This is a genomic window from Sphingomonas faeni (assembly GCF_040407565.1).
Classification (GTDB): Bacteria; Pseudomonadota; Alphaproteobacteria; order Sphingomonadales; family Sphingomonadaceae; genus Sphingomonas; species Sphingomonas faeni_F.
Genome location: NZ_JAPZPR010000007.1, coordinates 171,258 through 345,167 on the forward strand (window position 1 = coordinate 171,258; position 173,910 = coordinate 345,167).

At 65.0% G+C, this 173,910-nt stretch carries 142 protein-coding genes, 2 tRNA genes and 4 pseudogenes (1 of these 148 cut by a window edge); 79 read left to right on the forward strand and 69 right to left on the reverse strand.

The window, feature by feature from the left end; all coding sequences use genetic code 11:
• A protein-coding gene (gene ligA, locus O6Y00_RS15625) for an NAD-dependent DNA ligase LigA (RefSeq protein WP_353443518.1) crosses the window boundary here: on the reverse strand, positions 1–1,066 show its 5' portion. 1,058 nt of this gene lie to the left of the window's left edge; only the first 1,066 of its 2,124 coding nucleotides appear in the window; the start codon lies at positions 1,064–1,066; the stop codon falls past the left edge of the window.
• A 116-nt stretch (positions 1,067–1,182) separates the two neighbouring features.
• On the opposite strand from ligA, the gene O6Y00_RS15630 reads away from it, so the two are divergent.
• Positions 1,183–2,154, forward strand: a complete 972-nt coding sequence (locus O6Y00_RS15630; RefSeq protein ID WP_353443519.1) for an SDR family oxidoreductase — start codon at positions 1,183–1,185, stop codon at positions 2,152–2,154.
• A gap of 125 nt (positions 2,155–2,279) precedes the next feature.
• Entirely contained in the window at positions 2,280–2,624 is a 345-nt protein-coding gene (locus O6Y00_RS15635) for a hypothetical protein (RefSeq protein WP_353443520.1), read from the forward strand.
• Between the two features lie 435 nt (positions 2,625–3,059).
• Here O6Y00_RS15635 and O6Y00_RS15640 read toward each other — a convergent pair whose 3' ends face one another.
• From O6Y00_RS15640 to O6Y00_RS15650, 3 genes are all read right to left on the reverse strand, one after another.
• Positions 3,060–4,022, reverse strand: coding sequence for a hypothetical protein (locus tag O6Y00_RS15640; RefSeq protein WP_353443521.1), 963 nt, complete (start codon positions 4,020–4,022; stop codon positions 3,060–3,062).
• A 150-nt stretch (positions 4,023–4,172) separates the two neighbouring features.
• Positions 4,173–5,837, reverse strand: coding sequence for a DNA repair protein RecN (recN, locus tag O6Y00_RS15645; protein WP_353443522.1), 1,665 nt, complete (start codon positions 5,835–5,837; stop codon positions 4,173–4,175).
• A 90-nt stretch (positions 5,838–5,927) separates the two neighbouring features.
• On the reverse strand, positions 5,928–6,872 hold the full coding sequence (locus tag O6Y00_RS15650; protein WP_353443523.1) for an outer membrane protein assembly factor BamD: 945 nt from the start codon (positions 6,870–6,872) through the stop codon (positions 5,928–5,930).
• A 136-nt stretch (positions 6,873–7,008) separates the two neighbouring features.
• Here O6Y00_RS15650 and O6Y00_RS15655 point away from each other — a divergent pair, with 136 nt between their 5' ends.
• Both O6Y00_RS15655 and O6Y00_RS15660 read left to right on the forward strand, forming a co-directional pair.
• Positions 7,009–7,833, forward strand: a complete 825-nt coding sequence (locus O6Y00_RS15655; RefSeq protein WP_353443524.1) for a class I mannose-6-phosphate isomerase — start codon at positions 7,009–7,011, stop codon at positions 7,831–7,833.
• Positions 7,834–8,144: 311 nt separating this feature from the next.
• The gene (locus O6Y00_RS15660) at positions 8,145–9,314 is read left to right on the forward strand and encodes a glycosyltransferase (RefSeq protein ID WP_353443525.1); all 1,170 of its coding nucleotides are present in this window, start codon (positions 8,145–8,147) and stop codon (positions 9,312–9,314) included.
• Positions 9,315–9,453: 139 nt separating this feature from the next.
• On the opposite strand, the gene O6Y00_RS15665 is transcribed toward O6Y00_RS15660, so the two are convergent.
• The 4 genes from O6Y00_RS15665 to yajC are packed head-to-tail and all read right to left on the reverse strand — an operon-like array spanning position 9,454 to position 12,764.
• The gene (locus O6Y00_RS15665; protein WP_353443526.1) at positions 9,454–9,828 is read right to left on the reverse strand and encodes an Mth938-like domain-containing protein; all 375 of its coding nucleotides are present in this window, start codon (positions 9,826–9,828) and stop codon (positions 9,454–9,456) included.
• 7 nt (positions 9,829–9,835) lie between these two features.
• Positions 9,836–10,801: a protein translocase subunit SecF gene (secF, locus tag O6Y00_RS15670; protein WP_056489900.1), complete on the reverse strand. Its 966-nt coding sequence runs from the start codon at positions 10,799–10,801 to the stop codon at positions 9,836–9,838.
• A gap of 14 nt (positions 10,802–10,815) precedes the next feature.
• Positions 10,816–12,420, reverse strand: a complete 1,605-nt coding sequence (gene secD, locus O6Y00_RS15675; RefSeq protein WP_107954621.1) for a protein translocase subunit SecD — start codon at positions 12,418–12,420, stop codon at positions 10,816–10,818.
• Complete coding sequence (gene yajC / locus O6Y00_RS15680) at positions 12,420–12,764, reverse strand: preprotein translocase subunit YajC (protein ID WP_056066746.1); 345 nt, start codon at positions 12,762–12,764, stop codon at positions 12,420–12,422. The genes secD and yajC overlap by 1 nt, the downstream gene beginning before the upstream one ends.
• A 236-nt stretch (positions 12,765–13,000) precedes the next feature.
• Between yajC and O6Y00_RS15685 the strand changes: the two genes are divergently transcribed.
• A tRNA-Pro gene (locus O6Y00_RS15685) sits at positions 13,001–13,077 on the forward strand.
• 220 nt (positions 13,078–13,297) lie between these two features.
• On the opposite strand, the gene O6Y00_RS15690 is transcribed toward O6Y00_RS15685, so the two are convergent.
• The gene (locus O6Y00_RS15690; RefSeq protein ID WP_353443527.1) at positions 13,298–15,580 is read right to left on the reverse strand and encodes an NADP-dependent malic enzyme; all 2,283 of its coding nucleotides are present in this window, start codon (positions 15,578–15,580) and stop codon (positions 13,298–13,300) included.
• Between the two features lie 492 nt (positions 15,581–16,072).
• Here O6Y00_RS15690 and O6Y00_RS15695 point away from each other — a divergent pair, with 492 nt between their 5' ends.
• The 5 genes and pseudogenes from O6Y00_RS15695 (at position 16,073) to O6Y00_RS15715 (ending at position 19,899) form a co-directional block, all read left to right on the forward strand.
• Positions 16,073–16,609 carry a glycoside hydrolase family 108 protein gene (locus O6Y00_RS15695; protein WP_353443528.1) on the forward strand — a complete coding sequence of 179 codons (537 nt, stop codon included), beginning with the start codon at positions 16,073–16,075 and terminating at the stop codon, positions 16,607–16,609.
• A gap of 88 nt (positions 16,610–16,697) precedes the next feature.
• Positions 16,698–16,931 (forward strand): annotated as a pseudogene (locus O6Y00_RS15700) (3TM-type holin); the annotation flags it as partial.
• A 203-nt stretch (positions 16,932–17,134) separates the two neighbouring features.
• Positions 17,135–17,677 carry an ATP-dependent protease subunit HslV gene (gene hslV, locus O6Y00_RS15705; protein WP_107954625.1) on the forward strand — a complete coding sequence of 181 codons (543 nt, stop codon included), beginning with the start codon at positions 17,135–17,137 and terminating at the stop codon, positions 17,675–17,677.
• 121 nt (positions 17,678–17,798) lie between these two features.
• Complete coding sequence (gene hslU, locus O6Y00_RS15710; RefSeq protein ID WP_353443530.1) at positions 17,799–19,112, forward strand: ATP-dependent protease ATPase subunit HslU; 1,314 nt, start codon at positions 17,799–17,801, stop codon at positions 19,110–19,112.
• Positions 19,113–19,224: 112 nt separating this feature from the next.
• The gene (locus O6Y00_RS15715; protein ID WP_353443531.1) at positions 19,225–19,899 is read left to right on the forward strand and encodes a nitroreductase; all 675 of its coding nucleotides are present in this window, start codon (positions 19,225–19,227) and stop codon (positions 19,897–19,899) included.
• A gap of 75 nt (positions 19,900–19,974) precedes the next feature.
• On the opposite strand, the gene O6Y00_RS15720 is transcribed toward O6Y00_RS15715, so the two are convergent.
• The 4 genes from O6Y00_RS15720 to O6Y00_RS15735 form a co-directional block, all read right to left on the reverse strand.
• Positions 19,975–20,241 carry a hypothetical protein gene (locus O6Y00_RS15720; protein WP_132896051.1) on the reverse strand — a complete coding sequence of 89 codons (267 nt, stop codon included), beginning with the start codon at positions 20,239–20,241 and terminating at the stop codon, positions 19,975–19,977.
• A 57-nt stretch (positions 20,242–20,298) separates the two neighbouring features.
• Complete coding sequence (locus tag O6Y00_RS15725) at positions 20,299–21,732, reverse strand: DEAD/DEAH box helicase (RefSeq protein WP_353443532.1); 1,434 nt, start codon at positions 21,730–21,732, stop codon at positions 20,299–20,301.
• A 225-nt stretch (positions 21,733–21,957) separates the two neighbouring features.
• Positions 21,958–22,632, reverse strand: a complete 675-nt coding sequence (locus tag O6Y00_RS15730) for a Crp/Fnr family transcriptional regulator (protein WP_353443533.1) — start codon at positions 22,630–22,632, stop codon at positions 21,958–21,960.
• 268 nt (positions 22,633–22,900) lie between these two features.
• Entirely contained in the window at positions 22,901–23,143 is a 243-nt protein-coding gene (locus O6Y00_RS15735; RefSeq protein WP_353443534.1) for a DUF6894 family protein, read from the reverse strand.
• Positions 23,144–23,306: 163 nt separating this feature from the next.
• Here O6Y00_RS15735 and O6Y00_RS15740 point away from each other — a divergent pair, with 163 nt between their 5' ends.
• The 5 genes from O6Y00_RS15740 to O6Y00_RS15760 all read left to right on the forward strand — a co-directional run bounded on the left by O6Y00_RS15740 (position 23,307) and on the right by O6Y00_RS15760 (position 28,429).
• The gene (locus O6Y00_RS15740) at positions 23,307–24,326 is read left to right on the forward strand and encodes a fumarylacetoacetate hydrolase family protein (RefSeq protein WP_353443535.1); all 1,020 of its coding nucleotides are present in this window, start codon (positions 23,307–23,309) and stop codon (positions 24,324–24,326) included.
• A 139-nt stretch (positions 24,327–24,465) separates the two neighbouring features.
• The gene (locus tag O6Y00_RS15745) at positions 24,466–25,755 is read left to right on the forward strand and encodes a thiamine pyrophosphate-dependent enzyme (RefSeq protein ID WP_056490339.1); all 1,290 of its coding nucleotides are present in this window, start codon (positions 24,466–24,468) and stop codon (positions 25,753–25,755) included.
• 56 nt (positions 25,756–25,811) lie between these two features.
• Positions 25,812–26,819: an alpha-ketoacid dehydrogenase subunit beta gene (locus O6Y00_RS15750; protein ID WP_056053047.1), complete on the forward strand. Its 1,008-nt coding sequence runs from the start codon at positions 25,812–25,814 to the stop codon at positions 26,817–26,819.
• The gene (locus tag O6Y00_RS15755) at positions 26,819–28,198 is read left to right on the forward strand and encodes a dihydrolipoamide acetyltransferase family protein (protein WP_353443536.1); all 1,380 of its coding nucleotides are present in this window, start codon (positions 26,819–26,821) and stop codon (positions 28,196–28,198) included. The genes O6Y00_RS15750 and O6Y00_RS15755 overlap by 1 nt, the downstream gene beginning before the upstream one ends.
• A 6-nt stretch (positions 28,199–28,204) precedes the next feature.
• Positions 28,205–28,429 (forward strand): polymer-forming cytoskeletal protein, encoded by a 225-nt coding sequence (locus tag O6Y00_RS15760; protein ID WP_353443537.1) that lies wholly within the window; start codon positions 28,205–28,207, stop codon positions 28,427–28,429.
• A 119-nt stretch (positions 28,430–28,548) separates the two neighbouring features.
• Here O6Y00_RS15760 and O6Y00_RS15765 read toward each other — a convergent pair whose 3' ends face one another.
• The 4 genes from O6Y00_RS15765 to O6Y00_RS15780 form a co-directional block, all read right to left on the reverse strand.
• The gene (locus O6Y00_RS15765; protein ID WP_353443538.1) at positions 28,549–29,325 is read right to left on the reverse strand and encodes an SDR family NAD(P)-dependent oxidoreductase; all 777 of its coding nucleotides are present in this window, start codon (positions 29,323–29,325) and stop codon (positions 28,549–28,551) included.
• 145 nt (positions 29,326–29,470) lie between these two features.
• Positions 29,471–30,667, reverse strand: a complete 1,197-nt coding sequence (locus O6Y00_RS15770) for a thiolase family protein (RefSeq protein ID WP_353443540.1) — start codon at positions 30,665–30,667, stop codon at positions 29,471–29,473.
• A gap of 67 nt (positions 30,668–30,734) precedes the next feature.
• Complete coding sequence (locus O6Y00_RS15775) at positions 30,735–32,180, reverse strand: glucoamylase family protein (RefSeq protein ID WP_353443541.1); 1,446 nt, start codon at positions 32,178–32,180, stop codon at positions 30,735–30,737.
• Between the two features lie 67 nt (positions 32,181–32,247).
• Positions 32,248–35,202 (reverse strand): TonB-dependent receptor, encoded by a 2,955-nt coding sequence (locus O6Y00_RS15780; protein WP_353443542.1) that lies wholly within the window; start codon positions 35,200–35,202, stop codon positions 32,248–32,250.
• Positions 35,203–35,528: 326 nt separating this feature from the next.
• Here O6Y00_RS15780 and O6Y00_RS15785 point away from each other — a divergent pair, with 326 nt between their 5' ends.
• Complete coding sequence (locus O6Y00_RS15785; protein WP_353443543.1) at positions 35,529–36,320, forward strand: enoyl-CoA hydratase/isomerase family protein; 792 nt, start codon at positions 35,529–35,531, stop codon at positions 36,318–36,320.
• Between the two features lie 77 nt (positions 36,321–36,397).
• On the opposite strand, the gene gorA is transcribed toward O6Y00_RS15785, so the two are convergent.
• From gorA to pgi, 3 genes are all read right to left on the reverse strand, one after another.
• Complete coding sequence (gene gorA / locus O6Y00_RS15790; protein ID WP_353443544.1) at positions 36,398–37,771, reverse strand: glutathione-disulfide reductase; 1,374 nt, start codon at positions 37,769–37,771, stop codon at positions 36,398–36,400.
• A 109-nt stretch (positions 37,772–37,880) separates the two neighbouring features.
• Positions 37,881–38,258 carry a DUF4174 domain-containing protein gene (locus tag O6Y00_RS15795; RefSeq protein ID WP_353443545.1) on the reverse strand — a complete coding sequence of 126 codons (378 nt, stop codon included), beginning with the start codon at positions 38,256–38,258 and terminating at the stop codon, positions 37,881–37,883.
• A 144-nt stretch (positions 38,259–38,402) separates the two neighbouring features.
• The gene (gene pgi / locus O6Y00_RS15800) at positions 38,403–39,893 is read right to left on the reverse strand and encodes a glucose-6-phosphate isomerase (protein ID WP_353443546.1); all 1,491 of its coding nucleotides are present in this window, start codon (positions 39,891–39,893) and stop codon (positions 38,403–38,405) included.
• 125 nt (positions 39,894–40,018) lie between these two features.
• On the opposite strand from pgi, the gene lepB reads away from it, so the two are divergent.
• From lepB to lgt, 4 genes and pseudogenes are all read left to right on the forward strand, one after another.
• Entirely contained in the window at positions 40,019–40,828 is an 810-nt protein-coding gene (gene lepB, locus O6Y00_RS15805) for a signal peptidase I (protein WP_353443547.1), read from the forward strand.
• Positions 40,825–41,487, forward strand: coding sequence for a ribonuclease III (gene rnc, locus O6Y00_RS15810; protein WP_107954640.1), 663 nt, complete (start codon positions 40,825–40,827; stop codon positions 41,485–41,487). Before lepB ends, rnc begins: the two co-directional genes overlap by 4 nt.
• Positions 41,488–41,739: 252 nt before the next feature.
• Positions 41,740–42,657: a GTPase Era gene (era, locus tag O6Y00_RS15815; protein WP_353443548.1), complete on the forward strand. Its 918-nt coding sequence runs from the start codon at positions 41,740–41,742 to the stop codon at positions 42,655–42,657.
• 339 nt (positions 42,658–42,996) lie between these two features.
• A pseudogene (gene lgt, locus O6Y00_RS15820) lies at positions 42,997–43,836 on the forward strand (prolipoprotein diacylglyceryl transferase).
• Here the strand turns inward: lgt and O6Y00_RS15825 are convergent.
• Positions 43,837–44,538, reverse strand: coding sequence for an NAD-dependent deacylase (locus O6Y00_RS15825; RefSeq protein WP_353443550.1), 702 nt, complete (start codon positions 44,536–44,538; stop codon positions 43,837–43,839).
• A gap of 203 nt (positions 44,539–44,741) precedes the next feature.
• Between O6Y00_RS15825 and O6Y00_RS15830 the strand changes: the two genes are divergently transcribed.
• Positions 44,742–45,536, forward strand: a complete 795-nt coding sequence (locus O6Y00_RS15830) for a hypothetical protein (protein ID WP_353443551.1) — start codon at positions 44,742–44,744, stop codon at positions 45,534–45,536.
• A gap of 498 nt (positions 45,537–46,034) precedes the next feature.
• Here O6Y00_RS15830 and O6Y00_RS15835 read toward each other — a convergent pair whose 3' ends face one another.
• Positions 46,035–46,253 carry a hypothetical protein gene (locus O6Y00_RS15835; protein WP_353443552.1) on the reverse strand — a complete coding sequence of 73 codons (219 nt, stop codon included), beginning with the start codon at positions 46,251–46,253 and terminating at the stop codon, positions 46,035–46,037.
• Positions 46,254–46,449: 196 nt separating this feature from the next.
• On the opposite strand from O6Y00_RS15835, the gene O6Y00_RS15840 reads away from it, so the two are divergent.
• The 3 genes from O6Y00_RS15840 (at position 46,450) to O6Y00_RS15850 (ending at position 48,894) form a co-directional block, all read left to right on the forward strand.
• Positions 46,450–47,967: a fumarate hydratase gene (locus tag O6Y00_RS15840; protein WP_353443553.1), complete on the forward strand. Its 1,518-nt coding sequence runs from the start codon at positions 46,450–46,452 to the stop codon at positions 47,965–47,967.
• A gap of 44 nt (positions 47,968–48,011) precedes the next feature.
• Positions 48,012–48,329 (forward strand): hypothetical protein, encoded by a 318-nt coding sequence (locus O6Y00_RS15845; protein WP_353443554.1) that lies wholly within the window; start codon positions 48,012–48,014, stop codon positions 48,327–48,329.
• Positions 48,330–48,399: 70 nt separating this feature from the next.
• Positions 48,400–48,894, forward strand: a complete 495-nt coding sequence (locus tag O6Y00_RS15850; protein WP_353443555.1) for a DUF2501 domain-containing protein — start codon at positions 48,400–48,402, stop codon at positions 48,892–48,894.
• A 786-nt stretch (positions 48,895–49,680) separates the two neighbouring features.
• On the opposite strand, the gene O6Y00_RS15855 is transcribed toward O6Y00_RS15850, so the two are convergent.
• Positions 49,681–50,313: a hypothetical protein gene (locus tag O6Y00_RS15855; protein WP_353443556.1), complete on the reverse strand. Its 633-nt coding sequence runs from the start codon at positions 50,311–50,313 to the stop codon at positions 49,681–49,683.
• A 61-nt stretch (positions 50,314–50,374) separates the two neighbouring features.
• Between O6Y00_RS15855 and O6Y00_RS15860 the strand changes: the two genes are divergently transcribed.
• A complete protein-coding gene (locus tag O6Y00_RS15860; protein ID WP_353443557.1) occupies positions 50,375–50,752 on the forward strand; it encodes a PRC-barrel domain-containing protein in 378 nt (125 codons plus the stop codon).
• Here O6Y00_RS15860 and O6Y00_RS15865 read toward each other — a convergent pair.
• The 3 genes from O6Y00_RS15865 to uvrB all read right to left on the reverse strand — a co-directional run bounded on the left by O6Y00_RS15865 (position 50,749) and on the right by uvrB (position 53,512).
• Positions 50,749–50,982, reverse strand: a complete 234-nt coding sequence (locus tag O6Y00_RS15865) for a type II toxin-antitoxin system HicB family antitoxin (RefSeq protein WP_353443558.1) — start codon at positions 50,980–50,982, stop codon at positions 50,749–50,751. The two genes, O6Y00_RS15860 and O6Y00_RS15865, sit on opposite strands and share 4 nt — an antisense overlap.
• Positions 50,979–51,233, reverse strand: a complete 255-nt coding sequence (locus tag O6Y00_RS15870) for a type II toxin-antitoxin system HicA family toxin (protein WP_353443559.1) — start codon at positions 51,231–51,233, stop codon at positions 50,979–50,981. The genes O6Y00_RS15865 and O6Y00_RS15870 overlap by 4 nt, the downstream gene beginning before the upstream one ends.
• A gap of 80 nt (positions 51,234–51,313) precedes the next feature.
• Positions 51,314–53,512 carry an excinuclease ABC subunit UvrB gene (uvrB, locus tag O6Y00_RS15875; protein WP_056065553.1) on the reverse strand — a complete coding sequence of 733 codons (2,199 nt, stop codon included), beginning with the start codon at positions 53,510–53,512 and terminating at the stop codon, positions 51,314–51,316.
• 280 nt (positions 53,513–53,792) lie between these two features.
• Here uvrB and O6Y00_RS15880 point away from each other — a divergent pair, with 280 nt between their 5' ends.
• The gene (locus O6Y00_RS15880) at positions 53,793–54,623 is read left to right on the forward strand and encodes a ferredoxin--NADP reductase (protein ID WP_056065556.1); all 831 of its coding nucleotides are present in this window, start codon (positions 53,793–53,795) and stop codon (positions 54,621–54,623) included.
• Between the two features lie 175 nt (positions 54,624–54,798).
• The gene (locus O6Y00_RS15885) at positions 54,799–55,185 is read left to right on the forward strand and encodes a VOC family protein (protein WP_353443560.1); all 387 of its coding nucleotides are present in this window, start codon (positions 54,799–54,801) and stop codon (positions 55,183–55,185) included.
• A 326-nt stretch (positions 55,186–55,511) separates the two neighbouring features.
• On the opposite strand, the gene O6Y00_RS15890 is transcribed toward O6Y00_RS15885, so the two are convergent.
• Positions 55,512–56,675 carry an MBL fold metallo-hydrolase gene (locus O6Y00_RS15890; RefSeq protein ID WP_353443664.1) on the reverse strand — a complete coding sequence of 388 codons (1,164 nt, stop codon included), beginning with the start codon at positions 56,673–56,675 and terminating at the stop codon, positions 55,512–55,514.
• A 119-nt stretch (positions 56,676–56,794) separates the two neighbouring features.
• Between O6Y00_RS15890 and O6Y00_RS15895 the strand changes: the two genes are divergently transcribed.
• Positions 56,795–58,375 carry an amidase gene (locus O6Y00_RS15895; RefSeq protein WP_353443561.1) on the forward strand — a complete coding sequence of 527 codons (1,581 nt, stop codon included), beginning with the start codon at positions 56,795–56,797 and terminating at the stop codon, positions 58,373–58,375.
• Between the two features lie 138 nt (positions 58,376–58,513).
• On the opposite strand, the gene O6Y00_RS15900 is transcribed toward O6Y00_RS15895, so the two are convergent.
• Positions 58,514–58,903, reverse strand: coding sequence for a DUF4345 domain-containing protein (locus O6Y00_RS15900; RefSeq protein ID WP_353443562.1), 390 nt, complete (start codon positions 58,901–58,903; stop codon positions 58,514–58,516).
• On the reverse strand, positions 58,900–59,358 hold the full coding sequence (locus O6Y00_RS15905; protein WP_353443563.1) for a DUF2721 domain-containing protein: 459 nt from the start codon (positions 59,356–59,358) through the stop codon (positions 58,900–58,902). The genes O6Y00_RS15900 and O6Y00_RS15905 overlap by 4 nt, the downstream gene beginning before the upstream one ends.
• Positions 59,359–59,518: 160 nt before the next feature.
• Here O6Y00_RS15905 and O6Y00_RS15910 point away from each other — a divergent pair, with 160 nt between their 5' ends.
• The 5 genes from O6Y00_RS15910 (at position 59,519) to O6Y00_RS15930 (ending at position 66,263) form a co-directional block, all read left to right on the forward strand.
• Positions 59,519–60,610 (forward strand): GNAT family N-acetyltransferase, encoded by a 1,092-nt coding sequence (locus tag O6Y00_RS15910; protein ID WP_353443564.1) that lies wholly within the window; start codon positions 59,519–59,521, stop codon positions 60,608–60,610.
• A 160-nt stretch (positions 60,611–60,770) separates the two neighbouring features.
• Positions 60,771–62,159: a hypothetical protein gene (locus tag O6Y00_RS15915; protein ID WP_353443566.1), complete on the forward strand. Its 1,389-nt coding sequence runs from the start codon at positions 60,771–60,773 to the stop codon at positions 62,157–62,159.
• 136 nt (positions 62,160–62,295) lie between these two features.
• Positions 62,296–62,811 carry an RNA polymerase sigma factor gene (locus tag O6Y00_RS15920; protein ID WP_353443567.1) on the forward strand — a complete coding sequence of 172 codons (516 nt, stop codon included), beginning with the start codon at positions 62,296–62,298 and terminating at the stop codon, positions 62,809–62,811.
• 51 nt (positions 62,812–62,862) lie between these two features.
• On the forward strand, positions 62,863–63,798 hold the full coding sequence (locus tag O6Y00_RS15925) for a FecR family protein (protein ID WP_353443569.1): 936 nt from the start codon (positions 62,863–62,865) through the stop codon (positions 63,796–63,798).
• Between the two features lie 2 nt (positions 63,799–63,800).
• Positions 63,801–66,263, forward strand: coding sequence for a TonB-dependent receptor (locus O6Y00_RS15930; RefSeq protein ID WP_353443570.1), 2,463 nt, complete (start codon positions 63,801–63,803; stop codon positions 66,261–66,263).
• A gap of 146 nt (positions 66,264–66,409) precedes the next feature.
• On the opposite strand, the gene O6Y00_RS15935 is transcribed toward O6Y00_RS15930, so the two are convergent.
• Complete coding sequence (locus O6Y00_RS15935; protein WP_353443571.1) at positions 66,410–66,895, reverse strand: hypothetical protein; 486 nt, start codon at positions 66,893–66,895, stop codon at positions 66,410–66,412.
• A gap of 162 nt (positions 66,896–67,057) precedes the next feature.
• Here O6Y00_RS15935 and O6Y00_RS15940 point away from each other — a divergent pair, with 162 nt between their 5' ends.
• The 3 genes from O6Y00_RS15940 to O6Y00_RS15950 all read left to right on the forward strand — a co-directional run bounded on the left by O6Y00_RS15940 (position 67,058) and on the right by O6Y00_RS15950 (position 71,451).
• Entirely contained in the window at positions 67,058–70,264 is a 3,207-nt protein-coding gene (locus O6Y00_RS15940) for an autotransporter outer membrane beta-barrel domain-containing protein (RefSeq protein WP_353443573.1), read from the forward strand.
• Between the two features lie 89 nt (positions 70,265–70,353).
• Positions 70,354–70,626: a DUF1488 family protein gene (locus O6Y00_RS15945; RefSeq protein WP_353443574.1), complete on the forward strand. Its 273-nt coding sequence runs from the start codon at positions 70,354–70,356 to the stop codon at positions 70,624–70,626.
• A gap of 66 nt (positions 70,627–70,692) precedes the next feature.
• Entirely contained in the window at positions 70,693–71,451 is a 759-nt protein-coding gene (locus O6Y00_RS15950) for a class I SAM-dependent methyltransferase (RefSeq protein ID WP_353443575.1), read from the forward strand.
• 87 nt (positions 71,452–71,538) lie between these two features.
• On the opposite strand, the gene trmB is transcribed toward O6Y00_RS15950, so the two are convergent.
• On the reverse strand, positions 71,539–72,219 hold the full coding sequence (gene trmB / locus O6Y00_RS15955) for a tRNA (guanosine(46)-N7)-methyltransferase TrmB (protein ID WP_353443576.1): 681 nt from the start codon (positions 72,217–72,219) through the stop codon (positions 71,539–71,541).
• Positions 72,220–72,284: 65 nt separating this feature from the next.
• Between trmB and O6Y00_RS15960 the strand changes: the two genes are divergently transcribed.
• From O6Y00_RS15960 to O6Y00_RS15975, 4 genes are all read left to right on the forward strand, one after another.
• A complete protein-coding gene (locus O6Y00_RS15960; RefSeq protein WP_353443577.1) occupies positions 72,285–73,109 on the forward strand; it encodes a formate/nitrite transporter family protein in 825 nt (274 codons plus the stop codon).
• Entirely contained in the window at positions 73,109–73,744 is a 636-nt protein-coding gene (locus O6Y00_RS15965) for a phosphatase PAP2 family protein (protein WP_353443578.1), read from the forward strand. The genes O6Y00_RS15960 and O6Y00_RS15965 overlap by 1 nt, the downstream gene beginning before the upstream one ends.
• A 90-nt stretch (positions 73,745–73,834) precedes the next feature.
• Positions 73,835–74,119: a hypothetical protein gene (locus O6Y00_RS15970; protein WP_353443579.1), complete on the forward strand. Its 285-nt coding sequence runs from the start codon at positions 73,835–73,837 to the stop codon at positions 74,117–74,119.
• A gap of 163 nt (positions 74,120–74,282) precedes the next feature.
• A complete protein-coding gene (locus O6Y00_RS15975) occupies positions 74,283–75,362 on the forward strand; it encodes an AI-2E family transporter (RefSeq protein ID WP_353443580.1) in 1,080 nt (359 codons plus the stop codon).
• A 292-nt stretch (positions 75,363–75,654) separates the two neighbouring features.
• Here O6Y00_RS15975 and metK read toward each other — a convergent pair whose 3' ends face one another.
• Positions 75,655–76,872 carry a methionine adenosyltransferase gene (gene metK, locus O6Y00_RS15980; RefSeq protein WP_353443581.1) on the reverse strand — a complete coding sequence of 406 codons (1,218 nt, stop codon included), beginning with the start codon at positions 76,870–76,872 and terminating at the stop codon, positions 75,655–75,657.
• Positions 76,873–76,930: 58 nt separating this feature from the next.
• Positions 76,931–78,463, reverse strand: a complete 1,533-nt coding sequence (lnt, locus tag O6Y00_RS15985) for an apolipoprotein N-acyltransferase (protein WP_353443582.1) — start codon at positions 78,461–78,463, stop codon at positions 76,931–76,933.
• 512 nt (positions 78,464–78,975) lie between these two features.
• On the opposite strand from lnt, the gene O6Y00_RS15990 reads away from it, so the two are divergent.
• Both O6Y00_RS15990 and O6Y00_RS15995 read left to right on the forward strand, forming a co-directional pair.
• Complete coding sequence (locus tag O6Y00_RS15990; protein WP_353443583.1) at positions 78,976–79,395, forward strand: VOC family protein; 420 nt, start codon at positions 78,976–78,978, stop codon at positions 79,393–79,395.
• Between the two features lie 27 nt (positions 79,396–79,422).
• The gene (locus O6Y00_RS15995) at positions 79,423–79,725 is read left to right on the forward strand and encodes a polyhydroxyalkanoic acid system family protein (protein WP_353443584.1); all 303 of its coding nucleotides are present in this window, start codon (positions 79,423–79,425) and stop codon (positions 79,723–79,725) included.
• Positions 79,726–79,752: 27 nt separating this feature from the next.
• Here the strand turns inward: O6Y00_RS15995 and O6Y00_RS16000 are convergent, their stop codons facing one another.
• The 3 genes from O6Y00_RS16000 to O6Y00_RS16010 are packed head-to-tail and all read right to left on the reverse strand — an operon-like array spanning position 79,753 to position 82,510.
• The gene (locus O6Y00_RS16000) at positions 79,753–80,274 is read right to left on the reverse strand and encodes a biliverdin-producing heme oxygenase (protein ID WP_353443585.1); all 522 of its coding nucleotides are present in this window, start codon (positions 80,272–80,274) and stop codon (positions 79,753–79,755) included.
• A complete protein-coding gene (locus tag O6Y00_RS16005; protein ID WP_056051727.1) occupies positions 80,271–80,459 on the reverse strand; it encodes a YbdD/YjiX family protein in 189 nt (62 codons plus the stop codon). Before O6Y00_RS16005 ends, O6Y00_RS16000 begins: the two co-directional genes overlap by 4 nt.
• On the reverse strand, positions 80,456–82,510 hold the full coding sequence (locus tag O6Y00_RS16010) for a carbon starvation CstA family protein (RefSeq protein WP_353443587.1): 2,055 nt from the start codon (positions 82,508–82,510) through the stop codon (positions 80,456–80,458). Before O6Y00_RS16010 ends, O6Y00_RS16005 begins: the two co-directional genes overlap by 4 nt.
• A gap of 259 nt (positions 82,511–82,769) precedes the next feature.
• On the opposite strand from O6Y00_RS16010, the gene O6Y00_RS16015 reads away from it, so the two are divergent.
• Positions 82,770–83,009, forward strand: a complete 240-nt coding sequence (locus O6Y00_RS16015; protein WP_353443588.1) for a hypothetical protein — start codon at positions 82,770–82,772, stop codon at positions 83,007–83,009.
• Positions 83,002–83,988, forward strand: a complete 987-nt coding sequence (locus O6Y00_RS16020; RefSeq protein WP_353443589.1) for a sensor domain-containing diguanylate cyclase — start codon at positions 83,002–83,004, stop codon at positions 83,986–83,988. The genes O6Y00_RS16015 and O6Y00_RS16020 overlap by 8 nt, the downstream gene beginning before the upstream one ends.
• 52 nt (positions 83,989–84,040) lie before the next feature.
• Here the strand turns inward: O6Y00_RS16020 and pyk are convergent, their stop codons facing one another.
• Complete coding sequence (gene pyk / locus O6Y00_RS16025) at positions 84,041–85,504, reverse strand: pyruvate kinase (RefSeq protein WP_353443590.1); 1,464 nt, start codon at positions 85,502–85,504, stop codon at positions 84,041–84,043.
• 81 nt (positions 85,505–85,585) lie between these two features.
• On the opposite strand from pyk, the gene O6Y00_RS16030 reads away from it, so the two are divergent.
• Together O6Y00_RS16030 and O6Y00_RS16035 are read left to right on the forward strand one after the other, a co-directional pair.
• The gene (locus O6Y00_RS16030) at positions 85,586–85,888 is read left to right on the forward strand and encodes a DUF1244 domain-containing protein (protein WP_353443591.1); all 303 of its coding nucleotides are present in this window, start codon (positions 85,586–85,588) and stop codon (positions 85,886–85,888) included.
• Positions 85,889–86,092: 204 nt separating this feature from the next.
• On the forward strand, positions 86,093–86,335 hold the full coding sequence (locus tag O6Y00_RS16035) for a DUF2312 domain-containing protein (protein ID WP_197942503.1): 243 nt from the start codon (positions 86,093–86,095) through the stop codon (positions 86,333–86,335).
• Positions 86,336–86,380: 45 nt separating this feature from the next.
• Here the strand turns inward: O6Y00_RS16035 and O6Y00_RS16040 are convergent, their stop codons facing one another.
• Positions 86,381–87,703, reverse strand: a complete 1,323-nt coding sequence (locus O6Y00_RS16040; RefSeq protein ID WP_353443592.1) for a sigma-54-dependent transcriptional regulator — start codon at positions 87,701–87,703, stop codon at positions 86,381–86,383.
• Positions 87,700–89,484 carry a sensor histidine kinase gene (locus O6Y00_RS16045; protein WP_353443593.1) on the reverse strand — a complete coding sequence of 595 codons (1,785 nt, stop codon included), beginning with the start codon at positions 89,482–89,484 and terminating at the stop codon, positions 87,700–87,702. The genes O6Y00_RS16040 and O6Y00_RS16045 overlap by 4 nt, the downstream gene beginning before the upstream one ends.
• 207 nt (positions 89,485–89,691) lie before the next feature.
• On the opposite strand from O6Y00_RS16045, the gene O6Y00_RS16050 reads away from it, so the two are divergent.
• The 4 genes from O6Y00_RS16050 (at position 89,692) to O6Y00_RS16065 (ending at position 95,203) form a co-directional block, all read left to right on the forward strand.
• Complete coding sequence (locus O6Y00_RS16050; RefSeq protein ID WP_435368639.1) at positions 89,692–91,035, forward strand: dicarboxylate/amino acid:cation symporter; 1,344 nt, start codon at positions 89,692–89,694, stop codon at positions 91,033–91,035.
• 52 nt (positions 91,036–91,087) lie between these two features.
• Complete coding sequence (locus tag O6Y00_RS16055; protein WP_353443594.1) at positions 91,088–92,626, forward strand: alginate export family protein; 1,539 nt, start codon at positions 91,088–91,090, stop codon at positions 92,624–92,626.
• A gap of 293 nt (positions 92,627–92,919) precedes the next feature.
• Positions 92,920–94,116 carry an acyl-CoA dehydrogenase family protein gene (locus tag O6Y00_RS16060; protein ID WP_353443595.1) on the forward strand — a complete coding sequence of 399 codons (1,197 nt, stop codon included), beginning with the start codon at positions 92,920–92,922 and terminating at the stop codon, positions 94,114–94,116.
• Between the two features lie 4 nt (positions 94,117–94,120).
• The gene (locus tag O6Y00_RS16065; RefSeq protein ID WP_353443596.1) at positions 94,121–95,203 is read left to right on the forward strand and encodes an acyl-CoA dehydrogenase family protein; all 1,083 of its coding nucleotides are present in this window, start codon (positions 94,121–94,123) and stop codon (positions 95,201–95,203) included.
• A 145-nt stretch (positions 95,204–95,348) separates the two neighbouring features.
• Here the strand turns inward: O6Y00_RS16065 and O6Y00_RS16070 are convergent, their stop codons facing one another.
• Together O6Y00_RS16070 and O6Y00_RS16075 are read right to left on the reverse strand one after the other, a co-directional pair.
• Positions 95,349–95,666: a hypothetical protein gene (locus O6Y00_RS16070; protein WP_353443597.1), complete on the reverse strand. Its 318-nt coding sequence runs from the start codon at positions 95,664–95,666 to the stop codon at positions 95,349–95,351.
• 4 nt (positions 95,667–95,670) lie between these two features.
• Entirely contained in the window at positions 95,671–96,636 is a 966-nt protein-coding gene (locus tag O6Y00_RS16075; RefSeq protein ID WP_353443598.1) for a LysR family transcriptional regulator, read from the reverse strand.
• A 106-nt stretch (positions 96,637–96,742) separates the two neighbouring features.
• Here O6Y00_RS16075 and O6Y00_RS16080 point away from each other — a divergent pair, with 106 nt between their 5' ends.
• A complete protein-coding gene (locus tag O6Y00_RS16080) occupies positions 96,743–98,269 on the forward strand; it encodes a CoA-acylating methylmalonate-semialdehyde dehydrogenase (protein ID WP_353443599.1) in 1,527 nt (508 codons plus the stop codon).
• A gap of 88 nt (positions 98,270–98,357) precedes the next feature.
• On the opposite strand, the gene O6Y00_RS16085 is transcribed toward O6Y00_RS16080, so the two are convergent.
• Positions 98,358–98,681: a GIY-YIG nuclease family protein gene (locus tag O6Y00_RS16085; RefSeq protein ID WP_353443600.1), complete on the reverse strand. Its 324-nt coding sequence runs from the start codon at positions 98,679–98,681 to the stop codon at positions 98,358–98,360.
• 112 nt (positions 98,682–98,793) lie between these two features.
• Between O6Y00_RS16085 and O6Y00_RS16090 the strand changes: the two genes are divergently transcribed.
• The 4 genes from O6Y00_RS16090 (at position 98,794) to mmsB (ending at position 102,950) form a co-directional block, all read left to right on the forward strand.
• Entirely contained in the window at positions 98,794–99,951 is a 1,158-nt protein-coding gene (locus tag O6Y00_RS16090) for an acyl-CoA dehydrogenase family protein (RefSeq protein ID WP_353443601.1), read from the forward strand.
• 68 nt (positions 99,952–100,019) lie between these two features.
• Positions 100,020–101,063, forward strand: coding sequence for an enoyl-CoA hydratase/isomerase family protein (locus O6Y00_RS16095; RefSeq protein WP_353443602.1), 1,044 nt, complete (start codon positions 100,020–100,022; stop codon positions 101,061–101,063).
• Between the two features lie 102 nt (positions 101,064–101,165).
• Positions 101,166–101,942 carry an enoyl-CoA hydratase gene (locus O6Y00_RS16100; RefSeq protein WP_353443604.1) on the forward strand — a complete coding sequence of 259 codons (777 nt, stop codon included), beginning with the start codon at positions 101,166–101,168 and terminating at the stop codon, positions 101,940–101,942.
• A gap of 117 nt (positions 101,943–102,059) precedes the next feature.
• Positions 102,060–102,950, forward strand: a complete 891-nt coding sequence (mmsB, locus tag O6Y00_RS16105) for a 3-hydroxyisobutyrate dehydrogenase (protein WP_353443666.1) — start codon at positions 102,060–102,062, stop codon at positions 102,948–102,950.
• A gap of 3 nt (positions 102,951–102,953) precedes the next feature.
• On the opposite strand, the gene O6Y00_RS16110 is transcribed toward mmsB, so the two are convergent.
• From O6Y00_RS16110 to O6Y00_RS16155, 10 genes are all read right to left on the reverse strand, one after another.
• Positions 102,954–103,352 (reverse strand): MAPEG family protein, encoded by a 399-nt coding sequence (locus O6Y00_RS16110; protein ID WP_353443605.1) that lies wholly within the window; start codon positions 103,350–103,352, stop codon positions 102,954–102,956.
• Positions 103,353–103,388: 36 nt separating this feature from the next.
• Positions 103,389–103,607 (reverse strand): hypothetical protein, encoded by a 219-nt coding sequence (locus O6Y00_RS16115; protein ID WP_353443606.1) that lies wholly within the window; start codon positions 103,605–103,607, stop codon positions 103,389–103,391.
• An 85-nt stretch (positions 103,608–103,692) separates the two neighbouring features.
• Positions 103,693–105,066: an MATE family efflux transporter gene (locus O6Y00_RS16120; protein ID WP_353443607.1), complete on the reverse strand. Its 1,374-nt coding sequence runs from the start codon at positions 105,064–105,066 to the stop codon at positions 103,693–103,695.
• Between the two features lie 361 nt (positions 105,067–105,427).
• On the reverse strand, positions 105,428–106,546 hold the full coding sequence (locus O6Y00_RS16125) for an extracellular catalytic domain type 1 short-chain-length polyhydroxyalkanoate depolymerase (protein ID WP_353443608.1): 1,119 nt from the start codon (positions 106,544–106,546) through the stop codon (positions 105,428–105,430).
• A 98-nt stretch (positions 106,547–106,644) separates the two neighbouring features.
• Positions 106,645–107,898, reverse strand: a complete 1,254-nt coding sequence (locus tag O6Y00_RS16130; RefSeq protein ID WP_353443609.1) for an adenosylmethionine--8-amino-7-oxononanoate transaminase — start codon at positions 107,896–107,898, stop codon at positions 106,645–106,647.
• Complete coding sequence (gene bioD / locus O6Y00_RS16135; RefSeq protein ID WP_353443610.1) at positions 107,895–108,512, reverse strand: dethiobiotin synthase; 618 nt, start codon at positions 108,510–108,512, stop codon at positions 107,895–107,897. Before bioD ends, O6Y00_RS16130 begins: the two co-directional genes overlap by 4 nt.
• Entirely contained in the window at positions 108,509–109,630 is a 1,122-nt protein-coding gene (locus tag O6Y00_RS16140) for an 8-amino-7-oxononanoate synthase (RefSeq protein WP_353443611.1), read from the reverse strand. The genes bioD and O6Y00_RS16140 overlap by 4 nt, the downstream gene beginning before the upstream one ends.
• A 50-nt stretch (positions 109,631–109,680) precedes the next feature.
• Positions 109,681–110,316, reverse strand: coding sequence for a 2-dehydro-3-deoxy-6-phosphogalactonate aldolase (locus O6Y00_RS16145; protein WP_353443613.1), 636 nt, complete (start codon positions 110,314–110,316; stop codon positions 109,681–109,683).
• Positions 110,313–111,185, reverse strand: a complete 873-nt coding sequence (locus tag O6Y00_RS16150) for a 2-dehydro-3-deoxygalactonokinase (RefSeq protein WP_353443667.1) — start codon at positions 111,183–111,185, stop codon at positions 110,313–110,315. Before O6Y00_RS16150 ends, O6Y00_RS16145 begins: the two co-directional genes overlap by 4 nt.
• 38 nt (positions 111,186–111,223) lie before the next feature.
• Positions 111,224–112,825, reverse strand: coding sequence for a sodium/sugar symporter (locus O6Y00_RS16155; protein ID WP_353443614.1), 1,602 nt, complete (start codon positions 112,823–112,825; stop codon positions 111,224–111,226).
• 206 nt (positions 112,826–113,031) lie between these two features.
• Between O6Y00_RS16155 and O6Y00_RS16160 the strand changes: the two genes are divergently transcribed.
• A complete protein-coding gene (locus O6Y00_RS16160; RefSeq protein WP_353443668.1) occupies positions 113,032–113,703 on the forward strand; it encodes a FadR/GntR family transcriptional regulator in 672 nt (223 codons plus the stop codon).
• Between the two features lie 194 nt (positions 113,704–113,897).
• Positions 113,898–117,056 carry a TRCF domain-containing protein gene (locus O6Y00_RS16165; RefSeq protein ID WP_353443615.1) on the forward strand — a complete coding sequence of 1,053 codons (3,159 nt, stop codon included), beginning with the start codon at positions 113,898–113,900 and terminating at the stop codon, positions 117,054–117,056.
• Positions 117,057–117,086: 30 nt separating this feature from the next.
• Here the strand turns inward: O6Y00_RS16165 and O6Y00_RS16170 are convergent, their stop codons facing one another.
• The gene (locus O6Y00_RS16170) at positions 117,087–117,932 is read right to left on the reverse strand and encodes an N-formylglutamate amidohydrolase (protein WP_353443616.1); all 846 of its coding nucleotides are present in this window, start codon (positions 117,930–117,932) and stop codon (positions 117,087–117,089) included.
• A gap of 111 nt (positions 117,933–118,043) precedes the next feature.
• On the opposite strand from O6Y00_RS16170, the gene cpdR reads away from it, so the two are divergent.
• Positions 118,044–118,421, forward strand: a complete 378-nt coding sequence (gene cpdR / locus O6Y00_RS16175; RefSeq protein ID WP_353443617.1) for a cell cycle two-component system response regulator CpdR — start codon at positions 118,044–118,046, stop codon at positions 118,419–118,421.
• Between the two features lie 44 nt (positions 118,422–118,465).
• A tRNA-Val gene (locus O6Y00_RS16180) sits at positions 118,466–118,540 on the forward strand.
• A gap of 800 nt (positions 118,541–119,340) precedes the next feature.
• Here O6Y00_RS16180 and O6Y00_RS16185 read toward each other — a convergent pair.
• The 3 genes from O6Y00_RS16185 to O6Y00_RS16195 are packed head-to-tail and all read right to left on the reverse strand — an operon-like array spanning position 119,341 to position 121,405.
• Positions 119,341–119,799, reverse strand: a complete 459-nt coding sequence (locus O6Y00_RS16185; protein WP_353443618.1) for a hypothetical protein — start codon at positions 119,797–119,799, stop codon at positions 119,341–119,343.
• A 9-nt stretch (positions 119,800–119,808) separates the two neighbouring features.
• Positions 119,809–120,363, reverse strand: coding sequence for a hypothetical protein (locus tag O6Y00_RS16190; protein WP_353443619.1), 555 nt, complete (start codon positions 120,361–120,363; stop codon positions 119,809–119,811).
• Position 120,364: 1 nt separating this feature from the next.
• The gene (locus tag O6Y00_RS16195) at positions 120,365–121,405 is read right to left on the reverse strand and encodes a hypothetical protein (RefSeq protein WP_353443620.1); all 1,041 of its coding nucleotides are present in this window, start codon (positions 121,403–121,405) and stop codon (positions 120,365–120,367) included.
• A gap of 480 nt (positions 121,406–121,885) precedes the next feature.
• On the opposite strand from O6Y00_RS16195, the gene O6Y00_RS16200 reads away from it, so the two are divergent.
• Both O6Y00_RS16200 and O6Y00_RS16205 read left to right on the forward strand, forming a co-directional pair.
• Entirely contained in the window at positions 121,886–124,462 is a 2,577-nt protein-coding gene (locus tag O6Y00_RS16200; RefSeq protein ID WP_353443622.1) for a TonB-dependent receptor, read from the forward strand.
• An 8-nt stretch (positions 124,463–124,470) separates the two neighbouring features.
• Positions 124,471–125,721 carry a histidine-type phosphatase gene (locus tag O6Y00_RS16205; protein WP_353443623.1) on the forward strand — a complete coding sequence of 417 codons (1,251 nt, stop codon included), beginning with the start codon at positions 124,471–124,473 and terminating at the stop codon, positions 125,719–125,721.
• A gap of 427 nt (positions 125,722–126,148) precedes the next feature.
• Here the strand turns inward: O6Y00_RS16205 and O6Y00_RS16210 are convergent, their stop codons facing one another.
• Positions 126,149–127,096 (reverse strand): alpha/beta hydrolase, encoded by a 948-nt coding sequence (locus O6Y00_RS16210; protein ID WP_353443624.1) that lies wholly within the window; start codon positions 127,094–127,096, stop codon positions 126,149–126,151.
• A gap of 73 nt (positions 127,097–127,169) precedes the next feature.
• Here O6Y00_RS16210 and O6Y00_RS16215 point away from each other — a divergent pair, with 73 nt between their 5' ends.
• Positions 127,170–128,141, forward strand: a complete 972-nt coding sequence (locus O6Y00_RS16215) for a LysR family transcriptional regulator (RefSeq protein ID WP_353443625.1) — start codon at positions 127,170–127,172, stop codon at positions 128,139–128,141.
• 583 nt (positions 128,142–128,724) lie between these two features.
• Here O6Y00_RS16215 and O6Y00_RS16220 read toward each other — a convergent pair.
• Both O6Y00_RS16220 and O6Y00_RS16225 read right to left on the reverse strand, forming a co-directional pair.
• Positions 128,725–129,003, reverse strand: coding sequence for a hypothetical protein (locus tag O6Y00_RS16220; protein ID WP_353443626.1), 279 nt, complete (start codon positions 129,001–129,003; stop codon positions 128,725–128,727).
• Between the two features lie 362 nt (positions 129,004–129,365).
• Positions 129,366–131,666 carry a glycoside hydrolase family 31 protein gene (locus O6Y00_RS16225; RefSeq protein ID WP_353443628.1) on the reverse strand — a complete coding sequence of 767 codons (2,301 nt, stop codon included), beginning with the start codon at positions 131,664–131,666 and terminating at the stop codon, positions 129,366–129,368.
• 235 nt (positions 131,667–131,901) lie between these two features.
• Here O6Y00_RS16225 and O6Y00_RS16230 point away from each other — a divergent pair, with 235 nt between their 5' ends.
• Entirely contained in the window at positions 131,902–133,548 is a 1,647-nt protein-coding gene (locus O6Y00_RS16230; RefSeq protein WP_353443629.1) for a DUF5597 domain-containing protein, read from the forward strand.
• 49 nt (positions 133,549–133,597) lie between these two features.
• Here O6Y00_RS16230 and O6Y00_RS16235 read toward each other — a convergent pair whose 3' ends face one another.
• From O6Y00_RS16235 to O6Y00_RS16250, 4 genes are read right to left on the reverse strand one after another with little or no spacing between them, the layout of a single operon-like run.
• On the reverse strand, positions 133,598–134,596 hold the full coding sequence (locus tag O6Y00_RS16235; RefSeq protein WP_353443631.1) for a sugar kinase: 999 nt from the start codon (positions 134,594–134,596) through the stop codon (positions 133,598–133,600).
• Positions 134,597–134,647: 51 nt separating this feature from the next.
• Positions 134,648–135,889: an MFS transporter gene (locus tag O6Y00_RS16240; RefSeq protein WP_353443632.1), complete on the reverse strand. Its 1,242-nt coding sequence runs from the start codon at positions 135,887–135,889 to the stop codon at positions 134,648–134,650.
• 45 nt (positions 135,890–135,934) lie between these two features.
• Positions 135,935–137,362, reverse strand: a complete 1,428-nt coding sequence (locus O6Y00_RS16245; protein ID WP_353443633.1) for a mannitol dehydrogenase family protein — start codon at positions 137,360–137,362, stop codon at positions 135,935–135,937.
• Positions 137,359–138,900 carry a UxaA family hydrolase gene (locus O6Y00_RS16250; protein ID WP_353443635.1) on the reverse strand — a complete coding sequence of 514 codons (1,542 nt, stop codon included), beginning with the start codon at positions 138,898–138,900 and terminating at the stop codon, positions 137,359–137,361. Before O6Y00_RS16250 ends, O6Y00_RS16245 begins: the two co-directional genes overlap by 4 nt.
• A gap of 69 nt (positions 138,901–138,969) precedes the next feature.
• Here O6Y00_RS16250 and uxaC point away from each other — a divergent pair, with 69 nt between their 5' ends.
• Positions 138,970–140,421: a glucuronate isomerase gene (gene uxaC / locus O6Y00_RS16255; protein WP_353443637.1), complete on the forward strand. Its 1,452-nt coding sequence runs from the start codon at positions 138,970–138,972 to the stop codon at positions 140,419–140,421.
• Here the strand turns inward: uxaC and O6Y00_RS16260 are convergent.
• Positions 140,418–141,446 (reverse strand): LacI family DNA-binding transcriptional regulator, encoded by a 1,029-nt coding sequence (locus O6Y00_RS16260; protein ID WP_353443638.1) that lies wholly within the window; start codon positions 141,444–141,446, stop codon positions 140,418–140,420. The genes uxaC and O6Y00_RS16260 overlap by 4 nt on opposite strands.
• Before the next feature lie 181 nt (positions 141,447–141,627).
• On the opposite strand from O6Y00_RS16260, the gene O6Y00_RS16265 reads away from it, so the two are divergent.
• From O6Y00_RS16265 to O6Y00_RS16300, 7 genes and pseudogenes are all read left to right on the forward strand, one after another.
• On the forward strand, positions 141,628–144,783 hold the full coding sequence (locus O6Y00_RS16265) for a glycoside hydrolase family 2 protein (protein WP_353443640.1): 3,156 nt from the start codon (positions 141,628–141,630) through the stop codon (positions 144,781–144,783).
• A gap of 21 nt (positions 144,784–144,804) precedes the next feature.
• The gene (locus O6Y00_RS16270; RefSeq protein WP_353443642.1) at positions 144,805–146,034 is read left to right on the forward strand and encodes a glycoside hydrolase family 27 protein; all 1,230 of its coding nucleotides are present in this window, start codon (positions 144,805–144,807) and stop codon (positions 146,032–146,034) included.
• Between the two features lie 250 nt (positions 146,035–146,284).
• Entirely contained in the window at positions 146,285–149,113 is a 2,829-nt protein-coding gene (locus O6Y00_RS16275) for a TonB-dependent receptor (protein WP_353443643.1), read from the forward strand.
• 269 nt (positions 149,114–149,382) lie between these two features.
• Positions 149,383–150,561 (forward strand): PQQ-dependent sugar dehydrogenase, encoded by a 1,179-nt coding sequence (locus O6Y00_RS16280; protein WP_353443644.1) that lies wholly within the window; start codon positions 149,383–149,385, stop codon positions 150,559–150,561.
• A 338-nt stretch (positions 150,562–150,899) separates the two neighbouring features.
• The gene (locus O6Y00_RS16285; protein ID WP_353443645.1) at positions 150,900–151,058 is read left to right on the forward strand and encodes a hypothetical protein; all 159 of its coding nucleotides are present in this window, start codon (positions 150,900–150,902) and stop codon (positions 151,056–151,058) included.
• Positions 151,059–151,161: 103 nt separating this feature from the next.
• A pseudogene (locus O6Y00_RS16290) lies at positions 151,162–151,932 on the forward strand (IS5 family transposase).
• Between the two features lie 1,460 nt (positions 151,933–153,392).
• The gene (locus tag O6Y00_RS16300; RefSeq protein ID WP_353443646.1) at positions 153,393–156,887 is read left to right on the forward strand and encodes a glycosyl hydrolase; all 3,495 of its coding nucleotides are present in this window, start codon (positions 153,393–153,395) and stop codon (positions 156,885–156,887) included.
• Positions 156,888–156,902: 15 nt separating this feature from the next.
• Here the strand turns inward: O6Y00_RS16300 and rhaT are convergent, their stop codons facing one another.
• The 5 genes from rhaT to rhmD are packed head-to-tail and all read right to left on the reverse strand — an operon-like array spanning position 156,903 to position 161,728.
• The gene (rhaT, locus tag O6Y00_RS16305) at positions 156,903–157,961 is read right to left on the reverse strand and encodes an L-rhamnose/proton symporter RhaT (protein WP_353443647.1); all 1,059 of its coding nucleotides are present in this window, start codon (positions 157,959–157,961) and stop codon (positions 156,903–156,905) included.
• On the reverse strand, positions 157,954–158,871 hold the full coding sequence (locus tag O6Y00_RS16310) for an amidohydrolase family protein (RefSeq protein ID WP_353443648.1): 918 nt from the start codon (positions 158,869–158,871) through the stop codon (positions 157,954–157,956). Before O6Y00_RS16310 ends, rhaT begins: the two co-directional genes overlap by 8 nt.
• A gap of 57 nt (positions 158,872–158,928) precedes the next feature.
• Positions 158,929–159,678: an SDR family NAD(P)-dependent oxidoreductase gene (locus tag O6Y00_RS16315; RefSeq protein ID WP_353443649.1), complete on the reverse strand. Its 750-nt coding sequence runs from the start codon at positions 159,676–159,678 to the stop codon at positions 158,929–158,931.
• On the reverse strand, positions 159,675–160,532 hold the full coding sequence (locus O6Y00_RS16320) for a fumarylacetoacetate hydrolase family protein (protein ID WP_353443650.1): 858 nt from the start codon (positions 160,530–160,532) through the stop codon (positions 159,675–159,677). The genes O6Y00_RS16315 and O6Y00_RS16320 overlap by 4 nt, the downstream gene beginning before the upstream one ends.
• Before the next feature lie 11 nt (positions 160,533–160,543).
• On the reverse strand, positions 160,544–161,728 hold the full coding sequence (gene rhmD, locus O6Y00_RS16325) for an L-rhamnonate dehydratase (protein ID WP_353443651.1): 1,185 nt from the start codon (positions 161,726–161,728) through the stop codon (positions 160,544–160,546).
• A gap of 81 nt (positions 161,729–161,809) precedes the next feature.
• On the opposite strand from rhmD, the gene O6Y00_RS16330 reads away from it, so the two are divergent.
• The 8 genes and pseudogenes from O6Y00_RS16330 to O6Y00_RS16365 form a co-directional block, all read left to right on the forward strand.
• Entirely contained in the window at positions 161,810–162,622 is an 813-nt protein-coding gene (locus tag O6Y00_RS16330; RefSeq protein WP_435368640.1) for an IclR family transcriptional regulator, read from the forward strand.
• 9 nt (positions 162,623–162,631) lie between these two features.
• The gene (locus O6Y00_RS16335; RefSeq protein WP_353443652.1) at positions 162,632–163,393 is read left to right on the forward strand and encodes an SDR family NAD(P)-dependent oxidoreductase; all 762 of its coding nucleotides are present in this window, start codon (positions 162,632–162,634) and stop codon (positions 163,391–163,393) included.
• Positions 163,394–163,469: 76 nt separating this feature from the next.
• Positions 163,470–164,627, forward strand: a complete 1,158-nt coding sequence (gene lldD / locus O6Y00_RS16340) for an FMN-dependent L-lactate dehydrogenase LldD (RefSeq protein WP_353443653.1) — start codon at positions 163,470–163,472, stop codon at positions 164,625–164,627.
• 327 nt (positions 164,628–164,954) lie between these two features.
• On the forward strand, positions 164,955–167,687 hold the full coding sequence (locus O6Y00_RS16345) for a TonB-dependent receptor plug domain-containing protein (RefSeq protein WP_353443654.1): 2,733 nt from the start codon (positions 164,955–164,957) through the stop codon (positions 167,685–167,687).
• Positions 167,688–168,026: 339 nt separating this feature from the next.
• Entirely contained in the window at positions 168,027–168,353 is a 327-nt protein-coding gene (locus O6Y00_RS16350; protein ID WP_353443670.1) for an alpha-L-rhamnosidase C-terminal domain-containing protein, read from the forward strand.
• Positions 168,354–168,498: 145 nt separating this feature from the next.
• Positions 168,499–171,690, forward strand: coding sequence for a glycoside hydrolase family 2 TIM barrel-domain containing protein (locus tag O6Y00_RS16355; RefSeq protein ID WP_353443655.1), 3,192 nt, complete (start codon positions 168,499–168,501; stop codon positions 171,688–171,690).
• The gene (locus O6Y00_RS16360; protein WP_353443656.1) at positions 171,690–173,246 is read left to right on the forward strand and encodes an alpha-N-arabinofuranosidase; all 1,557 of its coding nucleotides are present in this window, start codon (positions 171,690–171,692) and stop codon (positions 173,244–173,246) included. Before O6Y00_RS16355 ends, O6Y00_RS16360 begins: the two co-directional genes overlap by 1 nt.
• Positions 173,247–173,487: 241 nt before the next feature.
• A pseudogene (locus tag O6Y00_RS16365) lies at positions 173,488–173,910 on the forward strand (transposase); the annotation flags it as partial.

The window sequence follows — 173,910 nt, forward strand, 5'->3', positions numbered from 1 at the left end:
GGCGCGCGACCGGAGTCATCGCGCCGGTGCGCCCGACCTGGATGTCGATCTTCTCAAGCAATGTCTGCGCACGCTCGGCAGGGAATTTGTGCGCGATCGCCCAGCGTGGCGCCTTGGCGACCTGACCCAGTCGGGCCTGCCAGTCGAGCCGGTCGACCTTGTAGACCACGCCGTCGATGTCGAACGGCAGGTCGGCGCGCTCGGCCTCGATCTTGCGATAAACGTCGAGCGCCGCGGCCGTTTCTTCGACCCGCGCGAACCCTTCGGCGATCGGGAAGCCCCAGCCGCGCAACGTGTCGACGACCTCGGCCTGCGTTTCGCCGGGCACGACGCTCGCTTCGCCCCAGCCATGCGCGAGGAACCGGAGCGTCCGGCTCGCAGTCACGCTCGCGTCCTTCTGGCGCAGCGATCCGGCGGCGGCGTTGCGCGGATTGGCGAACTGCCGCGCGTCCTTGCCGGTTTCCTCGGCCTCGGCAAGCAGGCGCGCGTTGAGCGCGGCGAAGTCGTCCTTCGCCATATACACCTCGCCGCGCACCTCGAAGATCGCCGGCGCTTCGCCGATTAGCTGTTGAGGGATGTCGCTGATGGTCCGCACGTTAGCCGTGACGTCCTCACCGACCTGGCCGTCGCCGCGCGTCAGCGCCTGCACGAGCCGCCCGTCCTCATAGCGCAGAGAACACGACAGCCCGTCGATCTTCGGCTCGGCGGTCAGCGCCACCGGCGCGTCGTCCGCCAGCTTCAGGAACCGGCGCACGCGCGCGACGAACTCCTCGACCTCGTCGTCCGCGAATGCGTTGTCGAGGCTCATCATCGCCTTCGCATGCGCGACCTTCGCGAGATGCCCCGCGGGCGCCGCGCCCACCGTCCGGCTCGGCGAATCGCTCCGCACCGCAGCCGGATACGCCGCTTCGAGTGCCGCGTTGCGCCGCACCAGCGCGTCATAGTCGGCGTCGCTGATCTCGGGCGCATCGTCGGTGTGATAGCGCGCGTTATGATACGCGATCTGCGCGGCGAGCGTCTCCAACTCGGCGGCGGCTTGGGTCTCGGTCGCGGGAAGGTCGGGCATCGTGCCGGGTTAGGGGAGGGGGCCACCTTTCGACAAGACCTCGATCAACATGGCGTGAACATTCGCCCGACTTGCGCGCTGACATCCCAAGACAATTTTTCGCAGGACACGCCACCATGACCGACACCAGCCGCCGAGACCTGTTCAAGGGCGCCGCCGTCACCGGGCTCGCCGCCGCCGCCGCACCCGCCTTTGCGCAAGGCGCCGCGCCGCTGGCCGATCCGAAGACCAAATATCCTTCGCAACCCTTCCCCGAACAGCGCCAGAAATGGCCCGCACTTCAGCGCAACATGCACCCCGTTCCGGATTGCGGTGAAGCGAGCTACCGCGGCTCGGGCCGCCTAGCGGGCCGCAAGGCACTCGTCACCGGCGGCGACTCGGGGATCGGTCGTGCCGCCGTCATCGCGTTCTCTCGCGAAGGCGCCGACGTCGCGATCAACTATTACCCGACGGAGGAACCCGATGCGCAGGACGTCGCCAAGCTGCTCCGCGCCGAGGGGCGGAAGGTCGTGCTGATCCCCGGCGACCTGACCGATGCGAAATTTTGCACCGACCTGATCGCGCGCGCCAATCGCGAGCTCGGCGGACTCGACATTCTGGTCAACAACGCCGCCTATCAGCAGTCGAAGGACTCGATCGCGGAGATCAGCTTCGAGCAGTTCGATCGCACCATGAAGACCAACGTCTACGCGATGTTCCACCTTTGCAAGGCGGCGATCCCGTTGATGAAGCCAGGCGCGTCGATCATCAACACCGCGTCGGTCAACTCGGTCAGCCCGGAGAAGGAGCTGCTCGATTATGCCTCGACCAAGGGCGCGATCCTGATCTTCACGAAGGCGCTGGCGAAACAGCTCGCCAAGCAGGGCATCCGCGTCAACGCGGTAGGGCCGGGCCCGATCTGGACGCCGTTGCAGGTCGCGGGCGGGCAATTGCCGGGCAAGATGGGCGAGTTCGGCCAGGATACGCCACTCGGTCGCGCCGGTCAGCCGGCCGAACTGGCGGGTCTTTACGTTGCGCTAGCGGACCCGAGCGACAGCTACACCACCGGCAGCTTCTTCGGCGCGAACGGCGGCACCGGCGCGTCCTGAATTGCCCATCATCCCGGCGAAGGCCGGGGGCCAGTTGGCAAGATCGTTGTAAGGGAGCACCGTGCTCACCAATTAACCTTTCCCAACTGGGCCCCGGCCCTCGCCGGGGTGGAATCGGGGGTGCGATGAAAATAGCAGTTACGATCGTCGCCTTGGTGTTAGCCGCCCCCGCCGCCGCCCAGCAGACTCACGTCTCTCCTAAGCCGGCCCCGGCGATCGGCTACGACTGGAACGACGATTCGTCCGCGGACGACCGCGTCCAGCAATCGCTTTGGCCGCGATCGGACGCCAGTGCCGCCGGGCTCGACGACATGATCCACGCCGAACAGGCGCCGGTCCGTGCGGTGATCCACGAAGACGGCGACTTCGGCAGCCGGGCGCTGCACGGGCTGCGCAAAGTCGGCGGCGATTACATCGTCGTGCCGGTGCTGAAGATCCATTTGGGTCACCCGCGGCAGGCGATGCCCTAATATCCGGAAACGCCCCCTAGGTCCGTCATGCTGCGCTTGTTCCGCCATCCACGGGTCCACATGATCGGAACCATCGACCGCGGGAAACGGTGGACCCCGGACCGGGGCCGGGGTGATGCACCGCGCCCGCCGACCGCTTTGGCGGGTCGCTTTGCGCCAACGCCGGAAACGCGGTCTTGATTCGCCGCGTCGCGCCGCACCAGCGCGTCATACTCGGCATCACCGATCTCGGGCGCGTCGTCGGTCCGATAGCGCGCATCGTGGCAGGCGGTATGCGTGGCGAGCGCATTGCGTTAGTTGGTTCGGCGAGCGTAGCGGGCGGCTTGGTCATACTTCACGGGCAGGAAGGGCTGCTGCCCGCGGCATCCCCGCCTGCCTATCCAGGATCGATGTGGATCGGTCATCTCCCTTGCGATCATTTGTTGAAGGGTGCCTTCAGGCGATGATGGCGGCGGTTGCGACTAGTTGCTGGTCGTCGATCGTTTTTATCGAATCGTCGATCTGTTTCAGCGCCTCGCCGCGCTCGCTTTCGATGCGCTGACGTTCCGAAACGAGGTTCAGCACGCCGGTATCGGTCTGCATCGCCGTTGGATCCACACCGGCTGCCCTGATCGAGACGATCGCGCCGTCGAGTTGCGTCAAGGCACCGTCGAATTGCGCTGCGACCTGCTGTCGCTTGTCGCTCAGATCGGTCCGATAGCAGGCATAGACGCCAGCGCTTGCCTCAGCAGCCTTCGTCTTGATCGTACCCGTCAGCGCATCGGCACTCTCGCCGAGCTTCTTGCCACGGTCCTGCAACGTCCGGGCTTCAGCCTTGACGTCGTGAAGCGTGAATTCGGGGATGTTGATCTTCCATTCCTGCCTCTTCATCTGGAACTCGGGAATCTTGGTCGACAGATCCGTTCGATCCATCCTGAATTCGGGAATGTTCATCGAGATGGATTGCCGTCGCATTTCGGTATGCGGGAGGTTCGTGATGATGTCCTTCCACTCTACCGTGCATCTAAACCCGTGGCACTTGAACCGGGGGTATTGGCCGGTCTTGGTCGGTCGCATGACGATCGTCGGATTGTCCCAGATTATCGCGCGTGTCGTCATCGTCGTTTGCGGCAGGTCGAGCGACATGGCGTGGATCTTCATGGTCATGCTCGGCAGATGGAAGACCCAGCGTTGCTCCTTCATCTTCATTTCGACGGTGCCGCTGATCGACAGGTTGCCACCCGCCTTCTCGATCGCTTCACCTTCGGTCTGAAGCGCGGCCTGCTCATCCTTGTAGCCGGTTTCCAAAGCCGCCATCGCCGCCACCTTGTCATCGCAGATCGTCTGCGCCGACCCTGACGTCGGTATGAAGGTCATCGTGGTTGCCGCCAGCAAAGCGGCTTTTGGATATCGTGTCATCCTGCGATCCCCCGGGTGCGCCTCTTGATCGAGACGGACACAGGCTAGGGCGTCCAACGCCAGCATCGAGAGGGGACGCCACCGCAATGGTGGTTTCTGCGGCAAGGGCAGGCGATGCCAATCCATGCCGGACCAGTCTTCAGGTACGAATCAGGCTGCTTCCAGCAGCCGCTCCGCCTGCGCCCGTGCCTCGTCGGTAATCGTCGCGCCAGACAGCATCCGTGCAATTTCCTCGCGTCGCTCGTCCTCGGACAAGGCGTGCACGCCGGTGCGCGTGACCGTGCCATCGCTGCTCTTGGCGATCAGCAGATGCTTCGCCCCTCGCGCGGCAACCTGGGGGCTGTGCGTCACCACCAGCAGCTGCGTGCTCTGTGCGAGTCGCGCGAGTCGTTCGCCGATCGCGCTCGCCACCGCGCCGCCGACGCCGCGGTCGATCTCGTCGAACACCATCGTCGACGCGCCGCCTTCTTCCGCCAGCGCGACCTTCAACGCGAGGATGAAGCGCGACAATTCGCCGCCCGATGCGATCTTGGTGAGCGCAGCGAACGGTGCGCCCGGATTGGTCGAGATCTCGAACTCGACGCGGTCCTTGCCCGCCGCCGACCAGCCTTCTTCACCCAGCGGCGCGACGACGGTCTGGAACCGCGCGGCGTCAAGCTTCAGCGGTGCCAGCTCGCCCGCCACCGCCACGTCGAGGCGCTTGGCCGCCGCCAGTCGTCGTTTCGTCAACGCATCCGATGCCGCATCGAATGCCTTCCGAGCCGACGCCACGCGTGCCTCGATCTTCGCGATCCCGCCTTCGCCCGCATCGAGCCGCTCCAGCCGCGCGCGCATCTCGTCCGCCAGCGCCGCGAGGTCGTCCGGCTGCACGCGGTGCTTGCGCGCCATCGCGCGAAGCTCGAACAACCGCGCCTCGTCGTCTTCCAGTGCCCGCGGGTCGTATGCCATCTCGGCCCGCGCATCGCGCAGGCTTTCTTCCGCGACCGACGCCTCGATCACCGCGCGGTCGACCGCCGCCAGCGCATTGCCGAGCGCGACATGATCTTCCGCGATCCGCTCGAGCACGCGCGCGGCCTGGCGCAGCTTCGCCATCCCGCCGTCCTTGCCCTCGAGGAAATCGTCGATCGCCGCCAGATCGTCGGCGATCTTTTCCGCGCGCTGCATCGACCGGCGCGTATCCGCCAATGTCTCTTCCTCGCCCGCGACAGGCGCCAGCGCGGTCAGTTCGGCGACGGTATGCTCGAGCCATTCGCGATCCCGTGCCGCCGTCTCGATATCCGCGCGAGCAGCCGCCAGTTCTGCTTCGGCCGCGCGAAACGCCGCATACGCCTTGCCGGTAGCCCCGGGCTCGGTCCGCCCGAAGATATCGAGCAGCGCCCGATGGCCCCGCGCGTTGAGCAACCCGCGCTCGTCATGCTGTCCGTGGATCTCGACCAGATGCGGCGCCATCTCGCGCAGCAGCCCCGCCGACGCCGGCTGGTCGTTGACGAACCCGCGACTGCCGCCATCGGCCTTGACGATCCGCCGCACGATCAGCGGTTCGCCGCGCTCGATCTCCAGCCCGTTCTCGTCGAACAGCAGCGCGAGCGGCGACTCGGGGGTAGGGGCATCGAACGTCGCGGTGACCACGGCCTGCGCAGCACCGTGCCGCACCAGCCCGCTGTCGCCCCGCCCGCCAAGCGCAAGGCCAAGTGCATCGAGCAGGATCGACTTGCCCGCACCGGTCTCGCCGGTCAGCACGCCTAGGCCTTCGCCGAATCCCAGATCCAGCGCTTCGATCAGCACCACGTCGCGAATGGAAAGTTCGGTCAGCATAGGATGTCCGCCATAGACGAACGGGCGCGCAATGCGATCCCCCTATGTTCCAACCCGGCTATCCGCGCCCCTGTCGACCTTGGGTGCGCGTCAGCTTCCGGTGTTGGACGGCTGGCCGGCAGACCGCGGGGCCGGCGCGCGCTCGACTGGACCCGTCGGCGTCGAGCCGGGCTCGTCGAGCTCGACCATGACCGACGGCGTACCCTTGGTGCCCACGGGCACGACCTGCTCGCCGGGCTTCATCGGCGGCACCGCGGGGACCTGGTTCTTCTTCAGCAGGTCGTACGCATGCTGATACCAGTCGGTGCCGGGATAGTTGCGCCCGAGCACCGCGCCGGCCTTCTCGGCCTCAACGGGCACGCCGAGCGCGAGATACGTCTCGGTCAGCCGCATCAGCGCCTCGGGCGTGTGCGTGGTCTGCTGGAACTTGTCGATCACGGTGCGGAACCGGCCGTTCGCCGCGAGCCACTGGCCGCGCGTCTCGTAGAACCGCCCGATCTCCATCTCCTTGCCGGCGAGGTGGTCGTTGACCAGATCGATCTTGAGCCGCGCGTCCGACGCATAGCGCGTGTTCGGGTAGCGGCGCATCAGTTCGCCAAGCGAATCGAGCGCCTGGCGCGTGATCTTCTGGTCGCGCGTGACGTCGGTGATCTGCTCGTAATAGCCGAGCGCGATCAAATAATAGGCGTAGGGCGCGTCGCGGTTGCCCGGATGGACCGCGAGGAAGCGCTGCGCCGAGCTGATCGACGCGGTATAATCCTTGGCGAGATAGTAGCTGAACGCCGACATGATCTGCGCGCGGCGTGCCCAGATCGAATAGGGATGCTGGCGCTCGACCTCGTCGAACAGCTGGGCTGCTTCCTTGTAGCGCGCCTGATCGAGCCGCGCCTTGGCGGTCGAGTACAGCGTACCCACGTCGCGCGCGACATAGGGCAGGTCGTCCTTGGCGGCGCGACCGCTCGCACAACCGGCCATGGGAAGCGCAAGCGCGGCGATGAGCGTGACCGCGAGGGCACGTGACTGGTGGATACGCATTGGCGTCGTCCTTAGCGTAACCGGGGCTTCGCGAACAATCCCTTTCGCCAAACACCCTCAAGGGGCTTTCCGTAGGGCGGATCGCACGGCAAGGGTCATGCGTTGGCGCACCGCCATTCCAGTCGAGGATCCTGTCATGCCGGCCACATTGTTGCATACCCACCGCGTCGAGAAGCCCTGGGGTCGCGACACGCTTTGGCCCGGCTTCGACGATCCCGCGCCCGGCTCGCCGCCGATCGGCGAAGTCTGGTTCCAGGAGCCCGGTAACACCACGCCGGACCTGCTGATCAAATACCTGTTCACCAGCGAGAAGCTGTCGGTGCAAGTCCATCCGAACGACGAGCAGGCGCGCGCGCGCGGCCTGCCGCGCGGCAAGGACGAGTGCTGGACGATCCTCGCCGCCGAGCCCGACTCGACGATCGCGGTCGGTACCAAGCAGCCGATGTCGAAGGACGATCTCCGCCAGTCGGCGGTCGACGGCACGATCGAGGACAAGCTCGACTGGAAGCCGGTCAAGCCAGGCGACTTCATGTACTGCGCATCGGACACGATCCATGCGATCGGCGGCGGGCTGACGGTAATCGAGGTCCAGCAGAATTCCGAGACGACCTATCGTCTGTACGACTACGGCAGCGACCGCGAACTGCACCTGAAGGACGGTATCGAGGTCGCCGATCCGACCCCGTACGTCCCCGTCGCGCCGCCGATCGAAGTCGAGACCGGCCGCACGATCATGGTCGAGGGGCCGAAGTTCGTGCTCGAGCGCTGGAAGGGCGGCGAGCATGTCGTCAACCTGCCCGAAGGCACGACCGGCTGGGTGATCCCGATCACCGGCTCGGGCGATGTCGGGGGTGTGGCGTTCAAGGCCGGCGAGTGCGCGACGATGACGGGGAGCGAGACGGTGTCGACCAGCGCGGATGCGGACGTGTTGTTCGCGTATCCGCTCGCAAAGCGGATCTGAGCGAAGGTCGCGCCGCCGCATTCGTTGTTCCACACTTCCTTGTTCTCCCGCGAAGGCGGGAGCCCAGTCTGCGTCCCCGCCTTCGCGGGGAAACACTGTAATCGAGGGCATACACTCCTCATGACTACCACCCCGGCGATGGCCGGGGCCCAATTGGGGAGCGTCGCTAACGAAGGTCGGCAGGCCGTTATTGCCACCTCTCCAATTGCGCCCCGGCCTCCGCCGGGGTGGTGTCTTCCTCAATAACGCGGCGCATAACCATCGAGCGCCAAACGCACGCCGTTAACCCGGCCGCGCTATACCCCGCCGTTATGCTCCGCGTCCTGACTCTCTCCACCCTGTTCCCCGATTCGACCCGGCCGAATTTCGGCGGCTTCGTCGAACGCCAGACGCTAGGTCTCGCCGCGCATCCCAAGGTGGACCTGAGGGTGGTCGCACCGATCGGCGTGCCGCCGGGACTGCTGCGCCGCCTGCGCCATCATGCGACGCTCGCGACGGTGCCGCACCGCGAGACGTGGAAGGGCGTCGACGTCCGCCGCCCGCGCTTTGCCGCGATCCCGGTCACGCAGGGGCGGTTTCACGTCGGTGCGTTGGTGCGTGCGCTCGGGCCAGTGCTCGATGCGATCCGCGAAGAGTTCGCGTTCGACGTGATCGATGCGTCGTTCTTCTTCCCTGACGGCCCCGCCGCGGTCGCGCTCGGGCGGCGCTATGACGTTCCCGTGTCGATCAAGGCGCGCGGCTCCGACGTTCATCAATGGGGCAGGGCGCCGGCCACCGCAGCACAGATTCGCGAGGCCGGGCAGGGCGCGGCCGGGTTGCTCGCGGTCAGCGCGGCGATGCGCCGCGACATGATCGCGATGGGGATGCCCGGCGACCGTATCCGCGTACACCACACCGGCGTCGACCAGGACCGCTTCCGCCCGGTCGACCGGGTCGCGGCCAAGGCCAGGCTCGGCGTCACCGGGCCGCTGGTGCTCGCGATCGGCGGGCTGCTGCCCCGCAAGGGCCACGACGTGGTGATTCGTGCGGTCGCCGCGCTGCCCGGCGTCACGCTGCTGATCGCCGGCCACGGCCCCGCGCGCGCTGCCCTCGAAGCACTGATCGTGCAGCTCGGCGTGGGCGACCGCGTCCGCCTGCTGGGGGCACTGCCTCATGCCGACTTGCCGGCGCTGATCGCCGCGGCCGATGTCAGCGCGCTCGCGTCGGAGTCCGAAGGCCTCGCCAATGTCTGGGTCGAGTCGCTCGCGTGCGGCACGCCGATCGTCATTACCGATGCCGGCGGCGCGCATGAGGTGGTGACCGCGCCGGAGGCGGGCCGGGTGACGATCGGCGATCCGTTGGCGTTCGCCGCTGCGATCGGCGCGGTGCTGGCCGATCCGCCCCAGCAGAGCGCGACGCGCGCGATGGCGGCCGGCTTCACCTGGGAAAAGAACACCGCCACGCTGTACGCGCACCTCGCGGCGCTGGTCGGGGATCGATGAGCGATCCTCCCCCGCAAGGGGGAGGTGGCACCGTAGGTGACGGAGGGGGAGGACACGCAACGCCTGACGTCGCTTACCGCCCCCTCCGTCTGGCAAGCGCCAGCCACCTCCCCCTGGCGGGGGAGGATTGAAGTTCGGATCAGCCTTCGAGCGGGTACAGCGCGGCGACGATCCAGCGGCCCTCGCCGCGCAGCACGGCCCAGGCACGGGCGGCGGCGCGGCTGTCCATCGCCTCGATCCCGAACCCGCGCGCCTCGACCGCGCGCTTAAACGCGAGTGGGGGTTGGCGGAGCGCATTGCCCGTCCCGAGGAGCAGGAATTCGGGCGCCGGATCAAGCGCCAGCAGTGCTGCGACGTCCGCCTCGCTCAGCGCCTCGAACGCCGGCGGCTCCCAGCCATCCGCGCGTTCCGGACTGATCGACAACGCGGTATAATAGCCGTCGTCGACCTTGAACCCGGCCCGACCGATTGCCGAGATCATCGGCCCATCGGTCTTCTCGCGGTCCATCCTCATGTCGTGATCAACGTTCGACCTTCGGACCAACCCGCTCGGCGCCGTCCTGCACGCCGCCCTTTCGCGGTGCAGGGTCGGCCCGCAGCCCCAGCGTGATCAGCAGCGACGACGACACGTAGATCGACGAATACGTCCCGACCACGATGCCCAGGATCATGGCGGCGGTGAACCCGCGCAGCACGTGGCCGCCCAGCACCAGCATCGCGACCAGCGCGAGCAGGATCGTCACCGAGGTCATCACGGTACGCGGCAGCGTCTCGTTCACCGACAGGTCGATGATCTCGCGCATGTCCATCTTCCGGTACCGGCGCATGTTCTCGCGGATACGGTCGTCGATCACGATCTTGTCGTTGATCGAGTATGAGATGATCGTCAGCACCGCCGCGACGATGTTCAGGTCGAACTCGAACTGCGTCAGCGCGAAGAAGCCGAGCGTCATCAACAGATCGTGGACGATCGCGACGACGGTCGACACGCCGAACTGCCACTCGAATCGCACCACCGCGAACAGCGCGATGCCGAGGATCGCGAGGCCGACCGCGAGCAGACCCTTGCTGATCAGCTCGTCCGAGACCTTGCCCGAGATCGTGTCGTACTTCGAGAAGGTCGCCCCGGGGAACTTCACGGCGAGGTCGTCCGACACTTTCTTGACGAGGCGGTTGGTCGCGCCTTCGTCGCCGGCGGGCACGGGCAGGCGGATCGACAGCGTCTTGGGGTCGCTGAACGACTGGATCGAGGCTTCGCCGACGCCGAGCCGGTCGACTTCGGTGCGGACCGCGTCGATCGATGGCGGGGTCGCGAACTTTTCCTCGATCAGGACGCCGCCGACGAAGTCGACGCCCATGTTGAGGCCCTTCGTCACGACCAGCCCGACCGCGAGCAGGGACAGTAGCAGGGTCAGCCCGAACGCCCATTTACGGAGCGAGACGAACTTGAGGTTCGTGTTGTCGGGAACGAGTTTCAGCAGGCGCATGGTTATCTCCCGCCTCAAATATTGATCGTGGTGGGGCGGTTCTTCCGCAGCCACAGCGCGACCATCATCCGCGTGAACGTGACGGCGGTGAATACCGACGTGCAGATCCCGATCAGCAGCACGACCGCGAAGCCTTTCACCGGACCCGAGCCGAGCAGCAGCATGATCACGCCCGTGATGGCGTGCGTCACGTTGGCCTCGAAGATCGTCCGCGATGCTTCCTTGTAGCCGAGCTCGACCGACTGGACGACGCTACGCCCGCGTCGCCGCTCCTCGCGAATACGCTCGTTGATCAGCACGTTGGCATCCACCGCGGTACCGATCGTCAGCACGAACCCGGCGATACCGGGCAACGTCAGCGTCGCGTTCAGCATCGCCATGACTGCGACGATGACCAGGATGTTGATGACCACCGCGAGGTTCGCATACAGCCCGAACCGGCCGTAGGTGACGAACATGAACACGATCACGAGCAGCGCGGCGACGATCGACGCGAGCACGCCGGCGCGGATCGAATCCTTGCCGAGATCGGGGCTGACGGTGCTCTCCGCGATCGTCTTCAAATTGACCGGCAGCTTGCCCGACCGCAGCGAGATCGCCAGCGCGTTGGCCGACTCGACGGTGAAGTTGCCCGAGATCGACGCACGACCGCCGAGGATCGGCTCGTTGATGTTCGGCGCAGAGATCACCGAATTGTCGAGGATGATCGCGAACGGCTTGTTGGTGTTCTCGGTCGTCACCTTGGCGAAGCGTCGGCCACCGACCGCGTCGAACGTGATCGCCACCTGCGGCGCGTTGGTCTGCGGCTCGAACTCCTGGCGCGCATCGGCGAGCTGGTCGCCCGAGATGATCACCGATCGCTTGACCGCGATGAACGGCACGCCGCGCGGATTGCCCGGATACGGCAGCACCTGGCTGCCGACCGGGGCGATCCCCTTGACCAGATCGGCCGGGTTCGCAGTCTCGTCGACCAGCTTGAACTCGAGCTTGGCCGTCTTGCCGATCAGCTCCTTCAGCGCTTGCGGGTTCTTCAGGCCCGGCACTTGCACCACGATCCGCGTCGCGCCCTGGCGAACGATCGTCGGCTCCTTGGTGCCGAGCGCGTCGATACGACGACGGACGACTTCGGTCGCGTCCTTCATCGCGGTGTCGACCGCCTGGGTCAGGCCGGCCTGGGTCGGCTTGAGCACGAACCGGCTCGTGTCGACGACGTTGATGTCCCACTCGCGCTGGCCGCTCATCCCGGCGCCACCGCCGGTGATCGCCAGCAGGCGCTCGCGGGCCGCGTCGACCTGACTCGGATCACGCAGCAGGAAGGTCAGCTGCCCACCCCGCGTCGAAATGTCGCCGATCTCGATCCGCGGCGTTCCGTTGCGCATCGTCCCCGCGACGCTGTCGCGCATCGCCTCGATCCGCGTCGCGGCGAGGTCGGCGGTATCCGCCTCGAGCAGCAGGTAACTGCCGCCGGCGAGATCGAGCCCGAGGTTGATGTGCGGATGCGGAATCCGCCCCCATTGGCTCGTGGTGCTCTCGGGGAGGAAGCTCGGGATCGCCAGCAGGCACAATGCCGCCAGCAACCCGATGATCGACCCGATTTTCCAGCGCGGGAAGTCGAGCATCAGTCGTTCGCCGGCTTCGTGTTCGGGCTGGTGATGTCGGTCAGCGTCGCCTTGACGACGCGCACGCGGACATTCGGCGCGATCTCGACCTCGACGACGTTATCCTCGACCTTGGTCACCTTGCCCAGGATCCCGCCCGAGGTGACGACGCTGTCGTTCTTCTTTACCGCGGCGACCGACGCCTGCAGCGCCTTCATCCGCTTTTGCTGCGGACGGATCATCAGGAAATAGAACACGACGAACACGAGGAAGAGCGGCGCGAGGCTCAGGAACGAGGCGATCCCGCCTCCCGCCGTCGTGGCGGCGCCGTCTGCGGCCTGGGCGTATGCTGGTGAGATGAACATGGAGTTCCGTATCTGTGAAGGGTGGCTCGGTTCGCGCGCCGCGCGGCCGGTCGCATTGGTCCGCCCGCTATCATCGCTTGGGGTCCCGTGCAACCGATCGCCACAGGATGGGACGGGGCGCACGGGCGACCGGCGGCGTCACGAACCTCGCGGGCGAAGAGCCGGTGTTCGCGCTTGCATCCCGCCGCGAGCCCGCGTAGTGCGCCCCCCTCGGGTCGCTCTGCGGCCCGTTCGGTCGGAGCGTAGCGCAGCCTGGTAGCGCACCACACTGGGGGTGTGGGGGTCGCAGGTTCGAATCCTGTCGCTCCGACCATTTTCTTATAGCGATGAAGAGACGCGGCGCTGCTCAGGTAGCGGCGACGCTGCTCACTTGCGTGCTACGCTCACCCCGCCGCGCAACGCGCTCCCCTCCCTGAAGGGGAGGGGCTGGGGGTGGGGGTGGGTAGGCCGGTTCGAGTCCCACCGGTTCGTATGTGCGGAAGCCGACCCACCCCCAACCCCTCCCTGCCAGGGAGGGGGCAGAAGGAGAAGGTTTACGCCGTCTCGCTCACCGTGGCCGCGTGGCCTACCGCGATCGCGCTCAGATTGACGATCCCGCGCGCGGTCACGCTCGGCACCAGCATCTGCAGCGGCTTGGCGAGACCCAGCAGCATCGGCCCGAGCGGCGCCGACTCGGTCGATGCCGACAGCAGCGACACCGCGATGTTGGCCGCGTCGATGTTCGGCATGACCAGCAGGTTCGCCGACCCGGTCAGCGGACTGTCGTTCACCAGTCGCCGCCGCAGCGCTTCCGACAGCGCCGCATCGCCGTGCATCTCGCCGTCGAACTCGAACTCGGGCGCGATATCCTTGAGTAGCGCATGCCCCGCGCGCATCTTCTGCGCAGACGGCGACCGCGACGCACCGAAGCTCGAATGCGACAGCAACGCCGCCTTCGGCTCGATCGCGAACGCGCGCACAGCCTCGGCTGCGAGCAGCGTCATCTCGGCGATCTGCTCGGCGGTCGGATCGACGGTCACGTGCGTGTCGCAGAAGAACAGGCTGCCGGTCCGCAGGATCACCGCCGACATCGCATACAGCCGCGACACGCCCGGCATCCGCGGGATCAGCGGCATGACGTAGGTCATCTGCGTCCACCAGTCGCCGATCCCGCCACACAAGGCTGCATCGACACGCCCCTCGCGCAGCAGCATCGCCGCCGCCACGCTGGGGCGGGTCCGCAGCGCCCGCTCGGCGCTGTCGGGCGGCGTGCCCCGGCGGCCGACCAGCGCGCTGTAGCTGGCCAGCAGCGGCTCGAACACGTCGCGATCGGTGGCCGGATCGAGCACCTCGACATCGCTGCCGATCGTCATGCGCAGGCCGCTCGCCTCGATCCGCTGGCCGATCACCTCGCGTCGCCCGATCAGCACCGGACGGCCGAGGCCCTCGTCGATCACCGTCTGCACCGCGCGCAGCGTGCGGTCGTCCTCGCCCTCGCCATACGCGATCGAGCGCCCCGCCTGCTTGGCGCGCGCGAAGATCGGCCGCATCAACTGACCCGAGCGGTACACGAACACTTCGAGGTCGCGCAGATACGCGTCGAAATCCTCGATCGGCCGCGTTGCCACGCCCGACTCCATCGCTGCCTTCGCCACCGCGGGCGCAACATGCAGGATAAGCCGCGGATCGAACGGCTTGGGGATGATGTAGGTCGGTCCGAACACCGGCGTCGCGCCGCCATAGGCCGACACGACCACGTCCGACGCGGTCGCGCGCGCGAGCGCTGCGATCGCATCGACCGCCGCGACTTTCATCGCCTCGTTGATCTCGGTCGCGCCGACGTCGAGCGCGCCGCGGAAGATGAACGGGAAGCACAGCACGTTGTTGACCTGGTTCGGAAAATCCGAGCGCCCCGTGGCGATGATCGCATCGGGCCGGGTCGCATGGACCAGCGCCGGCTGGATCTCGGGCTCCGGATTCGCCAGAGCGAGGATCAGCGGATCGGGCGCGAGCAGGTGCAGCCATTCCTGCTTCAGCACGCGCGGCGCCGACAGGCCGAGGAAGATGTCCGCCCCCTCCAGCACGTCCGGCAAGGTCCTCGCGTTGGTCGTCCGTGCATAGCGCGCCATGTTCGGCGGCATGTTCTCGTCACGCCCGGCATGGACGACGCCCTTGATATCGGTCAGCGTCACGTTCTCGGGGTTGAGCCCCATCGACACGAGCAAATCCACCGTCGCGAGCGCCGCCGCGCCTGCGCCCGACGTCACCAGCTTCATCTGGTCGAGCCGCTTGCCGCGCAGTTCGAGCACGTTGCGGACCGCGGCGGCACAGACGATCGCGGTGCCGTGCTGGTCGTCATGGAACACCGGGATGTTCATCAGCTCGCGCAGCTTCGTCTCGATCTCGAAGCACTCGGGTGCCTTGATGTCCTCGAGATTGATCCCGCCGAACGTCGGCTCGAGCACGCGGACCGCCTCGATGAACGCCTGCGGATCGAGCTGGTCGATCTCGATATCGAAACAGTCGATGCCCGCGAATTTCTTGAAGAGCACCGCCTTGCCCTCCATCACCGGCTTCGACGCGAGCGCACCGATCGCCCCGAGCCCGAGCACCGCGGTGCCGTTGGTGATGACCGCAACGAGATTTCCGCGAGCCGTGTAATCCCGAGCCTTGTCGGGATCGGCGGCGATTTCCTCGCACGCAGCAGCGACGCCTGGCGAGTAGGCGAGCGCGAGATCGCGCTGCGTCGCCATCCGCTTGGTCGCCTCGACCGAGAGCTTACCCGGCTTGGGATAGCGGTGATAATCGAGCGCGGCTTTGCGGAAATCGTCTTCCATGGTCTTCCTAACCTGTCGGCCGCGGCGGCGACCGGGTTGAGCGCGCAGACAGAGCCCGCGGCGAATGTTCAAGGGAGCGCATAGCCTTAGGGGCACCAATCCGCCAACCCCGCGCGGACGTAGCGTCGGTTTGGGGGGGGAGGGCGACTGCGACCCGGTACCCCACACCACAGCACCACCCCGGCGAAGGCTGGGGCCCAATTGGAACGTCGGAGGTAACGAAGCGCGATCCTCCGTCAGCACCGTCCCCCAATTGGACCCCGGCCTCCGCCGGGGTGGTGCGCAACCCAGCAATCCTCCCCCGCAAGGGGGAGGTGGCACCGAAGGTGACGGAGGGGGAGGCAAGCGGTCACCTGCGTTGCGTGTCCTCCCCCTCCGTCTGGCAAGCGCCAGCCACCTCCCCCTTGCGGGGAGGATTAGGGATCAACAATTCCCCTGTCCTACAACGAACCAATATGGTTCGCTCGCCTTCAATAAAACCGGGAGCCAGCCATGACCATCGACCACCTCATCGACGCCGTCATCGACCGCGAAGGCGGCTACTCCAACCACCCGGCAGACCGAGGCAGCCCCACCAGATACGGCATCACGGAAAGCGTAGCCCGCAGCAACGGCTACCCCGGAGACATGCGCAATTTCCCCCGCGACCAGGCGAAAACCATCTACCGCCGCCTCTACTGGACCCGTCCCGCCTTTGACCAGATCGCCACGCGAGCCCCGAAAATCGCCGAAGAACTCTTCGACACCGGCGTCAACATGGGCCCCGCAGTCGCCGCCACCTTACTCCAACGCGCCCTCAACGCGCTCAACCGAGGCGCAACGGACTATCCCGACATGCTGCTGGACGGCCGCATTGGCCCCGCGACCCTAACCGCGCTCGACACCTTCCTCGCCCGCCGCAAACCCGCAGGCGAAACCGTGCTCCTGAAAGCGATCGAGGCGCTCCAGGGCGAACGCTACGTAGCTCTAGCCGAGACCCGTCCCGCCAACGAAGCCTTCCTCTACGGCTGGCTCGCGAACCGCGTCTAAGCCCCCTGCGAGAACGCTCCCAGCGTGTGAACTTTGTGCACTTCCAGATTCCCGGAGACCGCCAATGACCCCGCAACCCCTTGATCCAGCACCAGACCCCTGGATTACCCGAGCCCGCCCGACTTTCCTCTACGTGATGTACACATTGCTGCTCGGCGCGATCCCCGCAGGCCTGATCGCCGCCGTCCGCCCGCAGATGGCGCAAGCGATCGCGGCCGGCATGGCGGCGTATCTCAACGCCATCCCCGAACCGCTCTACGCGCTCTTCGGCACCGGCTATCTCGGCTACACGGTGGCGCGGGAATGGGGGAAGGGGCGGTAACCACCCGAGCCTCCTTCGTCATTCCCGCGGAGGCGGGAACCCATACTGGCAAACCTGAGTGATGAACGGGTGAGGTCCGAGGGTCTGGATCCCCGCCTGCGCGGGGATGACGGATGATGGGAGAGGGGGATGGGAGGCGGCAGAGGCGTTGCACCCCCAAAACCAAACCCTACATCGCGCCTATGAGCAACGACCCCCACGCCATGCCGACATGGCACGGCACCACGATTCTCTCGGTCCGCCGCGGCGGCAAGGTCGTCGTGATCGGCGACGGCCAGGTCTCGATGGGCCAGACCGTCATGAAACCCAACGCCCGCAAGGTCCGCCGCCTCGGTGACGGCAGCGTCATCGGCGGATTCGCCGGCGCGACCGCCGACGCCTTCACCTTGTTCGAGCGCCTCGAACGCAAGCTCGAGGCGCATCAGGGCCAGCTGCTGCGCGCCGCGGTCGAGCTCGCCAAGGACTGGCGCACGGACAAGTTCCTCCGCAACCTCGAAGCGATGATGATCGTCGCCGACAAGGACGTGACGCTGATCCTCACCGGCAACGGCGACGTCCTCGAACCCGAGAACGGCGTCGCCGCGATCGGCTCCGGCGGCAACTACGCGCTCGCCGCCGCCCGAGCACTGGTCGAATACGAGACCGACGCCGAAGTCCTGTGCCGCAAGGCAATGGGCATAGCGTCCGAGCTCTGCGTCTACACCAACGACCGCCTCACGGTCGAAACGATGGACTCGACTAGCTAATCCCCCTCCCGCTTGCGGGAGGGGTCAGGGGAGGGGGTGAAATACACCCCACCCACGCCTTCCGCTGCGGCCACGCCCTCCCCCGACCCCTCCCGCAAGCGGGAGGGGAGAAGGTAACAAAATGAACGACCAGCTCACTCCCAAGGCCGCCCTGACGCCTAAACAAATCGTCGCCGCGCTCGACGCCCACATCATCGGCCAGGCCGCCGCGAAACGCGCGGTCGCGGTCGCGATGCGCAATCGCTGGCGCCGCCAGCAACTCAGCGAAGACCTCCGCGACGAGGTCACGCCCAAGAACATCCTGATGATCGGACCGACCGGCTGCGGCAAGACCGAGATCAGCCGCCGCCTCGCGAAGCTCGCCGACGCGCCGTTCGTGAAGGTCGAGGCGACCAAGTTCACCGAGGTCGGCTATGTCGGCCGCGATGTCGAACAGATCGCCCGCGACCTCGTCGAGGAAGCCATTCGCCTCGAAAAGGAACGCCGCCGCGTCGCCGTCAAGGACAAGGCCGAAGAGGCGGCGATGGGTCGCCTGCTCGACGCGCTCACCGGCAAGAACGCGAGTGAAGCGACGCGCGAGAGCTTCAAGCAGCGCTTCCTCGACGGCCATCTCAACAACGCCGAAGTCGAGATCGAGATCGAGCAGGCGCCCGCCATGCCGTTCGACATCCCCGGCGGCGCCCCGCAGATGATCAATCTCGGCGAGATGATGAAGTCGTTCGGCGGCGGCCAGCAGCTCAAGCGGCGGAAACTGACGGTCCACGCGGCATGGGACAAGCTCGTCGAGGAAGAGGCCGACAAGCGCCTCGACCAGGACGAGGTCAGCCGCGCGGCGCTGGCCGATGCGGAAGCCAACGGCATCGTCTTCCTCGACGAAATCGACAAGATCGCAGTGGCGGATGGCCGCGGCGGCTCGATCAGCCGTGAAGGCGTCCAGCGCGACCTGCTCCCGCTGATCGAGGGCACCACCGTCGCGACGAAATACGGCCCGATGAAGACCGACCACATCCTCTTCATTGCGTCGGGCGCGTTCCACGTCGCCAAGCCGAGCGACCTGCTCCCCGAATTGCAGGGCCGCCTGCCGATCCGCGTCGAGTTGAAGGGCCTCACCGAAGCCGATTTCGTCGCGATCCTGTCGGACACCAAGGCGTCGCTGCCGTTGCAATACAAGGCACTGATCGCGACCGAAGGCGTCGGCATCGAGTTCACCGAAGACGGCATTGCCGCGATCGCGCGCATCGCCGCAGAGGTGAACTCCGAGATCGAGAATATCGGCGCACGGCGCTTGCAGACGGTGATGGAAAAGCTGCTCGAGGAGGTAAGCTACAACACCGAGGACCGCGGCGGCTCGAACCTCGTCATCGACGGCGCCTACGTCGACAGCCAGTTGAAGGAAATCGCCCGCAACACCGACCTGAGCCGCTTCGTGCTGTAAGTGGCAAGCCTACCGTTTTCCTGCGAACGCAGGAATCCAGGGTAACGTGGCGAAACGCTCGTAACCCTGGACTCCTGCGTTCGCAGGAGAACAGAATTGGAGAGGAGAAACCATGGACGTGACCGAAGCGATAGACGCTCGCCGCTCCGTACGCGGGTTCCTAGGCACCCCGGTCGATCCCGCACTCCTCCGCAACCTCGCGATAAAAGCGTCCCGAGCAGCAACCGGCGGAAACCTCCAACCTTGGCACATCGCCATCGTCCAAGGCGAACCCCTCGCCCGCCTCAAGGCGACGATGGCCGAAAAGATCGCTGCCGGCGCCACCGAAACCCCAGCCTACGACATCTACCCGAAAGACCTCACCGCCCCCTACCGAGACCGCCGCTACGCCGTCGGCGAAGCGATGTACGCGCACCTGGGCATCCCTCGCGATGACAAGCCCGCGCGGCAAAAATGGTTCGCCCGCAATTTCGAATTCTTCGGTGCACCCGCCGCGTATTTCTGCACGGTCGACAGGCGGATGGGCCCGCCGCAATGGTCGGACCTTGGCATGTACCTGCAAAATCTGATGCTGCTCGCGGTCGACGCCGGCCTGGCCACCTGCCCGCAGGAATGCTGGGCGATGTATCCGGAAACGGTCGGGAGGGTCTTGGATATGCCCGAAGACCGCATGCTCTTCTGCGGCATGGCGATCGGCTATGAGGACAAGACTGCCCCGGCCAACGCCCTGCGCACCGAGCGCGCAGACGAAGCGGAATGGCTGGTGACGATCAAACCGTCATCCTGACGAAAGTCAGGATCTAGGGCCACAGGAGACCGCCCTTAGTTACCCTGGATCCTGACTTTCGTCAGGATGACGGAACTAGAGGACCACCGTCACCGGCTTGGCACCCTTGATCCCCGCAAGGATCATCGCTTCCCAGACCGCAGGATCGCCCGCCGCGGCCATCGCCTTGTCCGGCTCGCGCAGGGTCTTCAGCACTGCCAGCGCATCGGGCAGATAATCCGCCCACGCCGCGTCGATCAACCGCGACGCCGACTCGGCATCGCCGCCGGCATTCGCGCTGATCCGCTGTCCCGCCAGCACGCGTGCGACGCGTTCGGCAACAGGTGTAGTGGAAACGTCCATGAGCATTCTCCTCGCGGGACCGGTCTACACCATACCCGCGAGGCGAACGAATGCTCCTTAGCGTGCCGAGCTCGGACCCGCGCCGCGGCTCGGACCACGACCACCGCCGCCGGCCGGACGGCCACCGCCGCCCTGGCCGCCGGGACGACCACCGCCCTGGGGACGACCGCCGCCGCCGCCCTGACCGCCGCCACCCTGGCCGCCACGGCTGGCACCCGCATAGTTGCGACCGGTCGTACCGGTCGCCCTCGGCGAATGCGTCGCGCGCGGCCGTGCCGGATCGCGCGGACGATCGATCCGGACCTCGGGATCCGCCCCCATCGTCTTCACGCGCGTCTGCTTGATCTGGTTCGACAGGTTGACGAAATCGTCCGGCAGCGACCGGACCTGGACCTTCTGGCGGGTGATCCGCTCGATGTCGCGCAGGTAGGCCTTCTCGTCATCCGCGCAGAACGCGACGGCGATGCCGCTGGCGCCCGCACGCGCGGTGCGGCCGATGCGGTGGACATACTGCTCGGCGACGTTGGGCAGCTCGAAGTTGATGACGTGCGAAACGCCCGAGACGTCGATGCCGCGCGCGGCGATGTCGGTCGCGATCAGGACCTTGACCTTGCCCTGCTTGAACTCGCCGAGAGCCCGCTCGCGCTGGCCCTGGCTCTTGTTGCCGTGGATCGCGTTCGAGGCGATGCCGTTGCCCGCGAGCAGCTTCACGACGCGGTCGGCGCCATGCTTGGTGCGCGTGAACACGAGCGCGCGGTCGATCGCCGGATCGGCCAGCGTGATCGTCAGCAGCGCCTGCTTTTCCGACTGGTTGCAGAAGGTGACATACTGGTCGACACGCTCGGCGGTCGTCGCGGCGGGCTTCACCGACACGGTCTTAGGGTCGAGCAGGAACTGGCTGGCCAGCTCGCGGATCGCGAACGGCATCGTCGCCGAGAAGAACAAAGTCTGGCGCTTCTTCGGCAGCATGCGGACGATCTTCTTCAGCGCGTGGATGAAGCCCAGGTCCATCATCTGGTCGGCTTCGTCGAGCACGAGGATCTCGATCATCGACAGGTTGCAGAAGCCCTGCTCGATCAGGTCGATCAGGCGGCCCGGCGTGGCGACGAGGATGTCGACGCCGCGGCTCAGGTCCTGGCGGTTCTTGTTGATGCTGGTGCCGCCGAACACGGTGGTCACCGACATCTTGCTGAACTGGCCGTAGGCGCGCGCGCTGTCGGCGATCTGGCTGGCGAGTTCGCGCGTCGGCGCGAGCACCAGCATGCGGCAATGCGTCGGCAGGACGCGCTTCTGGGTTTCGGTCAGGCGCTGGATCGACGGCAGCACGAACGCCGCGGTCTTGCCGGTGCCGGTCTGCGCGATGCCGAGCAGATCGCCGCCTTCGAGCAGGATCGGGATCGACTGGGCCTGGATCGGCGTCGGCTCGGTATAGCCCTTGGCTTCGAGCGCACGGACGAGCGGCTCGGCAAGGCCGAGGTTTGCAAATGACATGAATAGTCTCTCAAATAGATGCCGGGCTCGCGAATCCACACAAGGACGCGCGAGGGGCGGTGGTGTTTTGACACCCCGCGTGAAAAGGGAAGCCCGTTGGAAACGACCGAGGCGGAGCTAAGACCGTAAAGGTCCAATCACGCTGCATTACGCCTCGATGAGCGCCATCTGGCGTATCATCGTCGAAAAGTCAACCTGCGGTGCCGTCGGGTACCCTTGGCGGGATCAGCTTCGGTTCTGGGCGAGGTGCAGATATCGCTCGTTGAACTCCGCCGCATCGCGCAGCCGGGGCCAGTCGATCACGCTGACCTGGCGCTTCTTGCGCGCGATCAGCCCATCGGTTTCGAGCGACTTCAGCACGCGGTTGACGTGCACCGGGGTCAGCCCGAGCGCGTCGCCGAGCTGTTCCTGCGTCATCGGTAGTTCATACGCCATGTCGGCGCCCGCGGACGTCCTGAACCGTACCGAGAACTCGCACAGCAGATGCGCCAGGCGGGAGCGGGCATTGCGCCGGCCGATATTGAGCAGCCATTCGCGGTGGATCGACGATTCGATCAGCGCATCGATCCACAACGCTTCGCCGGCCGCGCGGCAGGACGTGACCAGCTCGCGCAGCGCGGAGATCGGGATATCGGCCAGCGTCAGCCGGGTCAGCGCCTGGATGTCGTGATCCGATTCCTCGAGGAACAGGTTCTGCAGATCGGCGAATTCGCCCGGCATGATGATCGACACGATCTCCCGCTCGCCGTCAGGCGTGAGCTTCTGGCGATAGGCCAGGCCCTCGATGATGAACGCGCACCGGGTGGGATGCTGGCCTTCGCGGAGCATGTAGGTCGACGGCTCGATCGTCCGCACCTTGAACGGCAGGGCCGCGACGAGTGCGCGATCGGCAGCACTCATCGTCACTCGCGACGCAAGTTTTCGAATCAATTGATCAGTCACGATGGAGATATCCACGTGTACGCTCCGCATCCAGGGCAGGAGCATTTCCCTCGCTGTCACCATTGTCGGGATAGCGCGTCGTGAAAGAGGCGACCTTATCCCAGGATTGAGCTCTCCGACAAAACCCATGTTATCGAGCCAACCCGGAAGCCGACGTTCCAGGACCGTCGCAGGCGACGCCGCGATTGCCCGTCACGACGTTGCCGGGATCGGTTTGGCGGCGCGGTCAGGATCCGTCGTCGGCCGGGTCGGTCGCAGTCACCAGCACGCTCAACAGGACGGTGTCGGCTTCATCCCGAACCACGACGGCGAACCGACTGCCGTCCCATACGATGTCGGGATGATCGCGGAGATAGTCGCCGGCGAAGATCACCGCCTGGACTCGCGCATCGTCATCGCTCTCGAGGTCCGTGCCCACCTCGTCGACATCATGCCGGTGATTGTCGATGTCGAAGAAGTATCTCGGCATGCTGGATTTCCTCGACGACGTGCCTGAGCACCCTACTGCGATGCCGGAGCCGCCGCTTTCACTAAAATCAGGTTTTGCCAGACGCATGCGACGCTGGCCTCGGCGCTCGACTTGGGTCGGTGCAAAGGCGTAGGACTCGGAAAACACGCAGAGGATCCGCCCCATGAAACTGGCCAGCCTGAAGAATCCCGACACCAAACGCGGACGAGACGGCACGCTCGTCGTCGTCTCCAACGACCTCGCCTGGTACGCCGATGCCAGCCACATCGCGCCGACGCTGCAGGCCGCGCTCGACGATTGGGACCGGCTGTCCATCGACCTCAAGAACCTTTCGACCGATCTCGAGCACGAGATGATTCCGATGCGTCGCTTCCACGAACATGACGCCGAGTCGCCACTGCCGCGCGCGTATCAATGGGCCGACGGCTCGGCGTACGTGAATCATGTTGCGCTCGTGCGACAGGCGCGCGCGGCCGAGATGCCCGACAGTTTCTGGCACGATCCGCTGATGTATCAGGGCGGCTCGGATGGGTTCCTTGGTCCGCGCGATCCGATCCCGCTCGGCGACGAAGCCTGGGGTTGCGACATGGAGGCCGAGGTCGTCGTCGTTACCGGCGACGTCCCGCTCGGCGCGAGTCGCGAGGAGGCGTTGGCCGCGATCCTGCTGGTCGGACTCACCAACGACGTGAGCTTGCGCAACCTGATCCCCGGCGAACTCGGCAAGGGCTTCGGCTTCTTCCAGTCGAAGCCGGCCAGCGCGTTCTCGCCGGTCTTCGTCACCCCCGACTCGCTCGGCGACTGGTGGAAGGACGGCAAGCTGCACCGGAAACTGATGGTCGACCTCAACGGCCAGCCGCTCGGTCGCGCCGAGGCCGGCGAGGACATGACGTTCGATTTCGGCACGCTGGTCGCGCACGCTGCGAAGACCCGAAAGCTCGGCGCGGGAACGATCGTCGGCTCCGGCACCGTCTCGAACCGCGGCCCCGATGGCGGCCCCGGCAAGTCGGTAGCCGAGGGCGGCGTCGGCTATTCCTGCCTCGCCGAAGTGCGGACGATCGAGACGATTCAGGGCGGCAAGCCCGTCACGCCGTTCCTCAAGCAGGGCGACGTCGTCCGCATCTGGGCGGAAGACGACAAGCGCCATCCGATCTTCGGCGTGATCGAGCAGACCGTCGGCGGCTGAATTCTGCGGAGGGGGAGAAAAAATCCGCGCGGCACATCGTGAATGCGCAACTCCCCCTCGCAATCTGCGTTGAAATTTAATAACAAGCCTCGGTAAGAGTGTTCCGCGGTCACAGCGGCCTCATGGAGATGGAATGACGATGGCAAGCGAGCATCCGCGCGCCAATTTGCAGCCACTTACGCTGCATATCCCCGAGCCGAAGTTCCGCCCCGGCGACGCGGTGGACTTCGCCGAAGTCGACGTGCCGCCCGCCGGCGAAGCGCGCCGCCCCGACACCGCGGACAAGGCGTCCGACTTCATCGATCTCGCCTATACGCTGGTCCGCGTGCTCGACGACGACGGCAATGCGGTCGGGCCTTGGGATCCGAAGCTTTCGCCCGACGTGATGCGCCGCATGCTGCGCAGCATGGCGCTGCTCCGCGCGTTCGACGAGCGCATGTTCCGCGCGCAGCGGCAGGGCAAGACCAGCTTCTACATGAAGGCGCTCGGCGAGGAGGCGGTCGCGGTCGCGGCGGCCTATGCGCTCGATTACGAGGACATGTGCTTTCCCTCGTATCGCCAGCAGGGGCTGTTGATCGCACGGGGCTGGAGCCTCGTCGACATGATGAACCAGATCTATTCGAACACCGCGGATCGGCTCGGCGGCAAGCAGTTGCCGATCATGTATTCGGTCAAGGAAGCCGGGTTCTTCTCGATCTCGGGCAACCTCACGACGCAATATCCGCAAGCCGTCGGCTGGGCGATGGCGTCCGCCGCGAAGGGCGACACGCGGATCGCCGCGACTTGGTGCGGTGAAGGCTCGACTGCCGAGGGCGACTTCCACTCGGCGTGCACGTTCGCCGCGGTGTACCGCGCGCCGGTGATCTTCAACGTCGTCAACAACCAGTGGGCGATTTCCAGCTTCTCCGGGTTCGCCGGCGCCGAGGCGACGACCTTCGCGGCGCGCGCGGTCGGCTACGGCATCGCGGGCTTGCGCGTCGACGGCAACGACGCGCTGGCAGTCTACGCCGCGACCGAATGGGCCGCCGAGCGCGCGCGGACCAACCAGGGCCCGACACTGATCGAGCACTTCACCTACCGCGCGGAAGGTCATTCGACCTCCGACGATCCGGGCCAGTATCGCAGCGAGGGCGAACCCAACGCCTGGCCGCTTGGCGACCCGATCAAGCGCCTGAAGGACCACCTCATCGCGATCGGCGAATGGGACGAGGAGCGCCACGCGGCACAGGACAAGGAGCTCGCCGAGCAGGTCAAGGCCGCGCAGAAGGAAGCCGAGAAGAACGGTATCCTCGGCCACGGCCTGCACCAGCCGCTCGAGTCGCTGTTCGACGGCGTGTTCGAGGAACTGCCCTGGCATCTGAAGGAGCAACGCCAGCAGATGCTCGACGAGGAAACGGCCAGCGGCCGTCCATGGGATCGCAAGGCATGAGCGACATGACGCAAGCACCCGAGTCCGGAGCAGCGGACGCCGAGCCCACCACCCGCATGAACATGATCCAGGCGATCAACTCCGCCATGGACATCATGATGGAGCGCGACCCCGACGTGATCGTCATGGGCGAGGATGTCGGCTATTTCGGCGGCGTCTTCCGCGCGACCGCCGGGCTCCAGGCCAAGCACGGCAAGACCCGCGTGTTCGACACCCCGATCACCGAATGCGGCATTATCGGCGTCGCGGTCGGGATGGGGGCGTACGGCCTGCGTCCCGTCCCCGAAATCCAGTTCGCGGACTATATCTACCCCGCGCTCGACCAGCTCGTCTCCGAAGCCGCGCGACTTCGGTACCGCTCCGCCGGCGAGTTCACCTCGCCGATCACGGTGCGCTCGCCGTTCGGCGGCGGCATCTTCGGCGGCCAGACGCACAGCCAGTCGCCGGAAGGGCTCTTCACGCATATGTCGGGCATCAAGACGGTGATCCCTTCGACGCCGTATGACGCCAAGGGCCTGCTGATCGCCGCAATCGAGGACAATGATCCGACGCTCTTCTTCGAGCCCAAGCGCATCTACAACGGCCCGTTCGACGGCTATTGGGATCGCCCGTCGCAGAACTGGTCGAAGCATCCGGCCGGCGAAGTCCCGACCGGCTATTACAAGATCGAACTCGGCAAGGCGAAGATCGTCCGCGCGGGCGAGGCGCTCACCATCCTGGCCTATGGCACGATGGTCCATGTCTGCGCAGCCGTCGTCGCCGAGGCCGGGATCGACGCCGAGATCGTCGACCTGCGCACGCTCGTGCCGCTCGACATCGAGACGATCGAGGCGTCGGTGAAGAAGACCGGCCGCTGCATGATCGTCCACGAGGCGACTCGCACCAGCGGGTTCGGCGCGGAGCTGTCGGCGATCGTCCAGGAACGCTGTTTCTACCATCTCGAGGCGCCGATCGAGCGCGTGACCGGGTTCGACACGCCGTACCCGCACAGCCTCGAATGGGCGTATTTCCCGGGGCCGGTCCGCATTGGCGAAGCCCTGAAAAAGATCATGAAGGACGCATAATGGCCCGCTTCACCTTCAAGCTGCCGGACATCGGCGAAGGCATCTCCGAGGCCGAGATCGTCGCGTGGCACGTCGCCATCGGCGACCGCGTCGAGGAAGATTCGCCGATCGCCGACATGATGACCGACAAGGCCACCGTCGAGATGGAGTCGCCGGTGACCGGCGTCGTCGTCGAACTCGCGGGCGAAGTCGGCGACCAGGTCTCGATCGGCGCCGCACTGGTGGTGATCGAAACGGACGCGGTGGATGCCGCGGACGAAGTCGTTGCCGCGCCGCTTACGTTGGCGCAGGCGGAAACAGCCGAACAATACGAAGCCGAGAACCCGGGCGTCGAAGAAGTGGTCGAGACACCTCCCTCTCCCCTCCGGGGAGAGGGTCGGGGTGAGGGGCAGCCCCAGGCGGAAACGCCGGCAACTGCCCCAACCCCTCACCCCGGCCCTCTCCCTGCCGGGGAGAGGGAGCAGAAGGCGCAAGCCGTTCCTGCGGCTGAGGCGGAGCAAAAGTCCCACGCGCTCGCATCCCCCGCAGTCCGCGCCCGCGCGCGCGACCTCGGCATCGACCTCGCCTCGGTAAAGACCGACTCAGACCGAGTCCGCCACGCCGACCTCGACGCCTATCTCCGCTACGGCTCGGGCGAAGGCTACCACCCCCCGCACCCATCACGCGCCCGCGAAGACCAGCCCATCAAGGTCATCGGTATGCGCCGCCGCATCGCCGAGAACATGGCCGCATCGAAGCGCGCCATCCCGCACTTCACCTATGTCGACGAGATCGACGTCACCGCCCTCGAAGCGATGCGCGCCGACCTCAACGCCAACCGCGGCGGCCGCCCCAAGCTGACGATGCTGCCGCTGATGATCGTCGCGATCTGCAAGACGATCCCCGACTTCCCGATGCTTAACGCGCGCTACGACGATGAGGCCGGCGTGGTCACGCGCCACGGCGCCATCCACCTCGGCATGGCCGCGCAGACCGACGCCGGGCTCACCGTCCCCGTGATCCGCGACGCGCAGGACCGCAACGTCTGGCAACTCGCGACCGAGATCACGCGCCTCGCCGAAGCCGCCCGCGCCGGCAAGCTCGCCCCCAACGAAATGGGCGGCGGCACGATCACGGTAACCTCGCTCGGCCCGCTCGGCGGCATCGCCACGACCCCCGTCATCAACCGCCCCGAAGTCGCGATCATCGGCCCCAACAAGATCGTCGAACGCCCGGTCTTCCGTTCTGATGGAAGAGGGGGCGACGAGGTCGTCCGTGCGAAACTGATGAACCTGTCGATCAGCTGCGACCACCGCGTCGTCGACGGCTGGGACGCGGCAAGCTTCGTCCAGGGTCTCAAGAAGTACCTCGAAACCCCCGTCCTGCTCTTCGCCGACTGAGCGAGCATGAAGGGCATGCACCGCGGAGACCTGACGATCGAGGGTAAATTCGAGGGCATGCTCGACGGCACCGCGATCGTCCCGGCCGGCGCCACCGCCGAGATCGCCGGGATGATCGATGGCACCCTGATCGTCGAACCCGGCGCAACGGTGCTCATCAGCGGCATGGTCGACGGTGAGATCATCGATCGCGGCGGGCAGATCACCATAACCGGCATGGTCAGCCGCTAACCGCCACGCCCCTACGCAGCGGAAGCGAAGAACCCAGACAATCCTCCCCCGCCAGGGGGAGGTGGCAGGCAAAGCCTGACGGAGGGGGCGGCAAGCGGAGCAGCTGTTTAGGTTACGCCTTACCCGCGAGCCTTCTGCAACGACCCCGCGATACGTCGCGCAAGACTCCGCGGCGTAAACCGTATCCCCTCGGCCATCGCGAAGTTCAGCGCACCCGACACCTTCACCGCCCGGTTTGCGGCCAGCGCCGCCAACCCGTCGCGCACCACCGCCGCCGGATCGCTCGCCAGTCGCTCGAACAGCGCGGTGTCGCCAAGCCCCGCCACATCGGCGAACTCGGTCCGCGTCGGCCCGGGGCACAGCGCCGCAACACGCACGCCCTTGCCCTTCACCTCCTCATGCAGCGCCTCGGAAAAGCTCAGCACGAACGCCTTGCTCGCATAATAGACCGCCATCCACGGCCCCGGCTGGAACGAGGCGACCGAGGCGAGGTTGAGGATCCCGCCAGACCCGCGCGCGATCATCTGCGGCAGTACGGCATGCGTCAGCGCCACCAATGCACGGCAATTGAGGTCGATCATGCCCAGTTGCAGCGCGCTATCGAGCTCCGCGAAATCGCCCCGTGCACCGAACCCCGCGTTGTTGACGAGTATGTCGATCGGCAACGCGGCGGCTGCGATGGCAGCAATGAGCGTGTCCGGACCAGCCTGATCCGCAAGGTCGGCAGCAAACACATGCACCGTGACGCCGTGCGCCGCACGCAGTTCGGCCGCCAGCGCTTCCAACCGATCGACCCGACGCGCCGTCAGGATCAGGGCATTGCCCTCGGCCGCAAGCGCCCGCGCAAAACCTTCGCCCAACCCCGCCGATGCGCCGGTGATCAAAGCCGTCGTCATAGCCCCGCACTCCTATCCTAGGAGCTGTGAACCTGCGCCGCCGCCAATGTCTTGGCAACTACACCCTCTCCCATCGGGGAGAAGGAAGGGGCTCGCGGCGTCTTCGCCGTGGGAAGGGTGAGGGCACGCCACGTCGGTGCGCGCGTCAAACGATCTCGAACAACCCCGCCGCGCCCATGCCCCCCGCGGTGCACATCGACACCACGACATAGCGCACCCCGCGCTTGCGCCCCTCGATCAGCGCATGCCCGACCAGCCGCGACCCCGTCATCCCGAACGGATGCCCCACCGCGATCGCGCCGCCGTTGACGTTGTACTTCTCCGGATCGATCCCGAGGAAATCGCGACAATACAGGCACTGCGATGCGAACGCCTCGTTCAACTCCCAAAGCCCGATGTCACCAACCGCCAATCCCGCCCGCTCGAGCAGTTTCGGAATCGCGAAGATCGGCCCGATACCCATTTCCGCCGGGCTGCAACCCGCCGCCTGGAACCCCCGATAGATGCCCAGGATATCCTTGCCCTCGGCCTCGGCCGTCTTGCGATCCATCAGCAGTTGCGCCGACGCGCCGTCGGACAGCTGGCTCGCATTGCCCGCGGTCACGCTCGACCCCGGCCCGGAGAACTCGCCGCCCGGCCACACCGTCTTGAGCCCGCGCAGGCCCTCCAGCGTCGTGCCGGCGCGAATGCCTTCGTCCTGCGATAATGTGACGCTTTCGATCCCGGCATGCGCGCCCTGCTTGTCGTAGAGCGCCTTCTCGACGGTGATCGGCACGATCTCCTCGGCGAACGCACCATTGGCGACGCCCGCGGCAGCACGCTGCTGGCTCATCGCGGCGTATTCGTCCTGCGCCTCGCGACTGATCCCATATTTATCCGCGACGATCTCCGCGGTCTCGATCATCGGGATATACGCCGCCGGCTCCTTCGCGACGACGCTCGCATTGACGAAGCGCGGCGCGTCCTTCGTCACGGTATAGCTGATCGACTCCATGCCGCCGGCGAGCGCGACATCCGCCTCGTCGCAGATGATCGTCCGCGCCGCGAGCGCCACCGCGGTCAGTCCCGACCCGCACTTCCGATCGAGCGTGAACGCCGGCACCGACTCCGGCAGCCCACCCGCAAAGATCGCCATCCGCCCGGCATTGCCGCCCTGCGTACCCCATTGGTTGCCGACGCCCCAGAAGACCTCGTCGATCCGCGCCGGATCGATCCCCGCGCGCTCGACGACGGCGTTCATCACGTGCCCCGCCAGCACCGGCGCCTCGGTCGCGTTGAACGCACCACGATACGCCTTGCCGATAGCGGTACGGGCAGTCGAGACGATGGCGGCTTCACGCATGCTGGAACCTTTCGAGGATCGGGTATGCCGCTGCTCTAAGCGGTACCGAGCGTTCGCGAAAGCCCTGTTAGGGAACGCGTGCCAGCCACCCGCCGGTAAAGCCGGCACGGTCCAGACCGCGGCGGATGTGCGGGTTCTTGCGCATCGTGTTCCACACCATGCCGGTGCGCCAGTTCTCGATCATCGCGACGATCGGCCCCTGGTCGATACCCAGATAATCGACGTCGACCCAGCCGACCCCTGGGACGATCCGGCCGTGCTTCAGCGGTTCCCCCATCTCCGTCAGCGTCGGGTTGAACGCGTCGAAGAACCCGTATTTGCCGAAGATGCCCTTGCCGTAGCGATCGTGCATCGCAGTGATCGCGGGGATGACGATATCGGGTGCGAACACGATCGAGCCGGCGGCGGCGGTCGGCGCGAGCGTGCCGTCGTCGCGCGCGCCGGGGCCCCGTTCCGAATAGCTGAAGAACTCGCGCGGGCGACCGGCGAGCGTCGCCTTGAAGTCACCCGGCCCATCGCACGCGGTCAGACCCCAGACGTCCGGGCCATAGCCTGCAAAGCCGCCGGCATTGGCGATCGCATAGTCGCGCTGGGCGACCGTCGCGCGCTTGCTGTTCTCGAAATAATCGATGTCCTTGGTCGCGATATACGGATCGCGGATGCCGCGGAAATCTACCCAGACATGGCTGTACTGGTGGACGAACATCGGCGGATAATGGAGATGATCGCCGCGCCACGACGGCTCGAACTTCTCGGTCAGCGCACCCCAGGTCGACGGCGGCAGCGGATGCGTCGGCGAGCCCAGCGCGAGCAGATACATCAGCATCCCCTCGTTGTAGATGTTCCAGTCGCTCGGGATGAACCCGCTCTCGGGGTGCCAGCCCATCGACAGGAACGGCGCGCGCGGCGTGATCCAAGCCCAGTCGACCGCACCGTAGATCTGGTCCGCCAGCGCGCGGATCCGCTGTTCCCCGGGGTGATCCGCATCGAACCAGCTCTGCGCGAATAGCATGCCGGCGAGCATCAATGCGGTATCGATCGTCGACAGTTCCGCGCGCGCGAACCGCTGCCCCTTGGTGACGCCGAGGAAGTGGTAGAAGAATCCCTTATACCCGCTGTTGCCGGTCGGCTCGGGCCCCATCGGTGCGGCGGCGAAGAACTCCAGCGTGGCCAGCGTCCGCGCCCGCGCCTGTTCGCGCGTGATCCAGCCGTTGACGACGCCGATCGGGTAGGCGGTCAGCGCGAACCCGACCGCGGCGATCGACGAGAAGGACGGCGTCGGCCAGCGATCGAGCGCAAGCCCGCGGACCGGATCGGTCGTGTCCCAGAAATACAGGAAGGTCCGCTCCTGCAGATTGTCGAGGAGCGGGTTGGCGGACGGTGCCGGGGAGGGGGTGATACCCGCAACGTCTTGAAACGCTTTGACGATCGGTCGCCCGACCGATGTACACCCTGCCGTCAGTCCGCCAAGTGATAGTGCGCCGGTGCCCAGAAACTGCCGTCTGTCGAGCATGGATACTCCTGATCGGGGACCGCCGATGGCGGCAGGCGACCGACATGGCCGCCCGCCGATGAACGCATCAGAAACGATATCCGACCCGGAACTGGAAGCGGCGGGGCAGGGTCAGGAGGTTCGCCGGTATGTTGGACGCAGGGTCGAACGTATAGCTCTGACCGACGCCCAGATAGCTCGCATAGCCGTCGTAGTTCTTGTTGTTGAACGCGTTCAGCAGGTCGACGGCGACGTTGATGTTGTGCGTATTGAACACCTTGATGTTGTTCTGGAGCGTCAGATTGACCTCGCAGAACGCGAACACGCTGCCGAGGCAGTTCTTCGGACGGTACAACGACCGCGTAACCTGCTGGTTGACGCTGGTGCCGGCCGACTGGTCGAACAGCTGGAAGGCGGTGCCGCTGCCCAGCGTCGTCAGCGTCGAGAACTGGAAGCCGAGCGGCAGATCGGCGATGCCCGAGATCACGAACCGGTGACGCTCGTCCTGGCCCGCGATCGGGCGCCAGCCATAGGCGCGCGGCGTCACCTCGTCGAGGCTGAACAGATCGCCGCCGTCCTGCTCCGCCTTCGACAGCGTATAGGCCAGGTTGAAGCCCCAGCCCGACGACACGGTGTAGTCCTTGTCGATCGTCACCAGCAGCGCCTTGTAGCGCGTCCGCAGGCCGTCATAGCCGATCAACACGTTGCCGAACCCGTTCGCGCGCGGGATCGTCGTATCGCAGCACGATCCGTCCGCATTACGCGTCGCGAACAGGTGCGTGTAGCCGTTCTGCCCGCGAACGTACGATCCCGTGACCGATGCGCGGAAAATGCCGAACTTCTGGCGCAGGCCAAGGCTGAACTGATCGGTCGACGGTGCCTTCGCATCGTTCTTCACGGCGAAGAGTTCGGGCAGGCCGGTCTGCGCGGTCTGGCGCAGCGCCAGCAAGCCGTCGCGCGTCAGATAGCTGTTGTTCCAGACCACCGTCGGGTTGCCGTCGCGCGGCTGGCCATCGCGGGAGAAGTAGAAGACGCCGGTCTGGTATTGCAGGCGGAATTGCTCGTCGAGCGTGTTGTTGAACACGTTGCGATCGAAATATTTGCCGTAGCCGCCGAACAGCACGGTCCGCTGATCGTCGTTGAAATCATAACTGAAGCCGATCCGCGGCTGGAACATGTCTTTCCGCGTCGGACGATCCGTGCCGTCGGTGATATAGTCTGCGGGATCGAAATAGTCGGTCCTGGGCAATGCGTTCAACGTCGCGACCGCCGCCGCCGGGGTGCGGTATTTGTTGTTGAACAGGTTGCTCTCGTAATCCCAGCGCAGGCCGAGGTTCAGCTGCAACTTGTCGGTGACGTCCCAGTCATCCTGCAGATACAGGCCGAGCTGCGAGTTCGAGGCGATGATCCGCGGGTTGCCGACGCCGATCTGCGCGGTCGCCGGGAAGCTGAAGTCGAGCCCCTTGGTCGCATCGGTCTGGAAGAAGTAGCGCGGCTGGACGAAGAAGTTCTTGGTGAAGTCGTAATCCTGGAACGCGAACCGGATACCGCCCTTGATGACGTGGTTGTCGAGGCCGTTATACGTGAAATCGTCGCGCAGCGTGTAGCTCTGCTGGCTGATCCGCTGCGTCGAATCCTTGCCGCCGAAGGTGATCACGCCCTGATATTCGAAGCTCGAATCGTCGGGGTTGAGCGACGACGGATTATAGACTGTGTCGAGGTAGGTGAGGTTGGCCTCGTTGACGAAGCTGTCGCCGGTGTAGGTCCATTTGTACGTATAGGTGTCGGTCTTGTTGATCTTGTTGACCGCCGCCGAATACGCGATGTTGGGCGAGCCGAAATTGGCGCCGAACCCGGTGACGTCGGTTTCCTCGCGGCGGCTGAACGACAGGTCGAACACCTGGCGCTCGTCGGGCGTGAAGGTCAGCTTGCCGAAGTAGAAATCGCCGCGATACGGGCTGACGTACGTGCCTTCATACTGGCCGAACCGGGCGAGGTTTTCCGGGGTGCGATTGCCGACGGTCACGCTCGAGGCGCGATCCTGGTCGTTGCCTTCGTACGCGCCGAAGAAGAACAGCTTGTCCTTGATGATCGGGCCGCCGAGCGACACGCCGTATTGCTTGCGCTCGAACTTGGGTTTGCCGCGGCCGGCGCGCTGGTCGATGATGCTGGCGGCGGTCAGGCTGCGATCGGTATATTGGCCGAACGCCTCGCCGTGGAAATCGTTGGTGCCCGACTTGGTGATCGCGGTGATGATCGCCGACCCGGCCTGTTCGTATTCCGCCTTGTAGTTCTGCGTCAGCACGCGGAATTCGCCGACCGCGAGCTGCCCGAACGGGTTGCCGCGGCTGTCGGTCTGGCCGGCGATGCCGCCGAGCGTCTGGCTCTTCAGGCTGGTGCCGTCGATGAAGACGTTGACCTGGCTCGCGGGCGAGGCGCCGGCGGTGATGCCCTTGTTGGTCTCGCTGTCGTTGTAGCGGACGCCCGGCGCGAGCGCGGCGAAGGTCAGGAAGTTGCGATCGCCCTGCGGCAGGATGCGGATCTGGTTCTGGCTGACGTTGGTCGCGACTTCGGAGGTCTTGGTCTCGACAAGCTTGCCCGCGGTGACGACGATCTCGCCGCCTTCGCTTGCGCCACCGGTGGTCGTGCCGCCCTCGGCGGTCGCGCCGACAGCAGGGGCCGTGGCGGTCGGCGCGGCGAGGACGGCGTCGAGTGTCGCGGACTGGCCGACGCCGACCGAGATACGCTGTGCCGAAATCTTGCCGTCGGGACCGGTGAACGTGATCGTGTAGGTGGCGGGGCGCAGGCCGTTGAGCACATAGCTGCCAGTCGCGCTCGTCGTCGCGCGGAACGTCTGGTTGGTCCCGTCATTGACCGCGACCACGGTTGCGCCCGCGACCGTCGCTCCGGCCGCGTCGCGCACCTGTCCACGGATCGCGGCGGTCGTCGTCTGCGCAGTCGCGGACGTGCTCAGCGCTACCGATCCAAGGATCGTCGTCGTCACCAGCGCAGCGCGCAGCGCCGCGACCATCATGGTCTTCATCTCGAATATTCCCCTGCGTTGGATTGCAGAGCGGCATAAGGCATGGGTGCATCGCTGGCGGCTGTCCGGGCACGTCGTGCCTGCCCCCCTGATGCTGCTCGCGACGGTCGCGACCCCATGGTCTAGGTCCTCTCCACGGGCCGCTCCCAATGGATACGGCTCCGGCAGCACGCATGTTTGCATGGCGGCCGGTACGAAGTCCCTACGCCCGGTCCTCCGGCTCTGCCAATGGCCTGAGGATCTGGCCGGGGATTTCGACGACGGCCCGTGTCATAATCGCCACAATCTTCGTTAGGGATGTGATGTTTGACAAGGATGAGACTGCAATGACCATGGATGCGCTGACACTGTCCGGCGTGAATGTTGCCCGCGACGGCCATGTCGCGATCGTCACGTTCGCGCGCGCGCCGCACAACTTCGCCGATCTCGCGCTGATCGAGGCGATCGGTGCCGCCTTCGCCGCAGCGGATGCGGACCGCGAAGTGCGCGCGATCGTGCTCCAGTCGGCGGGCAAGGTGTTCTGCGCCGGCGCCGACCTCGTCAATGCCAACCCGGTCGCGGGGGAACGCACCGAGGGCGAACGCAACCCGTTCTACGTCGCCGCCGCCAAGCTGTTCGCGGTCGAGACACCGGTGGTCGCGGCGATCCAGGGTGCAGCAGTCGGGGCAGGGCTCGGCCTCGCGCTCGTCGCCGATTTCCGCGTGGCCTCGCCCGAGGCGAAGTTTGTCGCCAACTTCGTCCAGATCGGCTTTCACCCGGGGTTCGGCATTTCCGCGGTACTGGAGCGCGTGATCGGTCGCCAGCGCGCGTTGTTGATGGCGCTGACCGCGCGCCGCATCCGGGCGGAGCAGGCTGAGGCCTGGGGTTTGGTGGACGCAGTCGTTCCGGCGGACCGGTTGCGCGGGGAGGCGTTGTCGCTCGCAAGGGAAATCGCGGCGGGTGCGCCGCTCGCGGTCGGCTCGACGCGAAAGACGATGCGCGGAGACCTGTTCGCTTTGGTCCAGTCGCAGACCGATCACGAACTCGCCGAACAGGCCTGGTTGCAGAAAACCAACGACTTCGCCGAGGGTGTACGCGCCGTCAGCGAGCGCCGTCCCGGCAATTTCACCGCCACCTGATTGTTCCCCCGCGAAGGCGGGGGCCCAGTCTGGGCTGCCGCCTTCGCGGTAGAACAATCTTCAAGCGCGGCCGCCCCTCACTTCATCAAAACGAGCTCTTCCGCCATCGTCGGATGCAGCGCGACGGTCGCGTCGAAATCGGCCTTGGTCAGCCCGGCCTTCACCGCGACCGCGGCGGACTGCAGGATCTCGGGGCAGTCCGGCCCGATCATATGGATGCCGACGACGCGGTCGGTCTCGCCGTCGCAGATCATCTTATACAGCGAGCGCTCGTTGCGGCCCGCCAGCACGTTCTTCATCGGCCGGAAGTCCGAGGTGTAGACCTTCACCGAGCCGAGCGCCTGCTTGGCCTGCGACTCGGTCATGCCGACGCCGGCCATTGGCGGGTGGCTGAACACCGCGGCGGGGACGTTGGCGTAATCGACCCGCGTCGGCTTGTTGCCATAGAAGGTGTCGGCGAACGCCTGCCCTTCGCGGATCGCGACCGGGGTCAGCTGGATGCGGTTGGTGACGTCACCGACCGCGAAGATCGAAGCGCAGCTCGACTTGTTGTCCTCATCGACGATCACCGCACCGGCAGCATCCATCTCGACGCCGGCGGTTTCGAGCCCGAGGCCCTTGGTGTTGGGCAGGCGACCCGTGGCGAACATCACGAGATCGACGGTGATCGGCTCATGCCCGCTCATGTGGACGGTGAGGCACCCGTTCGAATCCTTCTCGATGCGCTCGAACGCGGCGTTGAAGCGGAAATCGATGCCCTTGCTCATCGAGATCTGGAGCAGGCGGTCTCGGATCGATTCGTCATAGCCGCGCAGGATGACGTCGGTACGGTTGACCAGCGTCACGTGCGATCCGAACTGGTGGAAGATCCCGGCGAACTCGTTGGCGATATAGCCGGCGCCCGCGATCAGCACGCGCTTCGGCACGTCGTCGAGATGGAAGACCTCGTTCGAGGTGATGCCGTGCTCGGCACCGGGGAACTCGGGCACCAGCGGATGCGCGCCGACCGCGATCAGGATCTTCGCGGCGGTCTTCGTGGTGCCGTCGGCGAGCGTGACTTCGTTCGGCCCGGAGACGACCGCGCGCTGGTGGATGATGTCGACATGGTTGTTCTGCAGCGTGGTCGTATAGGCGCCGTTGATCCGGTCGACCTCCTCCATCACGTTGTCGCGCAACGTCGGCCAGCTGAACGCGCAATCGTCGGGCACCTGCCAGCCGAACCGCTTCGCGTCCTTCAGATCCTCGGCGAAGTGTGCGCCGTAGATCAGCAGCTTCTTCGGCACGCAGCCTCGGATCACGCAGGTGCCGCCGACCCGGTACTCCTCGGCGACCGCGACGCGCGCACCGTGTGCGGCGGCAACGCGGGATGCACGCGTCCCGCCCGAGCCTGCGCCGATGACGAAGAGGTCATAGTCGAATTGGGTATCGGTCACGGATTTGGTGTCGGTCACGGGCAGTCCTCGTACGTCGCGTGCCGCTGGGGAGCGGCTTTGCATGCCATCTGGGGCAGGGGGCGCGAGGCGGCAACCCCGGCGCGGCGATCACGCTGATCGGTTGGGTCTATCGCTGGCCGGCTTTGCGCATCGGCATCGCGTCGATCGTTTGCTCCAGAGCGGCGGCGGGGAAGGGCTTGGCGCTGCGCAGTTTCTCGCCGCCGTCCTTGCCTATGAGGATTGCGGTGAAGGTGGCGGGGAGGTGGTATTTGCGGCGGAGCACTGAGGCTGGATCGCCCGCGCCACGGACCGTGTCCCCAACGATTTCGACAACGGTGAGATCGCGGGCGGCGGCGTGGGTCTTCCAAGCGGCCAGGATACGACGTTGCTCGGCGAGCGCGGGCTCTTCAGCGGTCGAGGCGGAGACGATCAACACACGCCGCTCCCACTTCATCTGAGCGATGGTGGGAGAGGCGGCAAGCGCGACGGCAAGAAATAGAGGCATGAGGGTGTAACGCCTCAGCCCCTGGAGTTCTCCCGCGCCCTCTAGTTCTCCCGCGAAGGCGGGAGCCCAGGGTCACAAGCGCTGTGGGTGGTATCCTGGGCCCCCGCCTCCGCGGGGGAACAAGAAAGAGGTTTCCTCTCGGAATTACCCAAACGCGCGCTTGATCAGATCATCCGTCGACGGATCGAACGTCTGCCCGCCCTTCTCAGCGGCCTTCGCCATTTCCTTCCCCAGCTCGACCCCGAACTGGTCGAACGAGTTGATCCCCAACAGCACCCCGTTCACGAACACCCGGTGCTCATAAAACGCGATCAGCGCGCCCAAAGTCCGGGGATCCAGATCGTCCAGCAGCAACGTCGACGAAGGCCGATCGCCCGAATAGCTCCGCGCCGGGTCCTCGACCTGCTTGCCCGCCATCAACGCAGCACCCTGCGCGAACGCGTTCAGCAACAGCGCTCGGTGATGCTCCTCAGGCAGCGTATCGCCGGGCTCAATGACCGCGATGAACTCGACCGGCACGAGATGCGTGCCCTGGTGGAGCAGCTGGAACACCGCATGCTGCGCCTCGGTGCCCACCCCACCCCAGGTGATCGCAGCCGAAGGACGCCCGAGCGGCTGCCCGTCGACCGTCACCGACTTGCCGTTCGACTCCATCTCGAGTTGCTGCAGATAGCTCGGCAACAACCGCAACCGCTCGTCATACGCGAACGGCGCGCGCGTCTCGGCGTGGCGGATCTGCGTGTAATACAGGTCCGCGAACGCCGCGAGCGCAGGCGCGTTCTCATGCAGCGCCGACAGCCGGAAATGGCGATCCATCTCGGCCGCACCCTCGAGCAGCTCCTCGAACCGGTCCCACCCCAGCGCGATCGCCGCCGGAAACCCGATCGTCGACCACAGCGAATAGCGCCCACCGACGCTCTCCGCGAACGGCAGGATACGCGTCTCGTCGACGCCCCATTCCATCGCCTTCTCAGGGGACGCGGTCAGCGCGATCACGCGGCCATAGGGGTCCTCGACATTATGCTCGGTCATCCACTGCAGCACGCTTTCGGCGTTCATCAGCGTTTCGGTCGTCGTGAAGGTCTTCGACGCGACCACCAGCAACGTCGCCGCCGGATCGAACTTCGCGAACACGTCCTCCAGCGCCACGCCGTCGACATTGGCGACGATCGCCACGTCGTAGCGCTTGTCGTCACGCCCCAGCGCATCGACCAGCAACTGCGGCCCCAGCGCCGACCCACCGATCCCGACATGCAGGATATGCCGGACCGGACCCAGCGCCTCCGCCTCGATCGCATCGATCAGCGTCCGCATGCGCTGGTGGCTCGCCTGCGCGATCGCGACGCTCTCGGGCTTGCCCTCGCCGCGCTCGGCAGTGTGCTCGACCGCGCGGCCCTCGGTGACGTTGACGACCTCGCCCGAGAACAGCGCTTGGCGCTTGCCCGACAGGTCCTGCGCCTTCGCCATCTCCTCGAACGCGGTGACCATGTCGGTCGTCAGGTGAGTCTTGGACCAGTCGAAGTGGATCCCCGCGACGTCGAGGCTCAGCTTCGAAAGGCGCTCCGAGTCCGCTGCGAACAGGTCGGTCAGCTTGGTGGCGGGCAGGGCTTCGATCTTGGACCAGTCGGCGGTCATGCTGCTTCTCCGAATAGACGTGTGCGCCGGTCATGCTGCAAGCGCGAGACCGCGACAACGCTCTTTCGGTGACACGTATCCCGCACACGCTTGACGATAGGCGCGGTCTGCGCAAACCCGCGCACATGGCAAATGACGTGAAGACGAAACCCAAGCGGTCCGAAACAAGCGAAACGTTCCGCTTCCTGCTGAAGCTGGCCGTGGTCGTGCTGATCCTGCGCAGCTTCATCTTCGCGCCGTTCAGCATCCCGTCCGAATCGATGCTCCCCAGGCTGCTGATCGGCGACTATCTCTTCGTGTCGAAGTGGAACTACGGCTATTCGCGCTGGTCGCTCCCCGCCGGCGCGCCGCTGATCCCCGGCCGCATCTTCGGCAGCACGCCGACCCGCGGCGACGTCGTCGTCTTCCGCGCGCCCGAAGTGCTCGACCACGACGTCATCAAGCGCGTCATCGGCCTGCCCGGCGAGACGATCCAGATGCGCCAGGGCACCGTCTACCTCAACGGCAAGGCGATCCCGAAGCTCCGCATCGCCGACTTCACGATCCCGCTGACCGCCAATTTCAACGCCGAGAAATGCGGCGCGCCGTTCGTTGATGTGGTGAACAACGTGCAAATCTGCCGCTACCCCCGCTTCCGCGAAACGCTCCCGGGCGGCCGCAGCTACGAAGTCCTCGACCAGGCCGAACTCCCCGACCGCGACGACACCGGGCTCTACACGATCCCCGCCGGCCACATCTTCGTGATGGGCGACAACCGCGACGACAGCGGCGACAGCCGCTTCCCCGCGCCGCAGGGCATGGGCTACGTCCCGCTCGAGAACGTCGAGGGCAAGGCGGTCGTCAATTTCTTCTCGACCGACGGCGATGCCGAATGGTTGAAGCCCTGGACGTGGGTCAGTGCCGCGCGCTGGAGCCGTATCGGGGAAGGCTTTTGAGCGACCTCGCCGGCTGGCTGAAGACGCTCTTCGGCCGCGCACCGACCAACCTCGCCCCCTATGAGCGCGCGCTGACGCACGGGAGCCAGGCCGCCGCGAACTACGAGCGACTCGAATTTCTAGGCGACCGCGTCCTCGGCCTGATCATCGCCGAGTGGCTCTACGAACTGTTCGCGACCGACCCCGAGGGCTCGCTGTCGAAACGCCTCAACGCGCTCGTGACCGGCCCCGTCTGCGCCGACGTCGCCCGCGAGCTCGGCGTCCGCGCGCACCTCAAACTCGGCAAGCAGGCCCGCGACGACGGCGCCAGCGACAGCGACAACGTGCTCGGCGACGTGATGGAAGCGCTGATCGGCGCCTGGTATCAGGAAGCCGGCCTAGACGCCGCGCGCGCCTTCGTCCGCGGCGCATGGGGAGATCGCGTTCAAGCCGGCGCAAAGGCCCCCCAACACCCCAAGTCCGCGCTCCAGGAATGGGCCGCCGCGCACAACCGCAAGCCCCCAGAATACACCATCGTCGAACGCACCGGCCCCGGCCACGCCCCGAAATTCACGATGCTGGTGTCAGTCGGCAAACTCGCCGAAGCGACCGCGACGGGCTCCAGCAAGCAGGAAGCGGAGACCGCCGCGGCCAAGGCGCTGCTAGAGAAGCTCGGCTGAGAAGGCAGTTTTGTTCGCGCAAAGGCGCAAAGGCGCGGAGGGGTTTCGAGCGGTGATCAGGTCTCGCCCCAAACGGCTCCGAGATATTCGGCGGCGCATGATTACGGCGTGCACGAGCCCCACCCACACCACCTCCGCGCCTTTGCGCCTTTGCGCGAACAAAACTGCCTTCTTCGACCTTCTCGCGACGCGATGACGGACGGCCATTTTCCCTGTACAGCCGAACGCAACACCAGTTCGAAAAGAGCATATGTGACTGAAACGAATACCAAGCCCGATACCAAGCATTGCGGCCTAGTTGCCATCGTCGGCGCGCCGAACGCGGGCAAGTCGACGCTCGTCAACGCGCTCGTCGGCCAGAAGGTCGCGATCGTCAGCCCCAAGGCGCAGACGACGCGCGCAAAACTGATGGGCGTCGCGATCGAGGGCGACACGCAGATCCTGCTCGTCGACACCCCCGGCATCTTCGAGCCCAAGCGCCGCTTCGACCGCGCGATGGTCGCCGCCGCCTGGGGTGGCGCGGAGGGCTCCGACATCATCGCGCTGGTGGTCGACGCGAAGGGCGGGATCGGCGGCAAGGTCACCACGATCGTCGAGTCGCTGGTCGGCCGTACCGAGCCGATCTGGCTGATCCTCAACAAGGTCGACCTCGCCGACAAGACCAAGCTGCTGATCCACGCCGAGAAACTGAACGCGCTGCTGCCGTTCGCCGAGACGTTCTTCATCAGCGCCGGCACCGGCGACGGCCTCGCCCACTTCAAGACGCAGCTCGCCAAGGCGATGCCCGAAGGTCCGTGGCACTACCCCGAGGATCAGGTATCCGACTCGACCGAGCGCGCGCTGGCGTCCGAAGTCACGCGCGAGCAGCTCTATCTCCAGCTCCACGCCGAACTCCCCTATGCGAGCACGATCGAGACCGAGCAGTATATCGAACGCCAGGACGGCAGCCTCGAAATCCACCAGCAGATCCTCGTCGAACGCCCGACGCAGCGCGCGATCGTGCTCGGCAAGGGCGGTGTCCGCATCAAGGAAATCGGCGCCCGCTCCCGCATCGAACTTGCCTCGATCACCGGCAAGCCCGTCCACCTGTACCTGCACGTAAAGGTCAAACCCGGCTGGGATGAAGACCGCGAAATCTACCGCGACATGGGCCTCGACTGGGTGGATTAGGGTTCAACAGAACCCAATCAAAAAGCCCCCCCCGGCGAAGGCCGGGGCCCAATTGAGGGACGTTTGTAACTGCGGACAGCATTCCGTTACTTCGACCTTTCCAATTGGGCCCCGGCCTTCACCGGGGTGGCGTAGAGTTCGCAAAATAATGTTCCGCCGTGAAGGCGGGGGTCCAGTCTGGGCCCCCGCCTTCACGGGGGAACAATCTCGGATCAGTATTTCGCTATCCGATCCCGCAATAGTAAAACCGTTGCGCGACCGCCCGGTCGAAACTGCGCCGCCATCTTACCCGGGCATGCTATCGTCCCCACGCCCGCTCAGCCGGACGAGGACCACACGATGCCGACCATGATCGGTGCGACCTCCGCGATCCGCTACGACCAGCTTCCTCTTTCCCCGGTCGCGTGGGATTTCGGCCTGTTCCAGCTCAGATGGTACGCGCTCAGCTACATTGCGATGATCGCCCTGGGCTGGTGGTATCTGCGGAAAATGTTGAGGAGATCCGGCGCGCCGATGGCCGAACGCCATGTCGACGACCTCGTCTTCTACCTGACGGTTGGGATCATACTCGACGGTCGCCTCGGCTATTGCCTGTTCTACCGGCCCGAAATCTGGCGCGATCCGCTGGACGTGCTGAAACTCTGGCAGGGCGGCATGTCGCTGCATGGTGGATTCCTCGGCGTGATCGTAAGCCTGATCGTGTTCACCCGACGCCATCGCCTCTCGCTGCTCCGCGTCTGCGACTATGTCGCGTGCGCGACGCCGTTCGGCCTCGTGCTGGTGCGGATCGCCAATTTCGTGAACGGTGAGTTGTGGGGCCGGCCGAGTTCGCTGCCCTGGGCGGTGATCTTCCCCGGCACGCAGGACGGCATCCCCCGCCACCCCAGCCAGCTATAAGAAGCCGCGCTCGAGGGCGGCGTCACCATGATCGTGCTCGCATATCTGTTCTGGCGCACCGACGTGCGTCTCCGCCCGGGGCGGCTGCTCGGCACCGGACTGATCCTCTACGGCACCGCGCGCTTCCTGCTCGAATTCGTCCGCCAGCCCGACGCCGGGCTCGATCACCTGTGGTGGGGGCTGACGATGGGGCAGACGCTGAGCGTGCCGATGATCGTGGCGGGTATCTGGTTCTGGACGCGGTCCTATACGCGATCTTCGGTCACACCAGTGTCTGCCTGACTATCGGCCCAGCACCTCGTCTACCCAAGCCGGCACCAGTACGCCCGCCGCGCCGATACGCGTCTGCTCGAAGAACACGCTCCCCATCGACGGATCCAGGTTCAGCTCCAGCGTTTGCGCGCCGTGATACGCCGCGGTCTGGACGAACCCAGCCGCCGGATACACCGCGCCCGAAGTACCGATCGACACGAACAGATCCGCCTTCGCCAACGCGGTCTCGATGCGCTGCATCTGGTACGGCATCTCGCCGAAGAAGACGATGTCCGGCCGCAGCGCCGGCGACCCGCACGCGCCGCACACCGACCCCTCAGGCAACGCCCCCGTCCAAGGCTCGCGCGCGCCGCAAACGGCACACAGCGCCGACAACAGCTCGCCATGCATGTGCAGCATCCGCGTCGCGCCCGCGCGTTCGTGCAGGTCGTCGACATTCTGCGTGACGATCAGCAGCTCGCCCTCCCAAGCCGCATCCAGCCGCGCCAGCGCATGGTGCGCCGCGTTGGGTTCGACCGTCGCCAGAGCCGCGCGCCGCAGATCGTAGAACCGATGCACCAGTTCGGGATCCGCCCCGAGCGCCTCGGGCGTGCAGACGTCTTCGACACGGTGGCCTTCCCACAAGCCGCCCGGCCCGCGGAACGTCGCGATACCGCTTTCCGCCGAGATGCCCGCGCCCGTCAGGACGACGATGTTTCTGATATCCTGCATCGCCGAGATCTAGGCCGTGCGTCGTGGCCCGGATAGTGGCTGTCACGTCGACATCGCGGCCATCTGCGTGCCGGATAGCGCTTTGCGCCCGGTTGTCGTCTTGCAGCGTTGAGCAACACCGACCAAGCCACCTTGGCCGCTCCAACCTGATCGCCGAGGCCATCGCGGCGTCGCGCGCTCCGATACTCGAAGGATTCGATGCGATGTTGACGAAAAAGCTGATGCTGCTGGGCGGCGTGATCGCGGTCCTCGGCGGCTGTGGTCAGACGACTTCTACGGACTCGAACACCACGACCGCAAACATCGCCATGGGCAACACCAGCGCCGCGGCGAGCGCGACCCCGGCGGTCAACCGCGTCCGCGGCGTCATCACCGCGATCGGCACCGACGCGCTGACCGTCCAGACCTATGACGGCAAGTCAGCTACCGTGCCGCTCGATGCCAACACCAAGTTCGCCTGGGTGGTGAAGTCGGACCTGTCGACGCTCAAGGACGGCGATTTCATCGGCACCGCGACGACCGGCCCCGACGACGCCCTGCGCGCGGTTGAACTGGTCATCTTCCCCGAGGCGATGCGCGGCACCGGCGAGGGCCATTATCCCTGGGACGTCCCTGGCGCAGTCGCGGCTGCGGGCGGCGGCTCGAACGGGTCCAGCGCGATGACCAACGGCACCGTCGACGGGCAGAGCGCGATGACCAACGGCACGGTCGATGGCCAGAGTGCGATGACCAACAGCACGGTCGCGCAGCAGAGCGGTATGACGAATGGCACGGTCACAGGTGGCGCGGGCAAGCCCGGCGAGACCAAGCTGAGCATCTCGTACAAGGGTGGCAAGGCCCAGGTTGTTGTCCCCGTCGGCACGCCGATCGTCCGGTTCGAGCCGGCCGGGCGCACGGTCCTCGCCAAGGGCCAGAAGCTGTTCGCCATCGTCTCGACCGATTCCGCAGGCGCCAAGTCGGTCGCAGTCGGCAAGGACGGCTTGACCCCGCCGATGTAATCGCGCCGATGCACTATGTGCCCCGCCAGTGATGCAGGGGCGCTGGCAATGAAGGCGGGCTGGAATGATCGCAGGGTCAGTCCAGCCCGCTCTCGTTTCATACGGTAAGTCTGTTGTCCGCGTATGCGTGGTGGCAGCGCGCACGTCGGGTCATGACCTGATCCAGACGTTGTCAGCTTACCGTGCGCGACCGACGACCAAAAAAAACGGCCCGGCGGGAGATCCGCCGAGCCGCCGAGGGTCCGTCCAGGGAGCTTCACTTCGCCTCGACGTTACGGCGGTGTAATCCATATCAGTGCGATAGGAATAGGCGACCTATCGATCGGCGACGAAACGCCTTGAAAACAAGACGAGATCTCGAGCAGTCAAGTACAGAAAAAATATCTCGCTGCCCCTGTTCGTACAACGACTAAAAACTCCCCCGGGACAGGGGAGTAGTATTGTCAAACTTCCCAAAAAAGTCAGCAATCGCCTTGATGCGCTCGCTGTCCCAGGCAGTTATTGGGCGTTCGTCGTACCATTCGACAGCTCGGCATTGCCGATGTCGGTATCGTTGGCTGTATCGATGCCATCGACCGCGGAGAAGTTCGCATCCGAATCTTCGACCACCGTGTTCGTCTCGAGCGAGCTCGTGTTGGCCGTATCGGCAGTCTTGTCGCAGGCAGCGAGGCCAAGGCCGAGGACTGCAAGTATCGGAACGAATGCGATCTTCTTCATGGATAATCTCCGTGTTGATCCAGGCCGAGCGTCGTGTTGCTGTGCACAACAAAGTGTTTCGGTAGCAAAGGCTACAAGGGACTGACATCACGCGCAATACCCTATCGGCGGGATGGGATATCGACGAAGCCGCGCGCTTCCTCCGCGTCGCGAACGCCGTTAAGATGCGCGCACATCCGTATCTCAAAGGCGCTGCATGACCGTCATCACCGAAGCCGACCTGATCGAAAGCGTCGCCGACGCGCTCCAGTTCATCAGCTACTACCACCCGATGGACTATATCCGCGCGCTGGGCGTCGCGTACGAGGCCGAGCAGAGCCCCGCCGCCAAGGATGCGATCGCGCAGATCCTCACGAACAGCCGGATGTGCGCGGAGGGCCACCGCCCGATCTGCCAGGACACCGGGATCGTCACGATTTTCGTCAAATGGGGCCAGGATTGCCGGTTGGAGTCGACCCGCTCCTTGCAGGAGGTCGTCGATGAGGGCGTGCGGAAAGCCTATCTCAATCCCGAGAACAAGCTGCGTGCGTCGATCCTCGCCGACCCCGCCTTCACGCGTCGCAACACCAAGGACAACACGCCGAGCGTGATGCATGTCGAGATGGTGCCCGGCAACACCGTCTCGATCGACGTCGCGGCGAAGGGCGGCGGCAGCGAGAACAAGTCGAAGTTCAAGATGATGAACCCGTCCGACTCGATCGTCGACTGGGTGCTCGAGATGATCCCGCAGATGGGCGCCGGCTGGTGCCCGCCGGGCATGCTCGGGATCGGCATCGGCGGCACTGCCGAGAAGTCGATGATCCTCGCCAAGCAGTCGCTGATGGGGTCGATCGACATGGCACAGCTGAAGGCGCGCGGCCCCAGGAACGACATCGAGGCGCTGCGGATCGAGATCTACGACAAGGTCAACGCGCTCGGCATCGGCGCGCAGGGGCTGGGCGGACTGTCCACCATCCTCGACGTGAAGATCTTCGACTGGCCGACGCATGCCGCGTCGAAGCCGGTGGCGATGATCCCGAACTGCGCCGCCACCCGCCACGCGCATTTCGTGCTCGACGGCTCGGGCCCGGTGTATCTGGAGGCGCCGAAGCTGGAGGAATGGCCCGACGTCAACTGGACGCCCGACAAGGCCGCGATCCGCGTCGATCTCGACACGCTGACGCCCGACGTCGTGCAGACGTGGAAGCATGGCGATCGCCTGCTGCTCAACGGCAAGATGCTGACCGGGCGCGACGCGGCGCACAAGCGGATCAAGGACATGCTCGATGCGGGCGAGCCGCTGCCGGTCGATTTCAAGGGTCGCGTGATCTATTATGTCGGCCCGGTCGATCCGGTCGGCGAGGAAGTCGTCGGACCTGCGGGGCCGACGACGGCGACGCGGATGGACAAGTTCACGCGGATGATGCTCGACCAGGGCCTGCTGGCGATGGTCGGCAAGGCGGAGCGCGGCGGCGATGCGACCAAGGCGATCGCCGAGGCCAAGTCGGCGTATCTGATGGCGGTCGGCGGGGCGGCGTACCTGGTCGCGCGCGCAATCAAGGGATCGAAGGTCGTCGGTTTCGCGGATCTCGGGATGGAAGCCATCTACGAGTTCGAGGTCAGCGACTTCCCGGTGACCGTCGCGGTCGATTCCGCGGGCGAGAACGTCCACCAGCTTGCGCCTTTGGTGTGGCGCGAGAAGATCGCGCGCGAGGGGTTGCTGACGCCGGCGTGACGATGCGAGCACGCAGAAGGGGGCAACGGCCCGTGCGGTGGGACGTGGCCATCCTCCTTCTGCTTGCCGTCACGGTCGTCCACGCGGCGCAGTTGCTAGCGGCTCCGTTCGAGCAGCGCATCGGCACCGTCACGGTCTATGCCGATCAACGGATCGATCAACGGATTGCCAGCGAGCGCATGCACGCCGACGGTTTGCGGCGTGTCAGTCCGATCTACACCGGTGCGCTCGATCGATTGTTGTTCCTGACGGACGTGGAAGCGACCGCGCCGGCGCTGGTATATTACGATGCTCGCCGACGGGTGGCGGCGGACTTGGGCGCCAAGGGGCGATCGGTCGACGCGTTCTTTGCGGGCGGTTGAATGACGCCGAGCTCGGAACGCACCCCGGCCAGCCCTGTTGGTAATACGACCTTTTCGGAGCACGCTCATAATGCCCAAGACCGCAATCACCCTCGTCGCAGCGTTCGCTCTCGCGACCTCCGCATCGGCCCAGACCAGCGCACGGGAATCGGCGTCGACGCAAAATGGTCTTGGCGGCCTGGGTGGACTTGGTGGGCTTGGCGGCCTGCTGGGTGGCGCATTGCCGAGCGTCGGATCGATCGGCGCCGGTAACGCCGCCGGCCTGCTCGGCTATTGCCTGAAGAACAATCTGCTCGGGCAGGGTGGTGCGCTTGGCGCGCTGACCGGTGGGCGGAACGCGCTGCGAGCGGGCAGCACCACGAGAGCTCCGGCGACTGGCGCGCAATCGATTCTCCAGCGTCTGACCGGACGTCAGGGTGTGCAGACGTCGCCGGGCTATGCCGCGGGACAGGAAGGCGAAGTGCAGGCGCCGAACGGGCAGGCGTTTTCGCTCGACGATCTCGGCGGGCAGGTGAAGACGCGGATGTGCAGCATCGTCCTCAATCGGGCGAAGTCGTTCCTGTAGGGGCAGTTACGGACCAAGGGCGGGGGGCGGCAACACGCGTAGCAGGTCGAGCTGCCTGCATCAGCAGCCCACTCGGTCCCGCTGACGTCCCGTCATCCTGACGAAAGTCAGGATCCAGAGTAACCGAATGCAGCCCTTTGCGACCCTGGATCCTGACTTTCGTCAGGATGACGGCGCAGGCGGGGTGCGCACTTGTGACGCTTCGGCTGCTTCAGCGTTGGCCCTATGCACGTTTGATTGCCTCGTCCTCGACCGTAAAGCGAAACACAGGAAATGACCGGTGGGGAGGGAAAGCGAGCACCCGCTCGCCCGTGCCTGCCAATATCGTCAGCTAGGCGCAGCGAGGGGGCTTTGACGACGCTGGTCATCATTAGCTCGCGCAAGGTCTTAAACGGCCCCTGGGTCGACCACCACCTCCAACCCCACACCGCACAAACGAAAAGAGGCTGCCGGGTCGTCTCCCGACGAACCGACAGCCTCCTGACATGGTCAGCGGCCGGAGAGCTCCAGCCCGGAGGACCATGCGTACCGCCTATCCTATGACACACGCGTTGACTGGGAGAGGATACTCCCCACGCATGTCGGCGGCGTTAGCGGTGCGTCCCCCGAACGAACCGAACCGAACTCACTGCTGAACCATGAGACATCGGATCACCTCCTTTCGCTTGTTGAAACAACGCGGCCAAGCCTGACCGCAACGCCAATGTGTGCCGACCGCGGCTGCGATACAAGCCTTGTTTTACGGAAGTTTTCGGTCAATCCTGTGCGACTGTCGGTTCGTCGAAATCAGCCGCGGCAATCCTCGGTGACGCGCTCGATCTCGGCCCAGGCGGGCACCACCAGTGGCGGCAGTCCGGCTTGCTGGACGACGAACCGCCCACGACTGAACCCCATCGCCTCCAGCAACGAATCGTTCGGCATCAGCGCAGCCGCGACATAGGGCGGCGTGCCTCCGGTCGGTTGTACGGACACGGCGCGCGTCACGCTCGACGTGCGGATCGTCAGCGGCGTCGGCGTACTGCCTGCGCGCGACAGATAGACCTGGCGCGCCGCGGTGTCGCAGCGCACCGTCAGCGAGGCGTCGGCATTGGCTGGCCCGAACAAGGCGATCGAGCCGCGCGCATCGCGGCGATAGACCCAAGTCCCCGGCGAATACGGCCAGTCGCGCCAGTCGGCAGCAATCGGTGCCGGACGCGGCTCCGGGGCGGGGGCCGGGGCAACGGTGCGCGGCGGGGGTGGCGCTTCGGCCCGCGGTGGCGGCACGCAGCCCGCGATCGACGCGAGCGTCGCCAGACCGGCAAGCCGCGTGAGGACGAGAGGGCGGGCAAGCGATCGCAAGCCGACGAGGTGAGGGGACGGAGTGCGCATCGCATCGCTATGCGGCACGCCCGGCGGTCGCTCAAGTACGACGAAGCGCACCGGCCGGGAACCGCCGCACGGTGATACCGGTTCAACGACGGAAGAAATCAGGAGAACGTCCATGTCCGATACCGCCGCCCAGACGCCCACCCAGCTGCTCGTCCAGTCGAACATCTCCGGCACGATGAAGGTCGAGAGCCGCGACGGCGACAATGTCGGTTCGGTCCACGCGTTCATGGTCCACAAGGGCACCGGCCGCGTCACCCACGCCGTCCTCAGCCTCGGCGGCTTCCTCGGCATGGGCAAGAGCTTCTACCCGCTGCCGTTCGCGCTCCTCCAGTTCGACGCGGTCCGCGATCTCTACGTCGTCACGATCGACAAGCGCGTCCTCGAAGGCGGCCCGAGCTGGGCGAACAACGCGCCGGTGTTCGACCAGGCCTATGCCGACCGTGTCGCAAGCTATTACGGGTCGACCAGCGAAGACCTCGTCGTCGGCTAAGCCGCGCGGGCGATGGCGTAAGGGTCGGGACGATATGCGGGGACTGGTATTTCAAGACCATTATCCCGCGCCGTCTCGATCCATCCAGCCATCGCCATCCGGACCTCGGCAACCGCCTCCTCGGGCGTATCGCCGAAGGCCGAACATGCCTTCAGATCCGGTATGTCGGCGACCCAGCACTCGTCGTTCGGGTACCAAAAGACATTAATGTGATAATGGGGCTGCATCATCGGTCCAGACTCAGCTGATATTTCGCACATATAGCGACAAACTGGCTGATCTGGTAGCTCTTCGCGTCCTTGCCGCGTGGTTGCACGCTGACAGGAAAAGGCACGGCCTCGTGCTTATACAGATGATGGCTCCCCGTGGTCCGATCGAGAACAAAGCCAAAAGCCTCGATCAACCGTTGAAAATCACGAAAAGAAATCGAAGCGCGAGGGTTTGCAAGTATCCAGGCGTAAAGCTTGGCGATCTGGGTCATCTGTCTCTCCATCTCGGCAAAGCCATGGAGCAACCTAGACGAGGCATTGAGCGCCGTACGTTAAATTGTCGTACTTCGATTTACCGCGACCGCGAGCCCCCCATCCGCATCTTCTGGCTCTTGCCGTAGCGTGTCTTTCGCGTGCCGGGCTTGCCCTCGTTCGAGCGTCCCATGACCGGCGCCTTCTGCTGATCCACCGGCAGCCCCAACTCCTCGTTCTCCAACTGACGGATCTCGTCGCGCAATCGCCCGGCGGTCTCGAACTCGAGATCGCTCGCGGCCTTGCGCATCTGCTTCTCGAGATCCTCGATATACGCGCGCAGGTTGTGGCCGACCATGTGCGGGCGGTCTTCGTCGATCGGGATCGTCACCTGATCCTGGCTCGCGACGTGTGCGATGATGTCGCCGATGTTGCGGCGGATCGTCGTCGGGGTGATGCCGTGTTCGGTATTGTACGCGACCTGTTTCTCGCGACGGCGCGACGTCTCGTTCATCGCGCGCTCCATCGATCCGGTGACGCGGTCGGCGTACAGGATCACGCGGCCGTCGACGTTGCGCGCGGCGCGACCGATCGTCTGGATCAGCGACGTTTCCGAGCGCAGGAAGCCCTCCTTGTCCGCGTCGAGGATCGCGACCAGCCCGCATTCGGGTATATCGAGCCCCTCACGCAGCAGGTTGATGCCGATCAGGACGTCGTACACGCCCAGACGGAGATCTCTGATAAGTTCGATGCGTTCCAGCGTCTCGACGTCGCTGTGCATGTAGCGGACTTTGATGCCCGCCTCGTGCATATATTCGGTCAGATCCTCCGCCATCCGCTTGGTCAGCGTGGTGACCAGCGTGCGATAGCCAAGCGCCGTGGTCTTGCCGACCTCAACGATCAGGTCCTGGACCTGCTCCTCGACCGGCTTGATCTCGACCGGTGGATCGATCAGCCCGGTCGGGCGGATGACCTGTTCGGCGAACACGCCGCCGGTCTGCTCCATCTCCCAACTGCCGGGGGTCGCCGAGACATAGGTCGTCGGCGGGCGCATCGCATCCCATTCGTTGAAACGCAGCGGCCGGTTGTCGATCGCGCTCGGCAGGCGGAAGCCGTACTCCGCGAGCGTCAGTTTGCGACGATGATCGCCGCGCGACATACCGTTGATCTGACCGATCGTGACGTGGCTCTCATCGACGAACAGTAAAGCGTTGTCGGGGAGATATTCGAACAGCGTGGGCGGCGGCTCGCCCGGCATGCGGCCGGTGAGGAAGCGGCTGTAATTCTCGATCCCGGCGCAGGAGCCAGTCGCGGCGATCATCTCGAGATCGAAGTTCGTCCGCTGTTCAAGCCGCTGCGCCTCCAGTAGCTTGCCCTCCAGCACCAGCTCCTTCAGCCGCTCGGCCAGCTCGTGCTTGATCGCCTCGCCCGCCTGTTTGAGCGTCGGGCCGGGCGTCACGTAATGCGAGTTCGCGTACACGCGCACCGAGTTCAGCGACGCGACCTTCTTGCCAGTCAGCGGATCGAACTCGATGATCTCCTCGATATCGTCGCCGAAGAACGAGATGCGCCACGCGCTGTCCTCGTAATGCGACGGGAAGATCTCGAGCGTATCGCCCTTCACGCGGAAATTGCCGCGCTGGAACGCCGCGTCGTTGCGCTTGTACTGGAGCGCGACGAGTTTGCGCACGATCTCGCGCTGGTCGACCGTCGTGCCCTTCTTCAGGTCGAAGATCATCGCCGAATAGGTCTCGACCGAGCCGATGCCGTACAGGCACGACACCGACGCGACGATGATCACGTCGTCGCGTTCGAGCAGCGCGCGCGTCGCCGAATGCCGCATCCGATCGATCGACTCGTTGGTCGACGATTCCTTCTCGATGTACGTGTCGGAGCGCGCGACATACGCCTCGGGCTGGTAATAATCGTAATAGCTGACGAAATATTCGACCGCATTGTCGGGGAAGAACGATTTCATCTCGCCATACAGCTGCGCGGCCAGGATCTTGTTTGGCGCAAGGATCAGCGCGGGCCGCTGGACGCGGTTGATGACGCTGGCCATCGTGAAGGTCTTGCCCGAGCCGGTGACGCCGAGTAGCACCTGATCCTTCTCGCCGTCGCCGATCGCGGAGACGAGTTCGGCGATCGCGGTGGGCTGGTCGCCCGCGGGTTCGTACTCGCTGACGAGGTTGAACCGCTTGCCGCCCTCGACCTTGTCGGGGCGCGCGGTCGGGCGGTGCGGGACGAAGCTTTCGCCGGTTTCGGGCTCGGCGAGGCTGGTGCGGATCTGAATGGCCATCGAGGGGGAATATGGGGAACATGGCCTGAGTCGGCAACGGCCAGTGATCACCGTAATAGCCATCTCCGTTCTCCTGCGAACGCAGGAGCCTAGGGTTACTGAGGGACGCCGCGCGTTACCCTGGGCTCCTGCGTTCGCAGGAGAACGGGGAGATGCGAGGCGGTGGTTTGTGGCAGGCCAAGTTTAGCTGTTGTTGACCCGTCCGGCTCACGCCCATAATGCGACCGTTTCGCAAGCCATCGATCCGCCAGCGCCCGCGCGCAGGCCAAGGAATAGACGCATGACCGCCCCGACCGTCGAAGCAACCCGCGCGCCCGCGCTGATCCCCGAGACCCCCGCGTTCCTCAACGCCAAGGTGCTGTGGGTGCGTCACTGGAACGAACATCTGTTCAGCTTCGCGATCGAGCGCCCGTCGACCTTCCGCTTCCGCTCGGGCGAGTTCGTGATGATCGGTCTTCCGCAGGAAGGCGGCAAGCCGATCATGCGCGCCTATTCGATCGCGTCCCCGCATTATTCGGAGGAGCTGGAGTTCCTGTCGATCAAGGTCGAGGACGGCCCGCTGACCTCGAAGCTCCAGCTGATCCAGCCCGGCGACGAGGTGTATCTCGGCAAGAAGCCGACGGGCACTTTGGTGCTCGACGCGCTGCTGCCGGGGAAGCGCCTGTTCATGTTCTCGACCGGTACCGGCCTCGCGCCGTTCCTCAGCCTGATGCGCGATCCCGACGTCTATGCGGCGTATGAGCAGGTGATCGTCGTGCACAGCGTGCGGCGCGTGAGCGATCTCGCCTATCACGATGAGATGGTCGGGCTGCTGGCAGAGGATCCGCTGATCGCCGACGAAGCGCAGACGCAGTTCCACTACATCCCGACCGTGACGCGCGAGCCGTTCCGCACCACGCGACGGATCGGCGCGCTGATCGAGGACGCGTCGCTGTTCGGCCATCCGGTCCGCGGCGAGCAGAAGCTCAACCCCGAAACCGATCGCGCGATGCTGTGCGGCTCGACCGAGATGATCAAGGAGTTCGCGGTGATGCTCGAGGCGCAGGGCTTCGAGGAGGGCGCGAATTCGAAGCCGGGTACGTTCGTGATCGAGCGCGCTTTCGTCGGTTAATCCACGATCGCAACGCTAGCTGTTCCCCCGCGCACGCGGGGGCCCAGGGACTCGTCTGCGCCGAACTCCGGGAGGGTGCGGGCCTGGACCCCCGCGTTCGCGGGGGAACGGTAAAGGCGGATTGTCTCCGCCGCCGAACCCGTTGATAGGCCTCTCCACCAAACAGGAGAGACCCATGATCGGTTACGCGACGCTCGGCACCAACGACATCGACGCCGCACTGGCGTTCTACGATGCGCTGTTCGCGACGGTTGGCGGCAAGCGCCTTATGCAGATGCCCGACGCACGCCAACTGACCTTCTACGGCGCGGGCCCCGACAAGCCGATGCTCGTGATCGGCAAGCCCTATGACGGTGCGGCCGCAACCGCGGGCAACGGTACGATGGTCGCGCTGGCGGCTGATTCGCGCGAGCAGGTCGACCAAGTCTACGCCAAGGCGATCGAACTGGGTGCAGCGGACGAAGGCGCTGCCGGCACGCGTGGACCCGAAGAAATGGGCTTCTACGGCGCCTATTTCCGCGATCCGGACGGCAACAAGCTCTGTGTCTTCAAGATGGGGTGAGGTGCGGGCGCGAGTGAGCATCACCGCGCCGGCAACTGCGGCGGTATCGTATCATCTCAGGCACTACCGACTTAAATACCACCCCGGCGAAGGCCGGGGCCCAATTGGAAAGGTGGCAGTAACGAGGCGCTGTCTACCCTTAGCAGCCTTCCCCAATTGGGCCCCGGCCTTCGCCGGGGTGGTCGGATGGGGGGCCGGCGTTTCTTCTTTCTCTCCTTGTTCTCCCGCGAAGGCGGGAGCCCAGTCTGGGTCCCCGCCTTCGCGGGCAAACAGGTTTACTCGGTCGAAGGGGATAGCCACCGAACTTCTCCGGGGTGCCGAACAATTTAGCGCAACGCGCGAACCTGCCGCGTATCGAGACACTTGAGCAACGCCGCCCGAGCCATCGGCGTTACCGTCACCGGCTTTACATACCGCGCAACCTCCACCGGCCGCCCGATCGCAACCGGCTCGAATCCCGTCTGCCCCGTGCACCGCATCGCCGCCGCCAGCAGCTTTGGCGGCGTATCATACCCCTCGAAGGACAGCCGGAACGTCCCCCAGTGGATCGGGATCGCGTGCGCTGCGCCCAGCCGGCGATAGACCTCGACCGCATCGACCGGCCCGATATGGCTCCCCGATTCCATCTGCCCGTCGACGAACCGGAACGCGCCGATCGGGATCAGCGCCAGCCGGATCGGCCCCAGCGCCGCCGCCTCGACCGGCCACTGGCCGTCGCCCATCCCGGTATCGCCCGCAAAGAACACGTTCCCGCCCGGCAGCGTCACGACGAAGCTCGACCACAGCGCGCGATTGCGATCGGTGAACCAGCGGCTGCCCCAATGATGGTTGCGCGTCACGACGACATCGACGCCCGGCTTGATCGCCACCCGCTGCCCCCAGTCGAGCGCAGTCGCCTGCGCCCCGGTCTGGCCTATCACGCTGTCGTTGCCCAAGCTCGTGACGATGCGCGGCCGATCGCGATCCCACAGCCGCTTCAGCGTCGCCTTGTCGAGATGGTCGTAGTGATTGTGGCTGACCAGTACGAGGTCGATCCTGGGAAGCGCATCGAACGCGATCCCCGGCTCGGCGACACGACTAGGGCCCGTGCCGAGCGGCCCCGCCTTCTCCGCCCAGACCGGGTCGGTGAGGATGTTGAGCCCCTGCGTCTGAATCAGCACGCTGGCATGACCGACCCAGGTCACGACCATCCGCTCGCCCTCGACGCGGGCGGGTGGTGCGACCCGGTTCACCGCGACCGACTTGGGCCACGCAGGCCGCCCATCGCTGCCGGTGAAATAGTGCCAGAAGAAACTCGCGCGACCACCGCTGGCCGGCTGGATCTGCTGCGTGTCGGCGTCGTTGTCGGGATTGGCGAAGTGCGCACCATCGAAATGGCCGCTCGCCGGTCCGCGGTAGTAGATGCGGTCGAGGAAGCGCGGGACGATCGTCACCGCTAGCGCGACGACCACGACCGCCAGCAGCACGACGCCCCCGACGATCTTCAACACGAGACGCACGCCATTCCCCTATCCGTTGCCGATCCGTAACGCATCGTGTCGAGCATCGTTCAGACCGCTTGGCGCAGGCCCGCAACCCCGATAGCCTCGCGCCAAAGGGGATTCGCAAAATGCGTAAGGTTATCATCGGGCTATTGCTCGCAACCGCCGTTCCAGCCGTCGCCAGCGCAAAGACGGTTGCGGTCGAGGAACAGTCGATCGATCAGCTCCAGGCGGCGATGACGTCCGGCAAGGCGAGCAGCGTCGACCTCGTCCGCGCCTATCTCGCGCGGATCGCCGCGATGGACCGCAAGGGGCCGACTTTACGCGCCGTCATCGCGCTCAACCCCGACGCGCTGGCGCAGGCCAAGGCGCTCGACGCCGAGCGCAAGGCCGGGCGCATTCGTGGTCCGCTCCACGGCGTGCCGGTGCTGATCAAGGACAATGTCGAGACCGCCGACGCGATGCCGACCACTGCGGGCAGCCTCGCGCTGAAGGACAATCTCACGCGTCGCGACGCACCCGTGGTCGCGCAACTCCGCGCGGCGGGGGCGGTGATCCTCGGGAAGACCAACCTCAGCGAATGGGCGAACATCCGCTCGACTCGGTCGATGAGCGGGTGGAGTGCGGTCGGCGGCTTGGTCAAGAATCCCTACGCGCTCGACCGGACCGCGTGCGGATCGTCGAGCGGCTCGGGCGCGGCGATCGCGGCGAGCTTCGCGGCGGCGGCGATCGGCACGGAAACCGATGGCTCGGTGGTGTGTCCGTCGTCGCTTAACGGGCTGGTCGGGTTGAAGCCGACGTTGGGCCTCGTGAGCCGCACGCATGTCGTGCCGATCAGCCACAGCCAGGATACGCCGGGGCCGATGGCGCGCAGCGTCCGCGATGTCGCGACGCTGTTCTCGGCGATGATCGCGGCCGATCCTGCTGATGCCGCGACCGCGGGGGCAGGGGCTTACAAGCGCGACTATGCGGCGGGGCTGTCGACCAGCGCGCTGTCGGGTCTGCGCATCGGCGTGATCCGGCCTGAGATGACCGCGGACCTTGCAGCGAAATACCAGGCCTCGCTTGATGTGCTGAAGGCTGCGGGCGCGGTGCTGGTCGAGGTGAAGCAGCCCAAGCTGGACGGGCTCGGCGAGGCGGAACTGCTCGTGCTCCAGACCGAGCTGAAGGCCGATCTCGACACGTATCTGGCGACGACGCCGGGCGCGGTTCGCACGCGGACGCTCGATCAGGTGATCGCGTTCAACACGGCCAACGCAGGCACGGAAATGCCGTTCTTCGCGCAGGAGACGTTCGAGGCTGCGGCGAAGACTAAGGGGTTGAACGATCCGGCGTACAAGGCAGCGCGCGCCAAATCGCTGCGGCTGGCGGGCGCGGAGGGGATCGACGCAATGCTCAAGGCGGCGGGCGCGACAGTGCTGGTCGAGCCGACCTATGGTCCGGCGTGGCTCAGCGAACCGGTGTACGGCGATCAATACGGTGGCCCGAGTTCGAGCGAACTGCCGGCGGTGGCGGGCTATCCGAACCTGACCGTGCCGATGGGGCTGGTTCGTGGCCTGCCGGTCGGGCTGTCGTTCATCGCGACGAAGTATGCAGACGCGGCGGTCCTGAGCGCGGGCTATGCGTATGAGCAGCGGGCGAAGGCGCGGGTCGCGCCGCGGTATCTTCCAACTGCAGAGGTTGGTCCTGGCCTAGAAGGAGCCCGCTAACCGAACGATCCTCCCCCGCAAGGGGGAGGTGGCGCCGAAGGCGACGGAGGGGGAGGACACGGAACGGCGGTTTCCCTTTCCTCCCCCTCCGTCTGGCAAGTGCCAGCCACCTCCCCCTGGCGGGGGAGGATTGTGGGTTCAGAGCGCCCGCTTCGCGAAATTCCACTGCCAGAGCATCAGCAGCGGCACGACCACCGTCTCCATGACCAGTCCCAGCACGTGGCCCTGCGACGGCACGCCCACCGCCAGTAACGAAATCCCGCGCGACACTCCCCCGACGAAGATCAGCCCGCCGAGCAGCCGGAACCGCGGTCCCTTGCGCTCGATAGCCGGAATGCAGCTCACGAAGCCCAACCCGGTCGCGAAGAAGATCCCCGAGATATACCGGAAATGGCTGTCCAGATCGCGCGGCACCTCGGCGAGATGACCGAACGGTGCGGGGCCGTGCAGCACGCCCTGGCCGCCGACGATCAGCGGCAACAGGCACGCGACCGCGACCACCGCCTGCAGTACGCGTTTCTCGATCATGGCAGGTCCCTCAGCAATTCCGGCCGGATCCGGAAGGCCCGCAACGACATCCGGACCTCGAAAATGAACGACACCAGCGCGGCGATCAGCAGGATCATCGCGAGAATGAAGCAGAGCGCGACCGCCGTGCCGAAATGCAGCTTGGCGAGTTCGGCGATGAACAGCAGCGCGATCAGCACGCAGGTCATGATCGCGCTCGACACCGCCAGGAACAGCGCCGCGTTGATGATCGTCATTCGCCGGTCGAGCAACCGCAGCTCCCAGCCGTAGCGGGTCCGATCGGCGGCCGAGAAATTGGGGTGCAACTGCTCCAGTTTGCGCGCGCGGTCGATCACCCGCGACAGCCGCCCGGCCAGCACGTTGAGCAACTGGCCGATGCCCGCGAGCATGAACACGGGCGCAAGCGAGAGCTGTATCGTCTGAGCGATCGTCGAAATGGCGGGAATCGTCGGCATCGGGTCACCATGGTGCGAAACGACGACGATAACCAGATGACGGCGCGGGATCATTGCGCCCTATCGCGATGCTGCGGAATGGTCCGATTGTCGTGTCGTTTCATCGAAACAACACGCGCTGGTAACGATCGGCTTGCTATCGGGGCGTATGTCGAAGCCGATGCTCCTGGCCGATTTCATCCGCTTGCCACCAGCCGTGCGCGGCGACGTGGTCGAGGGGCTCGCCGCGGTGATCGATACCGTCGCCGACCAGGGACCGCCGGGGCATCGCTTTCTGCGTTTCGGCTGGTACGCGGCAGCGCTCGCGGCATATGGCGGCGATGCGCGGACGCTGGTCGTCGTCGAGGACGAGGCGCCGATGCTGACCTTACCCTTCGTTCGGTTCGGGCCGTCGGTGTTCGGCATGGCGCAGATCCCGGGCTGCTACTGGCCGTTCCGCAGCTTCGGCCTTGCGCTGGGGGCGAGCGATGCGACGATGAAGATCGCGCTGGCGACGCTCGCCAGCCACGTGAACGGGCTTCGCATCGGTCCGGTCCACGACGGCGATCCCGCCGCCAGGGCCCTGATCGCCGCAGCGCGGGCGCAGGGCTGGGTCGCGATCGACCGGCTGGTCGGCGAAAACTGGGCGCTCGACATGCCGCCAGTCGATGCCGGGCGCGCGGGCGCGGGCGGCGAGCCGTGGCCGCGCCCGTCGACGTTGCGCAAGAACCGCTTCCACGAAAAGCATCTGGCCGAACATGGCGCGCTCGAGTGGCGGTTCCTGGCGCGCGACGACTGGCCCGCGGCGTTCGCCGATCTCGGTGCGATCGAGCAATCGAGCTGGATCGCACACGCCACGAACCGCACCGACATGAAGTTCACGACCGACGGTCACCTCGCCTTCTGGCAAGCCGCGGTCGCGGATCCCGTGCTGGCGGACATGTTCCGCGGCGCGCTGCTCCGCGTCGACGGCGCGCCCGCCGCCTTCTCGTTCGACATCGATACCGGCGACCTGCGCTACGCGATCGCCAACAGTTATGATCCGCGCTTCGCCAAGCACTCGCCCGGCAAGCTGCTCTACTGGCGCAATCTGGTCGCGGCCGTCGCGCAGGGCGTGCGCCGCGTCGATTGGGGGGCTGGGGATAGCGGCTACAAACAGGTGATCGGCGCGCATGTCGATGCGCCGATCCGGGACTGGCTGGTGTTTCGCCCCGGCCTGCCGGCGCTGGCCGGACGCGCATTCGGCTGGGTTTGGCGCCGTAGCGGTCGGTGATCCGACCGGCCCGGTCGACCATCTCGATGCCGACCTTGCGACCTGACGGCGCAGGCCGCCAAGACCACGATGGCGGCGAGGCATCCGGCCCGCTATCGACAGCAAGCGTTCAGATCGTCCCGCTATCAGGCCGGTTTGGATCGCGGGGATTGCGTCGGACATGTCGAGGACCTGGGTTCGGTTGGTGATGGGGGCGGGGCTGGCCCTGTCTGGGGGGCATGCGGCGGCACAGGTTGCGCCGAATGCCGCGGTGCCGGCGGCCCTCGACGTCGAGCATGTGCAATTGCCGGTCGATGCGCTGATGCAGGACGCCGCGGAATATGCCCGCCGGTTCGGCGTCCCCTTCGACGAGGCGTTGCGCCGCCTGCGCGCGCAGGGCGAGAGCGTGGTGACGACCGATGCGTTGCGCGAAACCTTCAAGGATCGCTGGGCGGGGATCGCGGCCGAGCACCAGCCGGCCTACCGCATCGTCGTGCTGCTGACCGGCAGCGACCCGGTGCCCGATCGGACGATCGTGGCGGGTGGCATGATCGTGCCGATCGTCTTTCGCACCGGCGCCACGGCGACGCGCGAGGCGATCCTGGCGCAGATCGCGGCCCATCAGGCGACGATCCGCGCATCCTTGCCGCATCCACCGGGAATGGGGCTGGACCAGCGCACCGGCGAACTGGTCGTCGTGATCGCCAACGCCGATTCGTCGCTCGACCGGGACGGCGCGTTGCACGACCGGATCGCCGCGATGACCGGGGTCCCCGTACGGATCGATCTGGTCGATCGTCCTTCGGGCGACATGGCGCAGGTCGACGCTGGCGCCGCCGTTCGGAGCGGGCCGATCGAGGGCGGGCCTGTCGAGAACGGCCTTGTCGAGAACGGCCTTGTCGAAACCGGACTTGTCGAGAATGGGGTTATTAAGGGTGGCGGCCGTGTCGTCGGAACGGTCGACGGCAGGCGCTATGCCTGCACGACGGGGTTCGTGGTGTCGGACGGGATGCGCACCGGGATCGCCACCGCGGCGCACTGCCCCGACAGCTTGTCCTATGTCGACCGGGCGTATGTCGATCCGCTCCATGCCGATCGGAAGGGTCGCGACGTGCCGATCGATTTCGTCGGCCAATGGGGCTGGGGCTATCAGGACGTCCAGGTCAATCTAACGCCGGACCAGGGCCGCATGCCGCTGGCGCCGTTGTTCTACGCGGATACCGCCAAGACGCTCGTCCGCCCGGTCGTCACCTGGCGCTATCGGACGAGTACCCGCGCAGGCGACTTCGTATGCCACCGGGGCGAACGGACCGGCTATAGTTGCGCCGTCGTGGCGATGGTCGATTTCGCGCCTGCCGGCGATCTGTGCGGCGGTGCCTGCCTGGCGACCTGGGTCGCGGTGGAGGGGCCGACCTGCAAGTCCGGCGACAGCGGCGCGCCGGTGTTCGAGGGCACGACTGCGCTCGGCATTGTCAAGGGTGGCACCTATCGCAGCGACGGGACGTGCCTGTTCTACTATTACATGTCGACGGACTACCTGCCGCCGGGATGGACCCTGCTGCACCAGTGAAGCCGGGCGCCGTGTGGAGCCCGGCCAGCCGAGAAGCTGGCGGGTCGATTGTGTCTTTTCGCCAAGCGCTGTACGCCCCGCCCGGATCACGGTGCCGACGCGCGCCGACTAGCGGCCTATTCGACACGGGCATATCATGGACTCCTCGGGCCTAGAGGCCGTTTTCCTCGCGAACCGCGATACGCTGCTGCGGTTCCTCCGCTCGCTCGGCGCGGGTGATGCGGCGGAGGATCTGGTGCAGGAACTCTGGGTGCGGATCCAGTCGGCCCCGACCGGACCGATCGCGTCGCCCTTGTCGTATCTGTACCGGATGGCGAACAATTTGATGCTCGATCGGCACCGCGCGGTGCGCCAGGCGGACAAGCGCGACCGGGAGTGGACGCAGGCGACGGGAGCAGCATCGCCGGAGCAATCCGAGGCGCCGTCCGCCGAACGCGTCGTGATCGCGCGCCAGCAGGCGGCGCTGGCCGAGGCGGCGCTGCAGGCGGTCGGCGAGCGGGCGGCGCGGATCTTTCGCCGGCACCGGATCGACGGGATCGAGCAGCGCGCGATCGCCGCGGAATTTGGGATCGGCCTGAGCACGGTCGAGGGCGACCTGCGCAAGGCGTATCGGGCGATGATCGACGCGAAGCGGCAGTTCGATGCGGGATAAGGCGATAAGGGCGCACCGCATCGTCTCCGTCATCGCGTATAGGAGGCCATGATGGCGGAGCATGACGAGATCGACGCGCCTGCGCTGAACGGGGCCGCGCTGGACTGGGTTGTCCGGACCGGCAGCGATGCGTTCGACGACTGGCCGGCGTTCCACGCCTGGCTGGAGGCGGACCCGCGCCACGCGGCGGCGTATCATGCGACAGCGGCGGATATCGACGCGATGGCGGCGATCGTGCCTCCCGAGCCTGTTACGCCGGTTGTCGTCGCGATACCCGCACGGCGGCGCTGGCCGGTCTGGGCTGGTGGGGCGATCGCGGCGTCGCTGGCACTTTTCCTCGGCTATGGCGCGATCGAGACGGGCGCGCACCCCTATGCGATCGAGACGGCGGCCGGGGCCATCCGGACCGTACAACTCGCCGATGGCAGTTCGATCGCGATCGGTGGCGCGACCCGGCTGATACTCGATCGCGACGACCCGCGGGTCGCGACGCTGGAGCACGGCGAGGCGATGTTCGTCGTGCGCCACGACGACCGCGATCCGTTCGAGGTGAGCGTCGGTGGCGCGCGGCTGATCGACGTCGGTACCGCGTTCGACGTGAAGCGGGTACGCGGCGAAACGCGCGTGGCGGTGTCCGAGGGCGCGGTGGATTATAATCCGGGACGCGACGGCATCCGGCTCGCCAAGGGCCAGGGGCTGCACGTGCGCGATGGCAAGGCCACCGTGAGCGCGGTCGACGTGGCCAGCGTCGGATCGTGGCGCGACAGCGTGCTGGCTTATGAGAATGTGCCGCTGGCGGAAGTGGCGGACGATCTGTCGCGTGCGCTCGGCGTCGATCTGCGCGCCGACCCGTCGGTCGCGACGCGCGCGTTCAGCGGCAGCATCGCGACGGCCAAGCTCGCCGGCGACCCGCGACTCGCGGCTCCGCTGCTCGGCGTGGCGATCCGCGAGCGTGGCGGCCACTGGGTGATGTCCGCGCGTTCGTGAGCATGCGCGGATGTCTGGTCGTCGGGGCGCTCGCACTCGCCGCATCCGCACTCGGGGCACCCGCGCTGGCGAAGCAGGGGGCGGGGCAGGGGGCGGGCCAGGGCGCCGTCGACTTGCCGGCCGGACGGCTGGGCGACGCGGTGCTGGCGTTGGGGCGGCAGTCCGGCACGAGCATCGTCGTCACCGATCCTCTATTGTGGGGCCGCCGGGTCCCGGCGGTTCGAGGGCGGATGACTGCGCGGCAGGCGCTCGAGCGGTTGGCGATCGCGGTGCAGGCGGACGTCGTCGCGGCGGGATCGGTCGGTTGGCGGCTCGCGCCGCGCAAACCGGTTCGCCGCGAGGTCGTTCGGGTCGCGCGCGCGAAGCCTTCCGCGATCGTAGCTGCACCGGCTGCGGACGGCGCCGATATCGTCGTGACCGGCAGCAAGCGCGAGGTGCGCCTGCGCGATTTTGCCGGGCAGGTGGCGTTGCTCGACGGCGTCGACCTGGCGCTCGGCGGGGCGGGCGGGACCGATGCGATCCTAGCGCGGCTGGCGAGCGTGTCGTCGACGCATCTCGGCGCCGGGCGCAACAAGCTGTTCATCCGCGGCATCGCCGATTCGAGCTTTACCGGACCGACGCAGACCACGGTCGGCCAGTATCTCGGCGATCTGCGGCTCAGCTACAATGCGCCCGATCCCGATCTGCGGCTGTACGACATCGCCTCGGTCGAGGTGCTCGAAGGGCCGCAGGGGACGCTGTACGGCGCAGGATCGCTCGGCGGGATCATCCGCACCGTGCCCAACGCGCCGGAACTGGGTGCGGTATCGGCGTCGATCGCGGGCGGCCTCGCGGCGACGTGGCACGGCGATCCCGGTGGCGACCTGGGCGCGACGCTGAACGTGCCGCTCGGGGAGCGCACCGCGTTGCGTGTCGTCGGCTACGGGGTCAGCGAGGGCGGGTATATCGATAATCCGGTGCTCGACCGGCGCGACGTCAACCGCACGCGGATCGTCGGCGGCCGGGCGACGCTGCGGCTGGATGCGGGGAATGGCTGGAGCGTCGATCTGGGTGGGATAGGCCAATCGACCAAGGGTGACGACAGCCAGTACGCGGATCGCGACGCGCGCAGGCTCACGCGTTCCAGCGCAATCGTGCAGGGGTTCGACGCGGACTATGCGATGGGACAGGTCGTCGTTTCGGGCGAGATCGGCGCGTTGAAGGTTCGATCCTCGACCGGGATCGTCGGCCAGACGCTGACCGAACGCTATGATGCGACCGTGCCGACGCTCGATCCGACGCTGCCGGAGTCCGACTCGCCAGCCGTCGGCAGCCCTGTGACCATAGGAACGGGTAGCCCACGCGTGTTCGCGCAACGCAATGCGACGACGCTGATCGCGAACGAGACGCGGGTGTGGCGGCCTATGCGAAACGGGTTCGGCTGGGTGGTCGGCGGCAGTTTCACGCATAACCGGACCCGGCTGTCGCGCTCGCTCGGGCCGGTCGATGCGCCGGCCCCGGTGACCGGCGTGACGAACAGCATCGATGAGGCGACGCTGTACGGCGAAGGCAGCGTCCAGCTGTTCCGCGGGCTGACCGCGACCGCCGGCGCGCGCGTGACCCGCGCGTCGCTGGACGGAACCGGTGACGACGTCGTCCCGGCACGACTGGAAGCGGTCGCGCTGGCCCGCGCGCGCATCACCGCAGACCGGATCGAGACGAGCGTGCTGCCGTCCGCCTCGGTCATCGCGGCGGTACTGCCCAAGGTGTCGGTGTACGGGCGCTACCAGCAGGGCTTCAGGCCGGGGGGGCTGGCGATCGAGAGCGATTTCGTCCGGCGGTTCGAGAACGACCGGGTGCGGACGCTGGAGAGCGGCGTGCGCTACGGGCTCGCCGGGGTCGATCGCGCCTATCTGACGGCGAGCGTGTCGCATACGATCTGGCAGGACATCCAGGCCGACTTCATCGATGCGACCGGCCTGCCGAGCACGGCCAATATCGGCGACGGGCGGATCTGGACGTTCAGCGCCACCGCCGGGTGGAAGCCGGTCGCGGGGCTGACGCTGGATGCCGGCGTCACCTACAATGACAGCCGCGTGACCGAGCCGAGCGCGGCGTTGTACGTGGCGCTCGTCCGGATGAGCCAGGTGCCCAACATCGCGCGCTACGCCGGGCGGCTGGGCGCGGACTATCGGCGCGATCTCGGCGGCGACCTGGAGCTGCGGGTATATGGCTGGGCGCGCTATGTCGGGCGGTCGCGACTGGGCGTCGGACCGGTGCTGGGCGAGGAGCAGGGCGATTATCTGGATACGGCGTTGACCGCGCGGGTCGGGAGGCCGTCGCTCGGGCTGACGATCGGCGTGACCAATCTGACGGACAGCGTGGGGAACCGCTTCGCGCTCGGCACACCGTTCCAGGTGGGCAGCGGGCAGATCACGCCGCAACGACCGCGGACGCTACGGATCGGACTGGATGCCGCGTTCTGACCTTTGCCTTTCGATCCTCCCCCGCAAGGGGGAGGTAAATCGCGTAGCTAGACGAAGGGGGAGGACACGGAACCAAGGTTTCGTTTGCCTCCCCCTCCGTCTGGCGAGGGCCAGCCACCTCCCCCTGGCGGGGGAGGATTTAGCAGTCAGGCCTTCGCCAGCGCGCGCTGGTCCGCGGGCAGCAGCGCCAGTGCGGTCTTGTAGCAGTCGTCGACGTGCGAATTGCCGACCAGCTTCATCGCACCGAAGCTGATCGTCGCCGCCAGCGCCGAGCCGGCGAAGGGCACGAACTTGGCCATCGATCCCACCGCGACGCGCGCACCGACGCGGCGGAGCAGCGCGACGACGATGCGCTTGGTGACCATCCGCCCGATCATCGTGTTGCCGAGGCTCGACGCCATCACGAGCGCCTGTTGCGCGATCTGCGGCTCGAGCTTCTGGACCTGGTCGTGATCGAGCCCGAAGCGCTTGCTGATCTCGGGCAGCAACTTGGTCAGCAGGCCGATGTCCGCGACGATATCGGCACCGGGGATCGGCACGACCGCCGCGCCTGCCGACATCATCGAGCGGGTGGTGACGAGACGCTTGCTGTCGTCGCGGATGCGGTCGAGTTCGGCGATGGTGGTGATCATGCTGGCGTGTTCCTGACGATATCGGTTCTGGAGATGCTGGGCCGACAACGCGCCGCCGCGACACTGGTGCCGCGGGATAATGCGGCGGGATAATCGGCGGGATTCAAGGCTGATCCCCCGCGCCTCCGTCCTCTTTTCGAAAACACATCGAAAAGGGTTCCCATGCGTCGTCTTCTGCTGACCAGCACCTGCCTCCTTGCCGTGACCACCGGTGTCCAGGCGCAGACCGTGATCGATACCAAGCGGACCGACGCGGTGCGCACCTCGACGATCAAGGCCGGCGCTCGCGACGCTATCCGGATCGCCGCGGCGGGTTCGGTCACGCCGGCGACCGGCACCGCGGTGACGGTCGACAGCGTCAACGCGGTCGCCAACGAAGGTACGATCCAGGTCACCAACGCCGACAACGCGACCGGCATCCTCGCCAGTGCCGGCACCGGCGGCGGGATCAGCAACGCGGCGACCGGCAAGATCATCATCGACGAAAGCTATGTCGCGACGGATACCGACAAGGACGGCGATCTTGACGGACCGTTCGCTGCAGGGACCGGTCGCACCGGCATCCGCACCGCGGGCAGCTATGCGGGCGCGATCGTCAACAGCGGCGCGATCACGGTGAAGGGGAACACCTCCGCGGGCATCTGGCTTGGCGGGCCGCTGACCGGCGCCTTTACCCATGACGGCCAGACCACGGTCACCGGCACCGCGTCGACCGGCGTGCGGATCGCCGACGTGACCGGCAACGTCCGGCTGGCGGGCACGATCGCGGCGATCGGCCAGGGCGCTGTGGCGGCGCGCGTCGATGGCGACATCACCGGCGCGCTGGTGGTGCAGGGCGCATTGGGTGCAACCGGCTATCGCTATGCGACCGCGCCGGCCGACGTATCGAAACTGGATGCCGACGACCTGTTGCAGGGTGGTTCCGCGCTGGTCGTCTCGGGCAACGTCTCGGGCGGGATCGTCTTCGCGGTGCCGCCGAAGGACGCCAGCACCACCGACACCGACGAGGACAAGGATGGCCTCCCCGACGCGACCGAGGGCTCGGCGGCGATCACCGCGTTCGGCGCGGCGCCGGCGGTGCAGATCGGATCAGCCACGCGCGCCGTCGCGATCGGTGCCGTGGCGGGGACCGGAACCGGCTTCGGGCTGATCGTCGACGGCGGGATCGCCGGCAGCGGCGTCTATGGCGGCATCGAAGGCAATGGCCTCGTGATCGGCGGGCTCGGCGGCGTGGTGACGATCACGGGCGGGATCGGCGTCAACGGCACCGTGGCCGCGACCGCGAACGGCGCAAGCGCCACCGCGCTGAAGCTGGGCGGCGGTACCTCGACCCCCGAGATCCGCAACGCGGGGACGATTTCGGCCGCGGGCGGCGGGACGACGGCATCGCGGTCCACGGCGGTGCTGGTGGATACCGGCGCATCGGTCGGCACGATCCGCAACAGCGGCACGATCAAGGCGACCGCGCAGGCCGCGGACGGCACCGCGATCGCCATTCTCGATCGTTCGGGCAGCGTGACGCTGGTCGAGAACAGCGGCGGCATCGGCGCGTCGGGGGCGCTCGCCACCTCGGAGCGCAACGTCGCGATCGATCTCTCGGCGAACACCAGCGGCGTCATCGTCCGGCAAACCGCGGTCGCGGCGGGCATCGCCGCGCCCGCGATCGTCGGCGACGTTCGGTTCGGCACCGGCAACGACCTGCTCGACGTCGCGGACGGCAGCGTCGCCGGCGCCGCGCGGTTCGGCGCGGGCAACAATCGGCTGGCGTTGTCGGGCGATGCGACGTTCACCGGCGGTGCGGTGTTCGGTGCGGGCAACGACGCGCTCGCTCTCGCCGGGACGTCGGTGTTCAGTGGTTCAGCGGACTTCGGCGGCGGCAGCGATACGTTGACGCTTGGCGGCACCGCGCGGTTCTCGGGTACGCTCGCCAATTCGGCGGGCCTCGCGATCGCGGTCACCGGGGGCACGCTCGACGTCACCAAGGCCGCGTCGATCGCGTCGCTGACGATCGGCGGTGGCGGCGTGCTCGCGGTGACGCTCGACAAGACCGGCGGCACCGGCACCATGATTCAGGTCGCGGGCACGGCGGCGTTCGACAAGGATTCGAAGCTGGCGTTGAGGCTGACCAGCGTCACCGATGCGGAGGGACGCTATGTCGTGCTGCGCGCGGGCACGTTGACCGGTGCGGCGAACCTCGGCGCGACGACGACGGCGCTGCCGTTCCTCTACAAGGGCAGCATCGCGACCGGCACGGGCAACGACCTGGCCGTCGACATCGCGCGCAAATCGTCGACCGAGCTCGGGCTGAACCGCTCGCAGGCATCCGCCTATGACGCGATCTACAAGGCGCTCGGCAGTGACGCGAAGATCGGCGGCGCATTCCTGAACATCACCGACGGCGACACGTTCCGCGGCTCCGTCCGCCAGATGCTGCCCGATCATGCCGGTGGCACGTTCGAGGCGGTGACGATGGGATCGCGCGCGACCGCCCGCGTGCTCGCCGATCCGCACGGTCCGTTCAAGGACGAGGGCAAATGGGGCTATTGGGTGACGCAGGTCGCCTGGGGCACGTCGAAGACCGTGACCGATACGGCGGGCTACGACATCGCCGGCTGGGGTGCTTCGGCTGGTGCGGAATACAAGACCGGGGTCGGCAATTTCGGCACCTCGATCGCGTATCTGCACGGCCAGGACGCCGACGACGGCACGTCGAACGAAGTGAATTCGGACCAGTATGAACTGGCCGGCTACTGGCGCGGGCGTTGGCACGGTCTGCAGGCCAATGCCCGCGTTTCGGGCGCGAAGGTGAAGTTCGACGGCATCCGCCAGTTCACCGGCGCGATCGGCAGCGAGAAGGTCGAGCGCACCGCGCGCGGCGACTGGGACGGCACGCTGTATTCGGCCTCGGGCGGCGTCTCCTACGAGGCCGGAAAGGGCATGTTCGTATTCCGGCCGATGCTCGCAATCGACTATTACGCGCTCAAGGAGGACGGCTACAGCGAGACCGGCGGTGGCAAGGCGATCGACCTCGTCGTCCGCGCCCGGACCAGCGACGAACTGGCGGTGACCGGCGGCACCGCGATCGGACTCGATTTCGGCAGCCCCCGGTTCGAGGACGGCTGGTTCCGGATCGAAGCCGAGGGTGGCCGGCGCCAGCTCGTCGGCGGCGGGCTCGGCGCGACCACCGCGGCGTTCGCGGGCGGCCAGGCGTTCACGCTGACGCCCGAAAAGCGCACCAGCGGCTGGGTCGGCAAGCTGCGCGGCACGGGCGGCAACGGCATCTTCCGGATGGGCGGCGAGTTCAACGCCGAGCAACAGCAGGGTCGCGTCGCCCTGTCGCTGCGTGCAAACCTGCAGATCGGGCTCTAGCGCTACCCGATTCGCCGGATTCGGGCGCGATGGCGGCTCGAATCCGGCGCTGGTCGGTTGTCTCCCCTGTAACGAAGGAGCGACGACGCATGGCCGAAGACAGGTTGGATATCGATACCGGCACGATCGAGGTTGATGACGACCTTCGCCGGATCGAGTTCGAGGCGGAGATCAGCAGCGAGCGCTATCGGTTCGCGGTCCATTACGATGTGCTGGAGGCGCTGAGCGCGATGGCGCCCGATGCCGAGGCGGCGACGATCTTCAGGCAGCATGCCGACGAGATCGCCAGGCTGGGGGCAAAGGCGCTCGCACGCGATCCGGATCAGGAGATCATCGTGATCAGCGAGAACGATCTGGACTAGCGACGTTATCCGGACGATCCTGCGCGCTTATCCGGCAGTGTCGTCCGGACTGGTGGGAGACGGATGATGAAGCCACTCTGGATGGGTGCCGCGTTGGCCATGACGATCGTCGGCGGGGCCATGCCGGCCGCTGCGCAGAACACGGGTGCACAAAAGACGCCGGCGACGATCGCAAAGGCGCTCGCCGATCCCGCCCGCACCGATCAGCAGGGTGACGATGCGCGGCGCAAGGCAGCGGAGGTGCTGACGTTCTCCGGCGTGAAACCGGGCAACGTCGTCGTCGATTACCTGCCGGGTTCAGGCTATTGGACGCGGATCTTCACGGGCATCGTCGGGCCCAAGGGGCATGTCTATGCGGTCTGGCCCGCGGCAGGCGCCAAATATGCCGAGAAATCGCTTCCCGCCTTGCAGGCGCGGAACCTGGCCAACGTGACGGCGCAAGTGCAGGCGACGAACCTGCCGACGTCGCCGGTGCCGGTCGACCTGTTCTGGACCGTCCAGAACTATCACGACATCCCGAACAACGGTGCGGGCGAACCGGCGTTGCGCGCGTTCGACGCAGCCGTGTTCCGGATGCTCAAGCGCGGCGGAACGTACGTCGTGATCGATCATGCGGATGCGGCGGGCACGGGCATGCGCGGCACCGAGACCCTGCATCGGATCGATCCGGCCGCGGTCAAGGCGCAGGTGCAGGCGGCAGGGTTCAAGTTCGTCGGAGAATCGACCGTGCTCCGCAACCCGGCCGACGACCACAGCAAGCCGGTGTTCGACCCGGCGATCCGAGGTACGACCGACCAGTTCGTCTACAAGTTCCGGAAGCCGTAACCCGCCAGGTTCGCACCGGTCGATGCCGCTTGTGCGTCGACCGGCGCGTCTGGATGGAAAAGGCCTCAATCCAGGCCGGTGGCCGCGTCAGACCCGCAGGTACCTGAAATACCAGACCTCGTGGCCCTGCCGGCGTGCCTTGCGCTCGTACCGCGTCTCTGGCCAGTCGTCGGGGCGAGTCAGGAAATCGTGCGGAGTCTTCGCCTGCCATTCGAAATCGCGACGCGCGTTCATGATCATCATCGACCACCGGCAATAGGTCGGGTCGTCGGTACCGAGCCGGAATTCCGCGCCGGGCTTCAGCTTGGCGGCGATCGTGTCGAGCGGGCCGTGGTTGACCATGCGGCGCTTGGCATGGCGCGCCTTCCGCCAGGGATCGGGATGCAGCAGGTACAGCCGGTCGAGGCTCGCGTCGGGCAGGCGTTCGATGACCTCCAGCGCATCGCCCATGTGCAGCCGGACGTTGGTCAGCTCGCCGTCGCGGATGTGCGCAAGTGCACCGACGACACCGTTGAGGAACGGTTCGCAGCCGATGAAGCCGACGTCGGGGTTCATCGCGGCCTGTCCGGCCAGATGCTCGCCTGCGCCGAAGCCGATCTCGACATGGAGGGGGCGGTCCTCGCCGAACAACGTCATCGCATCGATCGGCCCTTCCTCGGGCACCGACAGGTCGGCGAGCGTTTCCTCGACGAGCGCGGCTTGGCCCAGGCGCAGCTTGTGGCCCTGGCGACGGCCATAGAGGCGGCGGATAACAGAAGGATCGTTCATCGCCGCGCGCTCTAGCGGGCGATTGCGCCGGAGCAAAGCGCGACGCGGACCGTTGCACTCTCGTAATGGTCGATAACGCTTCCAATCCGCCCGGCGAAGACGTCGAGGATCTCAAGGCCGCCGATGCGCAGGATCTGCACAAGGCGGTTCGCGAGGAAGGCGAGGACGAACTCGATCGTCCGGTATCGTCGCTGTTCTTCTCCGGGCTCGCCGCGGGGATGGCGATCGCCAGTTCGCTGATCGCGGAAGGCGCGCTGCACCACGCGCTGCCCGATACGCCGTGGCGGACGATCATCGTCTCGCTTGGCTATCCGATCGGGTTCCTGGTCGTGATCCTCGGGCGGATGCAATTGTTCACCGAGAGCACGATTACCGCGATGTTGCCGCTGGTGACCAAACCATCGGGCTGGGCATTGCGGCGCACGTTGCGGCTCTGGAGTGTCGTGCTGGGCGCCAACCTCATCGGGACGGCGCTGGCCGGCGGGATGATCGCGGCGGGCCTGCTCGGCGGTAGCGAGCTTCGTACCGCGATGATCGAGGTTTCGATGGCGATCACCGAACTCTCGCCGGGCGCGACGTTCGTCAACGCGATCCCGGCCGGATTCATGATCGCGATCCTCGCCTGGTCGCTGCCGAATGCGCGCGAACAGTCGTTCCTCGTGATCGTCGCGATCACGTATGTCGTCGCGATCGCCGCGTTCAGCCATTCGATCGTCGGATCGGTGGAGGCCTGGCTGCTGCTGTTTTCGGGTAAGGTTGGCGTCGCCGAGGCGCTCGGTGGCCTGATGGTGCCGGCGATCCTCGGCAACTTGCTGGGCGGTGCGGGGTTGTTCGCCTTGCTCGCGCATGCACAGGTGCGCGGTGAAATGGACGGACAGGGCGAAAACTGATGGGCAAGACCAAGGACGCCGCAAAGGCCGTCGAGAAGGCGGACCGCAAGGCGACGCACAAGGCGGCCGAGCACCGCGATCAGCCGCTGGTCAAGGCGACCGGGTTCCTCGCCGAGATCGGCGACCAGCCGCAGCTTGTGGCGACGTCGATCGGCACGGTCGTGATCGGCCTGATCGCGCGCAGGCCGGACGTGATCCGTGGCGGCGTGCGGATGCTGACGGCACATGCGGCGGCGACCTTCGTCAAGTCCGCGATCAAAGCGTCGGTCGACCGCACCCGCCCCGAAAAGGCGATCGAGGACGGCAAGGCGCGGTTCGAGCCCGGCAAGAGCGACGATCACGACCAGACGTCGTTTCCGTCGGGACACACCGCGGGCGCGGTTGCGGTCGCGCGTGCAGCGTCGCGTGATATCGGCGGGGCGGGTGCGCCGGCGGCGCTGATCACGGGTGTCGTTGCGGCCGCGCAACCGATCAACGGCAAGCATTATCTATCCGACCTCGTCGTCGGCGCGGCGGTCGGCTGGATTACCGAAGCGCTGGTCAGTGCGATATTCGATCGGATCGCGCCGACCGTCGAAGCGACGATCGCCGACCACGCGCCCTTGCTGCTCGAACATGGCGCTACAGCCGCCTAAGTTGCCCGTCTGCGACGATAAATTGCACCGTCGCGGAACCGTTTCGCGACCGTGACGGTTTGCGACCTCGATAACAGAGGGAAATACGACATGAAGAAGCTCGCCATCGCCACGATGATCGCCGCCATTGCACTCCCGCTCGCAGCGTGCGGCGGCAAGGGTGACGACAAGCTCGGCAGCCAGGTCGAAAAGGCCGCGGACAACCGCGCCGACGCGCTCGAGGCGACCGCCGACAATCTCGAGGACCAGGCCAAGGCCGTGCGCAAGGACGGCGATCGCCAGTCGGACGCGATCGACGACGCCGACGTGAACGCGCAGGCGATGCCACAGGCGCAGAAGGATGCCCTGATCAACGGCAGCGAGAAGCTGCGCTGATCGCGATTGGCGCCTGACCGCGCCGAAGTCTGGGCCGCTCCCCGGTGAAGGCCGGGGGGCGGCTTTTCAGTATGCGGCGGTCTCCGTTATGGAGCCTCCGCATAGCGCAGCGTGGCAGGAAAAGGCCGGCGCGCAAACGCCAGTACGGAAAAAAGGGCAAGACATGATCGACCGGCGTCGACTGGAAACGGGGGGCTTCATCGTCTTCCTGGTGGCGATCACGGTGGCGATGTGCGTCGTCGTCTCGACGTTCGCGGTGGCGTTGTTGTGGAGCGGGCTGGCGGCGATCCTGTTCCAGTCGCTGTACCAGTGGCTGCTGATGCGCTGGCCGGGCCGGCGTAACCTCGCCGCGGCGATGACGCTGCTGATCATCTTCGTCGCGGTGATCGTGCCGACGCTGATCATCGGCAGCCTGATGATCGACCAGTCGGCCTCGGTCTACGCGCGGCTGCAAAGCGGGCAGATCAATTTCGGCGCCTATTTCCAGCAGATCCACGACGCGCTGCCGAACCGAATCCAAGGTGCGCTCGACAAGGCCGGGCTCAACAGCTTCGAGCAGGCGCAGTCGCGCGTGTCGACCATCCTCGGCAACAGCGTCCGGTCTATCGCCGGGCAGGCCTTGTCGATCGGCCGCAACGCGGCGGCGTTCGTGCTGTCGTTCGGGATCGGGCTGTACGTGACGTTCTTCCTGCTGCGCGACGGCGACAAGGTGGGGCCGGCGATCCGTCGCGCGTTGCCGCTGGAGCATTCGGTCGCCAAGACGCTGGTCGACAAGTTCGTCGCGGTGGTCCGTGCGACGATCAAGGGATCCGTCATCGTCGGGCTCGCGCAGGGTGCGCTCGGCGCGGTGACGTTCTGGATCGTCGGGTTGCCGGCCGCCTTGCTCTGGGGACTGTTGATGGCGCTGACGTCGTTGCTGCCCGCGTTGGGGCCGGCGCTCGTCTGGGTCCCGGTTGCGGTGTACCTGCTGGCGACCGGTGCGATCTGGCAGGGCGTGGTCGTGATCGTTTCGGGCGTCGTGGTGATCGGTCTAGCGGACAACATCCTGCGCCCGATCCTGGTCGGTCGCGATACCGGGATCCCGGATTATATCGTTCTGGTATCGACGCTCGGCGGGATCGAGGCGGTCGGGATCAGCGGGATCGTCGTCGGGCCGGTGGTCGCGGCGCTGTTCCTGACTGCGTGGCAGGTGCTGACCGAGCAGCGGCATGCGCAGGTTACCGACCCCGTTCGTCCTGAGTAGCGGTTGAGCTTGTCGAACCAGCGTATGGAAGGATGGGCGGGCGCGGGGGAACCTGCTTCGATACGAGCTTCCCCCTCGTTTTCCCTCTCCCCTAGGGGAGAGGGAGCGACCCGCACGGCGAAGCCGGGTGGGAGGGTGAGGGGAGTGAGGCTCGGACCCTCTCCCCAACGCCCCTCTCCCTTCCGTCGCCAAGCGGCTCCTCCCTCCCTCTCCCCGGAGGGGCGAGGGAAAGAAAAAGCCTCCCGCGGACTGGTCCGCGGGAGGCTTTTTCACATCACCAAAGGCGTCGCTATCAGGCGACGGCGGCCTTCAGTGCGTCGACCAGATCGGTCTTTTCCCAGGTGAACGTGTCGCCCACGGGCTCGCGACCGAAGTGGCCGTACGCCGCGGTCTTCTTGTAGATCGGTGCGTTGAGCTTGAGGTGCTCGCGGATGCCCTTCGGCGTCAGGCGCACGAGCTGCGGCAGGACCGCCTCCAGCCTGGCCTCGTCGACCGTGCCGGTGCCGTGCAGGTCGACATACACCGACAGCGGTTCGGCGATGCCGATCGCGTAGCTAAGCTGGATCGTGCAACGGCGCGCGAGGCCGGCCGCGACGACGTTCTTCGCCAGATAGCGCGAGACGTACGCAGCCGAACGATCGACCTTGGTCGGATCCTTGCCGCTGAACGCGCCGCCGCCATGCGGTGCCGCGCCGCCGTAGGTGTCGACGATGATCTTGCGGCCCGTGACGCCGGCGTCGCCGTCGGGGCCACCGATCTCGAACGCGCCGGTCGGGTTGATGTAGATCTTGGTGGCGGCGGAGATGAAGCCGTCGGGCAGCACGTCCTTGAACACGCCCATCACATAGTCACGCAGTTCGGCGTACTTGGCGGGATCGGGGTTCGTGCCCTTCTCCGAATAGCCCGGCGCATGCTGCGTCGAGACGACGAGCGCGGTCGCGGCGACCGGCACTTCATTCTCGTACGACAGCGTGACCTGGCTCTTGGCGTCGGGCTGCAGGAACGGCGCGGCGCCCGAGTGGCGGTCGGCGGCCATCCGCTCGAGGATCTTGTGGCTGTAGTACAGCGTCGCTGGCATCAGGCCGGGGGTCTCGTCGGTGGCGTAACCGAACATGATGCCCTGGTCGCCGGCGCCCTCGTCCTTGTTGCCGCTCTCGTCGACGCCCATCGCGATTTCCGCGGACTGCGCGTGGAGGTTGTTCTCGAAGCGGAAGGTCTGCCAGTGGAAGCCGGTCTGCTCGTAGCCGATTTCCTTGACGGTGTTGCGCACCGCGGCCTCGATCTCCTCGAGCACGCCGGGTGCCCACTCGCCATTCTCGTAGATGCCCTTGCCGCGGATTTCACCGGCGAGGACGACGAGCTGCGTGGTCGTCAGCGTCTCGCACGCGATCCGCGCCTGTGGGTCCTTGGCGAGGAACAGGTCGACGACGGTATCGCTGATCTGGTCGGCAACCTTGTCGGGATGGCCTTCGGAGACCGATTCGGAGGTGAAGAGGAAGGATTTGCGCATGCGGGCCTCTTTGCCATGCTCTGGAACGAGCGTCATATAAGGAAAGCTTTATATGACCCTAGCTGGCGCGACGGCGCAGGGCAACCGCAGTCGCGAGCATCAGTGCGGCAACGATCGCCGCCATCGCATTGCCGACGCGTGAGAAGAGGGTGGGCGGCAGCGCGGACGGCATCGGCTGCTCAATGGCGCCGGCGGTCTCGTGCGGGACGGTCGCGACGAGGCGACCATCGGCGGCGATGATCGCCGAAATGCCGGTGGGGGTCGCGCGGACGATCGGCAATCCCTCCTCGATCGCGCGCATCCGCGCCTGGGCGAGATGCTGCGGCGGGCCCCATTTGCCGAACCACGCGTCGCTCGACGGATTGAAGATCAGGCGCGGGCGATGCGCGGGATCGACCACCTCGCCGGAGAACACGATCTCGTAGCAGATCTGCATGCCGATCGCGCCGAAGCCGGGGAAGGTCAGGTTCGCCGGTCCCTTGCCGGACGTGAAGTCGATATCGCCGGGCACGAGCCGCGCGAGACCGAGCGGCCTCAACAACCACGGCATCGGCAGATATTCGCCGTACGGCACGAGATGCGCCTTGTCGTACCGCCCCCGCAGCCGCGCCTGCGAGTCGAGCGCGAACACCGAGTTGGCCGCGCCGGAGATCTGGTCGCGGGCGTTGAACGCGAGCGCGGTACCGCCGGTCAGCAGGATGTCCCCGGGCCCGAGCAGTCGCGCGATGCGCCGGCGGAGGTAGAGCGGGCTCGACCAGCCATAGGCATAGAACGGATAACCATCCTCGAGATAATCGCGGACGACGCCTTCGGGCCAGACGACGAGGCGCGGGGTGGCGACTGGCTTGCCCGACAGCTTCTCCAGCGCCGAGAGCACGCGTTCGCCGTCGGTTTCGCTGCGGTCCTCCTGGCCGATGTCGGGCTGGACCACGCGCACCAGCGGCGTGCCGGGGGCGGGGGGCGGCGCGTTGGTCCAGAGCGCGGACAGCGCCGCGACTCCGAGCGCCGGCATCGCGATCGCAGGCAGCGTCCAGCGGCGCAGCGCCAGCAGGAGCAGCGCACCGGACGCGAGAATGGTCACGCCCGACAGTGCATAGGTCCCGATCCAGACCGACAATCGCGCCACGCCGATCGCCGGTAGCCAGACGACGCCGAGCGGGTCCCAGGCGTAACCGGTGAACAGCGTGGCGCGCAGCCACTCGGTCGCGATCCACGCCGCGCCGAAGACCAGTACGAACGTCGCGTCGGGGGCGTCGGACCGCCGTGCGATCCGCCACGCCAGTCCTCCCGCCAGCATCGGGTATACCGCAAGGTACAGCGCGAGGCCAACCGCGGCGAAATAGCCGAGCACCGGCGGCATGGCGTCCTGGAAGTCGAACGCGTGCTGGAACCAGTTGTTGTTGACGGTGAAATGCCCGACCCCGAATACCCAGCCGCGCCAGAGCGCGGCGCGCAGCGTCGGGGCATCGTGGACAATCTTCATCCACAGCGCGAACGCGACGAGCGTCAGCGGCCACAGATCGAGCGGCGCGAAGCCGGTGGCGGCGATCGCGCCGAGGATCAGGCAGGCGAGGGCGGGGAAACGGGTCACGCTGGCGCTATGGCGTGGTGGACGGGGTGGGGCAATGTCTTAGCCCGAGGGTGACGCCGGCTCGTGGGATGGATCACTTTGGAAATCCCCCGCTACACCACCCCGGCGAAGGCCGGGGCCCAGTTGGGAGACGTTGCAGACAACGGACAGCGCTTCGCCACTACCACCTTTCCAACTGGGCCCCGGCCTTCGCCGGGGTAGCGCGATAGGGAACGGTACACCTTCACCAGAGACTGTCCTCCCGCGAAGGCGGGCGCCCAATTGGAAAGGTCGCAGCAACGAAGCGCAGTTTTCTTTTAGCTAGGTCCCCCAATTGGGCCCCGGCCTTCGCCGGGGTGGGGTAATGGGGAATGGTACACCCTCACCAAAGATTGTTCTCCCGCGAAGGCGGGAGCCCAGACTGGGCTCCCGCCTTCGCGGGAGAACAAGGGGCGCAGGCACACATCCGCGCGGAAAACGTCAAGCAATCCGCCGGGTCGACGAACCGGATTCCACGACCTATTCTCCTCCGCATGACCCTGCGCCCCTTCCACCTCGCCTTCCCGGTCCACGACCTCGCCGCAGCCCGCAGCTTCTACGGCGCCACGCTCGGTTGCCCGGAAGGCCGATCGAGCGAGCATTGGATCGACTTCGACCTGTTCGGTCACCAGATCGTCGCGCACCTCGATCCTGCCGCCAAACCCGTCGCGGTCGCCAATGCCGTCGATGGCCACGCGGTCCCGGTGCCGCATTTCGGCGTCGTCCTGACGATGGACGACTGGACCGCGCTGTCCGAGCGCGTCACCGCCGCCAGCGTCACGTTCGGGATCGCGCCGTACGTGCGCTTCGAGGGGCAGCCCGGCGAACAGGCGACGATGTTCTTTTACGATCCCAGCGGCAACGCTCTCGAGTTCAAGGCGTTCGCCAACGACGACATGATTTTCGCCACGTAAGGCCAATACTCGATACAAGGATCACCCATGGCCACTCCCGTTACCGTCGACATCCCGCACACGCTCGGCAAGGCTGCGGTCCGTGCCCGTCTCGACGGCGGGATCGACAAGATCAGCGCGAGCATTCCCGGGGGCTCGGTGACCGATCACCGCTGGGAGGGCGACACGCTGCACTTCACCGCCAAGGCGATGGGCCAGACGATCGCCAGCGCGGTCACGGTCTACGAAACCAACGTCCATGCGGTGGTCGACCTGCCGGGCATCCTCGGGCTCTTCGCCAGCAAGATCCAGGACTATATCGGCAAGGAAGCGCCCAAGCTTTTGCGCTGATCACGGGCGCCCAAGTGAGGCACCCAATCAGGCGGCGGGCGCGCTCCGGTACAGCGCGAACGCCGCCTTGGCGCCGACGATAGCGTCCTCGATCCAGGCTTCGTCGGCGGGCTCGCGATCGATCGCAGCGAGTAAGGCGCGCCACTCGCCCGACAGATGTTTCGCGCCGAGATACGCCGTCGGCATGTCGGCCGGCACCGATCGCGACAGCATGATGCCGCCGAGTCGCGATCCTTCGACGACGTACATCGCGCCCCATCCGGCCGCTGCACTCGGCGCGACATCGAACGTCATCGGCGCTGGCAAAGCCTCCCCCAGTGCGGCGAGATCGGCGGCGAGCGCATCGCCGCGGGATCGGAACGCCGCCAGCCCGGGAATGGCCGACAGCCACGCCTCGACCGCGGGCAGCGCCCTGGCATGCGCGATCAGGAACGCGCGGTAATCGTCCGCGTCGGTCAGGTCATACCGCCCGAACCCCGCATCCACCGCATCGTGATCGCCCGCCGTCGCGTCCCGGAGCCGAGCGACGGTCGAAACGGTCCGGGTCAACAGCAGCGTCCCCCGCCCTTGCTCCCGTACCGCGCCTCCTGCCGATCGCGGAAGAACGTGCGTTCGTCCATCGGCGCGTGGTCGGGATGCCGCTCGGCCATGTGCTGGCAATAGGCCGCGTAGGACGGCACGCCGACCATCAGCAACGCGGTCTCGCGTGCCTTCGCGTATAGTGCGCGGATCATTCTGCGGCCACCAGCTGCGGCGGGACTTCGGTCACCGTCGGCCGGTCGATCTTCAGTGCCGCCAGACACGTGCGGATGCCGAAGAACACGATCGACAGCACCACCGCGAGAAACAGCGCGCACAGCCCGGCGTCGATCCGGTCGTTGAGCACGATCCGCTGCATCTCCGCCATCGTCTTGGCCGGCGCGAGCAGCTCGCCCCGCGCCGCCGCGTCAGCGAACTTCGAGGCATGCGCGAGGAAGCCGACCTTGGGATCGCTTGCGAACAGCTTCATCAGCCCGGCGGTGATCGTGCACAGGCACAGCCACGCGGCCGGCAGGATCGTCACCCACGCGTAGCGCTGGCGTTTCATCCGGAACAGCACCACCGTTGCCAGCACCAGCGCGACCGCGGCGAGCATCTGGTTCGAGATGCCGAACAGCGGCCACAGCGTGTTCACGCCGCCCAAGGGATCGGTGACGCCCTGATACAGGAAGAAGCCCCACGCGATCACGCACAGCGCGGTCGCGATCAGCCCCGGTACGATCGCCGACGCATTACGGAACGACGGCACCGCGAGCCCGATCAAATCCTGCAGCATGAACCGCCCGGCGCGCGTGCCCGCATCGACTGCGGTCAGGATGAACAGCGCCTCGAACAGGATCGCGAAATGATACCAGAACGCCTTCATCGCCGGCCCGCCGACCAGGTGGCTGAAGATCTCCGACATCGCCACCGCCAGCGTCGGCGCGCCGCCGGTGCGCGACACGATCGTGGTCTCGCCGACGTCCTTCGCGGTCTGCGCGAGCAGTTCGGGCGTGATCGGGAAGCCCATCGCGGTGACCGCCGTCGCCGCGGAGGCGAAGTCGGTACCGACCACCGCCGCCGGGCTGTTCATCGCGAAATACACGCCCGGATCGAGGATCGACGCGCCGACCAGCGCCATGATCGCGACGAAGCTCTCCATCAGCATCGCGCCATAGCCGATGAACTGCGCATCGCCTTCGCTGGCGATCAGCTTGGGCGTGGTGCCGCTGGCGATCAGCGCGTGGAAGCCCGACACCGCCCCGCACGCGATCGTGATGAACAGGAATGGGAAGAGCCCGCCCGACCAGACCGGGCCGCTGCCGTCGATGAACGGGGTCAGCGCGGGCATCTTAAGCGGCGGCGCGACGACCGCGATGCCGATCGCCAGCGCGACGATCGCGCCGATCTTGAGGAAGGTCGACAGGTAATCGCGCGGCGCGAGCAGCAGCCACACCGGGAGAACGGACGCTACCGCGCCGTATCCCACCATCAGCACGCAGAGCTGCACCGGGGTCAGCGTGAACAGCGGCGCGAGCGTCGGCGAGGCAGCAACCGTGCCGCCATAGACGATCGCAGCGAGCAGCCCGATGACGCCGAGCACGGAGACTTCGCCGACCTTTCCGGGGCGGATCCAGCGCGTGTAGATGCCCATCAGGAAAGCCAGCGGGATGGTCGCGGCGACGGTGAACAGCCCCCACGGGCTGCCCGCGAGCGCGCGCACCACGATCAGCGCGAGCACGGCGAGGATGATGACCATGATCGCGAACGCGCCGATCAGCGCGATCACGCCGGGGATCGCGCCCATCTCCATCCGGATCAGCTCGCCGAGCGACCGTCCGTCGCGGCGCATCGAGATGAACAGGATCATGAAGTCCTGCACCGCACCCGCGAGCACGACGCCGGCAAGGATCCACAGCGTGCCGGGGAGATACCCCATCTGCGCGGCGAGCACCGGGCCGACGAGTGGTCCTGCACCGGCGATGGCGGCGAAATGGTGGCCGAACAGGACGTTGCGATCGGTCGTGACATAATCGAGGCCGTCGGCGCGGCGCAGCGCCGGGGTCGGTCGCGCCGGATCTAGCTGCATCACATGCCGCGCGATGTAGCGCGCATAGAACCGGTACGCGATCAGCTGGACGGAGACGGCCGCCGTGACGATCCACAACGCGTTGACGTGCTCGCCGCGCTCGAACGCGACGACCGCCAGCGCGCAGGCCGCGAGCAAGGCGAGGGCGCCCCAACCGATCTTCTCGCGTAATGTCATCCGTGCGCCCTCCCGTGCTTCGTCTCAGGCGACATCGCGTATTCGAGCCGGGAGCGCCAGCCCCCTGCCGGCGTGCCTCGCCTTTGCCTCCGCCCGGGGCTTGGGTGGAGGCGCGGGGGAGGCGCTATGGGTGCGCTCGATGACTCCCTTACAACCGAAGCCGGAAGCGTGGAAAATACAGCGAGCTCTTCCTCGGCGGAGAGTTCTATTAACCAGTTCGGGGCTATACGAGACTTGCCCGTCACGCAGAGGATGACCCGTGCGCATTACCGAACTTCATCCGACACCCACCGGCGCCGAACCGCTCGATATCCCGGCAGAACTGCTCGACAGCGTCCGGCGCCACCAGAGCCATCTGGCGAGTCTCGTCGCGAGTTTGCGCGCCGCTGGCCTGTCGGAGGAAATGGTCGAGTCGAGCGTCCGCACGCTCGTCGACAGCTATGCCGAAGAATTGACGGTCGCGATCCGCGGGCTGATGAAGGCGCCGTCGCATGGATGACGCCCGGCTATACGACGACGACGCGCGGATCGCGGCGCTGCACCGTCTCAACGTACTCGATACCGCCGCGGAAAAGCCGTTCGAGAAGATCGTGACGCTCGTGCGGACCGTGCTGGCGGTGCCGATCTCCACGGTGTCTCTGGTCGATCGCGATCGGCAATGGTTCAAGGCGCAACGTGGGTTGGAGACGCAGGAAACGCCGCGCGCGATCTCGTTCTGCACGCACACCATCCAGCAGCGCGAACCGCTGATCATCGAAGACGCGCTTCTCGATCCGCGCTTTGCCACCAGCCCGATGGTCGTCGGCCCGCCGCATATCCGCAGCTATGCCGGCATCCCGTTGCGCACGCCCGAAGGCTATAACGTCGGCTCGCTCTGCGCGATGGACACACGCGCCCGGCGGTTCAGCCCCGCCGATATCGCTATCCTCTCGAATTTCGCCAACATCGTCTGCGACGAGCTCGAATTGCGGTTGATCGCGCAGGTCGATCATCTGACCGGCGCGCTCACCCGGCGCGGTTTCGTCGAACAGGCCGAACGCGAGATGGTGCGGTCGCGTCGCTACGAGCGGCCGAGCACGCTGGTGATGCTCGACGTCGATCACTTCAAGGCGGTCAACGACACCTATGGTCACACGACTGGCGACCAGGTTCTGCACCAGCTCGCCAAGCTGGCCGAGGCGACGCTGCGGCCGATCGACGTGTTCGGCCGGCTGGGCGGCGAGGAGTTCGGCATCCTGTTGCCGGAAACCGGTGGCGACGAGGCGATGATCGTCGCCGAGCGTCTGCGCGAGGCGATCGCCGGGTTCCCGATGCAATTGTCGAACGGCGCTACGCTCAAGGTGACCGCCAGCTTCGGCATCGCCGTCCTCACGCCGACCCTGACTTCGGTCGCGAGCTGGATCGAGCAAGCCGACACGATGCTCTACGCGGCGAAGGCGAACGGTCGAAACTGCACGAAGCTGGAACTGGTCGACTAGGCATCGTCGTCGCCGACAGAAGAATACCGGCGACGTCGATGATATCAGCGCTTCAGCGCTGCGAGTGGTGACCCTTGAGTTCGTCCCCGACGATCCGCACCACGTGCAGCACGTTGGTCGACCCCGGCGTCCGGAACGGCACGCCCGCCAACACGATCACGCGATCGCCGGCCTTCGCCATGCCATGACGAAGCGCCATCCGCTTCGACTTCGCGACCATGTCCTCGAACGATTCGACATCGCGCGTGTGGACGGCATGCGTCCCCCACAGCAGGCCGAGACGGCGTGCGGTATCCTGGTTCGGGGTCAGCACCAGCAGCGGCACCGAAGGCCGCTCGCGCGCGATCCGACGTGCGGTCGAGCCCGACGTCGTGAAGCAGATGATCGCCACCGCCGACACGGTCTGGGCGATGTTCTTCGCCGCCTCGGCCAGCGCATCCGCGGTCGTCGGATCGGGCTTCATGACGGTGAAGTGCATGCGGTCGCCATGCTCGGGATCGGCCTCGACCGACACGCCGATCGCATCCATCATCGCTACCGATTCGACCGGCCACGCGCCTGCCGCGCTCTCCGCCGACAACATGATCGCGTCGGCGCCGTCATACACGGCCGTCGCGACGTCGGACACTTCCGCACGCGTCGGGGAGGGCGACGTAATCATCGATTCGAGCATCTGCGTCGCGACTACGACCGGGCGACCCATCCGGCGCGAGACCTCGACGATACGCTTCTGCAACGGCGGCACCGCCTGGGGCGGCATCTCGACGCCGAGATCGCCGCGCGCGACCATCACGCCGTCGCACGCGTCGACGATTTCTTCGAGCCGCTCGATCGCCGCGGGCTTCTCGATCTTGGCGAGCAACGCCGCCTTGCCGCCGATCAGTTTGCGCGCTTCCCAAAGATCCTCGGGGCGCTGGACGAACGACAGCGCGATCCAGTCGACGCCCTGGTCGACCGCGAAGTCGAGATCGCTGCGATCCTTCTCGGTCAGCGCGGCCATTGGCAGCACGACGTCGGGAACGTTCAGCCCCTTGCTGTTCGACAGCGGGCCGCCGACTTCGACACGCGTCGTGATCTGCGTCGGGCCGTGCGAGACGACGCGGAGCACCAGCTTGCCGTCGTCGAGCAACAGGCGGGCACCCGGCTCGATCGCCACGAAGATCTCGTCGTGCGGCAGCTCGACGCGAGTCGCATCGCCCGGCGTCTTGTCGCGGTCGAGCACGAAGGTCGAACCGGTTTCGAGCACGGTGCGCCCGGCCTCGAACTTGCCGACGCGCAGCTTCGGGCCCTGAAGATCGGCCAAAATGGTCGAGGGGCGACCGAATTGCTTTTCGAGCGCGCGAATCGCCTGGATCACGGCGATCTTCGATTGCTGATCGCCGTGGCTCATGTTGATGCGGAACGCGTCGGCGCCGGTACGGAACAGCGTTGCGATCATCTCGGGAGTGCTGCTGGCGGGGCCGAGAGTCGCGAGGATGCGGACCTTCCGCGAACGGGGTGCGATGGCCATGGTCATGCGTGCGTTTCCTTGGGGGAAGGTCTTTGCCGCGACGGGCCTTAGCCCCTATCTGCGCACGATCAACCTTGGAGCGTATAAATGACCCCCGATCGCCTCGATACATTGGACGATGCCGTAGCGGCACAAGCGTTCCGCCGGCTCGTCCGCCATCTTCGCCACCGGGACGATGCGCAGAATGTCGACCTGATGGGGCTCGCGGGTTTCTGTCGCAATTGCCTGTCCGATTGGGTCGAGGAGGCGGGCGACCTGTCGAAGGATGCGGCGCGCGAGACGGTGTACGGGATGCCCTATGCGGAGTGGAAGGCGCATCACCAAGGCGACGCCACGCCCGAGCAGCTCGAGCGGATGAAGGCGAGCGTCGCCAAGAACGCGGTCGACTGATGCGGGAAACGCCGCGCGGGCGGTTGAGCCGAACACGGTAAACGCCTAGACGCGGCCCGCACCCGCAGCGGCATGATTCACCCCCTCTGATTCACGGGGTCGCCTGACGGCGATCATGAGCGCGGGGTATCTCGATTGGGTTTGGGCCGGCGCGTGGCGCTGGCGAGTGGGGAATTTTCGATGTCTGACGAACGGCAACACGGCATGGGCGGCGGCGCGGTCGCAGCGGACGAACTGCGCCTGCTGATCGAGCGCGCCGAGCGCCTCGAGGAAGAGAAGAAGGGGATCAGCGACGACATCAAGGACGTGATGGCCGAAGCCAAGGGCCGGGGTTACGATCCCAAGGCGATCCGGAAAATCCTGTCGATCCGGAAGAAGAAGAAGGAAGAATATCAGGAGGAGGAAGCGATCCTCGAAGTGTATCTCCAGGCGCTGGGGATGATCTGAGGCTTTTCCTGATAACCGAGCGGACCGGTTTGCCGGTGCGCTCGGTTACCCCTTGAGGGGGCGGTACGCCTCGACGTCGATATCGTGACGCTTGAGCTTGTCGTAGAACGTCTTGCGCGGGATGCCGAGCGCCGCCAGCGCGGAGCGGACGTCGCCGCTGACCTGTTGCAGAGTTGTCCGGATCGTCGCCTCCTCGAATTTGTCGACGCGCGCGGGGAGCGGGATGCCGTCTTCGTCTGCGGGGTCTTCGGCTTCGACGCGGAGCACCAGGCGCTTGGCGAGGTTGTCGAGTTCGCGCACGTTGCCGGGCCAGTCGTGCTGGCCGAGATACGCTAGCGTCGCGGTGTCGATCGTTGGCACCTCGCGGCCGAACCGCTCCGCCGCCTGGTGGAGCAGATGGCCGAACAGCAGCGGGATGTCGTCGCGGCGTTCTCTGAGCGGCGGGATGCGCAGGCGGACTGCGTCGAGCCGGAAGAGGAGATCGGCTCGGAACTTCCCTTCCTCGACCGCTTGCTCCAACCCCGGTTTGGCGGCGGCGATCACGCGGAGGTCGAGCGCGCGCGGCAGGTCGCCGCCGACCGGCATCACCTCGCGCTCCTCGAGCACACGGAGTAGTTTCGCCTGGAACGCGGGGAGCGTGCTCTCGATTTCGTCGAGGAACAGCGTGCCGCGGTTCGAGGCCTCGATCCGGCCGGTGCGCGGCAGGCGGGAATCGCCGTCGTGGCCGAACAGCTCGATCTCCGCGACTGCCTCGGGCAGGGCGGCGCAGTTGACCGCGACGAACGGCCGTGACCGCCGGTTGCTCCAGCGGTGGAGCAGGACCGCGACGAGTTCCTTGCCGGTGCCGGTCTCGCCTTCGACCAGCACGTCGATGTCGGCCTGCGCGATCTGGCGCATCGTTTCGCGGAGGCGGACCATCACCGGGGTCTCGCCGATCAGCGGTTCGGCGCCGATCGTTTCCTCGGCGGCGGCGCGGAGACGGCGGTTGTCGAGCACGAGGCGGCGCATTTCGAGCGCCCGGCGCGCGCCGGCGATCAGGTGATCGGTGGCGAAGGGTTTCGGGATGAAGTCGAACGCGCCGTTCTTGAGCGCGGCGACCGCCATCGCGACGTCGCCGTGGCCGGTCATCAGCAGAACCGGGATCTCGTGGTCGATCGCGGCGATCCGGCGGAAGAGTTCGAGGCCGTCCATCTTCGGCATGCGGATGTCGGATACGACCGCGCCGTCGAACCCGGCGGTCACGCGGGCGAGCGCGACGGTCGGGTCGCGCTCGGCGATCACCGCGATGCCGGCGAGTTCGAACGATTGCTCCAACGCGCCGCGGAGGACGTCGTCGTCGTCGACGAGCAACACCGCTTGCTCGCTCATGCCTTCACCAGGATCATACGGAAGATGGCGCCTTCTGGAGCGGGGACGAGGTCGAGCGTGCCGCCGAACTCGGTCATGATGTCGCGCGCGATGCCGAGGCCGAGGCCGAGGCCGTCCTTCTTGCTCGTCGCGAACGGGGTGAAGAGGTGGTCGGCGATGTCGGCTTCGATGCCGGGGCCGTTGTCGGCGACGGTCAGCACGACATCGCGGCCTTTCCGCCCGACGGTGACGCTGACGCGGGCATCGCGGCGGTCGGCGACCGCGTCGAGCGCGTTCTGGAGGAGGTTGACCAGGACCTGCTCCAGGCGGACGCGACCGGCGATTACCGTCAAGCGCGCCTCGGGGCCGGTTGGGAGGTCTAACGTCACACCCTTGGCGCGGAAGCGGTCGCCGATCAGCAGGCGGACGCCGTCGATCGCTTCGTCTAGCGCCACCGGGCCGATCGAGCCTGCACCGCGCCGGGCGTAGCGCCTGAGCCCGGCGGTGATCGTGCCGATCCGGCTGGTGAGGTCGACGATCGACTGGAGATTGGTTGCCGCGCGCGCAGGTTCGCCGCGGTCGAGGAAGGCCGCGGCATTGTCGGCGAAAGTGCGGATTGCGGCGACCGGCTGGTTGATCTCGTGCGCGACGCTGGCGGTGATCGTGCCGATCGAGCCGACGCGGTTGGCGTGCGCGAGTTCCTCGCGCGCCTGGCGGAACCGCTGGTCGGACGCCTCGCGCTGCTCGACCTCGATCTGGAGGCGATCGGCGGTGGCGCGGAGCTCGGCGGTGCGGCGCGCGACCTCCGCTTCCAGTTCCGCGCGCGCGCCGACGTTGCGCTTGCGTCGCTCGTACAGCCACCAAGCACCGAGCATTGTCGCGATCGTAAGCATTGCGGCGATCGCGGTGGCCCATCGCGTGCGCGCGGCGGCCGTCCGCAACGCAGTGTCGAGCGGTTCCATATGCACCAGCCGCCAGCCCGAGATAGGCACCGGCAACGACACCGTGATCGCAGGCGATCCGTCGGGCAGCCGGGACACCCCCTCGGCAAGCGTCAGGGGGGCGGGGGCCAGTGGCGACGACCCGAACTGGCGCGTCTCGACCAGCTCGGCGCGACGCAAAGGCGAGAGCGGGCGGGTGGTGCGAAATTCGAGCTTCGGATCGCTGGAGATCAGGATGACGCCGTCGGGATCGGTGACGAAGGTCGCCATCCGATCCTGGATCCACGCCCGCGCGATCTTCTCGAACTCGACCTTGACCACGACCACGCCGAGCGGTCGGCCGCCGCGGTCGATCCGTCGTGACAGGTATAGGCCCGGCCGCCCGCTGACGCTGCCGAGCGCGAAGAATTCGGTCGCGCCGGAGGCCATCGCCTTGGTGAAATAGTCGCGGAAGCGGTAGTCGTGGCCGAGGAAGCTGTCCGGGCGCCCGGCGTTCGAGGCGGCGATCGTCATGCCCTGCGTATCGAGCGCGTAGATCACGGGGGCGCCGGTGCGCTCGGCCAGCAGCGCGAGCTTGGTGTTGAGCGCGGGGTCGACTTTGCCCGACGCGAGTGCCCCGCGGACGTCGGGATATTCGCCGAGCATGATCGGCAACAGGCGATAGGTCTGCAGTTCGGCTTCGAGCAGGCGGAGATTGCTGCGCGTCTGCTGGACCGCGCGCATCCGCACACCCGCGCGCGCATCTTCGGCGGCGCGCTGGCCGTAGATCGAGGCGACTCCTGCTACGATCACGCCAAGCGCGGCGAACGCCATCAGCACCGTCAACGCGGTGACGAAAAGGGAGGATCGGAGTCGCGTCATTTTGTGCGGATTATCACACACCCGGCGGCTGCGCCATTGATGAAACGCGACAATTCCCACACGTCCGAACAATGGGTATGGCGATAAATGGCTAAAAACCAACGTTTTAGGCGCTGAAACGGCTGCGCTTGTAGTCCTGGGTTCGGCCCGGCATTACCGTCGCACATAACGTCCCGCGTGAGTGGACGAGGATTGCAGGAGGCGATGTTGACCCTACCCACCCAGACATATGGCGTCGCGGAAACGCCCGCGCGGAAGCGCTGGAGCGGCCAGCTTTATATCCAGGTTCTGATCGCGATCGCGCTCGGCGCGGCGCTCGGGCATTTCTATCCGACGTACGGCGCGGCGCTGAAGCCGCTCGGCGATGCGTTCATCAAGTTGGTGAAGATGATCATCGCCCCGGTGATCTTCCTGACGCTCGTCACCGGTATCGCGGGCATGAAGGAGCTCGGCTCGGTCGGCCGCGTCGCGGGCAAGGCGTTCGCCTACTTCCTGTTCTTTTCGACGCTGGCGCTGATCGTCGGCCTGATCGTCGCCAACGTCGTCCAGCCGGGCGCGGGGATGAACATCGACGCCGCCACGCTCGATACCAAGGGCATTGCGGATTATACCGTGAAGGCGCACGAGACGACGATCACCGGGTTCCTGATGAGCATCATCCCGGACACGATGGTCAGCGCGTTCACCGAGGGCAACATCCTCCAGATCCTGCTCGTCGCGATCCTGTTCGGCATCTCGCTGAGCCTCGTCGGCGAGCCTGCCAAGCCGGTGCTGAACTTCCTCGAGCGCCTCAGCCTGATCGTCTTCAAGCTGGTCGGCATCCTGATGCGCGCAGCCCCGCTCGGCGCGTTCGGCGCGATCGCGTTCACGATCGGCAAATACGGGATCGGCAGCCTTGCCAATCTCGGCGCGCTGGTCGCGACCTTCTATCTGACCGCGGCGCTGTTCGTGATCGTCATCCTTGGCACTGTCGCGCGGCTGACCGGCTTCTCCATCTTCAAGCTGATCCGCTATCTCAAGGCCGAGCTGCTGCTGGTCCTCGGCACCTCGTCGTCGGAAGCCGCGCTGCCGAACCTGATCCAGAAGATGGAGGCGGCAGGCTGCGAGAAGTCGGTCGTCGGGCTGGTCGTGCCGACCGGCTATTCGTTCAATCTGGACGGCACCAACATCTACATGACGCTGGCGGCGCTGTTCATCGCGCAGGCGACCAACACGCATCTGACGCTCGGGCAGGAACTGTTGCTGCTGGTTGTCGCGATGATCTCGTCGAAGGGTGCGGCGGGCGTTACCGGCGCGGGCTTCATCACCTTGGCCGCTACGCTGTCGATCGTGCCGACGGTGCCGATCGCGGGCATGGCGCTGATCCTCGGCGTCGACCGCTTCATGAGCGAGTGCCGGAGTCTCACCAACTTCATCGGCAACGCGGTCGCGACGATCGTCGTCGCCCGCTGGGAGGGCGGTCTCGACCGCGACAAGCTCGACGCCGCGCTGTCGGGCAAGCTCCCCGAGTTCGTGCCGGCCGCAATCCCCGCCGCTGCTACTGCCCATTGATGCCGGCGGGGACGGCCAGACCGTCCCCGCCCGCCAGTACCGGAACTTGCTTATGACCTCGATGACGATGCGCCGCTTGCGGCACGCGGCTGGCCTTGCCACGTCTGCGCTCTCGATCTTCGCGTTCGCGAATGTCGCCACCGCGCAGGCAGACGCGCCGCCGTCACGGCAGGCCAATGTCGGCGCCAAGGACGTGTCGAGCACCGCCGAAGCCTCGCCGATTGCGGAGAGCTATCCCAACGCCGCGATCGGCGACGGTACGACGACGGGGGGATACAACCAGTCGCGCTGGGCGGAGGACTGGTCGAAGCTGCGCGATCCGACGAAGCGCAAGGACATCGTCGACCAGCTCAAGTTCATTTCGCTGGCAGGTGATGGCGACGTCTATCTGACGCTGTCGGGCGAGGCGCGGCTGCGCGTCAACGAGACGACCAACCCCAATCTGCGCGATGCCGAGGCACAGCGGCAGGATATCCTCCGCCTGTTCGGTGGCGCCGACCTGCATGTCGGCGAGCATCTTCGCTTCTACGGCGAACTCGCGCACGGCACGCTGGAAGGGCAGAACCTGGGAACGGCGTTGCCGAACCTGCGCAACAAGCTGGCCGTGCAGCAGGCGTTCGTCGATTTGACCGGGACGGTGGCCGATGTCGATGTCGGCGTGCGCTATGGCCGCCAGACGTTCGCGGATGGGCCCAATCTGATGGTGGTGCCGCGCGACAACAACACGCTGTTCTTCGGCTTCAACGGGTTCCGCGCCTGGGCTCGTGCGGCAGGCGTCCGGGCCGACGTGTTCGACTTCAAGCCGACCGCCTATGGCAATGGCGGGACCCAAGACGACAACGCGGAGAGCGACCGGCGGTTCACGGGTATCTCCACCGGGATCGTCGTGCCCGAAACGCTGTTCGGCGGGTCGAAGCTGTACGTCGATCCTTTCCTCTGGCGGCTGCGCGATCGTTCGGCGACGTGGGGCACCGGCACGGCGCGCGAAGTGCGCAACTTCTACGGGTTGCACGTCTGGGGCGATGCGGGGCCGGTCAACCTCGACTGGACGATCAACTACCAGGGCGGTTCGTACGACAACCGCTCGATCAAGGCATGGCTGATACTCCTCGCGCAGACCTACAAGCTGGGCGAGGGCAAGAACGCGCCGCGCGTCGGCGTGCATGCGGATTATGCCAGCGGTGGTGGTGCATATGGCACCGGCACTTTGCGCAACTCGTTGGCCCCGTTCGGCAACAACATCTATTACAGCTATCAGCTGTTCGCGACGCCGACCAACCTGGTCGCGCTGGCGCCGAACGTGACGTTCAGCGTCTTCGACAAGCTCCGGCTGACCGCGGAATATCAGCGTTCGTGGCGCGATACGACGAGCGATGCCGTGTACCGCGCGAACGGCACCGCGTTTGCCGGTACGCAGAACGTGTCGGGGAGCAAGATCGCCGATACGCTGCGGTTCCAGGCGGTGTACCCGTTCACCTCGCGGCTGTCGTTCACCGGGCGCTACGAGCATCTGATCGCGGGGCCTGCGCTGACGAATGCGGGGTATAAGAACTCCGACTTCCTCGCGGGTTGGATCAGCTACCGGTTCTGACGTGCTCCCTTTCTTAAAGGGAAGGGTTGTCTGACATTTTCTCCCCTCCCTGGAAGGGAGGGGCTGGGGGTGGGTCGGCTTCCGCATCGTCGAACGCGCGTGGCTCAAGCTGGCCGACCCACCCCCTACCCCTCCATTCCAGGGAGGGGGGAGCGTCGGCGCTGCGGTTGCGATACCGTCCGGATTAACCTGCGTCGTTCGGCGCCGCGTTTTCTTCGTTTCCGACCATACCGGTCCTTCAATTCCACGATCGACTGTGGCACACAGGCTCCAACATCAGGAGTCACATGGTCATGGATCTCAGCTTCACGCCCGAGGAAGAAGCCTTCCGCGAGGAAGTCCGCGCGTTCTTTCGCGACAAACTCCCAGCGCGTCTTTCTACGCTGGTCCGCGAAGGCAAGCGGCTGCGCAAGTCGGACATGGAGGAATGGCACGCGATCCTCAACGAGCGCGGCTGGCTGGCGAACCATTGGCCCGAGGAGTGGGGCGGTCCCGGGTGGAGCGTGATCCAGCGGTTCATCTTCGACAATGAGTCTGCGCTCGCACACGCGCCCCGCGTGGTGCCGTTCGGCGTCAACATGCTCGGACCGGTGCTGATCAAATACGGTTCCGAAGAGCAGAAGAAGCAGTGGCTGCCGCGGATCCTCGATGGCTCCGACTGGTGGTGCCAGGGGTATTCCGAGCCGGGTGCGGGGTCCGATCTAGCGGGGCTCAAGACGACGGCCGTCAGGAAGGGCGACGTCTATGTCGTCAACGGCCAGAAGACCTGGACGACGCTCGGCCAGCATGCCGACATGATCTTCTGCCTCGTCCGCACCGACGCGACCGCGAAGAAGCAGGAGGGCATCTCGTTCCTGCTGATCGACATGACGTCGCCCGGCATCGAAGTCCGCCCGATCACGCTGATCGACGGCGAGCAGGAGGTGAACGAGGTGTTCTTCACCGATGTCGAGGTGCCCGTCGCCAACCTCGTCGGCGAAGAGAACATGGGCTGGACCTACGCCAAGTACCTGCTGACGTATGAGCGCACCAACATCGCCGGCGTCGGCTTCTCGATCGCGTCGTTCGAGCGGCTGAAGGAAGTCGCGCAGATGCAGAAGAAGGGCGGGCGCTCGCTGGCGGACGATCCGCTGTTCGCGGCAAGGATGGCGCGGGTCGAGATCGACCTGGCCAACATGCAGACGACCAACCTCCGCGTACTCGCGGCGGTCGCGGGCGGCGGTGCACCCGGCGCGGAGAGTTCGATGCTCAAGATCAAGGGCACCGAGATCCGCCAGGAGATCACGTCGCTGACCCGCCGTGCCTACGGGTCTTACGCGGCGCCGTACATACCCGAAGCTCTGGAGGCCGGGTGGAACGGCGAGGATGTCGGCCCTGAGGACGCGGCGATGGCGGCGCCGAGCTATTTCAACAACCGCAAACTGTCGATCTTCGGCGGGTCGAACGAGATCCAGAAGAACATCATCTCCAAAGCCATCCTGGGTCTCTGAGCACATGAACTTCGAACACACCGACGACCGCCGCATGCTCGCCGACACGCTCGTCCGGGCGTTGCGCGACGGGTATCCGATCGAGACGCGCAACGCGGGCGCGTATGGCGAGACGGGGTATGACGCGGGCGTCTGGCAGCAGTTGACCGAACTCGGCATCGTTTCCGCACTGTTCGACGAGGCGACGGGCGGCTTCGGCGGCAGCGGGTTCGACATCATGGTGGTGTTCGAGGCGCTCGGTCGCGCGCTGGTGGTCGAGCCGTTCCTCGGCGCGCTGATGGCGGGGCGTGCGTTGGCCAAGGCTGGCGGGCATGACGAGACGCTCGCCGGGATCGTGTCGGGCGAGACGATCGCCGCGTTCGCGCATGACGACGGCGCGACGCCGGTGACCGCGACGAAGAGCGGCGATGGCTGGACGCTCAGCGGGACCAAGGCGGTCGTGTCGCAGGCGGGTGCGGCGTCGGTGTTCGTCGTTACGGTGGAGCAGGATGGCGATCCGCTCGTGTTGCTCGTGCCGGCGGATACGGCGGGGGTGTCGGTCCGCAGCTTCAACGTCGTCGAGGGCGGTGCCGCCGGGGACGTGACGTTCGAGAACGTGACGCTCGGCGCCGATGCGCGCGTCGGGGGCGAAGGGCAGGGGCAGGCGATCGTCGATGCGGCGGTCGGGGCCGGGTTGCTCGCGCTGTCGGCCGAGGCGGTCGGCGCAATGGAGTTCGTCAAGGAGGCGACGCTCGGCTACCTCCGCGACCGGAAGCAGTTCGGCGTGCCGATCGGCAAGTTCCAGGCGCTCCAGCACCGCATGGCGACGGTGTTGCTCGAGATCGAGCAGGCGCATTCCGCAGTCATCAACGCGGCGTCGGCGTTCGACGGTGACGACACGAAGGCGCGCGAGCGGGCGCTCGCGGCGGCGAAGTACACGATCGGGCGGACTGGGGCATTGGTCGCGGAGGAAACGATCCAGCTTCACGGCGGGATCGGCATGACGTGGGAATATGCGGTGTCGCACTATGCCAAGCGGCTGGTGATGATCGACCACCAGCTCGGCGACGAAGACTATCACCTGCAACGGTATATCGCGCTGGGCTGAGCGCCCGTTACCGTGACGCGCTCCGTCACCCTGACGAAAGTCAGGGCCAGGGCTACGGGCGTCTTCCTTTGTGGCTCTGGGTCCTGACTTTCGTCAGGATGACGAGGTCGGGACGGCGGAGTCGAAGGATGGGAGCTGCTGTGACCTACCGCCCGCGCTTCCCGATCATCGGCCGCAGTCGCACACCGAGACAGATCACCGTCGGCCACAGCAGCGTGTTGACGATATCCAGCGATGTGTCCTCCCACCGCCAGGACCCGAAGTTCAGCCGGTCCATGATCTCGTTGAACGCCTCGCCGGCCGCCACGACGTACCACGGGATGAACGTCCCGAACGAGCGCCGCGTCACCAGTCGCGCCAGCATCAGCAGCGCCATGCCGGCGTGGATGTGGAGGATCGTGTCGGGCAAACCGGTGCCGTCGCCGATCGAGTCGATCATCTGATGGTACAAGGTGGGGATCAACGCGCTACTCCGGACGCACGGGAGGCCGGTGCGCGGCGTCGCTATACGGGCTCGGCTCGGGGGCGGCAATCGGGGCGGTCGGCGTGCCCAGCATCACGGGTTTCAGCTCACCGATCGTAGCGTCCAGCCAGGCGATGAAACGGTCGATCCGCGCGATCCGGCGGACGTCGCGGTGGACGACGAGCCAGAACGAGCGTTGGATGTCGACCGCGTCGGGCAGCACGCGCACGAGCCCCGGCACGCGGTCGCCGATGAAGCACGGCAGGATTCCACACCCCGCTCCCGCCGCGATCAGTTCGGCCTGCGCGACGATGCTCGAACTGCGGATCGAGGCGTCCAGCCGCCCATCGATCTCGGCCAGATAGCGGAGTTCGGGCGCGTAAATCATGTCGGGGACATAGCCGATCAGGCGGTGCCGCATCAGGTCCGCGGTCGTCGCGATCGGTCCCGACCGCGCGAGGTGATCGGGATGCGCGTAGAGGCCTAGATTATAGTCGGTGAGCTTTCGCGCCACCAGCGGGCCGCTCTTCGGTCGCGCGAGCATCACCGCGATATCCGCCTCTCGCCGCGACGGGTTGAGGAACCCGGTCGAGGCGATCAGGTCCACCGCGATCCGCGGATGCTGGTTGGTGAACGATGCGAGGCGCGGCGCGAGGATGCGGCTGCCGAAGCCTTCCGAGACGCTGAGCCGGATCGGTCCCGCGAGCACGCCTGCATCGGTGCCCACCACCTCCTGGATGCCAAGAGCGGACGCCTCCATCGTTTCGGCATGGTCGAGCAATGCCGCGCCGCGTTCGGTCAGCGCGTAGCCGGCGACGGTCTGCTCGAACAACGTCGTCTGGAGTCGCCGCTCAAGCCTTTGCAGCCGTCGCGAGACCGTCGTCGCGTCTTGCCCGAGCAATTTCGCGGCTGGCCCGAGCCTGTGCGTGCGCGCCAGAGCGAGGAAATACCGGACGTCGTCCCAATCCATGAACGCCTGACCCTATGCTGCATATTCGCAGAGCGATTCTGCAAACAACCCCGCTTGGCTGCGAAACGCTTATGCCCGACGGTGCGTGCAACAAGAAGAGGATGCCATGCGGACGATCGAGAATTTCGTGAGCGGTGCGGCCAGCACGGCCGAGCGCTTCGGTGACGTGTTCGACCCGAATTCGGGTGAGGTGCAGGCGCGCGTGCGGCTGTCGGGTGCGACCGATCTGGATGCGGCCGTTGCCGCGGCGCAGAAGGCACAGCCGGGCTGGGCCGCTACCAACCCGCAGCGTCGCGCCCGCGTCATGTTCGAGTTCAAGCGGCTCGTCGAGGCGAACATGGACGAACTCGCGCGGCTGCTGTCGTCCGAGCACGGCAAGGTGATCGCGGATTCGAAGGGCGACATCCAGCGCGGGCTCGAGGTTATCGAGTTCTGTTGCGGCATCCCGCATATCCTCAAGGGCGAATACACGCAGGGCGCCGGGCCGGGGATCGACGTCTATTCGATGCGCCAGCCGCTTGGCATCGGCGCCGGCATCACGCCGTTCAACTTCCCGGCGATGATCCCGCTGTGGATGAGCGGAGTCGCGATCGCCACGGGTAACGCGTTCATCCTCAAGCCGAGCGAGCGCGATCCGTCGGTGCCGGTGCGGCTCGGCGAATTGTTCGTCGAGGCGGGGCTGCCCGAGGGGATCTTCCAGGTCGTCCACGGCGACAAGGAAATGGTCGATGCGATCCTCGACCATCCGGCGATCTCGGCGGTCAGCTTCGTCGGATCGTCCGACATCGCGCATTACGTGTACCGTCGCGGCGTCGAGGCGGGCAAGCGCGTCCAGGCGATGGGCGGCGCCAAGAACCACGGCATCGTCATGCCCGATGCCGACCTCGACCAGGTCGTCGCCGACCTGTCGGGCGCGGCCTTCGGCTCGGCGGGTGAGCGCTGTATGGCGCTGCCGGTGGTGGTGCCGATCGGCGAGAAGACCGCGATCGCGCTGCGCGAGAAGCTGATCCCGGCGATCGCTGCGTTGCGCGTCGGCGTGTCGACCGACAACGACGCGCATTACGGCCCTGTGGTGAACGCGGCGCATCGCACCCGGATCGAGAACTGGATCCAGACCGGCGTCGACGAGGGTGCGGAACTGGTCGTCGATGGCCGCGGGTTCGCGTTGCAGGGGCATGAGAAGGGCTTCTTCATCGGGCCATCGCTGTTCGATCACGTCACCACCGAGATGTCGGCGTACAAGGAGGAGATCTTCGGGCCCGTCCTCCAGATCGTCCGCGCCGCCGATTTCGAGGAGGCCGTGCGCCTGCCGAGCGAGCATCAATACGGCAACGGCGTCGCGATCTTCACGCGCAACGGCCACGCCGCACGCGAGTTCGCGGCGCGGGTGAACGTCGGTATGGTCGGCATCAACGTGCCGATCCCGGTGCCGGTGGCGTATCACACGTTCGGCGGGTGGAAGCGCAGCGCGTTCGGCGACACCAACCAGCACGGGATGGAGGGTGTAAAGTTCTGGACCAAGGTCAAGACTATCACGCAGCGCTGGCCGGATGGGTCTGCACTGCCGGCGATGGCCGAGGATGGCGGGCCTGCGCGGAATAACGATGCGTTTGTTATTCCGACGATGGGGTGATTGGGGTGCGGTCTGCCTCCTCCGTCATCCTGACGAACGTCAGGACCCAGAGCCACGGGCGTAGGGGCTGGTGGCTCTGGGTCCCGGGTCAAGCCCGGGATGACGGCTGGGGGAGCGGATCGAAGCCCCAATCCTCTGCCAGATCGCGCCACGTCGGATTGTCAGCTTCGATCAGTTCGATTTTCCAGGCGCGGTGCCAGTTCTTCAACTGCTTCTCGCGAGCTATGACCCCCTCCATCGTGTCCGCCATCGCGAACCAAACGAGCCGTTTGACGCCGTATATTCGCGTAAAGCCGCCAAAGGATCCGGCACGATGCTGAACGATCCGCGCCATCAGGTTGGACGTGACGCCGATGTACAGCGTCCCGTTGCGCCAGCTGGCCAGGATGTAGACAGCCGGTTGCCGATCCACGTCATTTCCCCCAATCGTCATCCTGACGCACGTCAGGACCCAGAGCCACGAACACCGGCGTCCGTGGCTCTGAGTGCCGGGTCAAGTCCGGCATGACGGAGATAGGACCACGATGAACCAGTTCACCTCAAACCAGTTCGACCTTACCGACGACCAGCGCGAGATCCAGGAGCTGGCGCGCCGCTTCACTGCCGACCGGATCACGCCGCACGCGGCCGAGTGGGACGAGAAGCACATTTTCCCGCGCGATACGATCAAGGCGGCGGCCGAACTCGGCTTCGCGGCGATCTACGTTAGCGAGGAGAGCGGCGGGATCGCGCTCGGGCGGCTTGAGGCGGCGTTGATCATGGAGGCGATGTCGTATGGCTGTCCTTCGACGTCTGCGTTCATCAGCATTCATAACATGGCGGCGTGGATGATCGACCGGTTCGGGTCGGCCGCGGTGAAGGACAAGTATCTGCCCGATCTGGTGACGATGGATCGGCTGGCGAGCTATTGCCTGACCGAGCCGGGCTCTGGGTCCGACGCCGCGGCGTTGAAGACGCGAGCCGTCCGCGACGGCGACGACTGGATCGTGACCGGCTCGAAGCAGTTCATCTCGGGCGCGGGCGAGAACGAGGTGTACGTGACGATGGTCCGCACCGGTGAGGATGGGCCCAAGGGCATCTCGTGCCTCGTGATCGAGAAGGACATGCCGGGCGTCTCGTTCGGCGCGAACGAGAAGAAGCTCGGCTGGCATTCGCAGCCGACGCGGCAGGTGATCTTCGATGGCGTCCGCGTGCCGGGTGCGAACATGGTTGGCGGCGAGGGCGAGGGCTTTCGGATCGCGATGATGGGCTTGGACGGCGGGCGGTTGAACATCGGCGCGTGCTCGCTTGGCGGGGCGCAGCGGTGTCTCGACGAGGCGATCGCGTATACCAAGGATCGGAAACAGTTCGGGAAGGCGATCGCCGACTTCCAGACCACGCAGTTCATGCTGGCGGACATGGCGACCGAATTGGAGGCGGCGCGCGCGCTGCTGTATATGGCGGCGGCGAAGGTAACGGCGAACGCGCCCGACAAGACCAAGTTCGCGGCTATGGCGAAGCGGCTGGCGACGGATACCGGCTCGTCGGTGGTCGACCGTGCGTTGCAGCTGCATGGTGGCTACGGGTATCTGCAGGACTATCCGATCGAACGCTTCTGGCGTGACCTGCGCGTGCATTCGATCCTCGAGGGGACGAACCAGGTGATGCGGATGATCGTCGGTCGCGAACTGACCCGGCAATAGCATGTTCTCCCGCGAAGGCGGGAGTCCAGTCTGGGCTCCCGCCTTCGCGGGAGAACAAGGAAGAGTGAATGACCGAAGACCTGATCACCACTGTTGAGGGCCCGATTGGCCGTATTCGCCTCAATCGGCCTAAGGCGTTGCACGCGTTGAATCTTGCGATGTGCGAAGGCGTGCTCGAGGCGCTGGAAGATTGGCGCGGCGATGCGGCGGTCGAGGCCATCGTGGTCGATCATGCCGAGGGACGTGGGTTCTGCGCTGGCGGTGATATCCGGATGCTCGCCGCGTCGGGCGCTACTGACGGCGTCGAGGCTCGGGCGTTTTTTCATGCCGAGTACCGGATGAACCACAGGCTGTTCACCTATGCCAAGCCGATCGTCGCGTTCATGGACGGGATCACGATGGGCGGCGGCGTCGGGCTGGCGCTGCCTTGCCGGTTCCGGGTGGTGACCGAGAACACCAAGTTCGCGATGCCGGAGACGGGGATCGGATTGTTCCCGGATGTCGGTGGCGGCTGGTATCTGTCGCGGTTGCCGGGGCGGATCGGGCAATATCTTGCGCTGACCGGGCACCGGCTCGACGGCGCGGAGTGTCTCGCGCTGGGGTTGGCGACGCAGTATCTGGCGAGCGATACGCTCGACACTGCCAAGGCGCGGATTGCGGAGACGCCGCAGGATATTGTTGGCGTGCTGGACGCATTGGCGACATCGGCACCCGAAGCGAAGATCCTTGCGCGCAAGAACGACATCGACCGGCTGTTCGCGTCGGACGTGCTGGAGGATATCTATGCCGCGCTCGACGCCGATGGCGGGGAGTGGGCGACGCAGACGCTCGCGACGCTGAAAACCAAGTCGCCGCAGACTATGAAGGTGTCGCTCCGCCTGCTGCACGAGGGTGCGGGGATGGCGAGCTTTGCGGACGAGATGCGGCAGGAATATGCCGTCGGCGCGCATGTCGTGCAGCGGCATGACTTCATCGAGGGCGTGCGGGCGGTGATCGTCGACAAGGACAATGCGCCGCGCTGGGATCCGGCGACGCCCGAGGCTGTGACCGATCATGTGATCGACCAGATCTTCGCGCCGTTGCCGGAGGACGAGGCGTGGACGCCGGGCTGATCCGTCATCCTGACGTAGTCAGGATCCTGCGTTACAGATGCCTACTTGTGGGGCCCTGGATCCTGGATCGAGTCCAGGATGACGTAGTAATTGGAGAACATGATGGCTGACTACGAAACGATCCTGGTCGAGCAGCGCGGTGGCGTAACGCTTGTCACGCTGAACCGGCCCCAGGCGCTGAACGCGCTCAATTCGCAGGTGCTCGCCGACTTGATCGCCGCGTTCGCCGCGTTCGATGCGGATGCGTCGCAGGGGTGTGCGGTGCTGACTGGGAGCGCGAAGGCGTTCGCGGCGGGGGCGGACATCAAGGAGATGCAGTCGCAGGGCTTCGCGGAAATGTACGCGAGCAACTTCTTCGCGGGCTGGGAGCATTTCACGCGGACGCGGAAACCGATCATCGCGGCAGTCGCGGGCTATGCACTTGGCGGCGGGTGCGAGCTGGCGATGATGTGCGACTTCATCCTCGCCGCCGATACCGCCAAGTTCGGGCAGCCGGAGATCAAGCTCGCGGTGTCGCCCGGCATGGGTGGATCGCAGCGGCTGACGCGCGCGGTCGGCAAGGCGAAGGCGATGGAGATGTGCCTGACCGGGCGGATGATGGACGCCGCCGAAGCCGAGCGCGCGGGGCTCGTTTCGCGGATCGTGCCGGCAGGCGAACTGGTCGAGGAGGCGGTGAAGACGGCGACCACGATCGCCGCGATGGCGCCGCTGGCGGTGTTGGCGAACAAGGAAATGGTCGACGCGGCGTTCGAGACCGGGCTCGCGATGGGCGTGCAGTTCGAGCGGCGGCTGTTCCACGGGCTGTTCGGGACTGAGGACCAGAGCGAAGGCATGGCCGCATTCGTCGAGAAGCGCGCCGGGACCTGGACGGGGAAATGATCGTAATTCCCCTCCCGCTTGCGGGAGGGATCAAGGGAGGGGCGTGCCGCGACCACGCGCGACGTGTCTGCGGCGCGGCCCTCCCCCAACCCCTCCCGTGAACGGGAGGGGAGCAAAATTAGGAGAGAGAACATGGCACGGATCGGTTTCATCGGGCTCGGCAACATGGGCGGCGGGATGGCGGCGAACCTCGCCAAGAAGGGCCACGACGTTCGCGCGTTCGACTTGAGCCTGGACGCTTTGGACAAGGCGAAGGCCGCCGGATGCCTGACGGTCGCGTCCGCCGCCGAAGCCGCGGACGGTGCCGAGGCGATCGTGACGATGCTCCCCGCCGGCAAGCATGTCGCCGAGGTCTATGATGCGCTGTTCGGCGTCGCGTCGCCCTCCGCGATCCTGATCGACTGCTCGACGATCGACGTCGCCACCGCCAAGCAGGTCGCCGCCGCGGCGCAGGCCAAGGGCCTTGTCGCGGTCGACGCGCCTGTCTCGGGCGGGATCGGCGCGGCGAATGCGGGGACGCTGACCTTCATGGTCGGTGGGTCCGTGGAGGCCTTCGACCGGGCACAAGCGATCCTTGCGGACATGGGCAAGGCGGTCATCCACGCGGGTGCGAACGGCGCGGGCCAGGCTGCGAAGATCTGCAACAACATGATCCTCGGCGCGACGATGATCGCGACCTGCGAGGCGTTCGTGCTCGCGGAGAAGCTCGGGCTCGATGCGCAGGCGTTCTACGACATCGCTAGCGTGTCGTCGGGCCAGAGCTGGTCGATGACGACCTATGCGCCGCTGCCCGGCATCGGTCCTGATACACCCGCAGACCACGACTATCAGGGCGGCTTCGCAGCGGCGCTGATGCTCAAGGACCTACGGCTTGCGATGGCCGCGGCCAAGGATACCGGCGCGGATACGCCGATGGGCGCGAAGGCGGCCGAGCGTTACGAGGCGTTCGCCGAGGCCGGGCAGGGTGGGCTCGACTTCTCGGCGATCATCCGCACGCTGCGAGACTAAACCCTAGAGAAAGCGGATCAGCATCAGCAGCAACCCGAGGATCGACGCCGTCCAGCACAGGCTGCGGACATATTTGATGCCGAACAGATAGAGCGGGATGTAGGCGATCCGCGCGCCGAACCAGAGCCATGCGCCGATCGCACCGATACCGCCGGTGCGATCGGTCACCGCCAGCCCGAGCGCGAGTGCGACGAAGACCGGGTAGGTTTCCTGGAAATTCTTCAGCGCGCGTTCGGCACGGCCGGCCGTCTCGCCGAGCGGCTTCTGCTCGCCGTCACGCGGCCCGGCGTTCCAGTCGAGCCCACGGTCGCGCGTCGCGGTCTGCCCCTGGATCATGACGTACGCGAACAGCAGGACCGTCGACCAGCCGAGCAGCAGCAATTCCGTAGGCAAATGCGTCATCATCGATCTCCGCGGGGTAGCGGGTCTCGAACGCCGCTATGCCCGCGAGGTTGCGCCGTGCTGCACGGGAATGGCCAACTGCTGAGCATCGCGGGCTCGATGGAACTCCCGGTCTGCATCGTCGATCGCGCCTAGCAACGCGCCGAAGCACGGCATCTCGTCGATCGGATAGACGCGGGACAAGTCATGGCCGAGCGCGAAGACGTCGCGTTGCGTGAGCAAACCGATCGCAACGATGCGGTCTTGATCAGGCATATATCAGGCTCCGGTTGTGTAACACACGTTAACACATCAGAGCGGTTATGTATCATTCTTGTCGGACAAAGCGATCAAGCGAGCCTTAGCCGAGGTCAAGCCGTTCGCGTGCCCGCCAACGGGCGATCATCAGAACCGATACGACCGCCAGTCCGGTCGCAAGCCCGGTCCAGATGCCGACCCCACCCCAGCCACGGCCGAACGCTAGCCATGCGCCGACGCCGATGCCGATCCCCCAATAGCCGATCGCGGCGAAGATCATTGGCACTTTGGTATCCCCCAATCCGCGCAACATGCCCGCGCCGATCACCTGCGCGCCGTCGACCACCTGGAACACCGCGGCGACCGCGAGCAGCGAGATCGCCAGCGCGACGACCGGTGCGTTGGCCGGCGCGTCGACGTCGAGGATGATGCCGATCAGCATTTGTGGCGCGACGATCAGCAACGCGGCGGTCAGAACCATGAAGCTCTCGCCGATCGCGAACGCCGCCCAGCCGGCGCGCCCGATCCCTGCGCGGTCGCCGCGACCCGAGGCGAGACCGACGCGAACGGTGGCGGCCTGCGCGATGCCGAGCGGGACCATGAAGGTGACGCTGGCGATCTGGATCGCGATCGCGTGCGCGGCGAGCGGCACGGTGCCGAGCAGCCCCATCAGGAACACCGCGGCGATGAACACGGTGGACTCGAACCCGAGCGTGATCGCGATCGGCAGGCCGAGCGTCCAGACCGCGCGGTAGCGTGGCCAGTCGGCGCGCCAGAACCGGCCGAGCAGGCGGTAGCGGCGGAACGGCCTTGCGTAGACGATGACCGCCGCCATCGCGACGAAGCTCAGGCCATTGGCGATGCTGCTCGCCATTCCCGAGCCGAGCAGGCCGAGCGCGGGAAAACCGGCATGGCCGAAGATCAGCAGCCAGTTGAGCCCGGCGTTGACGACCAGCAGCCCGACCATCACTACCAGCGACCAGGCGGGTTTCTCAAGTGCGGCGACGAACGCGCGGAGCACGAGGAAGCAGAGGCTCGGGAGCATTCCCCACATTACCGCGCGCACGAACCTTGCGGCTTCGTGCGCGAGGAGCGGATCCTGGTCGAGCAGGTGGACTAGGATCGGCTCCGCATTCCACAACACGATCCAGGACGGGAAGCAGAGCGTGGCGGCGACCCAGATCGTCTGGCGCACCGTACGCCGGATATCGCGCACCGCGTGTGGCCGGGCACCTCGCTCGCGTGCGATCATCGGGACGGCGGCGGTGGTGAGGCCCATGCCGAAGATCAGGAAGACGAGGTAGAGGTTGAGACCCAGCGTCGCCGCCGCCAGCGTGTCTGATCCGAGTCGCCCCAGCATCGCGACGTCGGTCGCGCCGACCAGCGCCTGGGCGAGGTTGGTCGCGACCAGTGGCCAGGCGAGTTTCAGCGTGGCGGCGAACTCGGTGCGCCAGGGGCGGGGCGGGGTGGACGTCATGCGCTGGCTTTAGCCGGGTTGGGCGGCTTGTCGATTACTCGCGTTGATTCCCCCCCTGGTTAGGGAGGCGCCGTAGGTGACGGAGGGGGAAGACACGCAACTATGGTTGTCCATGCCGCCCCCTCCGTCAGGCGAAGTGCCTGCCACCTCCCCCTGGCGGGGGAGGATCGATAGGGCGCGATGCGGTGTGAAAGATGCTGGGGCGACCGCGTGACCCTTGCCAACCACTCCGTCATCCTGACGAAAGTCAGGATCCAGGGTCACGGATGGTGTCCTGTCTGGCTCTGGGTCCTGACTTTCGTCAGGATGACGGTTGGGGTTTGGTCGGCGCGTCAACATAAGCGCTAGCCAATAGTGGCTTTTACCGCATCAACCCGGCTGCGCGGAGGGCATTCTCGATCGTCGCTTGGATACCGGCGGGCGCCTCGGCGCGTGGCTTCGCCGCAGGCTTCGGCGGGACGGGAATCGCGATCTTGGCGACGCGTTCGACCGAGGCCGGCTTGGTCGCGGTCTCCGCCTTTGCCGCCGCCAGCAGGCCCCAGGACTTCGCGATCACCGCGGTGCTAGAAATCCCAACGTCGAGCATGAACGGTCCCGCAGCACCAAGTCGTTCCCCGCGCAATGGATCGATCGGCGTGCCGTGGCCCATGCCCGGTACGGTCCAATCCTCGACGACATCGCGCCCTTCCGCGTCCGACCAGATCCGATGGACGGCGGTGCCTACCCGCTCCGTGCGCATCGCCTTGGCGTCGACGCCGTGGACGCCGCGCCACTGTCGCGCGATCGTGTCCGCGTTCGCCACGCTCACCGTCGCGTCCGCGCCGCCGTGCCAGATCGCGAGCGTCGGCCAGCGTCCGTCGTGGCCACGAGCGCCGCTGCGAACCATGTCGACCAGTGCGGTGTCGCTCGTATCGCCATGCCCGCGCATTCGGTCGAGCGCCTGCGACACGCCGGTCGCGGTACCGTAGGCGAGCCCGCCGATCACCGCGCCACCCGCGAACAGGTCCGGGCGCGTGACCAGCATCGCCATCGTCATCGCGCCGCCCGCCGACAGCCCGGTGACGTATATGCGGCTGCTATCTAGATCGTGGCGCGCGATCATCGTCTCCGTCATCTGCGCGATCGATTCCGCCTCGCCGCCGGCTTGTGCGGTGTCCTCCGATGCGAACCAGTTGAAGCAGAGATTGGGATTGTTCGCGCGCGTCTGCTCGGGGAAGACCAGCGCGAAGCCCGCGCGATCGGCGAGCTTCGACCAGCCTGAACCGTGGTCGTAGCCCGCTGCGGTCTGCGTACAGCCGTGGAGGACGACGACCAGTGGCGCGCCCGGTGGCAGGTCGGCGGGAACGTAGCCGAAGCCGAGCAATGCCCCCGGATTGGTCCCGAACTCGGTCAGCGGCGTCAGGCGGCTGGGCGCGGTGTCGCGCGGGGCCGGTGCTCCGGCGCGCGCCATGCGGGCGAGGGTATCGGCGATGTTTCTCACGGTAATCGAGCCTTTCGTCGCCAGCGTACTCGGCCGCGATCTTATCTCAACGTCGCACGTACATCATTTGTTGCTGCGGTGCAGCAAGAACGTAAGCATCAATGTCCGATCGCGTCGCATGCTTCGGCGATCGCCGCGTAGATCCGGTCGAGATCGGGATCGTCGATGCAATAAGGCGGCATGACGTAGACGGTGTTGCCGAGCGGCCGGAGCAGCAGATCGCGCTCCCCGAAGAACGCGAGCAGGCGCGGGCCTATCTGCGAGAGATAGCCGTCCTCGCCGCGTAACTCGACCGCAGTGATCGTGCCGATCTGGCGGGCGTTGGCAATGCGAGGGTGTTCGGACAGCGCGGCCAGCCGCGAAGCTTGGCGTGCAGCGAGGTCGGCGATTCGCTTGAGCACCGGCTCGTCGCGCCAGATCGCGAGGTTCGCATTGGCGGCGGCACAGGCGATCGGGTTGGCGGTGTAGCTCGACGAGTGGAAGAACATCCGCGCGCGGTCGGTGCCGTAATGCGCCTGGTAGATCGCCTCGGTCGCCATCGTCACCGCGAGCGGGATCGCGCCGCCGGTCAGGCCCTTCGACAAGCAGAGGATATCGGGCACCACGCCCGCCTGTTCGCACGCGAGCAACGTGCCGGTGCGACCCCAGCCGGTCATCACCTCGTCGGCAATGAACAGGACGTCGTGGCGCGCGCAGATCCGCCGCATCTCGGCGAGGATGTGCGGCGCGTAGATGTGCATACCGCCCGCGCCGAGCAGCAGCGGCTCGACGATGAACGCGGCGGGATGCTCGGCGCAGGCGGCTTCCAGCGCGTCGAGCGCCGTCTGTTCGTGCCCGGCGGCGGGGAAGGGAATCGTCCCGACGTCGAACAGCAAAGGCGCGTACGCCCGGTTGTAGACACCGCGCGCGCCGACCGACATCGCGCCGATCGTATCGCCGTGATAGCCGTGTTCGAGCACAAGGATGCGGTGGCGATCTTCGCCGCGGTCGAGCCAATAGCCGAGCGCCATCTTCAGCGCGCACTCGACGCTGGTCGAGCCTGAGTCCGACAAGAAGACTCGCGTAAGGTCCGGCGGCATGATCGCGGTCAGGCCACGCGCGAGGTCTTCGGCTGGCTGATGCGTCCAGCCGGCGAAGATGATCTGGTCGAGCTTGCCCGCCTGTTCGGCAATCGCGGCCATAATCCTAGGGTTGGCGTGGCCATGCGTGGTGACCCACCAGGACGAGATCGCATCGACGATCCGCCGGCCGTCCGACGTGTAGAGCGCGGCGCCCTCGGCATGCGTGACGAGCGGGATCGGCTCGCGCAGACCGTGTTGCGTGAACGGGTGCCAGACGGGGGAGTCGCTCATCGGAACGCCTCCAGGTCGAAGTTTGCGGCGAACGCCTCGGCCAGGGTCGTGGCATTCAGCGGATCGAGGCGGGGTAGGCGGCCGAGCCGGCGGACGTTGCCGAGTGCGGCGATGGTAGCCTCGCTATCCTCGACCGGGTCGCCGACGAAGGCGATGCCGAGGATCGGAACACTGCGGCTCCGCAGTGCCTCGATCGAGAGCAGGCTGTGGTTGATCGTGCCGAGACCGGTGCGTGCAACCAAAACGACGGGCTTGTCCCAGCGCGCGAACAGGTCCGCGAAGATCAGGTCGCGAGTGACGGGGACCATCACGCCGCCTGCACCTTCGACGACCAGCGAGCCGTCGCTATCGGGTAGCGCGAGGCGGTCGGGATCGATCGTCACGCGGTCGATCTCGGCAGCTAAATGCGGCGAGCATGGGGTCGTCAGCCGGTATGCTTCGGGCAGGACCCGGTTCGCGGGTACGCCGAGTGTCACGACCGACGCTGCGTCGCTGCCGTCCGCCAGCCCGGCCTGCACTGGCTTCCAGTAGCGCGCGCCGAGTGCTGCGGTAAGCCCGGCGGCGAACACGGTCTTGCCGATATCAGTGTCCGTTCCGGTAACGACGATCGTCATCGCAATGCCTCTCCCATGACTTCGGCTAAAGCTTCGATATCGGCGACCGTCGCGTTGAGCGTCAACGATATCCGCAACCGCGATCCGCCCTTGGGCACGGTCGGTGGGCGGATCCCGCGCACGTCGAACCCGGCGGCCTGGATCGCGCCGGCGATGCGCATCGTCCGCGCCGCATCGCCGAGCACCAGCGGGAGGATCTGCGACCCGGTTGCCGTCACATCATAAGGCGCGAGCACGCGTTCGGCGACCGCGATAAGGGCCCATAGCTTATCTCGCCGCGTCGGTTCGTCGACGATGATCCGCAGCGCCTCGCTCACGGCGAGTGCCATCAGCGGCGACGGCGCGGTCGAGAAGATGAAGCCGCGGCCGCGATTGACGATGAACTCGCGCATGACGGAGGGGCCGCACAACAGAGCGCCTTCGCAGCCGAGTGCCTTGCCGCAGGTCCGCAAGCTGATGACGTTGTCGCGACCGTCGAGCGTGTGGGCGAGGCCGCGTCCGTCCGGGCCGAACACGCCGGTCGCGTGCGCCTCGTCGATCAGCAGGATCGCGTCGTGGCGATCGGCGATCTCGGCCAGCGCGGCGAGCGGAGCCTGGTCGCCGTCCATGCTGTAAAGGCTCTCGACCGCGATCCATACGCGACCAGTGCCACCCCCCGTGCGCCAGCGCGCGATCGCGTCCTCGAACGCGTCAGCATCGTTGTGCGCCGCAGCCACATACGTCGCGCGCGTGAGACGCATCCCCTCATGTGCGCTGGCGTGAATCAGTGCGTCGTGGATGATCAGGTCGCCGCGCTGGGGCAGGGTCGCGAACAGGATTGTGTTGGCCGCATACCCGCTGGCCAAGAACAACGCGGCCTCGGTGCCGAAGAATTGCGCTGCCTCTGCCTCCAGCGCCTCGTGTTCGGGGGCGTTGCCTCGCAAAAGACGCGAGCCGCCCGAGCCGACGGCTACACCGCGCCCGAGCGCATCGACCATCGCGGCGCGCAGTCGGTCCGAGCCTGCCAGCCCCAGATAGTCGTTCGAGGCGAAGTCTATGCCCTGTCGCGGGCGCAGCGATCGGTAGCGGTCGGCGGCGGCAAGGCGGGCGAGGTCTCGATCCTGGTCGGCGAACATCATCGCGCCGCCTTAACCGCATGCGCGTCCGAAGACACGCGGCTAGCGGCGAATTATCCCGCCGCCAGCGTTTCGATGAAGCGGCGCGCGCGGTTGCCGACCTCCGCGGCGGTCATGCCCGGCGCATAGAGTGCCGAGCCGAGGCCGAACCCGGCCGCGCCCGCCTTGCGCCATTCCGCCATGCCTTCCGGGACGATACCGCCAACCGGCAGGACGCGCGTGGCCTTGGGCAGCACGGCGCGCATCGCCTTGAGCACCGTGGGGCTCCCGGCTTCGGCGGGGAACAGCTTCAGCGCCGCTGCGCCCGCTTCGAGCGCGGCGAACGCCTCGGTCGGCGTGGCGATGCCGGGGAGCGCGACATAGCCCTTGTCCGCCGCCGCGGCGATGACGCGCACGTTCGCGTTGGGCGCGATGATGAGCGTGCCGCCCGCCGCGCCGACTGCCTCGACGTCCTTGACCCGCAAGACCGTGCCTGCGCCGACGACCGCGCGGCCTTCCAGCCGGCGTGCCAGTCGGGCGATGCTGTCGAGCGGGTCGGGCGAGTTCATCGGCACTTCGAGGATCGTGAAGCCCGCCTCGACCAGCGCCTCGCCGATTGCCTCGACCTCGTTCGGGGTGACGCCGCGGAGGATGGCTATCAGCGGGCATTTCGCGAAGGCGTCGTCGAAGGCCTGACGGTGAGTGGTCATGCGGCGAGTTCCTGGATGCGGGTGATGCCGGCCATAAACGCGGCCTGGCTGTCTATATGGTGCGAGGTGCCGCCGAGCGCATCGATCGCGCTGGCATAGAGCGCGCCGAGGGCGGGGTCGGCGAGAACGTGGACGGCTTCGCCCGGCATGATCCGGGCTGCGGTATCCGCGCCGATCAGCAGTCCGCTCGCGAACGATGCCGCGTGGACGTCGTCGGCAATCCCGAGCACGCCGCGCGCACGGATCGCGAACAGACTGGCGGCGAGATCACGCTTGGCCCCCTCCGCGACTCCCTCGAGGAACGCCGCGCCTGGTTCGACCGGGTGGCCGAGCTGGCGCGAGAGGACGCCGTGCGCGCGGAGCAGTGCGAAGAGTTCGCCGGTCATCGCCGTCGTAAATGAAAGGATCGCGCCAGCCTGAAGCGTAGCCCATTTGCAGTGCGTGCCGGGCTGGCAGAGCGTCGCGTCGGACGGCACCAGCCCGGCCACCACCGCGCCCAGCAGCTGGACTTCCTCGCCACGCATCACGTCGGCGTGCAACCCGTCGCGGTACGACAGGCCGGGCACGATCGCGGTGCGGTCGTCGATCCGTTCGAGCGCTGCGGCGACGTCGGTCAGACCGGCAGGGGCTGCGACATACGGGACGCTACGCCAGCCGATGTTCGACCCGACCATGCCGGCGAGCAGCATCGGCAGGTCGCCGAGCCGGTTGCGAATGCCCGCGACCTCCGCCTCATAGTCGCCGGCCGCGACATTGGCAGCGCCGCGATCGTCGCGCTCGGTCGCGACGACATTACCGTCCTCGATCCGGAACGCGCGGCGGTTGGTCGTGCCCCAGTCGACGGCAATGAACGGACCCATCTTCACCATCCCAGTCGTCACCACCCCAGTCGTCACCATCCCAGTCGTCACCACCATGTCGCGTACAGTGCGACGAGGATCATCACCACGCCGACCGCTGCGATATTGAACCCGCGTGTCGTCGTATAGTCGACATCGTGCATGACGATCCGGTTCGCCGCGCTCGATTGCGGACGGACCAGCGAGGCGACGACCGCCAGCACCAGTGCGATCACGAACACGATCAGCATCCGGTCCATGAACGGAATCTCCGGCGCGGCGTATTTGAGCAGAAGCGAGATCGCGAACGAGGCGATCGCGGCGATCAGCGCGCCGGCCTCGGTCGCGCGCTTCCAGAACAGTCCGAGGATGAAGATCACGACGATCCCCGGCGTGAAGAAGCCGGTATATTCCTGGATATACTGGAACGCCTGGTCCGATTTGCCGAGCAACGGTCGTGCGGTGATCATCGCCAGCACGATCGCGACCGCCGCGGCGATCCGGCCGACCTTGACCAGCTTACGCTCGACCGCGGGATCGGCGACGATCGTCGAGCCATCCTCCGCGAGCGACGCGACGCCCTTGCGCTTGGCGTAGAGATCGAGCGTGAAGATCGTCGCGATCGAATTGATCTTCGACGCGGTCGAGGCGACGATCGCCGCGATCAACGCGGCGAACACCAGCCCGAGCAGGCCCGGGGGCAGCAGCCGCATCATCGTCGGATAGGCCTGGTCCGGCTTGGCGAGCCCCGGCGCGAGGATCACTGCCGCAATACCCGGCAGGACGATGACGACCGGCATCAGCAGCTTGAGAAACGCCGCGAACACGATTCCCTTCTGCGCTTCGCCGAGCGACTTGGCGGCCAGCGCGCGCTGGATGATATACTGGTTGAAGCCCCAGTAGCTCAGGTTCGCGATCCACATGCCGCCGACCAGCACCGAAATGCCCGGCAGGTCCTTGTAGAACGCGTTATCCTTCGACAGGATCATGTGGAAATGGTCGGGCGCCTGCGTCACCAGCCGGTCGAAACCGCCAAGCATGCCGGCGTCGCCACCAAGTTCGCGGAGCGCGAGACCGGAGACGATCAGGCCGCCGACGACCAGCAGCGTCACCTGGACGATGTCGGTGAGCGCGACCGCCTTCAGTCCGCCCTTCAGCTGATAGAGCAGTGCGAACAGGCCGAGGCCGATCAGCGCGACGTCCTGGTTGATCCCGGCAACTTGGTTGACCGCGATCGAACCGAGCCAGATGATCGATGTGAGGTTCACGAACACGTACAGGCCGAGCCAGAACACCGCCATCAGCGTGCGGATCGACGGGCCGTAGCGCTGTTCGAGGAACTGCGGCATCGTGTAGATCTCGTTGCGCAGGAAGATCGGCAGGAAGAACTTGCCGACGATCAGCAGCGTCAGCGCCGCCATCCATTCGTACGAGGCGATCGCGAGGCCGATCGCATAACCCGATCCGGCCATCCCGACGATCTGTTCGGCGGAGATATTGGCAGCGATCAACGACGCACCGATCGCCCACCACGGCAGCGATTTCGATGCCAGGAAATAATCGGCGCTGTCCTTGGCCGTGCCCTTGTCGCGCGACACCCACTGCGCGAGGCCGAATATACCGACCGCGTAGGCGATGACGACGATCAGATCGATGCCGGACAGGCTCATGGGACGTTCCTCTACCACCCGGTTCCCGGTCCGTACCGAGCCGCTTGCTGTTATTTATACGACAAATAAGGGAAGTCCAGCCTATCACCATGGGTGCGTGACTCCAGGGCGGTGTTGCGCCAAAACTCGCACGGATGGCGATGGATGTGACAGAATTCGAACCACTTGCACCAGGACCGGCGCAGGGCCGCAACCTGACCCACGGCATGCTCGATACGCTGGGCCGCGCGATCGTGACCGGACGCTATGAAACCCGTCCGTTCCCGACCGAAGCGGAGATCGCCAAGACGCACGGAGTCAGCCGGTCGGTCACGCGCGAGGCGGTCAAGATGCTGACCGCCAAGGGGCTGGTCAGCGCGCGTCCGCGTCAGGGCACGGTCGTCCAGCCGGCAAGTGCGTGGAACCTGTTCGACACCGACGTCCTGCGCTGGACGCTGGAGCGCAAGTTCTCCGTCGACCTGTTGCGCCATTTCAACCAGTTGCGCGTGGCGATCGAACCAGAGGCCGCCGCGCTCGCGGCGCGGTTCGGCGACGCGGACGATATCCGCGCGATCCGGCATGGGCTCGAACAGATGGAAGCGGGCGAAGCGGGACTCGCCGATCCGCTCGACGCGGATATCGCCTTCCACGTCGCTATCCTGCGCGCGTCGAAGAATCCCTTCTACGCGCAGTTCCAGTCGGTTGTGTCGACCGCGCTGCGTACCTCGATCCGCTTCACCAACCGGATCAAGGGGCGTTCTGCGAACGTCGCCGATCATGCCGCGGTCGCGGACGCGATCATGGCGCGCGATCCGTCGGCGGCCCGGACCGCGATGACGCGTATCATCGGCGACGTGCTGACGCTGATCGGCGATGGCGAGCCATCGTCGACCGACTGAAGCCGCTCCTGAACGCCGCGATCCGGGCGCGGGAGCAGCGCGGCGGATCGTGGCGAATACGTCCCGACTCGCCGTGCAGGGTATCATCGATCATCTTCCCGCACGTTCCACGTCTACCTGACTGATCCACGATAGGATCGCTGGAACGGGCCCGCTTGCGGCCACGTTGATCTGCAAAACAAGGATGCAGATCGATGCTTCAGGTCCGGCGCGAAATAGAGAATGACACGGTGGCATCGGCAGTGGCGCCGATCGCGGCGGCGTTGGTGTCGCGGCTTCCGCTCGGCAGCATGATCTACGTGGCGGCAGACGACCAGCGGGCGACCGACATCGCAGCGGTCGCGGCGGCGCTGGCACCGGACGCCACCGTCGTGCACCTGCCATCGAGCGATGCGCTGCCCGGCGACGACGCCCCCGCATCGCCCGCCAATGTCGGTCGTCGGGTTGCCGCACTCCGTCATGTCCGGGCTGCGGCCGTGCGTGATGCTGGCCCGATCCTGCTCGTCACGACCGCGGAAGCGACCGCCGTGTGCTACCCCGCGCCGGCGATGTTCGATGCCGCGCCACCGCGGCTGTCGGTCGGTGACACCTTCGATGTCGACGCGTTCGCCGCGACCGCTGCGGAGATCGGCTACATCGTCGACGACCGGATCGACGAACCGGGCGAGATCGCGGTGCGTGGCAACGTGATCGACATCTTCCCGGCCGACCGCGAGGCGCCCGTCCGTATCGAGTTCACGGAGGGGCGCATCACTGCACTGCGCGAATACGACCCGGTTTCGCAACTGGGCTCGGCGGATATCGCGTTCGTCGAGATCGGTCGGGCAACCGAACCGGCCGCAGACGAGGGCGACTCGATCCTAACGCATCTCCCTGGCGCAGCGGTCGCGTTCGATCCCGAGGCTGATCGTCGCCGTACCAGGTTCCTCGCCATCGCCGCCGATGGCCTGCCGCGGCGCAAGGCTTCGCAGGACCTGATCGCAGCGAAGACGTGGCATGTCGCGCTCGCCAAGCGCGACACTCCGACGATCGAGCCTGCCGACGAGACCGCGCCGCGGTTCATCGAACAGCGCGATCCGATGCGCGGATTTGCGAAGTTCGCGCGCGGCGTGCTGGCGGAGTCCCGGCTGGTGCTGGTTGGGTCGCCGCGCGATCTGCGGTTTCTCCAGCCGCGGCTGGAACGCAGTGCGAAGATCGCGTTCGCCGCCGTCGACAGCTGGTCTGACGTTCTCGCGGCAAAACCCGGTTCGGCGATGATGCTCGTCGCGCCGATCGATCGCGGTTTCGCCGGCCCTGGCGTCACCGTCGTAGCCGGCGGGGACCTGCTGGGCGGCAGGGCTCGCGGCGACGAGATCGGCAGCGCTGCGGGCGATGCGTTCGCGGGGCTGTTCAGCGAACTGCGCTGTGGCGACGTGGTCGTGCACGAGGATTTCGGGATCGGCGTCGTCCGTGGCCTCGAAGCCTTGCCGGGCGACGACGGCAACGGGGGCGGGGATGCGATCGTGCTCGGCTACGCCAAGGATGGTCGGCGCCTCGTACCCGTCGCGGAAGCCGATCGGATCTGGCGCTACGGCGCCGATGCCGACGCCGTGACGCTCGATGCGCTCGATGGATCGTCGTGGCAGAAACGACGCGGCGCAATCGATGCGGCGATCGCCGAAAGCGCGCGGGAACTCGCGGCGATCGCCGCCGAGCGCGGGGCGCGGAGCACCGACCCGATCGTGCCGGACCGTGCCGCATACGAGCATTTCGCCGCCGGCTTCGCATTCACCGAAACGCCCGATCAGGCGCGTGCGATTGCGACGACGCTGGCCGACCTGGCGAGCGGCAAGCCGATGGACCGGCTCGTGATCGGCGACGTGGGCTACGGCAAGACCGAGATTGCGTTGCGGGCGGCGGCGGCGGTCGCCTTTTCCGGCCGGCAAGTCGCGATCGCGGCGCCTACGACCGTTCTCGTCCGCCAGCATATCGAGACGTTCACGCGGCGGTTCGCCGGTACCGGCATTGTCGTTGCAGGTCTGTCGCGTCTGTCGAGTGCGGCCGAAAAGGCCAGGGTGAAGGCTGGGTTGGCGGACGGCTCGATCGCGATCGTCGTCGGTACCGGCGCCATCGCGGGCAAGGGGGTTGCCTATCACGACCTTGCGCTGGTCGTGATCGACGAAGAGCAGCGCTTCGGCGCCGCGGACAAGGCCAAACTGCACGTGCTCGGTGCGGGACACGTCCTGACCCTCAGCGCGACGCCGATCCCGCGAACGCTGCAATCGGCGATGGTCGGGCTCCAGGGGCTGTCGGTGATCGCGACTCCGCCCGCCCGTCGTCAGCCCATCCGGACGGCGGTCGCGACCTTCGACGACGCGACCGTCCGCGCGGCGTTGCGCCGCGAACGCGCGCGCGGCGGGCAAAGCTTCGTCGTCGTGCCACGGATCGAGGACATCGCGCCGCTTGCCGCGAAACTGGCCAAGCTCGTGCCCGAACTCGGGCTCGTCCAGGCGCACGGAAAGATGCCGGCGGCCGAGATCGACGAAGCGATGGTGGCGTTCGCGGCTGGCGATGGCGACGTATTGCTGGCGACCAACATCATCGAGGCGGGGCTCGACGTGCCGCGCGCGAACACGATGATCGTGCATCATGCCGACCGGTTCGGTCTGTCGCAGCTGCACCAGTTGCGCGGGCGCGTCGGGCGTGGCGGGAGGCGCGGGCAGATCATGCTGCTGACGGACGGCGAGGCGACGATCGCCGAGGCGACGCTGAAGCGGCTGCGGACGTTGCAGGCGTTCGACCGGCTCGGTGCGGGGTTTGCGATCAGCGCGCGCGATCTCGATCTGCGTGGCGCGGGCGATCTCGTCGGCGAGGCGCAGGCCGGGCACATGAAGCTGATCGGGATCGATCTGTACCAGCATCTATTCGGCCGCGCGCTTCGTCTGGCGCGGGGCGAAGAGGTCGACGACTGGGTCCCGGAGCTTCGCCTGGCGATGGGCGGAAGCCTGCCCGAGACGTGGATTCCCGAAGAGGAAATGCGGCTGTCGCTCTACGGTCGGCTCGCTCGGCTGGAGGATGTCGCGGCACTCGACCGGTTCGAGGCGGAACTCGACGACCGGTTCGGTGCGATGCCGGACCCGACGCGTCGCCTGTTGCAAGTGGCGCGCCTGCGGATACTCGCCAGGGCAGCGGGGATCAGGCGGATCGATGCGGGGCCGGCAGCGATCGCACTCACGCCGCATGACCGGCGAACCGCCCCGCCGCGGGGCGATCTGGTCGAAAAAAATGGTCGGTGGATCGCCGCCGGGGCTATTGCCGATCCGGTCGAGCGGGCGGCTCGGATCGAGGAACTGCTCGATGCGCTGATCGACTGACGCGCCGAACCTTCAGTCCGCGCCCATCCTTCACTCCGCGGCGGCTGCGAGCGGTACCGACAGTGCCTCGTCGGCCAGAGCGGCCAGCATCGATCGCAGGAGGTCGACGACCCGTGCGAAGCCGGCGCCGGGCGCATGCAGCTTGCGATCGAGATACAGCGTGCGATCGAATTCGAGCTGGATCGCATGGATTCCGGCGGCCGGGCGGGCGTGGCGCTCTAGGATGTGACCGCCGGCATAAGGCGCGTTGAGCGCGACCGAAAATCCCCGGGCGGCGCATTCTGCCTCCAGCCTGCCGACGAACCGCGGCGCCGCCGCATGGCCGAACCGGTCGCCGAGAACGATCCGGGCACCGCCAGGTCCCAGCGGCGGCATCGAATGCACGTCGAGCAACAGCGCCACGCCGAACCGCGCGCGCGCCGCCTGCAGCGCGGCGGCGACGGCGGCATGATAGGGGCGATGATCGTGCACGATCCGCGCGGTGACCTCGGCATCGGAGAACCGCCGCGCCCAGAGATCGCCAGCGCCCGATGCGCGTCGCGGTACCAGTCCCAGACCGCTGCGCAGCTTGGCGGATTGCTGCGCCAGGGGAATCGTCGTCGCTCCCTCGTCGATCACCGGGTCGCGTTCGTGCTCGCCGCGGTTGAGGTCGATCCAAGCGCGCGCTCGGCTCTGAACGAGCGTCGTCTGGTTCGTGCGCGCCGCCCGCGCGACTGCGTCGACCAGCCGGTCCTCCAGCGGCAGCAGCCCTGCCAGCGGCACGCGCAGCGCGACCTTGAGCGCCAGCGGATAGTCCCGTCCGGCGTGCGGCACGGACAGGATCACCGGGCTCGCCGGCGACAGATCGCCCAGTTGCTGGAACGCGGGGGAATGCATCGCGCCACGCTAGGCCGTGCCGTCCGTCCGGGCAATCGATCTGGAATTCTTAACCGCTTTGCGCGTAGGGCATATCCGTGAATGTATGTGTGAAAACGGGACCTTAGATCGATGTTGCGAATCCTGCTGGCCGAGGACGATCAGGTCATGCGCGAATATCTGACGCGCGCACTCGAGCGTTCGGGCTATGCCGTGACGGCGGTGGACCGCGGTACCGCGGCGATCCCGCTGCTCGAGACCGAGACGTTCGATCTGTTGCTGACCGATATCGTCATGCCCGAGATGGATGGCATCGAGCTCGCGCAGAAGGCCGGCGAGATGTGCGCGGACCTGCGCGTGATGTTCATCACCGGCTTCGCGGCGGTCACGTTGAAGGCCGGGCGCGCGATGCCGCAGGCGCGCGTGCTGTCCAAGCCGTTCCACCTGCGCGACCTGGTCGCCGAGGTCGATCGGCTGTTCGAGATGGATAATGTCACCGGCGTGCATTGAACGCTTGCACGCCGCGAAGAGCGCGGCTAGTGGAGCCCTCCGGCGGGCGTGTAGCTCAGTGGTAGAGCACTGTGTTGACATCGCAGGGGTCGCAAGTTCAATCCTTGCCACGCCCACCATAGAAAGCCCTGGTAGCTCAGTGAGTTACCAGGGTTTTTTTTGGTAAACCCTCGCGTTAGCTCAACCGAGCGCGGTAAAACCGCGGTAACTTCGGGCTCTCGTCAGCTTTCGCGATCGAACTCGATGGGTACATCATGCCCCGTCGGCATCCTGGCGGACGACTAGCCGTGAGGAGAAAACAGGGAAAAAATCGCGAGAGATCGCACCGCTGTTCCCAAGAGCGCGAGTCGCACTCTGCCCGCGCCGTGCGTGGTGCTGGCGGACACCAAGGCTACAACACAGCTCTGCATTGGCTCCCCGCGAGGATACGATCGCTGATCGACTGTGCGATGAACATTAAGGCGCCGTCGCGGGTGGACATCGTGTAGACGATGATCCCCCGACCCCCATCGACGCTGATGTTCGTCACGGGCGATGGAAGACCCCGACGTTGTGTGTTGGGGCCGGCCTCCCAATTCGCGGCAATTCTGCTAACACGTAGAGATGCGGAAAACACGTACCAAGCGACACGCGCGGCGAGCTGCTTACAATGAAGCGAGCATCGCCTCCATCGAAGGCTCTATCGCTGCTTTAGAGAACGAAGACCTACTCGATCTTGCTGACATTTTCAGATTGCAGGCGGAGTCCCCGATCGCGGAGATGGCAGCGGCGGAAATGAAGAAACGCGGCATCACCTTAGCATAGTTAGTCGCCGCCTTAGTCGTCGCGCCATTGGGCGATACGAGGTGTCGGAGTGAAAAGGGTTTTTCTCGCCACGAGACCAGGTGTTGGCCGCACGAAATCGTACGGCAGTTTGCTTTCAAATGGGCCAAGCCTCCAACACGCCGGCGACGGCGCGCATAAGAGCGCCCGCCGCCGCCGAGGCGCCGATCCTTGCCTCGAGCACGCCGACCGCACCGCTCACGTTCGCAACTTGAGAGGCGCTCGGGTAAAGCATCGGTATCGACGCCTGAAGGTTGTCGATCTCCGCCTCCAGCATGAAAACCGGGCGCCTCAGGTCATCGATGTCGTCGCGCAGCCGTTCGGGGTCTTCTCGGGGATCGGCGAACTTAAGTGCGATCGCCCGGATCGCATGCTCAAGTGAGTTCCGCTGGGATCGCCTCGACGCGATCGCCGACTGCCTGCGCAATTCGCCCTCGTCGTCGGCGAGGGCGACCGCCGTGTAGTCGTTGTCGAGAGCGTGTTCGACAACGACGAGGAGCCTCAGGCGGCACTTCGCCATGAGCTCAACCAGTTCGCTTGTTCGATTATCCGTCATTGATCGCTCCTAGTCTTCCGTTTCGACCGGTGCGGGCTTGGCAGTGCCAGTTTCGGTTTTGGCAGCCTCGGCGACGTTCTTGCGCATCTGCTCGGAGACAGCACGACCATAACTGAGAATGAATTCGACCTGATCCGTCCCTGAGCGCTTTGCTGCCAAAGGCTTCAAAGCCGTGATCAGGTCGTCATACGTTTTCGCGTCGAGCGTCACGCCGCTAGCCGGAGATGGCGCCAGCAGTACGCCCGTGGAGACGCTTGCGGGCAACGTCCCAACAGCATTCGACGACGCCTGCTCAAAAAGGCGAAGTGCCGCAACGTCACCCGACGACTTCCAGTCCATGACGTGCCGGCGCGCACGGTACTCGGAAAGCGAGCTGTTCTCATCAAGCGTGGCGATGCTGAGCCGTCGCGACTCGAGTTCGACGTTCTGTCTCGCGGCAAAGGCGGACAACTCGGTCTTTAGGTCCTGCGTCAGTAAGAGCGTGCGAGTCGCAGTCGGCCTGACGGCGTCCGCTGCACATCCGGATAGAAGCATTATCAGCGAGACGCTTGCGAGAATCTTCATCTCACTTCGCCGCAATCGTGGCGGCGATGATCAGAGGTGAGAGCAGGCCGACGAAGTCCTTATCCGTGATCCCGACCTCGCTCGCCAGAGCCATCTGCGAAATCGCCGGTGCGATCAGGCCGCGCCAGTTCTCAGCCGTCTTTTCGGCCATGCTGATCCTGTACCCCCTGTTGAGATAGACGTGACGAAGGCGCGCCAGATTCGCCGGGATGCGTCCTTCACTCCATGCGAGGGAAACGCTGTTGAGTGCCTTAGTGGCGGCATCCCGTTGCGCTGCGTCGCGAACAGCGACGATTCCGTCATCCGTCGTCTCGACCTTCCCAACGAACTGCCTTGCCTCCGCAAGCAGCGCGAGTTCCGTAGCGCCACCAAGGACCTCTGCGTCCGCGATCGCGACCCGGTCCCTGGCCTGGCGAGCGGCCAGCTGCAGCATATCCACCTTCTGCCTCTGGGCAGCGAGGAGGATGAGCAGCGCGCTTACTCTATTATCAGGATTGTTCAGACGAAGTGCGTCCGCGAGGCCGGTGCCTGCCTCCACGACTTGAAGAATGGCCTGGACTCGCTTGGTCGTCACCGTGGCGGGCTCTGGGGCGGCGGCGGCATCGACCATAGTCGCGCCGTTCGCTGGCGGGGCGGCGGCATTCTTGGGCAACCCAGGGGTGGCTGCATTCGCCAACTCTGCCTTGAGCGCCTCATCGAGGAGGCTCGCTACCTTCTCAGAACCCAGCAGGCGCGCCAGTTCCGGCGCGTTCGCCAGCATCCGTCGCACGTCCGCCACGGCTTCCGTGAAGTCCTTCGAGGTGGCGTCCGTCTCTACATCGTCGATTTGCTTCTGCAGGAGGGAAAGCGACGGGGCAATGGATGCCGCCGCCTCCTCCGAGCGGGCGGCCTCAATGCGGACCTCGTTAGTTCGCCGAAGCAGGTCGGCGAGGATCGATCCTTCGGAGGCGGATATCGCTCTTCCGACCGGACCATTAGGGCCGAGGATGGCAAGTTCGGCGATTACGCCGCCTCTGCCGTCCGGCCCAACGCAGGCGTCCACAATCCGCCGATAGGCGTTGATCGGGTAACCCGCCAGACCGGCTACGCTGCGGATCCGTGCCGAAGGCAGGCCCCCGTGTCTGATCGACCCAACTACCTATGATGTCCTGGAAAGGTAGGATAATGATAGGGCCCCGATGGACGCCGATTGGAAACCCTGAGCCTAATAAGTGAGTCACATACTCAATGGTTTAGGTAAAACCTGCCGGGGTCCAACTTTCGGCGCCGGTGGACAGATTGGGCCAGTCTCGATCGAACGCCGGTCAGCTCGCCGCCAGTGGCTTCGCCAATCGGCCAGCCTCGCTTATCTGCACGAAGCTGAACGTCGCCGAGTTGTTGATTTATGATCGCGGCGACGACAGCGCTTACGGATCGCGCTTGCCTTCGGTAGAGGTGACATGAAACTGTCACCATTCTGTCGCTCCAAAGTCGCGGAGCGGTCTTAGGCGAGCCTAAAGTATGGCCTAGGGCGCACCAACATATGATCAGTATTTCGAAGGCTGGCTTGGCGGCCGGCGTCGCGGCAAGCGCGTTCTGCGCGGCGAGCGTGCAAGCGCAGAATGTGCCCGCTGCACCCGCGGACACGACCGCATCCGCGGACATCGTCGTCACCGGCACGCGCGCCGGCGAACGCAAGGCGATCGAGGAGAAGCGCAAGGCCGACAATTTCGTCGAGGCCATATATGCCAACGACGTCGGCAAGCTGCCCGACCAGAACGTCGCCGAGGCCGTACGCCGCATCCCCGGCCTGTCGATCGCCAACGACCAGGGCGAGGGTCGCTACGTTATCATCCGCGGGATCAATCCCGATCTGGTCAACGTGACCCTCAACGGCATGACACTGCCCGCGCCCGAGCCAGAGGGCCGGCAGGTCAAGCTCGACGACATCCCGTCCGCGCTGATCAATGCGGTGGTCGTCACCAAGTCGCTGACCGCGGACCAGGATGCCAACGCAATCGGCGGGTCGGTCGACGTGCGCACGCTGTCGGCGTTCGACCGCAACAAGCCGTATTTCGCCGACGCCCGGCTGGCCTATGGCTGGTCGAAGCTTAACGACGGCCACCCTTACGAGGGCGACATCCAGGTCGGCGGCCTTTTTGGCCCCGAACAGCAATTCGGTGCGGTCCTATCGGTCAACTACTCGAGACGACCGATCGAATCGGAGAACTTCCAGGGCGCGATTAATTATCGCGCGCCGGTCGCCGCAAACGGATCCGTCGTGCCCGACCAATATGGCCTGCGCGACTACAACTTGACACGGACCCGGAAAGGCGCGGTGCTCAACCTTGACTGGCGGCCAAGTGACACGACCAAGTTCTTCCTGCGCGGGACCTACTCGGCGTTCGACGACAACGAGACGCGCGACCAGTTCATCATCGACAACGAGTCCGCTTTTACCAACCAGACCGCCACGACCGGGACCTTTCGCGGTCGCGGCAGCGTGCGCGTGCGACGGCGCGAAGAGTCGGACAACACCAAGTCGGTGCAGGGCGGCGGCGAGTTCGACCTAGGGCCGGGTCATCTCGCAATCACCGGGGGCTATGCGCGCGCGGAGAAGCGCGATCCGCTGCGGTCGGAGTATAATTTCCGGACCGGGGGTACGGCGCTGACGGTGAATTACGACGTGTCCGACACGCCGTATGATTTCGTGCCGACCAACAGCGTGGCGCAGACTGCCTATTCGCTTAACAGCGTGAATTACGATCGTCGCCTCGCGATCGAGCGGCTGGCCCAGGGGCGGCTCGACTACACGATCCCGCTTGGCTTTGGCAGTAGCGGGTCGTCGATCAAGATCGGCGCGAAATATCTCGATCGGCACAAGACTAACAATCGCGACTATGTCACCTATGGCCTGACGTCGGGCCGTACCTTTACGCTGGCCAATGTGTCCTATCTTGGCGATACAAGCTTCTACGGCAGCGACTATACGTTCGGGCCTCGCATCGATTACGATCGCGCACAGGCGTTGCTGGCCGCCAATCCCAGCACGATCACGCTGAATACCGGGGGTTCGATCAACAACAGCCTCGCCAATGACTACGATGTGAAGGAGCGGATCATCGCCGGATACGCAATGGCCACGCTCAAGTTCGAAAAGCTGACGCTGGTTCCCGGCGTCCGCGTCGAACAGACCCGTGATCGAAGCCAGGCCAAATTGATCACCGCGACCTCATCGATCAATTCAGGGTTCAACAGCATCGGGTCGAAGCAGTATACGGACGTCTTCCCCGGGCTCAACGCCCGCTACGACCTGACCGACGAGCTGGTCGTGCGGGCCGCGGCGACGACCTCGATCGGTCGTCCCAATTACGCGCAGCTCGCGCCATTCGTGTCGGTCGACCAGACGACGTCGCCAATTTCGGTTGCGCAGGGCAATCCGAACCTCAAACCCTACAAGGCGCTCAATTTCGACGGCGCGATCGAATATTATCTTCCGGGCGAGGGCCTGTTGTCGCTCGGCGGCTTCTACAAGAAGCTGGACAACCCGATCTATCAACAGGCGATGCTCGGTCAGACCGGCATATTCGCGGGTCAGTCGCTGACCAACGCCACCGTTTCGACCGCGCTCAACATCGACAAGGCGAAGGTCTACGGCGTGGAGGTCAATCTCCAGACGCGGTTCACCTTCCTTCCTTCGCCGCTCGATGGCTTCGGCGTCAGCGCCAATTTCACGCGGATCTGGGGTGACGGGAACGGCACGATCCTCGGCGCGCCATCGCGGGTCGGCGACATCCCGCTGTTCCTGCAATCCAAGCATGTCGGCACCGCGCAGGTCTTCTACGAGAAATACGGTTTCGCGGTCCGCGCCGCCTTTTCCTATCGCTCGGCCTATCTCGATACGTTGGGCGCGACCGCGGCGCTCGATCAATACACCGATAACAATGGCCAGCTCGACGTGAATGCGAGCTATCAGGTGACGCCCGAGCTGACGTTCTTCGCCAGCGCGACCAACCTGACCGATGCGCCCTGGCGTCGCTATATCGGCACCAAGGCGCAGCTGGTCGAGCGCGAGCGGTACGACATGTCGGTGCGCTGGGGCGCACAGCTGCACTTCTAGGAATGGCCATGCGATCGATCCCCCTACTGTCCGTCGCCGTCGCGATCGGTCTGGCTTCCAGCGGAACGGTCGCGCGCGGCCAGTCGCGTATTTCCGCTGGCCTGCGTGTCGACCGGGTCGTGATGCTGATGCGTCACGGCGTCCGCCCACCGACCAAGTCGCCGCCGATGCCCACGGGAACGGCTGCGAACGCATGGCCCGAATGGCCCGTGAAGCCGGGCTATCTGACGCAGCACGGCGCCGACGCGCTGCGCCGCCTGGCCGCTGCCGATCGCGCGGATTTCGTGACGACCGGCGTGATGCCTCGCCAGGGGTGCGCCAGGATCAGGATGGTCGCCGACAGCGATCAACGGACGATCGCGACCGCCGACGTCTGGGGCGCGGCGGTCGCGCCCGGTTGCCCGGTGGACATCACGCACCGGCCGCAGGATGTCGGCGATCCGATCTTCTCGCCGATCGATGAAAAAGCGGTCGCGTTCGACGCCGCCGCTGCCCGCGCCGCGGTGATCGCGGACGCGGGACCCGGTGGCGTGGCTGGCGAAGAGCATCGTCTGCGTCCCGTGCTGGCGCGGCTCGATCGGATCCTGTGCGGGTCGGTGCGCAAGGCGTGCGGTGTCGCTGGCGAGCCCTCTGCGCTCGCGCCGATCAAGCCCGGCAGCCGGCCAAAGCTCAGCGGCGCGCTCGACCGCGCGTCGACCGTGGCGCAGATCCTGCTGCTCGAATATGCCGACGGCAAGCCGATGGCCGAAATTGGCTGGGGACGTGCCACGGCCGCCGACATCGCCCAAGCATCCGAGTTTCACGCGGTCGAGTTCCGCCTGCTCGCACGCCCACGCTACGTCGCGGCCGCCAACATGGCAGGGATCGGGCCGCTGGTGCGCGACGCGCTGGGCGACGCTTCCGTCGATGCGCCCACGATTACGGTGCTCTCCGGCCATGACACCAACGTCGCCAGCCTCGCCGGTCTGCTCGACCTCCATTGGCGCGTGCCGGGGCTCGCCGTCGACGACCCTTCCCCCGGTGGTGCGATCATGTTCGAGCGGCTGATCGACCCCGCCGGGCAGCGCTACGTCCGCGCGGTCTATCGCTCGCAGACGCTCGACCAAATCCGCGGACTAACGACGTTCGGATCCGCCATAAAGCCCTATCGCACCGTTATGCCGATTGCGACCTGTTCTGCGCGTGGCATCCGTGGGCTGTGCACGATGGCGGCGTTCAAAGCCTTGATGACCGCCCGCCTCGTCGGAAAACAGCAATAGCGATCGCGCTCGAGTTCTGCGAATGCCCTTTTGTAAATCCTATCGGCGTCCTTTAGGGTTGCGGCCGGCAAATGCCCTGATCCCCCATCATATCGTTGCAATGTCACGGCCTGTGGATCGGTGCCGAAAGCGGGACCCCGCTCTAGGCAAGGTAACCAGCTGTGATCTTTTGGAAAGTTTGGGTTGTGACGGGGTTCCGATCGGCGCCGATCGGGACCCCGCCTCTGTTAAAATACGACGGCTTTTTTCAAGGTCTTGGTCGAAATTCAACGGTGGCCCACTTTCGGCGCCGATTCACAGGTAGGCGATCAAAGTAGCCAGCGCTGTATCGACTAGGAACGATGGGTGAAACGACATCGGCGTTCGCGATACTCGATCGATTCCGCCTCGGCCGTCTCGCTTGCCGTTCTTTTTCAAGAAAGCAAATCTACAGCACGATCCTTTGCTGATCCGCGCGTGCATATTCGCGGTTCAGAAAATGGACGGCGTTGTCGAGCGCCTCGTCCGCCTCAGCCATTTGCCCGGCAAAGCTGTGCCAGACGTGGAACATGCCAGGCCAGACTTCTAGAGTCACGCGCACCCGCTGCTCGGCCAAGCGCTCAGCCAGCGCGATCCCACCGCTCAACATTACCTCGTTCTCCCCCATTTGAATAAGGATCGGGGAAAGTCCGCGGACATCCGCATGTACAGGAGAGGCATCCGGATGGGTTGCAAGCTCACCGGCAAGAAACAGGCGCGCGAGGCGATCGAGGAACTCGACACTGCACAATGGGTCTAGGCCATCCCGGGTACGTGCGGAAGGACCAGCATGCGCCAGATCCGCCCAAGGCGAGATCGCGACGCCTGCGACGGGCATCGGCACGCCCGCATCACGAGCCTTGCGCATGATCGTCACGACAAGCGCCCCGCCCGCTGAATCACCGGATACTGCGATTTGCGAGGGGTTATGTCCCATCTCGAACAGCGCACGATAGGCGCGAAACGTATCGTCTATGGGCGTCGGGAAGGGAAACTCAGGTGCCTGCCGGTAGTCGGGCACATAAACCTGCGCGCGCAACTTCTTTGCATAGTGGCCGGCCAACCCTCGATAGGCCCGGGGGGCGCCATGCACATAACCCCCTCCATGCATGTAAAAGAGTGCGCGTCCGTCCTCGACCACGTCGGGTGTCACGAGCATCGCTGGGACGCCGTCCATTTCCACCGTCTCGAAGCGCACGCCATCAGGCGAGGGAAGAAGCGCTTCCAGCCCGTTAAAATAGCCGTCGCGAGCTTCCTGCAAACTGAGCGTGCCGTCGCCTTGCACCGCTCTGACAACGTCGGTTGCGGCGTCCTGCCACGATGCAAGGAGCGTAAGTACATTGGACGATAGTGTCATTGCAGTCTCCAGGCTTTCTTTTCTACTTTCCCCCATATAGCTGCGCTATTAGCGAATGTGCTTCCCGTAACTGGTGCTGACGGGGATCGTTAAAGGAACGCTTGTGAAGGAATTAGCCGATATCGGAATTCTGCGGGCGTTCGTCGCCGTCGCTGACACCGCGTCGTTCCATGAGGGTGCAAGACGCATCGGCCTGACCCGTTCGGCTGCCGGCAAATCGATCGCACGGCTTGAGGAGATACTGGGCGCGCGCCTGCTACACCGAACTACGCGTCGCGTCGGGCTGACCGCGGACGGGCAGAGCTTTTACGAAAAGGCCGGACAAATCCTTGCTGATCTCGAAGATGCACAAAACAGCGTTCAGCTAGGCGGTGCTCGCCCGCGTGGTGTGCTGCGCGTGACAGCGACCGAGGCGTTCGGGCGGCAGATCATCCTGCCCATCCTCGGCGCGTATCTTGAGCGATGGCCGGACCTTTCGGCCGAAGCTAGTTTCACCGACCGCGTCGTAGATGTTGTCGAAGACGGATTCGACATCGCCATCCGCTTCGGCACGGCGTCGGTATCTTCCGAACTTATCTCACGCGTCATCGCCCGCTCGTTTGGGCAACTCTGCGCATCGCCCAGCTATCTCGCACGTCATGACAAATGCCTCGTGATCGAGGATCTCGCGGCTCACCGGCAGCTTTTGTCCGGTACACGGGAAAATCCACGTGTTTGGGTCCTACAGGCCGGATACGAACCTATCATCAGAATCCCGGCACGGCCTGTGCTACTTTCGGATAGTGCCGGCGCGCTCCGGGATGCTGCCCTTGCGGGATTAGGTGTTGCCTGCCTGCCACGCTTCTTAATCGAACGTGACATCGAGAACGGCGCACTCGAGCTTCTGCTGCCAGATTATGCCACGCCCGAGATCCCAATTGCAGTCCTATACCCAAGCCGACGGCATTTATCGCCAAAGGTAAGGCTTTTCATCGAGTTGCTTGTTGAACGTCTTGCAAACCCGATGAGTGATGAAGAGGGGCGTATCCGGGCGGTGGACATCTGATTGGGAACGCTGGTGAAGCCATTCCTTTAGCGTGTGAGCATCAGAGGCGGGATAAGATCTTATGTCTCGCAATTACATGCCATAATTGGATCCGTTGAGAGAAGTCGTCTCGCTTGTCCGTCGTCGTGCCCGCATCATCATTGACGCCGGGACCTGGCGGTCGGCTGTACGTGAACGACTGTCCTCACTTCGTTGAGAAGGTCCATTGCTCCCCTGTCACGCAGTTGTTCACGCGGATCGGTAGCGGCAGGCCGCGGTCGATCTCAGGCAACCGCGCACTAAAAACGTGTTGCTCCTCATCGATGAATACGACCAGGTAGTCGCGTCCTTCGCCTACGTATCCAGAATGCTTGGTCTCGTCCAGAAAGGTCGCAGTGATTGCGTAAAGTCTACCTCGACCCCAGTGGGATTTAACGGCCTTTACCGGAAGGGGGAAAAATGATCGTCTTCCCAATTAGCACGGTCGAAGGCCGCGCGAACTTCTGCCTCTGGAACCCCCCAAGCGAACGATCGCTTCCACGTCATCGGGTTCGTAATACCCGGCCGAAAGCGGCATATGGAGAATAATGCTCGTCTGTGTGCGTTATTCCCGCGTTGAACTACCACTCGCTGCGATCTTGTCCATTACATCTGCGTGCAAGCCTTTAGACTTTGCTGTATTGGATGTAGTATAACCTTGGACATTTTCTACTGAGCCGCACGAATCCAATAGCGCGCCGACGCTGTAGCCTGCGAACCAAGCGCGTACTGCTTCGTAATTCTGCATTGGCCAAGGGCAGTCGAACGGCGTGCCATCCAGAGAGCGCCCCGCTCGTATTCCTTGCGCATGAGCAATTGCGACGGGATCGATAAAATATTTCATTCAGTCACGTTTGCAAAAAAGGCCAATGAAATCAACGCTAAGATTAACATCAATGCCAACTGCAGCCTACCTAGATTTCGCAACCGAGAAGTGTCTTGCGGCCAGGGATAAAACGTCTTTCCTCCTGCGGAGACTATCGCTGCATTGAGCAAAACATCGTAACGCTAAAGGCGGCATAGATTTCGAAGTTTCCGCGATGCAGACTCTTCCATCCCGGCCCATGCTAACGATCCCCAGAACGCGATTGCGACTGCAGCGGTGCTCGCACGGTATCAGTTTTGCGGCAAAACCAGATCTCACTCGAAGCTCCCCAACTGTTAACATGACAACCGCGACCACGGCATGCAGAAGCAAACGATATATCACTTCGCAGCGATAATCTGGACCAGCGGTGCGGCGTCCTGCCCGGTCGGCAGCTTGCCCGATGCGGTGAGCCGCCGGGTCTTGTCGTCCCAGCGTAGCACCGCCTTGCGCCCGCCCTTGGTCCGATAGTCGTTGGTCACGCCGTCATCGTCGTACAGCGCGAAGCTTGCGTCGGCGCCGGGAAAGACGCGGATGCTCTCGAGCGCCTGCGCGGTCGCCGTGCTCGGCACCTGGACGCCCATCGGGATGATCGACCCGGCGCGCACGAACAGCGGGATCTTGTCGATCGGAGCACTCGCGGTGACGGTCTGGCCGCCGGCGAAGCGCTGGTTGGTCCAATAGTCATACCAGTCGGCTCCGGCGGGCAGATAGACCGGGCGGCTGGTCTTGCCCTGTTCGGTAACGGGGGCGACCAGGAAGGCGGGGCCGAACATATATTCGTCGCCCATGTCGGCGACGTTGGGGTCGTTCGGGAAATCCATGAACAGCGCGCGCATCATCGGCGCATTGCTCTCATACGTGTGGCGCCCGAGCGAATAGATGTACGGCATGAGCGAGTAGCGCAGCTTCAGGAAGTTCGCGAGGACGGGCTCGGCCGCGGTGCCGTACTGCCAGATCGCGGTGGCCGGGCGCTGGCCGTGGATCCGCAATGTCGGCGTGAACACGCTGTATCCGAACCAGCGCGTGAACAGCTCGGGATAATCCGCGTAGTCGGGCGCCATTGCGGTCGCGCCCGCGGGATCGAGCAGCACCGGACGCGTCGCCTTGGGTCCGTTGGGCCACTGCCACCCGCCGATGTCGCTGCCCCAATAGGCCATGCCGCTGGCGGTGAAGCCGAGCCCGGCGGGGATCTGGCGGTGCAGAGCCTCCCAGGTCGACTTGATGTCCGACGACCAGAACAGCCCGCCGTTGCGCTGCGCACCGAGATAGGCCGCGCGCGACAGGATCAGGTTGCGCATCGTGGGGCGATCCTTCGCCGACCCGTCCGCCACGCTCATCGTGTGGAGCAGCGGGAAGACGTTGTGATAACGGTCCCCCGAACCGATCGAATAGAAGCTGCCGTCGGGCACGAGGTCTGGTTCGGTCTCGTCGAGCCAGAACCAGTCGAAGCCCTGGCTGGCGATGTTGTCGCGGATCCGGTCCCAGAACCAGTGGCGCGCATCGGGGTTGGTGCTGTCGAGCAGAGCGCCCGCGCGGTCGGAGCGGATCGGCAGGCCGTCGACGACGTTGCCGTCCTTGTCCTTGAGCAGCCAGCCCTTGCTCGACAGCAGGTCGAAGTACCGCGATTCCTTCTCGAACCGCGGCCAGACGCTGATGATCGAATGCATCCCCATCGACTTCAGCTTGTCGTTCATGCCCCTGGGATCGGGGAAATAGGTCCGGTCGATGTCGAGCTGGCCCATGCGCGACCAGTAGAACCAGTCGAGCACCATGATGTCGAGCGGCAGGCCGCGGCTGCGATACCCGTTGGCGACGTCGAGCAGTTCCTTCTCGGTCTCGTAGCGCGCCTTGCTCTGGATGAGGCCGAACGCAGCCTTCGGCGGCAACGGCGTGGTGCCGGTCAGCGTGGCGTAGCCGGCATATATCTCGTCGGTAGTGACGCCGGTGATGACGAAGAACGAGACGCGCTCGCCGACTTCCGACTGCCAGTGCGTCGCGCTGTGCAGGCCGGGGGAAACGACGGTCGAGGACGGATTGTCCCAGACGATGCCGTAGCCCTTGTTGGTGACCATGAACGGCACGCAGACCGTCTCGCCCGCCGGCGCATCGTAATTGTGGCGGCAGTCGATCGTGCGACCGCGCAGGTCGAGCTTGCCTTCCTGGTTCTGGCCCAGGCCGTAATAATGCTCGTCGGCAGGCGAGGCGAAGCTCGCGCCGACGCGGAACGTCTTCTCGCCATTGACGGTGTGCGGTGCCATTTCCCAGCCGGTCATCTGCGTTAGCATGGTGCCGTCGGGCTTGCGGATCGTCACCGACACCGGCGGCAGCGACGGCGCGAAATAGCGCTCCATCTGCGTCGGCGCCTTGGGCCAGGGCTTCGCGTCGACCGACAGCGACAGCGCGGACGAGGTGAAGACGTCGGCGCCTGCGTCGTTACGATGCGTCCAGCCGGCAGCATCGGGCTTTGCATTGGGACCATCGCCGGGGGGCGCGTCGACCTGTCCGCGGTCGGTCGCGATCGTCACGCGGATGATGTTGGGGGCATAGGCTTCGACGGAGACGAGGCTGCCGTTGCGATCGACCGTCGCGATCGGTGCGGCAAGGGCGGTGGTGCCGAGCGTCGCTAACGACGCTCCCATCATTAGCGGAACGATCAGACGAAGGGGTGAGCGGGGCAGGGGCCGGCGAAGGGCCTTGGAGGACCGAAAGGGCAGGCGTGCTTTGAAAGTATGCATCGGATGGTGTCCAACTTTGACTTTGCTACGTCAGGGTCCGGCAATCCGATCGTTCATATTACCGTTTTACGGATTGCGTAGCGTGCGGTGCTAGCGCTAGCACAAACGAAGTTCAATAATTGTGTATGGGAGCGGTGCTATGCAGAAAGCCAAGGGTGGAGGAGTGCTATCCATAGCGTTGGCACTTGGTGCTACGTTCTGCGCCATCTCTGCCTTCGCAAACCCCTCCACTAGCCCAATCCCGCACGTCGTAACCAAGAACGGACGCCATGCGCTGCTGGTGGACGGCGCGCCTTTCCTCATGCTCGGAGCGCAGGTAAACAACAGCAGCAACTATGCATCGCAGCTGCCGAAAGTATGGCCGATGCTGGACCGTTTGCACGCGAATACGGTAGAGGTGCCCATCGCTTGGCAGCAGGTAGAACCGATCGAGGGTCGTTTCGATTTCTCGTTCCTGCAGACTTTGCTCGACCAGGCGCGTGCGCATGACAAGCGGGTCGTGTTGCTGTGGTTTGGTACTTGGAAGAACACCGGCCCGGGGTACACTCCCGACTGGTTCAAGCTCGACGATCGGCGGTTCCCCCGTATGAAGACGCGCGACGGTAAGGTCCACGGTGTCCATTCGCCGATGTTCAGCGCTACGATGGAGGCTGACAAGCGGGCGTTTGTCGCGATGATGACGTATCTGAAAAAGCATGACCCTCTGAACACCGTCATTCTAATTCAGCCCGAGAACGAGACAGGCAGCTACGGCTCGCCAAGGGATTTCGGGGCGGAGGCGAACAGACTTTTCAATATGGCCGTCCCCACCGAATTGACACGTGCGTTGCGCAAACCCGCGGGCACATGGTCCGCAGTGTTTGGCACGCAGGCGGACCGTGCGTTCAATACATGGCATACTGCACGCTTCGTTGGAGAGATCGCCGCCGCCGGCAAGGCAGTGAAGCCTCTCCCGATGTACGTGAACGCGAGCTTAGCAGATCCGACCAAGGTACCGGCGGTTAGCGATGTGGCCAGCGGCGGCCCGCAGCAGGACACGCTTGACATTTGGAAGGTTGCCGCGCCCGCGGTCGATTTCGCTGCGCCCGACATCTACGATCGCGACGAGAACCATGTCGCCTTGTATCTCGATGGCTTCGTGCGCCCGGACAACGCGCTTATGGTGCCGGAGATTGGCAACGCCGCAGAATATGCGCGCTTCCTCTATGCCGCACTAGGACGCGGTGCGATCGGCTTCTCGCCTTTCGGTATGGATGACACGGGCTATCTAAATTATCCGCTGGGGGCAAAGCTCTTGGATGCCCCGACGGTTGGTGCGTTCGCCAACAAATACGCGTTGTTCGCGGCCATGGGACGCGACTGGCCACGCATCGCCTTCGAGCGTCCGACTTGGGGCACGGCGAGACCTGACGACGGATCGAGCCGGTCAAAGGTGATGGGTGAATGGTCGGTCACTGCCAGTTACGGCGAATGGCAGATGGGGTTGAAGGAATGGACTTGGATCAAGACCGAGGCGCCGTCCTGGGCGACGCAACCGGTCGGTGGCGCGGTTGTGGCGCAGTTGTCGTCCGACGAGTTTCTGGTAGCCGGCGACCATGTCCGCATGACCTTCTCGCCGCGCGCGGGTGCGGCGGCTGGCGGCATCGTTCTACGCGTCGAAGAAGGGCGCTTCCAGAACGGTGAATGGCTGATGGACCGGGTATGGAATGGCGACCAGACCGATTATGGTCTGAATTTTACGGACAGGCCGGTGTGGCTCAAGGTCAAGATGGGTCGCTATCGCTAAACGTGCGCGGAGGACGTTTCAGCTAGTCAGTCCAACTTTACTCACCCCATTACCGTCGAACGTCAAACCCCCCCTGCTTAAGCGCGTTCAGATCCGACTGCTTGAACAGTGACGCGTCACCTGGCAGCGAGTGCTTCAAACCCGCCAGCGCCAGTCCGGTCTCTGCTGCGCCGCGGGCGTCTTCACCGCCGCGTAGTGCGTGGAGAACACCGGCAGCGAACGCGTCGCCAGTACCGATCCGATCGACGATGCCAGTGATTTGCATTTTGTTTGTCTCCACCTCTTTATCGCGCAGGTCGATCCGTGCGGAAACGCAGTGGTGATTGACATCGATGACTTCGCGCCGCGTGGACGCGAGTAAGGTTAGCTTGGGGAACGCGGCGAACGCTGCCTCTGCTGCGACGCGTTCGGGCATCGATGCGAAGCGTTCGTCGAGCAGGAGGGCGATGTCACGACGGTTGCCGAACACGACATCCGCCAGTGCCACTAGCTCAAGCAACGTCTCACGCGGTCGACTGTCCCAGGTCGCCCACAACCGTTCGCGGTAGTTTCCGTCGAACGAGATGGGAATGCCGCGCGATGTCGCGGCCTCCGCCGTCTGCAGCGCCAGTGCGCGGCCTCCACAGCCTAGAGCGGGGGTAATGCCCGATAGGTGCAATCTGTCAGCGCCCGCGAGCAACGTCTCCCAGTCCCAGCTTTCGGGCGGCGCCTTAACGAACGCCGAGTGTCCGCGGTCGTAAATGACGTCGGTGGCGCGCATTCCTGCGCCGCTTGTCACGAAGTACAACGGCATGCGTCCAGGCCGTCGCTGAATGCCTCGTGTGTCGACGCCATGACCGCGCAGCGTTCGCACCGCTGCATCTCCAAGCGCATCGTCAGGTACAGCGCTCACCATCGAAGTTTCATGGCCGAGCAACGCCAACGCGGTCGCTACATTTGCTTCCGCGCCAGCGACCCATGTCTCGAACCGCGGTGTTTGGAGCAGCAGTTCGCGACCCGGCGGCGACATTCGGAGCATGATCTCTCCGAATGCGACGAAACGTCCCATCAACTCCTACTCCTACCAGCCGATTGGATCCTCAGGCTCAATGTCGTCATGTCAGGATCGTATCTTTAGATCTGGCACGAGCAATTGAATGATCAGCAGCGCGAACAGGTACACGCTGCCGGCGACTAGGAATATCGGCCAATAGCTGTCGAAGCGTTCGAGCACGAATCCGGTGTATTTCGCCATCAGCATGCCGCCGACTGCCCCCGCCGCGCCGCCGATGCCGATCACAGATCCCATCGCGCTCTGCGGAACCATGTCGGACGGCAGCGTGAACAGGTTCGCCGACCACGCCTGATGCGCCGCGGCCGCCAGCCCGATGATCGCGACCGCTGCCCATAGGCTGTCGACATATTGCGCGGCGAACACCGGCATCACTGCGATTGCGCAGATCAGCATCGTGATCTTCCGCGAGCGATTGACGGTAAGGCCCGCGCGCATCATCCGCGATGACAGCCATCCGCCCGCGACGCTGCCCAGATCAGACAGCACATAGATGACGACCAACGGCGGTCCGAAGGTGCGCAGATCTAGCCCGTGGCGGCGGTGCAGAAAATCTGGCAGCCAGAATAGGAAGAGCCACCAGACCGGATCGGTCAGGAACTTCGCGATCGCGAACGCCCAGGTCTCTCGCATGCCCGCGACACGGCGCCAGCCGAGCTTTGCCGGCGGTGCGATCGACACGCTCTGATCGCGCACGACGCGGTGCGGCAGGCGATAGAAGAACAGCCACGCGAACAGCCAGACGAAGCTGACCACGCCGGTGATGATGAACGCCGCGCGCCACCCGAACGCCAGCGTGATCGCCGGCACGACGAGCGGCGTCACGATCGCCCCTATGTTGGAGCCGGCATTGAAGATGCCGGTCGCCAGCGCGCGCTCTTCAGGCGGAAACCATTCCGCGACCGCCTTCAACCCTGCAGGAAAATTTCCGGACTCGCCGATCCCCAGCAGGAACCGGACCATGCCGAACCCCATCACGCCGTGGACGAAGCCGTGAAGGATGTGCGCGATCGTCCATATCGTGAACGCGCAGGCATAGCCGATCCGTGCGCCCAGCCGGTCGATGACCGCGCCGAAGCCGATATAGCCAATCGCATAGGCGGCCTGGAACCAGAACACGATGTCGGCGTAGGAACCCTCGCTCCAACCGAATTCGGTCTGAAGCGTCGGCTTCAACAGCCCGATCATCTGCCGGTCGACATAGTTGATGCCCGTGGCCACGAACAGCAGCCCGCAGATCACCCAGCGATAGCGCGATGCCGCGAGCGGCCGTTTAGCAGTCTCTTCCATCAACCTCTCCCGATACCGCCCGACATTCCGGGTCGACGCTTCGTCCTATAATATCGCGCGCACCGCGCGTTCGTCGTCCATCTTCGCGTGCGCTTGCGCGACCGCGCCGCGAAACACCACGTCGCGGGCCAGCCTATCGGGAAACACGCCGCTGCGTTGGATCAGCGCGTTGACGTCGTCCGCTAGCGGACGAAGGGTCGCGGATAGCGGATCCACCAGAGGCGGAGCCGGCGGGCGCGGCAATGCGAGAAAGCGGCACCACGCTGCGATCGGTATCGCCAGCCTGTCGACTGGCCGATCAGCGGTGCGTGCGTCCGCGATCGTCGCGATCAGGCGGAACGGCAGCTTCTGCGAGCCGTCCCAGGCGATCTGCGACAGAAGATGCCGGACGGCCGAATTGCGGAACCGCGCGAGGATCGCGTCGATGTAGCGCGGAACATCGAGTCCGGCGGTGGGGTTCAGGCTCGGCGCAATATCCTCGCGCATGATCCGTTCGACGAACCCGGCGAGATCCTCGTCCGCCATCGCGTCGGCGACGGTCTCGTGCCCGAGCAGCAAACCGATGTACGCCAAGCTGGAATGCGCGCCGTTCAGCAGCCGCAGCTTCGCATCCTCGAACGCCGCGACCGAGGCGACGATCTGCGCGCCTGCACTGGCGAAGGGCGGCGCTTGACCGTGAAAGTCGTCTTCGATCACCCACTGGGTGAACGTCTCGCGCTGAATCGGCCATGCATCGTCGAGGCCGGTCGCGGCGGCAACGCGCGTGCGCAGCGCGTCGTCGGTCGCGGGCGTGATCGAATCCACCATCGAGGAGGGAAAGCGCACCGTATCGGCGATCCAACGCGCCAGATCGGGCTCCGCGATCGTCGCGAAGTCACCGACCGCGCGTGCCAGCCGCTCGCCGTTTGCCGCCAAATTGTCACACGACAGGATCGTCAGCCCCCCGGCGTTCGCCGCACGTCGCCGCGACAGTCCGTCTACCAGCCGTCCGATAAGGCTCGTTGGTCCAGCCCCTGACAGATCGTTGCGGATCGCCGGGTGGTCTACGTCCAGCCCGCCTTCCGCGGTGAGACAATATCCCTTCTCGGTCACCGTCGCCGTCACCAGGCGTGTGGATGGGGCGGCGAGGCGGTTCGCGATCGCATCGCCGTCGCAGCGTGTCAGGAATTCGGAGATCGCACCGATGACTCGGTACCGTGTGTCTTCGCCGAGCAGCGCCAGCGTGTAGAGCCCGTCCTGCGGCGTCAGTGCGTCGGCGACGTCGGTGGAGTTGAGCGCGACCGCGCTGATCGCCCAACGGGGATCGTCCGCCAGGATCGCATCCACATAGGCGGCCTGATGGGCACGGTGGAACGCGCCGGGACCGAAATGGACGATGCCCGGGACCAGGTCCGTGCGGTCGTAGCTCGGGAGTGCGACATTGGCCGATGCGCGACGTAGCGTTGCGGTCGATAGCCTGGGGCGTTCGCTCACAGCGTCACGCCGCGTTTCCAAAGCGCAATCTCGCGCTCATCATTGGTTTCGTTGCGCGCAGGCTCGCCCGACGCGATCGCGCAGATCCGGTCGAGCAGCGCCTCGGTGGTCGCCTCGATGCCCTGATCGATCACGCTGCCGGCATCGAAATCGATCCAGCCGGGCTTGCGAGTCGCGAGGCCGTGATTCGTCGCAAGTTTCATCGTCGGCACCGGGCTGCCGAGCGGTGTGCCGCGTCCCGTCGAGAACAGGGTGAGGGTCGCACCTGCGGCTGCGAGCGCGGTGGTCGAAACGGCGTCGTTTCCCGGCGCCTCGAGAATGGTCAGTCCGGGACGGCGCACCCGGTCCCCGTACCGCAGTACGTCGGTGACGATCGCCCGGCCGCCCTTCTGCACCGCCCCTAACGACTTCTCCTCCAGCGTGGTGATCCCGCCTTCGACGTTGCCGGGACTCGGATTTTCCGAGATTGGCTCGCCGTGATCGAGGAAGTACCGCTTGAAATCATTTACGACCGTGACGATCCCCTCGAATACGTCGCGGGTCGCCGCGCGCGCCATCAACAGCCGTTCCGCCCCGAACATCTCCGGGATCTCGGTCAGGATCGCGGCGCCGCCTGATGCGGTCACGGCATCCGCGGCACGGCCGATCAGCGGGTTCGCGGTCAGCCCGCTGAAACCGTCCGACCCGCCGCATTTGAGACCGAGGCGCAGCGCATCGAGTCCCACGGTCGTGCGCCGGTCAAGGCGTGCGCGCGCGACGAGCGCGTCGATCGCTTCGCCGGCGGCATTCATTTCGTCGAGGCTCGTCTGCGCGCCGACGGTGCGGATGCGATCATGATAGTGCTCCGGGATGCGCGCCAGCAGTGGCGCAAGCTGGTTCTCCTCGCAGCCTAGGCCCAGCAGCAGCACGCCGCCCGCATTGGGGTGGCTGGCGAGCGATGCGATCACCCGCGCGGTGCCGTCCAGATCGTCGCCCAGTTGAGAGCAGCCGAACGGATGCGCAAAGGCGAATACCCCGTCGACGACGCCGGCGTGGCGAACCGCCGCGCGCTGCGCGGCGCGCTGTGCGGTTCGTCCGACGCAACCGACGGTCGGCAAGACCCAGATCTCGTTGCGCGTGCCAACCGCGCCGTCCGCCCGCACATAGCCTTCAAACGTTCGTTGCGGCGCGCCGGCGATGCGCGCTGAATGGAAGGGCCTATCCGGTGCCGAGGGAGCATAGCGATAGGGTTCCTCGCCCGACAGTTTGGTGACCAGATTCTGGCTGTGGACATGGTACCCCGCCATGATGTCGACGGTGGCCCGCCCGATAGTCCATCCATAGCGGCGGACATCTTCGCCGGCGGCGATCGCGGTCAGCGCGATCTTGTGACCCACGCCGATCGCTTCGGCGACGTACACCGACAGCGCGTCGACCAGAATGGTCTCGCCCACGGAGAACGGCCGCAGCGCGATCGCGACCTGATCGGCGGGATGGACCCGGACCGCGTCGGGCAGAGCCGGATCAGGTCGGAGGTTTGCGGATTTTGCCATGGTCATTGCAACCCGCCTAGCATCTGTGCCATCGCTGGCACAAGCCCGATGTCGCTCCTCATGCGAGACCTCCCGATGACCCCACTCCGCCTCGACCCCAACCGTCTTTTTCCTGTCGATCCGCGCACCCGCGCGCTCACGCGCGAACTCTACGCGGTGGCCGCGCCGCTGCCGATCGTAAGCCCGCACGGCCATACCGATCCCGCGTGGTTCGCCACCGACGCGCCGTGGACCGATGCGACCGAACTGCTGGTTGCACCTGATCATTATCTGTACCGGATGCTCTACAGCCAGGGCGTATCGATGGAGTCCCTGGGCGTGCCCGCGCATGGCCGGCCTGGTACCGCAGACCCACGCGCGGCGTGGTCGGTGTTTGCATCGAACCAGCATCTGTTCCGTGGCACGCCGTCGCGGTTGTGGCTCGATCACGTCTTCGCCGAGGTGTTCGGGTTCGACGTCAGGTTGGATGCGAAAACTGCCGATCTGTATTTCGACCGGATCGGCGAACTGCTCGCGACCCCCGCGTTTCGTCCCCGCGCGCTCTACGATCGGTTCGGCATCGAACTGCTCGCGACGACCGAGGGCGCGGACGACGATCTCGCGCATCACAAGGCGATCCGCGCGTCGGGTTGGCACGGTCGCGTCGTCACGGCCTATCGTCCCGACGCGGTAATCGACGCGGAGCATGAGCAGTTCCGCCCCGCGCTGGCGAAGTTCGCCGCCTTAACCGGCGAAGACGTGGCGACATGGCGGGGATATCTCGCCGCGCATGCGAAACGACGGCAGGACTTCATCGCGATGGGCGCGACCTCGACCGATCACGGTCACCCCACCGCCCTTACCGCGAACCTGTCACCCGCGGAAGCCGAGGCGCTTTTTCAACGTGTCATGGGTACTGGAAGCGCGTCCGCTGCCGATGCGGAGATGTTTCGCGCGCAGATGCTGACCGAGATGGCCCGCATGAGCCTTGCCGACGGTCTGGTGATGCAGATCCATCCCGGTTCGTGCCGCAATCACAATCGCGCGCTGCATCGCGCGTTCGGGCGCGACAAGGGCGCGGACATCCCGACGCGTACCGACTATGTCGGCGCGCTGCGTCCGCTGCTGGATGCGTTCGGCAACGAACCCGGCCTGTCGATCATCCTCTTCACGCTCGATGAGACCAGCTATGCGCGCGAGCTTGCGCCGCTGGCGGGTCACTATCCCTGTCTGACGCTGGGCCCGCCCTGGTGGTTCCATGACAGTCCGGAGGGGATGCGCCGCTTCCGAGCGATGACGACCGAGACCGCGGGCTTCTACAACACGGCGGGCTTCAACGACGACACGCGCGCGTTTCTGTCGATCCCGGCACGGCACGACGTCGCACGAAGGATCGACTGCGGTTATCTGGCGGGTCTCGTCGCCGAAGGGCAGATCGCCGACTGGGAAGCGGCCGAGCTTGCGGTCGACCTCGCCTACAACCTCGCGCGAAAGGCATACAAGCTGGACGTCGAGGATGTCCCGTCGCCGCGCCAGCGGCCGGCTTAAGCGGGTGCGGGTCCGGTCGATTGCCGCTCGATCAGCGAAAGCGCGATGCGGTGGTCCGGAAGACGGGTGATGCTGCGGTCCGCGATCATCCCGATCAGCCGCTCGGTCGCGTCGTGCGCCATCGCCAGCAGCGGGCGGCGGATGGTCGTGAGGGCAGGCGATACCATCGATGCGATGTCGCTGTCGTCGAACCCCGCAATCGACAGGTCGCGAGGCACCGCAAGGCCGCGCTCGTGCGCCGCCTTGATGGCCGAGGCGGCCATGATGTCGTTGCAGGCGAAGATCGCGGTCGGCGGGTCCGCCTGATCGAGCAGCGCCCCCGCCGCGGCATAGCCGCTCGCGAAGCCGTAATCGCCCTCGCGGACATAGCGGTTGGGTAGGGACATGTCGTGTGCTTCCAGGGCGCCCCTAAAACCCTGTTCGCGCTCGTTCGCGGAATGGAAGGCGAGCGGCCCGGTCACGATCGCGATGCGCGTGTGCCCCAGTCCGATGAGATGCTCCGCCAGCACGCCGGCGGCGATCCGTTCCTCGCTGACCAGTGCACCCGGATATCCCGGCACACGGACCGAGGCGATGCCGATCGCGGGCACTCCCCGTTTCGTGAGCGCAAGCGCGATCGAAGATGCTTCCGAGATCGGTGGCAGGACGATCAGCCCGTCGATCCGGGAGCGGCGGGCGAAGTCCTCGATATTGCGGGTCAGGTCCGGATCGCCGAATTTTGCCGGGTGGACGACGAGTTCGTATCCTTGAGCAGCGCACACGTCGACGATCCCGCGCTGAAAGACGCCGATGACATGTGCGTTGGGATCGTCCTGGACGACGCCGATCAGCGACGAGCGCCCCGAGGCGAGCGCGCGCGCGCGGCTGCTGGGACTGAAGCCCATCTCCTCGATCGTCGCTTGGATTTTCTCGCGCGCGGCTGCGCCCACTTTCGGAGAATTGTTGAGGACGCGCGAGACCGTGCGGATCGACACCCCGGCGGCCTGTGCGACATCGGTGATCGTAATCGATCGATAGTCGCTCATGCCTCGTAACTCTCCCTGTCGACCGGATGGCTGCTGATCGCACGACTATAGACAAGATCGCGGTGCGTACCATCCATGCCACCGCTGGCATAAATCATTGACAGTCATCATTCAGCTGGTGAAAGACTTGGCGAAACCAGCGACCGATCGACGCCGTCGGAACGCTCAGAGGAGAGACCCGATGATCGCACGACCGTTTCGAGCAACGATTCTGGCCGGTGCGGCGATCTTCGCCCTTGCGACGATGGCACAGGCGCAACCCGCGGTGAAATCCGACGCCGTCCGGCAGGGGGCTACCGAAACGGATCGGTTGATGCTGTCCGGGCATGGCCCCGACGATGCGGTCTTCTGGGACTTCACCATCGATGGCGACCGACGCGCCGGCGAGAAGGCCAGGATCCCCGTCCCCTCCAACTGGCAGCAGCACGGCTTCGGTGCGTACCAGTACGGCGACGAAAATCCCGGCAGGCGGAAGAACCATGGCTTCTACCGACGGCATTTCACCGTGCCCGCGAACTGGGCCGATCGCCGCGTTCGTCTGGTCTTCGACGGCGTGATGACCGATACGCGCGTCACCGTGAACGGCGTCCAGGCGGGGCCGGTCCATCAGGGCGGTTTCTACCGGTTCTCGTTCGACGTCACGAAGCTCGTCAAGATCGGTGGCGACAACGTCGTTGAGGTAGACGTCGCCGAGGCGTCCGCCAACGTGGACACCAACAAGGCCGAACGCTTCACCGATTACTGGGTGTTCGGCGGCATCTTCCGTCCGGTCTGGCTCGAGGCGACGCCCGCGCAGGCGATCGAGCACAGCGCGATCGATGGCCGCGCGACCGGCGATCTCACGGTCGACGTGACGCTCGCGGCCCCGCGCGAGGTGACCCGCGTGGAAGCGCAGGTGCTGGATTCCGGCGGGCGTCCGGTCGGCATGCCCTTCAGTACGCCGATCCCGCCCGGCGGCGCTGGCCGCGTCCGCCTGGCGACGCGTGTCGCCGGCCCCAAGCTGTGGACCGCCGAGACGCCCAACCTCTACGGCCTCGCGCTGACGCTGTATCAAGGCGATGCAGTCATTCATCGTACACGGGAACGCTTTGGCTTCCGCACGTTCGAGGTGCGGCCCGGCCAGGGGCTCTATCTCAACGGTCAGCGCATCCTGTTGAAGGGCGTCAACCGACACAGTTTTCGCCCCGACACTGCGCGCACTCTGACGCGCAAGGACAATTACGACGACGTCCGCATGATCCAGTCGATGAACATGAATGCGGTCAGGATGTCGCATTACCCGCCCGACGAATCCTTCCTGGAGGCCGCAGACGAACTCGGGCTCTACGTCATCGACGAACTCAGCGGTTGGCAGCACGCGCACGACACCGAGGTGGGGCGCCGGTTGGTACGCGAGATGATCGAACGCGACGTCAACCATCCCAGCATCATCCTGTGGGACAACGGCAACGAAGGTGGTTGGAACCGCGAACTCGACGGCGATTTCGCCCTTTACGATCCGCAGGGGCGCAAGGTCATGCACCCGTGGGAGCTGCACGACGGCGTCGATACGAAGCATTACCCGCTATACGCCGACGTCGTCAGGCGGCTTGCCACGCCCAACCTGCTGATGCCGACCGAATTCATGCACGGTCTGTTCGACGGCGGGGCCGGGTCCGGGCTCGACGACTATTGGCGGGCGATCGCGGGATCGCCCAAGGGAGCGGGCGGCTTCATCTGGGTGTACGCCGACGAAGGCATTGCGCGCACCGACCAGAAGGGACGGATCGACAATTTCGGCACCAACGCGCCCGACGGCATCCTCGGTGCGCGGCACGAGAAGGAACCGAGCTATTACACCGTTCGCGATATCTGGTCGCCGGTGCAGATCGCCGCGCCCAGGCTGGATGCCACGTTCGACGGGCGGCTCAGCGTCACCAACGGATATGACTTCACGCCGCTGAGTGCGGTGCAGTTCCAGTGGAAGCTGATCCGCTTCGCCACACCAGCCGATGCCGCGATCACGCCGCGCGTGCTGCATCAGGGCATGGCGACGGCATCGATCCCGCCGCACGCCACGGGCGAGCTGCCGGTGGCCTTGCCGAGCGACTGGCGTGAGGCCGACGCCTTGTCGATCACCGCACGAAACGGAACCTCCGAGCTCTGGACGTGGGTCTGGCCGATCCAGGGCGGCGCAGCACCGACACCCAAGCTGGCTGCGGGCCGCTCGGCGAGCATGCCGCAAGCGGTCCGCAACGGCGACACGATCGATCTGTCCGCCGGCGATGTCGTCGCGAGGTTCGATACGACGACCGGGCTGCTTCGCGATATTTCCCGTGGCGGGCAACGGCTGGCGCTCGCCAATGGTCCGCGGCTCGTCGCGATCGGCCCAAAGACGAAGGACGAGCCGGTCTGGACGCCGCTTGTCGGCGACGGCACGCTCTATCGCCCGGCAAGACCGACGATGACGAACCTCATCGAGGTGAAACTGCCCGACGGTCGCAGCGACGCCTGGGCTGGCTTCACGCTCGAGGCGTCCGCGGATGGCGTGACGTGGAGGACGATCTACGCGGGCGAGCGCGGGACACGCGACCCCGATCGCTTCGCCTTGCCGCCAGGACCCATCGCGGCGATCCGCATCACCAATGTGCACGGATCGAGCGGCAAGCCGTTTTCGGTCGCTTCCGTGAGGCTCGGCTACGAGGCTTCGCGCTTTGCGCGCGCCGCCGCGCCGTCGCTCGCGCTGACGTCGGGCACCGGCCGCGATGTTGCAACAGGGCAGGCGCAGGCTTGGGTCGAGGCGGACGGGGCGGGCGGTCTCGACCGCGCGCGCTGGACGCTTGCTGCGGACGGCACGCTCGCGCTCGACTATCGCTACACGCTGGCGGGACGCTTCCTCTATCATGGCGTAGGCTTCGACCATCCGCTCGCCGACGTGGCGCGCGTACGCGGGTTGATCGACGGACCGACGCCCGTCTGGCAGAACCGCTTGCGCGGGACGACGCTCGGCGTGCACGATATCGCCGTACGCAATGATCCAATGCTGCCGACGCCCGATCGTGCCGGCTATTTCTCGGGATTGCGCTGGGTGCGCTTCGACACGCCAAGGGGCGAATGGGCGGTGTCCAGTGCGACGCCTGCGTTTCTGCGCGTCGGCATGCGGCGCGACGACTTTCCAAACACGACGGTGGATTTCCCCGCAGGCGACATTTCCGTCCTGAATGCCATTCCCGCGATGGGGTCGAAGTTCATTACGCCCGAGGACTCGGGTCCAAGCGGCGAACCTGCTGTTGCGAGCGGCAGCTATTCGGGGCGACTGACATTCTCATTTGCCCCCGCGAACCGCACTCGCAAATAGCCGCACTTGTAGGACGAAATCATGATCAAGACCCTGAAGCATACGGCTACCCTCGTGTCTCTGCTCGCGTCGGCGAGCGGTGCCGCGGCGCAGGACCAGCTCGTCGATCCCAATACCGTGCGCCCGTCGCGCGAGGCCGGCCGCACCGCGAACGGGCTCGCCATGACGCCGCCGATGGGCTGGAACAGCTGGAACAGATATGGCTGCAAGATCACCGAGCAGACCATTCGCGACGCCACCGACGCGATCGTGAACAGCGGCATGAAGGCGGCAGGCTATCAGTATGTCGTCATCGACGATTGCTGGCACGGCGAGCGGACCGCCGACGGCGTCATCACGGCAGACGCGGCCAAGTTCCCGTCGGGCATCAAGGCGCTCGCCGATTATGTCCATTCAAAGGGGCTAAAGTTCGGCATCTATTCCGACGCCGGACGCAAGACGTGTGGCGGTCGTCCCGGCAGCCAGGGCCACGAATATCAGGATGCGATCACGTATGCGCGGTGGGGCGTGGACTATCTGAAATATGACTGGTGCTCCACCGGCGTCCGCAACGCTGAGGAGGCGTATGCGCTGATGGCGGACGCGCTCCGATCGACCGGCCGGAACATCGTCCTGTCGATGTGCGAATGGGGCAACAACCGTCCATGGGAATGGGGCGGGAAGATCGGCAATCTGTGGCGAACGACGGGAGACATCCGCGACGCCTGGAAGGGACCGGTGACCTATTCGCTCGGCATGATGGACATCGTCGACAAGAACGAGCCGCTCTATCCCTATGCCGGCCCCGGCCATTGGAACGATCCCGACATGCTGGAAGTCGGCAATGGCGGAATGACCGATGTTGAATATCGAACCCATTTCAGTCTGTGGGCGATGATGGCCGCTCCGTTGATCGCGGGGAACGACATTGCCGCGATGACGGCCAGTACGCGGTTAATTCTACTCAACAAGGCGGTCATCGCAGTCGATCAGGACGCGCTGGGTGCGCAAGGACGGCGGGTAAGGGACGACGGCGAAAGCGAAATCTGGGCGCGTCCGCTTGCGAACGGCGATCGGGCCGTGGCGCTCGTGAACCGGAGCGAAGCGCCAGCCCGCATTTCAGTCGCGTGGCCGGAGATCGGCTATCCCGCACGCTTGGCGATGCGGATCGACGACTTGTGGAACGGCACGACCCAGGTTTCGGTCAAGGGCGGCTTTTCGGCCGTGGTCCAGCCCCACGGCGTAACGATGGTCAGGTTGGCGCCCCGCTAGTTACCCTCCGAACGCCGATTCCGGTCGGCAAATGACTGAATGTGCCAGCGCTGGCACAAATCATTTGACTTTGTATGTCGGAAGTTCTTGAAGGCCAGTGCTGATCACATCGCATCGTCATGCTGCGCATTTTGGATCTGCGAGGGCTTTCCTTAGCAAGTTGTCGATTTGCGCGGGGAAGGGAGCAACGACGCAACGGCGGCCAAGCTTCGAACAAGCCAGATCACTGGCACTGAACAGGGAGAGAATGATGAAGTCCCAGATGCGAAAGATGCGGTTGCTCGTCGGCACTGGTTTCGTGGTCGCGACGATGTCGGGTGCTGCGTATGCACAGACTGCCGTGCCCCCAGCGAAGCCGGTTGGCCCCGCGCCCACGACGACGCCTAGTACGCCAAGCGCGAATGCACCTGCCGGTCTGGATCAGACGGCGCCTAACCCCCAAGTCGTCGATGAGACGGGCGACATCGTCGTTACCGGCTTCCGGCAGAGCTTGCAGAACGCCCAGAACACCAAGCGCAATGCCAGCGAGATCGTCGATTCGATCGTTGCCGAGGACATCGGAAAGCTGCCCGACAACAACCTGGCCGAAGCACTTCAACGGGTGCCCGGCGTGCAGATCACGCGCAACCACGGTGAAGGCAGCGGCATCGCGATCCGGGGCCTGACGCAGGTGAGGACGCTGGTGAACGGGCGCGAAGCCTTCAGCGACAACAGCCGCGACCTCAGCCTTGAAAACATACCGGCAGAAGTGCTTGCCGGAATCGACGTCTACAAGAACCCGTCGTCCACGCTGGTCGAGGGCGGCCTCGGTGGCGTCGTCAATCTGAAGACGCGTCGTCCGTTCGACTTCAAGGGTTTCCAGGCCAGCGTAAGCGGCCGCATGAACTACTACGACTTCATTGGCCGAGGAAAGCCCCAGGTCTCGGGACTGATCTCCAACCGCTTCTCGACGGGTATCGGTGAGATTGGGATACTTTTAGGAGCCGCCTATATTCGATCAGCGGGGCGCTTCGACAACCAGGGTGCCGAGCCGTTCAACGACCGCTACAACATCGTCGACTTCAACAAAAACGGCATCTTCGTCGGTCGGACGGGGCCGGCCAACGGCGTCGTCACCCCAGGGCAGGGACCGCTCGATCCCGGCGATCGCGTACTTTCCCCCAACGGCGGCGGCGATACGTTGGAAATCACGGATCGCACTCGCATCGTCTATAACGGCGCGCTGCAATGGAAGGCGAGCGACCGTCTGTCGTTCTTTGTCGAAGGTTTCTACAACAAGTACGACTACACTCAGGACGTGAATCTGGCCTATGCCAACCGAGGGCCGTTGCAGGCGGCTGACGACGCCACGTTCGTCTTCCAAGATGGGACCAACGTGGTGAAGTCTGGATCCTATCGCAACGTCGAGTTCACTTCGAGCGCCAACACCTTCGATCGCAAGTCCTACGTATGGCAGATCGCCGGCGGTGGCTCATGGAATGCCACCGACTTCTTTAAGCTCAGCACGGACATCGCCTATACCAAGGCGCAACGCGTGGACAACAGCAGCGGAACGCGTGCCGGCAACAACGGGAACACCACCGGCACTAGGCTCGACTTTGATACGTCGGGCGATCAGGTCTCGCTCGCGCTATCGGGCTTCGATTTCGGAGATGTCAGCAAGTACCGCTATTTAGAGTCCAGTGCGTCGCGCGAGCAGGCGACGACCGATGGTTTCGCCGGGCGTCTGGACGGCGAATACGAGATTCCTGATTTCTTCGTAAAGTCAATCTCGGTTGGCGGTCGATATACGACGCGCGACGTCGAGCGCATGCAGGGGACGCGCAACCATTTCCCGGTTGCGCCCTCGGGTTCGCCAGCGATCACGTTCCCGGCCACGATATTCCCGCAAGGGCTCGGACCGATCGCCAACTCGAGCGACTTTTTCCGTACCGGCAACGTCCCCAATCCGATCGGCGTCGTCTATGCCGTACCGACGGACATTCAGCGCAATCAGGCGCTGCTCTGCCAAGTGTTCGGTGACACGGTTTGTGCGGTCAGCTACGCGCCGGCGAACACCTACTCTCAGAAGGAGGACACCTACGCAGTCTACGGTCAGATAAATCTGGATCTCGACGTGCTGGGTGTGCCGGTCGACGGGAACATCGGAGCCCGCTATCTGCGGACCAGTTTGTCCACCGTCGGCGTCATTCAACGGCCGAACGGTTCGACGTCGCCGATCGATCAGGACGCCAGCTACAAAAACTTCCTGCCGAGCGCCAACCTGCGGTTCAAGATCACGCCGGAATTATTTCTTCGCTTTGCGGCTGCAAAGCAGCTGACGCGTCCGCAGTTCACGAACCTCAGTCCCACGCTGAACATCTCGTCGTTGGCGGCGAACCAGATCCTTTCGATCAATGCTGGCAATCCGGACCTAAAGCCCCTGAGGTCGACGTCTTATGATGCAAGCCTCGAATATTACTATTCGCGCAGCGGGTACGTCTACCTTTCGGGGTTTTTGAAAAAGGTAAACGGCTTCATCCAGAACACGGTAACGCGTGAGACGGTCAGCCTTCCCGACTTTCCGACCGTGACTCAGGCCGACATCAATCGACCGCAGAACGGCGACAACGGCACAATCAAGGGCTTCGAGGTGGGAACGCAGACTTTCCTGGACTTCCTCCCAACGCCTCTGGATGGATTCGGCATCCAAGCGAACTACACGTTCGTGGACTCCAAGGCACCGAGCCCCATCGCAGGTCAGAGTGTCCCCCTGCAGGGCCTTTCAAAGAACAGCTACAATCTGGTCGGCTTCTACGAAAAGGGTGGGTTCCGCCTGCGTGCGGCCTACACCTGGCGTGACGATTACGTCGAGACGACCACCGGACCCGGCTCCGGCTCCTTACCGATTTACGTCAAGCCCTTCGACCAGCTGGACGCGTCGATCGGTTACAGCATCAATGATCATTTCGACATTTCGTTCGATGCATCGAACATCCTCAATGCTTTGAACCAGACGTACTTCGGCGAAAAGATCAGGCCCCGCTTCAACAACATCTATGACCGCCGCTTCGGTCTGGTTATACGCATCAAGAGTTAAAAGCCCTCCATCCCCTGGAGCCTATGCCCGTGATGGTCCGCCGTCACGGGCACCTTTTTTTAAACAGGGCCCGGGACGAACATGTAAATCTGAAAAAGTTTCTATGCCAAGCGATCCAGACGACATAGATAAGTTCTACAGTTAGATAACGTTTGATTATCATACCCATCTTGTCGGGATCTGAGATGCGCCGATTTGCACCGCTAATATACTGCCTGCTGCCTGTGCTGAGTGGTTGTGGGCAATCAGAGCGTGCGTCTCAGTCGGCGGTGCCGAACACCAAGCCGATCAATTACGGCGCTACCAAGCCAACCCCCGTCAAGCCCTTCTTGACCAAGACGATCGCAACCTTCGATACGCCGTGGGCTATGGCGTTCCTGCCGGATCGCCGGATGCTCGTGACCGAGAAGCCCGGTCATCTGTGGATCGTGACACCCGATGGAGCGAAGAAGGAAGTTGGTGGCGTGCCGGCCGTTCATTACGAAGGGCAGGGTGGCCTGCTTTTCGTCGCGACCTCGCCCACCTTCACACGCGATCAACGCGTGTATCTCACCTATTCGGAGCCCGGCGCCGGCGGTGATGGGCTGGCCTTGGCGATGGCTGCCCTTGGAAGCAAGAACGGCAAACCAGCGTTATTAAATTTGCGCGTTATCTGGCGGCAGCTTCCTCGCGGGGATGGCGGGCAATTTGGTGGGTACATCGCATTCTCGCCCGACGGCCAGCATCTGTTCCTGACCTCCGGCGACCGACAGCGCTTCGATCCCGCGCAGGATCCCAATCAGGCTCTCGGCAAGATTCTTCGGTTGACGCTGGACGGCAAGCCCGCGCCGGGAAACCCTGGAGCGGGAAAGACCGGCACGGCGACCGTGAACGTCATCGACTCCGCCAACGACAGCGATGCGCTTCTCAGATCGTCGGTTCGGCAGGAAAGCGTTCCCATTCCAAACCTTACGCCTGCAGAGACATGGAGCACGGGCCACCGTAATTCGTACGGGCTCGCCTTCGATGACGCGGGGCGTTTGTGGGAAACTGAGATGGGCCCTCGCGGCGGTGATGAGCTGAACCTGATCGAGGCGGGCAGGAACTATGGCTGGCCGATCTCGACCTATGGCCATAACTATGATGGTACACCGATCGCCAAGCCGGGGGCTCATCCCGGACTCACAAGGCCGGTGATGTACTGGGACCCGGTGATCGCACCAGCCGGCTTCGCATTCTACCGAGGGAACATGTTCCCCCAGTGGCGTGGATCCGCGTTCGTGGGCGGTCTCGCCGTGACGTCGCTGATCCGGATCGCGTTCGACGGCATTAGCGCCCGTGAAGCGGAACGTTGGGACATGGGAGCCCGCATCCGATCAGTGATGACAGGCCCAGATGGTGCCCTATGGTTATTGGAAGATGACGGCGATGGAAAACTGGTACGCCTAACGACAAATCGTGCCGGCTGATTACGATGCATAAACTCTTAAGAAAAAGCCGCCCTATCCTTACTTCTTTCGGCGCAAGGCAGGACCGGTTAGTACAAATCACTAATTGTCAATCTTACTTCATGCGGTTCATCATTCTGCGTGAGAGTGTGCTGGCTAAATAAGTTTGCGATCACTACGTGATTTTTGATTTGAAGGTCGCCAGCGGTATCAAGAACGTCGTCGATCGTCTGTACCGCCGTGATGTCAACTGCGGTTTTATATTGGCAAGACTGCGGTAATTACCCTGGTCTTGGTATCGCCGGACGAAAGGCCGTCATCGTTGTACGCCTATAATAACGCAAATTACGGAGTAGTGAATGTCTGAGAAAGGGCAGCAAACCTGGGCGCGAGCGATGGTTACCGAACTCGATGCGATGTTGGTGTTCGCAGATAAGAAATGTGATACGTTACTAGCCGCCAAAGTTGAGGAGGTACGCATTGCCGTGATCGAAAGATACTTGTCTGCAGCCGACTGATTCGCACTAGGAACTCAGGTTCGCGAGTCCAGCATAAGCCTAGGGTCAAGACCCATTGATATGAGCGGCTCGATCTGTTTCAGGCTCCGTGAGGAGACCGAGGATGAGCGATCTGTACTGGCTGACCGACGAGCAGATGGCGCGGCTCGAACCGTATTGTCCCAAGAGCCACGGCAAGACACGGGTTGATGACCGGCGAGTGTTGAGCGGCATCGTTTTCGTCAACCGCAACGGGCTACGATGGTGCGATGCCCCTCGGGAGTATGGCCCACTCAAGCATGTCCTGAGCTTGTCGAAGGGACGCTCTACAACCGGTGGAAGCGATGGGGCGAAAGGGATGTCTTCCTCCGCATAATGGAAGGACTGGCGGCCGCGAGCGCCACGCCGAAGACGATCATGATCGACGCGACCTATCTGAAGGCGCACCGCACGGCGTCCAGCCTGCGGGTTAAAAAGGCGGCCTTGGGCGCCTCATCGGTCGCACCAAAGGCGGTATGAATAAGACGCTGCATGCCGTCACCGATGCAGAAGGCAGACCGCTCAGCTTCTTCATGACCGCGGGCCAGGTCAGCGACTACAGCGGCGCTGCCGCGCTGCTTGATGATCTACCCAAGGCGCAGTGGATGCTGGGCGACCGCGGCTATGACGCAGACTGGTACAGGGACGCCCTTCAGGCAAAGGGCATAACGCCTTGCATCCCGGGGCGAAAATCCCGGATCATCCTGACAAGCGCCGCTACCGAAGCCGGAGCCGTATCGAGATTATGTTCGGTCGTCTGAAGGACTGGCGCCGCGTCGCTACCCGCTACGATCGATGCCCGACCGAATTCTTTTCCGCTATCGCGCTCGCCGCCACCGTCATCTTCTGGCTCTGATCAATGAGTCGTGACCCTAGTCGGGAGGTTGGAGAAGTAACGATCACGCTGCAAGCATTGCACAGCTATTCTTTACCTCCACCGCGTCCGCGCCCAAGCTCTACCTGACAAATCTTTGACGGAACCGCATAGAAGCTGTTGCTGGAATTGTTCGTGGCAGATGCCAAAAGGCAGAGTCTGACTGGCGCCGAGCGGAGCTGCTCCAATATCCCGCCAAGTGTTCTAAACCGTGGCTAACCCACCTCTTCGAATTCGGTGTGGTGGTAGGCGACTGCGATGGTGACCTTACTTTTGATCGCTAGGCACCGTCAAATTGCGCGGACACCAAACAAGTTCTGATGCCTGGCGACAGACGCGTATCTCACCTGGCATCTATGGCGAAGAACGCGGTAGCTTTTTTGTAAGATGTCTCGCTCCTCGGTCACGCGAGCCAACTCACGTCTTAAATGGCGGATCAAAGCGTTCTGGCATCGCCCGACGCCACGTTCGTAAACTACTTCTTGCATGCATACAGCTATTGCGGGCTGCCGCCGGCGCCGCAAAAGCTTGGTTACAGGGTAACCCGATCCGTGATCTGCACCATTGCGCCATGCTTGAACTCATCGCTGTAACGGGCTTTCCCATCGTCGGCTCGTGTCCTTAAAATCAGGACGAAGCCGTGTAGAAATCCCGGGGCTATTTAGCAGTCGCTGAACCTGCATCTAGCGACTGCGCATGGTCCTACATGCGTCCGTGGATCGGTGAAAGCAGCACTGGTGTATAGCGGCACTTGCTGGTCGGCATCCCAGGTGAAGTCGGTCGGAGACCGCCGCTTTGTCATTTTGAAAAGCCAGCATCGCAATAACGTTACATTCCAGTGAAATTTGCGCTTTCAAAGCGGTTACAAAATCAACAAGCACAAAACCCTAGACGTTGGACATGGCCCCTGATAACCCATGAAGAATGGAATTGCGTTCCGCATAATGGTATGATGATTGCTAGTTAGCCGGAAACGAATGTCGCCTCGCAGCCGGCGCATCTCGTAACGGGGGAAGGATCAATGATGAGGTTAATTCTTCCGTGTCGGGCTATATCCAATAATACCGGCCGCGTCTCGTTGCCAGCGACTGAAGAAGTGATCGGCTTGGCTGCGCCCGTATGAACTTGGACGCCCGATCCGCAGACCGCTGTTCCGGCGCAATCGATCGCAGAGCTTGCAAGTGCCAGTTTGGATTAGCTCATCATACCCTGTGCAGTTTACGAGTGCTAATTCGTCACCGCTGGCTACTTCAATCGGGGCCTCGCGCCAGTCGACATGAACGTGGGCGGCCCGGCCCACAACAATATATTCTTGACGGGTGCGACGCGTACGAAATGATTAAATATCCCCGTCGTTTCCCTGCGCGCCGCACCTGCGGCCAGCCATCGCGGTGCGTGGCAATCCGTTTATTCGATCGATCGCGGCATAAGGATCAAGGGCGATGAGCAACCGAGGTGGACCCGATCTCTCCCGGCGGCAGATGCTCGCCACAACTGCGCTAGTCGCGGGGATCCAGGCCGCGGGCGCAACAGCGGCTTTGCCCCTGGCCGAGCCGACGCTCGAGGATGCGTTCCGTTCGCCGCCGCTATCGGCGGGGCCTTGGGTATATTGGATGTGGCTTGACGGCAATGTCACTCCCGAAAGCGTCGCGATCGATCTTCAAGCGATGCATGACGTCGGCATCGCCGGCGCCTATGTACTCGACGTGCTCCAAGGCACGCCGCCGGGGCCGGCGCGCTACATGGACGACAGTTGGCAGGCAGCGTTCCGTGCGGCGGTGCAGACAGCGCGACGGCTGGGGATGCAGATCATCTTTAACCAGGGTGCGGGCTATTACGGCAGCGGCGGGCCGTGGATCACCCCCGAATTATCGATGCAGATCCTAGTGCAGAGCGAGACCCCGGTGATCGGCGGGCGTCAAGTAGTGGTCGCGCTGCCGCGCCCGCCCGTGCCGTCGGACGATGCTCCTGCGTCGCCATGGTACGCCAATGATCCCTTCACCAAGCGCTTTGGCCATCCCGGCGCAGACTATCGCGACATCGCGGTGATCGCGGTGCGCGAGCCGGCCAGCGAACGGGCAACGATGGCCGACGCCACGCCGCAGGTACACGTCGGCGGCAATACCGTCCCGTTGCCAACATCGGAAAAGCCGCTGGTCCTAGCGGACGGCATGACGATGACGATCCGATTCTCCGCACCCTACCGCGCGACCGCGGCGGGCGTGACGATGGCTGATGTGAAAGGTGCGCTGCGCGTCACGATTGCGGTCGAGGTGGAAGGCGCGTGGCATGATCTCGGCACCTTCCCGTTCGCTTCGGAAAACGCGCGTCAGGCAATCGCCTTCGCGCCGATTATAGCTCGGACGTATCGCCTTACCTTCTTGCTCGGTGCGAATGCGTCGGCGGAACTTCACGCCATCGATCTCCACGCGCGCACGCGGGTCGCCGATGCAACGGGGATGAAGCTGCTGACTTGGTACGAATGGAACGGCTATACCGGTGCGGGCAGCGCTCCGCTTGACGCTACTTTGCCCTATGGCGCGCGCGCGATACCTTTGACTGACGTAATCGATCTGACCGCAAAGGCGAAGGACGGAAGTCTGACATGGGACGCACCGGCGGGCGACTGGACGGTATTCCGGATCGGTCATGGCGGCAAGGGTCGGATAATCGGCCCTGTCAGTGAGGATAAGGCGGGACTCGAATCCGACAAGCTCAGCTTGGCGGCGACCGAGCTGCATTTCGACGCCATGGTACGGCCGCTAATGAAGGCGGTCGGTCCCGCCGGGCGTGGCACCGTACGCGGCACGCATATCGACAGCTGGGAAGGTGGCGGCCAGAACTGGACGCCGAAGTTTCGCGAGGAGTTTCGTCGGCGGCGCGGCTATGACCCGGTCGCGTGGCTGCCGATCGTCACCGGGCGGCGTGTGCTCGGCGATCTACACACCACTGAACGCTTCATGTGGGATTTACGCCGCACCGTCTCGGAACTCAGCGTCGAGAATTACTGGGCGCCGATGAAGCGGCTGTCGAACAGTATGGGCCTGGCACTTTCCGCCGAGAGCTATACCTCGATCAGCAATGACATGGATGCAAGCGACTTCGCCGACGAGCCGATGGCAGAGTTCTGGAAGCACACCGGCGAGGGCTTCAACGGCTTTGGCAACACCTGCAAGGCAATGGCATCAGCGGCGCATTTGAACGGCCGCGCGATCGTCGCGGCGGAGGCGTTCACCTCAATCGATACCGAACGCTGGCAGGATCATCCCGGCACACTGAAGGTGATCGGCGATCGCAACCTCGCCAAGGGCATCAACCGCTTCGTCTTCCACCGTTATTCGGCGCAGCGCTTCCCAGGCATCGCGCCGGGGCTGCAGATGGGACCGTGGGGGCTACACTATGAACGCACCCAGACCTGGTGGACTATGAGCCGGCCTTGGCACGTCTACCTCGCGCGCTGCCAGCATCTGTTGCGAAAAGGGCGCAGCGTCGCCGATATCCTACGCCTGCCGTCCGAGGAACCGCTGCTGCGAGTCGAAGACAAGCCCGTCGAAGGATTCGACTACGATCATTGCGGACCGGACATGTTCGCGCAGGCGAAAGTCGAGGACGGTGTGGTCCGGTTTCCTTCCGGTGCCGCGTATAAACTGATCGTTCTGGACCATTTGGGAACGATGACCTTCGCGACGCTGCGCATCATCGCGGCGCTGGTGCGCGGCGGCGCGGCGGTACTTGGTGAGCCGCCGCGCGCGACCCCAGGCCTGACCCAGCGTGAAAAAGCGGACCGGAAACTCGCCGCGCTGGCGCTCGACATGTGGGGCGATGGCAGCACGCTGGACCGCGGCTACGGCAAGGGCAGGGTATTCCGCGGCATGCCCGCGCAGGATGCGCTGGCACGGCTGGGCATCGCGCCCGATTTCGAGAGCGACGTGCCGCTCAACTGGGTGCATCGCCGCGACGGGGATCGCGACGTGTATTTCGTCGCCAGCGAAGCGCCGCAGCCGGTACTCGCCAATTTGACGCTGCGAGCGGCCGGGCGCTGTGCGCTTTGGGATGCCGAAAGCGGCAGGATCACGGCTTGGCCCTATGCCACACCCGGCGTGGACGGACGGACCCGGCTCAGCGTGCCGCTCGCTGCCGAAGGATCGTTGTTCGTGATCGTTCAACCAGGCGAGGGCGAGCGGATCGACGCGGTCGAGTGCGACGGGGCAACGCTGTTCCGCGACGGCGTCGGGCAGGCATCACTCGCGCCGCTGCTCGCGCCCTCGCCAGCGCCGCCCGCCGCCGGCCGCTATGTCGTTCGGCGATCGAACGGGACTACGGCCCGAGCGATCGCTGCACCTGCTACGCCGCAATCGGTGCAGGGACCTTGGGTAGTCAGCTTTCCGTCCAAAACAGGTGCCCCGGCGCGGACAACGATGGCGATGCTGCGGTCGCTGCACGAAGATCGCGATCCCGGTATCGCCCATTTCGCCGGCATCGCCAATTATCGGACTAGCTTTGCGGTGAAACCCGTGATGGCAGGGCAGCGACTGTGGCTCGATCTCGGCCGCGTCGCGGTCGCGGCCCGGGTGCTATTGAACGGGCACGATCTCGGTATCCTGTGGCGAGCGCCCTACGCGATCGACGTCACCGACGCGGTACGCAGCGGCGACAACCAGCTTGAGATTGAGGTTGCGACCTTGTGGATTAACCGACTGATCGGCGACGAAGAACTGCCGTCGGACGCGGAGCGGTGGGAAGCGGGGCCGGGCGTCAACTCCCGTAACATCGGCTCCCTCAAGACCTGGCCGCAGTGGGTGATTGACGGTAAGCCCAGCCCGACCGGGCGTATCGCCTTTTCGACCTGGCGGCTTTACCGCAAGGGCGAGCCGCTGGTTCCGTCAGGGTTGATCGGCCCTGTGCGGATCGTCACCGGGGTCACGCCGCTCGCCTGATCCGGCGGCGGCGCATCACGCGGCGACGCTGTTGCCGTAGCCGATGATCCCCGTGGCCAGTACCAACAGACCGATCCCGCCCCACACCATGGCGCGGATGCGCCTCGTCGCGTCGCGCCATTCGCTAAAGGCAAAGCCCCACAGCGTGCCGAAGATGATGATCGACGCCATGTGCAGCGTCCAGGACGAAAAGCCAAACTGTCCCATCTGGCTCTCACCCATCGTGTAGAAGAAGAACTGGAAATACCAAGCCGTACCCGCCACCGCGCACAAAGCGAAATTGGCAAGCAGCGGTGGTCGGGCTTCTTTCTCTACCCGGCCGAGCCACTGCCCCGCGGATCGGTTGCGTACGATCAAAACGGCGCACCAGATCGCGTTGGTCATCAGCCCGCCGAGCATCACCAAGCACAGCACCGGCAACCCGGTCCACAGCGACCCGGTGCCCGCCGCGGCCGATAGCACCTTGACCGGCTCGCCTGCCGCCAGTCCGAAGGCAAAGCAGGCCGACATGATGCCGGAGAAAATCGCCACAGCGATGCCCTTGCGAAAATTGAACTCGGTGATCGACGCGGCCTTTTGCGCGGGCGACAAGGCCGCATCTTTCTTCGCGCCCGCCACCGCAACGATGACGATCCCCGCTAACGTCACGATCAGCCCGAGCAAAACGATATTGCCGCTCGCAGTGTTAAGGAGCTTGGCGGCGAAATCACCCGCGAAGAGGGGCGGAATCAGCGTCCCGAATACTGTACACAGCCCCAGCACCACTGCCATCCCCAGCGATAGCCCGAGATACCGCATCGTCAGTCCATAGGTTAGCCCGCCCAGCCCCCACAGCATGCCAAAGACAACGCACCAACCGATCGTCTCGTACGGGGTCGCCAACATGACCCCGATTAAATCGTTGGTCTGCACCGACGCGAAGAACCAAGGAGCGATCGCCCAGGAAAAGATTCCGCCGGTTAGCCAGAAGATCTCCCAGGACCAACGACGAACGCCGCGATAGGGGACGTAGAAGCTGGCGGAGGCGAGCCCCCCCAACCAATGATAGGCGACGCCGATCAGAGGATTACTCATTGTCGCGATCCTTGAGTTCTAGACCGAGCCGGTAAATACGATTGGCGTTGCCGCCCCAGAGGGCGCGTCGTTCGCTCTCAGAGAACGGGGCGATGATGGTGGCATAAGCGCCAAGCGTATCGTCGAAGGTTCCAAACAGCCCATCCGTTGGAAAGTCACTCGCGACACACGCTCGGTCGGTACCGAAAATGTCGATGGCCTCTAGGATCCAAGGGCGGGCGACGCTGGCCGTCCATGGCCGCTGCACGAACCCGAAGCCCGATATCTTGATCGCCACGTTGGGCATCTCTGCCAGCCGGCGTAAGCCCGCCGACCAGATCGCGCGGCCATCGGGATCGTCCGGGACAGGCATGCCCAGGTGATTGACGATCACTGAAACGTCGGGATGGCGAGCGATTGTCGACGCAAGTGCGGCGAACTGGTTTGGATATGCCTGCAGATCGAACGAAAGGTCGAACCGGGACAATAGCGCGAAACCGCGTTGCCATGCAGGATCGACGGTTACGTCACGGGGAGTGTAGGTGAGCTTAGGGCTCTCGTGCCAGTTGAGGATATGGCGGATGCCCCGGACATGGCGATGACCAGTGTGTGCAGCCAGGATCGACCCGATATCCGGATCGTCCAGCGCGGCGAAGGCTACGATCCCGTCGGGGCCGTCAGCCAGCCTTTGCAGCCACTCGGTCTCGGCCACGGCGTCGATCGGATCGGCTCCAGCCTCGACATGAACGGTGCCCGCGACGTGCCACCGAGCGGCGTCGCCGCGATAGTTAGCGGGCAAATAAGTCTTTGCGATCCGTTCGACCGAGCCACCAGGGCCGTCTGCCGAAAACGGTTGCGTCAACCAGGGATAGCGATGGCGCGCCAAGTCCCAGAAATGAACATGCGCGTCTACGAAGGGAATGTTATGCATGGGATCTCCTCTCCGGAGCGCCCGGTATGCCGGGTCGCCGCGTTGCTGCGTCGATGGTCAGAAGGTCGTGCGGCCTCCGGACGTGTCGAACGTCGATGCGGTCGTGAAGCTACATTCCTCGCTAGCCATGAAGCATACCATCGCAGCCGATTCATCGATTTCGCCAAGGCGGCCCATCGGGATCTTTGAGCGCATGTAATCAACCTGGCTTTTCGGTAACTGGGCGAGGATGGGACTTTCGAACGTAGCGGGAGTGAGCGCGTTGGCGATGATGCCCTTGTCGGCTAATTCCTTGCCGAGCGACTTGGTCAATCCGATCACCGCCGCTTTTGTCGCCGAATATGCGCTCGCGTTCGGATTGCCTTCCTTGCCCGCAACCGACGACAGATTGACGATGCGGCCATACCCGTTGGCCAGCATCAGCGGCACGACGGCACGGTTGCAGTAGAACAGTCCGTTGAGATTGACGTTGACGACCCGGAGCCAGCTTTCGATCGGGTATTCATGCAGTGGCGCCGTTGCACCGGTGATACCGGCCGAGCAGACAAGGACGTCGATCTGGCCAAGGGCAGCGTGCGTAGAAGCGATCGCGGCCTCCACGGCCTGCAGATCCGATACATCGAGCGCCTCAACATGTACCGCCCCGATCTCGTCACGGACCGCTTCCAAGGCCTCGCTGTTTAGATCCCACAGCGCAACCGTTCCGCCCTCGGCCACGATGCGTGAGGCAACGGCCTTGCCCAAGCCGGAGGCACCGCCTGTGACGATCGCCGCACGACCGGCAAAGCGGCCGGCGAACACTCTCATGCTGGCGCACCGGTGCGGGGATGCCGCCACGCGACGACGGCTTGCGTCTGGACGCCGAGCTTAGCGATTGTGAGATGCATCGTGTCGCCGGGTTTGAGGAACACGGCCTGCGGCTTCTTGCCTTCGCCCACGCCGGGCGGCGTGCCAGTGATCAGCAGGTCGCCGGGCTCAAGCGTCACATATTCGCTTACGTACGCGATAAGTTCGTCTACCGGGAAGATCATCGTCTTCGTGTTGCCGGTCTGCATCCGCTCTCCGTTGACGTCGAGCGTCATGGCAAGGTCCTGCGGGTCACCGACTTCGTCCGGCGTGACGAGCCAGGGGCCGACCGGACAGAAGGTGTCGTGACCCTTGCCTTTGGACCACTGGGTCCCGCGCTGTTTCTGGTTGAACCGCTCCGACACGTCATTGGCGAGCACGTAGCCGGCGATATGGTCCATGGCGTCAACGCGATCGACGTAGCGACACGTCTTGCCGATGATGACGCCCAGCTCTACCTCCCAGTCGCCGTGCGTCGCATCCTTCGGCAGCACGACCGTGTCGTTGGGCCCGGTCATGCTGGACAGCGGTTTCATAAACATCATCGGCTCGGTAGGGATCGGCAGGTTCGATTCGATTGCGTGATCGCGGTAGTTGAGGCCAATCGCGACGATCTTGCCGATCCCGGCAATCGGCACTCCGTAGCGCTGGTCGGCATCGACCAACGCTAAAGTCGCGACGTCCACCGATGTGAGGCCAGCGAGCGCCCCAACGGTGATGTCGGCGACGTGCGCCGAGAGATCGCGGATCCGGCCCTCGGCATCGACGATCCCCGGCTTTTCAGCGCCCGCGGCGCCATAACGGCAGAATTTCATGGGTCTGTGCCTTAGTGCGCGTAGGGGCGATTGAGCGGAATGTCGCGATTGAGCTCGACGCCGAACCCCGGCTTGTCGAGCTGGCTCGCCTTGATGCGGCCGTTGACCGGCACCGGTTCACCGAGCAGTTGCGGCGCGAACATCGGCACCACTTCGGTCGGCCCCGGATGCATCATCAGGAACTCGGCGAACGGCGAATTGTGACGCGTGATTACGAAGTGGTAGCTGTAGACGCTGGAACCGTGCGGTACGACCATCTTGCCCTTGGCGTCCGCTAGCGCGCTGATCTTGAGCAGCTCGGTGATGCCGCCGCACCAGCCGACATCGGGCTGGATAATGTCGCAACAGTCCATTTCGAGAAGCATGCGAAAGCCCCAGCGGGTCGCTTCATGCTCGCCGGTGGTCACCAGCATGCCCTTGGGCACGTTGCGCTTCAGCTCGGCATAGCCCCAATAATCGTCCGGGCTGATCGCTTCCTCGATCCACTTCAGCCCGTGCTCGTGACAGGCGATCGCAAGCCGGGTCGCATAGTCGACGTCGAGCGCCATCCAGCAATCGTACATCAGCCAGAAATCGTCGCCGACCTTGGCGCGCATGTCTGTGAGCATCGCGACGTTTTTATGGAGCCCCGCCAGCCCTTCGGTCGGACCGTGGTGCAGCGGCATCTTGCCACCGATGAAGCCAAGCTCTTTCGCGACGTCCGGACGCGCGCCGGTGGCGTAGAATTGCAGCTCGTCACGAACCGGGCCACCAAGCAACTGGTGGACGGGTTCGCCCCTCAGCTTACCGATCAGGTCCCATAGTGCCAGGTCGATCCCGGAGATGGCGTTCACCACCAGTCCCTTGCGCCCGTAATATTGTGTCGAGAAATACATCTGGTCCCAGATCCTCTCATAGTCTGCCGGGTTGCGGCCTTCGAGGAAGCGGGCAAGGTGTTTTTCGACGATGTAGCAGGCGGGCTCGCCGCCGGTCGTGACTGCAAATCCGATCGTGCCGTCATCCGCCTCAATCTCAACGACCAATGTGCCTAGCACATTGATCCCGAAGCTTCGACGCGACTCCCGATACTCCGGATAGCGGCTCATCGGCGTGGCGATGTGATCGTCGATCCAGTGCGCGTCGGTCTGGTCGTGATAGTCGGCGCCACCGCCGGTCGCGGTGAAGGCTCGCACATTTTTGATCTTCGGTAGCGCCACGGTCCATCCTGCCCTTATCCTGCGATGTTCCAAACCGGAGCACAACAGCTGTTGCCATATTATGGTATAGTATCCTAGGGAATGAACATCATGGCGTCAACAGAACATACCGTAAGCATCGACAAGGAAGCGACCGTCGGAGCTGGCAGTCAGACGCTGATGCGTGGGCTTGACGTGCTCGAGGCCATCGCTCGTGAGACGATGAGCCTTCCTCAACTGGCAGATCATCTCGAGCTGACGAAAAGTACGACACACCGACTTGCAAGCGCTCTGGTCGAGCGCGGGTATTTGGCATTCACGCCCCGTGCCGGATACCGGCTTGGCCCAAAGCTGCTGGAACTTGGGGCGTTGGCGCATATCCAGGCAGACCTCATCCAGATAGCTCGCGAACATCTGGAAGCGCTGTCTGCGTCGACGGAGGATACCGTTCATTTGGGCATCCTTGAAGGCGACTACGCGCTGTATCTCGACAAACGGCCCGGCCGGCGCAGGATTACGATTTCGAGCCAGGTTGGTGACCGGCAGCCGTTAACATCAACCGGGCTGGGTAAGGCCCTCATGCTTGACCATTCACCTGCTTACTGGCGCGAGCGGTTCGAAGCTGATCAGGCAGGTGGGTCTCACCCCGCTGATTGGGACGTGTGGGTGGCCCGGATGCATAGCTATGTGGAAGCAGGGCGTGCGTTTGACCTTGAAGAGAACGAAGACCAGATCCGTTGCGTCGCGGCACCCGTACGAGACGCAAAGAACTCCATCGTCGGTGCGATCAGCGTCTCCTCTGCTGCCCAGTACATGAGTGATGATCGCATGGACGAACTGTCCAACACGGTTCGCGAAGTCGCTAACGCGGTGAGCCGGGATATTGGATGGATCGGCAACCAAATCAAAAAGTAGGAGTGGGGCATGCTGCTGAAGGACAAAAAGGTACTGGTGACCGGGGCGTCGACCGGTATCGGCCGCGCGGCCGCCATCTCGGCGGCCGGCCATGGTGCAGACGTGGCCATCAACTTCCTTGCCGGTGATGACGAGGCAGCGTCCTGCGTCGCCGCGATAGAGGCCCTAGGGCGTAAGGGCGTGGCGATTGCCGGCGATGTCGCCGATCCCGCAACTGCCGGCGACTTTGTTGCAAAGGCCGTTGAGGCAATGGGTCGGGTCGACATATTCGTCAACAACGCCGGCATTTGTCCATTCCACGCGTTTCTCGACATGCCCGTCGCGACGTTCGAGCGGACGATGCGGGTAAACCTGCACGGTGCCTATTTCATGGTCCAGGCTGCCGCCAACCAGATGGTACGACAGGGACAGGGGGGCTCGATCATCGCGGTTTCGTCAATTTCAGCACTAGTCGGTGGGGAGTACCAGACACACTACACCCCCACCAAGGCCGGCGTGCATTCTCTGATGCAGTCGGCAGCAATTGCGCTGGGCAAGCACGGCATTCGCTGCAACTCGGTTCTACCGGGCACGATCCTGACCGACATCAACATGGATGACCTGGCTGATCCGGAAAAGAGAGCGCGAATGGCTACGCGAATTCCATTGGGTAGGCTCGGCGAACCCGACGATGTGGCGGGCCCTATCGTGTTCCTGGCTTCCGACCTCGCGCGCTACGTCACCGGCGCTGCCCTGCTGGTCGACGGCGGCGCATTCGTAAACCTGCAATGATTCACTCACTAATCGCCTGGGTTTACCCGAAACGAGACAGTCGGCGCCTCAAACCAGGCAGAGCGAGGACGGATTCATGAAAGCTGCCTCCGCACTGGATTACCGCGAACTCGCGCGAAAGCGGCTACCGCATTTCCTTTTCGAATATATCGACGGGGGTAGCTATTCCGAGGTCACGCTCAAACGCAACGTAGCCGATCTCGAGGAGATAGCACTGCGCCAGAGAGTGCTAACTGATGTTTCCACTCTAGATCTTTCGACCGAGTTGTTTGGACGAACCCAACTATTGCCAATCGCTTTGGCGCCGATTGGGCTTGCCGGCATGAACGCCCGACGAGGAGAAGTACAGGCTGCTCGCGCGGCGCAGACCGCAGGCATACCTTTCTGCCTGTCAACAGTTTCGGCATGCTCGCTCGATGAGGTCGCGGCTGGAACCTCTCAGCCATTCTGGTTCCAGCTATACATGATCCGCGATCGCGCCTTCATGCGCGATCTCTTGGCAAAAGCCAAGGCGGCGCAGTGTTCTGCCTTGGTTTTCACAGTTGATATGCCCGTACCCGGATCACGCTATCGTGACTATCGATCAGGTCTTGCGGGCGCAACGGGCTTAATGGGAGCAGCCCGCCGGGCAATTCAGGCGGCACTGCGCCCCGCCTGGGCTTACGATGTCGCACTCAGGGGACGCCCTCACCAATTAGGCAATGTCGCGCCGGTCTTAGGCAAGAATACCGGATTAGAAGACTTCTTCGCCTGGATGCGCAACAATTTCGATCCTACCGTATCGTGGAACGACTTGACGTTCATTCGTGAAATCTGGGACGGTCCGTTGATCATCAAGGGGATATTGGACGTTGACGATGCAAAGGCTGCTGCAGATTTAGGTGCAGATGGGATTGTTGTTTCCAATCATGGAGGGCGGCAGCTCGACGGCGTTCCCTCAACGGCGCGGGCACTGCCGCCGATTGCCGACGCGGTACGGGATCGGCTGACCATATTGGCCGACGGTGGTGTGCGCTCCGGCTTGGACGTCGTACGTATGCTCGCCTTGGGCGCTCACGGCGTACTACTGGGCCGGGCTTGGGTCTACGCTTTGGCTGCCGGGGGCGAGAAGGGGGTAGACCATATGCTGCGGTTGATCGAGGCTGAAATACGCGTGGCGATGGCCCTGACGAGCTGCCGCAACATAGCCGAGATCGGCCCCGGCACCTTGGTAGCGCCCGGAAGGCTTGGCTAAGCCTGATTGAGTTTATTACCGCTCGTCTCACCGCAAGCCAGACATGGAAAGAAAGCGACTCATAAAACGCGATGCGCCCGTCAAACTAATTCAACCGGCCGATCTAAATGGCGGCATACCTGAGGTCGATACCGAGGCGTAGCTAGCTGATTCCTATGACAGTAGCCTCGACGAGCATGATGATGCGATGTGGGCTAACTCCCATAATATGAAATTGTAATTTATTATCCGATAAATATTTGTCCTACCATATAGACAAAGAGACATATTGTGATATCTAACTCCATAAGACGGGATTAACTCGACAAAAAGTTTCAGGAGAGATCTATGATCAGCACGGCATTGCGCATTCGATATCTTGTCTCGAGTGCGGCGCTTATGCCGCTGGCCACAGCACTCATGATAGGCGAAGGTAGACCTGCTACTGCGCAGTCGGTGCCATCCAACGCTGGTTTAGTAACTCCTGATGTCGAGGCTGAAGCCGCCCCGAAAGAATTGTCCCAGACCGAACAGGCCATGGAGCCGTCCGCCACAGCTCCCGAAGTCGCCAGTCAGACCGATATCGTAGTGACGGGCACGCTCGTTCGAGGCATCGCACCGGTCGGGACAAACGTTCTCGGTATCACAAGCCGCGACGTTGAGCGGTCGGGAGCTGTCAACGCCCAGCAGTTGCTCGCGCAGGTGCCGCAGATCAGCAACTTTTTCAACGGGACGCCGGCAACCAGCGGTGACGTGACGTTCCCCGTCGCCACGCCGGTCATCCGCAATCTTCCCGGTATCAATTCGACTCTGACGCTGCTCAATGGTCGTCGGTTCGTCAATCTCGGCATCATTCAGGCGGCCGGGGATCCCGGCGCCTTACCCGTCTCCGCAATCGAGCGGGTCGAAGTCGTCCCCGATGGCGGTTCGGCGACATACGGTTCGGACGCGGTTGGCGGTACGATCAATTTCATCCCACGCACGCGTTTCGATGGCGTGCAGCTCGACGGTACGTACGGCGTTGCAGACAATTACCGGCAACGGTACATCAGCGCCCTGGTAGGCAAGGCCTGGACCGGTGGCTCCATCTATGCAGCCTATTCCTTTACGCAGAATGATGCGCTGCTGGGCAAGGATAGGGATTACGTTTCGCAATTCCGGCAGGACAAGGGCGGGGCGGACTATCGCAGTAGCAACTGCGCGGCGCCGAACGTCATTGCTGGCGGTGTTTCCTATGCACTCCCCGGACTGACTCCCGGCACGAACCGCTGCGACACGTCGGATCCGTCGTCAATTTTTCCAGAGCAGCGTCGTCACAACGCTTTCATCTACATGACGCAGCAGCTTTCACCCGGAATCCGTTTCGAGAACCAGGTTTATTATTCGAGCTTGGTCGCTCACAGCTATCGCAGCCAGATCGGCTCTACGGTTGCTATCGATGAACGCAACCCGTTCTTCCGTTCGATCGCAGGGGAGACGACGCAGTCGGTGCAGCTTGCATATGATCCGGTCTGGGGCGCCCAGCGCTCGGCGCGAACCTATACCAGCCAATGGGGCGTCTCGCCAAAGTTCACCGTATCACTGCCGAGCGATTTCCAGCTCGAATTGCGCGGCAATTACGGACGTGGCTTCGTACGGGTGACGGAGCAGACGTTCAACGCGCAACTCGAAAGCGCGGCACTGCTTGGCACGACCACCGCCACGGCGTTGAACCCGTATAATCTGGCCGCGTCCGATTCCGCTCTGCTCGACGCCATTCACGATTACGGCAACTACGCCGCGTCGTCGACGGAGATGCGCGAGGCACGTGCGGTCGTCAACGGCTCCCTCTTGACGCTGCCGGGCGGCGAAGTGCGTGTGGCGCTCGGTGGTGAGCTTCGTCACGAGCGGCAGGCTGTCCGAAATACGCAGGCAACGTTAGATCAGGGCCGGTTCGGGCAGTTGTTCATTGGCAACCGCAGCGTATCCTCGGCGTTCGGCGAGGCGGTGATTCCGGTCTTCGGCGATGGGAATGGCTTCGCGGGGATGCAGCGGCTGACTCTTTCGGCGGCTGTTCGTTACGACAAGTACAGCGATGCCGGAGACGCGTGGAATCCGAAGTTCGGCGCGACTTGGGTGCCCTTCCGTTCGCTGACTATCCGCGGCAACTACGGTACCTCGTTTTCGGCACCGCAGCTGGGCGACACGACCGCGGCCGCCGATACGCGAGCTCAGGTGTTTAACAATAGCTTCAATATCGCGCCTAATGCGGCGGTATCCGAGGCACAGCGGCGTACCATCCTTATCGCAGGGGGTAATCCAGGCCTCAAGCCTCAGACCGCGGACACGTTCTCGGTCGGCGCCGATTTCAAGCCCACCTTTGTACCCGGCCTGACGATCAGCGGAACCTATTATTGGGTCAAGTTCAAGAATTTGATCTCGATCACGCCGGTGTTCGATGGTGCGATCTACACACCTGCATTCGCGCAATATATCACGATCAACCCGACGCTGGACCAGGCGCGGCAGCTGCTTTCCGGCTTCCGATTGGATGGTATCGCCAGTGTCGACGCTCTCTATGCCAACGGTCAGAGCCCCTATGTGATCGCCGACGCGAGGCGCTACAATCTTGGCATCCAGCGTACACAGGGCATCGATTACAACGTGGCGTACGACAAGCCAACGAGCTTTGGTTCCTTGAATGTGTCGGTTGCCGGCTCCTATACGCTCGTGCGCGATAGCCAGCCGTTCGCAGGCGGCGAGACGACCAACGCCTTCGATGTCGGCGCGCCACGTTCGACCTTGGTTGCGACAGCCGGCGCAAAGGCCGGCGGCCTAAGCGGGCAGGTCCAGTATTTCCGGACCAGCGGTTACGACCTCGGCAACAATGTCCGGCAGGACCACGTCGGAGCGTTCACACCCGTCAACCTCTTCGTTTCGTATGATCTCGGCGATGATGGCCCGCTCAAAAATACCCAGGTCAGCGTCACCGCGCAAAATCTTTTTGACCGTGATCCTCCGTTCTTCAACGGCGGCAACGGCTACACGAATGGAAGCACCTATGGGCGCATGATCCTCTTGGGACTCCGCAAGGGGTTTTGACCGAGCTTCCCGTCTTTCTGAGGCCACCGCTCTATTACGGATTTCGTGAATGGCTGAAAAGAGTCTTCCCCGAGACAACCCCGCGCTTTCGATAGGTTGCCGAAAACTTAGCGCAGGCGGGGGCTGGGGCGGGTTTGAGCGCGACGATCGTGTGGCCGAACCGGTCTGGACGAGCGAGACCGCGGGAGCTTGCGCTCGATGTGCCGGTCAATACCAGTCATATCAAACTCGCCTTCGATTTCTTGCTGCGGGCCAAATACCTATTGTCGGGCTATTCCATACGGTACGGTGTCTGCCAAGCGATGGGAGCGCTGGCACAGCAATGTCGGCGGCGTGTCGATGAACCCTGTTAACCATTATGCCTTCGGCGCGCTGTGTGCGGTCCCGTACCTCAGAATTGCCGGGGCCGAGCCGATCGAACCCGGTTTAACACGCTTCCGCGTGGCACCCGTCCTCGATCCTCCATTCGCCTCGGCTCGCGCAATAATGAAGAGCGCTTCAGGGCCTGTCAAAGTGGATTGGCCGCACATGCCTTCATATCGCCCTGAGTGTCACGTTCCTTCGAATACAACGGCAACTATTGATCTATCGGGCCGCAAAATAGTTCGCGGCTCTAGAACAGGCGGAATCAAACTTTTGATTAGGGAATATCGGGTAAAATTATAACTTTATCGATGCTGGCTCGAGTCGCCTGTCGGCAGTAAGGTACAAGTTAAACACCGTAGAGACCGAGTGTATCATGTATAAGAGAATTGATAGGGAATTCTTAAAGATAAGTACGGTGATTAGTCTGGCGGCTACGTTGGCGGTTATGATCGACACCGTTGCTGTAAGTCCCAGTTCTGCGCAGGAGGGCGCGCCCACCGTTCAGCCCTTGCAGATCGATCCGGCCCGCCCCGACTGGGAGAACCCGGCCGTCTTCGCAATCGGGAAGCTGCCCGCCAGCGCGACCGGGTTTCCGTTCGAGAGCCGAGCCAAGGCATTGGCCGGCGTCGAGGCGTCGTCGGACCGGTATTTGACGCTCGATGGTGACTGGAAGTTCGCGCTGTCACCCAGTGCGGATCGTCTGCCGTCGGGGTTCGAGCAACCTGCATACGACGTGTCCGGATGGAAAACGGTCAAGGTGCCTGCTGATTGGCAGGCGCAGGGATACGACCAGCCACGCTACAACAACATCACCTATCCCTTTCCCGCCAATCGTCCGCTGATTCCGCATGCGACCGATCCGGTCGGCTCGTATCGTCGTACCATCGACATGCCTGTGGGATGGAACGGCAGCGACGTAATTCTGCACATCGGCGCGGCGGGATCGGCCTATTATGTCTGGATGAATGGCCAGAAGGTCGGCTATTCCGAGGACTCCAAGCTGCCGAGCGAATTCGATGTCACTCGGTATGTGAAGCCGGGCGGCAACACGGTTGCGATCCAGGTCTTTCGCTGGTCCGACGGAAGCTATCTCGAGGACCAAGATTTCTGGCGTGTTTCGGGCATAGAACGCTCGGTGTACCTGATCGCCGCCCCGAGTATGCGGTTGCGCGACGTGTTCGTGCGCGCCGCGCTCGATGCGTCGTATCGCGATGGTTTGCTTACCGTTGATTTTGCCGTGACGCCCGGCGTCTCGGCCACCGCACGTTTGCTGCTGTACGATGGCGACCGACTGGTCGCGGAGCGCAGTGCCTCGGTTGCGGCGGGCGGGGCCGAGCGCAGCGTCACTTTGGCCGCCACCGTGGCGGGGGTCAGGCCGTGGACCGCTGAAACGCCCGATCTCTACACCTTGGTCACCGAACTAGCGGATGCGCGCGGCAAGACGCTGCAATCGACCGCGCGGAAGATCGGGTTCCGGACGGTTGCCATGCTTGACGGGCGCGTGACGGTGAACGGCAAGCCCATCACGATCCGCGGCGTCAATCGGCACGAGCACGACCCCGAGACATTCCACGTCATCAGTCGCGCGTCGATGGAGCATGACGTCCAGTTGATGAAGCGGGCCAACATCAATGCGATTCGCACATCGCATTACCCGAACGATCCTTATCTCTACGAATTAGCTGATCGCTATGGTCTATACGTCATGGACGAGGCGAACATCGAAAGTCACGCGTACATGGACTACGCGAACAAGCATCCCTTGGACCGCGCGAAATTCCAGATAGGGTTCGACCCTGCTTGGAAAGCGGCACACATCAGCCGCGTCGCGAACATGGTCGAACGCGACAAGAATCATCCGTCGATCATCTTCTGGTCGCTCGGCAATGAGGCGGGGATCGGGCCCAATTTCGAGGCGGCTGCGGCGGTCGCAAAGGCGCGCGATCCGAGCCGGCTGGTGAGCTATCTCGGCTGGGGCACCTGGGACGGCATAGACGATCACCGGCCGAACTGGTACGCCGATATCTACGCGCCAATGTACGACCCTGCGGTGAAATTGGCTGACTATGCGACCAACTGGAATTTCAAGCAGCCGGTGATCCAGACCGAATATGCTCACATGATGGGCAATTCGGGTGGCAATCTAAAAGACTATTGGGACACCATCTACGCACATTCGAACAAGCTACAGGGCGGATTCCTGTGGGATTGGGTCGACCAGTCGATGTACCGCTACACCAAAGACGGCAGGCGCTACTGGGGCGATGGCGGCGAATATGGCCCGAACGTCGGCGGCGAGATAGAGTTCGGCGACGGCCTGCTCCAATCCGATCGTACTCCCAACCCGGCGTTGTACGAGGTTCGAAAGGTCTATGCGCCGATCCAGTTCGAAGGGTTCGACGGGATGCACCTCACGGTCCGCAACCGTCATGATTTCCGCGACTTGTCGGGCTTCGACTTCGATTGGGAGCTTGCCGAGAACGGCGTCGTCGTCACTGGCGGCAGGCTTCCCGGCGTGAACGTCCCCGCACGCGGAGCCGCTGTGATCGCGTTGCCGCTGGCCGGCTATTCACGGCGCGCAGACGCGGAATATTTCGTAACAATACGCGCTCGGGCGAAGGCGGGCGCGATCCCGCAGGTTCCCGCCGATGCCGTCGTCGGCTGGGAGCAATTCGCGCTGGCCACCGCGCCGGTCGAGACGGCTTCGCCAGTCGCTCCAGCTACCGGCGCCGTTACATTGCGACAGTCGGGGAATGCGGTGACTTTGTCGGCAGCGGGAGCCGTGCTGGAAGTCGACCGTCGCACCGGCCTGATCCTCCGTTATGCCGTGAACGGCCGCGACATCGCCTCAGCCGGTGCGCCAAATTTTTGGCGCGCGGTGACCGACAACGACATCGGCATCGGAACCGAAAAGCAGCTCGCGATGTGGAAGGTTATGAGCGATACGAGGGTCGTGCGCGCGGTGCGTGCCGTGGGCTCGACGGTCACGGTCGAGTTCGCGCTGGGCGACGGGGCGGCGAACTTCACAAGTGTCTACGCGATGGCGGGAGACGGATCAGTCGCGGTGTCGGGCACACTCGATCCGATCAAGGCGGACTTGCCACCGCCGTTCCGTGTCGGGCTAGCCTTCGCAATGCCGACCGACGTGACTACGCTCGAATGGTACGGCCGCGGGCCGCACGAAAGCTACGTTGATCGCAAGACATCGGCGCCGATCGGGCTGTGGCGCGGCGCGATCGCGGACCAGAACCATGATTACATCCGCCCGCAGGAAACCGGCAATAAGGTCGACGTTCGCTGGATGGAGGTGTCCGGCGCTGGCCGGGGGCTGCGCGTAGCTGGCGACGTACCGCTGATGATGAACGCGCTCGCCTTCCCCTATGCGGACCTCGACCGGCACTCGCCGGGCAGCTGGAAATCGACCGATGTCGTGCCGCATGGACAGGTCACGTTGCTGATCGATTCCGCTCAATGGGGCGTCGGCGGGGACACCCAATGGAGCGAATTCGGCAAGCCGCTTCCGGAATACCGTACGACGCTCAGGCCAACGCGTGTCGCCTTCCGCCTCACACCGTTCACCGGTGACGGAACAACCCCCGACAAAACGCGCCCGGCGCGCGCTACGGAGACCGAATGATGCGTATTATGTTCAGCGCAATCGCGCTGGTCCTGGCCAGTCCGGCGTTGGCGCAGCAGGCACCCTTGGTCGATGGCCTGTCGGCTACGGTCACAGTCCACGCGGACAAGCCTGCGCCGATATTCGACAAGCGCATCTTCGGGCAGTTCGCCGAGCATCTCGGCACCGGCATCTATGGCGGCATCTGGGTCGGCAGGGGCAGTCCCATTCCCAACGTAAACGGATATCGCACCGATGTTCTCGACGCGCTGAAAGCGATCCGCACGCCGGTGATTCGTTGGCCCGGCGGCTGTTTCGCCGATGAATATCATTGGCGTGAAGGTCTTGGGGCGCCCACCAAGCGCAAGGTGAAGATCAACACGAACTGGGGCGGCGTGACCGAGGACAATGCGGTCGGCACGCACGAGTTCATGAACTTTTCCGAACTGGTCGGGGCCGAGCCGTACGTCTCTGGTAATGTCGGTAACGGCGCAGCTAGCGAAATGGCGGAGTGGGTCGAGTACATGACGTCGCCGACCGGCTCCAGTCTAGCGAAGGAACGCGCGGCAAACGGGCGCAAGACACCGTGGAAATTGCCGATGTTCGGTATTGGGAACGAGCTATGGGGCTGCGGCGGCAACATGCGCCCCGAATATGCCGCCGACCTCACTCGGCGCTATTCGACTTTCATCAAGATGCCCGCGGGGCAGCAGGTGATGAAGATCGCCAGCGGTGCTAACGCCGATGATTATAACTGGACCGAGGTAATGATGCGCGATGCCAGCACCGCGTTCGATGGGATCGGCGTGCATTACTATACCATCCCATACGACTGGAGCAAAAAGGGCGCGGCAACCGGTTTTGACGAAGACCAGTGGGCGCGTACGCTTGCGAAAACCCTCAAGATGGACGACTACATTACCGAGCATGCCAAGCGCATGGACAAATACGACCCCAGCAAGCGCGTCGCGTTGCTCGTCGACGAATGGGGTACCTGGTATGATCAGGAACCGGGCAGTCACCCGGGCTTCCTCTATCAGCAGAACTCGTTGCGCGATGCACTGGTCACTAGCCTGAACTTCGACATATTCGCCCGGCATACCGATCGCCTACGCGGCGCCAACATCGCGCAAATGGTCAATGTGCTGCAGGCGATGATGTTAACCGACGGCAACCGTATGGTGAAGACGCCGACCTATTGGGTCTTCGACATGTACAAGGATTATCAGGACGGCGTAGTCCTGCCGGTCGACGTCAAGTCGAGCTGGTACAACAAGAACGAGTGGACGCTGAAGGCAGTTAGCGCGAGCGCGACACGAGGCGTCGATGGCGCGGTGCACATGGGCCTAACCAACGTGAATCCCAACAAGCCGGCGACAATCTTAGTGAAGCTCGACGGCGTGGTCGCAACGCGCGTCACCGGGCGTATCCTGACCGCTACGGCGATCGATGCGCACAATACATTCGATGCGCCGAACATGGTTATACCAGCCGCCTTCGACGGCGCGACGCTGGCGGCAGGGACGCTGACGGTGACGTTGCCGCCGAAGTCGGTCGTGATGCTTGACATCCGCTAATACACTAAGAAAAGAGAAAAACTAGTTCAGGACCTAACGATTAAAGCGCTTCAACAATATTTGTATCCGATCTGTGAAATACCATACCGGCCGGCAGCTTCTGAATGCCGTTACCGAGGACGTTGAAAAACAGCGAACTGGATCAACAACCCGTGCCGGTACAAACCTCTTGTCTAAATGAGCTGCCCCCTTCTGAGCGGTCCAACGACTATGAGAGTCTGGATCAAGGAAGGGACGACTAATGCCTGCGAAAAAGCATAAGCCGGAAGAGATCATCGGGAAGCTGCGTGAAGTTGAAATCGTCCTGGGCCAGGGCGGGACGACCGCCGAGGCGTGTCGGCGGATCGCGGTCAGCGAGCAAACCTATTACCGCTGGCGCAAGGAATATGGTGGGCTGAAGACGGATCAGGCTCGTCGGATGAAGGATCTGGAGAAGGAGAACCTGCGGCTGCGGCGTGCGATCTCCGACCTGACACTGGACAAGCTGATCCTGCAGGAGGCGGCACGGGGAAACTTCTAAGCCCCGCGCGGCGCCGGCGCTGCATTGACCAAGTGAAAGAGGTGCTGGACGTATCCGAGCGACGGGTGTGTCGCGTGCTCGGGCAGCATCGGTCGACGCAGCGCAAGGTGCCGTGTGGGGCAGATGACGAACAGGCACTGACTG

Excerpts from the sequence above, each read along its gene's own strand:
- O6Y00_RS15630 (WP_353443519.1), top strand. The coding sequence starts at position 1,183 with ATGACCGACACCAGCCGCCGAGACCTGTTCAAGGGCGCCGCCGTCACC.
- O6Y00_RS15635 (WP_353443520.1), top strand. The coding sequence starts at position 2,280 with ATGAAAATAGCAGTTACGATCGTCGCCTTGGTGTTAGCCGCCCCCGCC.
- O6Y00_RS15640 (WP_353443521.1), bottom strand. The coding sequence starts at position 4,022 with ATGACACGATATCCAAAAGCCGCTTTGCTGGCGGCAACCACGATGACC.
- recN (WP_353443522.1), bottom strand. The coding sequence starts at position 5,837 with ATGCTGACCGAACTTTCCATTCGCGACGTGGTGCTGATCGAAGCGCTG.
- O6Y00_RS15650 (WP_353443523.1), bottom strand. The coding sequence starts at position 6,872 with ATGCGTATCCACCAGTCACGTGCCCTCGCGGTCACGCTCATCGCCGCG.
- O6Y00_RS15655 (WP_353443524.1), top strand. The coding sequence starts at position 7,009 with ATGCCGGCCACATTGTTGCATACCCACCGCGTCGAGAAGCCCTGGGGT.
- O6Y00_RS15660 (WP_353443525.1), top strand. The coding sequence starts at position 8,145 with ATGCTCCGCGTCCTGACTCTCTCCACCCTGTTCCCCGATTCGACCCGG.
- O6Y00_RS15665 (WP_353443526.1), bottom strand. The coding sequence starts at position 9,828 with ATGAGGATGGACCGCGAGAAGACCGATGGGCCGATGATCTCGGCAATC.
- secF (WP_056489900.1), bottom strand. The coding sequence starts at position 10,801 with ATGCGCCTGCTGAAACTCGTTCCCGACAACACGAACCTCAAGTTCGTC.
- secD (WP_107954621.1), bottom strand. The coding sequence starts at position 12,420 with ATGCTCGACTTCCCGCGCTGGAAAATCGGGTCGATCATCGGGTTGCTG.
- yajC (WP_056066746.1), bottom strand. The coding sequence starts at position 12,764 with ATGTTCATCTCACCAGCATACGCCCAGGCCGCAGACGGCGCCGCCACG.
- O6Y00_RS15690 (WP_353443527.1), bottom strand. The coding sequence starts at position 15,580 with ATGGAAGACGATTTCCGCAAAGCCGCGCTCGATTATCACCGCTATCCC.
- O6Y00_RS15695 (WP_353443528.1), top strand. The coding sequence starts at position 16,073 with ATGACCATCGACCACCTCATCGACGCCGTCATCGACCGCGAAGGCGGC.
- hslV (WP_107954625.1), top strand. The coding sequence starts at position 17,135 with ATGCCGACATGGCACGGCACCACGATTCTCTCGGTCCGCCGCGGCGGC.
- hslU (WP_353443530.1), top strand. The coding sequence starts at position 17,799 with ATGAACGACCAGCTCACTCCCAAGGCCGCCCTGACGCCTAAACAAATC.
- O6Y00_RS15715 (WP_353443531.1), top strand. The coding sequence starts at position 19,225 with ATGGACGTGACCGAAGCGATAGACGCTCGCCGCTCCGTACGCGGGTTC.
- O6Y00_RS15720 (WP_132896051.1), bottom strand. The coding sequence starts at position 20,241 with ATGGACGTTTCCACTACACCTGTTGCCGAACGCGTCGCACGCGTGCTG.
- O6Y00_RS15725 (WP_353443532.1), bottom strand. The coding sequence starts at position 21,732 with ATGTCATTTGCAAACCTCGGCCTTGCCGAGCCGCTCGTCCGTGCGCTC.
- O6Y00_RS15730 (WP_353443533.1), bottom strand. The coding sequence starts at position 22,632 with ATGAGTGCTGCCGATCGCGCACTCGTCGCGGCCCTGCCGTTCAAGGTG.
- O6Y00_RS15735 (WP_353443534.1), bottom strand. The coding sequence starts at position 23,143 with ATGCCGAGATACTTCTTCGACATCGACAATCACCGGCATGATGTCGAC.
- O6Y00_RS15740 (WP_353443535.1), top strand. The coding sequence starts at position 23,307 with ATGAAACTGGCCAGCCTGAAGAATCCCGACACCAAACGCGGACGAGAC.
- O6Y00_RS15745 (WP_056490339.1), top strand. The coding sequence starts at position 24,466 with ATGGCAAGCGAGCATCCGCGCGCCAATTTGCAGCCACTTACGCTGCAT.
- O6Y00_RS15750 (WP_056053047.1), top strand. The coding sequence starts at position 25,812 with ATGAACATGATCCAGGCGATCAACTCCGCCATGGACATCATGATGGAG.
- O6Y00_RS15755 (WP_353443536.1), top strand. The coding sequence starts at position 26,819 with ATGGCCCGCTTCACCTTCAAGCTGCCGGACATCGGCGAAGGCATCTCC.
- O6Y00_RS15760 (WP_353443537.1), top strand. The coding sequence starts at position 28,205 with ATGAAGGGCATGCACCGCGGAGACCTGACGATCGAGGGTAAATTCGAG.
- O6Y00_RS15765 (WP_353443538.1), bottom strand. The coding sequence starts at position 29,325 with ATGACGACGGCTTTGATCACCGGCGCATCGGCGGGGTTGGGCGAAGGT.
- O6Y00_RS15770 (WP_353443540.1), bottom strand. The coding sequence starts at position 30,667 with ATGCGTGAAGCCGCCATCGTCTCGACTGCCCGTACCGCTATCGGCAAG.
- O6Y00_RS15775 (WP_353443541.1), bottom strand. The coding sequence starts at position 32,180 with ATGCTCGACAGACGGCAGTTTCTGGGCACCGGCGCACTATCACTTGGC.
- O6Y00_RS15780 (WP_353443542.1), bottom strand. The coding sequence starts at position 35,202 with ATGAAGACCATGATGGTCGCGGCGCTGCGCGCTGCGCTGGTGACGACG.
- O6Y00_RS15785 (WP_353443543.1), top strand. The coding sequence starts at position 35,529 with ATGACCATGGATGCGCTGACACTGTCCGGCGTGAATGTTGCCCGCGAC.
- O6Y00_RS15795 (WP_353443545.1), bottom strand. The coding sequence starts at position 38,258 with ATGCCTCTATTTCTTGCCGTCGCGCTTGCCGCCTCTCCCACCATCGCT.
- pgi (WP_353443546.1), bottom strand. The coding sequence starts at position 39,893 with ATGACCGCCGACTGGTCCAAGATCGAAGCCCTGCCCGCCACCAAGCTG.
- lepB (WP_353443547.1), top strand. The coding sequence starts at position 40,019 with ATGGCAAATGACGTGAAGACGAAACCCAAGCGGTCCGAAACAAGCGAA.
- O6Y00_RS15825 (WP_353443550.1), bottom strand. The coding sequence starts at position 44,538 with ATGCAGGATATCAGAAACATCGTCGTCCTGACGGGCGCGGGCATCTCG.
- O6Y00_RS15830 (WP_353443551.1), top strand. The coding sequence starts at position 44,742 with ATGTTGACGAAAAAGCTGATGCTGCTGGGCGGCGTGATCGCGGTCCTC.
- O6Y00_RS15835 (WP_353443552.1), bottom strand. The coding sequence starts at position 46,253 with ATGAAGAAGATCGCATTCGTTCCGATACTTGCAGTCCTCGGCCTTGGC.
- O6Y00_RS15840 (WP_353443553.1), top strand. The coding sequence starts at position 46,450 with ATGACCGTCATCACCGAAGCCGACCTGATCGAAAGCGTCGCCGACGCG.
- O6Y00_RS15850 (WP_353443555.1), top strand. The coding sequence starts at position 48,400 with ATGCCCAAGACCGCAATCACCCTCGTCGCAGCGTTCGCTCTCGCGACC.
- O6Y00_RS15860 (WP_353443557.1), top strand. The coding sequence starts at position 50,375 with ATGTCCGATACCGCCGCCCAGACGCCCACCCAGCTGCTCGTCCAGTCG.
- O6Y00_RS15865 (WP_353443558.1), bottom strand. The coding sequence starts at position 50,982 with ATGATGCAGCCCCATTATCACATTAATGTCTTTTGGTACCCGAACGAC.
- O6Y00_RS15870 (WP_353443559.1), bottom strand. The coding sequence starts at position 51,233 with ATGACCCAGATCGCCAAGCTTTACGCCTGGATACTTGCAAACCCTCGC.
- uvrB (WP_056065553.1), bottom strand. The coding sequence starts at position 53,512 with ATGGCCATTCAGATCCGCACCAGCCTCGCCGAGCCCGAAACCGGCGAA.
- O6Y00_RS15880 (WP_056065556.1), top strand. The coding sequence starts at position 53,793 with ATGACCGCCCCGACCGTCGAAGCAACCCGCGCGCCCGCGCTGATCCCC.
- O6Y00_RS15885 (WP_353443560.1), top strand. The coding sequence starts at position 54,799 with ATGATCGGTTACGCGACGCTCGGCACCAACGACATCGACGCCGCACTG.
- O6Y00_RS15895 (WP_353443561.1), top strand. The coding sequence starts at position 56,795 with ATGCGTAAGGTTATCATCGGGCTATTGCTCGCAACCGCCGTTCCAGCC.
- O6Y00_RS15900 (WP_353443562.1), bottom strand. The coding sequence starts at position 58,903 with ATGATCGAGAAACGCGTACTGCAGGCGGTGGTCGCGGTCGCGTGCCTG.
- O6Y00_RS15905 (WP_353443563.1), bottom strand. The coding sequence starts at position 59,358 with ATGCCGACGATTCCCGCCATTTCGACGATCGCTCAGACGATACAGCTC.
- O6Y00_RS15910 (WP_353443564.1), top strand. The coding sequence starts at position 59,519 with ATGCTCCTGGCCGATTTCATCCGCTTGCCACCAGCCGTGCGCGGCGAC.
- O6Y00_RS15915 (WP_353443566.1), top strand. The coding sequence starts at position 60,771 with ATGTCGAGGACCTGGGTTCGGTTGGTGATGGGGGCGGGGCTGGCCCTG.
- O6Y00_RS15920 (WP_353443567.1), top strand. The coding sequence starts at position 62,296 with ATGGACTCCTCGGGCCTAGAGGCCGTTTTCCTCGCGAACCGCGATACG.
- O6Y00_RS15925 (WP_353443569.1), top strand. The coding sequence starts at position 62,863 with ATGGCGGAGCATGACGAGATCGACGCGCCTGCGCTGAACGGGGCCGCG.
- O6Y00_RS15930 (WP_353443570.1), top strand. The coding sequence starts at position 63,801 with ATGCGCGGATGTCTGGTCGTCGGGGCGCTCGCACTCGCCGCATCCGCA.
- O6Y00_RS15935 (WP_353443571.1), bottom strand. The coding sequence starts at position 66,895 with ATGATCACCACCATCGCCGAACTCGACCGCATCCGCGACGACAGCAAG.
- O6Y00_RS15940 (WP_353443573.1), top strand. The coding sequence starts at position 67,058 with ATGCGTCGTCTTCTGCTGACCAGCACCTGCCTCCTTGCCGTGACCACC.
- O6Y00_RS15945 (WP_353443574.1), top strand. The coding sequence starts at position 70,354 with ATGGCCGAAGACAGGTTGGATATCGATACCGGCACGATCGAGGTTGAT.
- O6Y00_RS15950 (WP_353443575.1), top strand. The coding sequence starts at position 70,693 with ATGAAGCCACTCTGGATGGGTGCCGCGTTGGCCATGACGATCGTCGGC.
- trmB (WP_353443576.1), bottom strand. The coding sequence starts at position 72,219 with ATGAACGATCCTTCTGTTATCCGCCGCCTCTATGGCCGTCGCCAGGGC.
- O6Y00_RS15960 (WP_353443577.1), top strand. The coding sequence starts at position 72,285 with ATGGTCGATAACGCTTCCAATCCGCCCGGCGAAGACGTCGAGGATCTC.
- O6Y00_RS15965 (WP_353443578.1), top strand. The coding sequence starts at position 73,109 with ATGGGCAAGACCAAGGACGCCGCAAAGGCCGTCGAGAAGGCGGACCGC.
- O6Y00_RS15970 (WP_353443579.1), top strand. The coding sequence starts at position 73,835 with ATGAAGAAGCTCGCCATCGCCACGATGATCGCCGCCATTGCACTCCCG.
- O6Y00_RS15975 (WP_353443580.1), top strand. The coding sequence starts at position 74,283 with ATGATCGACCGGCGTCGACTGGAAACGGGGGGCTTCATCGTCTTCCTG.
- metK (WP_353443581.1), bottom strand. The coding sequence starts at position 76,872 with ATGCGCAAATCCTTCCTCTTCACCTCCGAATCGGTCTCCGAAGGCCAT.
- O6Y00_RS15990 (WP_353443583.1), top strand. The coding sequence starts at position 78,976 with ATGACCCTGCGCCCCTTCCACCTCGCCTTCCCGGTCCACGACCTCGCC.
- O6Y00_RS15995 (WP_353443584.1), top strand. The coding sequence starts at position 79,423 with ATGGCCACTCCCGTTACCGTCGACATCCCGCACACGCTCGGCAAGGCT.
- O6Y00_RS16005 (WP_056051727.1), bottom strand. The coding sequence starts at position 80,459 with ATGATCCGCGCACTATACGCGAAGGCACGCGAGACCGCGTTGCTGATG.
- O6Y00_RS16010 (WP_353443587.1), bottom strand. The coding sequence starts at position 82,510 with ATGACATTACGCGAGAAGATCGGTTGGGGCGCCCTCGCCTTGCTCGCG.
- O6Y00_RS16020 (WP_353443589.1), top strand. The coding sequence starts at position 83,002 with ATGGATGACGCCCGGCTATACGACGACGACGCGCGGATCGCGGCGCTG.
- pyk (WP_353443590.1), bottom strand. The coding sequence starts at position 85,504 with ATGACCATGGCCATCGCACCCCGTTCGCGGAAGGTCCGCATCCTCGCG.
- O6Y00_RS16030 (WP_353443591.1), top strand. The coding sequence starts at position 85,586 with ATGACCCCCGATCGCCTCGATACATTGGACGATGCCGTAGCGGCACAA.
- O6Y00_RS16035 (WP_197942503.1), top strand. The coding sequence starts at position 86,093 with ATGGGCGGCGGCGCGGTCGCAGCGGACGAACTGCGCCTGCTGATCGAG.
- O6Y00_RS16040 (WP_353443592.1), bottom strand. The coding sequence starts at position 87,703 with ATGAGCGAGCAAGCGGTGTTGCTCGTCGACGACGACGACGTCCTCCGC.
- O6Y00_RS16045 (WP_353443593.1), bottom strand. The coding sequence starts at position 89,484 with ATGACGCGACTCCGATCCTCCCTTTTCGTCACCGCGTTGACGGTGCTG.
- O6Y00_RS16055 (WP_353443594.1), top strand. The coding sequence starts at position 91,088 with ATGACCTCGATGACGATGCGCCGCTTGCGGCACGCGGCTGGCCTTGCC.
- O6Y00_RS16060 (WP_353443595.1), top strand. The coding sequence starts at position 92,920 with ATGGATCTCAGCTTCACGCCCGAGGAAGAAGCCTTCCGCGAGGAAGTC.
- O6Y00_RS16065 (WP_353443596.1), top strand. The coding sequence starts at position 94,121 with ATGAACTTCGAACACACCGACGACCGCCGCATGCTCGCCGACACGCTC.
- O6Y00_RS16075 (WP_353443598.1), bottom strand. The coding sequence starts at position 96,636 with ATGGATTGGGACGACGTCCGGTATTTCCTCGCTCTGGCGCGCACGCAC.
- O6Y00_RS16080 (WP_353443599.1), top strand. The coding sequence starts at position 96,743 with ATGCGGACGATCGAGAATTTCGTGAGCGGTGCGGCCAGCACGGCCGAG.
- O6Y00_RS16090 (WP_353443601.1), top strand. The coding sequence starts at position 98,794 with ATGAACCAGTTCACCTCAAACCAGTTCGACCTTACCGACGACCAGCGC.
- O6Y00_RS16095 (WP_353443602.1), top strand. The coding sequence starts at position 100,020 with ATGACCGAAGACCTGATCACCACTGTTGAGGGCCCGATTGGCCGTATT.
- O6Y00_RS16100 (WP_353443604.1), top strand. The coding sequence starts at position 101,166 with ATGGCTGACTACGAAACGATCCTGGTCGAGCAGCGCGGTGGCGTAACG.
- O6Y00_RS16110 (WP_353443605.1), bottom strand. The coding sequence starts at position 103,352 with ATGACGCATTTGCCTACGGAATTGCTGCTGCTCGGCTGGTCGACGGTC.
- O6Y00_RS16115 (WP_353443606.1), bottom strand. The coding sequence starts at position 103,607 with ATGCCTGATCAAGACCGCATCGTTGCGATCGGTTTGCTCACGCAACGC.
- O6Y00_RS16120 (WP_353443607.1), bottom strand. The coding sequence starts at position 105,066 with ATGACGTCCACCCCGCCCCGCCCCTGGCGCACCGAGTTCGCCGCCACG.
- O6Y00_RS16130 (WP_353443609.1), bottom strand. The coding sequence starts at position 107,898 with ATGAGCGACTCCCCCGTCTGGCACCCGTTCACGCAACACGGTCTGCGC.
- bioD (WP_353443610.1), bottom strand. The coding sequence starts at position 108,512 with ATGACGATCGTCGTTACCGGAACGGACACTGATATCGGCAAGACCGTG.
- O6Y00_RS16140 (WP_353443611.1), bottom strand. The coding sequence starts at position 109,630 with ATGATGTTCGCCGACCAGGATCGAGACCTCGCCCGCCTTGCCGCCGCC.
- O6Y00_RS16145 (WP_353443613.1), bottom strand. The coding sequence starts at position 110,316 with ATGACCACTCACCGTCAGGCCTTCGACGACGCCTTCGCGAAATGCCCG.
- O6Y00_RS16150 (WP_353443667.1), bottom strand. The coding sequence starts at position 111,185 with ATGGTGAAGATGGGTCCGTTCATTGCCGTCGACTGGGGCACGACCAAC.
- O6Y00_RS16155 (WP_353443614.1), bottom strand. The coding sequence starts at position 112,825 with ATGAGCCTGTCCGGCATCGATCTGATCGTCGTCATCGCCTACGCGGTC.
- O6Y00_RS16160 (WP_353443668.1), top strand. The coding sequence starts at position 113,032 with ATGCTCGATACGCTGGGCCGCGCGATCGTGACCGGACGCTATGAAACC.
- O6Y00_RS16165 (WP_353443615.1), top strand. The coding sequence starts at position 113,898 with ATGCTTCAGGTCCGGCGCGAAATAGAGAATGACACGGTGGCATCGGCA.
- O6Y00_RS16170 (WP_353443616.1), bottom strand. The coding sequence starts at position 117,932 with ATGCATTCCCCCGCGTTCCAGCAACTGGGCGATCTGTCGCCGGCGAGC.
- cpdR (WP_353443617.1), top strand. The coding sequence starts at position 118,044 with ATGTTGCGAATCCTGCTGGCCGAGGACGATCAGGTCATGCGCGAATAT.
- O6Y00_RS16185 (WP_353443618.1), bottom strand. The coding sequence starts at position 119,799 with ATGACGGATAATCGAACAAGCGAACTGGTTGAGCTCATGGCGAAGTGC.
- O6Y00_RS16190 (WP_353443619.1), bottom strand. The coding sequence starts at position 120,363 with ATGAAGATTCTCGCAAGCGTCTCGCTGATAATGCTTCTATCCGGATGT.
- O6Y00_RS16200 (WP_353443622.1), top strand. The coding sequence starts at position 121,886 with ATGATCAGTATTTCGAAGGCTGGCTTGGCGGCCGGCGTCGCGGCAAGC.
- O6Y00_RS16205 (WP_353443623.1), top strand. The coding sequence starts at position 124,471 with ATGCGATCGATCCCCCTACTGTCCGTCGCCGTCGCGATCGGTCTGGCT.
- O6Y00_RS16210 (WP_353443624.1), bottom strand. The coding sequence starts at position 127,096 with ATGACACTATCGTCCAATGTACTTACGCTCCTTGCATCGTGGCAGGAC.
- O6Y00_RS16220 (WP_353443626.1), bottom strand. The coding sequence starts at position 129,003 with ATGAAATATTTTATCGATCCCGTCGCAATTGCTCATGCGCAAGGAATA.
- O6Y00_RS16225 (WP_353443628.1), bottom strand. The coding sequence starts at position 131,666 with ATGGGAGCGTCGTTAGCGACGCTCGGCACCACCGCCCTTGCCGCACCG.
- O6Y00_RS16230 (WP_353443629.1), top strand. The coding sequence starts at position 131,902 with ATGCAGAAAGCCAAGGGTGGAGGAGTGCTATCCATAGCGTTGGCACTT.
- O6Y00_RS16235 (WP_353443631.1), bottom strand. The coding sequence starts at position 134,596 with ATGGGACGTTTCGTCGCATTCGGAGAGATCATGCTCCGAATGTCGCCG.
- O6Y00_RS16240 (WP_353443632.1), bottom strand. The coding sequence starts at position 135,889 with ATGGAAGAGACTGCTAAACGGCCGCTCGCGGCATCGCGCTATCGCTGG.
- O6Y00_RS16250 (WP_353443635.1), bottom strand. The coding sequence starts at position 138,900 with ATGACCATGGCAAAATCCGCAAACCTCCGACCTGATCCGGCTCTGCCC.
- uxaC (WP_353443637.1), top strand. The coding sequence starts at position 138,970 with ATGACCCCACTCCGCCTCGACCCCAACCGTCTTTTTCCTGTCGATCCG.
- O6Y00_RS16260 (WP_353443638.1), bottom strand. The coding sequence starts at position 141,446 with ATGAGCGACTATCGATCGATTACGATCACCGATGTCGCACAGGCCGCC.
- O6Y00_RS16265 (WP_353443640.1), top strand. The coding sequence starts at position 141,628 with ATGATCGCACGACCGTTTCGAGCAACGATTCTGGCCGGTGCGGCGATC.
- O6Y00_RS16270 (WP_353443642.1), top strand. The coding sequence starts at position 144,805 with ATGATCAAGACCCTGAAGCATACGGCTACCCTCGTGTCTCTGCTCGCG.
- O6Y00_RS16275 (WP_353443643.1), top strand. The coding sequence starts at position 146,285 with ATGAAGTCCCAGATGCGAAAGATGCGGTTGCTCGTCGGCACTGGTTTC.
- O6Y00_RS16285 (WP_353443645.1), top strand. The coding sequence starts at position 150,900 with ATGTCTGAGAAAGGGCAGCAAACCTGGGCGCGAGCGATGGTTACCGAA.
- O6Y00_RS16300 (WP_353443646.1), top strand. The coding sequence starts at position 153,393 with ATGAGCAACCGAGGTGGACCCGATCTCTCCCGGCGGCAGATGCTCGCC.
- rhaT (WP_353443647.1), bottom strand. The coding sequence starts at position 157,961 with ATGAGTAATCCTCTGATCGGCGTCGCCTATCATTGGTTGGGGGGGCTC.
- O6Y00_RS16310 (WP_353443648.1), bottom strand. The coding sequence starts at position 158,871 with ATGCATAACATTCCCTTCGTAGACGCGCATGTTCATTTCTGGGACTTG.
- O6Y00_RS16315 (WP_353443649.1), bottom strand. The coding sequence starts at position 159,678 with ATGAGAGTGTTCGCCGGCCGCTTTGCCGGTCGTGCGGCGATCGTCACA.
- O6Y00_RS16320 (WP_353443650.1), bottom strand. The coding sequence starts at position 160,532 with ATGAAATTCTGCCGTTATGGCGCCGCGGGCGCTGAAAAGCCGGGGATC.
- O6Y00_RS16330 (WP_435368640.1), top strand. The coding sequence starts at position 161,810 with ATGAACATCATGGCGTCAACAGAACATACCGTAAGCATCGACAAGGAA.
- O6Y00_RS16335 (WP_353443652.1), top strand. The coding sequence starts at position 162,632 with ATGCTGCTGAAGGACAAAAAGGTACTGGTGACCGGGGCGTCGACCGGT.
- lldD (WP_353443653.1), top strand. The coding sequence starts at position 163,470 with ATGAAAGCTGCCTCCGCACTGGATTACCGCGAACTCGCGCGAAAGCGG.
- O6Y00_RS16345 (WP_353443654.1), top strand. The coding sequence starts at position 164,955 with ATGATCAGCACGGCATTGCGCATTCGATATCTTGTCTCGAGTGCGGCG.
- O6Y00_RS16350 (WP_353443670.1), top strand. The coding sequence starts at position 168,027 with ATGAACCCTGTTAACCATTATGCCTTCGGCGCGCTGTGTGCGGTCCCG.
- O6Y00_RS16355 (WP_353443655.1), top strand. The coding sequence starts at position 168,499 with ATGATCGACACCGTTGCTGTAAGTCCCAGTTCTGCGCAGGAGGGCGCG.
- O6Y00_RS16360 (WP_353443656.1), top strand. The coding sequence starts at position 171,690 with ATGCGTATTATGTTCAGCGCAATCGCGCTGGTCCTGGCCAGTCCGGCG.